The organism is Coprococcus sp. TF11-13 (assembly GCF_003481085.1).
In the GTDB taxonomy this organism is placed as follows: Bacteria; Bacillota; Clostridia; order Lachnospirales; family Lachnospiraceae; genus Coprococcus; species Coprococcus aceti.
The window spans coordinates 1-230686 of sequence record NZ_QUKK01000002.1; the positions used below are offsets into that span (position 1 = coordinate 1).

Genomic DNA, 230686 nt, shown 5'->3' on the forward strand with positions numbered 1-230686 from the left:
GCATCCATGTGTTCAGCCTAGTTCATAAATATGTGTCCAGGATTCTGGGTACATATCAAGTCGGTGTGGAGTTTTATTGTATATTAACTATTATTAGTTAGCCAGAGCCTGAAGTACAGCAGCCTTCATCGCATCGTCACACTGCTCATCTCCTATGTACAATGTAACTGTACTCTTTCCGCCTGCAGGAAAATCAAATACTGCCTTCAGTGTCTTGTCTATATATGTTCCATCTGAACCATACTTTGCAAGATCCATGCTGACCTTTGTTCCATAATATGTGATTCTGAATCCACCGTTTGTTGTGTCCTCATAATACCATACTGTTGTCTTGGCCTTCTTATCAAGAGCGTCTCCATATGTAACACCTGTAGGAACCTTCTTCTCTGTTCCGTTGCTCTGTACATCTGTATAGACGATCTCATTCTTCTTAAGGCTGTCTATCTTGTCCTTTGCTTCATCGTTAGTACGATACTGAATATTACCCTTTACAAATATCTGAGCTGTCTCAGGAAGAACCAGATACACACCGCCACAGATAGCTGCTACCACAATAATGGCTACAAGGATCTTAACAAATGTCTTCATAATTATCTCTCCTATCCACAATCAAATTCATCAATCGATACTAGAACAGTTCTTTCTCAAGCTGGAATATGAAATCCTCAAGGAGCTGCATGCGTTTGCTGTACTCAAGTCGTCCAGCCTCCGTCTTACATCTCTTGATCTTTGGTTTATTGATCTTATAAAAATTCTTGATTCTGTAATATGCGCGCTTATAGCTTGCCTCGTCCTCTATAGCCGTAGCCATGGAATCCCACAGAACACTGATCGCTCCCACTTCATCCAGCAGGTCTGCATCCATAACTATCCTGCACTCAAGTGACAAATCTGCATCAGTATCCTTCTCCTCATGGATCATGATTATCTCGCCTATCTTGGCTATCTTCTGTGGATCGACTCCCAGACTGTCAAGATAATTGACAGCTATCTCTGCTCCGACCTCCCCATGTGGTCTCTCGTCATCCCAGCCCACATCATGAAGAAGTGCCGCGAGAACTATTATATCCAGATCTCCACCTAACTTCGACTGAAGCTTTATCGCCCATCTATACACCCGCATAGTATGTTCAAATCTGCTCCTGAATGGATAATTAGGCGGCCTACCGTTAACGGCTGTCTGTTCCTTTACAAAATCAATTACTTCAGCGTAATTCATATCCGTTTCGCCCCTTGGAAATCACTATTCTGCAGCGCATAATAACACTGCAAAAGTATCATACTTGATGATAACATCTTTTGTGGGATTTTGCTATATTTTTTTAAATTTTTAATAAATAATGTTAAAAATAAAAAAATCCATGCGATCTTCCTTCGAAGCGTCACCATAGACGTTACCTCAGCAGTTAACTCAGCCCAGGCACCCTCACGGCACACAGGAGATTCCCCTTAGTGCTGCTTCGTCTCCGACCTGACACGGTTCGAAGATTCCTGTTGCGCGAGACCCAGACATCAACATCACTTACTGAGGGCAGCCCTACAGCGGCCACCCCTCCGGAAGACCATCACCCCTGCTATAGCGGATTGCAGGTACAGGGCGCCGCTACCTCCCCGGTTGCATGGAAACTTTAAAACATATTTAATTGGCTGTGCACAAGATGCACCGCAGGCTACATTATATCTGACATGCCGCCCGCCGTCAAGCATTCTTCGCTTTTCCCTGTCTCAGGTCGCGAAAAAAGCTCTTCATCATCTCACTGCATTCATCCTGCCGCACACCACGTATAACCTCAACCTGATGATTGAACTGTTTCATGTCCAGCAGGTTTATTATGGAGCCCGCACATCCGGCCTTGGGATTCATGCATCCTATCACCACATTTGGGATACGGGCCTGCACTATGGCCCCGGCACACATCTGGCACGGTTCAAGGGTCACATACATTGTGCACTCCTCCAGCCGCCAGTCGCCGAGCTTCTTTGACGCCTGTTCTATGGCCAGTATCTCCGCATGTGCAAGTGTGGTCTTTTTCAGATTTCTCTTGTTGAAGCCCCTTGCGATTATCCTGTCATCGTGGACTATGACACAGCCTATCGGAACATCGCCATTTGCATAAGCCCTCTTTGCCTGGGCTATGGCTTTATCCATATACTTCTCATGGATACGCCGCTCCTCCGGCGTCAGCTCATCTATATTGGTATCTTCCATTCTCTTTATCCTCTTCTTCCTATCTTATATCCACTATCCAGTAGCCGAAGCTGCCGGTCTTGATATGTGTCTCCTTCTCCGGCACGAATCTGTCAAATCCAAATATCCCGGCAAGGTATTTCTCCCTCGAGGAATACACCCCCGGAACTCCAAGTATGTAACTGACGCGGTCATCATCTGGGGAAAATATGACTTTGCCAAACATCAGGTATTTGTAGCTGTAATACCCGTGTGTCAGGAAGCTGTTCACCCCGAGCTTCCAGTTGCACATGTCCAGCAGACCTATGTCATTCGGGGATATCTTCACGCTCTCTATGACGCTGTCCAGCCCGTCATCCAGGGAGCTTCCCGGAAGAAGTGGCAGACGTTCATAGTTCTCAAACATTTTGTCTATCGCCGTTCCGGTCTCGGAGGTCTCGACCTCATCAGAACATACAGGCTCCGCCGGTGCAGCACAGCTCTCAAGCTCCAACTCTGCCGTGACCGTATCTGTTATGGAGGCCTCTCTCACCGCCTCGCTCAGTTCCTCAGCATCGCGGCCCGCACGTTTCGCATCCCACATTCTGGAATAATCTATCACACTGTCCGTCCAGGACGAACAGAATATATCGCTGTCGTAATACTCCTGCCCCATATTTCCATCCGGCTGTATACGCCTTATGACGATACCGGCAAATGCAGTCACAGGCCGTCCACTCTCCATGACATCATCCCAACAGAATGAGAAGCACTCCTCACCGTGTCCATTTCTGAGTCTCATCTTACCGACGAGCACCGGCAGAGGGATCATCACGGGTTCATTTGTCTGTTCACCGCCCACTGCGCCTTCGTCGGCCAGCGTCTCCCTGTAAATGAACACGCCATAGATTTCCTCTCTGCTGTTCATTCCGTTTCTCAGTCCAACCGTGAGTCTTCCCGTTCTCCCCACCTTTGCCACCTTGGCAAATCCTGAATTTTCACATTTGTGTCCGTCGTGATACCTGTAAATATACGATATAAATCGGTTCCAGTACACCATAGATAATCCTCCTCTCCCTTCCGGAATTCTGCGTCCTTTTCCGGGGGCTTTATCAATTATCTATGATTCTGTCTCACCACCTATGACATTATTTGTCCGTGAGAATGTCGCTCAAAGCTGCAAATTCCGCCAGACTCAAACTTTCTCCACGGATATTTGCTGATATTCCAAGGGATTCCAAAGCCTTTGCGATCTGCTCCTTGGCAAATGACAGCTCTCCGCTGTTGGCTATACCATTCTGGAGAGTCTTTCTTCTCTGGTTAAATGATGCTCTTATCAGCCTGAACATGAGCTGCTCGTCCTTCACCTTGACCGGCGGTTCCTGGTATCTGTTCAGTCTGATGACCGCTGAGCCCACACCTGGTCTCGGTATAAAGCAGTTTGGCGGAACATTTGCCACTATATACGGCTCGGCATAATACTGAACTGCCAGGGACAGTGCTCCGTAATCCTTGGTTCCCGGGCCCACCTGCATGCGGTCCGCAACCTCCTTCTGCACCATGACCGTCACCGAGAGAAGCGGCACATGCTTCTCGAAAAGTCCCATGATGATCGGTGTGGTTATATAGTATGGAAGATTCGCAACCACCTTGATAGGCCTGCCGCCATTTCTCTCCTCCACGATCTTGTTGATATCCACCTTCAGTATGTCATCGTTGATGATGGTCACATTGTCGTACTCCGCAAGGGTCTCGTCCAGAATAGGGAGAAGATTCTTGTCTATCTCCACCGCCACAACCTGTCCGGCACTCTCCGCAAGATACTGGGTCATGGTTCCTATTCCCGGGCCTATCTCCAGAACGCAGTCGTCCTTCGTGATGTCCGCCGCGCTGATTATCTTGTTTATGACATGGGCATCTATGAGGAAATTCTGACCGAACTTCTTCTGAAATGCAAATTCGTATTTCTTTATCGTCTCTATCGTGACCTGTGGATTACTTAACTTCTCCATGCTTTGTCCTTTCCATTGCCTGTAATCTACGTTTTTATTACATCTTGTACATTTTCAGGGCATTCGCGTATGTCTGGTCATACACTTTCTGAACCGGAACGCCCTTGATCTCGGTTATCTTCTCAGCTATATAAGGTATGTTGAGGGCAGAGTTCCTTGTTCCCCGGAATGGAACCGGAGCCATGTATGGGGAGTCTGTTTCGAGAACTATCTTTTCCAGAGGGATGTCCTCCACGACCTCCTGAAGCTTCCGGCTGTTCTTGAAGGTGACTACTCCGCCAACCCCTATGTTAAATCCCATCTTAATATATTCTCTTGCCTGTTCTACGCTGTATGAATAACAGTGTATCACACCGCCATTTCTGCCGCCATCCATTCTTTTCAATATCTCCATGGTGTCTGACGCGGCGTCCCTGCTGTGTATGATGATCGGCATGGCAAGCTCCTGTGCAAGCTCAAGCTGTCTGACGAACCATTTCTTCTGCACATCCCTCGGGGGATCATCATCAAAATGATAATCAAGGCCTATCTCACCTATGGCTCTCACCTTTGGATTATCCAGCACCATGCTCTTAAGCTCCTGTATATCCGTCTCCGTCAGCTCACCGACCTCACTTGGATGCACGCCAACCGCTGCATAGAAATGCGGATACTTTCCGGCAAGCTCCACCGAATTCCTCGACGACTGCATATCCGCTCCGACGTTCATGACCTTGTCTATATCCTTCTCAAGGAATTCTGCAATTAACTGTTCTCTGTCCTCATCAAACTGAGTATCGTCATAATGACCATGTGTCTCAAATATCATATCTCAAACCTCTCTTATGGTACTAATGCATTGTTTATAGTACCGCAATATCGTATCCGTCACGCTGTATTATACAGAAATACCCGCACTTTGTGAACGTTTAATTATTTGTTTATGATTAGTTATTAATCTTTATAAATAGATTAATCTTTAAACACATTTTTTTCACAAATCCTGAATATACTAACAATCGTAAAGAGTTTTTCATTTATTTGAATCCTCTCTCCCCTCATTTTTTTGCAAGAGGCAGCAGATCTTCCCCGTTCTGTTACCTCTTGTTTTTTTGTGTCCAAAACTGTATATTTATTGTGATGTATATATGTACACATAGATTACATCAACGTATAATATGTGTCCACATTACATGTGTCATATTGCATTGATTTTATATGTATATTTATCATAACATTTTACATAACAGGAGGACTTTCATGATTTCAAAGAAATATTCATCAATGTTAAACAACACTTCCATCATCAGGGAATTTGCACAGTATGCTTCAAAGCGTGCCGCTGAGATCGGTGCTGAGAATGTGTTCAACTATACTATAGGCAACCCATCTGTGCCTACCACAGACGACTTCAACAAAGGACTTATCGATCTTATCCAGAATGAGGATTCACTGGCACTTCACGGCTACAGCCCTACACTTACTATTTACTCTGTAAGAAAGGCTGTCGCAGATTCTCTGAACCGCCGTTTCGGCATGGAGTATGTTCCTGAGGACATTTTCATGACATCAGGTGCTGCCGGAGCCCTGGCCCACGCCATCAGATGTGTCACAGAGCCGGGCGACGAGGTCATCACATTTGCGCCTTACTTCCCTGAGTATGTTCCATACGTTGACGGAACCGGTGCTGTTCTCAAGGTCGTTCCCGCGGACATTACTTCATTCCAGATCAACTTTGACGCATTTCTCGAGATGATGAACCCAAATGTTCAGGCAATCCTCATCAACTCGCCAAACAACCCATCCGGAATCGTCTACTCAACAGAGACTATAACACATCTTGCCCAGATCCTCTCAGAGAAACAGGAGGAGTACGGACATGACATTTACCTTATATCAGACGAGCCTTACAGAGAGATCGTATTTGAGGGAACCGATTCGCCGTTCATCTCAAAGTTCTACGACAACACGATCTGCTGCTACTCATTCAGCAAATCTCTGTCACTTCCTGGAGAGCGTATCGGATACGTGGCTGTAAACCCTAAGTGCAAGGACGCTGAACTCATCATCAATATGTGCGGACAGGTATCACGTTTCACAGGACACAACTGTCCTTCATCTCTGATACAGCTCGGAGTTGCAAAGGTGCTCGATGAGACATCTGATCTGTCAATCTATGAGAAGAACAAGAACATCCTGTACAAGGAGCTCACCGCCATGGGATATGAGTGTGTTGAGCCGGGCGGAACCTTCTATATGTTCCCTAAGACTCCTATCGCAGATGCAAATGAGTTCTGTAACATGACTGCCCATGAGCTTGATCTGATCCTTGTTCCTGGCGACAGCTTTATGTGTCCGGGACATATGAGACTGGCTTACTGTACTACAACAGATATGGTTGAGCGCTCTCTGCCACTGTTTGAGAAGGCTATTAAGATGTGTAAATAATGATCTGTGTGTACGACAATAACAGATCTTGTTTGTACAAAATTATTTTAGGAAAGTATAGAGATATAGCATATGACTAACATAAAGATAATTCTCGCCTCGGGATCGCCTAGAAGAAAGGAACTTCTGGCCCAGGCGGGATACGACTTCGATGTGTGTCCAAGTCTTTCTGATGAAGATCTTGAACCGATGGCTCCATCTGAATATGTAATGCTTCTGGCTAAGAAGAAGGCAGATGAAGTGTGCAACAGGATCATCGCCCAGGATGTTGTAAGACGGGTTAAAAAGCTTCCTGAACGCTTCGTTGTCCTCGGCGCAGACACTGTTGTATCGCTGAACGGAAGGATTCTTGGTAAGCCTTACGACTACGACGATGCATACAACACCTTGAACAGTCTGTCCGACCAGACGCATCAGGTGTACACCGGCGTGTGTCTGATATATGTGAACGGAAGAGCCAAGTCATCCAGCTCATTCTATGAGAAGACGGATGTAACCTTCTATCCTGTATCCCACGACGAGATAATCCAGTACCTCGCCACAAATGAGCCGTTTGACAAAGCCGGAAGCTATGGAATTCAGGGCAAGGGCGGTCTGTTCGTCAAGGGAATTGAGGGCGACTACAACAATGTTGTCGGGCTGCCACTCGCAAGGGTGTATCACGAGCTTGATGATTTGATTTCTTGAATGGTTTGGAAATATTTTCTCTAAATGGCAATTATATTTATTTTACGACACTAAATTATCCCTTTTTGAGGAAAAGATCTTGAAAAAGGCACAAAATCTGAGATTTTGTATTTTTTCAACAAAATTTCCTTGAAAAGGGATAATTTTATACACATATTATTAAATTCCACGATAAACAGCACAAAGACTTTTATCCGCCATCGTGCCATAAGAAATAATTCCTACATGAATCCTTACATAAGCTCTTTCTTCACATTGAAGATAGTTCCAACGACCTTCGGGCCCGCATTTGATGCAACTGCTGCCCCGATCTGGAAGTAATCTGAAGGGCCATAGCCAACCTTCTCCGTCATACGGGCTGTCAGCTCGTCTCTTACGGTCTCATCGTTACCATATACTATCTGGTACTCTGAACCCGGATCCATCTCTTCCACTGTGACATCCACCATCTTTGCCATGAGCTTCTTCTCGCCGCGGCACTTGATAGCTGTCACGATCTCATTTGCCCAGATCTTCATGATAGGCTTCACGCCAAGTGCATCTCCAACCAGAGCCGCTGCACTAGGTATTCTTCCAGACTTTGCGGCATACTTAAGACCATATATTCCGAAGTATATCCTTCTCTTTGGAAGCTCTTCCTTCAGATACCACACGATATCCTTGGCATCCTTGCCTTCCTTCGCCATCCGCGCTGCCACAATAACAGGATATCCATACTGTCCGCTGTAGCCTATTCCGTCAAATACATATATATTGCACTTTCCGGCGCACTCAGGATATTCCTCCTCGAACTGATCTGCGGCCATCTGCGCATTTGCATATGAGGCAGAACCATCCTTGTTGATGCTTACATATATAATATCCGTGTAACCCTGCTCCACCAGCTCCTTATACACCTCGCCGAACTGGTACGCTGTGATCTGTGATGTCTTTGGAAGATCATCATTCTCTGCCATGAGCTTGTAGAAGCCCTCATTGTCAAAATCGACTCTGCTCAGATAAGACTTGCCACCTATCACGACCGGGAAAGGAAGGATCTTGATGCCGAGCTCCTTCTCCTCATTCTCTGAAATGTCACTGGCAGAATCTGTCATTATAATAATTTTTCCCATAATTCACAAAACTCCATTTTTTGCTAATGAGCAGACGCATGAAATGCGCTGCGCGCGGCGTCTGCGTGCTTCATAAGGAATCCTCCCACTTACGTGGGTCCCTCCTTATGAAAATTTACTTATCATTCTCCATACGCCACTTGATACATCTGTTGAGATAATGAACATAATCAGGGTTCTTGCACATACCCTTGCCCTTATCATCAGATATCTTGGCAACATCCATGCCGTTACATGCTGTAGTCTTCATAACTATGTTGAGCGGTTCATCGCACGTATCGTTGGATATATATGTTCCTATTCCAAATGCAACCTTGATCTTGTCCTTGAAATAGCTGTTGAGTTTGTCCGCTTTCTCGAAATCAAGGCTGTCGCTGAACAGAAGTGTCTTGGTCTTTGGATCAAGTCCAAGCTTCTCATAATGATGAACCATCTTGTCGCCCCACTCATAAGGATCGCCACTGTCGTGTCTCACCCCACTGAAAAGTGTCGCATATGTGAGCTGGAAATCCTTCAGGAAGCAATCTGTTGTGATGGCATCAGTGAGAGCTGTTCCGTTCAGCACTCCATACTCCTTAACCCATGCATCCAATGCATACCAGTTGGAATATGCAGGATTGTGCTTATGATTACCCTGTCCAACACACATGATCCACTCATGCGCCATAGTTCCAACCGGAACCAGATTATACTTCCTTGCCAGATATACATTACTTGTTCCGACAAATGTTGAACCCGGATACTTGCGCTTGCTGAGTTCCTTGACTGCAAGCTCCTGAGCTTCAGCCGAAAGTCTTCTTCTGAGTCCAAACTCACTGAAAGCTCCAAGGTTATACTCTCCGGTCTCGACTTTTCGGACCTTCTCATCAAGCTTCTCCATGAATGATGCAAGCAGCTTATCATAGTCATCGTTCATTCTGAAGTAGACCTCATTCACTATAGCCAGAGTAGGTATCTCATACATGGAAGTATTGAGCCAAGTACCTCTCGCCTCTATCTTCAGTCCACATTCAGCGTCATCTGATATCTCAAAGTCCTCATATCTTGCCTTCCAGAGTCTCAGAAAATCAACATAAGAACCCTTTATCCACTTGATATTGTGCAGATACTCAAGCTCCTCCTCTGTAAATCTCAGATCACAGTAGAGCTGTATCTGTCTTTTGATTTCATCAACCATCTCCTTTGTGAAGAACACGTCAGTATTCCTGCACTTGAATGACCATGTTGTCTTATAGTCACTGAACTGATGGTAAATCGCCTGTCCCATACTAAACTTGTACATATCCGTTTCAAGCAGGCTTGTGATTATTCTTTCCATTTTTATACTCTTCTTTCTCTTTTTATCCGCTCCACACATACGGCTTAACCGCCATATATCACGGAAATACGGAAGTATACGCAAGTTAAAATACTTCCACTTATAATAAGTTAGCACACAGCCCGCTGTCAAGCACTATTACCTTGCAACTATCACACATAGTATTGTATAATGTTACCGTTCAGAGCCATGCAGCACAATATAAGAAGTGGCTTGTCATGCTTGCATGAACAAGGCATTTCTTATATTGTGCTATACGGCGGATACGCCGCACCGAACAGGCTCGTAAGAGACTGTGAGGTGGCATGGCTCTGAATGCCGCAGGGCACACCAGCCGAACAGGCTCGTAAGAGACTGTGAGGTGGCATGGCTCTGAACACAGCAGGGCACACCAGCCGAACAGGCTCGTAAGAGACTGTGAGGTGGCATGGCTCTGAATGCCGCAGGGCACACCAGCCGAACAGGCTCGTAAGAGACTGTGAGGTGGCATGGCTCTGTGGTTTTACATATTATGAAAAGAGGATAGATTATGTTAGAGCAGAACAACGGAAAAAAGCCTAAGAAGTACGCTGGTATTCTGGCTCACCCGACATCATTCCCAAGTCCTTATGGAATCGGAGATCTGGGTCCGGGCGCTTATCAGTTTATCGACTTTCTTGCAGCTTCAGGATTAAATCTGTGGCAGGTGCTTCCACTCGGTCACACAGGCTTTGGTGATTCACCTTATCAGCCATTTTCAGCATTTGCAGGGCAACCACTTATCATCGATATCGACTACCTCAGAAAGAAGAAGTTACTTCTGGACGAGGACTTCTCAGCTATGCCTGACTGGGATCCTGAGAAGATCGACTATGGAACACTTATAGAATTCAAGACTGGCCTTCTGAAGAAAGCGTACGAGAGATTTATCGACGCTGACTATGCAGATGATATGTCAGGAGACGAGGATCTCATGGCAAAGTTCGATGCATTTGTCAAGAATACATCATGGCTTGCTGACTACTCTCTGTTCATGGCAGGCAAGGATGCGCACGAGGGAATGCCTTGGTACATGTGGGAGGATTCACTGAAGAAGCCTACCGCAAGGCAGAAGACCGCATGGAAGAAGAAGCTTGCAGACGGCATCGGCTACTACAACTTCCTCCAGTTCCTTTTTACAGAGCAGTGGCAGGCCCTCAAGACATATGCAAATGATCTCGGAATCAGTATAGTAGGTGACACACCTATATTCCTCGCATGGGACAGCGCAGACGTATGGTCCAATCAGGAACTGTTCCTGCTGGATTCAAAAGGATACCCTATCGAGGTTGCAGGTGTTCCACCAGATTATTTCTCAGCTACCGGTCAGCTCTGGGGCAACCCTCTGTACAACTGGAAAAAGCATACCGAGACAGGCTATGCATGGTGGATAAAGAGAATCAAGTATCAGCTCACAGTAACAGATTTCCTCAGGATAGATCACTTCAGAGGATTTGACCGTTACTGGGCAGTGCCTTACGGTGAGGAGACCGCCATCAACGGCGAGTGGAAGCCAGCTCCAGGGCTGAACTTCTTCACACAGCTCGAAGCTAATCTCGGCTACCATCTTCCTATCATCGCCGAGGATCTCGGCGAGATAGATGATTCAGTCATAGAACTCAGAGACAAATTCGGACTTCCTGGAATGAAGATCCTTCAGTTTGCATTTGAAAATCCAAACGAGAACGACTTCCTTCCACATAACTATACACCTAATTGTGTATGCTATACAGGAACACACGACAACGACACCACCCTTGGATGGTATACGCAGGCTTATGAGGCTTCAAAGGATAAGCTCAGAAGATACTACAGCACTGATGCAAGTGATATCTGCTGGGTTATGATAAGAGCATGCTTCTCTTCTGTTGCCAACATGGCCATCGTTCCTATGCAGGACGTGCTAAAGCTCGACTCATGGGCACGTATGAACACGCCAGGCGTTGGAGAGGGCAACTGGGCATGGAGATTCAAAGCCTCAGACCTGAGCAAGCAGTTGTCAGACAGGCTTCTTGAGACATCAAAGCTCTATGGAAGATATACTCCAATACCGGAGAAGAAGGATTCTGAGGAGAAGTAATCATACGACGAGTCAAATCAATGCTGGAACATTTAAAATAGCATAAGGAGAATTATAATATTGAGAACAATATTTGCATATTTATTTGCCTTTCTGGGCATCATCCTGTGTACTCCGTATCACCTATATCTGTACCTTCTGGCTAAGAAGGATCAGGAAAAGGCGTACCGCCATGCCCAGAAGCTGGTCAAAGGCTTCTTTGGAATAGTCATGTTCATATGCGGTGCCAGGTGCACTGTCATAGGTCTGGAACGGGTACCGAAGGATCAGCCTATTCTGTTTGTCGGCAACCACAGAAGCTTCTTTGATATACTGTGCTGTCACAACGCACTGGACAGGCCTCTGGGATTTATGTCCAAGGACGGAATCCTGAAGGTTCCTATCCTTCCATGGTATATGAAGGACATAGGATGTACATTCCTTGACAGGTCCGACCTGAAGAAGGGACTGGAGACTATCATGCAGTCGGCTGATATCGTAAAATCCGGACATTCCATGATGGTATTTCCTGAAGGACACAGAAATGACGGCGAAGAACTTCTTCCTTTCAAGGACGGAGCATACAAGATCGCACAGAAGGCCGGATGTCCTATCGTACCTGTATCCATATGCGGAACAGACAATATCATGGAGGCCAACAAGCACAACTTTATCAGAAGTCACAAGGTGGTCATCGAATTTCTTGACCCTATCGACATAAATGGCTTGAAGCCAAAGGAGCGCAAGGAGGTTCTTGAAACCATTCCGGCACTCATTCAGAAAGCAAGGGTTAAGAATCTTCCCCTTGCAACAAAAAAGTGATCAGACTATAATAATCTGATCACGGCAAGACAAAACACCAATAACTAAATATAATCAGGAGGAACTAAACATGGCATGGTGGGTATGGTTGATAATAGTTGCAGTTATACTTATCGGAGGTCTTATTGCATTATACATAGTGGGCAATAAGCTTCAGAAAAAGCAGTCTGCACAGAAGGAAATGATGAAGGAACAGGCACAGCCTGTGACGATGCTTGTCATCGACAAGAAGATGCTCCCTATGAAGGATGCCGGATTGCCTAAGATGGTAATGGAACAGACACCAAAGCGTTACCAGAAGGCCAAGATGCCTATAGTAAAGGCCAAGATCGGACCTCAGATCATGAATCTTATCTGTGATGACGGTATATATGATCAGATGCCTGTCCGCGGAGAGGTAAAGGCTATGGTCAGCGGTATCTATATCATGAGCGTCAAGAATGTTCGTGGTAAGATCGAGGAGAAGAAGGGCAAGAAGACCTTTGGTGAGAAGCTTCGTGCAAAGCAGAGAAAGTATCAGGATATGTACGATAAGGATGTAGCCGAGTCAAAGCTCAGCAAGGAGCAGAAGGCCGCAGCCAAGGCTAAGGCCAAGGAAGAAAAAGAGAGAGCTAAAAAGATCCTGAAGATGTAACAGCTTGAAAGGAGATTCCCAATATGAAGAAATGTCATATTAACCTCCGCGAACTTGGAATAGCTTTACTCGCACCGATATGCATAACTTTTGTCCATGGGCTTATTCCATCATCTCTGGTATCATGTGTTATAATAATTATTCTCTGCGGATGTATACACCATATATATCCTTGGATATTCACCACAGGAGATAACCGTAACAATAAAAACAGAACAGGAACGAGATCACTCTCATTCCTGTTCTGTTTTTGTATTTTTATACTTATTGTCATAACAGGCCTCAGTCTGCAGTTCTTTTCGACCGGAATACTGAACGCCATTGAGCTCCATCGTCCAGAGCTTCTCGGCAGTTACAGAGACATGGTTCGTTCATCATTCTCTCTAAACAACGGTATCTTCAGAGTTACAACAGTCATGCTGCTTGCACCGGTCTGTGAGGAGCTTGTGTTCAGAGGGATCTCTCTGAGTTCTTCCAGACGTGCATTTACATGCAGACATTCAGATGCCATCGCCATCCTACTGTCAGCGCTGCTGTTCGCCCTTTATCACGGCAATTTAGTCCAGTTCTGCTACGCCCTTCCCATGGGAATCCTTCTCGCGCTGCTCGCCACATGGACGTCTTCCCTGCTGCCATCGATCCTTCTTCACATAACGATCAACGTATCTTCTTATTTCACCGGGATGCTGCCATTTGCACTGCCACATACAGGCTGTATACTTGCAACTGGTATCACGTCAGCCGCAGGCTTCATCGCCCTATATCTGCTGTTGCGCCGAAGTGGCAAATCACACAAAGTATCTTGACATGTGATACACATACACTTTTTCATCGGGATCCTCTTCGTATCCTGACAACTTGATGATATTCTTCAACACAAAATACCTGCTGTCCCTCATGACTCTCTGATATTCAAATGTCGGGTAGTACAGCATTAGATATATATTTCTCGGTGCCCTGCGCACGGAATCTATTATATTGTCTATGACCTTCTTGAACACCTCCGGGGAAAATGGATTGAAGAAATAGAAATAATTATCTTCATCTGCAACCTCATACTCTTGCGCCGGAATGTTATAGAAGTTCATCCTGTCTTCCTGATCATAAAATCTGCTCTGATAACCCGCGGCATTTTCCAGAAGCTTCTCGTATATGTCAGCATCTGCCTCTATACCCGTGGCGCGGCAGTAATGCCTTGAGTTGCCATAGAACAACACACGCCCCAGTCCGCAGCCAAAATCAACAAGTGTATCCTCCGGCTCCATGGACACGGCATTGAACAGGGTCACAAGATCCCTGTAGTAAGTCGCCTGATATATATTATTCTCCTCGGTGGGCTGCTCCGCACCTATACACAGCGTCGTATCTATAGACAAAAAATCATCAAACGCCTTCTCGTCATCCATATAGCTATCCTCACTCCACGGTTATCCTGAGTACGTTAAACGATACACATTCATTGCCATAATCCATCACATACACCACGACCAGACCAAGCCCCTTTTCCGTCTCCACGAGCTGATAGCCTTCAGTGAGTATGCTTATATTCATCATACCAACCGGAGTAGAATAAAATGCCTCTCTGGTCTCTCCCGGTCTGAACGACATGGCAGCACTGACTTCGCCCTTCTTTGTCAGGTCAAGTCCTAATTTGTCAAACTTCAGCAGATTTCTCGCCGGTTTCTCAAGATCCTCATAATACTCATCGTATTTCAGGTAAAATACCCCGTCCTTCTCATGAAGGCTTCCCCTGGTAACAAGCTCTATGGGTTCAACGTTGTTCTCTTCCCTGCTCGTCCTCTGCTCTCCAACTACTGTCACAGTAACATTCTTTACCATATAAACTTCCAATCTATGTAATTTTATAAATTTATCTCTCTTTTGCCATCTCAATAAGCGTTGTGACGAGAGTCTTTATATCGTATCCCTGAGCATTCCACAGCATTGGATACATGCTTATTCCTGTAAATCCAGGAAGTGTGTTGATCTCATTGAATACAACTCTGTTTGTTCCATTCTCAAGGAAGAAATCCACTCTGGAGAGTCCGAAGCCGTCAAGTGCTTTGAATATCTTCACAGCGTCTTCCCTTATCTCGTTCTCTGCTTCCTTAGGGATGTCGGCGCCGATAACCGTTCTCGACTCAGCATTGTTGTACTTTGCATCGAAATCGTAGAACTCAGCAGCGGCAAGTATCTCGCCAACTCCCGAAGCCTTGGTATTGTCCTTGTAACCGAGGACTCCGCACTCAAGCTCACGTCCAACTATCGTCTCCTCAACGAGGATCTTGTTGTCGTGCTTTACGGCCTCATTCAGCGCATACAGAAGGCTTGCTCTGTCAGTCGCCTTATTTACACCCTTTGATGATCCGGCCTTTGAAGGCTTTACAAATACAGGGTAATCAAGCTCAGCCTCAACTCTGTCCATAGCACTGTCTATGTCGCTGAAATCCTCTGCAAGCACAGGTACAAATCTCGCCTGTGAAACACCGATGTGATCAACGATTATCTTCGTATAGAATTTATCCATGGATGCTGCCGATGCCAGAACGCCACATCCAACATATGGAATATCTGCCATCTCGAACAATCCCTGTATAGTTCCATCCTCGCCATACATACCGTGAAGTACAGGGAATATGACGTCCACCTTCTGGCGCTCCACACCTGCATCGGAGAAAACTATAAGCTCTCTTCTGGTGTCCGGTGAGATCACTGCTGTGACCTTGCTGTCATACCAGCTTCCATCCGCTATACTCTCTATATTATCTGCCTTTAACCATCTTCCATCCTTGGTAATGCCAACCAATGTCATATTATACTTTTCAAGATCAACCCCCTTGGCAACTGTCTGTACCGATATACATGAAACCTCATGCTCTGATGATCTTCCTCCAAATATTACAACCAAATTTTCCTTAGCCATGACATGTGCTCCTTATACTTTAATCCGCGGTGCACCCGGGGCACACCACAGGTCAAAGTATAACACCTGGGAATCAACTTTTCAACGTCACTTATCCCCCAGATCTATACATAATGTCTCATACATTCCGGGCGGACAGTCCTCCCCGGAATCGCCAAAATACTCATAAGAAAATCCGGAGTTTGCATCGGCATCCACGCCCCACGCATTTGCCGCGCTCTGGGCAATGTCATTTATATCCTCCATCGCCATGACAAGATTGTGGCGCATCTGTATATAACTCAGATTCTCATTGTAGTCGTCCCCAAGCCACATGCCGATCTGCTTCATGACTGTGTTGCCCACATAGCTCTCAAGCTCATCTCTCTCATCCTCAGACTTCATATCGCCATCATAATCGACCTTAAGCCTTATGACCCTTCCACTGTCATCCAGTGAATTGTTGTACATGACCGCATCCGCCATTATCTCCCTCGACACCTTATCCTTATATTTCTTCACATAAGAAACCTGTCCAAATATCACACCGCCGACAATTCCTATGAGGACACCCAGTATGGCCGCCCTGAACATTCTCCACATAAACAATACCTCCTGATCATCTAAGTCTCTATTCACATATCCCATCTCTCGCGTATGTCGCCAGACACTGGCCTTCATAGTGTGTCTTAAGATATTCATTTGTATTGTTATCCCCGATTTTCTCCAGTATATTCTGTTCTATCACCACAGTCACATAGCTTGTAGCAAATTCCTTCTCAAGTTCGGCTGCAGCCTCGTTCATTACCTGGGTATCCTCCGCTACTATATACTCCACATGACTCGTATCGAGGGACTTCGCATGACTCTCATTATAACTTCTGCAAGCATCGGCAAATGAACCGGCGTCCACCTGGTACACCCCCTCCTCGGTCAGGGAATCCTCATCGTCGTCCAGTCCTGTTATGACCAGACTGTATCTCAGCCCGCCGCCGGCAGGCTCCTCCGTGCTGCGCTCTATGATGACCGCATTCACATAGTCCACATCCTCCACCGGCTTGTATTCACACCCACTCAATATACACGCCGTCAATAACACCGCCGCCAGTCCGGCAGATTTTTTTACAGGCCATTTCCCGGCAAGTGATGCCGCCGGCAATATTATCGATAGGGGTACATCCACCAGAATAAGATATCCGGAGATGATCTTTATACGGTCCTGCTGTCCGGGCAGCATCCCGGCCCACAGGCATACGGCAAATGCAAGGACTGCCCACAATGTCTTCCACAGCCATCTGTGCCGAACACCCAGTCTGTCCACAGCGCCCCATCCACCTATGACATTTGGAACCAGTGCCATCACACCGAACACGATGACAAGGTAACACACCAGCATGAGCGGCCTGAGCTTCACTCCGCCAGGCAGTTCCATGGCTCCCACTATATATAGTATATTTTTCTCCTTAGCCATGAGCGCACCCGTGCCCAGTGTACATATCACAATTATCGAACACATAATGCCTATTATGGTACTTGTGCCTACGGCTGCACACAACATTCCTCTTCGCCTCCGAATGACGTGTATATACACCAGCACCACCGTCTCCATAGCCGAGAATCCAAGAAAAAGCAGTCCTCCCCTAGCCATGACACGGCTTATGGTGAGATTCGCCCCGCCCTCGTCTCCTATCTCAGTCACAGTCTTAAGCACTGACAGATCAAGGTTACTCACAGAAGACAGAATGACCACAGCCCCCGCCGCGACAGCGAACCAGAACACGGACTCCGCAAACCTGACCATCCCCCTTGTGCCACGGCTACCCATATACAAACATGCAAGCAGCAAGGGGATTGAGATAGCAATTACCGTGTATCTTTTCAACATTAACTGCCTGGAACATTCGGCAAGGACAAACAGCAGCAAGCCCATCCTAACGGCAGTTCTCGCCCCATAAATCAATGCAATAGTCCTATTTTTGACTTTACCGCTTTCGCTGTTCCCTCTCTCATCAATCTTCATGTATACAATATATAGTGCTATCACGTAAGCAAAAGCCATGCATAGCGTCAAAAAAAGTGACAAAATCAGGCAATTTCTTCCAAAATATGAGGGTATTAATGTAGCTACAAAAGTTATCATCCCTGGCAAAACAAGCAAAGCCATCTTAAAAAAGGCAGAAAACGTCACATTATATTTATCATTCATATCTATTTTCTCTTTCTGACCAACCTGCACCGCTCGTCAGGATTGCTCCATTTAGGTCTGTTGATCATTTTCTTTATAGGCACGCGGACAACAAAGTCCTTATATCCCTCGCCAGTGTATCCACAGGTCACGACAGGGGACATATACGGCACGCCAAAGCTGTCCAGGGATGCAAGATGAAACACGAGAACCAGCATCGCAAGGATAAATCCAAGTATTCCATAAAGTGCGCTGGTGATTATAATTACAAACTTAAGCAATCTGAAAACAGACGCAAACGCCTCATTCGGAATAGCAAATGAAGCTATAGCCGTGAGTGCCACAACTATCACAACCATGGTGCTGACTATCCCCGCCTCCACGGCTGACTGACCAACTATCAGACCGCCAACCACTCCTATCGTATTTCCAAGCTGGCTCGGCAGTCGTATCCCGGCCTCCCGGAGCAATTCAAACAAAAGCTCCATTATCAGCACTTCAACTACAACGGGGAACGATAGCTGGCTTCTCGCATCGGCTATCGCATACAGAAGCTTGTCGGGTATCAGCTCCCTGTGATAACAGGTGATCGCAATATAAAGTCCCGGTAGTCCCACCGCAATGAACGCTGCCACATACCTTATCATTCTGGCAAATGTCGCCACCGGCCATCTGTTATAATAATCGTCCGCCGTCTGAAACAGAGTGTTGATGGTGGCTGGAGCAATTATGACCTCAGGGGAATTGTCAAACACAACGACAACCCTGCCCTCCACCAGAGCCGCGGCCGCCTTGTCAGGTCTTGTGGTCGCCTGGTATATCGGAAATATCTCCTGCCATTTCTTCTCCATCAGATGTTCAGCCATACCGCTGTCAAACACCGCATCTATCTCATACTTATCGATGGTGTCCCTTATCTGCTGTACCAGCTCAGGCTCCGCTATATCTTCCATATAGAATATCCCGTACTCTGTTCTGGATCTGACGCCCATTGTCCCCTGTTCCAGCTTCAGATGTACGTCCTTGATCCTTCTCCTTATCAGAGCTGTGGATGTCCTAAAGTTCTCATTGAAGCTGTCCCTCGGCCCTCTCATTCCTCCCTCGGTGGAGCTTTCCTCTATACCTCTCACAGGGAAATGTTTCGATGACACTACTATTGCCTGATCGCTCCCGGATACAAATATAGCCGTATCCCCCCTGAGAACCGCCCTGACAACGTTGTCCATGTCACTTTCCTGGGTATAATCCGCCGTCTGACCCTCGCAGGAGATTATATGCTCCCACAGATCTGCCGTATCTTTATTCCGCCATTCCCAGGTTATTGGTTTTATTAATGTGTTCTCAATCAACTCATGATCGCACAGTCCATCTATATACACCACGTATATTGCCGGATCATCTCCCCAGGCACAGCGGTCCAGATCAAACCTTCGCTCCACGATATCGCTCCAGTTACCGAACATTGTCTCAATTTGTGTGATGTTTTCGTCTATTTTTTTACTGATTGAAGCCATCGTCCGCCGTAAACACCTCCAACATACCGTTTATCTTCTGTAATCTATCTTGTCCAACGGATGAGTTTTTATTCAGACATACACGTAAAAAGGCGGAACACGTTTTCACGCATTCCGCCTCTTATACAGGTATTTATTATTATGCATATTGTTATTTCTGTGCTATGACAACATTTGCGATCACAATCTGTTCCTGATCGTATATATGTATACGGGTTATCTCCTTGGCTTTCTCTTCATCCCTGGCTATTATCGCATTCATGAGAGCCTCATGCTCCGCTATAAGCTTGTCGTGATAGCTGAAATCCTTTACATACTCCACGCGGTATCTGTACACCTGCTCACGAAGACTCTGGGACATGCTGATCAGTCTCGGATTGTTCGTCATGTCCATTATAGTATTGTGAAATGCAACATCCGCATCTACTATCTCCGGGATTATCTTGGAGCTTACCGCTTTCTTAAAGTCGGCATAGGACTGCTTCAACCGCTCTTTTCCCTCGTCGTCTATCCTTTTGCAGGCAAGCCCTGCCGCAAGATCCTCAAGCGCCATCCTGATCTCAAGCGCATCGCTCAGATCCTTTGCCGTTATCCTGGCAACCTCTGCTCCCCTTCTCGGGATCATGACCACAAGCCCTTCAAGCTCAAGCATTCTCATGGCCTCCCTGACAGGGGTACGGCTTACGCCAAGCCTCTTCGCAAGAGTGACCTCCATAAGTCTCTCCCCCGGCTCAAACTCACCGTGAACTATAGCATTTCTCAAAGTCTTAAACACTACCTCTCGAAGGGGCAGGTACTCATCCATATTCAATCTAAGATCCATCACATACCTCTTCTTATGTTATACGGGCTGACGGCATACGCAGCCTGTATCTCGTCCTTTTCACGCAGCATATCTACTACCCTTTGTGCCAGTTCTTTATCCCTGTTGTCATATATTCCGAACACTGTCGGCCCACTGCCACTCATGAGCACTCCCATGGAGTCGTTCTCCGCTATGAGCTTCTTGACTGAATCTATCACAGGATTTGCAGGTATCGTAACCGTCTCGAGCACATTTGCCATTCTGTCTGTTATTCCCTTCAGATCTCCGGTCTTGAGTGCATCCGCCATGCCATCGATATCTGGATGCTCCTCCAGCAGATCCACCTTCAGGTTCTGGTATACCCATTTTGTGGACACTCCGATCGCCGGCTTCGCTATGACGATCAGGCAGTCCGGCATAGGTGGAAGTGGTGTAAGGATCTCTCCTATTCCCTCCGAGAGTGCCGTACCCTGCATGATACAGTAAGGCACATCTGCGCCGAGCTTCACTCCATGTTCCATGAGCTGTTCATCGGAAAGGTTCAGTCCAAACAGCATATTCATCGCCTTGAGGGCTGCCGCTGCATCAGCGCTTCCCCCTGCCATTCCGGCTGCAACCGGTATGTGTTTATCCACGGTTACATGAACACCCTTGTCTATTCCATATATATCCTTCATCATCCGGCACGCCTTGTATATGATGTTATCCTTCACATCCGGCAGCTCCGACGAATCCGATGTTATAACGATCTCGTCTGTGGTGACATCGCAAAATGTCAGTTCATCCCACAGATCGACCGTCTGCATGATCATTTTCACCTCATGATATCCATCCTCACGTCTCCTGACCACGTCGAGACCGAGGTTTATCTTTCCATATGCCTTTAATGATATTTCCATTTTCTCTCCTGTCCGTGACATTTCCCCTGCAGCTTTTCAGCCTGCGATCACTTTTTTCTAACAGAATATCCAAATTTGCCGAGTTTGTCGCCAAGTGCAAAATACTCTCCATGTGAATATGCGACAAGTCCCGTGCTGTTGAGGTTGAATTTGCCGGTCTTATCCATGTATTCATCACTTATCTGGACTCCGACCACCTCAGCGATAAACATGTGGTGGGATCCAAGCTCAACTACCTGCTTTACCTTGCACTCTACGTTCACCGGACTCTCCTCTATAGCCGGGCATGACACATTCACGCCGTCACATGCATGGAGGTTCATCTCCTTGAATTTATCCACGTCTCTTCCTGACTTCACACCACAATAATCAGTTGCAAATGCCAGTTTCTCGGTGACGAGATTTATGGTAAATTCTCCTGTCTCCTTGATTATGTCGTAGGAATATCTCTCCGGACGCACCGATATGGACACCATTGCAGGATCGCTGCATATGGTACCGGCCCACGCTATCGTCACTATGTTTGGCTTCTCTCCCGGTCTCTGGCAGCTCACCATAACTGCCGGAACCGGATACAACATATTTCCTGGTTTCCAATTCTGTTTTGCCATGTCTATACCTCTTTCTCTATTGACCTTCAACTCATTTTCAGCCACTTTCAGTCACTGTGGCGCAACGCACCACAGTGCTGATATCTCAAGCTGTCAATTGTTCGTATTTTGTATATTGTATACATTATACATAATAATACATGCCAGTGCATAAAATTACAACCGCATACAGCGCTCTTTATTTATCTTATTTTATTGACAGCGGATTTATTACTATAATATGAATGATCTGTCCCGGTGTTACACAAGGAAATGCAGACAAAAAAAATGATCACCCGGAAGATCATTCCAGATAATCACTTATTATTCCCTGTGCCGTTTCGCTGTCATCGGACACCATGTATACCACAAATGTATCATGCACATACAGAACCGCATCATCAAGTCTGGCGGCCTCCGACGATTTGTAATCAAGGTACATCTGCAACTGTGAGTCGCGTCTTTTCTTCATGTCCGCCAGTATGCCCTGGGCATCGACCGTTGACGACGCCTGAAATACTGCGAGCTCCTCGGCGGTGGCTCCCGTTGACATGTACACTGCACTGTCCTGCACCTGAGCGCTGTCTATACCATAATATCTGAGCGCCGTCTCAGAGGAGACCTCCTCCACGGAATCCTCAAACTTCACGTTCTGCATGAGCATATCAGCCAGAGAGTGCACATCCGGCGTATCTGCCTCGTCGTCTCCATTTCCTGCGCATCCCGCAAGCGAACAGATCACCAGACAGCATGCAAGCAAATATATTATTCTTTTTATCATATGCCTCCGTCTCCACTATCTTCTGACATACACGTTCTTTCTGATGTAGTCCATCATCTTGAGACAATATTTCTTATTACAATGTTTTCCATCTATTCCCGCATCCTCCGGCAGAACACCATCCACAGACACGCTGTGAGCCACATCGAGATAGATCACCTGGTCGTAGCTGCCACACATCTCCTGCATGAGAGAATTGAGCTTGTCCACACCCGGGTTGTTATACACCTGGTCTTTTGATGAAAGCTCCGCCGATACAGGAATTACTGACATCACATATACATTTGCCGCAGGCTGTAACTGGGAGATCTGATCCAGTAAAGTCTTGTAGGCCAACATGTACCGCTCGTTATACCACGAAAGCTCCTCAAGCCCAAATGAAATGTATATATTCTCATAGCTCTTCATGCCAAGCATCTCGACAACCGTACACTGTTCTCCTGAATCGCAAGTGAACATCTTGGTATTAGCGACCTTCTCTATGTCCAGATTCTTCGCCACACACATATCCCAGTTGTCTACACCGCTGTACAGTCCCAGCGCCTCGGCTCTGGAATCACCTATGAGCAGAGATGTCGAGAAATACTGGTCATCCGTGGCATTCGCCGGCATGTATATATTGCTGTCATATTTGTCCGCTCCCTTGCCGCTCACATCAGGGTTGGTGTAATTGACAAATTGTACATACTGACCATTTCGCTGATCCGGAATGGCCGCATCCTCCGCAGTTGCCAGATACTGCTGTGCAGCCCCCTCCGTGTCACTGTATGACATATCCTGAGTGCTGCTCTCACTTATATCTGCCGATGTTCCGCTCTCAGGCTGGAACTCCTCCTGGCCGTTCACATTCTTTTTCAGGTTGCCCTGTCCAAGCGCAAATATCATTATAACTGCGACGACCACTCCTATTCCGCTCTCGACGAGTTTCATTCTGCGGTGATGCCGCTGTCTGTATATCTTTTTTCTATAATCAGTGTTATTATTCTTAGTCACTTTCGACCTCCGAATTAACTAACTTTCATGTCTTTCGCAAAATATCCTATGATAGTATAGCAATTAATGATAAAATAATCAAGAACGCCGCGTTTTGTGAACCTCATTGTTGCCATACAATTTTTTCCGTGTTACTATTTCACATAGGAAAGTTCAATGTTTTTGCGGATTTCAGCATACAACTCAAACACAACATATTTATAGAAGAGGAGAACACGATGAACACTACAGCACGTACAATAGACTACAAGGGCGAGACTTGTATTGAACTTATATCAGGCGATTACCGTGCACTGATCGCACCATTTAACGGGAGCAACATTATGAAGATGGAGAACACAGCTCTGGATATTGATATATTCAGGAACGATCCTTCCCTGACTCCTGCACAGCTCAAAGCAGCAGCAGAGATCTACGGAATGCCTACCCTGTATCTCCCTAACAGACTGTCACACGGCAACTTAAGAACCTCCGATGCCATGTATCATTTCCCATGCAATGATCCTCTCGGCAACCATCTCCACGGTTTCCTTCATCTCAGAAACCACAGCATAGAGAGCGTGTCAGTGGATGGAGACAAGGCCATCGGCAAGACTTCATATGTATATGATGAGAAGGATGAGTTTTTCGCTACATACCCTGTGAGCTTCAGAGCAGACTTCACATTCACTCTTGCTCCGGACGGTATGCACTACGAGTTCACACTCACCAACCTCTCCGACAAGCAGATGCCATACGGCGTATGTAACCACGTTGCATTCAAGGGGCCTTTCACAAGCACAGGAAAGGGCGAGGATGTACGTCTCTGTGTACCTGTTGGAGACAAATGGGAGCTTGATGAGCACGCTATCCCTACAGAGAAGAACCTTCCTATAACAGATTACGATCTCCAGTACAAGAACGGAACCATGGTACCTGTTCTGAAGGACATCGACAACGATCTCTACACAGCGGAGATGAACGAGCTGGACGGCAAGCCTTTCTACGGAGTATACGCAACTGATGTTGCCACAGGCAAGAAGGTCTGCTATGAGGTTGACGACACAATGAAATTCTGGATCATGTGGAACGATCACGGCGACAAGGGTTACTTCTGTCCTGAGCCAATGAGCTGGAATATTGACGCTCCAAATCTCTCAGGAGCACCGGAGATCACAGGCTACACAGAGCTTGCTCCAGGCGAGTCCAAGACAGTAAAAGAAAGAATATTCACAATGGCATAAAACATGACATTTTCTATGGAACGGTCTCCCGTCGGAGGCCGTTCTTTCATATTATTAATTTTTCCCCTGTCTCGTTGTTTTTCTCCCCCCGGTATAATAAAATTATTATAATACCATATGCAAGGAGGGATTCTATGAAAAAGATACTTAGATTTTTACTGGTTTTCGCGGCAATGTTCTGTATGACATGCTTCACAGCATTTGCAGAAGATACCGACGATCCAGACACATACTATCTGGAGTTTGATGCAGCAGGAGGACAGTTATCAGGGGAGACTTCCACTGTGATAAGCAGCCCATCAGCAGAATTTACGACTGTTGACCTGTCAAAGTACAAGCCGGAGAAAGACGGCTTTACATTCACCGGATGGTACAACGACAAGACAAAGGTCACCAGCATTGACACATCATACTTCCAGTCTACAAACCGTATAAAGCTGACAGCGATGTACACCAAGGACAGCTTCTCCGGTTCAGGACTCACCTTCACACTGAATGCAAATGGAGGCAAGCTCGGAGATGCGGACAGCGGAACATATGACTTTGATGTAGCAGGATCAGGATATGGCGTGGCACTGAACGACTACGCACCGACCCGTGAGGGCTATGAGTTCAAGGGCTGGAACACGAAGTCCGACGGATCAGGCAAGACCGTGAACATCATATACACCTCTTCCTTTGAGAAGGCGGCAGATAACGGATATGAGTATTCCGATACTGATGACTCATCGGCTAAAAGAAACCTGGTATTTTATGCGATGTGGAAATCAGGCTCTGCTCCTACAGGCACCATCAGCATGGGCGATAAGAGCTGGAACGGTCTCCAGGATGTATCATCATTTGAGCAGTATTACAACAAGGCCCAGAAGGTTACCATCACCTGTGACAACAACTCCGACCCTTCCATCACAGTCGGCTACCTGATAAGCGACTCAGCTCTGTCATCGGACGATCTGGGTGCAGCAACATTTACCGAGTATAAGAAAGCATTTTCCATAAAGGACGAGGGCAAATATGTTGTATACGCAAAGCTTTCATCAGAGGACGGCAAAACAACATACTTATCCACAGATGGTTTCATCATCGACACACACGCGCCAAAGGTCACAGGAATCGCCGACGGAGAGACTTACTGCCTGTCAGCCGTGATGACCGTGAAGGAATCCCATCTGGCAAAGGTCACAGTGAACGGCGAGGAGAAACCCCTTGACGACGATCACTCACTTGCTCTGGAAGCCACAGATGGTGAGCAGACCATCATCGTATCCGACAAGGCGGGAAATGAAGCCAAATTGACTGTAACAATAAACAAGAAACACACCGCAGAAACCGACGACGGTGACTGCACGACACCTCAGAAATGCCGCTACTGCGGTGAGATCGTCGTGGAGGGCAAGAGCAGCCACGACCTCGGCAACTGGACAAGTGATGGCAACGGCAAAACCCACTCCCGCAAATGCAAGAACAAGGGCTGTGGATATAAGGTCATCCAGGACTGCTCCGGCGGAACCGCAACCTGCCAGAAGAAGGCAGTGTGCTCTGTGTGCGGCAATAGCTACGGCAAACTCAGCACAACGAACCACACAGACCTTAAGAAAACTGATTATGTAGCAGCAACCACCTCCAGCAAGGGCAATATAGAATACTGGTATTGCTCAGCCTGCAAGAAATATTTCAGCAACAAGGGCTGTACAAAGGAGATAAGCAAGGCTGACACAGTCATCGACAAGGCAGCACCCGAGATCATCGGCGGCAAGGGAAGCAAATGGAGCAAGACCAGCAAGAACACTATCAAGTTCAGATCGAACGCTGAGTACGCTGACTTTGTCTGTGTCCTCATAGATGACAAGGAACTTGACCCTTCATATTACAACAAGAAAGAGGGAAGCATCATAATCGAGCTCAAGACGAGCTATCTTGAATCCCTCTCGGTCGGAAGCCACACCATAACCATCAGATCCAAGACCGGAGATGCTGTGACAACATTTACAGTGTCCAAGAAGGAGACTTCCACAACCACACAGACAACTACCAGAGCCACAACCGAGGCGACAACGGCAAGTACGACCGAGGTCACCACAGAGTATAGAAATACATTTACCCCTGTGACGACCGAGGCGACCACAACTGAGATATCCACGATAGAGCGTACCACAACCGAGACGACCACTGAGGTCACAACAGAAAAGAGCACACTCACCGTGGGCAGCTACTCTTCCACTGATAAGAGTAAAAGCAAGGTACATAACCTGCAGCTCATAATCCTTATAACAGTGCTTGCGACCATTCTCATCTCGTTTGTGATAATCATAATTTCAGGTATGAAGAAGAAATAATACCGAAAAGTCCAATAAGGCAGCACGTCAGAATAGTCAGCGGCATAGACTGAAGGTAGGTAACAGCATGAACATAAGAAACGACCGTGGCATCCATAAAAGACATCGCCCAGAGCGTCGGACCCATTCTTTACAGAACTGCTGCATGTCATAGAGAGTGAGATCCACAAGAACGGATGCATCCTGTCCAAGGTATGGTATCGGTCCATCTTCTCCAACGACAGGAGATGCAGGTATGAGAACGTGGATTCTGTAATCCGCAGGATGTGCGAGGAAGCCCAGTACACAACTCCGATGCTGACCACCGTGGAGATATCCAAGACGGACATGGGGCACTTCGCCCTGCAGCTTCTAATGGACAGACTCAAGGGCGGTCACAAGGGAGTCACAAGAATTGAGCTCCAGTGCAAGCTCATCAAGAGAGATAGCTGCACACTGGCAGAAGACAGCAAATGGTGCGAATATTACATTTAATATCCGCACCATTTGTCGTCTGTTCATGTATCCATGTCCATATATTCAGTTTCTGTATTCAATATCTGTATCCAGCAATTATCCTTCTCGTGACTACTCTGTCGTATCATCTGTAGTCGTATCTCCCGTAGTCATAACTGTTCCGCCGAGATACCACTCTCCATCCTTCTCATAACAAATGATATCCATGTCCAGATCATACGGTGAAGTCTGACCCTGGAATGTCATCATTATCTTTCCGGTAACTGGAATGACATAACCCTTTGATATACCTGCTTCCTTCTGGGTCTTTCCATATACAGTGCTGCTGACTGCCGCCAGATCGCTGGACTCTGCCACATGCCCATCACCCATGGTATAGCTGACTGTATATTCTATATTATTTTCCTTATAAGTCTGGAACACAGTGACCAGATTCTTTGACGAATCGCTGTCTATGGTATCAGGATCCATAACACTCTCCACCTTGTCAAGATCCGCTTCCTCAAGGCCCTCCATGTAGGTCTTTATCAAATCCTCGCTCTCTGATTTTCCGGTCATATTTTTTCTGGCGACTATGTATATCACCACTACTATCACTGCTAACACGATCGCACCAAGTGCTATAAACAGCTTCTTTTTACCTTCTTTTCTGCTCTCCTCCATAAGCTGTATATCACGATCGTCCAGCTCCATATCATCCATTCCGCTTCCGCCTACATAATTCTTAGTTTCATTTTTTCCCATAGTAAATAACTCCTATACTGTTTTGATATTACACAGTATAACACAGCATAAGCATCAATTAATTACTCAAATACATGAATTAATACATTTAGTAATTGTGCAATTTTCACTATAACTTTGTTGTGTTTTAAAGTCTTTTATTATATAATCAGAGTGTATGGCTGACTTTAAGGGAGAATTTAGCACAAGTCGATACAAAAGCGGCTTCAGGGGGGCTGGCATAGCCATCTGGAAGCCTTCACAAAACATTGGAAGGAAGGTATATGCTACATGAAATTTGGTTATTTTGATGATGCCAACAAGGAGTATGTCATCACATCTCCTAGAACTCCTTATCCTTGGATCAACTACCTTGGAACACAGGATTTCTTTTCACTGATCTCCAACACTGCAGGAGGTTACAGCTTCTACAAGGACGCTCGTCTTCGTAGAATCACAAGATATCGTTATAACAACGTGCCTATAGATATGGGCGGACGTTATTTCTATATCAACGACAATGGTACAATATGGAATCCGGGATGGTCACCGGTAAAGACAGAGCTTGACGAGTATCAGTGTCGTCATGGTATGGGATATACAATCATCACAGGTAAGAAGAATGACCTTAAGGCTGAGGTTACTTTCTTTGTTCCTCAGAACTACGCTGGAGAGGTTCAGCAGGTCGTTCTTACAAATGAAGGCTCAGAGGAGAAGACATTCTCATTCTTCTCATTTGAGGAGTGGTGTCTCTGGGATGCACAGGATGACTGCACCAACTTCCAGAGAAACTTCAGTACAGGTCGTGTAGAGGTTGTCGGATCAACTATCTACCACAAGACAGAGTACAGAGACAGACGTGACCACTTCGCATTCTACACAGTGAATGACGAGATCGATGGTTACGATACAGACAGAGATTCATTCATCGGACTTTACAACGGCTTCCACAACCCACAGGCTGTTGAGGCTGGCAAGTCAAATGATTCATTTGCTGATGGATGGTCGCCTATCGCTTCACACTACAAGAAGATCACTCTTGCTCCAGGCGAGACAAAGACTCTTGTATTTATACTTGGATATGTTGAGATGCCTGTTGACCAGAAGTTCGAGGCAGACGGCAAGACTATCAATAAGGTAAAGGCTCTCGAGATGATCGAGAAGTACAACACTCCTGAGAAGGTTGCTGCAGGTCTTGAGGAGCTCAAGGAGCACTGGAACAGACTGTTGAGCATTCTCAACGTCAACACACCTGATGACAAGGTTAACCGTATGGTCAACATCTGGAATCAGTATCAGTGTATGGTTACATTCAACCTTTCACGTTCAGCTTCATACTTCGAGTCAGGTATCGGCCGTGGTATGGGATTCCGTGATTCCAACCAGGATGTGCTTGGATTTGTTCATCAGATCCCTGATCGTGCAAGAGAGAGAATCATCGATATAGCTTCAACACAGTTCCCAGACGGTGGATGCTACCATCAGTACCAGCCACTTACCAAGAAGGGTAACGCAGATATCGGTGGAGACTTCTCAGATGATCCATTATGGCTGATCCTTTCAGTTTCAGCTTATATCAAGGAGACTGGCGACTGGGGCATCCTTGACGAGATGGTTCCATATGACAACGATATGTCAATTGCAAAGCCTATGCTTGACCACCTCAAGGTTTCATTCTACAAGATCGTGAACAACCTTGGACCACACGGACTTCCACTTGCAATGAGAGCTGACTGGAACGATTGTATCAACCTTTCATGCTTCTCAGATACACCAGGTGAGAGCTTCCAGACATACACCAACCCTAAGTTCGCTGCTGAGGGTGGATACTCAAAGGTTGCTGAGTCAGTTATGGTTGCTACACTCTTCACATATGCAGGTCCTAACTACGTTGCTATCCTTAAGCACCTTGGAATGGACGCTGAGGCTGATGCTGCTCAGGCTGAGATCGACAAGATGAAGGCCAACATCATGGAGTCAGCATGGGACGGCGACTGGTTCCTCAGAGCTTACGATGCAAACGGTGAGAAGATGGGATCCAAGGAGTGCGAGGAAGGTCAGATCTTCATCGAGCCACAGGGATTCGCTATCATGTCAGACATCGGTAAGGATCAGGGCTGCGACAAGAAGACTCTTGCTGCAATCGATGAGAGACTTAATACACAGCACGGACTTGTACTCAACAACCCAGCATTTACAAAGTATTACATCCAGTATGGTGAGATTTCTACATACCCAGGTGGATACAAGGAGAATGCCGGAATCTTCACACATAACAATGCATGGATCATCTGTGCTGCTGCTTACGCAGGTGCCGGTGATCAGGCATTTAAGTACTACTCAGAGATAGCTCCAGCTTTCACTGAGGAGACATCAGATATACACAAGACTGAGCCATATGTATACGGCCAGATGATCGGTGGTAAGGATGCCGGATCTGATATCGGCAAGCCGGGCAACCACTTCGGTCAGGGTAAGAACTCATGGCTGACTGGTACTGCTGCTTGGAACATGGTAGCTATATCACAGTACATCCTTGGTATCTCAGCAGACTTCGATGGTCTGAAGATCGATCCATCAATTCCTGCTGCATGGGATGGAATGACAGCTACACGTCAGTTCCGTGGTGCTACATACGACATCAAGGTTTCTAACCCAGCTCACATCAACAAGGGCGTTAAGAGCGTACTCGTTGATGGCAACGCTATCGAGGGCAACGTTATCCCAGCATTTGGCGATGGCAAGACTCACTCAGTAGAGGTTGTAATGGGCTAATATAGACCGTGGATTATAAAGCACATTTAAGAAAATATACGTAAGTATATAGTGCAAAAGCCCCACAATATCTATTTTAGATATTGTGGGGCTCTTTTGTTTATATGGCCTATCTTCTTCATCCCGCCACGGGATTGTCGCCAAACGCTGTGTTGTCCTCGTAAAAGATACAAATTAGCAACCTGTCCAACCCTACCTCTACTGTATAAGCAGCATCGGATCCACAGGATTGCCGTCCTTCTCGACTGCAAAATAGAGATTGCTTCCTTCCTCGCTGTAGAATCTGCTTGGCTCGCCAACGGTTCCCACTACCTGGCCGGCATCCAGATGCTCGCCAAGTGCAACCTTCACATCCTGAAGCTGTCCAAGTGTCACGGTGTAGCCGTCTCCAAGCTCAAGCTTGACGTAATTGCCCAGCTCTGGGTTGCTTGAGACCTCCGCTACCTTACTCTCATATACAGCCTTGACCTCATCGCCCGTCTGCGCCTCAATTACCATTGCAGGGCTGCACTTGTATTCCTTGAGTGTCTCAAAATACACTGTCGTATCCATGCTGTAAGGAATTATCACATTGCCATTTATAGGCCATGATATGCTATCCTTTGGATCGTAATGCAGGCTGTCATTTGAAACTCCTGAAGCTCCAGTCTCAGCACTCTCACTCTCCACTGTGGATGCAGTGGAATCCTCTATGGTATTATCCGTCTCAATATCTTTCTGCTCTGATGTACCTTCATCCGACACTCCGCTGTTCTTATCATTTTTCTTATCGTTCAAAGCTTCCTTCGCATCGGCTTCTGTCGTACTGTCATTCGGCATATTCTGTCCTATTGTTATGGTCTTCTCCTTTGAATTGGTCTGTGCGTTATAAAGTCCGAGCACTGTCACAAGCACTGCCATGCCTGTGATGAGCGAGATATAAAATATATTCTTCTTTATGCCGCCCAAAAATTTCTTCATATTCATCACCTCATCTGTATCATGTCCACTTATTGGCACTTATATACAGATGATTTGAATGTGTAAATATTTTTTATCAACCTTTATTTCGCAATCTCTATTCCAGTATAATAATACCTGAGGATCTGATCATACTTCTCTCCATTTTCCGCCAATACAGACGCCCCATACAGTGACATTCCCAGAGAATCTCCAACGCCCACCGTTATAATCCTGTATCCATCCTTAACCTTATCTATGTGTATATTCGTCGAGGCAAGTCCCAGTTGTTCTTTGAAAACATCAGCCTCCAGCTCGCTCCCAAATACATTTATGGTCTGTGCAAATCCAGATTCTGTGGCTGTCATAACCTTGACCTCATCCGTCATATTGTCAGCGTCTATCCATTTTCTGAATATCTTCTGAAGCCTGTCCCCGCTGTATATCTCAGTGGTCGAAAAGTCCTCCGCCATCTGATCCACATCACTTGCCACCTGCCTGAGATACGGTATGTCATGCCCATATATTTCCTGTGCACTCACAGTATGCCCTGTACTTATCATATGATACGCCGGAAGTATTATCTCTCCACCGTATTTCATAACCTGTCCACCGGTCGCATACACCGCCTTCTCCGCCCTTCTCATTATCCCGGAGCACTCGCCTCCCCATTTCTTCTTGAGCTGTGATTCCGTATATCTTATCTCCCGGAGCTGGGATTCATTTATAAGATTCTTTGTCTGCCCCTGTGTGGCGGAATTTCTGTCATTTTCATCCATCTGGTAATAGATTCCGGTCCTAACCACAACTGCGACCGCCTTGAGCATTTCATCGCTCCATTTGTCACTCATCATTCCCGCCAGCGTCGATGCTGTATACTCTTCCACATCCACGAGGGAATACTCCCCATTATCATAAATACACACATTGCGTCCGCTTTTTGCCGATCCGTCAGTGTCATCTCCCCCAACCGCCTTGTCGTATATTCCTGATATTATGTAAGCAAGTGCCATAGCACACGCAATCCCTATAATGATCGTCTTTGCATTCCTCATTTCACCCTCCCGCATTTTTATACCTCTTATATATATATCGTTTTTACACTGCTCATATACCCTTTTTACTGAGAAATCTTAACGCAAATTTTAGTCGTATCGTTTATTGACAAATGCAACATGACATAATATGATAATAGCGTATTCAAGATTAACGGTTCGATTGCTATATAAGGTAAGCTTTTCTTTGGAGTATTCTCTATAAGGTATATTGTAGTGTTTTCATTGAGTACAAATTTTCATTTTTAGGAGGTACTCGTGATGAAGAACGGTACAGTTAAGTGGTTCAACGGAGAAAAGGGTTATGGATTCATCTCAGATGATGAGACAGGAAAGGACGTATTTGTTCATTTTTCAGCAATCAACTCTGATGGATATAAGACTCTTAACGAGGGACAGAAGGTTACATTTGATGTAGAGGCTGATCCTAAGGACGCTTCTAAGGAGAGAGCAACTAACGTAACAGTTGTAGCTTAATTCACATATAACCATTAACACAAGAACAGGCGCTATACAGATCTTTGATCTATATAGCGCCTGTTTTTTATTGCTTGTTAATATCACGGTTTCCTCACGGCTTCCCGTTACGCCCTGCTTCCGAGAGCCTTCTTGCGGGCTCTGTATTTCGCTCTGATATAACGGCCTGCCTCAGACAGTTCACTCGTCTTCCACCGGCTCGTCTTGCTCGTCCACGACGCCAGGAGGGATGCCGATTCATTCTTGTTGCTGAGACTCCAGCAGAAATAGCTGACATTCGCCTTGTTGAGTCTGGTCAGCCATTTGCCGGTGTAGGTTTTGCTTATGCCTCCATCGCCGCTTGCCGCGGACATTCCGAACTCTGTGACTATGACCGCTATCCCCTTCTTCCTTGCGTATGCAAGCTTCGCAGGAAGATACCGGTTGTGGCTCCACTCATTAGCATAGAAATGGAGTGAGTACATTATATTCTTGTAGCCCTTGATAGGGTTATCCGCAACCTCATTGTGTGTGCCATCCGAACCGAGCTGGGACCATGTCGGCGTTCCCACTACGATGATCGCCTTCTTGTCATACTTTCTTATGACCTTTATGACCTGGGACGCATATCGCTTGACAGTCTTCCAGTCGCAGCCATTTGGCTCATTGCATATCTCATAAATGATATTTTTCTGTTTCTTATACTTCTTCGCCATAGTTGCAAAGAATCTTCTTGCCTCTGCAACCTGTGTCATAGGATTCCCGTCGTTGAGTATGTGCCAGTCGATGATCACATACATGCCGAGGTCGGTCGCATATTTCACGCCCTTGTATATCTGATTTCGAAGTGCCGCTTTGCTGCCGCCCGCGCAATAGCCGTTGTATTCAGATGTATACATGGCAAGTCTTACCGCATTAACTCCCCAGTCGTCTCTCAGAGTCTTGAACGCCGCCTTGTTCACATAAGGATATCCCACATCCCAGTTGATACCGTGTGTGCTGATTCCCCTGAGCTGGAATTTCTTGCCTTTGGCATCCACCAGATCTGCCCCCTTCACAGATAGTCTTCCATGTGTCGCCACCGGCGTCTTTACCTTCGTAGCTGCAAATGCATCACAGTTCGGCTGTACTGCAACCGCTGTAAATATCATTGCAAATGCGAGCAGCAGAGCCGTGAGTCTGTGTCTCAATTTTCTACCTTTCATATGTTTATAACCCCCTTTTCATCACAACGTAACATATATATCTATCATAACATAGGCGCGGATGTATTAACAGATGCAAAATAAAAACGGACACCATACGATCCTTACCATATGATGTCCGTCCTTTATTTTGTTATTTCATTCTATCTGATAATTACTTATCAAGGGAAACCTTAACCTTCTTAAGCTTCCAGATCTCCTTTGCATACTCCTCGATAGTTCTGTCTGATGAGAACTTTCCAGCACATGCTGTGTTGAGCATAGCCATCTTTGCCCAGCCCTTCTCATCCTGGTATGCCTTATCAACCTTCTGCTGAGCCTCTGCATATGAATCGAAGTCCTTGAGGATGAAGTATACATCTTCCTTTGTGAGAGAATCATAGAGATCTCTGAATCTGTCCGGATCATCCGATGCATAAGTACCATCGATAAGCTGTGTGAGAACTCTTCTTACAGCCTGGTTGTTATTGTAGATATCCATTGGGTTGTAGCCGCCCTCGCGCTCATACTTCATAACCTCTTCTGCTGAAAGTCCGAAGATAAATGCGTTCTCGATGCCAACTTCCTCAACGATCTCTACATTTGCTCCATCCATGGTTCCAAGTGTAGGTGCACCGTTCAGCATGAACTTCATGTTACCTGTACCTGAAGCCTCTCTTGAAGCTGTTGAGATCTGCTCTGATACATCTGCTGCTGCAAAGATAATCTCGGCATTGGATACTCTGTAGTTCTCTATAAATACAACCTTTATCTTGCCTTCGATTGAAGCATCGTTGTTGACAACATCTGCAACTGAGTTGATGAGCTTGATGATAAGCTTAGCTCTCTTATATCCTGCTGATGCCTTTGCTCCAAAGATGAATGTTCTTGGGTACATATCGAATTCTGGCTCTGTCTTCAGTCTGTTATACAGATGCATAACATGAAGGATGTTCAGAAGCTGTCTCTTGTACTCATGAAGTCTCTTAACCTGTACATCGAAGATTGAACGAGGATCTACATCCACATTGTTGTGCTCCTTGATGTACTTTGCAAGACGGATCTTGTTCTGGTACTTGATGTTCATAAACTCATGCTGGCACTTCTCATCGTTCACATATACCTTAAGCTTCTTAAGGTGTGAAAGATTGGTTATCCACTCGTCACCGATCTTGTCTGTGATCCAGTTTGCAAGAAGTGGGTTAGCATGAAGCAGGAAACGTCTCTGAGTGATACCATTTGTCTTGTTGTTGAACTGCTCTGGTCTCATCTCATAGAAGTCCTTAAGCTCTCTCTCCTCAAGGATCTTGGTATGAAGAGCTGCAACACCGTTTACTGAGTAAGAACCTGCAATTGCAAGATGAGCCATCTTAACCTGGCCATCGTACAGAACTGCCATATTCTTAACCTTATCCTGGTTGCCTGGATACATCTCCTGGATCTTGAGAACGAATCTTCTGTTGATCTCCTCAACGATCTGGTAGATACGTGGAAGCAGTCTTGAGAACAGCTCGATAGGCCACTTCTCAAGTGCCTCTGCCATGATCGTATGGTTGGTGTATGCACATGTTCTTGTTGTGATATCCCATGCGTCATCCCACTCAAGGCCTTCCTCATCCATGAGGATTCTCATGAGCTCGGCAACTGCTACTGTTGGATGTGTATCATTCATCTGGAATGTTACCTTCTCTGGCAGCTTGTGGATGTCCTTGTTGAGCTCCTTGAACTTGAGGATTGCTCTCTGAACTGAAGCTGAGATGAAGAAATACTGCTGTCTCAGTCTGAGCTCCTTACCTGCGTAGTGATTGTCATTTGGATAGAGAACCTCAACGATAGTCTTTGCAAGGTTCTGCTGCTCTACTGCCTTCTCATACTCACCCTTGTCAAATGAGTCAAGGCAGAACTCCTGGATTGCCTCAGCATCCCAGATTCTAAGTGTATTTACAACGTTGTTGCCATAACCGATGACTGGAAGGTCATAAGGTACGGCACGAACTGACTGATATCCATCCTGTATAAAGTAGTTTCTGCCATTCTTGTTCTCAACTCTGACATATCCACCGAACTTAACTTCAACAGCGTACTCTGAACGCTTAACCTCGAATGGGTTGCCATCCTTGAGCCAGTCATCCGGCATCTCAACCTGATATCCATCCTTGATACCCTGCTTGAACATACCATACTTGTATCTGATACCACAACCGTATGCAGGATAACCAAGTGTTGCCAATGAATCAAGGAAACAAGCTGCAAGACGTCCGAGACCGCCATTACCCAGAGCGGCATCAGGCTCCTGATCCTCTATAAAGTTCAGGTCAAATCCTAACTCGTCAAGTGCTTCCTTAACTGCATCGTAGTAAGTCAAGTTGATAAGATTGTTACCGAGTGCTCTACCCATAAGGAACTCCATAGACAGATAATAAACTGTCTTGACGTTCTTCTTCTCATACTCCTTGTGTGTAGCAATCCATCTGTCAATGATGTCGTCCTTTACTGCGTAGCTGACTGCCTGGAATACCTGCTGTGGAGTAGCCTCCTCGATAGGCTTGCGGAAAAGGGTCTTTACGTTAGTAATGACTTCCTTCTTGAAGCCTTCCTTATCGAAATCTGCTAACATCTTCATCTGATTCATTCCCTCCTTGGATAAATAGATATAATTTTTTCCATTTTCACTGTTTCATTCTATCATCAACCTTTTTTTTTAACAATACATGAGAAAAAATTTGTTAAATAACACTATAAAATTAGACTATAGTCAAATAGAATTTGCAGTTTTTTTTACATAAAAGGCGATAAATGTCTGATAATATCTAGATTAATTGGGGGTTCTTGCGTTTTCAATGATTACCAGAATATTGTAAATGCACCACGTATACGATATAAAACCCCTGGGAGAGGCAACTCCCAGGGGGATCGTTATCTAACTTCGTCCGTATCCACTCGGCATGCAGCACACGCAAGGCATACCGCCCATGCAGCACGACATGAGAGCACATATGGTACAAAGGTTGTTGCAAAACTTTCCGCCGGTCGGCATATCCATTCCATACCCGGCACCTCTGTCCATGTACCACTGACGGCCGCTCTTGATGGACTCATATGCCTGACGGTATTCCTGATTGCCCGGCTCAAGCTCCATTGCACGCTTCAGCATCTCCATGGCTCTTATCTGATTGCCAAGTCCGGCGTTGCACACGCCACTGTAATAGTGCCACTTGGCATCGTGATTCTCTATCTGATTGAGGACGTTCTTCGCCTCCTCATAGCTTCCGCTGTTCATATAGTTCTTCGCGGCCTGAAAATATCTGGAATCTTTATCATTCGGATCGTAGTCATTCTGTCTCTGATAGCCACCGAAACCAAATGGGCCAAATCCTCCGAAACCGCCAAATGGATCATCATACTGTCCGTAGCCTCCTGACGAACCGCCGTAAGAACTTCCACCATACGGACCATATGAACCGCCAGATCCATAACCGCCGCCGTAGCCCTGCGAGCTTCCAGTTCCATACCCACCAGCACCACCGTAACTTGCACGGTCAGCCTCGCCGCTCACTATGGACTTGTAAGCCTGCTGTATCTCCTTGAACTTTTCCTCAGCCTCATCCTTGTGAGGATTGTTGATATTCGCATCCGGATGATACTTCCGGCTCAGCCTTCTATATGCTTTTTTTACTTCTTCTTCGCTGGCACCTCTTTTGAGTCCCAGCACCTCGTAAGGATCTTTCATAATTTATTCCTCATCGCCGCATCTTCTATTTGTAGTCGAATAATATGCTTCCCATATTCCTGAGTATATTATGTTCCTGAGTATACCTACATTTTCAATAATAGGAAGCATCTCATACTCTTTTGCAAGTGGTGCCACCATCATCATCAGAACATCCTTCGTCCACTCTGCAAGCTCCTGCCATTTGTCCTGTTCTATGGTTTTATCCACACCCACTGATTGTACCTCAACACCCAGCTCATGCGCAAGCCTGCACACGAATGGATTGTAATTTCCGGCACCTATATCCTTCTCTATATCGTCATACGCGTCCATTATGTAGACAAATTTGCCCAGATAATAGCCTATGGTGCGGAGATATGATTCCCACTCATCATGTTTCGGGGCACATATCTCTGCCATTATATTGCCGAAATGCCCTGACAATGCATCCATGTCATCGGATCCCACCTCCTCAAGCTCACTTATCGCCTTGAGGTTCTCCGCAATAACCTGGATCTTCTGTTGATAATCTTCCTTGAGCCTCCTGCCATTTTGTCCTGCGAGCAGTACATCCGCATACAGCTTTCGGGTAAGCATATGCTCATCATCCCAGTCATCTATACATTTATAATAGGTAAGGATCACGTTCATATCAGCAACATAATCTGTGTACTCGTTCTGTACATAAGTATGCTTCGATGTCGGGTGTGCGATACATCTTCTGCTGCCCGAGTGCTTCTCCGGTTCGTACAGTCCCGTCAGAAGAAGGACCAGAAATGTCATATCATAGCTGAGACTTATCTGTCCTCTGGCACCATATCTGTCCTTCAGCGATTTGCACAGGCCGCAATAATACTTACGGTATTCATCATATTCTTTCATCTTAAGCTCAGGCTGGTTCACCACTATATATCCAAACATCTCTCAATCTCCACACTATATTCCAACATAAGACTTTATCCGTCTGCGCTGTTACTAAGACTTCTTCACAAATCTGTTGCCGCACTTAGGGCATCTGATCTCTATCTTGCCCTTTCCCCTTGGAACTCTGATCATCTGCTGGCATTTGCTGCAGACAAATATCTTGTATTCCTTGCCGGCTTCCTTCTGTTTCTTCGCACGCTTGAATATATTTCTCACGCCTGCGGTGTGCTCCATAAACCATCTGTTCTGAGCCGCGCACTTGTCATAGTTCTTGGACATGATCCTGACATATCCATATATGAACATGAGAAGTCCAAGGAAATAAAATATCCCTGTCTTGATAAATGCATCCAGCACCATAAATATCAATCCGCCCCAGGTAAGGAATGATGACAACTGATCGTTGCCGTACCTGGATCTCATAAATCTTATAAATTTGTCTTTCATAATTCACCATTCTCCTCGCAAATTCTTACATTGTCTCCAGTTTCTCTGCGGATTCCTGGAGCTGTCTGTAGGCTTCCTTCATCCTGCCCATCTCCACGTCATCTACATGATTCATGTCTGTTCGTGTCACAAGCTTCCTCAGATACTCGCAGTCGCTCTTGATCCGTTTCATCTCCTTCTTGTCGAGCTGTGCGCCCTTGGTCTCAAGAAGATTCTCTACCTTATATACATACGCCTCGGCCTCGTTCATAATGTCTTTGAACTCTCTGGCTCCAGCCACATCATCCTCGTACTTCTTCGCATCCTCCCTGGCTCTGCGGATCTCCTCCTCCGAAAGGTTGGTGCTGGATGTGATCACTATCTGCTGTTCCACACCCCTGCCCAGATCCTTAGCTGAGACCTTGAGGATACCATTTGCATCCATGTCAAATGTGACCTCGATCTGAGGAACGCCCGCCATGGCTCTCTTGATACCACTGAGTCTGAAGTTGCCTAGCAGCTTGTTGTCCCTTGTGAAATGCCGCTCGCCCTGGTATACCTTGATCTCGACATCCCTCTGGAAATTGCCCGCCGTGGTAAATATCTTTGATGCCCTGGTCGGAATGGCAGAATTTCTCGGAATGATGACATTTGCCACGCCTCCAAGGGTCTCAATGGACAGCGAAAGAGGTGTCACATCCATGAGGAGAATGTCATTCACCTTGTTCGACACGGTGAGCTCGCCGCTGAGCTTGCTTCCCTGGACCGCCGCACCCATGGCAACGCACTCGTCCGGGTTCATATTCTTGGATGGCTCCCTGCCGGTTATGGCACGAACCTTATCCACAACCGCCGGTATACGGGTGGAGCCACCCACCAGCAGCACTTTGTCTATCTGATTTCTCGTTATGCCCGCATCGGATAATGCCTGGTTTACAGGTCCCGCCGTTCTCTCCACCAGGTCATAGGTGAGCTCGTTGAACTGCTCCCTGGTTATCGTCATGTCTAGATGCACCGGCTGATTCTTCACTGTCGATATAAATGGCAGATTGATGTGTGCAGTCTGCGCAAATGAGAGCTCCTTCTTGGCATTCTCACAGGCTTCCCTCACTCTCTGGGATGCCGTGATATCCTTCGCCAGATTGACCTTTGTCTCCTTTTTAAAGGTCTTGATGACGTAGTCCAGCAGCCTCTCATCAAAATCATCTCCGCCTAGATGATTGTCTCCCGCGGTGGCAAGAACCTCTATGACGCTGTCCCCTATCTCTATAACAGACACGTCAAATGTTCCTCCGCCCAGATCGTATACAAGTATCTTCTGCGCCTGTCCATTGTCAAGACCATAGGCGAGAGCCGCCGATGTAGGCTCATTTATGATTCGAAGCACATTCAGTCCCGCTATTCTTCCGGCGTCCTTTGTGGCCTGTCTCTGGCTGTCGTCAAAGTAAGCCGGAACTGTTATGACTGCATCAGATACCGGTCCGCCCAGATAACTCTCAGCATCGCTCTTCAGCTTTGCAAGTATGATGGCGGATATCTCCTGCGGCGAATAGTCCTTGCCGTCTATCCTCTTTCTGTATGTTGTTCCCATCGCTCTCTTGATGGATGTGATAGTTCTGTCCACATTCACAGTCATCTGTCTCCTGGCAGACTCACCCACCAGTCTCTCTCCATTCTTTGTGATGGCTACTATGGAAGGTGTGGTCCTGCCGCCCTCCGAATTCGGTATGACAGTTGGCTGATCGCCCTCAAGCACTGCCACACAGCTGTTTGTTGTTCCCAGGTCTATTCCTACTACTCTGCTCATATATGTCAACCTCTCTGTAATGGTATTCTAATCTACTCATGGGTACGGAGGGGTCAGGTACCTCCGTCCCTATATATTGTATATAATAACCATCACTTATGAACATAATTTGGACAAAAAATAAAGTAAGTATAAAGTTAGGTTAAGAGAGTATAAAAAAAGGGACGGAGGTACCTGACCCCTCTGTCCCCGGATTTAATATTCTACTTTGATACTTTCTCTGCCTTGATAACCGCCTGGAATTCCTTTATATCCTTTGCGATCTCTCCGCTTAATGCCAGCAGACAGATAAGGTTCGGAATCGCCATGAGCGCATTCGCTATATCTGAGAAGTTCCATACAAGATCCAGTGATATCGTCGCGCCTACGTATACAACGAGCGAGAACACTATCCTGTATATCATATTGTACTTGTGTGACTTGAACAGATACTCAAATGCCTTCTCTCCGTGATACTCCCATCCAAGGATCGTGGAGAATGCGAAGAGCACAATTCCTATAGTTACGAGCCAGCCTCCCACCTTGCCAAGTGCAGAGCCAAATGACAGTATCGTGAGAGCTGCACCTTTTATAACAGTTGAGCAGGCAAATGTTCCATCCTCAGCAAATGTATAATGGTTTCCGGCTGCATCAGTCCATGTACCGGTAAGACTTCCTATGGCTGCCTGACTCTCCTCCACCGCAAGCTCACTTGCAAGCTTTGTATTCTCATCCTTGTTGAGTTCGTCGGATGGAAGAACAGAAAGAGTCAGTGTATTTGACGAATTGGATGTATCTGTCAGAATGAGCTGGTCATCTGTGAATTCATATGTATAATCCGTCGTGGTAATCTTGTTGTCAGAATCAACAGCCTCCACAGTAACCGCCGTTCCGCTCACCTGATAGCTGCCCTTTGTACTGTTCTCAGTAATACCAAGCACACCCGATGATGCAATACAGAGACCTGTGATGGTGCAGACTACTATAGTATCCCAGAATGTACCTGTCATATTGATGTAACCCTGACGGACAGGATTGTCTGTTGTGGCAGCTGCCGCTGTGATGGCCGCCGAGCCCATTCCGGCTTCATTTGAGAATACTCCTCTGGCAACACCGAATCTCATGGCGTTCATCATAGCTGCTGTGATCGTACCACACAAACCGCCACCGACTGCCTTGACTGAGAATGCCATCTTGAATATCATGACAACTCCTGCCGGAAGATTCTGGATATTGACGATTATTACAATAAGTCCGGCTACAACATAGAATATCGCCATCAAAGGAACAACAACTGATGACACCTTAGATATAGTCTTGATTCCTCCAACTATTATAAGAAGGGCAAAAACCGTAAGTATGATTCCTGTCACATATGTAGGCACGCTGAATGTGCTGCTAAGAGATTCAGATATGGAATTGGCCTGTGTCATATTTCCTATTCCAAATGAGGCGATGACTGCAAAGAGTGCAAACAGCCAGCCCAGCACTGCGCCGAACTTCTTATGCTTGAATGCTTTCTTCATAGTGTACATAGGACCGCCGCTCATCTCGCCCTTGGCATTCACCTCACGGTACTTGATAGCAAGCATACACTCTGAGAACTTGGATGTCATTCCAAATGCTGCGGATATCCACATCCACACCAGTGCTCCTGGACCTCCCGATACCATGGCCGTTGCAACACCAACGATATTTCCCGTTCCTATGGTTGCAGCAAGCGCGGTGGTCAGTGCCGAAAATGGTGACACGTCTCCGGTTCCCCTGCTCTTTGTCCTTGCCTCCTTGCTAAGTGTACTCTTCAGCGCATAGCCGAGGTTCCTCCAGGGAAGAAATCCTGTTCTGATCGTCAAAAATATTCCCGTTCCAACCAGAAGCACCAGCATGACCGGTCCCCAGACAAATCCATCCACCGCCGACACGATCTCATTTAACTTTTCCATACAACCGCCTCCTCTTTCCAGGTTATCCATATCATCCGACCCGGCACTCCCCTCATTTTTTGTCCCGAATCAGTTTATATACCCGTAAATTTACTGTAATTTTGCCACAAAGTCCAGAGTATTGTGGTGTTATGGTTATTTTCCTTTATTAATTAAGTTATGTGGGCGGTTGGCAAAATATTATGTGGTGTGGTGGTCATTTAAAATTCACCGTTATCGGACATATCTCCGCCTTGGTTCCAACCCGCATATCTGGGCCAAACACGCCGACTCCTGATGTCACTATGTTGTGCATGCCGTCAACATTCAGGTAACCGCAGGAATTTTCCCACATCATCGCCACAAGGATGTTGCCTGGGAACATTTGTCCGTCATGGGTGTGTCCACACAGGTCCATATCCACACCTGCCGACGACAGCTCCTCCAGCTCCTTTGGCTCATGATCAAGGATTATGATAGGTTTTGATTTGTCCATATTTTTCGTGATCTCGTCTGCGGATACTCTGTCTGTGACTCCATTTCCCGGTCTGTGGGCATCGCGGCGGCCATAGATGTATATGGAATCGTTTATCAGCACTCCCTCGTCGCGAAGAAGAGTGATTCCCGCTTTCTCCATAAACTCGTCCATCTCCGGACTGCTGGTCTTCTCCTTCTGTCCGCCAAATGTAAATCCGGCAAGCACCTGCTCCTGTATGTCGTGGTTACCATAGCATGCATACACTCCATACTTTGATTTGATCCCCCGGAGTATTTTCTCAAGCTCCTCCGGCTGGTCAACGGCTTCCCATTCGTTGTCAAATATATCACCCGCTATCAGCACCAGATCTGCGTCCTGCTTATTTATGGAATTCACTATTCTTTGAACCTGCCTGACGCCTATGTTGTATCCAAGATGAAGATCTGCAACCAGCACTATCTTCATGGAATCCATCTTCTGACCATTCTCATCCCGTGCTTCCTTATTGATGGTCACATCATAAGGCGTCACCCGCACAAGTCTCGCATTTACCACTCCCCAGAATGATATACACATGATGAGTGTTGCGCACACACAGCCTACTATCCTGCGAATCCGCGGCACACATATCTTATCTTTGCTCACTCTGAATACATGAAGCAGTAGGAATCTTCCAAGCTCGGCTATCACTATGAAGAATATCATATAAAGCAGAACACCCAGCCAGTAATTTCCCACCAGCTTCATGCCACGTTTGAACCTTCCCTGTGGCAGGAAGAATGCGATCACCAGCGCCGACGCCAGAAATGCATATAGCACTATCGGGACTATCCAGCCCTTCTTGCCTTTGAGTTTCGGGAAATATGCCTGTACCCAACCCTTTATTCTCCAGAACAAATATATATTTAACGCTATGTAAAAAGGCGCAATAAAAATTGCTATCATCTTTTTTCTCCTTTGTTTTTCTGACTGGCCAATATACATATTGACGGCAGTCCTTTGTACGATTTATTCATACAATAATATACTCCCAACACCACACATACACAAACTTAATAAATCGTAATTCCACCGTCATCCCCTAATATCCAAATATATTTAAAAAAAGTACAAAATTATCCTAAATCACATAAAAATAGCCCGAAAGATACAAAATCTTTAAGATTTGTACCTTTCGGGCCGTATTCTCTTGATCAGGGATAATTTTTTCCAAAATGCCTGTTTTAAGCCCTAATATTATATCCCTTAGTCGTTCTTCTTCACTCCGAGAGTTACCTTCTCGCCGTTGATGTTCCACTCCTTAGAGTAACCATCAACTGAACCGGTAATGATCTCTGTTGCCATAACGTCGCCGATGATGGCATCCGCATTTGCTGCGATGATGTCATTTGCCTTCTGGCTTCCGTCTGCGTATACAGTGATCTTGTCCATAACCTCGAATCCAGCCTCTTTTCTCATAGTCTGAACCTTGGATACTATCTCACGGACAAATCCTTCCTCAAGAAGCTCCTCTGACAGATTTGTGTCGATAACTACTGTCACACCGCCGTCTGCCTCAGATACGAAACCGTCCATCTGAGCCATGTCGATCAGAAGATCAGCCTCAGTGAGTACGATTTCCTCTCCGTCTGCCTCAAACTTCAGAGCGCCCTCTGCCTTGAGCTCTGCCATGGCTGCGTTGCCATCCAGTGCTGACAGATGCTCCTTGATCTTGCCAAGGTGCTTGCCGTACTTAGGTCCGACTGTACGAAGCTGTGGCTTGAAGCTGTATGTTGTGTAAGCGCTTACATCATCATCGAACTCAACATTCTTCACGTTCAGCTCATCCTCGATGATTGCCTTCTCCTCACCGAAAAGCTTCTTGTCAGCCTTGACATACATCTTGCCGATCGGCTGTCTGTTCTTGATATTTGCTGTATTTCTTGCTGCACGTCCCAGAACTACGATCTTCAGGATCTCGTCCATAGCTACCTCGAGCTCTGGATCGATCATCTTCTCATCCACCTCAGGGAATGAGCACAGATGAACTGAGAGAGGTGCATCCTTGTCTATATTTCTAACCAGATTCTGGTAAATATCCTCTGCCATGAATGGGAGCATAGGAGCTACTGTCTGTGCGATCGTAACGAGCGCTGTGTAAAGTGTCATGTAAGCATTTACCTTGTCCTGCTCCATGCCCTTTGCCCAGTATCTCTCACGTCCACGACGGACATACCAGTTACTCATGTCATCCACGAACTCCTCGAGAACTCTTGTTGTCTCAGGGATCTTGTATGCGCCAAGGTTTGCGTCAACCGCCTTGACTGTTGAGTTCAGCTTGGACAGGAGCCACTTGTCCATAAGTGACAGCTTGTCGTACTCTAGCTCATGCTCAAGTGGATTGAAGTTGTCTATATTTGCATAGAGTACATAGAACGCATATGTGTTCCACAGTGTACCCATGAACTTTCTCTGACACTCAACAACCGCATCCTCATGGAATCTGTTAGGAAGCCATGGTGCTGAATTGCTGTAGAAGTACCATCTGATGGCATCTGCACCGTACTTGTTCAGAGCATCCATAGGATCTACCGCATTTCCCTTGGACTTACTCATCTTCTGTCCGTCCTTATCCTGGACATGTCCGAGAACGATTACGTTCTTAAACGGAGCCTTGTCGAACAGCAGCGTTGAGATCGCCATAAGTGAGTAGAACCATCCTCTTGTCTGGTCAACAGCCTCACTGATGAAATCAGCAGGGAAGTGCTTCTCAAATATATCCTGATTCTCAAACGGATAGTGCCACTGTGCAAATGGCATTGATCCTGAATCGAACCAGCAGTCGATAACCTCTGTGACTCTGTGCATCTGCTTGCCACACTCAGGACACTTGATAGTTACAGCGTCGATGAACGGACGGTGAAGCTCGATGTCCTCAGGGCAGTTGTCGCTCATCGAACGGAGCTCTTCCTTTGATCCGATTGCATGTCTGCAACCGCACTCACACTCCCAGATGTTCAGCGGAGTACCCCAGTAACGGTTTCTTGAAAGTCCCCAGTCCTGAACATTCTTCAGCCAGTCGCCGAAACGACCCTTACCGATGCTCTCCGGGATCCAGTTTACAGTGTCATTATTCTTAACCAGCTTGTCTCTGACTGCTGTCATCTTGATGAACCATGTATCTCTTGCGTAATAGATAAGTGGTGTGTCACATCTCCAGCAGTGTGGATACTCATGCTCGAACTTAGGCGCATCGAAGAGAAGTCCTCTTGCGTCCAGATCCTTGAGTACCTCAGGGTCTGCATCCTTTACGAACATTCCGGCAAATGGAGTCTCCTCAGTGAGGTCACCCTTGCCATCTACAAACTGTACAAATGGAAGATCGTAGTTTCTTCCGACATTTGCATCGTCCTCACCAAATGCAGGTGCGATATGAACGATACCGGTACCATCTGTCATAGTTACATAAGTGTCACATGTGATGAAGTGGCCCTTCTTGTGCTGCTTCTCACATACAGGCTTTACGCACTCATAGAGTGGCTCATACTCCTTGTACTCAAGATCCTTACCGACATATGTCTCAAGAACCTCGTATGCAGGAACTGCTGCCTGATCGTCTGCTGCTTCCTTTGCAAGACCGCCGAGAACCTTGTCTGCAAGCGCCTGTGCAAGATAATATGTGTAGCCGTCTGCTGCCTTAACCTTCACGTATGTCTCATCTGGATTTACACAGAGTGCTACGTTTGAAGGAAGTGTCCAAGGTGTTGTTGTCCATGCGAGGAAATATGCGTCCTCTCCGATAACCTTGAATCTTACTACTGCTGAACGCTCCTTGACTGTCTTGTATCCCTGTGCAACCTCATGGCTTGAAAGAGGTGTACCACATCTTGGGCAGTAAGGCACGATCTTGAAGCCCTTGTACAGAAGTCCCTGATCCCAGATCTTCTTCAGCGCCCACCACTCTGACTCGATGAAGTCATCATGGTATGTTACATATGGGTTGTCCATATCAGCCCAGAAACCTACCTTGCCTGAGAACTCTTCCCACATGCCTTTATATTTCCATACGGACTCCTTACATTTCTGGATAAATGGCTCCAGTCCGTACTCCTCTATCTGCTCCTTGCCGTCGATTCCCAAGAGCTTCTCAACCTCGAGCTCAACAGGCAGACCGTGTGTATCCCATCCGGCCTTTCTGACTACGTTATGTCCCTTCATTGTCTGATATCTAGGGATCATATCCTTGATTACACGTGTGAGAACGTGTCCGATATGTGGCTTACCATTTGCTGTTGGAGGGCCATCATAGAATGTGTATGTTGGCAGATCCTTTGTCTCTTCAACACTCTTCTCAAATACCTGATTTTCTTTCCAGAAGTCCAATACCTTCTGCTCTCTGTTCACGAATTCCAGTTTAGTCGAAACCTTGTCGTACATGTCGTCTTTCCTTTCTGTGATAAATATAAAAAAGCCCTTCGTCGTAATCAGGACGAAGGGCTTTGAGTTCGTTATACCACCTATTACTTACATACTAACATATGCGCTCCCATTAACGCAGGAAATACGTCAGAGCCTACTTGAGCAAATCTCTTTTGGTCTGCAACTCCAGAGTGATATTCCGAAAGTCTCTACTGTCACCGGGCTCGCACCACCCCCGGCTCGCTGCTGATCTCGCAGACTCCGTACTGTCTCTGTCATCGTTTTTAACTTATATGATCCAGAAAACCGCCTGTATAAGCCATTTCTGAACCTATCCATTCATTAGTATAGCAAGTATTTGTGGTTTGTCAATCGCAATATGCGCAAATAATTTACTATTCTACTTCTTTATAACCACATTCTTTGTTGTGCTCCATGCAGAATAGTAAGTTGTTTTTCCTACCTTCTTGAAGCTTCTGACTCTCACATAATATTTCTTCTTAGCCAATTTTGCTATTGTGACATTTGACTTTTTAGCTCCGGTCACTTTTACAGTCTTTGCCTTGGCAAAATTGCTCTTTACAGAATACTGTATCTGATATCCTCCTACCTTGGAATTTACCGACCACTTAACAGTCATCTTCTTTCCTGCCTTGTTCGTGGTCTTGGTAACCTTTGACGAAGTGATTCTCATAATGGTTTTCTGATTGCTGTCAGCCGCATTGTAACTTGTCTTGCCTGCCGTCTTGCACGCAACAATCTTATATGTGTATACCGTTCCATTTTTAGCTGACTTATCTGTATAGCTCAGTATTGTGTTTTTGTTTATATTGGCCAGCTTGCTGTACTTTCCCTTTCCAGCCTTTCTGTATACGATATATCCACCAGCTCCATTATTAAGATACATATAACAATTTCTTACATTTTTTATATTATCACCATGCTTTTACAATTACAATTCGTTTTTTATACACATTTGCTATAAAACATATTCGTATGTATCTAATATAAACAAAAAATCTCATGGACTGAGAAATCTATCCTCAATCCATGAGATTTATTTTCTAATATACGTAGAGATCATAGTCTACAAGATACCACTTACCGCCAGTCTTTATAACTGTGTATATGATCTCGCCATCTGATTCGTCAGTAGATCCTTTTATCTTGACATCAAGGTCCACCTCGTAGCACTTGTCAACCGTCATGTCGACATCCAGCATGTCAAATGTATCATTTACATCCTTAAGCTTATCCTCGTCATATTCCTTCTCTGATCTGTCCTCGACCTTGATGCTCTTGACCTTGCCTACCTCATCTACCATGTCGCTGACCTGCTCGTTGAATGTATCCTTGACATAGTCATCACTGCCTGTATAGCTTCTTATCCTGTTATACAGCTTGTAATATTCCTTGTCCATCAGATCAACCATGGCATCGGCATCGCCTTTTTCATAGGCTGTCACCAGCTTGTCTCCGACCTTCTTGGCACTTCTCTCACCGGGACCACCCGCCAGGATCAGAACAACGACTATTATCGCGATCAGGACTGCCGCTGCGATTCCGCCTATTATTGCTATAAGCTTCTTGTTCACCTTTTTACCCGGCTCCATAACACCCGGAGTCATGCCCGGCTGCTGGCTGTACTGTGGCTGTCCATACTGTGGCTGTCCATACTGTGGCTGCCCAAATCCTCCATACTGTCCACCTGTCGACTGGACATTTCCACCAAACTGCTGACCCTGACCGTACTGCGGCTGACCATACTGTGGCTGTCCAAATCCTCCATACTGTCCACCTGTCGACTGGACATTTCCACTAAACTGCTGACCCTGACCGTACTGCGGCTGACCATACTGTGGCTGCCCAAATCCTCCATACTGTCCGCCCATCGGCTGTCCAAATCCACCCGGCTGCTGATTCTGCTGTGGCTGACCCGGGTTCGGCTGCCCTTGTGCACTGTTCTGCACCGGAGAAAATGCGCTCACTCCCGGAGTCGTGAGGACAGTAGTTCCCTCGTCCTCATCGTCGTCCATATCATTAAATCCATTTACGTTATTCTCGTCCATCTTTCTCTCCTTATTCTGCTCATCCCTTTTGCTGCTCTGGAACAATAATGTTCCCATAGAATCATGGTAGCATTTTATATCTGCTATGTCCAACCAAAAACATCACATTACCTCAAATTTTACACTTTATTACCTGTTTTCTTTCGCTATTATGTAATAAAAGGCGTTATGATGATGAACACACAGAATAAAAAAACAATCCGCCACGGATACAAATTGTATCCATGGCGGATTCTTCTATTTCTTTTGATATTATCTCTTCTTTATTACAACCGATTTCTTTCCACTCCATGCGGAATAGTAAACCTTACCATCAATCTTCTTAAAGCTTCGTACTCTGACATAATATCTCTTGCCCTTAGTAAGTCGTTTGATGGTCTTACTTGTAACTGAACCTCCGTTTACATTGGCCGTCTTTGCAGATTTAAACGATGCATTGTCTGCATACTGTATCTGATATCCGGTGGCCTTGGCTGCCTTATTATATGTAACCTTGGCTGTTCCGGCCGATGCACTTGTGAATTTCTTCAGCTTCACGGCAGGTACATAACTTCCTGTCTTCTCGCCGCCAAATGCCGAATTGTATGTCACATCGCCAAATGTCTTATAAGTTCTTATCTTATATGTATACTTTACACCCACATTTTTAGCTGTGACGTCCACGAACGATGTTGTATCCGGATTCTGAACAACACCTGCTATCGTATATGCTTTTCCATTTACTCCTCTGTAAACAACATATCCCGATGCCGCTTTATACTTCTTCCAGCTCAACTTTATTCCATTTGCTGTGTTGTCAATGGACTCAACTTTTCTCACACCCATCTTGATGTCAAATGTGAGTGTCTTCTCCCCTTCATAGTCACCCTTGAATTTGATGACAACTTTGGCCTTGCCGATATTCTTGTTATTTGAATATGAAACGCTGTAATTTCCTGCGGCAACCTTTCTGCCCTTTGAGTCTTTGACCTCTACAGCAGGCTTCTTAGCTGTACCATCATACTCAACAGCGCTGTATGCAAGCCTGATACTCTTTATCCTGTATATACTCTGAGTTTCCTTGCTGGCTGACTTGCAGTTTTTGCACACATGCGCCTTATATCCGTCACTGGTCTGTGATGCCTTTTTCTTAACCGTCCACACCGTCTGATAATCGTGAGGAACTGTGGTCTCATCGTCTATGATAGTATCCTTTTCTCCGCAGTTATTGTCACATTTTGCCGTCTTGGTTCCCTTCTGCGAACATGTGGCATTTCCATCTGACTCATACTTTGTGAAGCTGTGTCCTGTAGCAGGGATCACCTCGGTCTCATATATATCCTCATCCTCAATATACCTTGTCTTCTCTCCGTTCTCAGTACATGTCGGAATCTTGGTTATGATCCATCCCTCGTCATCTCCATCCCCAAACTTCTGGGTCTTTGACTCGGCATACACCCATTCTGATGAACCCGTATTCTTATATCTGAGATCCAGAGTCACATCTGTGTATGTGTCATTTTCCACAACAGACATGATTCCCTGAATGATATTTCCATATGCATCAGTCCATCTTCCGCTGACAAATGGTGTCTTCTGGCTCTCATTATTTGCATATGTTATCTCTATATCTCCGGTTACACTGTATCCGTCCTCTGTCTTCTTCACCTTGCATCCTGATATGCTCACAGCGGAGATATCGTACTCGTTCTCTACCTCTGCCTTCACCTTCTCAGGAGTGATCGTCACGCTTCCTGTCTGCTGCGACGCAAGGCTGATCCTGAATGTATAACTGCGGTTCGCCTCAAATGTCCTGTCTATAATGAGTTGTCCGCCGTTCCGTGAGTATGTCTTTTCCAGAACCCCATCAGCATAGATTCTGGTGTATACTGTATTATCTCCGCAGTCCACCGTAAATCTGTACTCTCCGGTCTCCGTTGGGATAAATTCATACTCGATGCCCTCTCCGTCATAGCTTATATCCGCTGTTGTCTTCTGACCCGGTGTTATTTTTCCATTACCTGTCACATACGAATCGTGATATGTAAATGTTATCTGATCATCTTTCTCTCTCGCATAGAGTGCTATAATATAGCTTCCCTTTTTCAGAGAGAAAGCATCTCCACTGCTATATGTATCTGAAAAGCTGCCATCATCCTCAATGGTATATATACCCTTAAGCTCAAAGCCCTGTCTCTGAAGGGATACCACTCCATCTGACGCAATATCAAATCTGTACAGCTTTACATCCCCAGTGTTCTCAACACCTGAAAGCACCGCAGGCTCACCTGATATCAGGTACTCCAGCTCATCCACATTCAGATCTACGACGTCAAATGATGCTCCCTGAACTTCACAATCGTCAGCCATTCCCCATATGGAAGGTATTATCTCATATAATCCGGTCTGTTCTGTTATCGTGTCGATGCTTAAATAGCTGCTCACCCTGCCGTTTTTCTTGATCGTAAAGCTTATATCATCGTCATCCGCGTCAAATGTTCTGGTGCTTCCATCAGAATATGTGACAACGGTTTTTATGCTACCCTTAAGCTCATCAAATTCCCTCAGATATTCAGTCTTAGAAACGGTTGTGCTTACGCTTACAGCCTTGACGATCTCCTTCATTGTCACGCCACATTTATTTACATTTTTTCCCGGATACACACATACATACAGATCCCCGCCTGCTGTGTCAAATCCCGCACTGCCAAATCCATCAGATGAATAAGCCACGTTGTTAGTCGTTATCTCTGTTCCATTTGCATCTAAAATCCTGATGCCATCGATCTTCTCATCAGCGGATACCACATACGAACCCGCCTGGGCACTTACCTTATATACATACACATATCTGTCGCCTGAAATATCAAGCGTCTTTGAGCTGTTCCATGTTCCAAGGCTCATGCTCTGTGCAGTCTTCACTGCAAATGGTATCTCAACCGTATCCATGCCATCCGCACCAGCGATTGCAAGTTCAACCATGTATCTGCCAGTATCAACCCTGCTGCCAAAGCCTGCGATCTCGACATACTTTCCAGTTTTCTCGTTATATCTGTACCATGTACTCGTGATCAGCTCATTATCCTCGCTGTCACCGACACTGGCCTCTTTTACACTGCCATCATCATATACAAACTGTAGAGTCTCTCTATCCAGAAGGTTTTTGATACCTGATAATTTCATATCTGGAAGGAATTCATAGGTTCTGTTATCTCTCAGCTTCCATGAACTGATCTTTGAATTTGACAAAATTTCTCCCCTTGTCACATTCATGCTCCAACTGGTCTGCGTATCTCCCCACTTGTCCTCTACTCCGCCATCGAGACAGATATAGTATGTATTGCCGCTCTCAAGTGCAGCCTCGCCATCCGATACACTAAGTTTCTTCAGATCATACATTGTCTCATCGTCAGCGTCGATCTTGCTGTAGATCTCCATGCCACCCACTGGGGCAAATGTATACCTAGCGGATGTCGAAGGCTTAAACGTATAATATACACTGCCATTCTCCGACAGACTTACCTGATTAGATCCCTCCGCAAGACTTCCGGCAGCAACATCCTCTATATCCTTTATCTCTATGTCATATGCATAAGAGTCCTCACTATACAGTGTGTATATCCTAATCTGTGCCGCTCCGACAGGGCACTCATTTTCCATATCTGTAACTATCTCAGCACGTACCTCGTCTCCTCTGGAGGTTTCCACACTGTCCGAATCGTCAAACACCAGCTCCTCTGTTTTTCCGTCAGCATACGAGATCTTTACTCTGGTTCCATCTACATAACTGCTGATATCCTTATCATAGCTGCCCATTCTGATAAAATCTGTGTTCTCGGGAACAGCAATCATATCTGTTACTTTCGGAATAAAGCTCAGTCTCACATTTGTCTTGGAAGTAGATAACTCATTATACAAGCCTACGTAATAAGTGCTGCCTCCAGTAAGTTTTCCTGTAACCTCTACCGGGCCCTCATCACCGGACTCATATACACAATAAGGACTGTCGCTTTCTATTACCACACTTCCGTCAAATGGCATGACAAAACTGTAATAGGCCTTGTCATACTCATCTGTTCCGACACTCACATTGTTGTCACCTTCGGAGAGCTGTCCTGCGCTCAGCTTGTCTATGGACACTACCTTAAGCACTGCCGTGCCGAGCAGCTCCTGATCTTCCTCAGCCGCATCATATCCCACAGCTACTTTGTACTCGCCCTCTGAAAGAGTTACACCTTTTTCATATTCGTACTCTTTCCAGTTATCATCAGATGACGAATAATATACTGTATATCTGTTTCCATTACTGTATCCACTTCCACCGGTCAGATCTATGCTTTCCGTGGACTTATCATTATACTTTATTGTACTGCTCGCACCATTCATGAAGCTTATCGGCGTTCCGGCTGCCCATTCGCTCTTTGCCAGCTTCAATGTCACCCCTGAAGGTGCCGCATACTTCTTCGCCTTGAGCCTGACCTCATTCAATGTTTCATTGTCATCATCCGTTGTTCCTGAAAGTCTGACATAATAGATCTTTCCCTTGACAAATGAATACCTGTCATTATCGGTCTCAACCACCGCCATGTCCGAATCATATACATCTATAAATGCAGTTGATGATTTATCTACTTCAAACACAAAGTCAGCAGTTGCAGATGGTATAAATCTGTAATACTCGTAACCGTCCACCCTGGTATCATATGCGTAGGTATCCGTCTCACTGATATTCCTTTTTCCTACAAAATATTCAGCAGGAGTCTGCACCTTTGCAGTGTACGAATCGTATATCTTGGTCGACTGGTTCGGCTCACTATCCATTTTATCTGTAAGCTGAACAGTATACGTACCGGCCGGAAGTTTTTCCGCATCCGCATACGATACCATATCCCCTTCATCGCCCTCATAATAATAACTTCCCTTGGAATCCTTCACCCACAGACTGTATGTAACTCCATCTATCTTACAGTCTGAGCCGCTGATACCTGAACTGCGCACCTTTCCACCGGAATAGGTTACCGTTGCGTACGCCGATGTTATGGAGTCTGGTGTTCCCTCCAGTATCGTTGTATTATCCGGCACCATTTTTATTGCCGCCACATCCGGAAGCTTTCTCACGCTTATATTTGCACTTTCGGAAACTGTATAAGAACGGGCATACTTAGACCCAAGAATGTATTTCTCCCCCGCAGTGCACTTGTATACCAGCCTGCAGCATCCACTGCCATCCTTTTTACCTGTAGCAAGGCGCTTACTCTTACTGTTATACAAGGTCTCCTGAAGCATCAGCCGTGACTGGCTTCCCTGCAATATTATCTCATAATATCCTGTCTCATCCGTGACAAATGATATTTTACTCTCCTTGCCATTAACTATGTTCACAACCCCATAGTCACCCTCAAGCTCTGAAATATCCTCTGTAGCTGCTGATATCTCAGCTTCATTCATCTGTACGGCATACGCTGTCATATTTGACAGTAAAGTCTGTGCCTGTGCAGTCGTCATCGGTATATGAATGCACGACGACACCATGGCTACAGTTACAGCCGCAGCCATTATCCCCTTCAATTTCATATGTAACCTCCCTTTTTCTCCCATACATATTCAGCACATTTATGCCGAATATATAAGCACAAAAAATTACAGCCTCATATTATCATGAAGCTGTAATTTAATACAATATAATTAATATTTATGTATAAATAACACAATATCACTTATGCAATTTTACTTTCTAACCAGGTGGATCTGGTAAGCATTGTACTCGCCGAACTTGAGTGGTACAGGAAGTCCTATCTGTTCAAGTCCCTGTCCGCTGTACTCTGCGCCGGTCTCCTCGTCAACATATGTGGCATCCACATCAAGTCCCTTTACTCTGACAAAAGGTACAGGGGCATTGCAGAAGCTCTCCACCGTCACGATATTGACAAGGGTCTCTGACTTGTCCCTTGCGACAAATGACCATGCAGCTACACCTTTGCTCTTATCCGCATCCGTCAGTCTGTAGTAAAGTCCATTATGAAGAAGATCCCAGTACTTCTTGTAGTTTTCTACCTGAACCTTTACCTCTTCCTTCTCCTCATCGCTGACCTTGTTCAGATCAAGCTCGTAGCCAAAGCTTCCTGCCATGGCAACAACGGCTCTTGTATTGAATGGAGTTGTCCTGCCTGTCTGATGATTTGGAACCGCTGATACGTGTGAACCAACCACCGATATAGGATAGCCAAATGAAGTTCCATACTGTATGTCAAGTCTGCAGATGGCATCTGTATCATCACTGCACCAGATCTGTGGTGTGTAATACATCATTCCGGCATCAAATCTTCCGCCGCCGCCGCTGCAGCCCTCGATGAACATCTTTGGATATCTCGCCTGAAGCCTCTCCATAAAGTCATATACACCGAGTACATACTTGTAGAGGATAGTTCCATTGTTCTGGATTCCCTCAGTCATGGAGTATACATTTAAGATGCTTCTGTTCATATCCATCTTTATATAATCAACATCTATCTTGTCAAGCACCGCTGTCAGCTGATTAAATATGCAGTTTACGACCTCTTTTCTTGAGAAGTCCAGATTGAGCTGGCTTCTTCCCATGACAGGCTTTCTTCCAGGGATCACAAATGCATAATCCGGATGCTCCTTGAAAAGCTCGCTCTTCTCGGATACCATCTCAGGCTCGATCCAGATACCGAACTTCATGCCGAGATCCTTAACCCTCTTGACAACATCAGCCATAGGGCCGCCCATCTTATCCTCATTTACAAACCAGTCGCCGAGACCTGACTTGTCATCATTTCTCACACCGAACCAGCCGTCATCCAGAACCAGCATCTCAACGCCGAGCTCTGAAGCCTGCTTTGCTATGTTTACAATATCATCGCCATTGAAATCAAAGTATACTGCCTCCCAACTGTTGATGAGAATAGGTCTCCTCTTTGTCTTGTACTCGCCGCGGCAGATATTGTATCTCACAACGTCATGCATCTTATGTGACATGTCAGCAAATCCATCAGGTGAATAAACCATAACTACCTCAGGTGCCACAAACTCGCTCTCAGGATAGATCACATACTCAAACATCTCATCCTGAACACCCATATTGAGTCTCACCTGATCTGTCTGATCCTTCTCAACCTCACAGTTGAAGCTTCCGCTGTAGAGAAGTGAGATTCCATAGCAGTCACCTGCATCCTCATTCGCATCCTTGCCTGCTATAACCACAAATGGGCTGTGCTGATGGCTTGATGTACCCCTTGTGCTTCCGATCTTCTTCACACCATGATTTATAGCTTCTCTCTCATACATGCGCTCCATAGCATGTCTTCCGTGGAAGTGGATGAGATCATAATCACCTGTCACAAAATCCAGGCTCACACTTGATGCCTTTGCCACAAATATATCCGCATCGCTTATATTTCTGACTATAGCTGATCTTGTGATCAGATCCTTATCCTCTATAATTCCATACAGAAGATCAACCTCCACTCCCACCTGAGGATCCTGAAGAACGATCTTAAGGGTCTCACCCTTCTCGCCGTCATTTGTGTAAGCAGCAGGAAGTCCCTTGAGACTATACTTACTGTCCATCACCTCATATGAAACATATCTGAGATCACATCCATGTATTCCCTCTATGTCCTTTATGTTGAATGCCGGAGTCCTGAAATCTCCGTTGCCGTAGCAGCTATATTCCAATGGAATGTTGTCCAGAGAGAATTCTCTGTGCTCCTGTGCTTCATAAGGATTGCCTGAGAATCCTCTATCGTAATGAGTTATGACATATGACATATCCCCGTCCATTTTCTTGCCATAATACAGATGAGCCAGATACCCATAGTCGATCACCTTCATCTGATATGTAGTATTTTTGGTGTTCAATGTGAAAAGCTTTTTCTCTTCATTTATCAATATTGCCATGCCCAAGTCCTCCTTTTCGTGATCTCCAGTTTCTCTACAGCCAAATTTCATTTGACTGATCTTTCCTCATAATTTATCTACAACCGGCTCCGCCGGATTGTATTCCAAGTTCCACCATGTAGTCCACAAATTTCTCCACATATCCATAATCCGCCGCATATGCTGACAATCCAATATATGCCTTGCCATCTGTGTACTCAGTAAGTCCTGCCGCCTTGTATCCTTCAGATACATCTATTCCGACAGGTATCTTCTTCCCCTCTTCATCCTCGTAATAAATTATCCTATCCTTATACTTATCATATATATCGCCGACCTTCTCATCCGACAGGTCTGCAAGTCTGCCGCTCTTCGCCAGACCTATGAGATTGTCATACTGGCACAAGACTGCCTGAGCAGTGTCCGCCTCAAGGTATGCCAGCACCTTCATATAGTAACTGTTCTTATAATCTGAGTTATTTGCCAGATTAAAAAATGCATTGTTGTCAAATGTAACCCTTCCCGGGAGATTTTCTTCCCCTACATACGACACAAATCCCTGTGTCAGCCTGCAGTCCTCTGAAACATCATCGTAGTTGTTCACAAGGACGACATCCAGTATCGGCTTGTCCTCCCTCGTTGCAAACACAACAGTAAAATACACTACAAGTCCCACGAGAACGACCGCACCGATTATCCAAAGCTTGTAATAATCCCAGATATATCCTATTTTTTTGCGTATGGAGTCCATCTCTTTTATCTTCTGTTTTTCTTCTTCCGTGATTATCGGCTTTTTCATAGACGTCCTCCTTTTGTTTCTGTGTTGAGTGGACGCGTGAGAGGCGCTTCGCGCGGCGTCTGCAGCATCGTAAATACTTCGTATTTACGATATATTTCACAAGGGTGGCGTCAGTAACTGACGTCACCCTGTGGTCATATATAATATCTTCTTTAACTTTCTTTAGAGCTTTCCACCTGATGTTGCAATACCTTCTACGAACTGCTTCTGGAATATCAGGTATATAACGATCATTGGTATACATGATATAAGAGATGCAGCCATCAGCTGTGGATAATTGGACTGATACTGTCCCTGCATTGTTGCAAGAGCTGCTGAGAGCGGCATCTTGTTTGCACTGCTGTTTACAACCAGTGGCCACATCAGATCCTTGAATGCGAACACTGCTGTGAATATACCGAGAGCAACCATCGATGATCTTGCAAGCGGAGCCATAACAAACACGAATGTCTTTGGAATGTTACATCCGTCAAGTCTCGCTGCCTCCTCGAGATCTCCAGGAAGTCCCATGTAAGCCTGCTTGAGCAGGAAAGTACCGAACGCTGTTACAATTCCCGGGAATACCAGAGCAAACATTGTATTTGTCATGCCCATCTTACTGATCATCAGGAACTGTGGGATGATGAATATCTGTGAAGGAATCATCATCTGGAAAAGTATCAGGGAGAACATAAAGTCTCTGCCCTTGAACTTAAGTCTTGCAAATGCATATCCTGCGAGTGTTGCTGTGAGACATGCACACACAACTCTGAAGAATATGAGCAATAATGTGTTCTTGTAGAGAACAAGGAAGTTCATATTATTCCAAACAGTAGTGAACGCGTCTGTACGCCACTGTGATGGGAATATTACGAATGGACTTACCGAAGTTGCCTCTGTTACTGTCTTAAATGCTGTGAGTGTCATCCATACAAATGGCACTATCATAATGATTGAGAATATGATCAGAATGAGGTGAATCAATAATCTCTGCATTCTTCTCTTAAACTGTACGCCTCTTGTCATATCGATTCCCCCTTCCTAGTTATAATGAACCCACTTCTTCTGACCGATCATCTGGAATACTGTAAGTACCATGATGACTGCGAGAAGAAGAACTACTATTGCTGATCCATAACCCTTGTTACCATTCTGGAATGAGTACTGGTAGAACAGATATACGATGGATTCTGTCTTCTTGAGGGCCGGATTGGAAATATCCATTACCATGTATACAAGGTCGAATACCTGAAGTGCTCCGATTACTCTTGTTACGAGTACGAAGAATACTGTAGGGGAGAGAAGTGGAAGAGTGATCTTGAAGAATGATCTTACTCCTGATGCTCCGTCAATATCTGCTGCCTCGTAGTAATCCTTAGGTATCTCCTGAAGTCCTGCAAGGAACAGAACCATGTTGTAACCAATGATCGACCATACACCGATGATTGCAACTGAAATCCATGCGATCTTTGGATTGGATATCCACTCGATCTTTGCACCAAGGATGTGGTTTAACAGACCGAACTGTGAATTGTATAACCATCTCCATACCATGGCTACGGCTGCTGGTGCAACTACCATTGGCAGGAAAAATATTGCTCTGTATATTGTTCTTCCATGCATCTTACGATTCAGGAATACTGCAAGTATAAGTGCAATTGCAATTGAGAATGGAACCTCGATGATCGCATACTTGAATGTATTGAGAAGTGACTGCCATACCTCAGGGTCAGCAAACATCTTCTTGTAATTTGCAAATCCTGCAAATGATGAATCTCCGAATGATCCAACCTTACAGAATGACTGATATATTGTCTGTACTATAGGCCATAAGTTAAGTACGATGATTCCTATCATTGTTGGGAGGATGAATGCCCAGCCCCATTTGCGCTGGTTTCTTTCCCATGTTGTTGACTTCTTTTTCTTGAACTCTTTATTTTCTGCTGCTGCCGGCTTAACTGTCTGTGTCTCTGTAGCCTGAATTATCTCAGCCGCTTTTTCTTCAACTTTCTTGTTGTTATCTGACATAAAATCCCTCCTCTTATCATTTATACTGTAATTAACACCCCATTGTTTCTGGTAAGCAATGGGCAGGACCTTCATCCTACCCACTGTTATGTTATCTTATAAATGCTCTGTAGGATTACTTGTCTTCCTCATCGATGTACTGGTTCATCTGAACTGCGAAGTCCTTACATGACTGCTCCATCTTTGATGGATCTGCCCATGCATCTGCGAAGAATGTCTGTGCAGCCTGTGACCATACTGTTGAATTGTATGTGTAAGGTCTGAGCACGAGCTCATTTGTAACACCTGAAACTGTTGAATCCTTTGTGATATCAAGGTAAGCGTTGAGGTTGAACTTGTCTGTGCAGTTAACCCACTTGTCTGATGTGCCTTCGTAAGCTGACATTGTTACACCGAGCTCAGCCTGCTTCTCCTGCATTTCCTTTGAACCTAACCACTCGATAAGCTTCCAACAGTCATCTGGTCTCTTTGTGTCTGCTGATGCAGCCCATCCAAGTCCGTTACAGATAGAAGTTCTCATACCTGTTGCCTTGTCGTATGGAAGAATTGCTACGTCACAGTTCTCAACGAGATACTCGTTGTCAAGGAATCCTGCTGTCATCCATGAACCCTGTGTGATCATTGCTACTGTACCTGACTGGAACATAACGTCTGTACCTGTCTCTGACATTGTTGTTGCCGGTGGGCAGCAATCCTTGAGGAGCTTTCCTACATAATCCATAGCCTTGATAGTGTTGGCATCGTCATATCCTGACTTTGTGTGATCGTCATTTACGATGTAACCGCCCATTGAGTAAACCATGTTGTAGTATGTGTCCTGATCGTTTGATGTGTTCATACAGAAACCGTACTGATCGCCATTAGTAAGCTTCTTAGCTGCATCATAGAGGTCATCCCATGTCCATGTCTCATCTGGATAAGAAAGTCCTGCATCATCAAACATCTTCTTGTTGTACCAGAGAGCGATTGTATCGTAATCCTTTGGTACTGCGTAATATGAGCCATCATATGTGTAGAGCTCTGTGATCTCTGACATGTAGTTGCTCATATCAACCTTATCGCTCTTCTCAATGTAGTCATCGAGCTTTAAGAGCTTGTTGTTCTTCATGTACATCTGTGAGTTGTTGGAGTGCATCCAGAATACATCCGGCATATCTCCACCTGATGCTCCAGCCTCAAGAAGTGTCCAGTATGAATCCCACTCCTTAACCTGTACATCAACCTTGATTCCTGTCTCTTCTGTGAAGAGATCACATATCTGCTGCAGACCCTTCTGCTGATTGTTATCCCAGATAACCACCTCAAGTGCATCCTTACTGCTACCCTTGCTTCCATCACCGCCGCCACATGCGCACAGTGAAAATGCTGTTGCTGCTGCAAGCCCTACTGCTACAGCTTTCTTCATTGTTCTTCTCATAAAACCTTCCTCCTTTTTACATCACCGGCAGGATTTACGACACCCACATTCTCTTTCATACCCTGAATTCTGCGTCCTGTTCTGCCGGTTCGCCTTACGGCGTTCTGTGTGCTTTCTATGATTGAATTATAAAATTTTGGTGAAGATTTTTACATGGAAAAATGTCAAAATATCATGGGGTTTTGTCACAAATGTATATTTTTAAGTAGTTAAGTTCGCTGTTTTTGTGCTATTTTATGGTATAATGTAGAATACATATGGTAAATTGTAAAATTCGCTATATATTGGCATACCTTTTTGTGCTATAGTTAAACAAACGATATTATCACTTTTTACATCAGGAGGAATTTTATGAACATTTTCAGCAGTGACGGCTGGTTTTCCAGATTTTTTGGAACGCTCGGCGATATTATAATAGTGAACATTCTATTTATATTGTGTAGTATTCCCATAGTCACCATGGGAGCTTCCATGAGCGCAATGTATTTCACTCTGTTAAAGAAGCAGAGGACAGGCGAAAATGGAGGTGTAGTGAAATTATTCTTCAAAGGCTTCAAGGATAATTTCAAACAGTCAACGATTTCATGGCTGCTATTCCTTCTTATATCATTTATATTCACTCTGGATTTCAACCTTTTTGGCAAGGGTGGTCCACAGGAGAACAAGCTCATGTACTACACCAGTGTCGTGCTTATGATATTGACATGCTTCATCGCAATTTACCTGTTCCCTGTCATAAGTGCCTTTAAGAACACATTGAAGAACCTTCTCTTGCAGTCCATTTACCTGGCAGCCAAGAACTTCATATTTACAATAGTGATCATGGTTCTCTACACTCTGCCTGCATATGTTCTGCTATCCAGCACTCAGGTATTCATGGTAGGTATATTCGTGTTCATAGTATGTGGCTTTGGCCTTATAGCATATGTATCATCATTCATGTTTTTGAAGGCATTCACCCCATATCTGGATGAGGTCACAAAGAAGTACACGGACGACGATCCTGCTTCATGGATGCACAGCGATGACCAGACATCTGAATCAGATGAGGATAATCCTGAATCCACAAAGGTGACCAAGAAGCTTATCGTTGACAATTCATATCATGGCAGACAGTAGTTTTTACCGTATATCGTAAATACAGCAAAGGCGGATGTGCGACAAATCGCACACCCGCCTTTTGCTTAATTCAAATTTTTTGATTCAATTATATCTTACAGCTTCGAAGCCTCATGTCCAAACTTGGCATCATTCGTCTCAAGCTCAACCTCAAGATTCCTGAATGACTTAGGACTCATTCCAAACTTCTGCTTGAATGCTTTGGAGAAAGAAAGAGAATCCTCATAACCACACTGATATGCGATTATATTGATCTGTTCCTTTGATGACCGGAGAAGACTTGCAGCTTTCTCCAATCTGAAGTTGATAAGATACTCCTGAGGAGATACACCCATCTCCTTCTTGAAGCTTCCTGTCAGATGACTTCTGCTGATTCCTATGAAATCCGCAATGTCATCGATCTTGATCTTGTTCATGTACTTCTCTGTTATGAAGTCGACAGCAGCCTTTACATATATCTTACTTGGATACTCAATGTTATCAGATTCCTGCGCATCGGAGGCATTATCCTCCATAATGGTTGCGAAGAGAAGCATCAGTGCACTCATTCTCTTCACCTCGTTTATACGTGTGATCTGGTAATATTCGAGCATCTTGTTGATACATTCTGCACACGTATCCATCTGCTCTATCTTGATGATAGGTGAGCCCTTTACATACCCCATCGCCTCAATAAAATCTTCAGCTCTGTAGCCATGAAATCCAACCCACATGTAGCTCCATGGATCATCATCGTCAGCCCTGTAAGTAGTCTCCTCACCAGGTCTGATGATAAACGCCTGTCCAGGTCCCAGTTCATAAGTCTTCCCCGCAATTGTAAATGTACCCTTGCCCTTCTTTACCATATGGATAACATATGATTCTCTGACGTATGGACCAAACTTCCAGCCTTTTATACAATCCTCTCTGCCACAATAGTCCAGACTGATTGCGGTACCCCACATATAGGAGTTCGACAACTGTAGATCTTCCAGACAAGCAAAACCAACACTGTCAGTTAAACCAACCTTTCTTACCATAACCCGTCCTTTCCTTTACCATATCTTTGCCACCCTTTTATATAAGTTAACACCAAAAACACCTTTATATTTTAACAAAAGCAGACAAACCTGTCAATTTTCAGATCTGTCTGCTTCCCGTAAAATATTTATAAATTATGTCTTACCAGTGACGGTAACCAAATACTGTTGCAGCGTTCTTGAAGTAGCTGAGTACCTGCTCTGCACATGTTGCGCTGTCACTGAATATCTTTTCTGCGATGTTATCTATAACAGTGATGAGGAATACTGAGATAACTATAGCAGCGATAACTGCAAATATCTTTGAGTTGTCATTTGTCTCAAGGTTATCGAATAACGCATGAGCTGCGATCACGATTCCGCAAAGGCTTATTCCGAGGAAGAGTATGTATCCAAAGCCTCCGATGATTCCGCTGAGGAAATCAACCTTGTGGAAGAGTGCTGAGATGATCTCAAATATGATTCCTGCAACCATTGCTATTGCCTCATAAAGTGCAAATACACCAACGGCGTTAAGTGCTTTTCCAAATGTGATTCCACCCTTGAATATAATTCCTCCGGCGATAAATACCGCTGCTGTCATGATGACTGCTGCGATTATAGTGAAGAAGAACATGTAGAATCCCTTTGCTATTGAATCGCCAAAGTCAAATCCCATTATGAGGAATCCGACAGTTACAAATATAAGTGAGAGGATGGCATTTACTCCTGCAAGTATTCCGCCAGGAACCATGTTGTCACTCTGAACCATCTCACCCGCTGTATCTGCAGGGCTCTTGAAAAGACCTATCACATTCTTGAGAAGATCATTTATCATATTGCCCACTGCTGATGGCTTCTTCGGCTGTGGCTGTGCATAGCCCTGCTGGCCGTACATCTGCTGGTTCATCTGTGGCTGGCCGTAGCCCTGCTGACCATACATCTGCTGGTTCATCTGCTGACCGTAGCCCTGCTGATTGTATGCTCCCTGGTTCATCTGCTGGCCATAACCCTGCTGATTATACATCTGCTGGTTCATCTGCTGACCGTAGCCCTGCTGGTTGTATGCACCCTGCTGGTTCATCTGCTGGCCGTAACCCTGCTGATTGTATGCACCCTGCTGGTTCATCTGCTGGCCATAGCCTTGCTGATTGTACACTCCCTGCTGACTCATCTGCGGCTGGCTGTAAGCCGCTGCCTGCTGATCTGCCTGTGGCTGGCTGTTCTCCGCCGCCTGCTGATTTGTCTGTGCCTGATCTGCCACCTGCTGTTTTCCCTGTGGCTGACCAAACTGCTGATCCTGATTCTCGTTCATTCCTGTTACCTCCAATTCCTTTCCCTGTGTGAAAATATATCAAAAATATGATACCAAATCCCCCTGGTTTTGTCATCATATCATTGCTCTATAAACTTCTGTGCAATATTGAAGGATCTGACTCAATCCTTATAATAGCCATCGAAATAGTTAATCGGGCTGTGACTGTCATACTTTGCATGATACACAAATGTGGCATAATCAACATATTCCGCTTTTTTCTCCTCATTCTGTCCAATATTGTTGGATCTTACAAGAGCAGAAATCACTATGGATACCGTTAAGCATATCCCGCACACGATACCTATTGCAACATACAAAAATACTATCGAACCCATGTCTTATCCTGCCTTTCCTTAACGTATTCTATAGTGCCATAGCTTCTGAATCTGTGAATATCTATCCTTGATCTGTGAAGCTTGTTGATCGCACGCCAGAAGCTCACCAAACTATATATAACTCCAGCCACATACGCGGAAAATACCATAAAAGCTCCACTTGAATCACCCACATCTGCACTTATCCTATACAGATCCGTCATAAGTCCCCCAACAAATACAGATACATATGTACACAGCACAACCATCACTGTCATAAGTATTGCTATGGATGCCCCAACCTTAAATCTGTTGGATGGGACATTTCCCACGACCTTGCCGGTCTGCCCATTCACCGCCACGGTATAGAGTATTCCCTGATAACGAAAAGTCATGAACCACGCTGGCAGCAATGCATACTCAATATCCGTCATCTTTATATCCGTTTTTTCCTCAGTAACCCGTGCGTTTTTCGGAACATCACTCATCATCTCTTCCTTCACCGCATCATTGCTCTTTCTCTTTGCAACGGCTGCGATCTCGGCAGCTGGTACATCGTACCTGTCCGTGTAAAATCCGGACAGATATTCTGGAGAAAACGTCAAAGCCTTGTCGAAATCATAAGGTTCCAGCCTTCCCGAAATGTGATCATTCAATCTTCTTGTTGCATCCCCAGGTACCCTTGGAACTGTACACTCACAATCTCTCATACAATTGTGTGTGATAGTTCTGTCTGCAGCTTTCTGTGCAACTACTGCTATAGAACCAAAGCATTTTTCATAATTACTAACGCGCTCGCCTTTTTCATTCTCCTGAAATACATACTTGAGCTTTTTTCTAACATGATAAGACGCCAGCCAATATGGTATATATATTCCTCGTATCTTATCAATCTCAAATTTCTTTATCTCATCCGGAACAAACCACCCCTTACAGAACCTGTCACGTATAAGCTGTTCTGCTCTCTTCTGAGAAATTCCAAATGGAATAATAAGATCCGGCTCCAGTTCATCCTTAACTCTGTCAACCAATATCATCGGCTGCCCACAATACGCACAGAAACTGGAAGTTTCCGTGGATTTCACCATAAGTCTTGCACCACAGGATGTACATTCATATAGATTCATATCCATATACCTTGGTGATTCATCATCCTTTCCAATATTGATCTCATCCAATGTGTATATCGTATCCGTGGCATCAGTTATGTATCTTTTTATTCTGGCAATCTTCTGAATTGCCTTATAGCTTCTCTTATCTACAAGCTCTCCATCCTCATTCCTGGTCATGGCAGAGTTTTCTTCTCCTATGCCTCTGCTGATCACCGAATCACACTGCGTACACTGCAGCTGCCTCGTCTTAGGATTCAGTACCACAACACCGCCGCAGGATGGACATTTTACTGTAAGATTCATTGCATGTTACCCCCATGTCTACCAAACATAAGCCCCATTTGACTAAAACAGTATCATCTAAATTATAAGCTATCAAGTAGTCAAATTACAACTATATGTACCTGTAACGGATGTAAATATTACATAAAACGTCTTATCATCCAAATAAAGCTGTATCATAACCATTCCATCACAATACAGCTTCATAATGTTATCAATTTATCTTATTCACGTCGTCTTTATTGGTGTCGGAAATTATATAATGTGGTCTTCCCTTGGTCTCCATATATGTCTTGGCGATATATTTACCCATTATTCCTATGCACAGGAACTGGAGTCCTGATACAAACAGTATGATGCACACAAGTGACGGCCATCCCGCAACAGGGTCTCCCCACACCAGCTTTCTTATGAAGAAGAAAAGCATCATGACAAATGCGACAAATGTACAAAATATTCCAAATCCTGAAGCTATACTCATCGGCGCCTCGGAGAAGTTGATTATTCCGTCCAGTGCGTATTTGAAAAGCTTCCAGAAGTTCCACTTCGTCTCGCCCGCAACTCTCTCCACATTCTCGTATTCCAGCCATTTTGTCCTGAACCCGATCCAGCCAAATATTCCCTTGGAGAATCTGTTGTACTCGCACATCGACACGATGGCATCCTTCATCTCTGCCTTCATAAGCCTGAAATCCCTGGCGCCATCCACGACATCGGCGTCGGATATCTTGTTGATGATCTTGTAGAACATCCGCGCAAACCAAGATCTTATCGGCGGCTCGCCCTTTCTGGTGACTCTTCTGGTCGCCACACTGTCATATTCTCCCTGCTCAAGTATACCGAGCATCTCCGGGAGCAGACTCGGCGGATCCTGCATGTCGGCATCCATCACCGCCACGTAATCCCCATCTGCATTGCAGAAGCCCGCATACATTGCAGCCTCCTTACCAAAGTTTCTGGAAAATGACAAATACTTGAAATAATCGTATTCCTCTGAGATCTTTTTCATGGTCTCAAGAGTCTTATCCGACGAACCATCATTAACCATAAGAACCTCAAAATCATACTGCCTGAGTTCCTGTCTCACCTTGTCCAGCTCCCCTGCAAATATCGGAAGAGCCTGCTCTTCGTTATAGCATGGAATTATCAAGCTAACTTTTTTCATTTTGTTTCACCTGCTTTAAATTTATAAATTCGTATTCCTGAAAATCTGTATTCTATAGATTTCTTTGTATACTTTGTTATCTCTGCTATTTTCTCAGTCATCTTGTGTATCTTTTTCTTTTCAAATTTTGGATCATTGATGACCGCCACATATATCTCATCGCCACAGTCCTCCACCAGGTCTGCGATGCTGTCTATATCATCCTCATACACATACCTGCATCTTCCCATCTGGGAAAATACGTTCATTCCCGCGTACACGTTGTTCCATTTGCCATCTCCGTGACACAGTATGATACAGTCCTGTCCCTTCATCTCCTCCAAGGCTGTGCTCCAGTCGCTGTAGCCCCTGTACTGCCAGTCTACACCCTTTACAGCTATACTGCCTGCACATAATGCAAGGCATATGACAGCGGTTACAACTGCACATCTCTTCCTGGTTATTACTGGAACCAGCTTCATCATACACCATATCATAAACACAGCCACTATAGGAAGTGCCGAGTAGATATATCTTGCATTTACAAGCTCGGACCCCTGTATTCCCACAAATGCAAGAACGGCGTCGGCCACGATAACCCCCGCCAATAACAGTGAGCGTGACTCTATACTTCCTGCTCTGTCCGCATCTATATCTCTCCTGTGTGTACATACTCTGTAGGATAATCCATCATTTTTCCTGACCAAGGATATCCTTATATCCACAAATGAAAGCACTATCCTTGCCACGATGAGCACCAGTGCCACAAGCACGATCAGCGGAAGCAGTCCTGCAAAATACGACCTGTTTATATAACTGATATAATATAAGAATTTGTGACCGGAAAGTCCTATCAGATTATCGGTAGCATAGCTTCCCCTGTAACCAAATATGTGCTTTATCGTTGCGGGAAATACCGCTATTGCCGCACCAAGTCCAGCAACAAGACTAAAGCCATACGCAAACATCTGCTTTACCTTTCGCATATACAGCAGGTATATACATACACACAATCCAAGTCCGGCAACATAGAAGTAGAAATAATAGTGTGTGAGTCCGCCGAACATGACCGCCAGTGCCAGCAATATAAAATACGGCACGGTCATCTTCTTTTTATGTCTCAGTATATATACATGAACCGCCGTCAGCAGCAATACATTCAAGGTCTGAAGAAGATACATCCGTATGAGCATACAGTTGCTTATGCCCACCGATGATACGCCCCACAGAGCTGCCGCCATCAGTCCATACCATCTGTTTCCAAGCAGATATGCCGCCACATACAACAGAAGAATATCCACAAATATCAGGAGTATGAGGTTGAGCACTATTCCCGGAACTGCACTGTATCCCGCTCCTTTGAAAAAGTAGCACACCGTATGCAGCAGCATATAATATACCGGCGGGTGGACATCATTTTCCTGATTTCTGTATGCCGCACTGTAGTTGAATGAATCATCGTTATAATTCATATAGTTCTCAAAATATGACCCCGTCACCCACTCATCGAGTGGCGTGTTGTCCTCTCCCGGATGGAGGAAAGTCTTGTCCGTGGAGTTTGCAAGGCCATAGCTGTACACCTCATCACAAAACAGATACTGTCTCTTAAGCCCGTAGTGGATGCACAGTCCATACTGCAATAACACCAGCACTATGCATGCGATCCAGAAATACCGATTTGTCCTGATTTCTTTATTTTTCTTTACACTCTCTGTCATAATCTATTCTCCCACTGTCTTTGCCCATATAATAAGAGCAGTTTACCTCCTTTGTATACTTAATTTATTTTAAAATAAAAAACGGACTGCTACATTGTGACCGTATATTATACGTCACTGTAACAATCCGTTTGTTTATGATTATTTTTCTTTATTACTTTTCAAGTATATCGTAGATAAGATCCATGACCTTGTCACCAAATGCTGCTGACTCCTTCTGTGCCTCATCGTATGATGAACCCTTGATTCCGTAGTAGAACTTGATCTTTGGCTCAGTTCCTGAAGGTCTTACTGCAAGCCATGCATCGTTCTCAAGCTCATAGTAGAGTACATTTGCATTAGGGAAACCGGTAGGCTTAACCTCGCCTGTCTCGATGTTTCTTATATACTCAAGACGGTAGTCACGAACTACCTTTGTCTTGTAGCCTGCAACATCCTCAGGTACATTTGCACGGAGGATATTCATGATGTGTCCGATCTTCTTTGATCCCTCAACACCCTTGAGTGTTACGGTCTTGATATCATCTACATAATATCCGTACTTCTCGTACATATCCATCATCGCATCCCAGAGAGTCTTACCCTGACCTCTGTAGTAAGCTGCTGCCTCACAGAGAGCCATAGTTGCAACAACCGCATCCTTGTCTCTTGCATGTGTTCCGATCAGGCATCCGTAGCTCTCCTCAAATCCGAAGAGGTATGTTCCCTTGCCTGTCTGCTCAAATCTGAGGATCTCGCGTCCGATGTTCTTGAAACCTGTGAAACACTCGATGAGATCTGTTCCATAATACTTTGCTATAGCATCTACCATGTTGGTAGTAACGATAGTCTTGATGATTGCTCCGTCTGCTGGAAGGCTGCCATTCTTCTCCTTCATCTGGCTTACCTCATACTCGCAGAGTAAGCTTCCTGACATGTTACCTGTGAATACCTTGTACTCACCTGTCTTGGAATCCTTGGCGTAGCATCCGAGTCTGTCGGCATCAGGGTCTGTTGCCAGAACGAGATCTGCATCGACCTCCTTTGCCAGCTTGAGTGCCAGTGCAAATGCTTCCTTTGCCTCTGGGTTTGGATACTCAACAGTTGGGAACTCTCCATCCGGAAGCTCCTGCTCTGGTACCACATATACATTCTCGAAACCGATCTCCTTAAGAATCCTTCTTACAGGGATGTTGCCTGTTCCGTGAAGTGGTGTGTACACTATCTTGAGATCCTTGCCATACTTGTCAATTGCATCCTGATTGAGGATGAGCTTCTTGAGCTCGCCCATGTATGCGTCATCAACCTCTGAACCTATAGTTACAAGAAGCCCCTTCTTCTTTGCCTCTACCATGTCCATGGTCTTTGTATCTGCGAAATCTGTGATGGCCTTTACCTCGGCCATGATTCCCTGGTCATGAGGTGGTGTGATCTGTGCGCCATCCTCCCAGTATACCTTATATCCATTGTACTCTGGTGGGTTGTGTGATGCTGTTACATTGATACCAGCTACACAGTCCAGATATCTCACTGCAAATGAAAGCTCAGGTGTCGGTCTAAGTGACTCGAATCTGTAAGCCTTTATGCCATTTGCTGCCAGGCAGAGAGCTGCCTCCATAGAGAACTCAGGTGACATTCTTCTTGAATCATAAGCTATTGCCACACCTTTGTCCTGCTTGCCCGCCTTGATGATGTAGTTTGCAAGTCCCTGTGTAGCCTTGCGCACTACATATATGTTCATTCTGTTAGTACCAGCTCCGATGATGCCTCGAAGTCCGGCTGTTCCAAATACAAGATCACAATAGAATCTTTCTTCTATCTCTTTCTCGTCGTCCTTGATCGCTAAGAGCTCATCCTTGGTTTCCTGACCAAACAAAGGATTGTTCACCCACTGCTCATACACGTCCTTGTAATTATAATCGCTCATCATTTTGCCTCCTGTGAAATCTATTGCTTTATGTTACCCATAGAGCATCCTACAAATGGAAAACACACACACGAAAAAACCATCTGTAAAATACATCACAATTCAGTATCACGTGTCTAACTCAATTATTATCCACGCCCCAACATTATACTCTTAATTTGTCAGCTTGTGAAGTCCATAGGTATCGTTAATTTCACTCAAAATTTTGAGCTTTTCTTGGTCATCTTCGATAACTTTTTGGAGTTTTTCCATCAAAACCGGGGATATGTAGCTCTTTCTGGTGTTCATATACCGGTTACTTATCTTCCAGAACTTCTCCGGGAAACTGTACATAAGATATATGAATTCATAATCCTCATGTTCAAGATAATTGATCTGACTGTACGCACTCAGAATGTCCTTCGCCATGGTGATATCATACCTGTTCTTCTCCATGGCTTTGCGGAGAAACTGGTACAGATCCATGAGCTGGTATCCCACATGGAACCGGTCAAAATTTATGGTTGCTATGTATCCATCACAGAACATCACGCTGTGATAATTATACGAGCCGTGACAATAGCCAAGCCATTTGTCGTTGTATGTGAAATTATCCTGAAACAGCGACAGACACTTCTCTGCCTGGCTGTAAAAATAATCAAATGTCTTTATGTACAGCATCTCAAAGTCATTCTTCAGGGTTCTCCTGCTGACAAAATTTCTTATCCTGCGAAGCTCATTTACCTTTCTGTCCAGATTTCCCGGAGTTTTTTTTGTGTATGACGTATTCTCCTCCATGTACAGTTCCCTTCCGGCTCTGTGAAACCACGCCAGATTTATAACTGCTTTCTCAAGATCCCTTATGCTTGATGCATTACACTCCCGCCCTTGGAAATATTCCCTGCACACAAATGGATTTCCATACCTGTCGCAGGTCACCAGCTCGTCTTCTCTGTTGGCCACGACCCGGTCTATATTACAGAAGCCCTTTTCATATATCTTATCCTTGAATTCCTTCTCCTGCTGAAGCCTCTCGTCAGTTCCATTCAGGGATGACACCTGTCTGACCCCCTTGTCCGTCATCAGGATCACAGCACCTCTGCCTCTGCCCGTTCCCTGTACTTCCATATCGTATGCTTCATACACTTCACCCATTTTTTCAGCCAAATAAAAACCCCCTCCTACAACTGTCGCTCGGGGGTATCTGTGAAGTGTGTATCTATCTGGCTTACCTAATCATGAGCGCTCTCGCTCGATGAATCCTGCAACGGCACTAGCACTCGCTCCGCATCGCTGAGTGCCGGCGGATTCATATGTCATGATTATGGTAATGTCAGATAAGATACACACATCCACTTCACAGATAAACCCTCGCTCACTTTATAGCAATAATAACCTGCTAAATTATTGTATGAGGGGCTGTTAAGTTTCATTCTTAAGTTGTAACTTTTTATTTGTCTGTTTTACGACGGGTATCGCTGATGCCTACATCTGCTTTACCTGATCCAGCAGATATTCCCTGTCGTTCTTCTCCGGGTCTTCTATAACCATATCCAGCAGTTTCTGAAGTATCTCGCCCATCTGAGGTCCCGGCTTTATTCCCAGCTTTATGAGGTCTCCGCCATTTACCTTGAGGTCCTTGATCCTGACGCAGTCAGCATCTGCCACGATCTCTTCATATTTCTTCTCAAGCTCCGCAAGCTGGCTCTGTCTCTCCTCCAGCTTGTAATCACTCTGGGCAGCCATATCGGCTTTCTTGATCTCGATTATATATGGGAAGAAATCCTTTCCAACCTCTCCGAGAAGCTTCCTGATGATATTCTTCTTCGGAACGCAGCCCATGCCAAAGTCATGCCATCTCACCAGCTTGCACACGTCCTTGATGGTATTGTTGTCAAACTTCAGTCTTCTGAGAACCGCCTCCGCCAGTGGAACTCCTGCGATCTGGTGGTCGTAAAAGTGATCTGTTCCATTCTCGTCCACAGTGTGTGTGGATGGCTTGCCTATATCGTGGAGAAGTGCCGCCCATCTCATGGTTACATCAGCTCTTATATTCTTAACCGCCTCAATGGAGTGTACACCCACATTGTATCTGTGATACTGGTTGTTCTGTGGCTGCTCCATCATCTTGTCAAATTCAGGAAGGATATATGCAGTGATCCCTGTAACATAGGCCTCGAGCAGCTTGTCCGGATGATCTGATACAAGGAGCTTTGTGAGCTCCACCCTGATCCTCTCCGCACTTATATCCTTGAGGTACTGTGCCTGGATGATCATGGCCTTTCGGGTATCCCTCTCTATGTCAAATCCAAGCTGTCCCGCAAATCTTATGGCTCTGAGTATCCTAAGTGCATCCTCATCGAATCTGTCCCTTGCCACACCGACAGCTCTTATAACCTTGTCATTCAGATCCTGCACACCGCCAAACATATCTATTATGCCCTTGCTGTGGCTGTACGCCATGGCATTTATGGTGAAGTCTCTTCTCTTCAGATCCTCCTCAAGGCTGGCTGTGAACTCCACCTGATCCGGTCTCCTGTGATCACTGTACTCTCCATCTATCCTATACGTCGTGACCTCATAGCCTTCCTTGCCCATCATGACTGTTACGGTTCCATGCTCTATTCCTGTATCTACGGTTCGCCTGAATATCTCCTTGACCTGCTCAGGTCTGGCAGATGTGGTGATATCCCAGTCCCCCGGCTCTCTTCCGAGTATGCTGTCTCTCACGCAGCCGCCGACTATATAGGCCTCATAGCCTGCTGCCTCAAGACCCTCTATAACTTTATTTGCTCCCTCTGGAATGTCTATTCTCATATATCTTCTCTCCGCATCTTTATATCTGTAAAATAATAACTTCTCCAGCAAAATGCTGAAGAAGTTATTATACATGATTATTATCTATATTTTAGTATGCTCTTCCGAAGTATACCATCTTCTTGGCCGGCTTGCCGCAGTGTACACATACATCTGAAAGATGCTCCTGTGCAAATGGCATACATCTTGTGGATGCTCCTGTCTCATCCTTGATAGCCTCCTCACAAGCTGTCTCGCCGCACCACATAGCCTTTACAAAGCCCTGCTCGTTGTCGATGATATTCTTGAACTCATCCCAGTTAAGCGCTGCATGTGTATGTGAATCTCTGTGAGCCTTTGCTCTCTCGAACATATCCTTCTGGATAGTCTCAAGAAGCTCTCCAACCTTTGTATCTATCTCATCAAGTGATACTGTGATCTTCTCTCTTGTGTCACGGCGTACCAGAACTGCCTGATTGGCCTCGATATCCTTTGGTCCGATCTCAACTCTGATAGGAATACCTCTCATCTCCTGCTCTGAGAACTTCCAGCCTGGGCTCTTGTCGCTGTCATCGACCTTTACTCTGAATGCTCCAAGCTTCTCACGGAGCTCTGCTGCCTTCTCAAGCACTCCTGCTTTCTTCTGCATGATAGGAATGATCATGACCTGAGTTGGAGCAACCTTTGGAGGAAGTACAAGACCTGAATTGTCTCCGTGAACCATGATGATGGCTCCGATAAGTCTTGTTGTCATACCCCATGACGTCTGATGAACATACTTGAGCTTGTTGTCCTTGTCTGTAAACTGTATTCCAAATGCCTTGGCAAATCCGTCTCCGAAGTTATGGCTTGTTCCTGACTGGAGCGCCTTGCCATCGTGCATAAGTGCCTCTATTGTGTATGTTGCCTCTGCTCCTGCGAACTTCTCCTTCTCTGTCTTCTGTCCACGGATAACAGGCATAGCCAGTACATCCTCACAGAAGTCTGCATACAGATTCAGCATCTGTATTGTTCTTGCCTCAGCCTCCTCGGCTGTTGCATGTGCAGTGTGTCCCTCCTGCCACAGGAACTCTCTTGAACGAAGGAATGGTCTTGTCTCCTTCTCCCAACGCATAACTGAACACCACTGATTATATACCCTTGGCAGATCACGATATGACTGGATATCATTCTTGTAGAAATCACAGAACAGAGTCTCTGATGTAGGTCTTACACACATACGCTCTGTGAGTGGATTGAGTCCGCCATAAGTAACCCATGCTACCTCAGGTGCAAATCCCTCAACGTGATCCTTCTCCTTCTCAAGAAGGCTCTCTGGAATAAGCATAGGCATGTACACATTCTCCACGCCTGTTGCCTTGAATCTCTCATCAAGCTGCTTCTGTATAAGTTCCCAGATTGCATATCCTGCGGGCTTGATAGCCATACATCCCTTCACGTTGGTATATGCGATAAGTCCTGCCTTGAGGACAACGTCTGTATACCACTGTGCAAAATCTTCATCCATGGAAGTGATAGCTTCAACCATCTTCTTATCGTTTGCCATCTTATTTATCTCCTTAATTCTAAAACATTCTATATCTGCTGCATAGCTGAACTACCTAATGCATACACTCTTTAATCTACAAAATTTCAGGACGTATGTCAACACGAAACATGCCAACATCCGCCCTGTAAATACCATTTTAACTAAAACTCATCCAGATCCAGAATGGCAAATGCTCCGCCCTCTGGCTCATGCTTGAACACCATGTGTTCCCCTGTTGTCGGATGGTCAAATTCCAATCTGGACGCGTGAAGTCCTATCTCTTTATATTTCTTCTTCGTCTTCTGGAACTTAGGGTTGTACTTCGTGTCACCCCATATTCCGCACTTTCTCTTCGCAAACTGAGCCCTGATCTGATGATGTCTTCCAGTTATGAGTTCAACAAGTATATATGACAGAACCCCCTCGTCCGTATCCATGACATCCAGCACCTCATATTCCAGCTCGGAATACTTTGCTCCAGGTGTGTCCTTGTCCACGACCTTTGTCACATTGTCCTTAGTATCGTGAAGAAGATAATCCTTCAAAACTCCCTGGTCATTTGGAAGCTCACCAGTGAGGATCGCCTGATAATACTTCATCATAGAACCATCCTCGCTCTGCTTTGAGAGATTTGCAGCCGCCTCAGGAGTCTTGGCAAATACCATAACTCCGCCTACAGGCCTGTCCAGTCTGTGTATAGGCACAAGATATGGCTCCTCTTTTCTGTTCTCCTTCTCGTATATCCTGAGCTTGAGCATACTCACCATGCTCTCTGAATTGGTCTTGTCTGGCTGAGTTGGCACACCACATGGCTTTACAGCCACGATTATATCATTATCCTCATGTAAAATGTTTAATTTCATTTGTTTTCTCCTCATTCGCCGTCTGGGGCTTATTATGAAAGCCTTACGATTACTTCGCCACTTCGTGGCTCTCGTAATCGCACATTCATTCGCATTCCTGCCTATCGGCATACATGCTCATGAATATCTGCCCATCCGATGAACATGCAGCGTTTCATGCAAGCATGAACGCTGCATGTTCGCCGTCTGGGGCTTTCTTATCACATCCTAAACCTATAGCCCACGCCCCACACAGTCTCTATGTACTGTGGATTCGATGTGTCAAATTCAATCTTCTCTCTGATCTTCTTGATATGAACAGTAACCGTGGCTATATCTCCTATGCTGTCCATATTCCATATCTTGCTGAACAGCTCATCCTTGGAAAATACCTTGTTTGGGTTGCTGGCAAGGAAGCACAGTATATCGAACTCCTTATTCGTAAATACCTTCTCCTCGTTATCAACATACACTCTTCTGTCCGTCTTGTCTATCTTAAGACCTCTGATCTCGATGACGTCATTCTTGAGTGCCGTTGAACCAACAAGTCTCTCGTATCTGGATATGTGCGCCTTGACTCTTGCCACCAGCTCACTTGGACTGAATGGCTTTGTGACATAGTCGTCAACTCCCAGACCAAGACCTCTGATCTTGTCTATATCATTCTTCTTGGCTGTTACCATGATGATCGGAATATCCTTCTTCTCCCTTATCTGTCGGCATATCTCAAATCCATCCACCTCAGGGAGCATGAGATCCAGAAGGATAAGACTGTATTCCTCATCCAATGCCTTCTCAAGACCCTTAAGTCCATTTGTCTCTATCTCTACCTCGAAATCATTGAGCTCCAGATAATCTCTCTCAAGCTCTGCAATACTAAGCTCATCTTCTATGATCAATATCTTACTCATCTGTATCTCTCCTTTTCTTTAGTGAATTTATGATCTGCAATGATCCTTTTCTCTGACCATCCTTTTTCTGATTGTCTTTTCTCTGATCATCTTTTTTCTGTGTATCCTTTTTTACATTTGCCTGCTGTTCACCGCTGGCGTCAGAAGTATCACCCTCGATCTCCTCAACCTTTGGAATATACTTCTTCAGGGTAAATACTATCGTTGTTCCGACACCAAGCTGGCTTGTGGCATATATGTTGCCGCCATGCTCCTCAACGATCTTCTTGCATATAGCAAGTCCAAGACCACTTCCGCCTCTTGACTGTCTTGCGCTGTCAGCTCTGTACATTCTGTCAAATATATGAGGCAGGCTTTCTGAATCTATTCCACGGCCATTGTCGCTTATGGATACCTTAACCTCCGCGTCATTGTCATATATGTTGATATCTATCTGTCCATATTCCTTATCGGTATACTTGATAGCATTTGTAATTATGTTGTTGATGACCCTCTTGAGCTGGTCAGGATCAACTATGACCTTCACATCGTCATCACAATAGTTCTTGTATGTTAGCGTCATGTTCTTGGAAAGGAGCGTCGTATATACCTCCTCCATACAGTCATCAAAATAATCCTTCACCGATACCCTGTGGAACTCATATGGTATGGCGTTGTTGTTGATATTCGTATACAGTGAAAGCTCATTGATGAGGCTGTCCATCTCATTTGCCTTGCTGTATATCATCTTCAGATATCTCTCCTGCTTCTCAGGGGTATCTGCAACTCCATCCATGATTCCCTCCACATAACCCTTGATGGTCGTGATAGGAGTACGGAGATCGTGTGATATATTGCTTATGAGCTGCCTGTTCTCTTCCTCATATCTCATCTTCGCCTTGGTAAAGTCTGACAGTTTCTGTCTCATATCCTCAAATGACTCACAGAGCTCACCAACCTCATCGACTCTGTTATCGCCAAAGTCTATCTTCTCGTCAAGGTTGCCTGAGCCCATACGCTCTGCTGCCTCCTTGAGCTTGACAAGAGGATTCACAAACTGCTGGTATACAAGGAATGCCACGACACCGCTCAGGAGCATCATCATTAGAACCATCAGTATGGAATAACCCATGATGGTTCCCCTGAACTTCGCCATATAATTACCATAGTATGTGAGCATGTAAATATCTACCTGACTTCCATCCAGCACATATGATACCTGGTTGCACAGATAGAATGACGGCTGGGTTATGAGATATTCCTGAACCTTTATATCACTGTTATTTCCGGTATCAATCGAATCACCATCTATCGCATTGATATTCGAACTGTTATCATTTCTCTTTAACTGCTCCTTCAGGCTCTCAGAAAAAGGATCAACGGAACTATATATGTACTCTCCATCCTTCTTCACTGCTATATGAGTATTTAATACCGAGCTCTTTTCATCCAGTGCATCTGCATTATCCTGGGTTGTATAGTATGAAGGATTCTTCTTCACCTTGCTTATAACTTCCTCACGCAATGTGGACAGAGATTTGTACACATCATTGACCGGATCGTCCTCCGAATATAAAAGCTGCAGTGAGTGATTTCGGCCATAAGTTCCAGTGATAAAATATCGCCCTATGATAGCCGTACCTATAACCATGGACAATATCGCTGCTATCCATATAAAAATTATCGCTATCTTAACTTTCTTAGTAATCTTCATTAGTGTTAACTCCCATCTTACTAGCGCTAATTATAGCATTAATCCCTATTGTTAGTGTGTGAAGTTTTTATAAACTCTCTCCCTGTTTTCTTCTGAAAATGCCCTTTTTCTTCCTCTTTATCTCCGTTGCCGCAACCTCCTGTCTGGTCTGCTGAAGTTCTCTTATGGTGGCGTCAAGCTTTCTGTATCTCGCTTCCTCCTGATCCTCCTTCTCCTTCATCAGCACATCCATCTGTTTTACCACGTCATCGGACACCGCAGCGGACACTGACTGTGTTATCACCTTAAGGTTGTCCTTTATGGAGTTGCTGATTATCTTGTCCATGATATTCTGGAATTGTGCCATCTTGAAATCAACTATTCTTGAATCATCCCCCACATCGCTGCTCACCCTTATGGTTTCTATGGTCTTCTTCTCTGTATTTTCACTCTCTGCGATAAGCTCCGTCACCGCATCATCCGCATTTTTTTCCTCTGTGCTCTCTCCCTCGTCAAGAAGTTCATACATTCTGTGAACCATATCCTTTATCGCCTTGAGCTGTATCCCCTTATCCTTCAAAGTCTTAACCCTCTGAAGTATCTTTACATCCTTCTCACTGTAGCACCTGTGACCCATGTCATTTCTCTTGATATCGATCTCAAGCTCTTCCTCCCAATACCTAAGCACATGTGACTCAACCTCAACCTTGGCTGCTGCCTCACTTATACTGTAAACTCTCTCTGTCATCGTGTATATCTCCTCCTTGTCTCAGATCAGGTCCTGTCTTAAGTTATTTCCTGTCCTGATACAATTCTAAGGACTTTAATACACAGTCTCAACGCGAATCGTCCTCTAAATTTTCCCACTATACTCCCATACTTATCACATTCTGAACTTATTCGTGGCAAATAGAACTTTTTCAGTATTTTAAACAGAAAAATCCCCTGCACATATCAGTTTGCCCTTATGTGCAGGGGATAAATATCAGTTATTTATTTTTGTGATGACAAACTGTCCATCGTCGTTCAATATAAAATGTACATTTTTATAATTTGTTCCGATTACATATTCGGAACCGTCGTTGGTTTTTCTCAGATTATCCAGCGCATTCTCATCGTTCAGAGCCTTCATGAGTATATCTGTGAACAAGTCTTTTTTGCTTATATTCAACAGCTCATTTTCATTTGCTATGGACTGTCCACCACTTGTCTCCTGAGGATATAAAACCATATCCTTCATGGTCTCAAGATCTTCATCATTGAACACCTTCACGATCTTCTCAGCAAATGCTCTGCTGTCCGTCTCTATCTGCTGCTGGACATCGGCCCTGTCCGTATATCTGTTCTCAAATACTATATGTGACAGCACTTCATTGAGTACCTCATCACTGGCTGTGACGTATATATATAGCGAATAGTTAATTGTTCCATCGCTCCAGAAAGCTATACGTCCGGGAGTCAAAGTGTAATAAGTAGCACTGTATCCCTGGATGTTGCCGGTTATCATGTCACCATTGCTGGTGTTCTCAACGCCCGCCAGATCGTACATCTCGTATTTGCAGGAGCCTCTGAGTTCAACCTTCACTCCGCTGTACCTGAAACTCAAGATACCTATGTCACCGGATATCTTGTACTTCACATCCGTTATCTCGGAACTGTTCTTATCCACATCGAGATACACTCCTATCTGAGTCATATCCTCCGCGGATTCAACATCACCGCTCTTTATCTGGATACCGGTACTCTCCTCCTGACCGTCATCCACCTTCCCGCATCCCATGCAGATACCTGCAAAACAGATGACCGCAATCATAAATAATATATATTTTCTGCCCATGTCCATCCACGACGCTTTTTTCATATATCTATTCTCTCCACATTGAACACGATATTACCACGCTATTCCCTTATGACATCCGTTCTCTCTACACTTGTATGCCATGGTTGGATCTGTAGGATCCCATGTATGGCTGTAATCAAGCTGAACTGATGTAGGCTTAGGGAACGGGCCGCTCTTATTGCTCTCGAATATAGTTACCTTTGTTCCAAGATCGCAGTTGTCATATATCCACTTTGCATCTCCTGCCTTAAGTCTTATACATCCGTGTGAGCATGTCATTCCGAGCATGTTATAAGCGCTGACTGATAATGTGGTAGGATCCTCCTCTCCGTAATACACAGAGTGGAACAGTATATCACCTGTTATAAGTGTATCCCACTGTCCATAACATGGTCCCATCAGTGTCCACCATCTTCCCTTTGCAGGGGTATAGAATGTTCCAAGAGGTGTTGTGTCACCGCCTGAACATACAAATGCCTTTACCGGAATGATATATCCCTTGTTGCCATCTTTTGCATATACAGTCACAACATTTGTGGTCTTGTTGACCTTTATCTCATAGGAATACTGTTTTCCGAGGATCTTATCAACATCTGTGAGTCTCTTGCCACCTCTGTTGAAATAGAACTTATATCCATTCGCATATGCCCACTTGCTTCTGTACATGGCACCGCTCTTACTGAAGTAATAGTATGCTCCATCCACATATCTGTATCCGGTGAGTAATGTTCCCTTGACGCTTACGAAGTAACGCTTGCCGTTGTAATATTTCCAGCCTCTGCCCTTCACCAGTGCACCATTCTTGTCGAACAGATACAGCTTGCCATTTACCTTCTTAGGTCCTTTGTATGCAACACCTGAAGCGCTGTAATACTGTCTGTTTCCAAGCTTTGTAGTATACCATCCTGTATATGGCTTTCCATTGGAACCAAATCTGTATGTCACGCCATTTATCTTTCTGACACCCTCCGCAAGATAACCATTACTTGAGAAATTATAGTAATACTTGCTATTCTTTACCTTATGTGCACCCTTATAGGCTTTTCCATCAGAACCAAAGTAATACTTCTTACCCTTTATTTTCTTCCAGGTATTCACCAGTGCCTTGCCATTTGTTCTGAAGTAATAGTAATTATTCTGGATCTTGTTAAGACCTCTCACCATGCGGCCATATCTGTTAAAATAATATTTGTCGCCCTTGTATGTAAGGAACTTGCTCTTTAACGCCTTGCCGTTCTCATCGTAATAATATGTCTTACCGTTCTTGGTATACCAGCCCTTCTTATTCTTCACAGTGGCAGTTGCATCCGTCAATGTCGCAACACTCTCTCCGGCATCAGCCTGAGTCTCCGCAGCGTACACCGTGTACTGTCCGCCGACCCTGCTTTCTGACAGATTTGAGATTCCTGTCGCACAAGTTGACAACAATACTGCTGCCATTGTCAAAAACGCAATTTTTCTAAACTTTACCATATACTACCTCTCTTATTCCTCACATGGATTTTATTCATTCAAATGCTTCTGATACACTCTTCTCGTCTGCTGCCTTCTGATTCCTATACACATACCACACTCGACCATGGTCATGAGAAGTGCGGAACCTCCCGAGCTTATGAAAGGAAGAGTAACACCTGTATTCGGAATTACATTTGTCGCAACGCTTACGTTGATCACTATCTGGCATACAAGGTGTACCATCACACCTATGACCATCATGCTTCCAAATACGTTCGATGACTCTTTAACTATAACATACATCTGGTATAACAGATAGCCATACAGAAGAAATAACATGATTGCTCCTGCCACACCAAGTTCCTCGCAGATTATCGCGAAGATCATATCATTCTGGGCCTCCGGTATAGCCGAAAGCTTCTGTGTTCCATTTCCAAGTCCCTTGCCGAAGAAAGATCCGCTTCCTATGGCATACAGCGACTGTATGACCTGATATCCTGCACTCTTCTCATATTTTTCTGTGTACAGCCATCCCAGGATTCGCTTTGCACGGAAGTTGTCATTTGACAGAAGTTCTTCCTCCGTAGGCAGGTAGCTCGTGGCTACCTTCACATAGACCACCGCCACCACCACAGCTATCAGCAATATTCCCAAATGCAGTTTCCAGTTCTTGCTGGCTATAAATGTTGAACAGTAACATATTCCAAGAACGACCAGACACGAACTCAGGTTTGTGGATATGACGAGCAGAAGTCCCGCCTGGAGTCCCACAAGCACCCACAGTATTATGACAGTCTGCCACTTATGCATCTCTCTCCATTTGCTGCTTATAAATGAAGCTATGAATATGATCATGAGAGTCTTCACTATATCAGCGATCTGGATTCTGAATGGTATGTGAGGGATCTGGATCCATCTCGTCGCACCATTTACATTTACTCCCAATGGCGTGAGAAGCAAAAATGTCAGTATCAATGACAGAAAATATGCAGGCCATGTAAGCTTCTTATACAGACCGTATGGGAAAAACGCCAATCCCCATATTGCCAATGCTCCGAAAACGATAAACACCAACTGGCTTCTGAAATTGCTGGCAGCCGTACCGTAACTGGATGCGCTGAATATCATTATCAGTCCAAATGCCAGAAGGAACGTTATAGCAATTATCATCTTATATATGGTTCCCGATGTATATCTGCTTTTTTCTTTGCCCGTGGAGTTATCCACAACTGATGTATCACTCATATACAAATCTCCATCTATCTGTTCATTATCTCTTTTATAAATTTATACGCACTTATCACATCTGTGTCAAATATATCCAGGCTGTCCCTGTATTCCGGTTTCTCTATCGCTCCTGAATCACAGCCGATATGCATGCTTCCATCACTGTCCCCGCTCCACGCAAGATCAATGCTGTTACCCTTATCATATCCTGTGATCTCCGCATTTTTTCTGAACACGGCATCTCCAACCTGTATACCAAGAATTGCATCACTTCCAGACAATCTAAGCTCCAGCGATGCACTTATACTGACAGGCTTCACGGAATCCATGAGATCGGCTGCCGATATATCCACATCAAACACCACTCCTGTCTCTCCGTCACTGCTCACATCCCTCTTTTTTATCACAAGATGGTTGTCAGAATTGTCAGTAACAGTGAACTCATACGACTGTGCTGTATATTTGTCTCCGGAAAATGTCAGCGACATGCTCATATCCCTGTCGGACACATGATCCGCATACAGCTTGACCAGCTCATCATTACTGTTCACAGCAAAATAGAGCGTGATATCCCTGCCGTCTAACATTTCATCCACAAATTGCTTTATATCATGTACCAATTCTGCCGTATTGTCAATGGTATCTATCTCCGGTATGTATTTGCCAAGCATGTCATACACTTCCTGAAGATTTATATCATGCGTGCCAAAGCAGTCGTCCAGATAACTGTAGAAATCATCCACATTGAAGATGACAGAATAAACCTTGCAGTCCTGGGTTCTGTCTCCCGTGACCACAGTCTGTTTTCCCTCACTCGTACCCTCCATATTGAAGAAATACTTAAGTGTCTTCTGGATAATATCTGTCTGGATATCGTCACCGTTGATGTCCGCATAATTATTTGCAGCCATCCTCATACAATTCTCATAAGCAGTGCCAAATGAGTACACTGTGTCGCTGTCTATCCCGAGCAGTGATACCACCTGAGAATTGCTCATGTTCGTGATGAGATTGTCAGCGTACTGTATTCTGATTGCCATATCATCTATATATATGAGAGAAGTCCTCTTATTTGCATAGAGCTTGAATGTCTTGTCATCAACTCCTGCCTCCGCAAGAAAATTGTGATTCGAAGCACTTCTCTTCAGCGATATGTCAACGCTGTGATCAGAATTATCCTCAAATGAAAAGCTCTGACTGCCATTTATCATGTTCATACCCATGTCAAATGTGCCATACTGCTGATTCATCTCCGACTCTCTGGAAGAATTGATGGTATTTACCATGGCCTCCACAAGCTTTATCTGAGGTTTTCTCATAAGATGAAAAAAAATAATTGCAACAACTGCTGCCATCAGAATGATGACAGTCGCTGTTATTCCAATTATTCTTTTAAGTAGTTTATTATTGTTTTTTTTGTGCATATGTATCATGATTTTCATTCAACCAGGCTATGGCCTCACACAATCCTTCCTCGGAAAAATCAAACTGCTTCGATCCTTTCTGTTCATCCGGTGTGACCTCAAAACAGAATGGCTCCGGCCATATAAATGCCGTGAGTACAGTCTTTGTCTCCTTCGGTGCATCTTCCTCTGTCTGATTTTTTTCACCCTCCGGCTCAATCTCCACAACATCCTTCTGTATCATGTAACGGATACCCTTGTCACTGCCCTTAAAAGGCCGCGACTTGTAGAATTCCAGAGCCAGCAATTCAGGTCTGTTTATCACATATATCACCCTGTCTCTTTACTTTATTGTGAACGGATATACCTCTATGATCTTCTTGGTCGTCTCGTTCTGAAGATACAGATATGTTACACCCTTAGGTGCGCTGTCACCTGATATCTTGACCCATGTTGACCAGCCATCAACCACAGGATCTGAGAATGTTATGACGTCAGACTTGTTTCCATCCGCATACACAACGTATCCCGATATCTTCATAGAGTCATCACCGTCAAATCCAAATGACGTATGAATATATATATCTGATCCATCCTTTGTCTTGATGCTGTTAGATCCCTTATCAAGATCTTTTTCACTGCTGTTTACAAATGATTCTATATTCCACTTCACAAGCTCTGAATACAGCTTCTGAGCCTTCTCGTTGCCGTCGTATCTGAGTTCTCCGAGATATGTCATTGTAGTCTCATTGGCTGCGTTCTTATTTGCATTTGCAAATGCAAGCTTTCCATTTGCTATCTTCTTGGACACATCAGTCTTGACTACCTTCTCATAGTAATCAACTGACTTCTTGTATTCCTTGTCCTTGTATGCCTGGGCTCCAAGTGCCTGATAACACTTGTCCTTCTCAGCTACACAGTCCTTGTAATCCTTGTCCACCTTATCATAGCTCTTGATGGCATTCTCGTAATCCTTGTTCTTGTAATACTGCTCTGCCTTCTTGTATGTACACTCACTGGCCTTGTTCTTGTAGTCATCAAATTCTGACTTCATGTACATATCATACGCATCGTCATATTTGCCGCTGTCGAGCAGCTCTGATGCCTTGTTGTAATAGCACTTTGCAAGAAGAGTCTGGGAATCGCTGTACTCCTCTATGGTTGACAGAATACTGATGGCGTCATCGTACTTCTTGGCTGTTATAAGTGCCTCTGCTTTCTTATATGTACACTCGATAACCTTGTCCGATGCATCCTTGTATGAGCCTGCATTGTTGAATGCATCTATGGCTGCATCGTAGGATGCCGCATTCATCTGATCCATTCCCGCATTGTAATAACACTGATAAGCCTTATCAAATGCGTCATCGCTGCTGAAACTCTCCTCGTCACCGTCAGATGACTTGCTGTAGTTCTCTGCAGCCTTTCTGCTGTTGCCTGACTTCTTATAATATTCAGCCGCCTCAAGGTTCTTGCCTTCTTTTTCAAGACCCTCGGCATACTCATAATAAGCGTCTCCGTTTGCCTTTGTATAGGAATCCTTGAATTTTCCAAGATCCTTATACAGTGTCACGGCCTCTTCAACCTTTCCCTGGTCCATGAGGTCGTTGGCCTCGTTATACTTTCTAAACTTTGGAACAAATATAAATGCAAAGACGCCTATAGCGATGACGATAACCACTGGTATAGCTATGAGTGCGGCCTTTGCACCCTTGCTCATACCCTTCTTCTCGCCCTTTTTCTTTATCATTATATCGGCGCCTTCCTGTGGCATTATCTGAGGTTGTGGCATTCCCATCTGAGGCTGCTGCGGTGGCACAGGATTACCCTGTGGCTGCTGCATCATCTGAGGCATGCCCTGTGTTCCGCCTGTCAGGACAGTTGTGCTGTCATCGTCCTCATCGACGTCCGGCTCACTTGTAAGCACAGTTGTGCTGTCGTCAACTTCCGGCTCTATCAAAGGAAATTCTTTTCCACAGACAGGACACTTTCTTACGTTCTCCCCCAATTCACAACCACAATTATCACAATACATATCTCTTCCTCCATCTTGAACTCCAGCCATGCAAAATTTGCCTTCGGCAAATGGCTGGAGCTACATGTCAAGTTTTCATAGAAAACTTGACACATCCCTTACGGATCAACCTGATTTATTACATTTATCGAACTTCATATTTAAGAATTTATCCTGAATATGAACTCCTCATTTGAAAGCCTTATCACACTGTTATCAGGGATAGCCACATCAACATTGCTGTACACCTGAGTTCCGTTCAGGAATGTATGGTTTGTTGAGTTGTTATCTCTCAGATAATGTGTTCCATTGATACTGGTGATATAGGCATGTCTTCTACTTATAGACTTGTTTCCTGTTACCTTATAGTCAACACCCTGATCAGCCTTACCAATACAGAATACCTGTTTATTAATCTGAACGCTCTCACCCGTAGTCTTTCTGGTGAGGGTCGGCTTGCTGCCTGTGACAAGTGTTCTGTTGCTGAACAGTGTTGTAGGTGGCTCCTCATCCGGCTGCTCACTGAGTCTCTTGGCTTCCTCCGCCTTGATCTTTGCAAGGTCTGCCTGTCTCTTAGCCTCCTCAGCATTCTTGCGGGCTGCAAATTCTGCCTGCATTCTAGCCTCCTCAGCATGCATCTCCTGCTCTCTGGCACGTCTTATCTCATCTGCATACTGCGATGAAACCTTCTCTGCCCTGATTCGCTCCTCCTCGGCATTCCTGAACATTTCTTCAGCCTTAAGCCTCTCACTGTCATCGGAATTGCCCTGATATGAGTACATATCCTGAGCTGTGAGTACCGCTGTCTGCTCATAATCCTTTGCCTCAGCAGTGACCTTCTGTCTCCATATCTCGGCTTCGACCCTTGCCGCCTCGGCCTTCATACGGGTCTCCTCTGCCTGTCTGGCAACTTCCGCCTGATACTTTGCTTCCTCTATCTGTCTCTTTACCTCATTCTCGGCCTGCATTCTTGCCTCTTCAGCCTTTCTGGCTGCCTCCTCGGCTTTGTGGATTGCAAGCTCTTTATTATTCTCATTTGAAGTGAGTACCTTACTCTTGCCCTTTTCACCCTGTATTATAAGGAGCTGACTTGATGCTCTGAGATCTGACACAAATTCATTGAAATGAAATGCATCAAACTCCCTGTGATCGTTGAAATAATCAACTATCTGGTTAGCACATTCTATGGCTGGTGTGTGTGCATAGACAAATCCTGACAAGATGCTCTTCACGAACTCCCCAATGTCCTTCTTGTCAAATTTGCTTTCAAGTGGAAGATACAGAAGCTGTATGGAGAAGTCACTAAATCTCACATACATATAATTCGTATCCCACACTACCTTCTCGAGTGCTAGTCCATTCTGTATGACTGACACAAGCTGCTTGCTTATGCTGAATATGTATTCCACCAGTTCATCCCTGAAAACCGGTTTCTGCATTATCTGACTAAGACTCATATCCCCATCTATTGAGAATTCGAGTTTTCTTTCCCCCTTAACAAACACTTCCCTGCACATGCTTGTGTTGCCTGCAAAAGGCACATTATAGGCATTCATTTCATATTTGCTAATAGGAGTAACCTGATCAAGTTTGTATTCAATTTTTATTGAATCTTTTAAAATTTGAGTCATACCCCACCTCCTACTATTTCAATAGCCAATATACCTCTACAGTATAACAGACAAAAAAAGCATATTCAAGGTTACAAAAAAAGGAAGATATATATTACATATATCTTCCGCTTGAGAGGTGCGAGCCGGATTTGAACCGGCGATGACGGTGTTGCAGACCGGGGCCTTACCACTTGGCTATCGCACCATATTATTTAATTAAAGCTCCCCGAGTAGGGCTCGAACCTACAACCCCTCGGTTAACAGCCGAGTGCTCTACCATTGAGCTATCGAGGAATAACGTCATAAGCATCTCCCAAAAAGGAAACGCAGAAGGAGGGATTTGAACCCTCGCGCCGCGCAAACGGCCTACACCCTTAGCAGGGGCGCCTCTTCAGCCACTTGAGTACTTCTGCAAAATGCCTAAATAAAAATCTCCTACCAAAGAGTATTTAATTTTTGACGCTTGTTTATAATACCAAACCTGGCAGTGAATGTCAAGGAGTTTTTACAAGAAAATAATCAGCCAAAAAACGACAAAAAGGCGGATACTTTTTTGTATCCGCCCTCTTATCGTTTTGTAGATGTTTCTTACTATCTTATCTATAGTAGTAACTGCATCTTATATACTCACAAGCCTGTCCTCTGTAGGTCTTTCCTCCTACCTTGACAACAGGGATAACATATACTCCAAATGTAGAATATGCCTTAAGACCTCTTATTGTATAAGAGCTGCTCTTAGCACTTACCTTTTTCTTTATCCATTTTGCATTTGAAGCGTATGGATTCTTTGTATAGTATACAAGATAATACTTTGTATTTGCTACTTTCTTCCATTTAACCTTTGCAGCAGTGCTGCTTACAGAAGTTACATTACTCTTCTTTACACATGCCTGAGGTATGATTGTCTTGAATGCTGACCAATCGCTCCAGCACTTAGCACCACCATTTGCCTCTTTGTATGCACGGATTCTTACCTTGAATCCCTTGTTGTTGATTGCCTTACGAACCTTTGCGTTGTTGATCTTAACTCTGGTCTTTGTTGTAGCCTTTGTTGTGTATAATCTGGTCTTTCCGTTGAGAGAGTAGATCTGAACCTGATATCCTGTAGGATAGTCATAGTTTGGATTTGCCTTCCATCCGATTGTTATTACATTTCCACTCTTAGCTGGACTCCATATAAGAGTTCCTGCCTTTGCATCGGCAACATACTGTGGGTTAACAGGTGCTGAGTAGAGTGTACCTGTTGACTGTCCATAACCAAGTGCTATGTAGTTTGACTCTGATCTCTTATATGAATATACATAATATCCACTATAATGTGTTCCGGCCTTTGCAGGTACAGTTGCCTTGTTTGTAGTAACATTATACTGAGCCTCAACCTTTGAACCGCTGATCTTGGCAACTACATATCCTGTTACACCTGAAACTCTGTTCCACTGTAAACCGATCTTATTCTTTGTGCCTGAAGTCTGCTTTATTGACTTGTAATCTACGCTCTCAGGAGTTGTTATGACCTGAAGAGGATCTGACTGTCCAACAAGCTGCTTGTTGACATATGTCTGAACTATTACATAGTATGCTCTGCCGGCCTGAAGATTGTAAATATACTTCTTATTTGATGTTGAAGTATAAGAACTTAATGCCTGATATCCTGAAGATCTATCCTGGGATAAATACACTAAGTATTCCTCTCCATAATTACCGCTCCACTGAACTGTGACACTTGTCTTGGTATCATCTGTCTGCTGAAGATTTGTTACTGCTCTTCCTGATGCTGCCGATGCTGTTATTGTCATTGCAAAGAGCATGATTGACATGATTGCAAGGATCAATAACGATCTGTTGAAAACTTTTTCTCTTCTCATTAAATCTCTCCTTTTTCTTCTTTCCCTTGTTAATACAACAATTAATTTAATATGAGACTAACTCATATTAAAATTTTACAAGTTTAATATATTTTAGTCAACATTATTGTGACTGTAATATTCAACAATTATTTTGTGCATTTTTGCTAATTCATTGTTGAGATTCTGTATACTTTTTATTTTATTCCTGTATTATTTATTCTGCTCAAGATAATCCTTTACCGCTGTTTCATACAGGTTGTGTCCCTCTGAATCTATAACCACAATAGCTGGGAAATTCTCCACTGTCATCTTCCTTATAGCCTCTGTTCCGAGATCATCGTACGCGATCACCTCGGATTTCTTGATACATTTGGAGAGAAGCGCTCCTGCACCGCCAACGGCTGCCAGATACACAGCCTTGTTGTCTATTATTGCCTGTATAACCTCCTGGCTTCTCTTTCCCTTTCCTATCATTCCACACAGACCCTTGCTGAGAATGAGTGGAGTGTATTTGTCCATTCTGCTGCTGGTTGTCGGTCCCGCCGAGCCTATGACCTGTCCAGGTTTTGCCGGTGTCGGTCCGAGATAATATATCACATTGCCGTTAAGGTCTATAGGAACTATGCCCTTCTCGTATAACTCAGTTCCACTGGCGTCCACGCATCCTGATTCCATGATGGCATCATACATTCTCTTGTGTGCGGCATCCCTGGCACTGTACACTATTCCATCTATATATACATAATCCCCTGCCTTGAGGGTCTTTACCTCTTCTCTGTCAAATGGTGCCTTTATATGTCTATCCATGATGAACCTAACCTCCTCCTATAATACTCTCGTAACGTGTCTGTTCACATGACAGCACATATTAACTGCCAATGGCATTCCGGCTATGTGAGTGGCATATGTCTCTATGTTCACAGCCAGTGCCGTGGTCTTTCCTCCAAGACCGCCAGGTCCTATTCCAGTGTTGTTGATCATCTCCAGAAGCTCACTCTCTATCCTTGCTATATGCTCTCTGTCTGAGTGAACTCCTACCTTTCTTGTAAGAGCCCTCTTTGCAAGCTTCGCAGCAAGCTCAAAGTCTCCTCCAAGACCCACACCTACGAATACGGGAGGACATGCATTTGGTCCGGCATCCTTTACAGCCTGAAGAACAGCAGCCTTCACGCCCTCTTCTCCATCTGCCGGCTTGAGCATGTACACCTTGCTCATATTCTCGCTTCCAAATCCCTTTGGAGCTATAGTTATCTCTATTTTATCTCCCGGAACTATATCATAATGTATAATCGCCGGGGTATTATCCTTTGTATTTTCTCTGATAAGAGGATCCTTTACCACTGATTTTCTCAGGTATCCGTCAGTGTATCCCTGTCTCACACCTTCGTTTATGGCATCAGTTATGTTCATTCCTTCTATATGTACATCCTGTCCAACATTCACAAAGAAAACAGCCATTCCCGTATCCTGACAGATAGGAATATCATTCTCCTTTGCTATATCCAGATTCTCACACAACTGTCCAAGTATCTGCTTTCCGAGTGGACTGTCCTCAGATTCTACTGAATCCCTGACCGCCTTCTCCATATCCTCAGACAGATTTACATTTGCTTCGATGCACATCTCCCTTACATTTCTGGTAATCTCTTCTGCTGCAATAACTCTCATCTCTTCACCGCCATTTTATAAATTTGTTTTAATCATCCAGGAACGTATCATCGTTCTTTTTGTAGTTTGGATCTCTCCTGTTCATGATGAATTTGTATATGTATAACACCACTGTAAATATCGCAACAACTATGATCATCGCCGCCAATATATATATGATGTTCATTATACTGTAAGAAAGTTCAGACGCCTTCTCGGAACTCTGGAATATCTTGTCCAGTTTTCCTTCCGTTGTTGCCTCTGTAACTGTAGATGCAGCCGTTGTAGCTGCCGATGCCACCACCTGTATCACATTCGCCGTCATGCCTTTTACCCCCAATAATTTTGTTGTATTTTCCCATAATTCCAATCTCTTTATAATAACCTTCAAAATCCTGCGTTCAGGATTATTTTCTCCCAATGTGTAATCCAAGATAAGTATATCATAACGGCTATTTGCACACAATCTGTAAACATCCATGGACATAAAAAAAGATGTACTGTCTTGCATATTACAACACAGTACATCTATCTTTATTTGTAATTATAATTACTCCTCTGAATTACTCTCGGCATCATTCTCCGTATCGTTCTCTACATTCTCTGATACTTCATTTTCTGCTGATTCTGGATTCTCTGAGTCCTCTGCCTCTTCATCTTCATCACTTCTTGCAAGCTTTGCAACAGATGCCACAAATGTGTTGCCATCCTTGCCGATATTCATAAGCTTGACACCTGAGGTTATTCTTCCTATTACAGTTATATCTGAACAATGCATTCTGATCATGATTCCCTCATTGGTCATCATCATAATGTCATGGTCATTTGTCACGGCCTTTGCGCTGACGATGTCACCGGTCTTCTCGGTTATCCTGTAACATTTGACACCCTTACCGCCTCTCATCTGAGGGACAAATTCTGACAGTTCAGTTCTCTTACCCATACCCTTTGTGGTTACGAAGAGCATCTCGTCGCCCTGAACATCAAGCTGCATTGCTATAACTTCATCGCCCTTGTCGCATCTTATTCCACGTACACCCATGGATGTACGTCCTGTATCACGGACACATTCCTCATTGAATCTGATACACATACCCTTGGCAGTTACAAGAAATACATCATTCTCACCGCTCGTTGCCTTAACCTCTATGAGTTCATCTCCCTCATTCAGTGTTATGGCTGCCAGACCGGTCTTTCTTATATTCTCAAATGCCTCTATCTTGGTCTTCTTTACAATACCATTCTTTGTAGCCATCATAAGATACTTCTTGTCAAATCCGGCTATAGGAATTATGGCTGTTACCTTCTCACCAGGAAGAAGCTGAAGAAGGTTGACTATCGCAACACCCCTTGCATTACGTCCCGACTCAGGTATCTCGTATCCCTTCATTCTGTATACTCTTCCCATATTGGTGAAGAACATTATGAAGTTGTGGGTATTAGTAAGGAATATCTCATCGATTATATCGTTGTCGATGGTGTTCATTCCCTTGATACCCTTGCCGCCTCTGTTCTGTACCTTGAAGGTATCCTTTGGCATTCTCTTGATATATCCGAGCTTTGTCATGGAGATAACTATCTCTTCTCTCTTGATAAGCTCCTCATCTGTTATATCATCTGAATATGCAGTTATGGATGTTCTTCTCTCATCACCGTACTTGTCAGCTATCGCTGCAAGCTCAGTCTTGATAACTCCGAGAAGCTTATTCTCATCTGCAAGTATCTCCTTGTACTCAGCTATCTTCGCAATAAGCTCATTGTACTCGTTCTCGATCTTCTCTCTTTCCAGACCTGTCAGAGCACGGAGTCTCATATCAACGATTGCTCCGGCCTGTGCCTCGGAAAGTCCAAATCTTTCGATCAGCTTTGCCTTAGCCTCTCCAACATTCTTTGAATTTCTGATGATCGTGATGACCTCATCTATGTTGTCCAGTGCTATGAGATAACCCTGTAATATGTGGGCTCTCTCCTCAGCCTTGTTCAGATCATACTTTGTTCTTCTTGTGACAACATCCTCCTGATGCTTCAGGTAGTATGTGAGCATGTCCTTGATGTTGAGTATCTTAGGTACTCCATCCACCAGAGCCAGCATGATACATCCAAATGTATCCTGGAGCTGTGTGTGCTTGAAGAGCTGGTTGAGTATTACGTTGGCATTGACATCCTTTCTAAGCTCAATGACAACTCTCATTCCCTCTCTTGAAGACTCATCTCTTATATCTGTGATTCCATCGATTCTCTTGTTCTTGACAAGATCGACCATATTCTTTATAAGAAGTGATTTATTTACCATATATGGTAGTTCGGTTACAACAATGCGGTGCTTTCCGTTGTTCATTGTTTCGATTTCTGTGATTGCACGTACTTTTATCTTGCCTCGACCTGTTCTATATGCATCGTTTATTCCCTGTCTGCCCAGTATCTGTGCGCCTGTAGGGAAATCCGGACCCTTTACTATGTCCATGATCTCATCTATCTCTGTCTCACGTCCTTCTTCCACTCTGTTATCGATGATCTTTATGGCTGCATTGATAGTTTCCTTTAAATTATGTGGTGGAATATTGGTAGCCATACCTACTGCGATACCTGATGTACCATTCACCAATAGGTTAGGATAACGTGATGGTAGTACCACAGGTTCTTTCTCTGTACCATCAAAGTTAGGTGTGAAATCAACTGTATCCTTATTGATATCTGCCATCATCTCCATGGATATCTTGGAAAGTCTTGCCTCTGTATATCGCATGGCAGCGGCATGATCACCGTCGACTGATCCAAAGTTCCCATGTCCATCCACAAGAGGATATCTGGTATTCCACTCCTGAGCCAGCTTTACAAGTGCCTCGTATATTGAACTGTCTCCATGTGGATGATATTTACCCATTGTATCACCGACGATACGCGCACATTTACGATGTGGCTTGTCCGGTCCATTGTTAAGTTCTATCATAGAGTGAAGTATTCTTCTCTGAACAGGTTTAAGACCATCTCTTACATCAGGAAGAGCTCTGGCAGCAATAACGCTCATGGCATAATCTATATATGAACGTTCCATTGTCTTTTTCAGACCAACTTCATCTATTTTATCAAAAATCTTATCGTCATCCATTTTTTGATTTCCTTTCTCTCGATATTCGTTGTATTTATCACTTTTATTTAATCAATATACTATATATCGAGATTCTTTACATACTTGGCATTTGTCTCTATAAACTCACGACGTGGCTCAACCTTATCTCCCATGAGAACGTTGAATGTCATATCGATCTCTGACTCATCATCGTCATCGATTGCCACTCTGAGAAGTATTCTTCTCTCAGGGTCCATGGTTGTCTCCCAGAGCTGCTCTGCATCCATCTCTCCAAGTCCCTTGTATCGCTGTATCTTGTTGTTCTGATCTCTTCCGACTTCATCAAGTATACTGTTCAGCTCATCATCACTGTACGCATACCATACCTTCTTGTTCTTCTCCAGCTTGTAAAGTGGTGGCTGTGCCAGATATACATGTCCCTTCCTGATAAGATCAGGCATGAATCTGTAGAAGAATGTGAGGAGAAGAGTTGCTATATGAGCTCCATCCACATCGGCATCGGTCATGATGATGATCTTGTTATATCTGAGCTTCTCTATATTGAAGTTCTCATGGATACCTGTTCCAAATGCGGTGATCATGGCTTTGATCTCTTCATTTCCAAGGATTCTGTCTATTCTTGCCTTCTCAACATTAAGGATCTTACCTCTGAGTGGAAGTATGGCCTGTGTTGCTCTTGATCTCGCTGTCTTAGCTGAACCACCGGCGGAATCTCCCTCGACTATGTATATCTCACAGTTCTTTGGATCCTTGTCTGAACAATCCGCAAGCTTTCCAGGAAGTGCCATGTTGTCTGAAAGATTTGCCTTTCTTGCAACATCCCTTGCCTTTCTTGCAGCTATTCTGGCTCTCTGTGCAACAGCCGCTTTATTCACAATTATCTTAGCAATCTGCGGATTCTGCTCAAGATAATATGTAAGCTGCTCAGTTACAACACTCTCAACTGCAGGTCTTGCCTCTGAATTACCAAGCTTCTGCTTTGTCTGACCCTCGAACTGAGGATCACTTATCTTGATAGATACGATGGCTGCAAGTCCCTCTCTCAGATCATCACCCGAGAGATTGTCATCCTTATCCTTGATAATATTATTCTTTCTTGCATAATCATTGAACACCTTTGTTATGGCTGACTTAAATCCTGTCAGATGTGTTCCACCCTCAGGTGTGTTGATGTTATTTACAAAGCTGTATGTGGATTCATTGTATGAATCATTGTGCTGAAGTGCCACCTCAACACTTATTCCATCTCTGACTCCCTCACAGTAGATTACCTCATTGTACAGAGGATCTCTGTGTCTGTTCAGATATGTTACAAACTCCTTTATACCACCCTCATAGTGGAATGATCTTACCTTCTCAGGAATAAGTCTCTTGTCTGTAAGACTTATCTTCAGGCCCTTTGTAAGGAATGCCATCTCACGAAGTCTGTTTCTCAGTATATCGTAATCGTATATGTTATCTTCAAATATTGTATGATCCGGCAGGAATGTAACCTTTGTTCCTGATACTCCCTCAGGTGCTTCACCTATAACCTGAAGCTTGTACATAACCTTGCCCTTCTCATATCTCTGCTTGTACACCTTGCCATCTCTGGTAATCTCGACTTCAAGCCATGTTGAAAGTGCATTTACAACTGATGCACCAACACCGTGAAGTCCTCCGGATACCTTATATCCTCCACCGCCGAACTTTCCGCCGGCATGAAGTATGGTAAATACCACCTCAACAGCAGGTATTCCCTGCTTTTTATGTATTCCAACAGGAATTCCTCGTCCATCATCCACTACGGTGATGGAGTTATCCTCATTTATATACACCTGAATGTGGGTACAATATCCTGCCAGAGCCTCATCTACAGAATTATCAACTATCTCGTATACAAGATGGTGAAGTCCAGTGGAGGATGTACTTCCTATGTACATACCAGGTCTCTTTCTGACTGCTTCCAGTCCCTCCAGAACCTGTATCTGTTCAGCTCCATAATTATCATTTTCCATTGTCATGCTTCCTCCGTTCTTACTCTGGTGGCCGTTCCCTCTACCACGCTATAAACATTGTTGATTATTACCTGCTCTTTAACAAAATCATCATATCCCGTACAGGTTATGATAGTCTGTATATCTTTTATCTCTTCTATCAATGCATCACGTCTGCTGGTGTCCAGCTCGCTCATGACATCGTCCAGAAGCAATATCGGATTATCATTGATTATCCTTTTTACAAGTTTTATCTCCGCCATCTTGAGTGACAGGGCAACTGTTCTCTGCTGTCCCTGTGAACCATATTTTCTGGCGTCTATTCCATTTATGAGAAAACTTATATCATCTCTGTGTGGACCAGACTGTGTACTTGAATATCTGACATCCATCTCAGTCTTTTCCTGAAGTGTCTCATCGAATTTATCTTCATCGACATTGCACTCATACACTATCTCCAGCTTTTCCTTGCCCGATGTGAGATGACTGTGGATCTCCCCAATTATCTCATTCATCATGTCGATAAAATTTCTTCTCTCTTTTATTATCCTCGACCCATAGTCCACAAGCTGCATATTCCACACATCCAGTGTATCCATGAGACTTCTGTTATGATAAATCTGCTTTAACAGATTATTTCGCTGATTGAGTATCCTGTTATATGATGCCAGATTCTGATAATACAATCTGCTTATCTGACACAATTCAAGATCCATGAACCTTCTCCTCTCGGCTGGTCCATTTTTAATGATAGTCAGATCTTCAGGTGAAAAGAATATGACATTGAGAAGACCATATAATTCCGTGGCCCTCCTTATGGGTATGCCATCGATCGCCACTCCCTTATTTTTGCTCTTTCGAAGATGCATATCTATCTTGTGCGATATGTCTTTCTTGTTGACAAATAATCTTATATGGCTCTCATCTTCACCTATCTTTATGATATCTTTATCCTGCGTATTTTTTCTGTGTGACTTCGTAGTCGCTGCCATGTATATGGATTCAAGTATATTTGTCTTGCCCTGGGCGTTATCGCCGTACAGGATATTCGTATTTTTTCCAAATTCTACTTTCACATTACTGTAATTTCTGTAATTACTCAGCTCTATCGACTCTATATACATAACCTTCACCATCTGCAAGATGGCGACCACAATTATTTCTGAATACTTATCTTATCACCATCAAATTCTACTTCATCACCATCATAAAGCTTTCTTCCACGTCTGGTCTCTATCTCACCGTTAACCACAACCAGTCCCTGAACTATGACCTCCTTTGCGTCAACTCCTGACTCCACCAGACCGGCAGCCTTAAGCGCCTGTCCAAGCTTTATGAACTCATCTCTTAACTTGATTATCTCCATATTCTCACCCCTTCTTACTCTTCGTTGATTCCCATAGGAAGGATAAGGTAGATATATGTCTCTGCATCATCCTTGATAACACATGGAGATTTTGTATTGTTGAAATAAATAGTTACATTCTCATCGTCAATTACTCTGAGTGCATCTATTATAAGCTTTGGATTAAATCCAATGACAAGATTGTTACCTTCCTTCTCGATATCTATCTCCTCATTCAGAGAACCGATGAGAGAACTGATCTTGAGACCGAGAGTTCTGTCATCAATGCTGAGTCTGATAGGCTTCTTGTCTGAATCCTTTATAAGAAGAGTTGCTCTGTCCAAACTGTCAAGGAACTCTCTCTTGTTTATCTTCATCTTGATCTGATAATCAACTGAGAGCATATGGCTTATTCTGAAATACTCGCCCTCTATCAGTCTTGAAACAACCTTTGTATTATCAAACTCAAATAATATATTGTTGTCAGTGAAATAAATATTTACAGGATCATCAACTCCACCGTTCATGATCTTGCTTATGTCGCTGAGGGATTTTCCTGGAACTACAACCTTAATGTCTGAATTATCTCCCTTGAGCTCTATATATCTGATGGATATTCTGTGTCCATCCAGAGAAACCACGCTGAGCTTATTGTTTGATACCTCAAATAACTCACCGGTCATAAGCTTATTGTTCTCATTATCTGATATAGAGAATATTGTCTGATTGATAACCTCTCTCAGCGCAAACTGGGATATGGTTATGAACTTATCCTTTGATACAACAGGAAGATTGGAGAAATCCTCTCCTGACTTTCCAGGTATGTTGAACTCAAGTCTCTCACACTTGATAAGTGTCTTGCTGTCCTTATCACTCTCTATAGTTATGTCGCTGTCAGGAAGCTTTCTTATGAAATCTGAGAAAAGCTTTGCCTCGAGTGCAACCTTTCCATCCTCTATAACAGTACCGTCAACATAACTTTCTATTCCTATCTCCATGTCATTAGCTGTGAGCTTGATAACACCGCCTGCAGCTTCAACCAGGATACAAGACAGTATCGGATGGGTCGTCTTGTTTGAGACAGCCTTTGATACGATATTTATACCCTGAAGTAAGTTAGATTTTCTTATGGAAATTTTCATTTTAAGTGTGATCTCCTTTCATGTCCAAATATAATGATCATCAAAATATGATATGTGTGTATAACTTCAAATAACAACAAACAGCGCGAGCGCTTAACTATAAATATATTAAGATAATTAGTAGTATCAGTAGTAGTGATTTTGATAATGTTGAAAGTGTATCAAGCCCTTACAAATCAAGGCTTTGAGAATTATGTGTCCATGTTACTAATCAATTTTAACCTGTTCATAAACTGACCATTTACCAACATGTCAAAATCAGGTTCATTTGACGTAAGAACAATTCTCAAACACATAACAACATGTAACAAACATCAAATAACAATATACAATCACGTTATGTTTGTAAGGTTATAAACAAATTAGTGAGTTTATAAGATAAAAATGTGGATAACTTGCTATTTTTGTGGATTAAGCTTCTTTATTATGACGTCAACCATCTCGGCAAATTCAGGATCCTTCTCAATCTTATCTTCAACCTTCTGTATATTGCTGTGCACGGTGGAGTGATCCTTTCCTCCAAATGCATCTCCTATACTCTTCAGACCCTTGTCCGTGTACTTTCTGCACAGGTACATGGATATCTGACGGGCAGTGGCTATATCCTGGCTTCTCTTCGTGGATACGATGTCACTGACTGATATATTCGTATGCTCTGAAACCGTGTTGATAATGAGCTCAGGTGTTATGGTCACCTTGGAATCCTTGGATATGAAATCCTTGAGGACGTTCTTGGCAAGTTCCTCAGTGATCTTGATATCTCCGAGCTCTGAATATACGCTGAGCTTGTTGAGCGCACCCTCAAGCTCACGTACGTTGTAGGTTATATTGTTGGCGATATACTCAAATATCTCCTCGCTGATGATATCGGTAAGTCCCTTTATCTCAGCCTTGTTCTTGAGGATAGCCATACGTGTCTCGTAATCAGGAGCGTGGATGTCGATAGGAACACCCCACTCAAATCTTGATCTGAATCTCTCATCCAGAGTCTTGATCTCCTTTGGTGGCTTATCCGACGACAGGATTATCTGCTTACCTTCGTCATGAAGAGCGTTGAAGGTGTCAAAGAATTCCTGCTGCGTACTTGCCTTACCAATCAGGTACTGGATATCATCGATCAGAAGAACATCCACTGTTCTGTATTTGTTCCTGAATTCTTCAGTTTTATTCTTGGAGATTGCTTCTATGATCTCATTTGTGAATTTGTTCGATGGCACATAGAGAACCTTCATATTACTATTGTGCTGGAGTATATAGTGGGCTATGGACTGCATAAGATGAGTCTTGCCCAGTCCTGATCCTCCATACAGGAAAAGTGGATTGAACTTGTCCTGTCCAGGTGAATCGGCAACTGCCAGACATGTTGCGTGAGCGTGCTTGTTACTCTCACCAACAATAAAGTTCTCAAATGTGTAGTCAGGTCTGAGATTGCTCTTGGCAATGGCATCGTTGTAGTCCTCTGAATATGTAGGGGACTTTTCATCCTTTCTCATCTGACTCTCGAGTGTGAATATAACCTGAATTGAATCGTCCTGAAAGAGCTCTCTGAGAACTGTTTCAAGATATATATCAAATAATTTTCTCTTGAGAAATTCTACGCCTCTCTGTCCGTAATCCTCGTCCAGAGTGAAATAGACCTTGTTATCCTCAACTGAATATATCTTGAGAGGTTCGATCCATGTATGGATCATGATATGGGAAATTCCATGTTCATTTTCAAGTATATTCAAAATGTCATTCCACTTGGCTAATATTAAGTCCTTCATCGTAAAAAACCTTCCTCAAAAAAATAATTCTTCCTATTATTAATAACACTATTACATTTTATAATAAATGCACCCCTATTTCAAGCATATTAAGGTTAAAAACAAGATAAATTGCCTTTATTTTGATTTTACATGCTTATACGGTTAGGTACACGTATTTGGGGGTAAAATCAAAATAAACGAGAATAAGGGGCAAAAAAATAAAAAAGTTAATAAAAAATCTTATTTGTGTATAATCCACATGGAATGTTGATAACTTTGTTACATAAGTTTCATAATAATTATTATTTTCAAACTTATGTAAATATAAAAAAATGACTGTTTTATATTTGTGAACATCACAAACAGCGATAAATACTGGGTTTTTTAGAATTAAACCCACAAAAGTAAAAAGTTATCAACAAGTTACCAACAAATTGTGGATAACATTATGTAAAGCGACTGGTAACAAAAATTAAATGCTTACAAAAATGTGATTAATCTATGAAACCACAACATTTTGTGATTAATATTAATGTATCCACCTAATTAATCCAGAACGATTCGTCACCTTTATCAAATAGTGGCTGAAATCCTTATAAAATATAGGAAAAACGGCAAAAAAGGCTTGACTCACATTACCTATTTATTTATAATAGGCAAGTAAATTTGTAAAGAAGGAGGTGTTTTGTAATGAAGATGACATTCCAGCCTAAGAAGAGACAGAGATCTAAGGTTCATGGCTTTAGAAAGAGAATGAGTACTGCTAATGGCAGAAAGGTACTGGCCGCTAGAAGAGCTAAGGGAAGAAAGAAATTATCAGCGTAAGGTCACATGGTTGTGACCTTTTTTTATAGGGTCACAGCAACAGTTTTTCTAATAATCAAAGTTTCGGTGGTTACACAATGAGTAAGATGATTACATTAAAAAACAGCAGAGAGTTTGGCAGTGTGTACAGCACAAAGAATTCGGTAGCCAATAAATATTTAGTTATGTATCTGAGAAGCAACGGCTTGGATTACAACAGACTCGGAATCTCTGTTAGTAAGAAAGTTGGTAACAGTGTGGTAAGACACAGGGTAACCAGATTGATTAGAGAAGCTTACCGATTAAACAGAGCAAATATTGATGTTGGCTATGACATAGTGATAGTAGCCAGACCGTCATCAAAGGACAAGAAATGTCAGGACATTGAGAGTGCTTTGATGCATTTGTGTGGGTTAAAGAAGATAAGCCACATAGGGTAAAGAAATGAAAAAAATATTTATTGGTTTAATCAAATTTTATAGGAAGTATTTGTCACCGCTTAAGGGACATGCTACCTGCAAGTATTTTCCTACTTGTTCGCAGTATGCAATTGAGGCTATCGAAAAGTATGGAGTTTTAAAAGGTGGTCTCCTTGCAGTATGGAGGATACTTAGATGCAATCCTTTTTCAAAAGGAGGATATGATCCAGTTCCATAAAGGAGAAAATTATGTTTCTAACAAGAGAAGATGGTATGATACTCGGACCAGTTTGTTGGCTGCTCGGTAAGATATTCAATTGGATTTACATGTTCGTTGGATTTATTGGAAGCCATATGGGATTCACATACGTCAATCTCAGTGTGTGCGTTATTTTGTTCACATTTGTACTGAGAGGAGCGCTGTTCCCATTATATTTCAAGCAGCAGAGATCAAGTAAGATCATGAGTTTCATCCAGCCTGAGATTGCCAAGGCAACAAAGAAATATAAAGGCAAGACTGATCAGGAATCAATGATGAAGCAGCAGCAGGAAACTCAGAAGATCCAGAAGAAATATGGTGTCAGCATGGCATCAGGATGTCTGACTTCACTTATACAGTTACCTATATTTTACGGTCTGTACAGAGTTATCCAGAATATACCTGCGTATGTTCCATCAATGACAAAGACCTACGGAAAGATTGTAGAGATACTGAGTACCAAGACAGATTATGTCAAGGCTATAAGTGATGTAGCAGGTGAATCGAAGGTAAGCACAGTTACAATGGCATTGAAACAGATGGGTGATGACCCTACAAAGAATCAGATCATTGATGTGCTTGATAAGTTTTCTAAGAGTGATTGGGATAAGCTGATAGCTAATCTTGATCTTACAGGTAATGCTACTCTCACAAGCTATGTTGATCAGTTCCACAATATGAACCAGTTCCTGTTTGGACTGAATATTGCAGATGCACCGGGATGGAAGCTTTCAATAGCTTTGGTGGTTCCTATCGTTTCTGCTCTCATGCAGTTCTTACAGACAAAGATATCCATGAAGTCATCACAGAATAGCAACATGGATAGCAATCAGCAGACAGCCAACAACATGATGAAGGGTATGATGTACTACATGCCTATCATGTCACTTATATTCTGTATAACTCTTCCTATAGCTATCGGTCTTTACTGGATAGTTGGTTCTGTTATTATGATAATATCTCAGCTTATAGTTGATGCTTATTATAATCATCAGGACAAGGATGAGCTGCTTGCAAAGTGTGCCGAGAAGGCTGCCAAGAAGCAGGCAAAGAAGAAGAACCCTGATAAGAAATCTTTCTATGAGAGAATGATGGATGCTCAGAATGGTAACGTTCCAACAGAGAACAGTCAGTCAGAGAATATAAATAAGATGGCTTCTTCAAGACTTAAGAGTTATGTTAATCCTGCACATTCAGTGAATGTTGACAGTGATGATGTAACCCGCAGAGAAAATGTAAACTATAAACCAGGCAGTATAGGAGCTAAGGCGAATATAATGCTTAAGTACCAGAACAATAGCAACGATAAGGGAGGAAATAAATAATGGAATTCTTAGAATTCAAAGGTAAGACCAAAGATGAAGCCCTTATGCAGGCCAGTGTTGAACTTGGAGTCCCTAGTACAGATCTTGAGTATGAAGTTATCAGCGAAGAGACAAAGGGATTTCTTGGTATAGGTTCAAAGCCTTGTATCATAAAGGCAAGAAAAAAGAAGACATTCCTGGACGATGTTAAGGAGTACCTTGACAGCCTGTTCAAGGCTATGGATATCCAGACAGAGATCCAGATGGATTTTGATGAGGAAGAGAATGTTCTGTCTATCAATCTTGAGGGACCAGAGATGGGAATTTTGATTGGAAAGCGTGGACAGACTCTAGATGCTCTTCAGTATATTATAACACTTGCTATCAATAAGAAGAGCGAGTCACGTATCAGAGTTAAGCTCGATACAGAGAACTACAGAGCAAGAAGAAAAGAGACACTTGAGAATCTTGCCAAGAATATAGCATTCAAGGTTAAGAGATCAAAGAGATCATTTGCTCTTGAGCCAATGAATCCTTATGAGAGAAGAATAATCCATGCTACTCTTCAGAACGACAAGTATGTAGCAACCAGAAGCGAGGGCGAGGAGCCATATCGTAAGGTTATTGTATATCTCAAGAAGAAATAATAGTCACGCTGATGCGTGTAAAGATCATCGCAATATTTTATGGTGACAGGAAAGAGATCATTTGAGAAAATGGTCTCTTTTTTGTTGCAGTTTAGTCTTTTTATGTGGAAAATGAATTGGTAATGTTGTACACTACATAGATAGGTTGTTTAATCACGGTGAAAGGAAAAGTGTAAGACAGATATGTTCAAGGAAGATACCATTGCAGCTATAACCACCGGTATGAGTAATGCCGGAGTTGGAATAATAAGGATCAGCGGAGACAGGGCATGTGAGATAACAGACATGTTGTTCCGCGCTGCAAATAAAAACAAAAAAGCGGTAAATATGAAATCTTACACTGCTGCATTTGGTGGTGTGTATGAGGATGACAGAATGATAGATGAGGCTATACTTCTGGTCATGAAGGCTCCCCATACGTACACATGTGAGGATGTGTGTGAACTTCAGTGTCACGGAGGTACAGTAGTTCTCCGAAAGATACTTGATCTGGTAATAAAATGTGGTGCAAGGGCAGCCGAACCTGGAGAATTTACAAAGAGAGCATTCCTCGGTGGAAGGATAGATCTGTCACAGGCAGAATCCGTTATGGATATAATAAATGCAAAGAATGACTTTGCAGCCAGAACGTCTGTGGAGCAGCTTCAGGGAAGACTTAGGGATAAGATCATTGATATGAGAGAACAGATTCTGTACAATGTGGCGTTTATTGAATCTGCTTTGGATGATCCTGAACACTACAGTCTGGATGGTTTTCCACAAAAGTTAGAAATAATTGTGGATAACCTTGTAGATAGTGTGGATAACCTTTTGACAACATTTGACAATGGAAAAGTGTTGTCTGAAGGAATAAATACGGTTATTGTTGGTAAACCGAATGCGGGTAAGTCTTCGCTGATGAATATGTTTGTGGGCGAAGAAAGGGCGATTGTAACAGATATGGCCGGCACAACCAGGGATACGCTCAGTGAAGTGATAAATGTAAGAGGTATAACTCTGAACATAGTTGACACTGCGGGAATAAGAGATACAGATGATGTAGTTGAGAAGATAGGTGTGGATAAGGCATTAGAGTCTGTGGATAAAGCTGATCTTGTGCTCTATGTGGTAGACAGTTCAATTGACCTGGATGAGAACGATCACAGGATCATGTCCAGAATACAGGATAAGAATGTTGTTGTGATACTCAACAAATCTGATCTGGAAAAGAAGATAGACGAATCGGATATTAAGAAATATATAGATGCAGATATAATTCAGTTGTCAGCACTGACCGGTGATGGCAGTGAAGAATTGTATGAGCTTCTGAACAGGATGTTTTTTGAGGGTACACTGACATATAATGATCAGCTTTATATCACTAATACCCGACACAAAAATGAATTTGTGTGCACCAAAAATGCACTGTTAAAGGTTAAAGAAAGCATAGATATGGGAATGGAGGAAGACTTTTTCTCCATTGATCTCATGGATGCGTATGAACATCTCGGTTTGATAATAGGTGAAACTGCCAGAGATGATCTGGCTGATAAGATATTTAAGGAATTCTGTATGGGAAAATAGATTGCAGGATATAAGGTACTGGAAGGAGGACATTTGTATGCCTGTTTTGAATGAAGAATATGATGTGGTAGTTGTGGGGGCAGGACATGCAGGATGTGAGGCAGCTCTTGCAAGTGCAAGACTTGGTCTGAATACTATTATTTTTACGGTGAGTATGGACAGTGTGGCCATGATGCCATGTAATCCGAATGTAGGAGGAAGCTCTAAGGGACATCTGGTAAGGGAAATAGATGCACTTGGCGGAGAGATGGGCAAGAATATAGACAAGACGTATATTCAGTCAAAGATGCTTAATGCGTCTAAGGGTCCGGCGGTTCACTCTCTTCGTGCCCAGGCAGACAAGGCAAATTATTCCAGAACCATGAAGCACACCCTTGAGAATACAGATAATCTCACATTGAGACAGGCAGAGGTGTCGGAAATTATCATCGAGGATAATGTGGTTAAGGGTGTAAAGACATATTCAGGAGCAACTTATTTTGCAAAGGCTGTGGTTTTGTGTACAGGAACATACCTCAAGGCTAGATGTATATACGGAGATGTCGTATATCACACCGGACCTAATGGACTTATGGCAGCTAATTATTTGTCAGATTCCATGAAGAATGCAGGGATAGAGATAAGAAGATTCAAGACGGGAACCCCTGCCAGACTGGATAAAAGAACGATAGATTTTTCTCAGATGGAGGAACAGAAGGGCGATGAGAAGATAGTTCCATTCTCATTTACAAATACTGAGGCGGATATAAGACGTGATCAAATATCATGCTGGCTCTGTTACACAAATGAGAAGACACATGAGATAATCAGAGATAATATAGACAGATCACCTCTGTTTTCAGGCGTGATCGAGGGTACAGGACCAAGATACTGCCCTTCTATTGAGGATAAGGTTACGAAATTCCCTGATAAGACCAGACATCAGATATTTATTGAGCCTGAGGGTGAATATACGAATGAGATGTATATGGGTGGAATGAGCAGCTCTCTTCCTGAGGATGTTCAGTATGAGATGATACACAGCATGAAGGGACTGGAGAATGCAAAGATAATAAGGAATGCTTATGCCATCGAGTATGATTGTATAAATGCCATTAACTTAAAACCTTCTCTGGAGTTTAAGAGTGTATCAGGACTTTTTGGTGCCGGCCAGATAAATGGAAGTTCAGGATATGAGGAGGCTGCAGCCCAGGGTATAATGGCAGGAATCAATGCTGCCAGAAAAGTACAGGGCAAGGAAGCGGTGGTTCTTGACAGATCACAGGCATATATAGGAGTTCTTATAGATGATCTTGTCACAAAAGAGACATCGGAGCCATACAGAATGATGACATCCAGAGCTGAGTACAGACTTCTTCTCAGACAGGATAACGCTGATCTGAGACTCACGGAGATCGGACATGAGATCGGTCTTATAGATGACAAGAGATATGCTGCATTTACAAAGAAGAGACAACAGATAATGGATGAGATACAGAGACTTGAGAGCACCATGGTTGGAGCAAATTCAACCATACAGAAGTTCCTTGATGATCTTGGAAGTACAGGACTTAAGACTGCTGCATCTCTTGCAGAACTTATAAGAAGACCGGAACTGTCATATGAGGCGATTGATCCAATAGATGAGGGAAGAACCAAACTTCCGGATGATGTTATAGAACAGATAAATATAACCATAAAATATCAGGGATATATAGACAGACAGAATCAGCAGGTAAATCAGTTTAAGAAGCTGGAGAAGAAAAAGCTGCCGGCAGATATTGACTATAATGATATATCAAATCTCAGAATCGAGGCCAGACAGAAGCTGTCTCTCATCAGACCTGAAAATATTGGACAGGCGTCAAGAATATCAGGAGTTTCTCCGGCTGATATATCAGTATTGCTGGTGTATCTCAAGATGAAGGGTAGAGACTAAACTGGTATAGAAGTTATTCAGAATAATTTGTTGAAGGAGAACAATATGGACAGATTAAATTCCATAACAAAACAGTTTGGTCTGGAATTGAGTGATAAGCAGATAGAACAATTTTCAAAATATTATGATATTCTGGTTGAGTGGAATAAGGTAATGAATCTTACAGCCATAACTGAAAAGGAAGATGTAATAATAAAGCATTTTGCTGACAGTCTGCTTCTTTCAAAGTATAAAGATCTTCATGAGAATATTGACGTTATAGATGTTGGTACAGGTGCAGGATTTCCGGGAATTCCTCTGAAGATTGCTTTTCCAGAGCTGAATATAACACTTATGGATTCGTTGAATAAGAGATTAAAGTTCCTCGATGAAGTTATAGATGAACTTGGACTGCAGGATATCCACACTGTTCATTCAAGAGCAGAGGATGGAGGCAGAGATGAGATGCATAGAGAAAAATATGATCTGGCTGTATCCAGGGCAGTTGCCAATCTTGCAACTCTGTCGGAATGGTGTATTCCATTTGTCAAGCCGGGTGGATATTTTGTATCTTATAAGTCAAATGCTTTGCCGGAAGAGATGCGGGATGGAAAGAAAGCAATCAGGATTCTTGGGGGACAGGTCGAGAACATATTTAATACGAATATACCGGAGACCAATAACCAGAGAAGCTTTGTGTTTGTAAAGAAGATTGCAAATACAGACAACAAGTACCCGAGAAAAGCGGGAGCTGCTAAAAAGCCAATAGCATAAAAAAATAAAACAGCCTCAAATGGCTGTTTTATTTTTTAGTTTGAAGATTTCATATGTCTTTTTTCTTTTCTTTTTTCACGAATATCTTCCTGTTTTTGTTTAATTGCCTCTATACCCTGTTTGTCGATAGGTTTTATTGTCTTGTGAACATAATAGTTATTGTTTACAGATTTGAATTTTATCTTGCCACAAAAATAACCATGCATCCAGCATTTTCCAACACACATGTACGATGATGGACTATTTGCAAACCAGTCAATATGTGTCTTGACCTTCTTGCTGCATTTGTAACAACGAATCTGAGTTACTTTTTCATCGTCCAGTGCTGCATGTTTATTTCTGAAACCCCTTGAGATATATTCGTACTGGTTATTATGAGATACTTCAATCTCTTCTTCTTTATTCTTAGGTGTTATATAGAGATCAAAGCTGTAAAGCTGATTTATATTCTTGGCTTTCATCTCTTTCATAACAAGTGCGGTGTATCTTGCATCGTTGAGAGCTGTGTGAAATGGTTCATTTTCCGGAATATTCATCTCACTGACCGCTTTTTCAAGTTTACTCATACTCTGAGGTATTCCTGAGGTATTCGTAACGCTTGCATATATACTTTGGAGATTCAGAAACTTAAGTGGCCTAGGAAGCTTGTCCATATAATAAAAGTCCATATTAGTCTGAAGCTCTGTGAGGTCCATAGGTCCCCATGTGCAGAATATGTAATCTTTTCCACACCAGTCAAGAAATTCTGAACAGACTTCCTTGAATCCTCTTCCGAGACTCAGGTCATCCTCATCATAGTTCAGAATTGTTCTGATCTTTGAATGTAATTTCTTATAAATTTTTGGTTTGATAAGACTTGAGTATTCGTCAATGATGTTGAGATTCTTATCTACCTTAACGGCACCAATCTCTATAATTTCAAAAGGCATACGTGGATGTTCACCCATATGCCCATTGTAGCTTTGATTCCATTCAAGATCCATAACAATATAATTCATAGTCATGTCCCTTTAGAAAATTTATTAGTGAAAAATAGTGCACCTGACGGGATTCGAACCCACGACCTTCCGCTTAGGAGGCGGACGCTCTATCCTGCTGAGCTACAGATGCACATCAATTATAAGTGTAACATTTATAGAGTTTATAGTCAAGGATTAACTATATGCCCCTGAAGCCACACATCACCCTTGAATCTTCTTCCCGGAGCAGGTTCACCCAGAAGATGGTTTTTGTTGATCGCTACGGTAAATGTCAGATCATTGCTTTCTACATCAATCAGATATATCGATTCATTTGTATAGCTGTTGGTTGTCTCGATATATGATGTGATAGTTCCTATAACTGCGTAGTGATCAGTCTCAATACCGACAGGCATGAAGCTTGATTTCACTATGGACAGAACATCCTCTTTGTGAGTCCTTCTTCCAATGGTGTTATAGGTGTCCATATCTTCAAGAGTAAGACTTTCTATTGCGTCCGGATCACCCTTCTTTGCAGCCTCGATGAGTTTACTTCTCTTTGCATTGCCGTAGGATGTATTTTTATCACTGTGATCATCCACATCAAGAATAATCATACCATTTACTGACAGACCGGAAAAATACGCCTTTGAAAAGTACTTGTTTGATCTGTTCATCCACAATGATTTTTCATAGTCTGCTATGTTGGTTATGAAGAAAATAAGAGTCATTCCAAGACTGAAATCACTGCTAACACCGGCATATGCTCTCTTGTCAGAATATTTCTCAACGTATATATTTTCGTCATCGGTCAAAAGCTTTGATGTGACGTAAGGAAAATAATACTCAATGGATATTGAGCCATCCTTTGACATTTCACCTACAAGCGATATTCCAAATCTCTCCCCAAAGTCTTTGCTGAATTGTACAAGACAGGTGTCAGCACTTATAGTTGATATAAATTTCCTGTCAGGCGATTCAAGGATCTGCCTGTATATAGGTTCAAGCTGCTGTCTGTTTTTTATGTTAGTAAAGCCTATAGATGGAAGAAAACTATGCATTCCGACACCTCCCTTGTTGTATGTTTTTATTTATATTATTACTTTCCTGTCTTCTCAAGATACTCTTTTCCACCCATGTATGGACGAAGCTTCTCTGGAATTCTGACTCTTCCGTCAGCCTGGAGATTGTTCTCAAGGAAAGCGATAAGCATTCTTGGTGGAGCAACAACTGTATTGTTGAGTGTATGAGCGAGATACTTCTTGCCATCCTCGCCCTTTACTCTGATCTGAAGTCTTCTTGCCTGTGCATCGCCAAGGTTTGAACAGCTTCCAACCTCGAAGTATTTCTTCTGACGAGGTGACCATGCCTCAACATCTACAGACTTAACCTTGAGATCTGCAAGATCTCCAGAACAACACTCAAGTGTTCTTACAGGGATATCCATTGATCTGAAGAGATCAACTGTGTTCTGCCACAGCTTGTCAAACCACATCTTGCTGTCCTCAGGCTTACATACAACGATCATTTCCTGCTTCTCAAACTGATGGATTCTGTATACACCTCTCTCCTCAATTCCGTGAGCACCCTTCTCTTTTCTGAAGCAAGGTGAGTAGCTTGTAAGAGTCTTTGGAAGCTCATCCTCAGGAATGATAGTGTCGATGAACTTACCGATCATTGAGTGCTCTGAAGTTCCGATGAGATACAGATCCTCACCCTCAATCTTATACATCATGGCATCCATCTCAGCAAAGCTCATAACACCTGTGACAACGTTGCTTCTGATCATGAAAGGTGGAATACAATATGTGAATCCTCTGTCTATCATAAAATCTCTTGCGTATGAGATAATAGCAGAGTGAAGTCTTGCTATGTCGCCCATGAGATAGTAGAAGCCGTTTCCTGCAACTTTTCTTGCTGAATCGAGGTCAATTCCTCCAAGTGCCTCCATGATATCTGCATGATAAGGAATCTCAAAGTCAGGAACAACAGGCTCACCATACTTCTGAACCTCTACATTCTCTGAGTCATCCTTTCCTATAGGAACTGATGGATCAATGATGTTAGGAATTATCATCATGATCTTCTTAACCTTCTCCTTGAGCTCAGGCTCTAAAGCTTCAAGCTCCTTGAGTCTTGCTGATGTCTCAGCAACCTGCTTCTTAACTTCCTCAGCCTCTTCCTTCTTTCCCTGAGCCATAAGAGCACCGATCTGCTTTGCTATTGCATTCTTGTTTGCTCTGAGTGTATCAGCTTCCTGCTGAGCAGCACGAGCCTGTTTGTCAAGCTCTATTACTTCATCGACAAGTGGAAGTTTGTCATTCTGGAATTTATTCTTTATATTCTGTTTTACTACGTCTGGGTTTTCTCTTAAGAATTTAATATCAATCATGATATCCTCCTATTAAATATATAAATTTATTTGAAAATATATTATAATAATGTAGCTACATAATATATTTCCATGTTTTTGTTTCTTTTTTTCCTTGTTTATTTTATAAATCTTGTTCTTATCGTTTTAGCGATTTTACGTTTTATACGCTTTTTTGTTTTATACGCTTTTTTGTTTTATACGCTTTTTTGTTTTATACGCTTTTTTGTTTTATACGCTTTTGTATTTTATATACTTTTGTGCTTTATACGCTTTTCTATTTTATGCGTTTCATACACATTTGTACGTTGCATGTTTTGTATAATATTTTTTTGAAATATGGTTATTTTAGTTTGTTTTCAGCTATTTCATCCTCGAGGGTTTTAGCTCGTTCAATAGCCTCTTTTTCCTCTTCTGACAGTGCAACATATGCTTCACCACCTATGATCTCTTTTGCATAGTTAAAACAGCCTTCTCTGGTATGCATACAGTTGAGTACGACACCATTGTTCTCTGTATCCAGAAGAGCAAGTGCAAAACTTAGATTACCACCCATTCCTTCAAATGCATTATACTTTACAAGACCAATTTTACTGACACATGCTGAAAGATGACTCTGTATTTCCTTATGTTCCTTTGTGAGTCGCTTGGAATTGTTTTTTACAGCATCCATCTCAGCGAATCTTTTCATGATAATATCTTCAAGATCACCTGCCTGAGTTCCGCTCAACAGCCTTTTTATCTGTTTGTTTCTATTTTTAATATTGCCCATCAATATGAATAATAGTACAAACAAGGCTATTATGAGAACCAGCATACCAATTAGTATGTAGGCAGGATCAATACCTATTTTTTGTAATATGGAACTTTCCATTATAATATTGTCCTTCCTTGATTGTGCATATGTATGATGCAGATGGTTACTACATCATTTCTTTATTGATTGAGTAAAGCATCTCTGTTATTCGGTCAAGCTCGTCCTGAGAATAGTAGTTTATCTCAATTTTGCCTTTGTCGTTATTAGATGCCTTGATAGCTATCTTTGCACCTAAAATTGACTTTAATTTGTTCTCTATATCAGAATAGAAGACGGATAAATCCTTTTGAGGCTTCTGTTTTTCCTCTTTTTCCGGCTTTTTCTCCAGAATTGCCTTTACATATGCCTCTGTTTCTCTAACACTGAGCTTCTGATCGTATACAATTGCAGCCGTTTCGTACTGTAATTTAGGATCTTCTATAGGAATAAGTGCTCTGGCATGTCCTGTTGATATCATATTATACATGACCATCTGTCTTACATCCTCGCAAAGCTTCAGAAGTCGGAGAGAATTGGTTATGGTTGATCTGCTTTTTGATACTCTCTCTGCAACTTCTTCCTGCTTGAGATTATATTCCGATATAAGAGATTCGTAAGCCTCAGCTTCTTCAATTGGATTCAGATCTTCTCTCTGAATATTCTCTATAAGAGAAATCTCCATTATTTCTTTGTCAGTATAATCACGTATAACTACAGGAACTTCCTTTATTCCTGCCATTCTGGCAGCTCTCCAACGTCTTTCACCTGCAATTATCTCATAATAATCGCCTTTTTTAGTGACAATCAGAGGCTCAAGAACACCATATTTCTTAATGGAATCAGATAATTCCTGTAATGCTTCTTCATCAAACTGCTTTCTTGGCTGTGACTTATTTGGCTCAATGAGATTGATCTTAATCTTCTGTTCAACCTCTTTTACAACTTCCTTCACAACCTCTTTGGTTACTGTTTTTACCTCTTTACTTGTGTTTTCAGAGGAGTTTTGCTGATTATTTCTACTTCGGGACGGCTTTGAAGCCTCTGAAGTGCCTAAAAGGTCGTTCAAACCTCTTCCTAAACCTTTTTTCTGTGCCATATTAGCCCTCCATTATCTATAGTAGTCATTTTCTATAACTTCATCTGCCAACATCATATAATGCTCAGCTCCGGCTGATCTTGGATCATACTCAATTATTGGCATTCCGTAACTTGGCGCTTCAGCAAGTCTGACATTTCTTGGTATAACTGTGTTGTATATGTGTTGTTTGAGGTTTTCTTTTACATTTTCAACAACCTGAACTGATAAATTGGTTCTTGAGTCAAACATTGTAAATACAACACCTTCTATAGTAAGAAGTCTGTTCAGATTTTTTCTTATCAGTTCAATAGTGTATACCAACTGTGAGAGACCATCCAGTGCGAAAAATTCACATTGAATAGGTACAAGTACCGTATTTGCTGCTGTAAGAGCATTTACAGTAAGCATTCCAAGTGCAGGAGGACAATCAATGATAACGTAATCAAATTTGTTCTTTACCTTCTTGATATGTGTCTTAAGAATGTGCTGCATATCCTCCATTCCGACAAATTCAACCTCAGCACCTGCCAGTTCTCTGTTGGCAGGAATGAGATTAAGACCAGGATATACGTTTATGAGCATACATTCTCCTATGTTGCACTCATTTCTCAACATATCATAGACTGTGTATTCAAGAGAATCCCTGTCTACACCTAATCCACTTGTCATATTGCCCTGTGGATCCATATCAACGGCCAGAACCTTTTTACCCTTTGCTGCCAGACATGCGGCAAGGTTTATGGCTGTTGTTGTCTTGCCAACGCCACCTTTCTGGTTAGCAATCGCTATAATTCTGCCCATTTTGTCTCCTTTTCATTCAAAAAAAGAATGTTTCACGTGAAACATTGTTGTTTGCTTATTTAATATAGATAAAATATGATGATATTTTATGTTATAAATAGTGCTTGTCTATTATAGCACTTATAAAGTGCTAATTCTACAAAATACAGAAAAAATATGATGTTTAATAAAATGTTTCACGTGAAACATTCTATTATCTAATGAATGGATAATATCGTATACAAAGTGGCAATTAAACTGTGTAAAATCTGATAAATAGTGGGTGCATGTTTTGGATTCGTTATATGGGTAAAGTTTCACGTGAAACATTTTATAATTGAATTAATGGTTAAAAAGGTAAGTAAAGTATTGACTATGCTTGAAAGTTCTGGAAATTCTTTGAAAAAATTAGAATAATAGACAAGAAAGTACAATTATTATATGTGGATTACTTAGACATATAAATATTATATGTAATGATGAAAATGTTTTACGTGAAACATGAATATTATCAAATAAATCAGAAAAGTAGTTCATGGAGTGATAATTGAGTTGTAAAATACTTTGTTATAATGTAAATGAATAATAAGGTAGCAGAAACGACAAACAAGATGTAAAAGATTTATAAGTGTAGAAAACAAATGTATGCGATATCTGAAGTTTGGGTTGAAATACGTTTATCATAAAGTTTCACGTGAAACATTCAAATATATATAATATTAAAGCAAAATTAAATATACAAATGATCTATTTATTGAAATTATTGAAATCGCCATATAATTTATTATTTAACAGCTTTAAAGATTCTGTATTCATAAAAACGCAATGTAGAATATAGAAGTATATAAAGGAATAGAATAGAAGAGATTATATAATACGTAATATGGTTAGAAATATGATTTTGTTATTGCAATAAACAATATCTTCACAAAGAAAACTGTAAAACTTAGAAAAACAAGAGAAGAATACATAAAAATATTCAGATATAAGAAAAAATACCTGAAGTAAAGATATTCAGAACAAAATTATCTAGGATAATAATTTCGAAACAATGATGTCTGGAAGATAGTGTTTAGAAGACAATATTCAGAACAGAAATATCATGAGTAATATTATTTAGAGAAAAGTATCAAAAACAATAATATTTATGACAATATAATTTAAAATGGTTCCTGGAGATATATGAGAAAAAGAGAATGTTTCACGTGAAACATTCTCTTTTTCTTTAACCAGGTTATATGGTCATATATTAATATAGAAGAAACACTGATTACATTGCCTCTGGAGCTTCGATTCCAAGGAGGTTAAGTGCCTCAGATATTGTATTCTTAGTGAGATATGTGAGCATAACTCTTGCATTCTTAAGCTCAACATCATCTACATTGATTCTTGTTGAGTTATAGAACTTGTTAAATGCCTGAGCAACATCAACTGCATATCTTGCTACAACAGATGGCTCATACTTATCAGCAGCATCCTTGATCACAGATGGGAATCTGTTGATCTCTTTTAATAACTCTATGGCATCCTGCTCTGTAATGAGACTGTAGTTAACCGGTTTTGATGGATCGAATGACTCAGCAAGTCTTACAACGCTGCAGCATCTTGCATGTGTATACTGAACATAAGGACCTGTCTCACCATCAAAGTTGAGAACCTTATCCCAGCTAAATGATACATCCTTGATTCTCTGGTTATATAAGTCATTGAAAAGAACAGCACCAACACCAACTTTCTTGGCTACATCCTCCTTGTTTGGAAGATTTGGGCTCTTTTCGGTGATTATCTCAAGACTCTTTGCAATGGCATCCTTCAGAATATCCTCTGCGTATATGATATTACCGCTTCTGGTAGAAAGCTTTGCTCCCTCAAGACTTACAAGACCATAAGGAATATGAACAAGCTGATCCTTTGCCCATTCGTTTCCAAGAAGCTCAACTACCTTGAATACCTGTGCAAAATGAAGTTTCTGCTCCTGACCGGTTACATATAAGCACTTTGAGAAATGATATGTGTCTTTTCTATAGAATATAGCAGCAAGATCTCTTGTTGCGTATATTGAGCTTCCGTCTTTCTTGGTTATGATACATGGAGCCATATCGTAATCTGAGAGATCAACGATCATAGCACCTTCGCTCTCCTTCAGAAGACCGGCAGCCTTAACCTTGTCCACAACAGCCTGGCACTTGTCTCTATAGAAACTCTCTCCAAGATAGTAGTCGAAATCCATTCCGAGGAGGTTGTATGTTCTCTTGTATTCAACAAGACTTATATCCTTGAACCACTGCCATATGCTGAGTGCTTCCTCGTCTCCATTTTCCATCTTGTTGAACCATGCTCTTGCCTCGTCAACAAGTTCTGGATTCTTGTCAGCCTCTTCATGGAACTTCACATACAGCTTCATGAGCTCTGAGATTCCATCCTTCTCAACAGCTTCCTTTGAACCCCATGCCTTGTAAGCTACGATAAGCTTACCAAACTGTGTGCCCCAATCGCCAAGGTGATTTATTCTTACAACATTGTATCCAAGCTTGGAATGAATCTTGTAAAGAGAGTTACCGATTATTGTAGTTCTGAGATGGCCAACGTGGAAATTCTTTGCAACGTTAGGAGATGAGTAGTCAATACATATGGTCTGTCCCTCGCCTATATCGGATTTGCCGAAGTCATCTGTGTTGGCTGCCTCTATCATTGTCTTTACAAATACATCTTTCTTGATATAGAAGTTCAGGTATGCACCTGCTACATCGATCTTCTCGATGAAATCTACATCTCCTATGGCTTCCTTTATATCGGCTGCAATCATATTTGGGGCTTTTCTGAGCACCTTTGCCAGTCTGAAGCAAGGAAATGCAAAATCACCCATATCAGGGCGTGGTGGGATCTCGATTGAAGCCATGATATCTGACATTTCGATTCCTTCTACGTTATTTGAGATAAGCTGTGCAATTTTTTCTTTCATGATAATGTTCCTTTTATGTTTATTTTATTCGAAATATATATGTGTTGATAAAACAACATATACACAATATAGCACTTTGTTACTTTAAGATATCCAACCTGTAAACTAAGTAATATATGTCTTTCAACAGATACGTTATTATTCAAGTGGAATAGTAAATCTTACATTTGTTCCGGTTTTTGAATCTCCATCGATCTTCAGAGTTCCATTTAACAGATATATGATCTCCTTGATTCTGTGGAGACTGCTGTACCATGGACTGTTGGTATCATAATTGTTGTCTATACCCACGCCATTGTCGTTGATATATACATCTATGAGCTTACTGCTCAGATATATCTTGATTGAAACCTTGTTGGCATTTGAATGAACAAATATGTTGTCCATAATATCTTTAGTTATTGACAAAAGATATGTGGCTACAATACCTGGAATATTCATGGCATAATCAGCACAGTTGATGTCGTATGATATGCCACATTCAGGATGTTCATCCTTGTAACCCTGGAAAAGTTTCTCAAGATGATTCCATACAGGCTCTTCGCTGTCTGATTCTCCAGAGAGAGAATTGGCAAGTTCATCTACATGGTCGGCAAGTTTTGCCGTTGATGAGGTGAGCTCTTCGAGTGTGACCTTAGCTCTATTGATATCTGATCTTATAAGCCAGGACAGTACATCCAGCTTGTGTGAATTGGAGTCAAGAACATCTGTGATGTCGGATTGAATCCTGTCCGCAAGCTGTTTTTTCTCATATTGGTACAATCTGAGGATATTTTTTCCGTGATCCGCTGCTGTCAGGGAATCAGTATCTGGTCCGCCTGTTTCTGTTGTATCTTCATTATTAATAGTAGATACTTCCTCAGTCACCTCCGTCAGAAGATCATCTATATGTCTGTTGGAGGTGGATAAATCAGTTATACGCTTCTTAAGCAATGCGGTTTCTTCTTCGTCCTCTTTGATCTGAAGATGAAGAGTCTGCTGCATATCCTGAAGCTCTTTTAACTGAAGCTCTATCTGAGTAGCCTTTTCCTGCTGTGAGGTGGTGTCTACTGAGAATGGTGAAAATACATTGTGACCAGTGCTTGTCTTGAAGGAGTATACATCTAATGTCTTTATAAGCTGGTCTATCTTTGCCTTGAGTTCAAAATCTTCAGTTTTGAGTGACTGAACCTGCTCAAGCTTGCTGATATATGAATCATTGAAGAAATTCAACAGATCCTGATTGGTCTTGCGCACCAATTTGAGACTTTCTATAGAAGATGTATCCATGATGAAACTCCTTTCAATAAATTTGCTGTAATCTTCATTGTAGTATACCAAAAACTGTGTGTCAACAAATGCAAAATCAACGTTTATTTCTTTTCTCTGTATGCGACGAGTCTGTTGATAGGTGTTCCCATTGCTGAGAATTTGGTCTCATACTCGGTCATGATGTTGCCTTCGTTGTATTCTGAATTGTGAAGGTCATATGTGTAGTTCTCAAGGATCCATCCTGCCTCGGGAACCTGTTCCAGAGAGAAATCAAAGAGTCCTCTGTTATCAGTCTTAAATATAACTCTTCCCTCAGGGGCGAGGAGCTGATCATACAGACCAAGAAAATGTGTAGATGTGAGACGTCTCTTGGCATGCCTGTCCTTTGGCCATGGGTCCGAGAAATTGAGATATATTCTATCTACTTCATTTGTATCGAATACGTCAGTTATATATTCGGCATCCATTCTTATAAAGTAGAGATTCGTCATCTCAGGTTCAAGCTCTCTTTTCTCAAGGGCACGCACCAGGACACTTGAATACTTCTCTATGCCTATGTAATTGATATCAGGATTGCGTCTTGCAAGCTCCATGATAAACTGTCCCTTGCCCATGCCTATCTCAATATGTATAGGGTTATCGTTGTCAAATAACTCATGCCAATGCCCCTTCATGCCTGTTTCATTGTGCACTACATAGTCATTTGCTGCGATAGTCTCTCTTGATCCTTTTACATTTCTCAGTCTCATAGTAATCTCCATCTATTTATTGTAAAAATCTTCTTTTTATTGAAAAAGTCATACCTTATAATAATAACATAGGCGAAAATGATATTCAAACAATATATATAACTGGTAATTTTGGTATGGGATAGGAGCAGAGTAATACCGAACAAATAAAAATGAAAAAAGTTGAAAAAAACACTTGCATTATAAAAAGAACTAATGTATACTCTAATCTGTTGTGACGAACACAACATGATAAATACGGGCCGCTAGCTCATTTGGTAGAGCACCTGACTCTTAATCAGGGTGTGCGGGGTTCGAGCCCCCGGCGGCCCACTACAAGGTGGATTGACTGCAATATAATTGTGGCTGGTCCATTTTTTTGTCACTCAGTTTGAAATCATTTGCTGGATGTCAGAAAAGTTGAAAAAAATGAGAAAAACACTTGCATTATTCTCAGAACTGATATATAATCTATTCTGTTGTGACGAACATAACAAATAAATACGGGCCGCTAGCTCATTTGGTAGAGCACCTGACTCTTAATCAGGGTGTGCGGGGTTCGAGCCCCCGGCGGCCCACTACAAGATGGATTGACTGCAATATGTTGTGGCTGGTCCATTTTTTTGTGCAAAAATCCATGGTCTTTTATTTATTTCCTTATTTGAAGATGTGTAGGTTACACGCCTTCGTTATCGAATGCTGGAATGAAGCTCTCTTTTGCTGTCTCACCCTCCTGTATAAATCCATTTTCAACGCCGATATCAATGGCATAATCCACAAGCTCATCGTATTCAGAAGAAGTTATAGTTCTGCCAAGCTCTGGAAATCTATTCTCAATTCCCGGCATAGGGGTGTACTGGTTCATGATGCTTATATATATTGAATCTTTGTATGTGTTATATAGATATGTGATTATTGACTTGGAATCATCCAGATGATCAGGAAGCTGCAGATGACGGACGATAACACCTCTCTGCATAATTCCGTCGTCATCAAAGCGGGTCTGGTCTCCTCCGCATTGTCTGACCATCTCAGATATGGAGGCTTTGGCATGTTCAGGATAGTCTGGAGCATTACTGTATTTTGCGGACAGATCCGGTGACATGAATTTGAAATCAGGAAGATACACGTCTATATAGCCATCAAGTAGCTGTATCATCTCGGCCGTTTCATAACCACTGCAGTTATATACAAATGGAAGCTTGAAGTTCCGTGATCTCGCCATGTCTATAGCTGATATGATCTGTGGTATATAGTGATCCGGTGTGACAAGATTGATGTTGTTGGCACCCTTATCCTGAAGCTCAAAGAAAATGTTGCACAGCCTTGATATGGATATATCCTTGCCAGCCTTGCCTCCGGATATGGCTTTATTCTGGCAGAAGCAGCATCCAAGTGCACATCCGGAGAAGAATACGGCACCTGAACCGTTCTCTCCGGATATACATGGCTCTTCCCACGTGTGTAGCGCTGCACGGCTCACCCTGACTGTGTCTGTCATATGGCAGGCACCTGTGTGACCGGATGTACGGTCTACACCGCATTTTCTTGGACACAATATGCAGTTGTTCAGGATGTGCCGGATATCCATATTATTTACCTCCAAAATAGATGATAATTGTTATTAACTGATAGGTGAATTAGTATTTGTCAGGGTCAAATGTGCTTATGAGATCAGCAAATTCCTGAAGATCAGCATTTGCTTCCATGTGCTCTATCTCACCCCTATCCATAAGCCCCGCAAGGGAAGGATTGATAGGCAGACGGATCGCGTGGCCTATATACAGGTCTCTTATGACCTGCTCAAGCTGGCTCTTGCCAAATATATAGTGCTTGTTATTGCAGTCAGGACAAATGAAATATGACATATTCTCTATCATACCAATGACAGGGATATTCATGCTGTCTGCCATGTGAACAGCCTTTCCAACGATGACAGATACGAGATCCTGAGGGGTGGTAACTACCACAACTCCATCTATAGGGATGGACTGGAATATGGTAAGTGGCACGTCACCGGTTCCAGGAGGACAGTCGATGAACATATAGTCTATGTCTCCCCAGATGATGTCTGAGTAGAACTGCTTGACTGTTCCCGCTATGATAGGTCCTCTCCAGAGGACAGGTGTTGTCTCGTCGTCCAGAAGAAGATTCACAGACATGATCTTGATTCCTGTTTCCGTCTCATCGGGATACAGGAAATCTCCTTCTGCCTCTGGTGTCTTATGTACGCCAAATGCCTTTGGAATAGAAGGTCCTGTGATATCTGCGTCAAGTATGGCTGTCTTGTAACCCATGCGCTGCATGAGAACGGCGAGCTGACAGGTTACTGAGGATTTGCCGACTCCTCCTTTGCCGCTGACCACGGCAATAATATGTTTTATATGTGAACCTGGATGTGGCTCTATGATAAGACTCTGTGGTTCTGTTCTGCTGGAACAGCTCTGACCACAGGTACTGCAGTTGTGTGTACAATTCTCTGACATGATACTCTCCAATCTACTGCACATGGATGTCTGTGCAATCTGTGTTGTATGCTAAGTTACGCATTTGATTAATATATATCATTAAGAGGTTACAAAGTCAACGAATGCAGGTACTATGAAATTTGAGAGGTGAGTTGAAATTGACGGGTGTCAAATATATAATCAGAGACATGATAGTATACGGATTGTAGAGTTGAAATGAAATACCTGATAGAAAGTATTCTAATAAAGTAATTGGGCATGAAAAATACTATAAAAAGGAGAATATAGCATGGGAGTTTTATCAAATATCGAGCCATATGGAGTTTTTCATTTCTTTGAGGAGATATGCGGGATTCCACACGGATCGTCGGATACAAAGAAGATAAGTGATTATCTGGTGAAGTTTGCCATAGACAAAAATCTGAGATATATACAGGATGAGAGCAACAATGTGATCATATTCAAGGACGGAACTGCCGGGTATGAGGACAGTGCCCCTGTCATGCTACAGGGACATATGGATATGGTCTGTGAGAAAGATGTTGACTGTGATATTGATTTTGAGCGGGACGGACTGAGACTAGTGCTTGAGGACGGAGTGATATCCGCTGATGGAACCACCCTTGGCGGAGATGACGGGATAGCTGTGGCATTTGCACTGGCTATACTGGATGCCGATGATATACCACATCCACCGATTGAGTGTGTATTTACGGTTGATGAGGAGATAGGAATGCTGGGAGCTGCGGCGATTGACTGTAGTCCACTTAAGTCACGGATCATGCTCAATCTGGATTCTGAGGATGAGGGGTATCTGCTGGTGTCATGTGCCGGAGGTGCGTGTGCTACGTGCCATATTCCGGTTGAATATGAGAATGCAGAAGATGATCATTCAGTTGTGAAAATTATTGTAGAGGGTCTTACCGGTGGACATTCCGGCGTGGAGATCATAAAACAGAGGGCAAATGCCGACAAGCAGCTTGCAAGACTTCTATATAATATAGGAAGGGATGTTCCATACAGACTGATATCTATACAGGGCGGTCTTAAGGACAATGCAATACCTAACAAGGCGAAGGCATATGTGGGTATTGATCCGGAGGATGTGGATAACTTTGTAAAATCTGCGGAAAAGAATGAGAATATTCTGAGGCATGAATTTGGAAATACTGATCCAGAGCTTATAGTGAAAGTAGAAACGGATCTGTCAGATGATCTGGGTTCATATAATAACGCGGATGATGTGCAGAACGATATGTATGGTAGAACCATGATCAACAGAGTTATGACAGAAAAGTCATCGGATATAGTTATCAGGAGTCTTATGATGATGCCAAATGGAATTCAGAAGATGAGCAATGATATAGAAGGGCTTGTGCAGACATCGCTGAATCTTGGAATATTGAATACAACTGAGGATGAGGTCACAACAAGCTTTTCAGTAAGAAGCAGTGTACAGTCTGAAAAGGAAAATCTGATAGATCAGCTCCGATGTGTATCTGTCTCGGCTAGTGGAAGTCTGGAAGTGCAGGGGGATTATCCTGCATGGGAGTACAGACATGATTCTCCTCTCAGAGATATTATGGTGGATGTGTTTGAAGAGCAGTATGGAAGAAAGCCTGTTATACAGGCGATTCACGCCGGAGTGGAGTGTGGACTTTTCGCTGGCAAGATGCCGGGTCTGGACTGTGTATCATTTGGCCCGGATATGAAGAATATCCATACAAGCAGAGAGTCTATGGATGTTGCCAGTGTACAGAGAACATGGAGGTATACACTGGGTATACTTGAGAAATTGAAGTAATTGACAGCAATATAATTTCAATAAGGAGAAGAATGATGGAAAAGGTAAAAGGATTCTTGAAGAAGAAAGACATCGTGTTCAGTGTCAAGAGATACGGAATAGATGCTCTCGGTGCCATGGCACAGGGATTGTTCTGTACTCTGCTTATCGGAACTATCCTGAACACACTTGGCAATCAGTTTGGTGTGCCATTTCTTAAAGCGGTTGTTGCGACCGTGAATGGAACAGATTATACAGTTGGAGGTCTCGCATCTGCTATGGCAGGACCTGCGATGGCGGTGGCTATAGGATATGCTCTTAAGGCACCACAGCTCGTATTGTTCTCACTGATAACAGTTGGATTTGCGGCAAATGCCTTGGGCGGCGCAGGAGGCCCGCTGGCAGTTTATTTTATTGCAGTTATTGCAACTGAACTTGGAAAGGTTGTCTCAAAGGAGACAAAGATTGACATACTGGTGACACCTCTGGTTACCATCGGAAGTGGTGTGGCTGTGTCTGCACTTCTTGCACCTACACTCGGTGCCATAGCCATGAAGGTCGGAGATCTCATCATGCTGGCTACAAACCTTCAGCCGTTCTGGATGGGTATTGCGGTATCAGTTCTCGTCGGTGTGGCACTTACACTTCCGATATCATCCGCTGCGATATGTGCGGCATTCGGACTTACAGGTCTGGCCGGCGGTGCTGCTGTGGCGGGATGTTGTGCGCAGATGGTTGGATTTGCAGTTATGTCATTCAGAGAGAATAAATGGGGTGGCCTTGTTTCACAGGGAATCGGAACATCAATGCTCCAGATGGGTAACATCATCAAGAATCCGAGAATCTGGATCGCACCTATAGTTACCTCTGCGATCACAGGTCCTCTTGCAACATGTCTGTTCAAGCTTCAGATGAATGGAACTCCTGTATCATCAGGTATGGGTACATGTGGTCTGGTTGGACAGATCGGAGTATACACAGGCTGGATGAATGATATCGAGGCGGGAAGCAAGACAGCGGTCACAGCTATGGACTGGGTTGGTCTGATCCTCATCTCATTTGTACTTCCTGCAGTTCTCTGCCCGCTCATCAACATGGTGGTGAGAAAACTCGGCTGGGTTAAGGATGGAGATATGACTTTATCATAAAGATTGGCTGAAATCCGGTGGAAGAAAATTATCTCAAAATTGTTTCCATCAGGCAGATTACAACAGAAAAGATACAATATTTTCGCAAATAAGATTGAAATTGGCTCGAAAGATACAAATTTACAGATTTTGTGTCTTTCGGGCCTTTTTATATGGAAAAGGAGATAATATTTTCCTAAAATGGGTGATTCAGAAGGAAAAAGATACAAAATATATGGTGCTTGATTTGTGGAGTGAAAATACAGCAAAAATGAGCAGACGATAGAAAAATCAAGAATACAAAAAAAGTCCTTGCCTTGAAGTGAACTCCAAAGAGTATTATTAGATATGTCAGAGAAACAGTTCCTGACGTTTTTCGAAAATATGGTAGTTAAAACAGACAGGAGGACGCTTTAATGAAGAAATTAGGAGCATTTTTAGTGTGTGCTGTTATGGCTTTTGGACTTGTTGGATGCGGAAGTGGTGACAGCACAGAAAGTAAAAGTACCACACAGGCAGAAACCCAGACAGAGGTTGTTACGGATGCGGTCAATGAGGCCGATACAAGCAACGACAACGCTGACTCTACGGTATCAGAGGAACAGACCAGCGAGGAAAGCAGCGCTGATGAGACAGACAATGTTGACACAGAGACAGGTAAGACTCTGGTGATCTATTTTTCAGCAACTGGAAATACAAAAGATGCTGCAGAATATATAGCGGCAGAGACAGGAGCAGATATATTTGAGATCACCCCGGCCCAGGAGTATACATCGGATGATCTGAACTACAATGATGACAGCAGCAGGGTATCAAAGGAACACAATGACGAAAGCCTCAGGGATGTGGAGCTTACCACCACTGAAGTTCCTGGCTGGGAATCGTATGATACGGTATTTGTAGGTTATCCTATATGGTGGGGAACGTCTGCATGGCCGGTAGATTCATTTGTCAAGGCAAATGACTTCACTGGCAAGACTGTATATCCGTTCTGCACATCGGCGAGCTCAGGACTGGGAAGCAGTGCAGATGATCTGGCTTCTGAGGCAGGAAGCGGAGACTGGAAGGATGGTCAGAGATTCTCGTCGGGTGTGACACAGCAGGATGTGGCCGACTGGATAAGCGGGCTCGGCCTTGGACAGTAATGTGTCAGATAAGTAACTGAACAGATGTAATAAACATAGCTGGAAATAATTTGAAATTGAAATAAAAAGAAACAGGAGGATATAAAAATGTTAAAAGAAACTTACACACTTAACAATGGAGTAGCAATTCCAAAGCTTGGACTTGGAACATGGTTCATCGACGATGACAAGGTAGCAGATGCCGTGAGGGAGGCCGTAAAGATAGGTTACAGACATATTGACACTGCACAGGCATACGGCAATGAGCGCGGAGTAGGCGAAGGAGTTAGAACCTGTGGTATTCCAAGAGAAGAACTGTTCGTAGTCTCAAAGGTTGCGGCTGAGCACAAGACATATGAGGAGGCCAAGGCGGGAATCGATGGAACGCTTGAGAAGATGGGACTTGACTATCTCGATATGATGATCATTCACAGCCCACAGCCTTGGGTAAAGGTAAATCAGAGCGATGACAGATACGTGGAGGGCAACAGAGCAGCATGGAGAGCACTTGAGGAGGCATACAAGGAAGGCAAGCTCAAGGCTATTGGTATATCCAATTTCCAGATCGGTGATATCGAGAGCCTTATGGAGACTGCTGAGATCAAGCCTATGGTCAACCAGATACTTCTTCACATCAGCAATACTCCGATAGAACTGGTGGATTACTGTCAGAAGAACGATATACTTGTTGAGGCTTATTCACCTATCGCACATGGTGAGATACTCAATCAGCCTGAGATCAAGGCTATGGCGGACAAGTATGGTGTGACTGTTCCACAGCTCTGCATCAGATATACTATCCAGCTCGGAACAATTTCACTGCCAAAGACGGCCAATCCAGAGCACATGAAGAGCAATACAGAGGTCGATTTCGAGATAAGTGCAGAGGATATGGAGGCTCTTAAGAATTTCAAGAAGATCGAGAGCTATGGAGCGAGCAGTGGTTTTCCTGTATATGGTGGACGTATATAATAAAGAAAAGTTCATAGCTATAGTGGACAGCCGTCAGGTTTGTATAGTTTGCAATCATAAATATCTTGCATAATATAATAGTTACCTTATAATAGAGATGTTGCTAATTTTATACATTTAGGAGGAAATGAACAATATGAAAAAGGGAACAAGTTATATTGTAGTGGCTGCAATGATGATGGGATTGATGCTGACAGGCTGTGGGGGCAATGACAATTCTGTAACTAAGGCTACAACTGAAGCTGAGACAGAAGCAGCAACAGAGGAGCAGGATACTGAAACACAGGACACTGCAGATGATACTGAGGACAGTTCGGTCGCCATTGATGAGGAGGACACAGAGGAAGATACAGAGGACAGTGAAGAGGCAGAAGCTGATCCTTCAATAGTAGGTGTATACACCAAGAATGGTTATGAGAATTCGTATTTTGGATTTAAGATCAACCTTGAAGGAAGCTATGGAATTCAGACAAGAGGTTCATTACTGACTGCCACCGATATCTCTGAGGTTGTGGAGGATTCCAATAGCGATGAGACTGTACAGAGGGCATTGGATAATCTGGACAATAGCTTTACGGTAGGAAACGATTATGCATTCTGTGCAAATGATGGTACACACTATATTCTGCTCAAAATAAAGTCCCCTAAGGGTGGTGGAAATTACGGTTATGATGTGTGGGCTGATGAGAATACAGTAGCAAAGGCAACTGTTGCTCAGATGGATACTGTTATTACATCTACAGCAAGTAGAATTGGCGCTGAAGCAAGCAATATTGAGACTGATTATTCCAAGTGTACAGTATTTGGCGAAGAGCACTACATATGTACAGCAACGGCTGATATGTCTGGAACTGAGTACTCTCTGACAAATGTAATAGTAAGATCAGATGACGGAAAGTATACGATGATAATAGCTATAGAGACACTTGGTGACAGAAATTATCAGGATATTCTGGATAACATGTTCAGTCCATTATAAATTTTACAACTTTACTTTTTCAAAAACAAAAAGTATAATACACATCGAAAGCGAGTGGCAAAGATTGCGTAAATCCAGTTTTGTCACTCGCTTTTTATGTGTATATATAATAATTTTCTAGTGTGTAGCTATTCAGCGTAAGTCCAACTAACTTAGGCGATAGCTGCTTTTTTTGTTCAGGGAAAGGAGTTTGAAGAGTGGAAGAAATGGATAAGAACAAAGAGGAAAACAGAGAGAGAAATAAGATGAAAGATATGCCAGTTGGAAAGCTGATGATCCAGATGGGTATTCCTATGATTCTTTCCATGGCGCTTCAGGCGGTGTACAACATCGTAGACAGCGCATTTGTGGGAAATATGAAGGTGGGAAGTGAGGCTGCGTTAAATGCCCTCACGCTGGTATTTCCGGTGCAGATGCTCATGGTTGCTCTGGGCATAGGCACGGGAGTCGGCACAAATGCGTTTATTGCCAGAACCCTTGGTCAGGGTGATAAGGAAAGAGCTGCCAAGGTGGCTGGCAACAGTCTGTTTCTCGGTGCTGTAATATATGTGGTGTGTTTGTTATTTGGAATATTGGGAGTGAGGACTTATATAGTCTCACAGACTATGGACACGCAGGTCACAGAGATGGCTGTGGATTATCTAAGAATATGCTGTGTGTATTCATTTGGAATAATATTCTTCTCGTTGTTTGAGAAGCTGCTTCAGGCAACTGGCAGATCCATGTATTCAACGATAGGTCAGGTGATGGGAGCTGTCATAAACATCATACTTGATCCGCTTCTCATATACGGAGTGGGACCATTTCCTGAGATGGGTGTCAGAGGAGCCGCCTATGCGACTATTATAGGTCAGATAGCGTCTGCGGTTCTGCTGTGCGTGTTCCATCTGAGACTTAATAAGGAATTTGAACATGGATGTGCATACATGAAGCCTGACTGGAGAATCATCCGGGGAATATATGCCATAGGACTCCCGGCCATCATAGCCCAGGCACTTATGTCCATCATGGTATACGCGCTGAATCTCATTCTCAAGTTTAACCAGTCGGCGCAGACTGCATATGGTCTGTTCTACAAGGTTCAGCAGTTTGTGCTGTTTCTCGCATTTGGACTCAGGGATGCGATCACCCCGATCACGGCATACAGCTATGGAATGGGTGACAGAAAGAGGATAAATGATGCGATTAAGTATGGAATAATCTACACAATAGTGCTGATGGTGTTTGGAATGGCTGTGACAGAGCTGTTTCCAGCTGCATTTGCCGGACTTTTTAATGCGGGACAGTCCAGAGTGTATTTTATAGACGCCATGAGGATAATCTCCCTAAGTTTCGTATTTGCCGGGGTAAATGTTGCATTTCAGGGAATATATCAGGCCCTTGAAGGCGGTGTGGAATCGCTTGTGATATCGCTGCTCAGACAGTTGATAATCATCCTGCCGCTTGCCGGAGCATTTGCGGCTCTGGTCAGAGGCGGTCAGGCGGATGTATCACTGATATGGTGGGCATTCCCGATCACGGAGATCGTGTCGTGCGTGGTGGGCATGGTGTTGCTGAGAAGGAAAATGAGGAGGGTTACTTCTTCCCTGCACCTTTCATCATTGACTTAAATGTCAGCATGAATGTTGCGCCGCATGAGAATGCGGACACTATGTCGCTGATAGGCTCGGCGTAGTAAATACTCATGACTGAGTGCGTGCAGTATGGCAGGATGATCGCGAGTGGGATTATCAGTATGACCTTTCTCAGCAGTGCAAATATAAGGGATTTGCCTGCTTGTCCCATGGATATGAAGGACTGCTGACATCCGTTCTGTATGCCAAAGAACATCATTCCGAATATGTATATCGGAAGAACTTTTGCACAGAGTGCCTTGAGTGCTTCATCTGATGTAAATATTCCGGCAGCCACGGACGGAAACAGGAATGCGGCCCCAGCCAGGACAAATGACACTATGATGGACATGGTTATCAGTATGGTACATGTCTTCTTCACTCTGTCCACGTTGCCCTTGCCGTAGTTGTAGCCGATGATGGGCTGGACTCCCTGGGAGAAACCGCTCATCGGGATAAATATAATCTGCATGATACTTTGGAGTATGGTGAATGATCCCACGTACAGGTCATCGCCGTACTTCTGGAGCCCGTGAGTGAACACGATGGTTATAAGGCTCTCCGTGACCTGCATGATAAATGGTGACACACCGAGAGCTGCAATTGACAGGATCAGCTTGCCTTGTGGACGCATCATCTGCGCTGATATGCGAAGACTAGCCTTGTCGGATGTCAGAAATCTGATAACCCATGCCGCACTTATCGCCTGGGATATGACGGTCGCTATGGCCGCACCCTTGATTCCGAGGTTCAGTGCAAATATGAATATCGGATCGAGGATGATGTTGAATATGGCTCCTATGAGCACAGAAAACATGGCGGTCTTTGACTGTCCCTGGGCTGTGATAAATGTGTTCAGTCCGGTGGTGATCATGACAAATATAGTGCCTATAAGGTAAATGCTCAGATAGTCATCGGCATGTGGATAGGTGGCATCGCTGGCACCGAAGAAATACAGAAGCGGTTTCTTCAATGTGTAGATGACAGCCATAACAATAACTGTAAATATGATGAGCAGGGTTACGCCATTTGACAGGATGCGCTGTGCCTTGTCCCTGTCGCCTTTGCCGAGAGCGATGGATGCCAGAGGTGAGCCGCCAGCACCCACAAACACGCTGAATGCACTTACAAGGGTGATGATCGGGAGACACAGTCCGATCCCGGTGAGGGATGCTGCGCCTACCTCCGGGATATGTCCTATGTATATTCTGTCCACTATGTTGTATAAGAGATTGATGAGCTGCGCCACAAATGTTGGAATGCCCATGGAGAGCATAAGTTTAAATATCGGCGCCGTGCCCATCCTCTCTTCAGAATTTGAAGAAATTGTACTTGTGTTCATAACTGCTCCTTAATGTTGATAACTTTTCGAATTTTTCGGAAAAGATTATATTTTGAATAGATGTGTTCTCTATTATAATGCCTAATGTATAGAATATTTCAGTTAGATGGGGTAGTCAATCAACAAATAATAAAGAAAGTATAAAATAAATGATAAGTGGAAAAAGTCCAGCAAATATGCGGGAAACAGTAAAAAACGAGTGAAAATATAGCAAAAACTTGAAAAATTATTCTTGACAAATTTACTAGGAAAGCGCATTATGGTTACAGATATAAGATAAACCGTTGATCAAGAGGAGTAGCGGCATATAACATGTTCAGAGAGTTGCAGGTGGTGTGATTGCAGCGATGGGAGTGCAGGTGAATGGACTTGTGAGGGCAAACCGAAAGATTTGAGATTCAAGTAGGGGAGACGGAGACCTACCGTTATAGAAGGTACATATATGATTGTATATGGTCGAGGGCATCGATATATATAAATATATATAAATTATTTATATATATTTTTTTTTATTTATTGATGAAATTAGGTGGCACCGCAGGAGATTAGATTTCTTGTCCTAATGTTTGTAGGATAAGGAATTTTTTTTATGTCCTGTGGTTTTTTTATATTAATTGGCAAGGAGGATGAGACATGATAAGACCAGAACTTAGCGAGGCAAAGAAATATGCGGCAGACGGATATAGGATGGTTCCGGTGTGCTGCGAGATGTTATCGGATGTGATCACACCTATCAACTTACTCAGAAAGCTGAAAGCGGCGAATGAGCACTGTTACATACTTGAGAGCGTGGAGAATCAGGAGGTGTGGGGACGCTACACATTTCTTGGTTACAATCCAAAGCTTGATGTCACATGCATGAATGGGCACATACAGCTCAAGGATATAGATGGAAATGTGATAAAGAAAGCGGATGACATTCATCCTGAGGGATTCATAAGAGAGATACTTAAGGATTACAGGAGTCCGAAGATAGAAGGACTTCCAACATTTACAGGCGGGTTTGTCGGTTACTTCTCATATGATTATATAAAGTACAGTGAGAAGAAGCTTGTGATCGATGCCGATGACGATGAGGAATTTCAGGATCTGGATCTCATGCTCTTTGACAAGGTCATAGCATTTGACAATTTCAAGTCAAAGCTGATCCTCATTGCAAATGCTGACACGTCCGATATAGAAGCCGGATATGCAAAGGCACTTGCTGACATAGAAGATATGAAGAAGCTAATCCTCGATGGAGAGATGGCTGAGATAGAGCCGGTTAAGATGAAGAGTGATTTCAAGCCTCTGTTCAATAAAGAAAAATATTGCAGCATGGTCGAGAGGGCAAAGAAGTACATATTCGAGGGAGATATCTTCCAGGTGGTTCTGTCCAACAGACTTGAGGCTGAGATGGAGGGTTCACTGTTCAATACATACAGGGTTCTCAGAAGCACAAATCCTTCTCCATATATGTTCTACTTCAGCGGCGACCAGATAGAGGTTGCGGGCGCATCACCTGAGACACTGGTAAAGCTTGAGAATGGCGTGCTCCACACATTTCCTCTTGCTGGAACGAGACCGAGGGGAAAGACAAAGGAAGAGGATATGAGACTTGAGGCCGGACTTATGGCGGATGAGAAGGAGCTGGCGGAGCACAACATGCTGGTGGATCTCGGAAGAAATGATCTTGGTAAGATAAGCAAGTTCGGAACTGTTGAGGTTGAGCAGTACATGAAGGTTCAGAGGTACTCACATGTAATGCATATCGGGTCAACGGTCAAAGGAGAGATCGATGACAGCAGGTATGATGAGCTGTCAGCCGTGGATGCGGTACTTCCAGCAGGAACCCTCTCAGGAGCACCGAAGATCAGAGCGTGTCAGATCATCAATGAGCTGGAGGACAACAAGAGAGGAATATATGGCGGTGCCATAGGATACATAGATTTCACAGGGAATCTTGATACATGTATAGCCATAAGGATCGCATACAAAAAGGGTGACAAGGTATTTGTCAGATCCGGAGCAGGAATCGTGGCGGACAGTGTTCCGGAAAATGAGTTCCAGGAATGTATCAACAAGGCAAAGGCAGTTACAACAGCACTCACAATGAGCGCTTTTCATGCGCATGCACAATACATATAAGGAGGACAAAATAAATGACAATACTTATAGACAATTACGACAGCTTCTCCTACAACCTGTATCAGCTTGTGGGGGCAATAAATCCGGATATAAAGGTCATAAGAAATGATGAGTTCACCTGTGAGGAGATTGAAGCGATGAATCCGGATCACATAATCATCTCACCGGGACCCGGAAGACCTTCGGATGCGGGAATGTGTGAGGAAGCGGTGAGATATTTTGCAGGAAAAGTACCAATCCTCGGCGTGTGTCTCGGACATCAGGCGATTTGTGAGACATATGGTGCGACAGTCACATATGCAAAGAAACTTATGCATGGAAAGATGTCGCTGGTTGATGTGGATCTGAACTGCAGATTGTTCAGAGGACTTCAGAGCAAGATACAGGTTGCCAGATATCATTCACTGGCAGCAGCCGATGAGAATTTCCCGGAATGCCTGGAGGTCACAGCCAGGACGGAGGATGGAGAGATCATGGCAGTAAAACACAGGAATTATGAGGTATATGGAGTTCAGTTCCATCCCGAGTCGATACTGACACCGAAGGGCAAGATAATGCTCAGAAATTTTTTAGAGATATAAATTGATATAAAATAAGGAGGATATGGCGATGATACAGGAAACTCTTAAGAAGGTAGCAGCAGGACAGGATCTTACATACGATGAGGCATATGCCAGCATGGATGAGATATTCAGTGGCCAGGTGCCGGGAGAGACAACGGCGGGATATCTCACAGCGCTTCACATGAAGGGCGAGACGCTTGACGAGATAACAGCCAGTGCAAATGGAATGAGAGACCATGCGGAGTCTCTTCCACATGACGGAATAGATGTTCTTGAGATCGTGGGAACAGGCGGAGATTGTGCGAATTCATTTAACATATCGACAACGAGTGGTATAGTTGCAGCAGCGGCCGGAGTACCGATCGCAAAGCACGGTAACAGAAGCGTATCAAGCAAGAGTGGCGCAGCGGATGTCCTTGAGGCCCTTGGTGTAAATATCTCCATATCACCTGAAAAGATGGGCAAGGTTCTTGCTGAGTGCAACATGAGCTTTATGTTTGCCCAGGTTTATCACAAGGCGATGAAATATGCAGGTCCGGTCAGAAAGGCACTTGGAATACCGACAGTATTCAATATCCTTGGTCCTCTCACCAACCCGGCAAAGGCTCAGATGCAGATCATGGGAGTATACAAGGAGGAGCTTGTTGATCAGATGGCTCCTGTACTTGTTGGTCTTGGCGTAAAACGGGGACTTGTCGTATATGGACAGGATTGTCTGGATGAGATATCCATGAGCGCACCTACAACAGTTGCAGAGATCAAAGATGGCGTGATCACAAAGTACGAGATCAAGCCAGAGAATTTCGGATTTGAGAGATGTAGCAAGGAGGATCTGATGGGCGGCGGTCCTGAGGAAAACGCGCAGATTACCCGCGATATCCTGTCAGGCAAGATCAAAGGAGCCAAGAGAAATGCAGTTGTATTGAACGCAGCAGCTTGTATCTACATCGCAGGCAAGGCAGACTCCATAGCGGATGGAATCAAGGTGGCAGAGGACGTGATCGACAGTGGCAAGGCTGCTGAGACACTTGATTCATTTGTAAGACTGACAAATGAGTAGATAAGTTTCATCACAGACTATGATAGAAAGTTGTATAGAGAGGTAAGAGATGATATTAGATGAGATAGCTGCAAAGACAAAGGAACGTGTGGCGGAGCAGAAGAAAAAAGATCCTCTTGAGGAGATGAAGAGACAGGCACTTGATATAGTTGCCAGAGAGACGGATAACGGCAGCAGCCCATATAGTAAGTTCCCATTTAGGGATAATCTGGCAGCGGATGGAATATCGTTTATTTGTGAGGTCAAGAAGGCATCGCCTTCCAAGGGGCTTATCGCACCGGACTTTCCCTATGTTGAGATCGCAAAGGAATATGAGGCGGCTGGTGCTTCAGCCATATCGGTGCTCACTGAGCCGTTTTATTTCCAGGGAAGCAATCAGTTCCTGATGGATATAAAGAAGGAGGTAAATATACCGCTGCTGAGGAAGGATTTTACAGTTGACGAGTATATGATATATGAGGCAAAGGTCATAGGAGCCTCGGCGGTGCTTTTGATTTGCGCAATACTGGATGACGAGCAGCTTGGATTATACCTGCAGCTTGCGCATGAACTTGGGATGTCGGCTCTGGTTGAGGCTCACGATGAGGATGAGGTCAGACGGGCGATAGCCTGCGGAGCCGGCATCATCGGGGTGAACAACAGAGACCTCAGAACATTTACGGTGGATATCATGAACAGCGTTCGTCTTAGAAAGCTGATACCGGATACGGTGCCAGCCACCCATATGGGGACGGAGGTACCTGTCACTGGTACAGGAGCTGCGGCTGACACTTTAGCACCCCAGAAGATGGTGTATGTGTCTGAGAGTGGAATCAAGGCAAAAGAGGACATAGACAGGCTCAAGGCAAATGGAACTGATGCGGTGCTCATAGGTGAGACATTTATGAGAAGTCCCGACAAGAAGAAGTTGTTTGCGGAACTTAGAGGCGAGTAACATATTATATAGAAGAAACACAATACAAAAGTGTAGAAATTACATTTGAAAATATATCTGAGAAGACAAAAACAGGAGGAAGAACATATGTCAAAAGGCAGATTTGGCGTTCACGGCGGCCAGTACATTCCAGAGACTCTGATGAATGCGATGCTGGAGCTGGAGGAGGCTTACAAGAAATATAAAGATGATCCGGAGTTCAACAGAGAACTCACAGAGATGCTCAACGAGTATGCGGGAAGACCTAGCAGACTTTACTATGCGGAGAGAATGACAAAGGATCTGGGCGGAGCGAAGATATACCTCAAGAGAGAGGATCTGAACCACACAGGAGCGCACAAGATCAACAACGTAATTGGACAGATGCTTCTTGCCAAGAGAATGGGTAAGACAAGAGTTATCGCGGAGACCGGTGCCGGACAGCATGGAGTTGCAACAGCTACAGTTGCAGCCATGATGGGCATGGAGTGCGAGATATACATGGGTGAGGAGGACACGATCAGACAGGCTCTCAACGTGTACAGAATGAGACTCTTAGGAGCAAAGGTTCATCCGGTAAAGACTGGAACAGCCACACTGAAGGATGCTGTATCTGAGGCATTCCGTGAGTGGACAAGCAGGATTGATGACACACACTATGTACTCGGCTCAGTCATGGGACCATATCCTTTCCCTGAGATCGTCCGTGATTTCCAGGCTGTGATCAGTAAAGAGATCAAGGCACAGCTCATGGAGAAGGAGGGAAGACTTCCTGATGTCGTCATGGCATGTGTGGGCGGCGGTTCAAATGCCATCGGAGCTTTCTACGATTTCATACCTGACGAGAGCGTCAGGCTGATCGGCTGTGAGGCAGCGGGCAGAGGTGTTGATACATTTGAGACAGCGGCAACTATCGCAACTGGAAAGCTTGGTATATTCCATGGCATGAAGTCATACTTCTGTCAGGATGAATATGGCCAGATCGCACCTGTATATTCTATCTCAGCGGGACTTGATTATCCGGGAATCGGACCTGAGCACGCGTACCTTCACGACATAGGACGTGCAGAGTATGTGGCGATCACAGATGACGAGGCTGTGGATGCATTTGAGTATCTGTCAAGGATCGAGGGAATCATCCCTGCAATAGAGAGCGCACACGCTGTGGCTTACGCCATGAAGCTGGCACCTACAATGGACAAGGATAAAATAATAGTGATCAATGTATCAGGACGTGGAGACAAGGACGTTGCAGCCATCGCAAGATACAGAGGGGAGGATCTTCATGAGTAATATAGCAAAAGCATTTGAACATGGAAAAGCATTTATACCATTTGTGACATGTGGCGATCCGTCGCTGGATGTGACAGAGGAGGTAGTATACGCAATGGTTGAGGCCGGTGCAGACCTTATAGAGCTGGGAATCCCATTCTCAGACCCGACAGCCGAGGGTCCGGTCATTCAGGGCGCAAATATAAGAGCGCTTGCAGGCGGCGTGACGACAGACAAGGTATTTGACCTTGTGAGAAAGCTCCGCAAGAAAGTGACAATACCTATGGTGTTCATGACATATGCAAATGTCGTGTTCTCGTACGGTTCGGAGAGATTCATCAGCACATGCAGGGAGATTGGCATAGACGGTCTGATCCTTCCTGACATTCCTTACGAGGAGAAGGACGAGTTTGATGGAATCTGCAAGCAGTATGATGTGGATCTCATTTCACTCATCGCACCTACATCCCATGAGAGAATATCCATGATCGCAAATGATGCGAGTGGATTTGTATACTGCGTGTCATCACTCGGTGTAACAGGAACCAGAACCAAGATCACCACAGACATAGGAGCAATGGTCGATCTGGTGAAGAAGACGAAGGACATCCCTTGCGCTGTAGGCTTCGGAATATCCACACCTGAGCAGGCAAAGCAGATGGCGGAAAAGTCAGATGGTGTCATCGTCGGTTCAGCCATCGTCAAGCTGTGCGCCCAGTACGGCAAGGACTGTGTGCCTTATGTGAGAGATTATGTGAAGAGCATGAAGGATGCGATAAGGTAGGAAATTATAGATACTAATTGGGGTATGCATTTGTGGATGCATATTTAAGAGAGTCGGAGAAATCTGGCTCTCTTGTGTTTTATAGATATATTTATAAATATGTTGACACCACAATTAGTTTTTGATATAACATATACATCAGCGATTGCTGATATCCATAATGAAAATTGAATAAATCATATTTTAAGTAGAAGAGTTTGAAAACATGATGAGTAGCAAGTGCTACAAGTCTGCGATCATGACTCTTTTTTTGTTGCCTTTTGGGCATGGGGCAGATTTCAAATGAAAACTGAATATGCATCTGCCCGGTATCCGGGGCAGCAAAGAATACGGACACAGCGACTGTCGTCGGCTGAAAAATGACAGACCGGGGAGCGGGCACTGATAAGGTGTGAGCTGGTAAAGCTTCAGATAACACATTGACAACATTTTGTAGATTTATTTTAGTTTTATTTTTTCATTATGGAGGTAACGATTATGAGATATTCATTTACAGAAAAGACATCACATAGACAGCAGGAGACAGCATACATGCTTTATATGATCATCGGCAGCTATTTTCACAGATGCAGCTGCAGATCAAAGACGTTGGAGGAGAATCTCTTCCTTTATTATAAGGAGCTTCAGGAGAAGAGACAGGTGGAGAAGGAGAGACAGATCATCAGAGTCAGCGAGGGTGTGCTGAAAGACAATATGACAGATCTTGCGGAGATGAATGCTGAGGTGGTTATCTCAAGGGCAGATGATCTGTATATATTAAGATTTTACACAGGATTTGAGAGGGTCGTGGTGACTGTCGATGAGAAAGGCTGCTATGAGATAAGCCTGGGTAGGGATGAACTAGCGGTATAGAAGGTGTTGTGAGCAAACAGTTGAAGTATAGTGGCAGTTGTTCAGGGGATAAATAAACTTGAGCAACTGCCGTGTTTTCACTTGATATGGGAACTAATGTTCGATATAATAGATGCAGGCTTTAGCATAGAGTAGGAGACTTTTATGGATCATTTTGAATTGGTATCGGAATACAAGCCCACCGGAGATCAGCCGGAGGCAATAGAAAAATTGGTAAAGGGTTTTCAGGAAGGTAATCAGTTTGAGACGCTGCTGGGTGTAACCGGATCTGGTAAGACTTTTACCATGGCGAATGTCATACAGCAGCTTAATAAGCCAACACTGATACTTGCACATAACAAGACTCTGGCGGCGCAGCTTTATGGGGAGATGAAAGAATTTTTCCCGAACAATGCGGTGGAGTATTTTGTATCATACTACGATTATTATCAGCCGGAAGCATATGTGGCGTCTACGGATACTTATATTGCAAAGGATTCGTCTATTAATGACGATATTGACCGGATGAGACATAGCGCCACAGCAGCACTCATAGACAGAAAAGATGTCATAGTGGTTGCATCTGTATCGTGTATATATGGCATCGGTGATCCGGACGAGTACAGGAATCAGATGTTGTCGTTCAGAGTTGGCATGATAAAGGACAGAGATCAGGTCATCGATGAACTGACAGATATACAGTATGACAGGAATGACATGGATCTGCAGAGAGGCACATTCAGAGTGCGTGGGGATGTACTTGAGATAATTCCTGTGTCAACATTTGACGATGGAATAAGGATAGAATTCTTCGGGGATGAGATAGACAGGATCACAGAGTTTGATCCGCTCACCGGAGAGGGAAAGAGAGATCTGACATATACATGCCTGTTTCCGGCATCTCACTATGTGGTTGGACAGGAGAAGATGGAGAAGGCTCTGAAGAGGATAGAGGCGGAGCTCAAGGACAGAGTTGCTTACTTCAAGTCAAAGGATAAACTCATCGAGGCACAGCGTATCGAGGAGAGAACTAACTTTGATATGGAGATGATGAGAGAGACTGGATTTTGCTCTGGTATAGAGAACTATTCCGGTCCGCTGGCTGGAAGATCAGCCGGAGAGACGCCGAGCACACTGCTGGATTTCTTTGATGATGACTTTCTTCTTATTATAGATGAGTCACATATGACGGTGCCTCAGGTCGGTGCGATGTATTCTGGAGACCGTTCCCGTAAAATGAATCTGGTGGACTATGGATTCAGATTGCCATCGGCACTTGACAACAGACCACTCAACTTCTCGGAATTTGAGCAGAAGATTGATCAGGTCATGTTCGTATCTGCCACACCGGGCAAATACGAGGAGGAGCACCAGATGCTTATGGCTGAACAAATCATCAGACCTACAGGACTTCTTGATCCGCCGGTTGAGGTCAGACCGGTTGAGGGACAGATAGATGATCTGCTGAAAGAGGTCCGCAAGGAGACTGAGCAGGGACACAAGGTACTTGTGACAACACTTACCAAGCGTATGGCTGAAGATCTCACCAGCTATATGAGGGATAATGATATAAAGGTAAAATATCTGCACTCGGATATAGACACTATGGAGAGGGTTGAGATAGTGAGAGATCTCCGTCTTGGCGTATTTGATGTGCTTGTTGGAATCAACCTTCTGAGAGAGGGACTTGACATACCGGAGATCACTCTGGTGGCAATACTGGATGCTGATAAGGAAGGTTTCCTGAGATCGGAGACATCACTCATCCAGACCATAGGAAGAGCAGCCCGAAATGTGGATGGACATGTCATCATGTATGCGGATACTATCACGGGTTCTATGAAGTATGCCCTCGATGAGACGAGCAGACGTCGTGAGATACAGCAGAAGTATAATGAGGAACATGGAATAACCCCTAAGACTATAGAGAAGAGCATAAGGGATCTCATAACCATAGAGGTGAAGAAGGAGGAACTTCCAGATGAGGATAAGGACGCTGAGTCCATGACGAAGAAGGAGCTTCAGAAGGTTATCGCCAAGCTGACCAAGAAGATGAATATGGCGGCAGCAGACCTCAACTTTGAGGTGGCGGCGGAGATCAGAGATCAGCTCAAGGTGTACAAGGCGGCACTGAGAGATTATGATAAGGACTGAAATATAAATAATAAAGAGAAAAGGTTAGATCAAGATGGAAGACAATAAGAATTATGAACGTGGTGAGCATCTGGAGAATATAACGGATGCGAGCATGAAAGATGATGATTATTTCAACGCCAGCAGGAATATTGACAGGAAGTATATTACTATTGAGGGCGCACGTGAAAATAATCTGAAAAATATCAATGTCAAGATTCCAAGGGACAAATTTGTTGTCGTGACAGGACTTTCGGGATCAGGTAAGTCTTCACTGGCATTTGACACGATATATGCGGAGGGACAGAGACGATACATGGAGTCGCTGTCCTCCTATGCGAGACAGTTCCTTGGACAGGCTGAGAAGCCGGACGTGGATAAGATAGAGGGACTTTCCCCTGCAATCTCCATAGATCAGAAGTCAACAAACAGAAATCCCCGATCCACAGTTGGCACTGTCACTGAGATATACGACTATTTCAGACTTCTCTATGCCAGAGTGGGAATACCACACTGCCCGAACTGTGGTAAGGTCATAAGCAGACAGACGGTTGACCAGATGGTGGATGAGATCATGAAGCTACCTGAGAGGACAAAGTTCATGGTGCTTGCGCCTGTGGTCAGAGGCCGAAAGGGAGAGCATGTAAAGCTGCTGGAGAAGGCAAAGAAGAGCGGATTTGTCAGAGTGGTAGTCGATGGCAGCATGTATGAGCTGTCGGAGGAGATAAAGCTCGATAAGAACAAGAAGCACAGTATAGATATAGTTGTCGATCGTCTGGTTGTAAGACAGGATGTGGAGAGGCGACTCACAGATTCCATAGAGACCGCACTTCAGCTTGCAGAGGGGCTTATGAAGATTGAGGTGATCGGGGAGAGGGATGAGAATGGTGTTCAGAAGGAGAATACCATTATCAATTTCTCAGACAGTTTTTCATGCCCGGATTGCGGAATCAGCATAGATGAGATAGAGCCGAGAAGCTTTTCGTTCAACAATCCATTTGGCGCATGCCCGACATGTGCAGGGCTTGGGTTCAAGATGGAATTTGATCCGGATCTTATGATACCCGATCAGAGTTTGTCGATAAATGATGGAGCCATAGTGGTTCTGGGATGGCAGTCGTGCAATGATGGCAAAAGCTATTCAAATGCAATACTCAGGGCACTCAGTGCGGAGTATGGATTCTCTCTTGATACGCCATTTCAGGATTATCCACAGGATATCAAGGATCTCTTATTATATGGAAAGAACTCTCGCCCGGTTAAGGTGTACTATAAAGGACAGCGCGGGGAGGGAGTGTATGATATAACATTTGAGGGACTCATAAAGAGTGTTGCCAGAAGATACAGGGAGACATCTGCGGAGTCCACAAAGGCCGAGTATGAGACATTCATGACTGTAACTCCGTGTGAGGTCTGTGGTGGTAAGAGACTTAAGCCGACAGCCCTTGCTGTTACAGTTGGAGATAAGAATATTGCCGAACTTACAGAACTACCTATCACAGAACTTGCAAAGTTCATGAAGGATCTGGAACTCACTGACAGACAGAAGATGATAGGTGCGGCCATACTCAAGGAGATCAGGTCGAGACTGCATTTCCTTATAGATGTGGGACTTGACTATCTGTGCCTGAGCAGAGGTACAAGTACGCTCTCAGGTGGAGAGGCACAGAGAATAAGACTTGCCACGCAGATAGGTTCAGGTCTGGTCGGAGTTGCATATATTCTGGATGAGCCAAGTATCGGACTTCACCAGAGGGACAATGACAAGCTGATAGCAGCGCTCAAGAATCTGAGAGACCTTGGAAATACGCTTATCGTTGTAGAGCACGACGAGGATACCATGAGGGCGGCGGATCACATTATAGATATAGGACCGGGAGCCGGTGCAAATGGTGGATATGTGGTAGCTGAGGGTACGGCTGAAGACATTATGAAATGTGAGAATTCTATCACCGGTGACTACTTAAGCGGCAGGAAGAAGATAGAGGTTCCGGATGTGAGGAGAAAGCCAACCGGATGGCTCACTGTCAAGAATGCTTATGAGAACAATCTCAAGCATATAGATGTGGACATACCACTTGGAATCATGACATGTGTGACGGGTGTGTCTGGTTCAGGAAAGAGTTCTCTGGTAAATGAGATCCTGTACAAGAAACTTGCGAGAAGACTCAATAAAAGCAGGGTTAAGGCAGGAAAGCATGACCATATCATCGGTTATGATGCTTTGGACAAGATCATAAATATAGACCAGTCACCTATAGGAAGAACTCCGAGATCCAATCCGGCTACCTACACAGGTACGTTTGACCTGATAAGAGACCTGTTTGCCGGTACAAAGGATGCCAAGGCAAGAGGTTACGGCAAGGGAAGATTCAGCTTCAATGTATCTGGTGGACGATGTGAGGCGTGTCGTGGAGATGGAATAATCAAGATAGAGATGCACTTCCTGCCAGATATATATGTGCCATGTGAGGTGTGCGGAGGAAAGAGATACAACAGGGAGACCCTGGAGGTCAAATACAAGGGTAAGAGTATCAATGAAGTTCTCGATATGACTGTTGATGAGGCATGTGAGTTCTTTGCAAATGTTCCGAGAATACTCAGGAAGATAGAAACGTTGCGAGATGTGGGACTAGGATATATCAGGCTTGGACAGCCATCCACCACTCTGTCAGGCGGAGAGGCACAGAGAATCAAGCTTGCAACAGAGCTTTCGAGACGAGGAACAGGAAAGACAATATATGTGCTTGATGAGCCTACCACGGGACTTCATTTTGCTGATGTGCACAGACTTGTGGATATACTCAGAAGGCTCAGCGAGGGCGGCAACACAGTTGTGGTTATCGAACATAATCTTGACGTTATCAAGACCGCAGATTATATTATTGACATGGGACCTGAAGGAGGTGCTGGCGGTGGAACGGTTATTGCCAGAGGAACTCCAGAGGAAGTTGCGAAGATACCTCAGTCCTATACAGGACAGTATCTGAAGAGGTATCTCGATATGTAAGGGATGTGTCGAATAATTACATCGGAGGTAGATGACGAACATGGATGAACAGAATAGAGTAGAAGATATTGACAGAGTTGATGGCGGGTCGACTTCTGAGCAGAATCTGGAGCAGGAAAAGGCTATGATGGCTGAGAATAGTCAGGCACAGAATTGTCAGGGTGTGCAGTCAGTTCAAGCACCATATAGTCAGGTAGCACAGCCAGCTCAGTCACTGTATCAGCATATGCCACAGTATGGCCAGCCGGTGCAGCATCCATACCAGCCACAGTCGCAGTACGGTCAGCCAGCCCAGCAGCCATATCAGCCACAGTCACAGTATATCCAGGGAGCACAGCCAATGCAGACACCATACCAGCATATGCCACAGTATGGTCAGCCAACCCAGCAGCCATACCAGCCACAGTCGCAGTACGGCCATCCGGTACAGCCAACGCCATACAACAACCCTATGGGTTATATGGGATATGAGAACAGGCATAACATACCTGGTGATGTGAAGAAGGGCTCTACACATGTACCTAATGTGTTAAACCTGATCGGTATTATCATGGCTGTTGTATCAGTATTTATTCCTTATGCATATATGGGTACAGATGCCAGAAGCATAGCTGGAGTGTTTGGGATAAATGTATTATCCATGCTTATTGTGGCTGTAGTTCTCATAGCAGACGTGATATGTGCATTTATCAACAAAGCGGGCTGTTATATAGCAGATCTTGTAATATCTATAGTTGTTGGCGGAATATTGATATTTGAATTTGTTCTGTCATTGATAGATCTTGGCAAGCTTGACGCAGCGGCAAATGCAAGACTCGGAGTCGGCGCATGGATCAGCGTGGCAGCGGCACTTTTCATGCTAATATCAGTTCCTATATGGTGGACAATCAGCAGGAAGAAGGATAAGGCAGAGAAGCAAGATTAGAATTTAGAAATTTATATTAGTGAAGATAAAAAATAATATAAAAGAAAAATAAGTAAGAATAAGAACCCCATCATGGCTTGTACAAGCTGTGATGGGGTTCCTTTAAGTTTACGCGAGCGATACTTGTCCGAAAGTTGTCGAACAGTTTATCGTTACATTTGTTAATTGTTCTGTTAAAGAATTAGTCGTTAGCCTTACCAACTGATCCGAAGAGTTCCATCTTCTCCTTAACAGTAGCCTTGATAGCCTCGAAACCAGGAGCGAGAAGCTTTCTAGGATCAAATCCCTTGCCCTCAAGATCCTTACCAGCCTCGATGTACTTTCTTGTAGCATCTGCGAATGATAACTGGCACTCTGTGTTAACGTTGATCTTTGAAACGCCAAGTGAAATAGCCTTCTTGATCATGTCAGCTGGGATACCTGTACCACCGTGAAGAACTAATGGCATAACGCCTGTCTTCTGCTGGATAGCATCAAGTGTCTCAAAGCTAAGTCCCTTCCAGTTAGCTGGGTACTTACCATGGATGTTACCGATACCAGCAGCAAGCATATCAACGCCGAGATCAGCGATAGTCTTGCACTCCGCTGGATCAGCGCACTCGCCCATACCAATAACTCCGTCTTCCTCACCACCGATAGAACCAACCTCACACTCGATTGAGAGGCCAAGCTGATGAGCTACGTTAACGAGCTCTGTTGACTTAGCAAGGTTCTCCTCGAATGGATAGTGTGAACCATCGAACATGATTGAAGTAAATCCAGCCTTAACACACTTGTAGCATCCTTCGTATGTTCCGTGATCAAGGTGAAGAGCTACAGGAACTGTGATTCCAAGTGACTCATCCATAGCCTTAACCATTGCTGCAACTGTCTCAAATCCTGTCATATACTTTCCAGCGCCCTCTGAAACACCAAGGATAACAGGTGACTGAAGCTCCTGAGCTGTGAGGAGAACAGCCTTTGTCCACTCAAGGTTGTTGATGTTGAACTGACCTACTGCGTAGTGACCAGCCTTAGCTTTCTTTAACATTTCTGTTGCTGAAACTAACATTTGTAAAATCCTCCGTAAAATTATATTTGGATACAATGTACCCACTTACGCTGATTATACCCCATATAATAAGAAAATAAAAGAATTTTTAGCCAAAAGTTCAACATATAGTTAGTTTGAACTTATCGATAGAAATGAAAAAAATAAAACATTTATAAAGAATAGTCCGCCTTAATTGCATTGAAAAAAATTAAATGCTATGATTTGCCAGTAATACTGACAAATATATAAAAGAGTAATGCATATAGAACATAATACGTTATGTGTATGCACACAGACGTGGCGCAAAGCACCTTACTATGCTTTTGCACAATATAATCTTAAAAAGGGAGGACAGAATGCTTCAGCTTAAGAATATCGTGAAGGATTATCACACTGGTGATGAAGTTGTTCAGGCACTTAAGGGTGTATCTGTGAACTTTAGGAGAAATGAGTTTGTGTCCATACTTGGTCAGTCGGGTTGTGGAAAGACAACGCTTCTGAACATAGTGGGCGGACTGGATCAGTACACCAGTGGAGATCTGGTTATCAATGGCAAGTCGACAAAGGATTTCAAGTCAAGAGACTGGGATTCATATAGAAACAATTCAGTCGGATTTGTATTCCAGAGCTACAATCTGATACCGCATCAGTCGGTACTGTCAAATGTAGAGCTTGCGCTTACTTTGTCTGGAGTATCAAAGGCAGAGAGAAGAAAGAGAGCGAAGGAGGTTTTGGAGAGGGTTGGTCTGGGAAATCAGATTCACAAGAAACCAAACCAGATGTCCGGTGGACAGATGCAGAGAGTTGCCATCGCCAGAGCACTCATAAACGATCCGGATATTCTGTTGGCGGATGAGCCAACGGGTGCACTTGACACAGAGACAAGTGTTCAGATCATGGAACTGCTCAAGGAGATAGCCAAGGACAAGCTGGTTATTATGGTCACGCACAACCCGGAGTTGGCACAGCAGTATTCAACAAGAATCGTAAAGCTCCTCGATGGAAATATAATAGATGACTCCAATCCATTCTCAGATGAGGATGAAGCAAAGGAGGATGACGGAAGTTATGAACCTAGAAAGACATCCATGAGTATGTTCACAGCGTTCTCGCTGAGTCTGAACAACCTCATGACAAAGAAGGGACGAACGTTCTTAACAGCATTTGCCGGAAGTATAGGAATCATAGGAATAGCGCTTATATTGTCGCTATCGTCTGGATTCCAGAAGTACATAAACGATGTACAGGAGGAGACACTTGCCACATATCCAGTGCAGATAACGAAGAAAGCGATGGATTACAATGAGCTGCTCTCAAAGATGGTAGGTAACAACGAGGAGAATTCAGATCACAATCACGCTGGCGAGGACAAGATATATTCGGGAGATATCATGGGAGACATGCTCGTGTCCATGGTGTCAGATGTGAAGGAGAACGACCTTGAGTCATTTAAGAATTATATAGAAGACGATGCAAACGGCTTCACCAAGTATACAAGTGATATAACATACACATATGATACACCATTATATGTGTTTAACGAGAACAGTGCAAATGGCGGTGTTGCCCAGGTAAATCCAAGCACCACAATGGCAGATATGGGATTTGGAGGTATGGCGGAGGCACAGGAGTCAACGGCAGATTTCATGTCGGCGTTTAGTTACGGCTCATCATCAATGGACATGTGGACACAGATGCTTGACAATGACACTCTGCTCAAGCAGCAGTACGATGTACTGGCAGGACACTGGCCTGAGAACAAGAACGAGGTTGTACTTGTCGTCGACAAGAACAATGAGATAAGTGATTTTACACTGTATACTCTTGGACTTAGGGATTCAAAGGAACTGAGCGATATGGTTTCAACCATACTTGCTGGCGGAGAGGCACCGGAGCTTGAGCAGATGGTGTTTACATACGATGACCTTCTTAATCTCAAGTTTAAGGTTGTGCTTCCGGGCGATCTGTACAAGAAGAATGATGATGGAACATACACAGATATGAGTTCTGATGCTGATTTTCTGAAGTCTGCAGTGGCCGGGGGCCTTGAAGTAAAGGTGTCGGCAGTAATCAGGGCTTCGGATAAAGCGTATGCAACTACCATGCAGCCGGGATATATAGGTTACACATCGGAGCTTGCCAATTACATAGTTTCAGAGAACGAGAAGACAGATGTACTCAAGGCTCAGATGGATAATCCTGATACTGACATATTTACAGGAATGCCATTTTCAGATGGCAAGGAACTGACAGCGGATGATGTGGATATGGATTCTGTTATGCAGCAGCTTATGGCTTCAGGTCAGGTTACTGAGGACATGCAGGCACAGATGGCGTCCATGACCAAGGATCAGCTCTTCGATATGCTCAAGGGTTACGGTTTCTTCCAGGAGTCAACATCTACTTATGAGGATAACATGTCAAAGCTTGGATATGCAGAGCTTGCAAAGCCGGCTTCCATCAACCTCTACTGTGCAGAATTTGCGGATAAGGACGAGATAACAAAGCTTATAGACAAGTACAACGAGGATTATCCTGACAAGGAGATCACATACACTGATTACATCGGAATCATGCTGTCATCGGTGACCAAGATCATCAACGCGATAACCTATGTACTCATTGCATTTGTGGCAATTTCATTGATAGTTTCATCCATCATGATCGGAATAATCACATATATCTCAGTTCTTGAGAGAACAAAGGAGATTGGTATTCTGCGAAGCATAGGAGCTTCAAAGAAGGATATCTCAAGAGTGTTCAATGCGGAGACATTTATAATAGGTCTCTTCTCAGGACTCATAGGAATCGGCGTGACGGTGCTGATCAATATACCGATCAGTAAGGTGATAGAGAGTTATATCAACGTTGCCGGTGTATCGGCGCTTCCTTGGAAGGGTGGAGTGATGCTGGTAATCATCAGCGTTATACTGACATTGATCGGAGGACTTATCCCATCGAGACTTGCTGCCAAGAAGGATCCTGTTATAGCGCTCAGAAGTGAGTAATTATAAATTATCTGAATACAAAAAGAAAAGGCTGCCATCTCTGGCAGCCTCTTCTTTTTGTATTAAAAGGGAGTGACTGCAACTACATTATGTGAGGGGAGGGTGTTGCAGTCGTTTATGAAAAAGGGGATGTAAACAACTCGCTTACGCTCTCGCTGTTTACAGTTAATAATATACCGAGAAAATGTGTTCTAATTTTGGAGAAGTTGTGTAGAAAATGTGTTTTTCGGGTAAAAATATGAAGATGCTGTAAGAAATTTAAAGGATATGAAAACAGCATAAGGCAGACATGGTTAGAAATTAGAAAGGTAAGTAAAGGTATGAGACAAAATGTGTATTGTCTTGTTTATTTTTGCTGATCATATAATGTATAATGGTAGAAATGTATTTAGGAGGATAAACAGATGGCAGGAAGTCATATAGCAATACCAACCATTCTTAAGATCGGAAAGGGAACCCTGAATGATCTGGGCAAATATATAAGTGCTTCCGGGATGAAGAATGCTGTTATTTATTTTGGAAATGGACTCATAGACATGTTTGGACAGCAGGTCATGGATTCTCTGAAGAAGGAAAATGTGACAGTTGTGGAGTACAGAGAGCTGGATTCCACCAATATAGAGGATATAATCAAGCTGGCATTTGATATAGATGCGAAGGCCCAGGTGATCGTGGGTATCGGCGGAGGAAAGGTTATTGATGTGGCAAAGTATGTGGCATATCTCAGAAAGCTTCCTTTTATAAGTATTCCGACATCGGCATCATCGGATGGTTTCTCAAGCGCCAGCGCATCACTTATGGTAAATGGACGGCGTACATCGGTGCCGGCAAGAATGGCATATGGAATCATAGCTGACACGGAGATCATCAAGTCTGCTCCAGAGAGATTCCTTTACTCGGGAATCGGAGATATGGTATCCAAGATTACATCCCTCTATGACTGGCTCTTCGAGTCTGAACTGGGATACTCTGAGATGAACGATTTTGCAGTTATGATAGCGAAGAAGGCAGTGAACAGCTTCGTCAGAACACCATTTGAAACGATCAAGGATGACCTCTTCCTGAAGGAGCTTCTCGATTCCCTTGCCATGAGCGGTGTTGCTAATGAGATTGCAGGCGGAAGCACACCGACATCCGGAAGCGAACACCTGATCTCACATGCACTTGACAAGATGCTTGAACAGCCACAGCTTCATGGAATCCAGGTGGGAATTGCCACATATATCATGGCGGTTGTCCAGGATCACAGATATGTCAGGGTAAATGCAATATTTGAAAAGACTGGTTTCTGGGATTATGTAGCCACACTTGACCTCAAGAGAGAGGATTTTGCAAAGGCGATAGACATGGCTCCTCAGATCAAGCCTCACAGACACACATACCTTCACGAGGAGAACTACAGAGAACTTGCCAAGAAGGTTCTGTATGAGGACGAGGTACTTAAGAGAGTATTCGACTAAGAAAAAAGGTGTGAAGAATGGTACTGCAAGGTGGAAAAACAGTGTATCGTGTAAAACAATGAACAGTATGTGGATGTCAGCCATGGAGGGCATTATCAGGAGAGTATTATATGGAAGAAAACAATTTCGGCTATGGCTTTGAACATGATGACTATGGGAGATTTGAGCAGGATATTGACCAGGACACAGCATATGTGATCAGACCTGAGCAGATGGGCGGTGGAGCTTCCCCACAGCCACAGATAAAGAGGACGATCCCTATAGTTACGATTGCATTGATAGTGGCAAATGTCATAGCTGGCATCATGTGCATCGGTGTGGACAATTACTCCAGAACCGGTGGACTCAACTATCAGTACGTGAAGCTGAATGGCGAGTATGGACGACTTATATCGGCGATGTTCCTGCATTCTGGCTTTGATCATCTCTTTGGCAATATGTTTGCACTATATATGTTTGGCTCCACGGTGGAGAGAAAACTTGGCTCCCTGAGGACGACTATCATATACTTTGTATCAGGAATTGTTGCCGGGATCATATCCATGAATGTGTATCATATGACTGATCCTGACAGAATGCATTTCTCTATAGGAGCATCAGGGGCGGTGTTCGGAATCATATGTGCTGCTGTGTTCCTGACATTCATGGGCAACAGGAAAGCAAGCAGAAAAGATATGATGATATCCATAGTTGTTGTGGTCATATATGCTCTGTATACAAATGAGAAGAATATAGATATCTATGCGCATGTGGGTGGTGCGATCGTGGGAGGAATCCTTGCATTTGCACTGAATATCAAGCGGTGGGAGAAGTTTAGGGAGAACAAATTCTGCAAGCTTTTGGCAGTCATACTCACATTGTCCATGTGCGTGACAGGTATCGGTGAGGCGGGGATCGGCAAAGATGCAGCCGATATTCCGGATAAGAGGATAGATTATATAAAGGAACAGAAGATATTCCCGGATGGAGACACAACCTATGGGGATGGTCTGGATGCCTATTGCAGCGATGAACACTGGCAGGCATTTGTCGCGACGGACGGAAGTCAGATAGTGCAGTTTGAAGGGAATGCCACATATAAGGGGCAGCAGGTGACGGTCACAGTCCAGTTTCAGATAGAGGGTGACTGCGAGGGCTATCAGCCGGGATATGTCGGGCTGAATGATGTGGGACAGAACAGTGAGAGTGCCACGGAATTCATGTTGACAGTGTGTGGAAGATCGATAAATGAGCTGAAGTACGGAAGATAAATATCGTTGTGTGAACAAAAGTGTCATGGTATACTAAATCTGTGTGTCCATATGCGGATAGAGAAGATATGTGTCTCAGAATATGGGCAGATATATCAGGAAAAGTATATGGTATAAGATCTATTATAATCAGGAAAGTACAGAGATAGAGAAAACATGGCACTCAAATACGTGATGATAAATGACATAATTGAAGAACATAATGCAAGAATGCAGAATCTGAGGAAATATTACCCGTTTTTTGTTCTGGCTGAGACCACATTTGCGCAGTATAGGGAAGGTCGTTATGCACAGCTGGACATGGGTTATATAACCATGGCGATTCTGCGTTTTTTTATTCAGGAGAACAGCTTCAATGAGCGTGAAGTGTCATACGATGAATATGAGGAATTCATGGGGCAGCTCCTTGACCGTGATTTCGATGTGGAGATTGCGGGAGATGACAGGGCTGACCTGATAATGTATATATTTGACAAGATCAAGAACGACGGAAGAGCATTTGAATTCACGTTCTATGATCCGGGAAAGAAGCAGCGCAAGACGGGACGAGTGAAGCTGATAGACAGCCATATAGTGGATGGCAAGGTCCTGTATTTCATCACTGCGGATGGAATCGAATTCTATCTGGACACCAAGGAGATCAAGGACGAGAGCAAGATCAACGTGCAGCAGCTTCTTCTGGAAAAGATGATCGTTGGAGAGAACTTCCGTGGCGGTATCGAGGTCGTGCGCAGGATCAATAGCGAGGTGAACAGGCTGATCCGCGAGAAGGATGAGATAGTAAATCTTCTGTCCATCGACGTGTTCAAGGGCGCGGAGGAGTACGAGAATTATATGAAGACCGTCGGCAAATGGTTCGCTGACGAGCAGAAGCTCTTTTCCAAGAACAAAGCTCTGGTGGACAAAGCGATCACTAAGGCGAGCTATGATAATATGGGCAAGGGCAACCTGAAAGCGATGGAGGAGATAAGCCAGCTTGAGCTTGAACTCAAGAGGACCATCATCAAGCACGGAAGTCTGATAAGCAGCACCATGGAGCTGCAGAACATATCGGACAATATCATACACAAGGCAAAGTTGCAGAAGCTTAGACCTGCATTTGACTTTGCAGGACAGCTTCAGAGTATCATAAAAGAGGACAGACCGGATAAGATACTCACCATACTTGCGCCTCTCTTCGCTCCGAGGATCGTGAAAACGTTCAGCATGACATCCATAGATCACATGCTCACGCTGAAGTCCGAGGACAATGCGAAGACCACAAAGGTGAAGAAGGAGCAGCTTGATCCGAACTTCCGTTACGAAGATGAACTTCTCGATGAACAGATAAGTGCCAACTTCACAAAGCTGTTCCACGAACTCCTTGACCAGCTGAACAAATGGGGACATCTGAGTCTCAAGGAATTCAATGGAATACTTGAAGTTAAGTTTGGAAAAGAAATCTACGACAACAAAGATTACTATTCCTTCCTCACACACCTGGCTCAGAAGGACAGATACAGCGTGGATGAGATACTGGCAAAGCCGGACACTATGCTGGAGGGAATGCTGGTAGATCACATAGAGAGAATAAAAACTGGCAAAGGTATTGCTATTTTGCAGAATCAGACCGATGGTGATATGGGGCATGGCGGTTCTGGTCTCTCCCGTGAGATGTATGCACCGGAACTCACACTGGATGCGTTCAGAGGCATGACATTTACACTGGAATTCCATCCAGACGAAGAGATACAGATTGGCGAGGACATGTACGTTACGGGAATTCAGTTTAACAAAACCAGCTGAGAGTGATTGTACGGAGAATAGGAGAAAAAGATGGAAAGTAAGAATCTGGACAAGGCGATAGAGATATATTCCAAGTTAATATCAGGTGAGGAGATCTGCAAGAAGCATCCCGACAACGGCCCGCTGTACGATGAATTCTACGGCAATGCCGAGGTGTACGACATCGTCATGAATATGATGAAGAAGATGAACCTGTCACTGTACGAGTACAATGACAGCTTGTATATAACAGCCGGAGAGGGCAACAGGGTATTTGGCTATACGAATGACGACATGAAGAAGCTTCTGGGACTTCGTCTGAACAAGGAGCTCTATCTGTGTTACTTCATTATGTATATGACACTTCTCTATTTTTACAAGGATTCCTCCAGCTATCAGTTCAGGGAGTATGTGAAGTCAGAGAACATTATAGATGAGACAAGCAAATATCTTGCGGACATAACGAAGAAGCTTGATGTTCTGTCAACTGATGAGGTGGAGCAGGACAGCTTCAAGGCGATAGCGCTCCTGTGGGATGAGCTCCCGGCGGTGACGGGCAATCAGGAGGGCGACAGCGCCAGGGCGTCCAAGGCATCCCGGGCGGGTTATGTGAAGCTGGTGTTCAACTTCATGTCGGCCCAGCGGTTATTTGTGGAGAATGCGGACAGGTACTATCCGACAGACAGGATGAAAGCTTTGTCGGAGAACTATTTTGAGGAATACAGAGGACGGTTGTATCAGCTGCTTGGAGGTGAAGAAGAGGATGCCTAGTATCAACAGGATAAGGGTCAACAATGTAAAATATAACTTTGGTACACAGCAGTACGATGACTTCACCATGAGAATGTATGGCAAGAACACGCTGTATGATCTGGCAAATGGAGGAGGAAAGAGTATTCTCATGCTTCTGCTCCTTCAGAACCTGATACCGAACTGTACTCTGGATGAGAAGCAGCCTGTGGAGAAGCTTTTCCGTGCGGGCGGCGGCAACACAGTCATCCATTCGCTGATCGAGTGGAAGCTTGACGAGGCGGATATAAAGGATGGCTACAGATACATGACCACCGGATTCTGTGCCAGAAAGGCGAAGGATGCTGCGGATGCCGGGGAGGTACAGAAGGACACTGCATCCATAGAGTATTTTAATTACTGCATTTTCTACAGGGAATATAACAAGAATGACATAGTGAACCTTCCTTTGTCGGAGGGTAATGAGAGGATCACATTCAACGGTTTAAAGACATATCTCAAGGATCTCGGACACAGGGATATGAGTCTGGAGGTCAGGGTATTTGACAAGAAGGGCGAGTACCAGAGATTTATAAGCGGCTATGGTCTCCACGAGAGCCACTGGGAAATCATACGTGGAATCAACAAGACAGAGGGGCACGTAAGAACGTATTTTGAGACAAATTACAGGACCACAAGGAAGGTAGTGGAGGATCTGCTTATAGAGGAGATCATAGAGAAGGCATTTGCCATAAAGACAGGACGAAACGGTGAGGAAGACACCATGGCAGAGACTCTTCTCGACATCAAGGACAAGCTGAACGTTCTGGCACAGAGAAAGCGTGACATAGCCAACTATGACCACCAGATAGAATTGATAAATGTGCTCGAGGGCAAGGTGAACTCATGCATAGGTCTCTACGAGGACAACGACAGGATATGTAAGGGCCTGGCCGATGTGTATGCCACAGGAAGGGCGTGTACACAGGAGGGCGACACCCATATGGAGGAGCTGGCGAAGGCAAAGGCTGACGCCGGGGAGCAGATGGAACAGCAGAACAAGCGTCTGGCAAATCTCAGGGTCACCAGGGATTATCTGCGCCTTGAGGACATGAACCGCAAGATGAATGACACTGTCACGCAGATAGAGGACAATGAGAAGAAGCTTGCGGAGCTGAAAAACCAGATCGGCTACAAGGAGAGTGTAAATGACTACCTTGTATACAGGGAGAACAAGCGACAGTACGAAGAGAGCAGACTGATAGTCGACAATATAAGAAACAACATCGGATCATCCAGTGAGAAGATGGCGGTGTATGCGTACAACAGACGCATCCGTGATGAGAAGAAGCTTGCAGAGCTCATGGCGGCAAGGGAAGAGGCCCAGACCAGCTATGATCACGCACTTGAGGAGGCGGAGTACTGCAGAAAGGTCATGAGGGAGGGCGAGATCGCCCAGGCGGTGGCGGAGAATAATATCGCTGATGCCACAGCCAAGATTGATGAGATAAGTGCCCGCATAAGTGAGCTGGCTGCATCGGTCAACCTGCTCGTAGTGGGTGATGTGAAGGATATGATGAACAAGGCTCAGGAGGAGTCTGACAGGATACTTGCTGAGATGACAGAGTTGGAGATAGCCATAGCAGATGGCAGGACAAAGCTGTACGATGACAGATACAGACTGACGACTGTGCAGGCTGAGTATGATGCGCTGGAGAGAAGCTGCGAGGATGCAAGGCTTGACGCCGAGGCGTACAGGCAGTCGGGAAGCCAGCTCGACAGCATCATGGCAGTATACTCTGTGGAGAATCCACAGGATATAACAGGTGTTATAAATGACAGGATTAGGGGCACCATAACAGAGACGATCAAGCGCCAGCAGGAGATCGACAGACTGACAAAGCTTGCGAAATGCTATGAGGATGGCAGACCATTTCCGCCGTCGGAGGGTGCTGAGACTGTGATAAACTACATCTCCACCAGACATGGGCTCATGGCCATGCATGGTGCGGATTATCTGTCGGCACTCCCGGGTGATACAAAGGAGGAGCTGCTTCAGGCAAATCCATACCTGCCGTACAGTGTTGTGACAAAGGGATTTGATAGTCTGGAGGACGATATAAATCTCGGTTCGATAGACACCGGCAGCGAATGTGTAATGGTGTACGATATGGATAAGCTTTCAGACTCAGCGATAGTTCCCGCCGAGAACATGCTTATCATAGGAAGAGACAGGAAATATTTCATGTCTAAGGACTCCATAGAGGACGCCAGAAAGGCAAATGCTGATAAGATAGCAGGTCTCACGGAGGAGATCAGTCTGATAAATGAGAAGCTTGCGACTTATCAGGAGGATCTTGCATTTGTCACAAGGCTTGTGGATGCGAGATATACAGGTGCCGAGGACAGGGAGAGAGAGCTGAACCAGGCACTGCTCGATAAGAAGGATGAGCTTGAGGAGCTTAAGACATCGATCAAGGTTACAGAGACGGAGCTTAAGAATAACACCGAGAGATATGGAGACCTGCAGCAGAGTCAGCAGAAGGAATCTGACAGAAGACAGACATTTGTCATGATAGAGCAGCTGTCGGATCTTGCAAGACCGGAGGAGCAGAGACTTGCCGAGTATAAGCAGAGGAAGTCTGACCTTGTGGCAAAGCTGTCAGGACTTCAGAGCGATGTGCTGAAGTGGTCGACGACGGTTGGAGAGACTGAGGCAAAGCTTGCGGGGCTTACAAGGAATATAGAGGATATCCAGTACAAGTGGACGGAGTATTTCGAACCGTATCTGCCGAAGTCTGAGAATGCGGGAGTTGCTGAAAATACAGATGGTGCAGGCGTGGCTGCTGCGGCATGGCAGGACGGAATACCGGAGGAATACAAGGAGACTTTGGACATTTCAGATGAACGGCTTGAACAGGAATTTATGGCTATGCTGGCGGTTTCAAAGGAGCATGCGCCGGATCTTGAGGACAAGAAGAAGCTCATGGATGCGCTGAAGAAGTCAATGGACAGAATACAGAAGACCATAGAGAAGAGAGGCTTTGACATGGCGGTATTTGCCGGGGCAGGAGAGCTCTATCCGACGTCAGAGGACCATCTCAGGGAGATGGACGATGAGCTGGCAAGGCTCACGCTGATAGAGGCGTCGCTGATGCAGCAGCAGAAGGCTGACCAGAAGGCGTATAGCAAGCTTGAGGGAAGCATAGAGTATGCGATAGAGAACATCAATAGAACATACGGTGATGGCAGCTATGTGCGTGAGGAGATATCTGCAGCCGATGCAGATACAGCCATAGCCAATGGAGACGCGGTGCTTGCGGATATGAACCGCATATTCAAAGAAGCTGAGAAGGCGTACAGCGATTACTATAAGCAGTATGGTTTCATGGTGGATCTGTACAAGGACGTAAAGAGGATCATCGATACCAACGATATAGATGTCTCAGGTGGAAATGTGCTTGATGAGGACATGGATACCCTCAGACAGTTATTTGAGACAAGTCTCATGAAGTACGACAGGAGCATGAAAGCCCTTGACCGCGCAAAGAATGAGATCATGAGATTCAAGGGACAGACGGCGGATACACTAGTGGAGATGGGAGTATTCGAGATGGCCAATACGATCAGGCAGGATGTGCAGGTTCCGGATACCTACAGTCAGGCAAAGGAGCTTCTGGCAAATCTTCTTCAGATCATTGAGGTCATCAAGCTGGAGAAGGAGCGTGTTGAGAAGGGCATCGAGGATATGGTTGCCATTAAGGAGAACTTCGAGAACCAGTGTGTACAGAGATGTATGGATGTGAAGACTGAGCTTGAGAAGCTTCCAAAGCTGTCACGTATCACGGTGGGCGATGATGTGATCAAGATGGTCGATCTAACTATACCTTATGTGAAGGATGAATTTGTGAAGCAAAGGATGTCTGACTATATAGATGACATAGTGAAGGGTGCGGATGCCTACGAGGATGAACGAAAGAGGATCAAGTACATCCGTGACTGTCTGGGACTCAAGAAGCTGTTCGGTGTCATGGTCACAGATATGAATGCGATCAGACTTAACCTCTACAAGAGAGAGAGGATAAAGGAACAGAGCCGTTACCTCAGATATGAGGAGGCTGTTGGAAGTACAGGACAGTCGCAGGGTATCTACATCCAGTTCCTGGTTGCTGTCATCAACTACATTGCAGGAATGTACAGCCTGGCACCGGAGGAGTCGGTACAGTCTAAAACAATATTTATTGACAACCCGTTTGGTGCGGCGAAGGATATATACATATGGGAGCCTATATTTGCCATGCTGGCAGCCAACAATGTGCAGCTCATCGTACCTGCCCGTGGCGCGACACCGGCCATCACAGGACGCTTTGACGTGAACTATATCCTGGGACAGCAGATGGTGGGCGGAAAGCAGCAAACGGTAGTGGTGGACTACACCAGCAAGACGGATCAGGAGGAGCTGGAATATCAGGAACTTTCCTATGAACAGGCGACCTTCGACTTCATCTAGGGGGGCTGTGGAATGGCTTGACCGGTTTCATATTCCCCTGATAGGCAATATGAAACCATCAAGCCATAATTCAGGTTACGGGTTTTGCAGATATATGTTGTTGAATTACTTTAAATATTAGCTTGGGAGGAACTATAGATGGATTGGAACAGGAAACAGCTTAGAAAGGGAGCGTGGAACACGGTATTTAAGCGGGGACTTTTGGCCTGGATGGCCATGGTCGCTGTGTGTTTTGTATTCTCTTATCTTGGGGTAGATGATTCTTCACAGACAAAGTTCGTGAAGGGTATAGATCAGGTGCTCGGGCAGGAGACAGAGCATGAGGCGGACAATGTGACCATACTCAAGGAATATGTGAAGAATATGCCGATGGTTGAGCATATGTCGGAGGAAAAAGCAGAGACAGTTGCCCGGATGATAGATTCGGTGACGGTGAAGCAGACCTGGATCATCAAGCTTTTAGGCGCCAATACGGCATACGTGAAGAGAAATCCCGGTGAGGTCATAGTGATGCTTCTCATATCCGCACTTATCATGGCGGTACTGCATTTCTTCATACAGAGTGCAGCAATAGTCGGCAAATGCCGTTATGCCATGGAGTGCAGATACAGTGACAAGGTGTCCATCAACCGAATGTTTGCACCTTTCCACAGACATTATTTACTCAGACTTATGTGGGTCATGTTCTGTTACAATGTTGTTATGACACTCTGGTGGCTCACGATAATCGGTGGTGTGTACAAGTATTATCAGTATAGGATGGTTCCATATCTCCTGGCGGAGAATCCAAGACTCAAGTGGAGAGATGCGAAGAACATGTCAAGGGAGATGACGAGAGGCTATAAGTGGAAAATGTTCCTGACGGATCTGTCATGCATCCACGTGTGGATGATCAAGGCTATACCGGTTGCAGGACTTCTGGTAGCATTACCGTTCCAGATGGAGCTTGATGTGGAGATGTACTTCTGGTTCAGACAGAATATAGGTGTGGAAAATTTTGTTGAGGAAGCATTCAATGCTGCACCATATAACAAAAAGGTTATCGAGGCTGCTTATCAGTCGGCAGGAGACGCGGGAGTTGCTGAGGTATGGACCAAGCCGGTCTATATTCTCCAGGATGTCGCGGTTGAGGTTCCTGAGGGAATGAAGGTGAAGAGTGAATACGGTCTTAGGGATTTCATTTTCTTCTTCTTTGTGTTCTGTTTTATAGGATGGCTGTGGGAGGTCTTGCTCTATATAGTTATGGATCATGTTCTTGTAAACCGCGGAACCATGTATGGACCATGGCTGCCCGTGTACGGAGTCGGTGGCGTTGCTATCATATTCCTGCTTGACCGCTTCAAGGCAGATAAGGTGAAGCTGTTCGCCATGGCGATGGTGGTATGTGGAATCATAGAATTCATAGCGAGCTGGGCACTGGATTTCTTCTTTAACTCACAGTATTGGGACTACAAGAACGAGTTCCTTAATGTAAATGGAAGAATATGTCTGGTAGGGCTTCTTGCGTTTGGCATGGGAAGTCTGTTTGGAGTGTATATAGCGGCACCGAAGCTCAGTGAATTTCTGAATTCCAAGAGCAAAAAAGTGCAGAACATCATATGTATCACATTGTCGGCATTGTTTATCATAGATCTGATATGCTGCGCCATATTCGGATTTAACAAGGGCGAAGGAGTTGGCGGCACATTATAAAGAGAAGGAACCAATATGACGAAGTCATATAAAAAGGAGGAACCAATATGACGGATATACAGAATGGTAAAATGATTGATCCGGGGAAACAGTCCTGGAATATAAAGGCAGGAGTATTCAGCTCCTGTATGCTGCATATCATTGCGATGGCATGCATGCTCAGTGATCACATGTGGGCAACGTTGTTTCCGTATGTGGATATACTTACGTGCATAGGAAGAATAGCATTTCCGATATTTGCGTTCATGATAGTTGAGGGATTTTACCATACCAGTAATTTCCGCAGATATCTGTGCAGAATGCTGATATTTGCGGTGATATCTGAAATTCCATTTGATCTTGTGTCCGGAGACAGTGTCCTGTATCTGTTTCATCAGAATGTACTTTGGACATTTCTCATAGGATTACTGCTGATAGCATTGATAGACAAGGTAAGGAAAACGGGCAAGGTATGGCTGTGGATCCCGGTTGCGGTTGTTGTGACACTTGTGGGATATGTGATAGGAACGATCACCATGGTTGATTTCTATGGAGCGGGAGTTGTCATGGTTATAATGTTCTATCTGTTCCGGGGCAAGGAACCATGGAAATTGATAGCACAGCTCGTGTGTATGTATTATATCAATGCACAGCTGCTTAGTGGATATTGTTATACGTTTAGTATAGCGGGACATAGCTTTGAATTCCCGCAGCAGGCGTTTGCGCTAATCGCATTGCCGGTGATATGGCTATACAATGGAAAATTGGGATACCATAAGAAGTGGTTTAAATACTTCTGTTATGCATTTTATCCGGGACACTTGCTTGTATTGTACATAATCTGGCAGATGGTGATGTAGACATTGTATGAGCAGAGAATCGGTGGTTTTTGCAGATATTGGGGAAAAGGAGAAATAAGATGAATGCAGCTCATAAGATAGTGGTTTTGGTTGGCAGTATATTCCTTGCTGTCGGTGTTTTCGTGGGAATTATATTTGCAATTGTGGCGGAGCCTGGCAAATTCCCCCTGGCTATGCTGAGCCTTCCGGGAAGTTTCTTACTGATCGGTGGGGGAATGGACATAGTGGTGGCGATATTGGTTCACAACAAGAAGATGATAGTGAAAAAGGGCGTGAGGTATCCTGCAAAGATATATGGATACACGGAGAATACTTCTGTCAGGGTGAACAATACATATATGATGGACACAATCGTGCATTATTTTGACAGCTACCATGTTGAGCGGGAGGCTATAATACCAACGGGATTCACAAGGGGTGCCGGCATGTACCCGATAGGTCTGACGATAGATATATTTGAGTATAACGGCAAATACGGCTATGATCCGGATTCAGTAAGGGATGAGAGGCTTCCTGGTGAGGAAGAGCTCATGGACGACAAGCCGGTGGCACCGGATAAGCTGAGACTTGTGGCGGTCAGATGCCCGAATTGTGGTTCGAGTTTCCGTGCAGCGACTGGATATTCCAGCAAATGTCCTTATTGTGGAAATTACTTGAATGTGAATATGTAAGCCTGAAAAAGAGCGTGGGTGAGTCGAACCCACGCTCTTTTTTGTTTGCGTGGATTACTGTACATGACCATGTTTTAGCATGAATTGCTCATCGCCATAAATGTGCAGTGATGCGAGAGGCATGTGCTATGTGAGGAAGGCAGCTTGCTTTTATGACTATGCGCAAAACAGATGGAAAACAACCAAAAGATAAAAACAAGCTGTTATAGGAAGTGCCACTAAAACGCCGCTAAGCCACCGTATAGAATATGTCATCACAGACCATCCCGCCCTCCAAACTTGCCGGTGACAGGTGAAAATTGCCCAGTAAAGCAAGCTAAACCATCACTATTAAGTCAAAAATATTCTAATATATAACTATTAAACAACCGCTATTGTTAAAAATATCTATAAAAATTTCAATAAATCGCAAAATTTTGCTAATTAATCCAAAAATATTCTATTCTTTCAAAACCCCTGTCAAATTATAATGAATACAGTCAATGAGGCAAGACGAAAAAATAAAACACACAAAGCCAAAGGATGTGTTAAGTTTCAGAAAACTTAACATGCAGCATCAGCCCTTGCCGAAGGCAATTACAAATGGGCTGATGTTCAAAGAACAGGAGGGAACGTAATATGAGAAAAAGAAGAATTTTAGCTGTAGCAGCAGCTGCAACACTTGCATTATCAATGGTAGGATGTGGATCAGGCGGAAGCTCAAGTGGCGGAAGTTCAAGCAGCGGAGTAGCAAACAAGGACAAGCCACTTTGCTGGTTCAACCGTCAGCCATCCAACAGCTCAACAGGAGAACTTGACAAGGATGCCCTTAGCTACAACAAGGACACATATTATGTAGGATTTGATGCTAATCAGGGTGCTGAGCTTCAGGGACAGATGGTTCTTGATTACATCAAGGCAAACGCAGCAACGATCGATCGTAACGGTGATGGAGTCATCGGATATGTACTTGCAATCGGTGATATCGGACACAATGATTCAATCGCGCGTACAAGAGGTGTTCGTTCAGCACTTGGCACAGGAGTTGATGCAAGCGGAGCAGTTGATTCAACACCAGCCGGAACAAACGTAGATGGTAAGGCAACAGTAGTACAGGATGCTAAGCTTGATGTAGATGGCAAGACATATACGATCAGAGAGCTTGCATCACAGGAGATGAAGAACTCAGCAGGAGCTACATGGGATGCAGCTACAGCTGGTAATGCAATAGGAACATGGACAGCTTCATTTGGTGATCAGATCGATGTAGTTGTTTCAAATAACGATGGTATGGGAATGTCAATGTTCAATGCCTGGGCAAAGGACGCAAAGGTTCCTACATTTGGATACGATGCTAACAGCGATGCAGTTGCAGCAATTGCAGAGGGCTACGGCGGAACAATTTCACAGCATGCAGATGTTCAGGCTTACCTGACACTGAGAGTTCTCCGTAACGCACTTGATGGTGTAGATGTTGATACTGGTATCGGTACAGCAGACGAGGCTGGAAACCAGCTTGAGGAAGGTGTTGACTACAGATACAGCGCAGACGAGAGATCATACTACGCACTGAATGTGGCAGTAACAGCAGACAACTATCAGGATTTCACAGATTCAACAAAGGTTTATGACAAGGTTTCAAAGCAGCTTGACTCAAGCAAGAGCCCAAGCAAGAAGGTATGGCTTGATATCTACAACGCTTCAGATAACTTCCTGAGCTCAACATACCAGCCACTTCTTCAGAACTACGATGACCTTCTTAACCTGAATGTAGATTACATCGGTGGTGATGGACAGACAGAGTCTAACATCACAAACCGTCTTGGTAACCCAGGCGAGTATGATGCATTTGCAATCAACATGGTTAAGACAGACAATGCAGCATCATACACATCAATTCTCTCTAAGTAATATAAGTTACCTGGATGATTGATCAATAGGAAATGATTTAACTCAGAGGGGTGTCAGACTAAACATTTGATACCCTTCTTTTACTAAGAGCATGTATCAAGTTTTCTATGAAAACTTGATATGTAGCATCAGTCCTCGCCGAAGGCGACTATTAATGGGCTGATGTTCAATGAAAGGAAGTAGAGATATGGCAGAAGATAAGAATAAATACATCTTATCGATTCAAGGCATGAGCAAATCATTCGGCAGAAACAAGGTCCTTAACCATATTAATTTGAATGTTAAACCTGGTTCGATCATGGGACTTATGGGTGAGAATGGTGCCGGTAAATCGACAATGATGAAGTGTCTCTTCGGAACCTATCAGAAGGACGAAGGCACAATAATATTAGATGGAAAAGAAGTAAATTTTTCTGGCCCTAAGGATGCACTCGAGAATGGAGTTGCGATGGTTCATCAGGAATTAAATCAATGTCTTGAGAGAAGCGTTGTTGACAACCTGTTCCTTGGACGTTATCCAAAGAACTCTCTTGGAGTCATCGATGAGGGCCGTATGAAGAAGGAAGCTTCAGACTTGTTTAGAAAGCTGGGTATAACGGTCAATCTTACACAGCCGATGAAGAGAATGTCAGTTTCCCAGAGACAGATGTGTGAGATCGCAAAGGCTATCTCGTACAATTCCAAGGTAATCGTACTTGATGAGCCTACATCATCGCTGACAGCACCTGAGGTTGCAAAGCTTTTCAAGATGATGAGACAGCTCAAGGAGCAGGGAATTTCCCTGATCTACATCTCACATAAGATGGATGAGATATTCGAGATCTGTGATCAGATATCAGTTCTCCGAGACGGTAGTCTGGTCATGACAAAGGACAGCAAGGACACCAACATGAACGAGCTTATATCAGCCATGGTTGGCCGTTCACTTGATAACAGATTCCCACCGGTCGACAATACGCCGGGTGAGACGATCCTCTCAGTGCAGGGACTCTCCACAAAGTATGCACCGAAGCTCCAGAACATCACATTTGATGTGAAGAAGGGTGAGATATTCGGTCTATATGGTCTGGTTGGTGCAGGCCGTACAGAGCTCCTGGAAACAATTTTTGGTATTCGTACAAGAGCAGCAGGAAATGTAATGTATGGTGGCAAGATCATGAACTTCACCGGTCCAAAGGATGCTATGGATCACGGATTTGCCCTTATCACTGAGGAGAGAAAGGCAAATGGCCTTTTCCTCAAGGCAGATATCACCTTCAATACCACCATTGCAAATATGAACCACTACAAGAGCGGCGTGGCACTGTCACATGACAGCATGGTTCGTGCCACAGCTGAGGAGATCAAGGTCATGCACACCAAGTGTATGGGACCTGACGATATGATCGCCAACCTGTCCGGTGGTAATCAGCAGAAGGTTATCTTCGGAAAATGGCTTGAGCGTTCACCAAATGTATTCATGATGGATGATCCTACAAGAGGTATTGACGTAGGAGCCAAGTATGAAATATATGAACTTATAATCAACATGGCAAAGCAGGGCAAGACTATCATAGTTGTCTCCTCTGAGATGCCGGAGATCCTGGGTATCACAAACCGTATAGGTGTTATGTCAAATGGACACCTTGCCGGAATTGTAAATACCAAGGAGACTAATCAGGAAGAATTGTTAAGACTTAGTGCTAAATATTTGTAATAGAGAGGAGCATGGATATGGCAGATAAAAATATGATCCTTTCGGCTGATGCAGAGGAAAAACTCCTTAAGCCGATTGATGAATATGTTGGAAAGATACAGGCTCAGATCGATGAACTTCGAGTTGATGGATCTGACAAGGTTCGTAGTTTGAAGAACCATATAGCTATCGCAAAGGAAGATAAGAATTTATCAAAGGATGAAAAGGATAGCATAATCGCAAAGGATAAGGCAGCCCTGGAGAAGGCAAAGGCAGTTGAGGCAGCCAACAAAGATAAGGTTGCAAAGCTCATCGCCGATGCAGAGGGATACCTTAAGGAGCACTATGACAGCGAGTACTACAGCAAGGTAGTGGCAAGCTGCGAGGCTGAGAAGGCAGCAGAAAATGAGTCCTATGAGAGAGTAAAGGCAACACTCAAGACAGAGCATGAGCAGACACTTGCAAAGCTCTCTGATTCGGAAGAGATCAAGGACGAGAAATATGTATACAAGAACAAGCTCTTTGATGCACAGATGACACATGAGTCAAGACTTCAGGAGATCAAGGACAGAAAGCATGATGCATTTTCACACAAGTATCATCTGATAGATCTTCTTAGAATGTCCAAGTACACATTCATGCAGAGCAGAGCACAGAAATTTGAGAATTACAAGTACACATTCAATACAACACAGTTCCTTTACAAGAATGGTCTGTATATAGTAATCGTGTTGATATTCATTGCACTTTGTATCATCACTCCGATTGTGAAGAACACACAGCTCCTCACAGTTACCAATATACTGAATATACTTCAGCAGGCATCACCTAGAATGTTCCTGGCACTCGGTGTTGCGGGACTTATCCTCCTGACTGGTACCGATCTTTCGATTGGACGTATGGTTGGTATGGGTATGGTTACAGCTACCATTATCATGCACAACGGTGCAAATACAGGTGGTGTGTTCGGACACATATTTGATTTCTCAAGTATGCCAGTTGTAGGAAAAGCATTATTTGCACTTGTTGCATGTATTATCCTCACAACAGTATTCTCAAGTATTGCAGGTTTCTTCATGGCGAAGTACAAGATGCATCCGTTCATCTCAACAATGGCGAACATGCTGATAATCTTCGGACTTGTAACATATGCGACAAAGGGTGTTTCATTTGGTGCTATTGATTCAGCAATACCAAATATGTTCATCCCAACAATAGGAAACTTCCCAACTATTATCATTTGGGCAATAGTTGCTGTAGTTGTAGTATGGTTCATCTGGAACAAGACTACATTTGGTAAGAATCTGTACGCTGTAGGTGGAAACCCAGAGGCAGCAGCAGTTTCAGGTATATCAGTTTTCAAGGTAACACTTGGCGCATTCATCCTTGCCGGTATCCTTTACGGATTCGGATCATGGCTTGAGTGTAACAGAATGGTTGGTTCAGGTAGTGCAGCTTATGGACAGGGCTGGGATATGGACGCCATAGCAGCCTGCGTTGTTGGTGGTGTTTCATTCACAGGTGGTATCGGTAAGATCTCCGGTGTTGTAACTGGTGTTCTTATCTTCACATCACTTACCTACTCACTTACTATTCTTGGTATTGATACAAACCTTCAGTTCATATTCGAAGGTATCATCATCCTTGCCGCTGTAACTCTTGACTGTCTCAAGTATGTACAGAAGAAGTAAGGAACAACAAATTTAACTCTCACAAAACCTTTATATAAAAAGCCGCTCGGATCGTCTACAGGATGGATTGAGCGGCTTTTTTCATAAGGAGGGGCCCGCATAAGCGGGAGGATTCCTTGTGAAGTGCACGAAGTGCACGCATGACGCAAGGCATGTGGATTGGCGGACGCCTTCTGTGCATCTATGCCACTTTTTTATGCATGCCACCTAATCACGCAGCCGCTTCCTTCGCTCCAATGATTTTATCTGCATGCGGCGCCGCGCGCGATAAGGGCGTTTGCGCGCTCTGCCTTAGCAAAAATCATTGAAGCTCAGTCACGTCTAGCTATCGATTAGGTGGTATGCATAAAAGTGGCAGGCGCATGCAAGGAAGGCTGGCCTGTGGAGATATTTATATATTGTGAATTTCTGGACGAGTGTTCCCCTTCCCTCACTTCAGCTTGCTTTTATCTGCACACTGCTTTGACCGCGATAAGGGCAATGCGGTCTCCGCAGTGGCAAAGAGCGCTGAAGCTCAGTCGTGTTCACTATCGATGTCGCAGTATATAAATGCAGCCATGCATGCAGCCGGAAACAAGCTGGATCCTCAGCTGGAAACAGGCAAGGCTTCGAGTCACGGACAGGTGAGGAAAATTCCTTGACGGTATAGATGAAGAAATAATGAAATAATAATAAAAGTACAGATATTCTCTGCGGTATTTGATATAATTACATTGCTGGAAAAGACCGGTGAACCGGGTGGCATTTGATATATAGAAAGGATTTCTGTTAGATGGATAAATACAAGGTTATCCTTGTCGATGACGAGGAAGAGGTTATAGATGTTATAGAGAGAAAGATCCACTGGGATATGCTCGGATTTGATGTTGTGGGAAGCGCTAACAACGGTGTTAAGGCTCTTGAACTGGTGGAGAAGCTGCAGCCGGATGTGGTCATAACGGACATCAAGATGCCATATATGGACGGTCTTGAACTGTCCAGACGCCTCAACAATGATTATCAGAATATACACATCATCATATTCACAGGGTTTGATGAGTTTGAGTATGCCAAGGAGGCGGTGCACCTTGAGATAGAGGAGTACATGCTCAAGCCTATAAATGCCTTAGAACTCTCGGATTGTCTGAAGAGGGTCAAGAACTCTCTGGACAAGGAGAGGGAGGAAAAGCTGAATGTAGAGAAGCTTGCAAATTATTTCAATGCATCTCTGCCTGTTCTTCAGACAAATCTGTTTGTATCACTGATAGAGGGCAGAGTGAGCGAGTCGGATTATGAGAAATTCCTTGCAGCATACCAGATCGATATGAAGGGACCGCTTTATTGCTGCGCGGTTTTTCATACATCGGAGCATCACGTTCCAGATGGAATGAACCCGCTTCTGTTGTCAATGTCGGTGGAACAGCAGATCAAGGACAGAATTGCTGATACATGGAAATGCAAGGTATTTACATACTTGGGCAACACAGTGCTCATCATCGAGATAGCCTCAGAGGATGCCATGGCAGAGCTGACGGATGCCTGCGACAGATTCTGCAGATGGGCTTACCGAGTCATGGGGGCAGTGGTGACTGCCGGTATTGGCAGAGTGTGCGACAGTCTTCTGAATATCAACAATTCATATGAGGGTGCCAGGGAAGCTGTATCATATAGGGTTTTATACGGAACCCAGAGGGCTATAAACATTGCTGAGATCGCACCGAAGGAGCAGAAGGCAGCAGTACAGTATGAAGATGCAAATATGCATGAGCTTATCAAGTCAATATATCTTGGCAAAAGAGATGCCATTGAGGGCGCAGTACATGATGAGATAGAGAAGCTGCACAGATCTGCACAGACCATGAACAGGTATAAGCTGACGCTCATGGAGATGGTAGGAACATTCTACAGATTCTGTGCAAATAATTTTATAGATTTTGATAATTTTTCAGGTGGGATCAGCAACCCATACGAGAAGGTTCCTGAGATGGATGAAGTTACCCTCACAGCATGGCTCATAGACACATCGATGGCGATCGGCGAGGAATTGAAAAATGCCAGAAATAACACGTCCAGAAGAATGGTAACGGATGCCCAGAATATGGTAGTTGACAGGTATATGGAGCCCGATCTGTCGCTGGATACGGTGTGCTCAGAGCTTGGTGTGTCCAATTCGTATTTTTCATCGGTGTTCAAGAAGGAGACGGGCAAGGCATTTATCTCGTATCTGACGGATTACAGGATGGATCACGCAGCCAATCTCATACTTGAGACAAATGAGAAGAGCTATAAGATAGCAGAGCAGGTGGGATATCAGGATGCAAATTATTTCAGCTATGTGTTCAAGAAGAGATTTGGAATGTCGCCATCAAAGTACAGAACTGAACATGCGGGGAATAAGTAGAGCAGAGAAAGTATAAGGGGAGTAGAATTGTTTTGAAGATTAGAGAGAAAAAGGATGCTCAGGGCAAAAAGCAGAAAAATAAATATTCTCTGCGCGCGAGGCTGCGAGGCTGGTTTCATCATGGCAGATTTATAGGATTTGACATACAGTCAATAATCATGGCGGTGCTCACAGGACTGACGATAACCACAACTGTGGTTATGGGGTTTCTTATTTACAATAGATTCAAGCTTGCGATAAAGCAGACTGCAGTGTCAAATGCAGAAAGCATGATAGAGAGTACTGTGGATAAAGTGGATACAGACCTGGCAGGCATCAGACAGATATCTAATGGAGTGAATTATAATATCATCCAGGAATATGACATCTCCAGTCAGGAGTTCAGCAGACAGTTCAGTCTTTTATATGAGGTGAATGCTGACAAAGTGCAGAGTATGGCGTTGTACGACAATTCCGGGAAGCTTGTTGCTGCGGAGCCGGTTGCAGTGCAGAAGGATAAGGTTAATGTGGAGGAACAGGAATGGTACAAGAATGCATCTGAAGATATAGAGAATATGCACTTCTCTACACCTCATATACAAGATCTGTTTCAAGATGGCGCCAACAGGTATTATTGGGTCATATCCCTCAGCCGTTCTGTTGATATCAATGATGGAGATAAGCCGGTAAACGGCGTGCTTCTGATAGATATGAAGTATTCCGTGATCGAGGAGGCTCTTTCAAGGATCAATGATTCTTCAAGTGAGACTTATTATTATCTGTGCAATCGTGACGGAGATATCATATACCATCCGCGAAGAGCAGAGATAGACAGAGGCTTTTTCACAGAGGAAAGTACAGAGGCAGCGGTATATGACGACGGTACATATGAGATCAAGATGACGGGTGGCACAGAAAATGTTGTTGTCAGCAGCATAGCCTACACTGGATGGAAGATCATAGGAGTTGTCCCGGAAAGTGTTCAGACTGCCAGTATCAATCAGTACAGATATTACATCATAACTACGGTTGTGATATTGCTTATGATGCTCTTGTGGGTGAACAGGATCATAACAAAGAAAATCTCAAAGCCTATACTTAAGCTGAATGAATCAGTAAAGTCATATGAGACAGGTGGAACCACGGATATATATATTGGAGGATCTTCCGAGATAAGACATCTGGGATATTCGGTCAAGAAATCCTATGAGCAGATAGAGATTCTGATGCAGGAGATAATCAGACAGCAGAATGAGCGGAGAAAGAGTGAGATGGATGCGCTCCAGAGTCAGATCAATCCGCATTTCCTGTATAATACACTGGAGTCCATAACATGGATGGTGGAGGCGAACAGAAATACAGATGCAGTATTTATGATATCTGAGCTTGCAAAGCTGCTGAGGATAAGTCTGTCAAAGGGCAGAACTGTCATAAGGATAGCGGACGAGATCCAGCACAGCACGAGTTACATGAACATACAGAAGGTAAGATATAAAGAAAGATTTGCTACAGAATTTATCATAGACGAAGAGATAAATGACTATTGTACAGTTAAACTTATCGTGCAGCCAATCCTGGAAAATGCAATATACTACGGTGTGGGCAACATGGATGAGGACGATGGTGGCAAGATAACTGTCCGTGGCGAGAAGAAGGGCGATGACATCTACATTTCAGTTGAGGATAATGGCATGGGTATGTCGGAGGATGTTGCCCGGAACATCCTTGTGGACAACAATAAGGTGCCAAAGCATGGCTCCGGAGTGGGTGTTATCAATGTTCACTCCAGGATAAAGCTGATGTTTGGCAGCGAATATGGATTAAAGGTGTACAGTGAGCCGGACGAGGGAACAAAGGTTGTCATTCACATTCCAGCCATTCCTTACACGGAGGAGAACAGAGAGAGACTTGAGAGGCAGGATTTTGGAAGGGGGATGGTGACAGATGAAGAAGAGTAAGATAACCTTTTTGATCGCGGAGCTGTTTCTGGTGGTTATAGCCGGATTCTTTATACATCAGATATTCCGGGAAAATATACCTCAGAAAAGAGTAGCGGTCATACTTTCAAATTCCGGTGATAAGAGGTGGGATGGACTTATAAATGGACTTAAACAATCAGCAAATGTCAATGATATCCATCTTATCATATGCAACACTGATGATATCGAGTCAGCCCAGGATGAGAAGGAGCTCATAGATGAACAGCTTGAAAATGATGTAGATGCATTCATAATTTGTCCGGCACCGGGCGAGGATACATCGGATATGCTGAGGCAGCTTGGCGATGTACCATTTGTACTTATAACCCAGGATGCATACAGTGAAGATGGCGCCTCGGGATTTGTCACGATAAAACCTGATAACTACAAGATAGGATATACCCTTGGAGAACAGATCAGGGCAAATGATGCGGACGGACTCCGTGGCAAAAGCATAGGCATTATAACCGGATATTCCCAGACAGAGGGAAGTGTGAGCGGAAAAGCAGGACTTATGGATGCGATAGAAGGAACCGGATGCGAGGTGAGCTGGGTGTACAGCCGATGTGGCAATCAGAACATATGTGACATTGTGGATATTCTGGGAAAGGTGGACTACATGGTTGTGATGGACACATATGCGATCGATGAGATAGGAGAGAATGCGGATAACGGTATGTACAATGGCGCCCAGATATATGGAATGGGGACCAGCGTAAAATCTGTGGCGCTGCTTGATGCGGGCAAGATAAAGTGCCTTGTTATTCCGGATGGATACGGTGTTGGCTATGCCAGTGTGACAGAGGTAGTAAAGGGTCTGAACAGCAGATTGTATACGATGAAGAGTCGGGAGGAGGGCATAAAGATAATATACAGTGACGATTTGTTCTCCGATGATGTAGAGAGGTTTTTATATTCATATGAGTAGACAGAAACGAAGAAAAATATATGTGCTTTTGCTGGCAGCTGCGATGATAGTCTCGCTTATGGGCTGCGGCAGCAGCAATAAAAAATCAAACAAAACCATGAGAGTCGGGGTGGTCACTTATACAGCAGATGATCCATTCATAAATGCCATGATTGAAAAGGTGAAATCTCAGCTTAAGACTATGGAGACCACAAACATGAATGTGATAGTATCGGTGAGAAGTGGTGATAATGATCAGCGTGAGCAGGATGAGATAGTTGATGAGATGATAGATGCAGGCTGCGATGTGCTGTGTGTAAATCTTGTAGACAGAACCGCACCGGCAAATATTATCAAGTCAGCAAGGCAGAGTGATATACCAGTGATCTTTTTCAACAGAGAGCCGGTGCGTGATGACCTGATGCAGTGGGAAAAGCTCTACTATGTTGGCTGTGACGCAAAAGAATCCGGTGATATGCAGGGTGAGATTGCGGCAAATTATATAAAGAAGCACAGCGAAGTGGATCGCAACGGTGATGGTAAGATACAGTATGTTCTTCTGGAGGGGGAGGCCGGACATCAGGATGCCATAAGCAGAACCGACTGTTCGGTGAAGACCATCATGGATAAGGGAGTGGATCTTGAGAAGCTCAGTTATCAGTTTGCAGACTGGAACAGAGGTCAGGCGGAGAACAGAATGACTCAGCTTATAAGTCAGTATGGCAGTCAGATAGAGCTTGTCATATCCAACAATGATGAGATGGCACTGGGCGCAGTTGAGGCGTACGATAACTCAAGTATAAGCCGGGACAAATGGCCTGTGATCTTTGGAATAGACGGACTTGATGATGCTCTCCAGGCGATAAAGCAGGGAAACATGCAGGGAACAGTTTATAATGACAAGGAGGCCCAGGCGGGAGAGATAGCGCGGTTGGCAGTTGATCTCTTCAAGGGAAACAGCATTGATGGTCATAATCTTGAAGAGGGCAAATATTACGTGTCGCCTTACTGGAAGGTCGATGTTGACAGCGTGGATGATTTCCTGCACAGATAAGGGTAGCCGACAGATAAGTGAATAAAAAATCGTGAATTAAAAGCATATATAATTGGAGAAGATCTGTCTGGAAAAATTATAGAGAACTAATGTAGAGATACAGATCTAATTATATATTCGGGAAGGATGCATATGGAAAATAGCTGGATAGAAGAATTTTACAAAGAGACGGATGCAGATAAGAGACTTGAACTGCTGGAAAATAACAGCACGGATATGGATGGTGACAGCGCCGGTTCGTCTACTGCCTTCCGTCAGAGATTGTGGACAGCGAGATATGGCAAGAGAAAGCCGAAGAATGATGCATTTGTGGGCTGCCTTATGGAGCTCAAATACATATCGGAGGGCGGTTCTGTTGACATCGGAGGTCAGAAAAAGAAACAGGCTGTGGAGATCATAAGCAAGCTCTGCCTGTTCGACGCAGACAGGAGAAGTGCCGAGGAACAGGAGATACTGCTTTATGAGCTCAAGAATGCGTTTCTCAAGTTCATCGAGGTGAGCAGAGGCGGCAGAGGTTTCACATCCATAGCATTTGGCATGGGGCAGCTCTCGGATGAGGGCGTGGCGAAGAAGATCGCAGATCAGATAAGCTCCATCGCATTTGACGCGCCGCATATGCTGCACATGGACAAGGAATTTGCCATACTTCAGAGCGCAGCACTGGCGGCATTCAGGCAGGAGTATCCGAACAGGGAGCATTTTTTAAGGAAATGATAGTATAGACGGAATGACTATGTGTGAACAGATCAAAAGACCATCATGTATTTAGTGTTAAAATGCATGATGGTCTTATCTATTGTACCTGTTTTGGCGTTATCTCATGAATGTATGGATTCGAAGATAGAATAAGTATCATCAGAATCCTTGTTGTTCATAAATATCACTTCATCCCTTGTCTTTATCATGATGATGGGATAACTGTCTGCGTATACATACAGCTCACATTTGCCGTAGGTGCTGCTCTTGAAATGGCCGATCAGGTATTCATCGGTGGCACCTCCGTTTGTGCGAACAAAATCATCGTCTGGCAGTTCATCCAGAAGCTGAACCTCCTCGATGTCATCAAAATATATCTCCGATGAGTATATGGCAGCAGACACTGTGAGTTTGTTGGAGTCAAGATGAGTGTCAATATGCACGTTTATGAATGGCACAAGCACGCCTATCGTCCAGACAATGCAGGCGGTGATAAGGATATATGTAAGTCCTGTAAAAATCTTTGCGCTCCTGGTGGCATAGTTAAATGTATAATTTCCACTTTGCAATCTGTTCTGAACCAGCACATGCGGGTCGGAAGGATTGTAGTAATATCCGGTTTTCCAGTATTCGTCGTCATCCACGTAGAGAGGCTGGGTGTCGGCGGCCAAGAGTTCACGTTTTCTGCTTTGTGCCATGAGGAGAGGTGCAAACAATCCGATGGCAGCAAGAGTCTGGACAAATATATAGACATAGAGTGCGGAGCTGCACAGCGAGACATCTACAAGCGCACCCTTGAAATTTAGGATATCAGAAAGCGAAATTTGCCGGGACTTACTGGCTGATGATATGCAATGAATCAGGGTGTCAATAGTGATATATACCCATGCGACAGCATTTGTTGCCGAAAGAATCAGCATTGCTAGTCCCTTGTATATCTTCATGGTTCTGTTGACGGTCTGGTTGAGCTGGGTATCCGAGCTGTACACAGTTCGCTCGTGCCGGTTTACATATATGTGGAATATCATGGATGTAAGTGACATCAGGACGGAGCAGAGTCCCATTATTATCATTGTGGTTGATATGACCGCACTTTTCCCTATCACAAATGGCACTAGGCAAATGAGCTCTACAAGGATTATTATTCCATGATAATTGAAACTGATCTCACTTTTGCCGATCTGGGTTGACACATTTGTATCAATGTAACGTTTTCTTCTTTGATCAGGGACCACCCAATCATTTTTCATCTTTAGGGCATACATTTTCCTGTGCGCGGAGTTGTTTGCATATGTTATAAGGAAACAGAATGCGATCATCCAGACAGTGTATGCCAGAATGAATATAATGATCTCCCAGAATACGACAAAGCACAGGGCTGTTCCAAGGATGAGATTTATCCAGATAATCCGGTTCATCTTACGTCTGGCAGCAGCAACAATATTCAGGACGGTTTCGTCTTCAATGTGTTCCTTTGGAATGTGGACACCCAGGAGCATTCCTTCGGTATACGAATAATTACTTGTATATACGAACTTCATTATGAGCAGTATGAAGAAGTTCATAAACAGGAATATGATAAATAATGCTATGCTCATATGTTGCTCCTTTCTGTTATTTTAGTGGATATTTGGATTGGAGAAGACTTCATTTTGGAATATACTTCATCGCATAACTTGAGAAAATCTTCCCGGTTCATCCCGGTTATGCTTGCCTCGGCAGACAGAAGTTCCAACTCTGACTCCAGCTTGTCACGGAACTCGGCGTCCATATTGATATTTTCTGATACAAATGCTCCAAGCCTTCTGTCAGTTCTGATATATCCCTCGTTTTTGAGTATCTGGTATGTCTTATTCACAGTCATTGTGTTCACGCCGGCATCCGCCGCAAGCTGTCTTACAGTGGGAAGCTTTTCACCTGACTGTATCTCGCCTTTGCCGATTCCCTTTACTATCTGATTGCGCAGCTGTACGTATATGGGTGTGTCACTGCTCATGTCAAGCTCTATGATCATGTGGTGTCCCTCCTTTTTGTATTATCTGTATTATAATATATAATACAGATTCCGCGATAAGTCAACTATGAGAAATCGCCGTATAAATAAAAATCATCCGTGAGTAAGTTGATTACCCACAGATGATCATTATATAATTCATTATATCCAAAAGTTCTTCCGGTGACAATTCATTTGAGTGTATTGACGCAGGACGAAAGATTTGAACAGGCGCAGGCTAACGGAAATAAAGGAGGTTTAAAAAATATGTGTGAAGTACTTGATAGGGCGGAAGCCAGAGGAGAAGAAAGAGGAATATCTATAGGCGAGGCGCGAGGAGAATTAAAGGGTGCAGTGAGGGCATATTTGGATGTGAAGGTTCCTATAGAAGAGATAGCGAAGAAACTGAACATATCAGTGGAGGAAGTCCAGAAGATAGCCGACACATTATAGGAGATGAACATATATGCAGTTACACACACTTATATCTTCGGAAAATGGTCCGATCATCCTCTGGGTCATGTACCCACACAGGGGAGATGAACTGGAGCACACAGCGGATTCTATCAGAGAACTGGTGGGAGAAGAACATTTTACACTTGTTGCGATACAGATAGATGACTGGAACAGGGATCTCTCACCGTGGAGATCGGATGAGGTCGATGGATCATTTGCCGGAGAGGCGGGACGGACACTGGATTATATAGAACAGCAGGTCGTACCGCAGTTGGATATTCAAAGCCAGGCGAACAGACCTCTTTATATCATGGGATATTCGCTTGCTGGGCTTTTTGCACTTTGGGCAATGTATCAGACGGATATATTTGCCGGGTGTGCCACATGTTCAGGTTCAATGTGGTATCCGGGATTCACTGAATATGTAAACAGCCAGCCAACACTTGCGAATAAACGTATATACATCAGTCTCGGCGGCAAGGAATCGCGGACATCCGACAGGCTGATGTCAACTGTTGCGGATCGGACAAAGGAGATTTGCGACCTGCTGAAGAAGGACAACGATGTGATATATGAGATAAATCCAGGTGGGCATTTTGCCGATTCCGGGAAGAGGCTGGCGAAGGCTGTGAAGTGGATAGGGAAAGCAAGAGAATAACCAAAAGCACAGGAGAGCACATATATACAATCGTTCACTGGCAGAACGATACGAGGCATAACATATACCGGATAGATATATATTTTTATCGGAATAGATGATAATATATGGGGCAGACATATGGAGTAGATAGATTAATGGCAGACACGATCCGGTAAGTATATGCAGCGAAAAATCAGATCGTGGTAAGCCGGAAAGAAGGGCAACATGGGTAAACAGACAAAGAAAAAGAAAAGCACAGGAGCGGCAAAGGAGATATTTGCAAAGCCCCCAGGAAGGCTCGGCAAATGGAATGTGATAGCATTTGTCGTGCTGGTCATAGGAGAGCTTATATACTATTATGCGGCAACACCGGCGATCAACATACAGAGTACAAGTTTCTGGGTGTGGATGGTCATTTCAGTTGCGCTTGTTGGCTTTTGTACGCTTGATTTCACGGTGGAGAGTAATGATACCAGAAGTGTCGCAACGAAAGCAACGAAACCGGCAGCATGGATAGTAGTAATAATGATAGCGGTCGGACTCATTATGGTGGCGGCGTCATCCAAGCTGTTTTGTGCATCAAAGTATGCAAGTCTCATCAATATAGAGGATGGGGACTTCCAGACGGATATCCCGGAGAGCAGGCAGATAAATGACATTGCACTGATGGATACAAGCACAGCGAGGATCATAGGTGAGAGAGCCGTCGGTTCACTCTCGGATGTGGTCAGCCAGTATGAGGTCAGCGGCAATTACAGCACTATAGATTACAATGGCGCGCCGATGAAGGTTGCAGCACTCAACTATGCGGGATTCATCAAATATATGAACAACAGGAAGAACGGAATCCCGGGTTATGTTCTTGTGGATCCTGTAAAGAATGAGGCACACTATATACAGACTGAAAAGCCTATAGTGTATTCACCTTCAGCGTATTTCAACAAGAACCTGTACAGACATGTCCAGATGGCTTATCCGACATATATATTTGAAGGTTTCTATCTGGAGCTCAATGACGATGGCAATCCGTATTACATCTGTCCGGTTCTTGAGTCGCATGCAGGACTCTTCGGTGCAAAGGATGTAAAGGGTGTGGTTATATGTGATCCGTGCACGGGCGATACAGAGTATCATGAAGTCAGTGATGTTCCACACTGGGTGGACCGTGTATATGATGGCGACCTGGTGTGCCAGAAATACGACTGGTACGGCGAACTCTCAGGCGGCTACTGGAACAGCGTATTTGGCAATAAGGGTTGCAAGAGGACTACGGATGATTATGGTTACAAGGTTATGGACGGCGATGTGTGGGTATATACAGGTGTCACATCGGTAAATGGTGACGAGTCCAACATAGGATTTGCCCTGATGAATCTCCGGACAGGAGAGAGCAAATATTACAAAGTAGCAGGTGCAGAGGAATACTCAGCCATGTCATCGGCAGAGGGACAGGTACAGCATCTTGGTTATAAGGCATCCTTCCCATCACTCATCAATATCAGCGGAATACCAACCTACATCATGGTCTTAAAGGACAACGGTGGCCTGGTAAAGATGTATGCGCTTGTCGATGTGGAGAAGTACAATATTGTAGCTACAGGCACTACCCAGAAGGACGCACTTGCGGCATACAACAAGCTGCTGGCAGAGAACGGACTTAAGAGCACGCAGAGCATGACGGACGATATACCAAACAGACAGATCACGGTAGCTGATATCAAATATATCAACATGGATGAGACGACATATGTGTATATCACGGATGAAAATGGCAATGTATACAAGCAGGATTTCTCAGAGAACGAGGAACTGATATTTATACAGAGCGGGGATAAAATAAAAGTATTTTATCAGGAATCAGCCAACGGAATAAATGACATAATATCTGTTGAGAGATAGATTTATTCACTAAATAAAGGCTCTCCCTGTGATAAACAGGGGGAGCTTTTTGCATGATAATGTGGTATTATAGAAATATCTTATTGAGAATAAATCTATATAACTGATTAATTATGATTGACAAGGAGGTTATTATCATGGATAAAAAGGCGATCTACAGTTTATCATACGGGATTTTCATGTTGTCCACAAAGCTGGGCGACAAGGCAAATGGCTGCATCATCAACACCTGTATACAGGTGGCGAACAATCCAACGCGGGTTGCGATATCGGTTCTCAACACGAATTACACATGTGATCTGCTCAAGGAGAGTGGTGTGTTTGCCCTCAGTGTACTTGACGAGCAGTGTACATTTGACTCGATAAAGCACTTCGGTTTCCAGTCGGGAAGAGACGTGGACAAAACCTCCGGAATAAAGATGCCGGAGGATGTCAACGGAATCCCTTACATGGGCTGGTATGCCTGCGCGGTTATCAGTGGCAAGGTAGTTGAGAGCCATGATCTCGGAACGCACACGTTGTTCATCGCGGAGGTGGTTGATGCAAAGATGCTGTCAGACAAGGCTCCTCTCACATATGCTGATTATCAGGCACATGTAAAGCCAAAGGCAGACAAGCCTCCTAAGACAGATAAGAAGATAGTGGGATGGCGCTGCAAGATATGTAACTATGTATATGAAGGAAGTGAGCTCCCGGCAGATTATGTATGTCCTCTGTGTGGACACGGAGCAGACGACTTTGAACCTATATATGAGTAATGTAAGATATGCCGTTATCGGCAAGAAATGAACGGTTTCAAATCTTGAAAAAGTTGATTTCTTGCCGGTAACGGCATATACTATCTATATACAAAACACTGTGCAGATGATAAAAGCCCATTGCGTAAAAGGAGGGATTTTCATGGGTTATATTTCAGTTGCAGCGACTGCAAAAAAATGGAATGTGTCAGAACGAACCGTTAGAAATTACTGCGCTCATGATAAGATTCCTGGGGCTTTTCTGACGGGAAAGACGTGGAATATACCGGATTCTGCGCAGAAACCAATGCGTCAATCTGCGGGAGAAGAGAACCGGGATCTGCTGACTGTGCTGAGAGAAGAGAAAAAAAATGGAATTAAAGGTGGCATTTATCATAAGATACAGGTGGATCTCACTTACAATTCCAATCATATAGAGGGCAGCAGGCTCAGTCATGATCAGACACGGTATATATATGAGACAAATACTATAGGCGTGAGTGATCAGACGATAAATGTTGACGATATAGTCGAGACGACCAATCATTTCAGGTGTATAGATCTGGTGATCGATGATGCAAAGAACTTATTAAGTGAGAAAATGATAAAGGAGCTGCATTTGATTCTCAAGAATGGAACTCAGGACTCACGAAAAGAATGGTTTGCGGTGGGAGATTACAAGAAAGTTCCGAATGAGGTGGGCGGTCATGATACGGCTTTGCCGGAAGAAGTTCCAGAGAAAATGAAAAATCTCCTTGCAAGATACCGCAAGCTCAATGAAAAGACACTAGATGATATTCTGGATTTTCACCATGAATTTGAAAGTATTCATCCGTTTCAAGATGGCAATGGCAGGGTTGGCAGGCTGATATTGTTCAAGGAGTGCCTGAAATATGATATAGTTCCATTTATCATAGATGAAGATCTCAAATGGTATTACTATAGAGGACTTTCAGAATGGAATAGAGAAAGAGGATATCTGCGGGATACCTGCCTTACTGCGCAGGATAAGTTTAAAAAGTACCTGGACTATTTCAGGATACAGCACAGAGATTAAAATAATGGAGGAAATTATGGACAGAGAAAGAATGATGAAGAACGTAGCAGAGATATTCAGCCGCGGTGCGGTGGAGAAGAATCTTCCGGCATGGGTAAATATGCGCCACGCCTGGAAAGCAAGTGATGCGGCGAGAGACAGAGGGCTTGAATATCCGGCAAATGTTGTACAGATAAAGAATCTGGATTACAAAAAGGAGCTTGATGAGGTCCGTTTCAATGATCTGATTGAAATATGGAACAAAGGTGTAGAGAGGAACATTATATTCTTTGCCGATTCCGGGGATGCCGCAGACGTGGATTCTGCAAGCTATACATCTAACAGCTACATGGATCTCTGCGTTCCAATATCGTATATGACAGATGAAAACAGAAAATATCCGGTGATAGTGAGCGTGCATGGCGGAGGTTGGTTCTATGGTGACAAGGAACTGTACAGCCACTATTGCTGCCTTCTTGCGGAGCACGGGTACGTGGTGGTGAACTTTAACTATAGATTGTCACCGCAGAACAAATATCCTGCGGCCATAGAGGATGTGGCGTATCTCATTCGGTATATCCATGAGAATGCGCAGACACTTGGAATAGACATTGATAATTTCTATATGGTCGGTGATTCGGCGGGGGCACAGCTCACGGCAAATTATTGCATCATAGCATCAAACAGCGATTACAGGGCAAAGCTTGATTTCTTCACATATGATCTACTGCCTAAGAAGGTATGCCTTAACTGTGGTGCATACAAGATGGCAGAAAGAAATGACAATATATCCGCATGGTATCTGAGAAATGATGTGGATGATGACCAGAATAGTGACGGAAAAACAAGTTCACACGACAAAGCTGAAAAATGTGAAAGTAAGAAAATAAGCCAGGCATATGCTGTGGCTGAGGAACAATACAAGCTGTTTATGGATCAGCTTGATTATGTAAATGCTGAGTTTCCGGAGGCGTATCTCATGTACAGTGTAAATGATGATCTGGCATCACATACAAAAGCGTTGGATGAGGTGCTGAACAAAGTTGGAGTTGCACATATCACAAAAGCGTATGGACAGAACAATCCTGATAGCGGCCATGTATTCCATATGAATATGTACAATCCAGAGGGAATACTCTGTAACGAGGATGAGTGTGCATTTATGAAATAAAAAAACTGTTTGACAACACGACATCAGAATGCTATCCTAAAAATCAGATAAAGGCAAAGACAGGAAGGAGTACTTAAGTCACTGTCACTTCAGAGAGTAGGCGTTTGGTGCGAGCCTATAGGACACCTTAAGGAAGCAGTCCCCGAGCTGTGACCGCGAAAGTTTTCCGGGTAGTGGTCAACGGAAGGTTCCACGTTATAGGAACAACGATAGTGATGGCTGTCGGCTGAGAGCAGGAATAAGTTCCTGAATTTAGGTGGTAACACGGACAAGAAAGTTCGCCCTAAGCATATTATAAGTATGCTTAGGGCTTTTATTTTGCGTTTTCAGGGTGACAAGCGGCTGCGATGCGCGAGCTTGCTCGCGGGCATCGGCAGACAATTGTCACCCGCGCGCGACATGAAACACGAGGCCCGGTAGGGCGGAGTGTGAATGTCGTGCAGAGATTACGGGAGCATCGAAGATGCGGAGTAATCTCGAAGAAAACGCAAAGGAAAGCCGGAAAGCAAGCGGCTGCGATGCGCGAGCTTGCTCGCGGGCATCGGCAGATGCGGAGTAATCTCGAAGAAAACGCAAGTTAAAACCAACAATCAGCAAACACAGACAACAAGGGATCAAGAGATATAAAGGAGTGTGTATCATGAGAAAATTCGAAAAATCATCAAAGCTTGACAATGTGTGTTACGACATAAGAGGTCCTGTTATGGACGAGGCAAACAGAATGGTGGCTGAAGGGGTAAATGTCCTTAAACTGAACATAGGAAATCCTGCACCGCACGGACTTATGGCACCTGATGAAGTTGTAAGGGATATGGCATATAACCTCAGAGATACCGAGGGATATTCGGATTCAAAGGGACTTTTCTCTGCAAGAAAGGCGATCATGCAGTATTGCCAGCTGAAGAATATTCCAAATGTGGGAATCGATGACATATATACAGGAAATGGAGTCAGCGAACTTATCACCATGTCCATGCAGGGACTGCTTGATTCGGGAGATGAGATACTTGTCCCGATGCCTGACTATCCGTTGTGGACGGCTTCTGTTAACCTGGCAGGAGGAACAGCGGTTCATTATCTTTGTGATGAGCAGTCCAACTGGTATCCGGATATAGAAGATATCAAGAAAAAGATAACATCAAGAACAAAAGGAATCGTAGTCATCAACCCTAACAACCCTACAGGAGCTCTCTATCCAAAGGAGGTTCTTGAGCAGATAGTTCAGGTTGCAAGGGAGAATGAGCTTATCCTTTTTGCTGATGAGATATATGACAGACTTGTCATGGATGATAAAGAGCATGTGGCTCTGGCTTCACTGGCACCTGACCTTTTCACCATAAGCTTTAACGGACTGAGCAAGTCTCACCGAGTTGCAGGTTACAGAGTTGGCTGGATGTGTCTGTGTGGAAACAAGAGCAATGTGAAGGGATACATAGAGGGACTTAACCTCCTGTCATCCATGAGACTTTGCTCGAATGTTCCTGCTCAGAGTATAGTTCAGACCTGTCTTGGAGGCTACCAGAGTGCAGATGAGCTGCTTCTGCCTGGAGGAAGGATCTATGATCAGAGAGAGTATATTTATAAAGCACTCTGTGATATACCGGGAATAAGTGTGGTTAAGCCGGAGGCAGCGTTCTACATATTCCCGAAACTTGACAAGGAGAAGTTCAACATCACAAATGATGAACAGTTCGCTCTTGATCTTTTGAGGGATAAGCACATCCTCGTCACATGTGGAACGGGATTTAACTGGAAGGATCCGGATCACTTCAGAATAGTATATCTTCCGAATATGGAGATACTCAAGGCAGCAACAGCAAAGCTGGCTGATTTCCTGAGCTATTACCACCAGTAAAAGAAATTATATAACAAGGCTGTATCTGAGAAGCTGCCAGTGGCATGTATTTTAGAAATATGAATACATATGTGCTATTGCAATACAGATACAGTCTTGTTTTTATATTATTTGGTTGAGTGGAATGATGCAAGTTACAGCATATAAGCAGTTTTGCGGGTCTATTATGCAGAAACCATTATATTTTTCTACAGAATTTTTTACATTTTTCAGACCATATCCATGGATAAAGTCAAAATCATTGTCTGAAGAATGTTTTTTCGAAGCATTATAAGAATTTTCAACATAAATGGTGAATGTATTTCTTATAGTTTGTAGCTTGACTGTAATTACCGCATTTTCAACATCATTACATGCGGTTATGGCATTGTCGAAAAGATTACCTAAAACTATAGTCAGGTCATAATCTGTAAGAGGTATCTGAGTAGTACTCAGTTTTATACTTGTATCAAGAGTTATATGGTATTTGTCAGCCACTTCTTTCAGGTTACTCACAAATGAATCTATTACCAGGTTGCCTGTGTTTATAGAACAGTATCTGGATTTGAGATCGTTTAAAGTATCATTAGTATAAGGAATGACTGCGTCATAATTTTTATTTTTTATACAATTTTGTATATATATAAAGTGTTTATTTGTATCATGCATAAAACTGCGGAGACTTTTATAAGCCTCTCCAAGTTGAACGTATTTGTTTTGTTGGAATTCAATCTGTCTTGATAATTGTTCTGTTTGCGCTTGTAATTCTTCCTTTTTAGATATTTCATTGATCAGGAAGAAATTAACAATATTTATAGTAAGCAGTAAATTTATAAGATTGCTATAAGCTCGAGGATTTGTCTTGTTAAAGGCAAATATATCAGGGGTTATTAAAATTATGAGAGATATGACAGGAATTACCACAATAGCTGAAATATCAATAATTGACAGTGATATATGAATCTTTCTAAATATAATTGTAACAAGCAGAACAAATATGAGACAATAAAAATCAGAAAGAGAAAAAACAGAATTGAAAACGGCAACAGGGATTGTGTCGTTTTCAATATTTGTTGCAAGAAAGCGATTTATAGTTGAATATGACATATTTTCGCATAGCATAGTAATTGTCACAAAGGAAATAGATGTAAATAATCTTGATGTGATTGTGGCAGTAAATAAAAGTGAAAGAATGGTAGTTAATAAAAAGGAAAGAGAAACTCTCATAACAGTTGCTTTCATGGATACATCTCCGGAAAGTGGGAGAACAATAATATTTTGTAGCATTTCAACTCCCCAGATTATAAAAATACCAAAAATAAAGTTATAATTAAATCGTCTTTTGTCGTTGAATATAACATAAAAAAATATATACATATCTGCACTGTATAAAAGCGTTGGCATAATATCAAAAATAATGTCCATTGTATTTACCCTTTCATATCTGAGATGATTTGCTTTGCAAAAAAAGTTCTGAATTTTTTTAGGTTTCTTCTAGAAATATTGATTACGTCTCCATTATCAAGACCTAACAACTTATCGTTAAAGTGGGTTATATGCTTTGTATTTACCAGAGTGCTTTGATTGGTTAAAATAAATCCATGTTCAGCAAGAGAGGTTGCCAATGATGATAACGCTCCACGACCAATTATTTGAGAATCGCGTAGTGTATAAATAAGATGGAGTTTTTGGCTCTTGCTTGTACGAATGTAGATTACATCATTCACATTTACAAGAAGTTTTTCATTATATGTATCTACTACTATGCGTATATTGTTCTTGCTTTGCATATATGTTAAAAGGTCAGACATAATATTTTGAAAAATATTGTAGGAAACAGGTTTTATAAGATATTGAAAAGGATGAACCTGAAAGCTATCATGCATATAGCTTGGATATGAAGTCACAAATACAATGTATACATCATCTGAATATTTTTTCCTTATATGTTTGGAAATCTCTAAACCATCCATATTTGGCATATCAATGTCAAGAAATACAATGTTGTATTTGTTTGTTTCAAATGAAGACAAAAATTTAGAACTGTCTGTAAAAGTGTGAATTTCACAGTCGATATCAAATTGTATTTGATATGAAATCAAGTATTTTTTTATTGAATAAATTGATGATACTTCATCGTCACAAATTGCTATATTAATATTTTTAAGAGACATTTTTTATATTCCTTATATATCCTGCAAGTAAACTTAATGTACATATTAACACACACAATGTAATAGTTTGTGTATGCTGATTGGATTTATTGTACCATAATATAAGTTGGATTCCACATATTAATATTACGGTAATCCTGGCTTTCTTTTGTAGACTGATTTTGTCTGAGATGTTAAATCTTTTATTTTCTGTATCAACAGGTGAAACTATCATAATTATGGCAATGCAGACAAAAAATATGATTGCTTGAATAGTTTCTGAATGTTCAAATGATAATTGTGGAAATAATACCACAATTATCATGATTCCATATGACAAGATGGTGCATCGCAAAGGTGTTGATGCGTGATAGCCACCTGCAAAATAGCGCAATGGCATAGTTATTATTATGAATAGAACAGATGTAATTAATCTATGAAAAATAATCCCTGTGGCAAGTGTTATAAGGTCAAAAATAATTTCTTCAAATACACATGAGAAAAGGTAGGAATATATATTTCTTTCTTTATCTGTAATTATTTTTTCTTTGATAAGGTAATTAGAAATCTTCAAACATATATAATTAATCATAAAATACTCTCCCTAATATTGATATCAAATGAGTAAAGTTAATGATAGCACGAGTGATGTATGTAGCAATAGGAATGGAGTAAACGGTCAAAATTAAGGAGTATGTGGTAATAAATTACCGTTCACTCCTTAATTTTGACCAATTAGTCCATTTTGAAAAAATAGTCGAAAAATGCATTTATAATAACCTTATAAACATAGTTGTCGATTGTATAGCAGTAGAAAGGAGGATATGCTTATGAGGAAGTTTAAGAGAATGATTGTATGCGTGATGACAGCGGTAATGACGATATCATGTATGCCTGGGGTGAGTGCACTTGCGGGGGAGAGCGAGACCACAATGGCAGAAGAGCTAGCTGTAGAAAATAATAGTGTTGCAAGAGCGGTTGCATCATATTATTATGACTATGATTGCACTAGTTATACTAAAGTAGGACATGTAACAACGGCAGGTACAACTATGACACTGATATATAATGCTTCAACGAAAGGAAAAGTGAAAATAACAGTAAAGGATTCCAGTGGAAATATTAAAAAGAATGTACTAAAAATATAGCTCCGTCATAATTTGACGGGGCTAATTGTGTATAGCGGGGGGGACATATGAAAACAAACTTATTTCTGATAACAAAATACTGGAGATATCATAAAAAGCAGTTTGCGAGCATGCTTACCTCGATAGTGATATTAACGGCTTTCCTGTTGATTGCACTTTTGATGGAGAGAACAGAATGTAGACGGCAGTATGATGACAAGCTGCGGGGAAGTAGTAAGACATTTTACCTGTATAGCAATCTTGGCAGTGATGCATATGAGGAGATGTCACAAGACAAAAGGGTCAGCATGATCGGGCGTACGGCTATATGTGGAAAGCTGGGAAATGACAAAACACAGTATACATATGGTACATATATTGACGATACGGCAGAGGAGCTTGAGTATGTAAAGCTTTCGTCGGGAAGATTCCCTGAAAAAACCGGGGAGGCAGCAGTGTACGATTATGTGTTGGAGGATATGTTTTTTACTGTTGATCCTGACTCGTATGTTGGAAAGGAAGTAACATTTGACAGTTACGATTTGGATGATACATATCTGTTGAGAACAGGTAGACATGTGGGACAGATTACGTTTACTATCACAGGTGTATTGTGTACAGACAGCAGAAGAGATCTTAAGGAGAACAGAGTAGACTGGGGATCTGACCTTTCGGAAGTACAGATGCCAACTATATATCTGTGGCGGGATGACTGTGATTTGGATGAGAATACATTCGTATATACCGCTGTCTCACTGTATGGTGATGACGAGATAACAGAGCAGTCGGAGAGCGCTATGGAAGAGTTTGCGCAGGATTATTATGACAAAACTGGAATATGGCCAAGATCCGGCCGCAGCAGATCGGCTGCAGAAGATATCTGCAACATTACCCTTGGAAACGAGAAGCTTAACAGCGAAAGTTATCTGTCGGACTCTGTCCAGGGAATACTATATTTCAGTGTTATTGCTGTGATCTTGTCGGCTATATCCCTGTTTGGCGTGATGATAACTGTTATGAGCGAGAGGCAGAAATCCCTGGATATCGTGAGAGATATAGGAGCCAGCCGGATGAAAGTGGCTTGGATACATATATTGGAATGGGGAATCCTGCTGGTTTCAGGAGTGATATGCGGTGGAGTCGTTGGAATCACTGTATATGAGGTCATACTCGAGATTCAAAGTCGTTTTCTGAGGCTGCCTAAATTGCGCGGTTATACAGTGGAGTGGTGTGTACAGCAGATTACAGAAAATCCATTTGTAATCTCTGTTGTGTGTGCAACAGGTACATTTACTCTTGGATATTTACTTTTTTATATATACCTTCATATAAAATCAAGAAGACTTATAAGAAGAGATCGTGTGAGATCATTCGGGAGAATCAAATCGGTGGTTTCCGGTATTCCATTTGCAAATATAATGCAGATGTTGTCTGTTGCCCTGATCCTGTTTGCGGCGGTGATGTGCTACGCATTCTGCTCTATGGACGGCAAGGGAAAAGGATATTTTCACAATGATGATCTGGACAGAGACACATATTATACATATGGACAATTGGATATGGAAACCAGTGATGTAGATATATGCCTTTATGATCAGGGGTCGGGGATTACTGGTGGAGTATTGCTTACAGATACAGGACTTACTGAGGATGGGCGCAAGAGCATTGCGGATATGAACGAAGTAAAGTCAATAGAGAGTTTCTCCACAAACGATGGCTTTGATATATTTTATGATAGAAATGACGAGGATATTCCGGATGGATTGTGGCAGGCGGAGGTCCAGTTTCCGGAAGATACAGAAGAATTCTATCATGCAGACGATAGATTTTATTTCAACGTTCCAGCGATATGGCTGGATGATAACGGAATGAGAAAGCTGGATAAATATGTAAAAGAGGGGTCAATAGGTACCCATGAAAATGGTGTGGCGTGTGTTGAATATGAATATGACGGAATGACCGCGGAGTCGCCATATAAGATAGGCGATGTAATGCATACAATGACAGTGAACGGAAAAGGCGAATACAAGGAGACTGTTGAAATCGTGGATGCGATAATCGTGATCCCAGAGACCACAAAGGAGAGCGATCCGATATTGTACGCAGGTCTTGACAGAGCTTCACAGTATGGATATGCAATAGTAGCTTCACAGGACACAGCAGTCAGTATTGGGATGTTTAAGACATGTTATGACGTTACATATATATCTCTAAGCAACAGGGGAGATATTGATAGAGTTGTATCCAGGTTTGCTGACATATTGGACTCTTCAATGGAACTCAGGATACGAACGATAGATGAGTGTGATAAGGAGTATCGTGAGGCATATATATCACAGTATGCGAGCACAATATGTCTGTTCTTTATTCTTCTTATCATGGCGGCATGGGGATATTGGGAACTTGTCACCATGCGTTACCAGAATGGCAGGCGGAACGTGGCGATCATGCGGGCTCTTGGAATGGAGAAGCACTCATGGAACATGACGTTTATATGGTATAACATAAGAAATGCCCTGGTATCATGTGCTGTCGGAGCCGGTATGGTGTATGGCATGAGATGGCTTTTGCGCTACAAGTACGAACAGGCGCTAAACATGTTCAACTGGCCGGAGACAGATTTATGGAACGTCGATGCAGATGTTATAAAAGAGGTAACGAGACTCCAGCATGTATTTCTATTCGACAGCGAGATATTTGTTGTCCCTGTGGGAAGAGCGTTGGTACTGATAGGAACATTCCTTGTTGTGATTTCGACGATTATTACGGTGCTGGTCATTCATAAGAAGAAATCGGAAGAGATAATTGATGATCTGGCTGAAAAAGAGTAAGGGGGACGATGCATATGATTCAGATAAAGGATTTAAATAAGACGTATGGTGAAGGAACAAATGCTGTTCATGCACTTCGCAACTGTAACGTGGAATTTGAGTATGGAAAATTTACGGCGATTATAGGAACATCAGGCAGTGGAAAGTCAACATTGCTGCATCTGATGGGCGGACTGGATACAAAGGCAGAAGGAGAGATATTCTATGATGATGAAGATATACTCAGATATTCAGATGCACAGCTTGCAAAATTCCGCAGAAAAAATATAGGTTTCGTATTCCAGTTCTTCAATCTGGTGCCAGAGCTGACAGCAAAGGAAAATATATTCCTGCCAATGATGATAGATAAGGTTAAGGTAGATGAGGAGTACTTTGATAAGCTTACTGAAAAACTTGGAATTTCAGAGAGACTGACACATTATCCGTCACAGTTGTCCGGTGGACAGCAGCAGAGGGTTGCGATAGCCAGAGCGCTCATACACAAACCAAAAGTGTTGCTCTGCGATGAACCTACCGGAAATCTGGACTCTCAATCAGGAAAAGAAGTCCTGAGACTGCTTAGAGAACTGCAGAGTGAAGATAGACAGACTATAATTATGGTTACTCACGATGGAAATATAGCAGATCAGGCCGATCGTATCGTAAGGATAGAAGATGGACAGATAAAATGTGTATAATATTCACACAATTATATACATAAAAGACAAATTGATGGTAAAACGCAACAACAATGACAATAAAATTAATAAATTGTCAAAAAATATGTTGACGATTTGCCTTGCATCATGTATAATAAAGGTACATTAAAGAACGGCCATTTGAAAAAGATACAGATGGCACACCATAGATTGTCACCCGTGACACGTAACATGTACGAAGTTATCTCAGAGATTTATAGAATCGTGAAAAAGACTTTACACATGGTGCGCAGGAAACAGAGATCCGTGGTACAAGTTCACGAAAGGAGGAGGTTCCGTTGGAGACAATTGAAGAACATTTTTATCATGATGGTAACTCAGAACTGGGAAGTTGTTTCCACACGAGATGCCTTTAAGATAAATCTTGAATCAGTCCACATGTAGATGCTGTATATAGCATGATTGAAGTGCCAGGACGCAGGTATTTGATACCAGATTTGATCCATCGTGATTGTTCAAAACACAAGATATGAGTGGTGTTTCAAGGGCATCAGGTCATATCACATACCGCAAGACCAGTGCTTATAAGAGGTTGGTACATATACAAGTTCATGCAGTGCATGTTATGAGTAGATGCAATTCGTACCCTGATAGTTTATATTCCGGTAAGTTTAATCTCTAGGCACAACGAATTTTTTCATAGATATTTATAATATAGTGGAAGAATCAATGGCATGTGTGGAAACATTCAGATATTTTGATTAGATACTTCAATATTTAAAAAATGAATAAACTAATATAAAGCCAGTTGGTATTATGCCAGCTGGCTTTTTTATGTATTAATTACAACGTGTGTTAAACCACTGATTACCCGCTCTGCGAGCAGTAACAATCCGTGCGGCAACAAGAAACTAATATTAATTGCAAATAACTTAAATTATTGACTAATATGACGTGCAAAAGCAATAAAAAACAACTTAAATATTCGGTAATTAATGACATGTTCAACAATTAAAAAATGAGTTAATATAAGTATATGTATAAATATTAATCACGAATTAGGCTGTTCGTGGTGAGTAAAGTGGAGGAATATCACAAAAAAGAAAGGGTAAGGAATATGGTGAGATTTAGAACAAGACTTGTTGCTGTGACATGTGCAGTTGCAATGGTTGGCTCATTCTGGGGAAGTGCAGGGGCAATAGTCTCAGCTGATGCATCAGAGCCGTCTGCGGAAATGGCGTGGAGCATCACTACAGACAAACTGGTATTTGACACTGGCGCAGATGCCAAGTGGACAGATAAAATTTATGCCAGCAATGATGAAGGTACATACCCAGAGTTAGGCAGGATCGATGATGTGTCTGTGGGTAAAAAGGCTGTGCTCACGGCAAATGTAACACTTAATGGAGATTTTTCAGGATTGGATGGTGCGGAGGCTGCTGACGGAACGTATAATGTGATCCAGCTTTCCTGTGCGATCAAGACTGGCGATGGATGGACATACACCAAGTCTGATGATTATCCATTCCTTAAAGCGGAAAATTTTACAGATGGCAAGACACAGGTATCATTTGCATTTGATGTGGAGGATACAGGAGCTGTGAACGAGATAATATTCCAGTACAATTCAAACTCTGCATATACTGGAACAATATCAATATCTGATGTAGAGATTCAGAGTGATGATTCAGGAGAGGAGCCTGATGGTGGAGAAGAGCCAGGTGGCGGATCATCAGCAACAGGAAATGTGACAGGTGTGGCAGCACCTTCGATCACAGACAATACAGTATGGAGCAGTTCAGATGCGGTTCTCACATTTGACGCTGCTTCAGATACGACATGGAAGGATAAGGCGTACGCCAGCAATGACAGCGCTACATATGCCGACATGGCGAGAATAGAGGGTGCAACTGTAGGTGAAAAGGCGAAACTCACAGCTACGGTTTCACTTGATGGCGATATATCAGGCCTTGACGGTGCTGAGGCGTCAGACGGATCATATAATGCGATCCAGCTTGCTTGCGCTATCAAGGCAGGCGACAGCTGGACATATGTCAAGTCAGATGACTACCCATTCTTAAAGAGTGAGAACTTTACAGATGGCAAGTGTAGCGTAGAGTTCAACTTTAACGGAGTGGATGCAGGCGATGTTCAGGAGATCGTATTCCAGTACAATGCAAACTCAGCATTTACAGGAAAGGTTCTCATTGGCGGTGTTGCAGTTGACAAGGTAGAGAGTGGCAAGAAGCCGACAACATCAGAGACTGAGGCTGGAAATTTTGCAGATGCAAGCCTTGTGTTTGACACAGCGAGCGATGCAAAGTGGACAGACAAGGCATTTGCCAGCAATGATACAGGAAGCTATACAGATATTCCTACAGTAGACAATGTCAAAGTTGGAGCAAAGGCAAAGCTCACAGCTACAGTTACACTTGATGCAGATGCAACGGGACTTGATGGTGCCGAGGCGTCGGACGGGTCATATAACGCGATACAGCTTGCATGTGCCATGAAGACTGGAGACAGCTGGGATTACGTCAAGTCAGGCGACTATCCGTTTATCAAGGCTGAAAACTTTGTCGATGGCAAGTGCGATATATCATTTGCATTTGATGTATCAGAGGTGGGAAATGTACAGGAGATCGTATTCCAGTACAATTCCAACTCAGCATATGCCGGCAAGATCACAATAAGCAACGTTAAGGTACTTGATGTTAAGGAGAGCAGCGGCGGACTTGAGCAGAGAGACCCTGCAGTCATCTCAGATCTCTCATCAGTTGATGATTATGGCAAGTGGAGCACGGAGGCCGGATATGCATACAAGCACGGCGATGCAGCCAACAAGGCAGGTACTGCCAAACCTGACATATCATATGACAGTGCAAATGAGAGACTTAAGGTTTCTGTTGACTACTCAGCAGATTCAACTTCCTCATGGAGTGAGGCAAAGGTTAAGTGTGTTCCTACAGAGGCTATGGATGTGAGCCAGTACAATCAGCTCAGTGTGGATATCATCTACCCGGCAAAGCTCAAGGGAAGCAAGATCAAGTTTTTTGCAGATGGAATAATAAATAAAGATACAACCATTGACGATGATGCAGAGGATATCGGCGATGGATTAAAGAAGGCTACAGTTACTATGGGATTTACTCCGACAGATAAACCACTCACAGATGTGACAATAGGAATCATAGGAAGCAGCACAAGCTTCAAGGGCAATGTATATCTTGATAATCTTGTTCTGTCACAGGCAGATACAACAAAGAATTTTGTTGAGATAACAGAGACTCCTGGTGCTGGTTCACCAGCGGATCTTTCACAGATGCCATCATCAGTTAGAGTGAGTGATGCGAATGCTGCAGACAGTGCAAAGGCACTTGCGGCATACCTGAATACGCTCATGAACAGCGATCAGGTTCTGTTCGGACATCAGAATGATGTGAGCAGAAGCGTAAATCCACAGGCGTCACTCGGTGATGTATATGATGTGACTGGACAGGTCAGCGGTGTGTTCGGAATCGACTCACTGGCAGTTACAGGCTCGGAGGCAGGCGGTTCAGACGTGGCTTCGGCACTGGCAAACTCAGTGGCATACAGCAAGACTGCAGCGGCAAATGGTGCGATCGTGTCATTGTCAATGCATATGCCAAACTTCTCCAGCTCCAAGATAGTGAAGAACTCGGATGGAACATACAGTTTCTACGGATGTGATTTCTCAGAGTCCAAGGATCTGTCAAATGACATAGTAAAGCAGATTCTCCCAGGTGGAGAGTACAATGAGGTATTTACAGCTTACCTCGATGTGATCGCAGACTACGCATCACAGCTTCAGGCTGCAGGAATACCTATCATGATCAGACCATTCCACGAGAATACAGGAAGCTGGTTCTGGTGGGGATCAATGAACACAGCTGAGACATACAAGTCTCTCTACAGATATACCAAGGATTACATGGAGCAGAGCGGTGTACACAACCTTCTCTGGGTATACTCGCCAAACGGACCTATCACATCAGAGGCAGCTTACATGTCATACTATCCAGGCGATGAGTATGTAGATATCCTTGCATTTGACTACTACAACGATTACAATTCGTACCCTGCAGCTGCAGACAATTCTTTCTTTGACAGTCTTGATACAACATGTAATATCGTGTCATCAATAGCTGCAAAGAGGGGCAAGATACCAGCCATCGCTGAGTGCGGTGTCAGAGTCATGAAGAAGGATGGTTCAGACAACGAGGGACTTCTCGTAAAGGGTAATCCGGTTGGAACAGAGGCTTCAGGAAAGAACTGGTATCAGGAAGTCAACGACATTGCGAAGAAGAACAACATGCCATACTACCTCGTATGGGCAAACTTCGGAGATACCAACTTCTACGTTCCATATAAGTATGACGACACACATGGACAGGAGCTTATAAATGACTTCATAAAGTACTACAACGACGACTCATCAATATTTGGTGGCGATACAGGATTCTACAGTAACATGGGAACCCTTGCAGGAGTATCTGCAAATACATACACGGGCCAGATGGGTTACATGGTATATCCATTTGACAGAGATACCATCCTCAAGGCGACAACACTCAAGGCTGGTGTTAAGAATGCATCAAAGGTTCAGTTCATTATCAACAATCCTGATACAGGTGTTAAGCTTACACTCAACGCTGAGGCTGGAGCCGAGATTGCCGCTGCAGGATCAGAGCCAACACTTTACACGGCTGATCTTACAGAGAAGAATCTCAGCAAGCTTGGAAAGACAGATACAGCAACCATCACACTCCTGGCAGATGGCGAGCAGCTCGCACAGCTGTCACACATAAGCCTTGGAAAGGCCAAGGATAAGGCTCCTGCAAATGTCATCGAGGACTTCGAGTACTATTCAGGAAGCGACGGACTTCTGGATTCCACATACACATCTAACTCAGCCGCAGGATGCAGCTCAAGCTTTGTTCTTGACAAGACTCATAAGAACGGTGGCACATACGGCGGTGCGTTCAAGTATAAGCTTGAGACAAATGGATCAGAGGTGTGGACAGGAAGGATTAAGTCAGAGCTTACAAACAATGATTTCTCAAAGTATAATGCGCTTGAGATGTGGGCACAGCCGGACGGTATGGGACAGAAACTTGTGATCCAGATCACAGATGGAAGCGGCGAGGAATTTGAGGTATACCTCACAGATTTCGTAAAGGGAACAAAGGCACAGTATGTTACTATTCCATTCAGCTCATTCAAGGGTAAGAAGGGTGGTACACTCGATGCATCGGATATAGTCAAATTTGCTGTATGGTGCAACTCGATCGTGCCGGAGGATCACACTGGCAAGTGGACAGTTGACTCAACTATCTACTTTGATGGAATCCAGGCAGTGAAGCTCACAGATGATATGCTCAAGAAGAATCCAGTGGACAAGAATGGACTTATCATAACAGATAAGTCACTGGTTAAGAAGGATGAGGCAGATCCGGGTAAGGCCAATCCAACAACAGAGGCTCCAACCACAGAGAATCCAACCACAGAGGATCAGACTACCGAGGCTCCAACAACTGAGAAGCCTGGCAATGACGACAAGACAACTGAGGCTACCACAGCAGCAACAACGGATGGAAGCACAGGTGGAAATGGACAGAACGTGGTAAATACAGGAGATAAGTCACCTGTAGACGTAATGTTTGCGATAATGATAGCATCACTTATCATGGCTGGTGCAGGCTATATCGTTATCAAAAAGGATAAGAAGTAATACTCATTTTAGCCATACAAAGAGCCCCGCTGTCGGCGTTGATGAAGACCACCGGCAGTGGGGCTTTATTTGTTGGTTTATATTTGTATGCAATATCAGTTTGCAGCACGTCTCTTCTCAACAAGCTTCTCCACAGGGGTTGTGAGATACATTATGGAGAGCATCAGTGTACAGCAGAACCAGATGATAGGCTCTGTGATGGTAACTCCGAGATATCCAAGTCTTGGAGTGAGGATCATAACCGCAAGTACCTTGCCGATCAGCTCTATAGTGGATGACATGACCGGAACGATCTTCCTGCCCATTCCCTGCATTGCACATCTCAGGACGAACAGAGGACCAAGTACATAGAAGCACGTCACGCCGATCCTTACATATCTCACGGCCGGATCTATGATGGCACTGGCAGATGTACCTGCAACCAGCTTTATAAGTGCCGGGCTGAGCAGCCAGCCGAATATTATCATGACAGTGGTTATGATCGTGTTTATGATGATCGCAGCCCTCACACCCTGATGTACCCGGTCGTATCTGCCTGCGCCCATATTCTGGCTTACATATGTCGTCACGGCATTTCCTACTATATATAACATGAACATGAGGATATCAAATATCTTTCTTGCCGCTGTGTGGGCGGTTACTATATCAGTTCCGAGTCCATTGATGGCTCTCTGGAGTATGACCGTTCCGATGTTCACTATACAGCTCATAAATCCCATGGCAAGTGCGGACTGTATGAGGTCTGCCCGATCACTCTTCTCTACGGAGTATTCATCCTTCTCCGGAATCAGATACTTTGCCTTCACAAGTATATAGATCAGGGCAAGTATGCCCGCCAGCGCCTGTGATATATCGGTGGCGATGGCTGCACCCCGTACTCCCATGTCAAATGCTCTTATGAAAAGAAGATCCAGAACGATATTGAGTACAACTGATATACCGAGGAATATAAGAGGCGTCTTGCTGTCTCCGACTGCACGCAGTATGTTGGCGCACAGATTATATAATGAACAGAATATAATTCCAACGATTATGATTATAACGTAGCTTGCTGCCATATCCAGTATGTCGTCTGGTGTTTTGAGAAGTACCAGGATAGGCCTTATAAATATGAGACTCAGAACGGTCAGGACAATGGATGCCAGCAGTGTCATGATGGCCGATGCACCGATACATCTTCTCATATTGTGATAGTCCTTTGCACCGTAGTATTTGGCTATAGGGATGGCAAGCCCCATGGTTCCGCTGTTGAGGAAGCCTATTATCATATTCGAAATGACTGAGGTTGCGCCAACCGCGGCGAGTGCCTGTGAGCTTACGTAGTTGCCCACGATGGCTGAGTCTGTAAAACTGTATAACTGCTGTGCGATCTGTCCCAGTATCATAGGAACAGCAAATAACCATATGACTTTCATTGGTTTTCCGACTGTCAGATCTTTCATATATAATAACCCTCCTTATTTTTTTGCGCCTGATATTCGATTGTACAACAGTTCGCGATAAAGTCAATGTGGTTTTTGCTTAATTTTAAAGAAAAATGTTTTATTTTGTTATATAAAATGTTATGTTAAAGTGTAACGATTAAAAATTGCTTGATTGTGCATACTAACATTTGACATATATTATAGAAAGAAATGGAAAATATGGAAAAGAATAACATACAAAAAAATAAGCGTAACAGGAAGAGACATGCGGAGCTCGAGAGAATGGCGTTATACGCAGTGGGCGTCATTCTGCTGGGACTGGTCATAGGCCTTGCTGTGAAAAACTACAGACTTAAGAGTAAACTGGATAATCGTAATGAAAAGGACTCGGTTGTCACAGGAACATCGACGGACAGTGATAATACGAATGGCGATGCCTCAGTAGCAACAACAGAAAAGGCTGCGGAACTCAAGGTTCAGGGAACTGTGGAATGTACAGACATAGCGGTTCCGGAGACGGAGCAGGAAGAGAATTATAATGGTGAGGATCTGGCGGACAATGGCTGTCCGTATGCCATCAAGATAAACAGACAGGAAAATATAGTTACTATATATAAGCTGGATGCCACAGGTTATTACACCGTTCCGGTTAAAGCCATGCGCTGTTCGGTATCACCGGTGGGAGAAACTCCAGTCGGACTGTTCAACATACAGCTAAAGTGGGACTGGCTTGCACTGTTTGACAACTGTTATGGCCAGTATGTGTCACAGATAGACGGTGACACTCTGTTCCATTCCGTACCATATCTTGACACCACAAAGGATTCTCTTGAGACATGGGAATTCAACAAGCTTGGAACAGGGGCATCACTGGGATGCGTCAGACTGTGTGTTGCAGATACCAAATGGATATACGAGAACTGTGAGGCCGGAACATATGTGGATATATTTGACAGTAATTACTATGGACCACTTGGAAGACCTGTGCCGGTGACCAGACTGGATAACACTGATGAGACCGGATGGGACCCGACAGACATGGTTGAGGAGAATCCGACCGCAGGAACAGCCGTGATATACGGTGCGGAGAGCCACAGCATAAACCAGGGCGAGAACTATGACACAATGGCGGGAATATGGGCCTTCAATTCACAGCGTGAGGATGTAACGGACCAGTTGAAGGTTGAGGGAACCGTGGACAATATGAAGCTGGGGAAATATACAGTAAAGTACAGCTTTACAGATCAGGGCAAGGAGATATGGAAGAGTATCGAGATAACAGTGGAGGATGATGAAGCCCCTGTTATAACAAGGGTTCCTGTGGAGATAAAGCTGGAGAGTTACAATGGACAGGCTGATGAGCTTGCAGAGCTTGTTGCATCTTATGTGAACGCACAGGATGGTGATACACTGATAAGGACAGGAGTGGCCACAGATGGCAATGGCAAGACTCTGGATGGACAGGCACTCACAAGTCTTGGACAGGACGTTATATGCGTGGCTGTTAACAAGATGGAGTCTAAGGCGGGCAGCTATACAGTTGTGTGCTGTGCGCAGGACAGCAGCGGTAACAGATCATCCTATCACACAGTCACAGTCACCGTTGAAAAGTAGAGGTGGATCATGGCAGACAGGAAAAGTACGATTTATGATCTCGAAGCAGAGAAGATAAAGGAAAAGATAATCATATTTGCCGCCGATACAGGTGGATATACACAGAAAGAGGTCTCACTGGAGATACAGGCATCCCTGGACGAGCTCACGGAGCTCATAGACACAGCCGGAGCCGAGGTCGTGGGACGACTGGTGCAGAACAGGGACCGCATTGCAAATGACCTGTATCTGGGAAGAGGAAAGGTTGAGGAGCTCAGGGAGATGATATATGAGCTGGGCGCCACAGGAGTGTGCTGTGATGACGAGCTGTCACCGGCACAGTTGATGAACCTTCAGGACGCACTGGACATAAAGGTTATGGACAGGACAATGGTCATTCTCGATATATTTGCAGCACATGCTGGAAGCTACGAGGGCAAGCTGCAGGTGGAACTTGCACAGCTCAAGTTCAGGGCAACCAGACTTGTTGGAATGAGAGATTCGCTGTCGAGACTTGGCGGTGGAATCGGAACGAGAGGACCCGGAGAGAAGAAGCTGGAGATAGACAGACGAGTCATAAGGGACAGGATTTCCAGACTGAAGGCGGAGCTCAGGAACGTTGAATCCCAGAGAAGCCAGCAGAGAAAGCAGAGACAGAGGAGCGCTGTGCCGGTTGTGGGCATAGTCGGATACACAAATGCGGGCAAGTCGACCCTGCTGAATGCACTCACGGGGGCAGGAGTATTACAGGAAGACAAATTATTTGCGACCCTTGATCCTACGACAAGAGGATACAAGCTGCCGGGCGGACAGAATATACTGCTCACCGATACGGTCGGTTTTATAAGGAAGCTGCCGCATCATCTGGTCGAGGCTTTTGGCTCCACTCTGGAGGAGGCAAAATACTGTGATGTCATCCTTCATGTTGTGGACGCATCGGATGAAAACTGGGATAAGAACATAGAGACGGTGTACAGCACATTAAAGCAGCTCAAGATAGAAGAGAACTCGGGAAAACCTGTGATAACTGTATTCAACAAGATAGACAGAATATCAAAGGATGATCTGGTGGGTGTGCGCGATCTGAGAGCGGACAAGACTCTGTATATCTCGGCTGCCACGGGACAGGGACTCCCGGAGCTTGCCAGTGCGATAGAGGAAATACTCAGAAATCAGAAGTCATATATAAGGCATACATTTGCATATTCTGAAGCAGGACTCACAGGACTTATCCACAAATATGGTGAGATCCAGACAGAGGAATATCTGGACGATGGCATATTTATAGAGGCTTATGTTCCAAAGTCCATACTTGGAAAACTTGGCCTCAGTTTCGATGGTGAAGCTGATTTTTAGTGCCGGCAATGTGGCGTATCAGGCGTTAACGTGCCATTTCACATTGCTTACATAATATAAAGAGATAATAAAAAATGTTTACATTTTATAAGTATTTGTGTAAATTTACAGAGGAAGGATAATGGTTATTCACACAGAAAGGGAGATATTATGAGTGATAATAACATGAATCAGATGCCGGACGGAATGAATCCTAACGGCGCCGATGGTCCACAGCCATCACAGAACCAGCAGGGTGATGCGGGTCAGCAGTATAGCGCAGACCAGCAGTATGCAGGACAGTACGGTCAGCAGCAGTACGATGCAAACCAGCAGTACGCAGCAGATCAGCAGTACGCAGGACAGTACGGCCAGCAGCAGTATGGAGCGAACCAGCAGTACGCAGGACAGTACGGTCAGCAGCAGTATGGAGCGAACCAGCAGTACGCAGGACAGTACGGCCAGCAGCAGTATGGAGCAAACCAGCAGTACGCAGGACAGTACGGCCAGCAGCAGTATGGAGCGAACCAGCAGTACGCAGGACAGTATGGCCAGCAGCAGTACGATGCAAATCAGCAGTTTGCGGGTCAGCAGTTTGCAGATCAGTACGGTCAGCAGATGAATGCACAGCAGAGTGTATATGATCAGACCGTGAACATGTATGGTGATCAGGCGCACAAGCCTGAGTCTCCAAAGAAGAGAAAGGGTATCAAGATAGCCATAATAGCAGTTGTGGCAGCGCTTGTTATCATAGCAGCACTTGTTGTTGTATTCTTCGTGTTCATCAAGAAGAGCCCTAAGGATGCGGTCAAGGATGCGATGGAGAACACAGCAAAGGAACTTGAGAACAATAATATTGCAGGTATCGTCGGAGCAGATGACATAGATGTCGACAAGCTGGACGTTCAGTCAGATTTTACCATCGACAAGGTTGCCGGAGATGGTCAGCTCGACGGTTCAACATTTACATTTGACGCAAGCACAGCCAAGAGCGACGGACAGAACAGCTTCAAGCTTGGTTCTTCCATGACACTGGCAGGCGAGACAGTCAGTGCGGATGTTGTAATGATCGGTCAGACGCTCTATATGTCATGTCCTGATCTCTTTACCAAGACATTTTCATTTGACATGAACAGTGTTATGGCAGAGCTCGACAGCAAGGATGCGGGAGCCGGCGGTTCAGTTGACAGCGAGGCTCTTCAGAAGATCATAGATGAGGATCTCAAGCCGGCTGCAGATAAGCTTGCAGAGTCCATAACATATGAGAAGGTCGGCAAGGATGAGTTTACAAATGCAAATGGCAAGACTATCAAGGCAGACCACTACACAGTGACAATCACAACAGACGCTATAGATGAGTTCTCACAGGCACTGGTTGACTGTCTGAACAAGTACATGGACAGTAATCTGTCAGATGATATGATGGATCAGATGGGTGTTACAAAGGATCAGCTCAAGCAGTCCATCGGCACTATTCCATCTCTGGTCAGCGCAGTAATGACAAAGGATGCCGTTGCAAATGTATACGTAGAAAACGACAAGGTGATCCGTGTTGACTGGGATTATGATCTTGCAGCAGCAGGCGTTAAGATTTCATTCACAGCAGATTACATGGGTGACGGAAATGTCACATCAGATGCTGTAACAAAGATAGCACTTACATACGGTTCAGATGTAAATATAGAGCTCAAGAGTGAGTCAAAGACTGACACATCAGGAGATAAGATATCAACTGACAAGAAGTACACATTATCAGCAATGAGCGGCGGAGAGAGCCAGGAGTTCACAGGAAATGTGACATCAGACTATGACAAGAACAGCGGTAAGATGAGTGGAAGCATATCTGTTGATGTACAGGGGGAGACTGCTCAGGCTGTATTTGAGGGTGTCCTTGCAGATGTCAAGAAGGGCGAGTCATTCAGCATAAATGATGCAAAGCTCACAGTTACAGTATCAGGCGAGGATGTTCTTCAGTGCTCAGGAAATCTCAAGGTAGCAGAGAAGGACAACAAGATAGAGGCTCCTGCAGCAGGAGATGTGGTTGATTACTCAGTTCTCAACAGTGATGATGTAGATCAGTACATCAACATGGATAAGATGGAAAAGATTGTATCAGCATGGAGCGAGATATTTGACTCAGTAAGTGTTGACGGCAGACTTGACGGAAAGTTCGGCACCGACTCAAAGGATACTGGGGAGGAAGAGCCTGAGACAACAGAGGCAGCTACAACAGAGGAAGCAACCACAGAGAAGTCAAATGACAGCACAGAGGAGGAAGACCTTTCAAAGGTTACATTAAGCCTTGGCGATAAGTCAGTAAAGATCAATGATCCAAAGGGATACGAGAGAAGCTATGCTTCAGAGTATACCATATCTTATAATGATGAGAAGGGCGATGTATATGCAAGCTATTCTACATATACACACTATTCAGCAAGTGATCTTGTGAAGAACATGAAGGATACTTACACAGAGTATTACAACGATGAGAACTCCAAGGTCAACGAGATGACAGATGGCACAGTGAAGGCAAAGGATGGCACAGAGGTAACATATCTTGTGATACAGCTCACATCATATGATATGGACAGAACAGAGGTGCTGTTGGTATATCCTACAGGCGAGGATGTAGTCACATGTTCTATCAGCTACTGGGATAAGGTCGACAAGGTTGACGCGCAGAAGCTGTGTGAGACATTCATGGATGCAATTGAGATAAAGTAATAGCTGTACAACGTGCAGGGAAAATGTGAAAAAGGCAGGAGGCAGTGATGAAGGTCGTTAATGTGAAGAATGTGGCGATAGGAGAGGGAATGACTAAGATCTGTGTACCTCTGGTAGCTCCGACGGATTATGATGTGGACTATCAGTTGAGGATCATAGCGAAGTCGGAACCAGACATGGTGGAATTCAGAGCGGATATGTACGAGAAGTGCTTTGACAGAGAGGCACTTATGAAGACTCTGGCGAAGATCCATGATAAGCTGGGGCAGTTCCCTATTATATTTACATTCCGAACAAAGGGCGAGGGTGGCTGCATGGAGGCAACACTCAGCCAGTATCACGACCTTCTTATTGACGCTATAGACAGTGGATATATAGACATCGTGGATATAGAATATTTCTCCGACATGGAGATTGTGGATGAAGTCATAGCGGAGGCTCATTCCAAGGGCGTGTATGTCATAGTGTCTAATCATGATTTCAAGACTACTATACCTATGGAACAGATAGTTGACAGATTTAAGTCCATCATATTCACAGGTGCAGATATAGCCAAGATAGCCATGATGCCTGAGGAGGGATCGCAGGTCGTAGATATGATGCAGGCTGCAAAGGAACTGCAGGATAGAGGAAATCAGACGCCTCTCATAGTTATATCCATGGGCGAGCTCGGCGTGGAGACGAGAACCACAGGCGAGATGTATGGCAATACAGTATCATTTGCCACGGCGGGAATACCTTCCGCTCCGGGACAGATATCTGTGGATGCACTGAGAAGCCAGCTCACTATGATACATCACATCATAGCTGGCAAATAATATTAAATATATGATCTTATTATTCTGGAAGTCACGGATGAATGCCGTGGCTTCCATTTTTTTAGTGTTGTGTGGCTTGTTTCGAAGATATATGGTATTATGACATAAATGTTCCGGGGCCTTGTATGGCAGACGGCGGCTAAGGAGATAAGAATATATGGAAGAAAAGATACACAAGAGGAGAGTTCGCTACAGTGGAACTCATCCGAAGAGGTTTGAGGAGAAATATAAGGAGCATGATCCTGAGAAATATGCCGATACGATAGAGAAGGTTATAAGCAAGGGCAGTACTCCGGCGGGAATGCACATATCAATATGTGTAAATGAGATACTGGATTTTCTTCAGATACAGCCGGGACAGCAGGGGCTTGATGCGACACTGGGCTATGGTGGTCACACAAGGCGTATGCTGGAGAAGCTTCAGGGAAAAGGTCATATGTATGCACTGGATGTTGATCCTATAGAGATAGTGAAGACGAAGAAGAGGCTGGAGGATGCCGGCTACGGGGAGGATATACTCACGATAAAGCAGACAAATTTCAGGAATATCGACCAGGTGGCAGAGGAGGCCGGGGGATTTGATTTTATCCTTGCGGATCTCGGAGTGTCTTCCATGCAGATAGACAATCCAGACAGGGGATTCACATACAAGTTTGATGGACCACTTGATCTGAGGCTTGATCCGGAGAAGGGTGAGTCGGCGGCGGAGCGTCTACGAGAGGTTTCGTATGAGGAACTCGTTGGGATGTTCCAGGAGAACTCGGACGAGCCTTATGCGGAGGAGATCGCCACGGTCATCATGAAGAGAAACCGAACTAAGAATTATGTGGAGACCACCACGCAGATGAAGGATGCAATCGAGGAGGCATTGGCATTTGTGCCGGAGAAGGACAGAAAAGAGGCTGTAAAGAAATCCTGTCAGAGGTGTTTTCAGGCTCTGCGAATAGATGTGAACAGTGAGTTTGAGGTTTTGTATGATTTCCTTGACAAGCTGCCGGATGCGCTCAGACCTGGTGGAAAAGTGGCGATACTGACATTCCATTCAGGTGAGGACAGACTGGTAAAGAGAGCGTTCAAGGCGGGAGCGAAGGCTGGTGTTTACAGCGAAGTCAGCAAGGATGTCATCAGACCGTCAGCGGAGGAGTGCGCCCGCAATCCGAGAGCAAGATCGACGAAGATGAGATGGGCTGTAAAAGCAGAATAAAGGACACAGAAAGGCGACATCGTCTGTATATCATGTTAATATGATGACAGGGGATGTCGCCTTTTGGACATATTTTTCAGATGTATTGTGGCTGACTATTTCACAGGAGTTGAGACAAGTGAGATGAATGTGAGCTGCGCCTGTGATGGCATACAGGCAGAGGAAATGCTCTATGAGGATCAGTATGATCTTTTTTCGGTGGAGATAAGCCCCCGGTAAATGCGTAACAGGCATACGGAGGATAGTAAAAATGTCCGTGATAATTTAGACAGAGCATTTATAAAAATTATAATAAAAATTTCATATATAATAAAAAATATTCATATTTTTTTGATGTAATAGGTATGATATACTTCAAAATGTAGTGATAACTTGCATATATAAAAAGAAACCATCGTAAGGATAATTTTAAGAGAGGTATCAATATGGGAGATTATAAGGCAGCAGAGAATAGATATAAGAATGTTGAAGGTACAGGATTTTACAGACATTGCGGAAAGAGCGGTCTCATGATGCCGCCTCTGGCACTTGGTCTCTGGCACAACTTTGGAACAAATGACGATTATGAGAATATGAAGAAGATGTGCTTTACCGCATTTGACAACGGAATAACACATTTTGATATAGCAAACAACTATGGCCCGGTGTACGGAAGTGCGGAGGAAAACTTTGGAAAGATACTCAGAGAGGAACTGGGTGCGTACAGGGATGAGCTGATAATCAGCACGAAGGCCGGATTCGATATGTGGGAAGGCCCTTACGGCAACTGGGGCAGCAGAAAATATCTAATAGCAAGTCTTGACCAGAGCCTTAAAAGACTTGGCATCCCATATGTGGATATATTCTATCATCACAGAATGGATCCGAACACTCCACTCGAGGAGACCATGGGAGCATTGGCGCAGATAGTGAAGAGTGGAAAGGCACTTTATGTCGGACTCTCCAACTATGACGGACCTACCATGGCAAAGGCGGAGCGCATACTTGATGAGCTTCATGTGCCATTTGTGATAAATCAGAACAGATACAGCATACTGGACAGATCTGTCGAGAACAATGGGCTTTTGAAGCAGACATACGCATCAGGCAAGGGACTCATATGCTTCTCGCCTCTGGCACAGGGAATGCTGACAGACAGATATCTGAAGGACATGCCGGCGGACAGCAGGGCTGTGAAGGACGGAAGATTCCTTCATGAGGATCAGGTGCTTGAAACTAGACCTCTCCTCAACCAGTTAAATGAGATCGCAGCCGGATATGATATGAAGCTCTCAGAGCTGGCAATAGCATGGCTGCTGAACAAGCCGGAGGTCACAACAGTGCTTATCGGTGCTTCAAAGCCTGAGCAGATCATCAGCAATCTCAAGGCTGCTGAAAAGCAGGCACATACAGTCATGACCGATGACGAATTACAGAAGATCGAGGATGCCGTTGCAGCATTTGGAAGATCATAAAATAGGCAAAACTTTCTTTTCATACATCCTCGCAGGAGAAGCCGGATAGAGCTTCTCCTGTTTTTTATATCTGTGCAGACGCTGGGAGAAGTCTGTGCTGTTACAAATACATAAAAGTATGGTATTATATCACACAGAATCTATGTTACGGAGAAAACTGGTGAAGGAATATATAAATGAAGCACTTGAAAAATATATAGAGAAGGGTACATACCCGTGGCACATGCCTGGGCACAAGAGACAGCCGATAGAAGCCGTCCAAAATGTTGATAACATTTCAAAATCCCGGGAAAACTTCTGGAACGGGGTGTATGCACATGATTTCACTGAGGCTAAAGATCTTGACGACATGCATGAGCCGGAGATGTTCATAGCGGACAGTATTGCCGAGATGAAGAAGGTGTATGGAACATTTGCAACATATATGCTGGTGAACGGTTCCACATCCGGACTTATGACAGCTATACACGCCACCTGTTACAGGGGAGACGTGATACTTGCGGCAAGGAACTGCCACAAGGCGGTGTACAACGCCATCTGCATGCTTGAGCTTGAGCCTGAATACATAGTGCCGGATTATGTTGATATGAGATGGCGCTGTGGCGTGAATCAGAATGGAGAACAGACGATAACAGATGGGATGACGGATGCCAGCGGCGAAAGCAATCGCGGGACTCGGGAAAAGATGGCTGCCAGCAGCGAAGTCAATCATGAAACAGAGGAAAAGGCGGCTGTCAATGGTGAAGATGATCGTGAAGTGTCAGAGAGGACGGACATATTGGGTGATATATCTCCGGATAAGGTAGAGCGTGCGATCAACATGTTGATAACGGATGGCAGAAAGCCAAGAGCGGTGATCATCACATCGCCGACATATGAGGGTGTCATATCTGATATAAGGACCATAGCCGGGATAGTACACAGGTATGGAATATATCTCATTGTGGACGAGGCACAGGGAGCACATCTGAACTTCATGGAAGGACATGAGACCGCCATGCAGCAGGGCGCGGATATTGTCATCGAGAGCCTGCACAAGACCATGCCTGCACTTACCCAGACATCGCTCCTTCATGTGATGAATCCGAAACTTGATGAGAGAGTCAGGAGATATCTGCAGATATTCCAGACATCATCACCTTCGTATATATTTATGCAGAGCATGGAGAAGGCAGTTGCATTTGGCGCAAATAACAGAGATGAATTTGCCAGGTATGGGCGGAGGCTTGAGGCATTTGCCGGGAAATGTGATGGGCTCAGAAATATACGGCTGTTCAGACCTGATGCTTCCTCAGTGAAAAATGATGAGATCTGTAATGCATGTAAAGTGTTCGACCATGATGAGGGCAGGCTGGTATTTGTCGTGAGACCGGGAACTGTAGACGAGTCGGGACAGAAATTTACAGGGGTTATGCTTGCTGAAATTCTGGCGGACAGGTATGGGTTGATTGTTGAGATGGCATCGGTGAGTTATGTCATTTGTATATCATCTGTTGTGGACAGTGCAGACAGTTATGATATACTATTTAATGCGGTGGCTGAGATAGACGGGAACCTTGGCTATGAGCCGGATAAAACAGACCGGCAGGAGCTGGATATCATATCCGGCAGAAGGTCAGCTATGCCGCCGGGAACCGCGTGGGACAGACTTGCGGAGAACGTGCCGATTGAGGGTGCGGCTGGAAAGGTGTCGGGGGCATTTGTATATGCATATCCACCGGGAATACCGGTGCTGGCGCCGGGAGAGGTTGTTGACCGGCAGGCAGTGAACGGAATAAAGTCCATGATAGACAGCGGACTTAATGTGGCAGGAGTCAATGACGGTTATATCAAAGTGCTGTGCGGAGAATGATATGTAGCATTATGATCCGGAAGTTTTGAGAATGATCACAATATAAATATGAAAGGTGTACATGTGCAGGGACTGCATATGGCAGGGTTAGGATATGCGAGGAATATTTATAACAATAGAAGGACCGGATGGAGCCGGCAAGACAACACAGAGAGAACTTCTCAAAGAGTATCTTGAGAAAAAAGGTTACGATGTGCTGATAACGAGAGATCCGGGCGGAAATCCCATAAGTGAGGCGATCCGTGAGGTTATATTGAACAAGGATTTTACAGAGATGGGATATATGACTGAGCTGCTTCTGTATGCTTCGGCGAGAGCCCAGCTTGTGAAAGAGAATATTAAGCCTGCACTGGATGCCGGACAGGCGGTGATCGCGGACAGATTTGTGGACTCATCCGCTGTGTATCAGGGAATCGGAAGAGGACTCGGAGTTGACACGGTGTATAAGGTAAATGAATTTGCACTTCAGGGAATCATGCCGGATATGACATTCCTCATGGATCTTGACGCCCAGGAGGGAATATCCAGAAAGAAGAACCAGGCTGAACTTGACAGAATGGAGAATGAAAAAATGGAGTTCCATCAGAAGGTCGTGGATGGATACCGCATGCTTGCGGATATGCACACTGAGAGAATAGTGAAGATAGACGCTACTTTACCTATTGATGAGATTCATGGTATAATAGTAGGGTATGTAGAGAAGAAACTTAATCTTTAATATATTTTGATTTTGGAGAAGGTCAGAATAGACATACAGAAACAATTAATTGTAAGGGGGTTGGTATATATGATAGATTTCACAGACATAATCGGACATGAGGACATAATACGCCACTTCAAGAGCAGCATTGAGCTGGGTAAGATATCCCAGGGCTACATCATCAATGGCGAGACAGGAAGTGGAAAAAAGACCCTTACCAGGGCGTTGGTCAAGACTCTCCAGTGTGAGGAGGGCGGTACAGAGCCATGTAATCATTGTAAGTCATGTCTTCAGTGTGAGACGGGAAATCAGCCTGATATCGTGTGGGTGACCCACGACAAGCCAAATGTGATCTCGGTTGAAGAGATACGTGATCAGGTGAATTCTGATATTGATATCAAGCCTTATAGCAGCAGATATAAGATATATGTTATAGAGGATGCACAGCTTCTGAATGTGAATGCACAGAACGCTTTGTTAAAGACGATCGAGGAAGCTCCGTCCTATGCAATAATCATACTGCTCACCAACAATCTTGATAAGATGCTTCAGACTATACAGTCCAGATGTATAGTGCTGAATGTGAAGCCTGTCAGAGAACATGATATACTTGATTATCTCATGAACGAGCTCAAGCTGGACAAGCAGAAGGCTGACTTCTGTATGGATTTTGCCCAGGGCAATCTGGGAAAGGCCATCAGGCTTGCAACTAGTGATGAGTACAAGGAGATCAAGGAAAATGTGGTGAGGTTCATGAGACATATAAGTGATATGTCGGTTGATGACATGATATTTGCCATTAAGAATATGGAGCTGTACAAGCTCAAGGTAAGTGACTACATCGATCTGATGATGATGTGGTACAGGGACATTCTTATGCTCAAGGTGTCCAATAACCCGGGCCGGTTGATGTTCAAGGAGTATTATTCTGATATAAGAAAGCAGTCCTCACACATCAGCTATGAGGGTATAGAAAAGGTACTCAAGTCTATGGACAAGGCCAAGGTCAGACTTGAGGCGAATGTCAGCTTTGACATTGTCATGGAGCTTATGCTCCTAACCATGAAGGAGAATTGTTAATGAAAGAGATTATAGGAGTTCGTTTCAGACCAAACGGTAAGATATATTATTTTGATCCACAGAACTTTGAGGTCGAGGCCGGCAGTTTTGTCATTGTCGAGACCGCAAGGGGTGTGGAGTACGGCAAAGTGGTTCTGGGAAGACGAGAGGTAGAAGAGGGCAAGATAACGGCGTCACTCAAGCCGATCATAAGAATTGCCACAGAGGATGACACCAGAAGATACGAGGATAACAAGAAGAAGAGCAAGAGAGCATTTGGCATATGTCTTGAGAAGATCGCAAAGCATAAGCTGGACATGAAGCTCATCGAGGCTGAGTATACATTTGACAACAATAAGGTGCTGTTCTACTTTACAGCAGACAGGAGAATCGATTTCCGAGAGCTGGTAAAGGATCTGGCATCTGTGTTCAAGACAAGAATAGAGCTCAGACAGATCGGTGTCCGCGATGAGACCAAGATGGTTGGCGGAATCGGCATATGTGGAAGGGAGCTCTGCTGTAACAAGCATTTGTCGGAGTTCGTTCCAGTATCAATCAAGATGGCAAAGGAGCAGAACCTGTCACTGAATCCTACTAAGATATCCGGTGTGTGCGGAAGACTTATGTGCTGTCTGAAGCATGAGCAGGACACTTACGAGTATCTGAATGAGAAGCTTCCGAATGTAGGAGATTTCGTCAGGACCATAGATGGCAACAAGGGCGAGGTCATGTCAGTGAACGTTCTCCGGCAGAAGGTTAAGATCGTGGTGACAGACAAGGATGACAACAAGGAAGTTATGGAGTATCCTGTGGCTGAACTCAAGTTCAAGCCTAAGAGAAGAAAGAATTCAGAGAGACTCAGCGCTGAGGAGTACAAGGCACTTGAGGCATTGGAGGACAAGGGTGGAAAGTCCAAATTTGACGACTAGACCGGAAGTGGTTATAAAATCCTGTGAGAGGATAGATGACCTGCAGTGCAAGGGTTATCAGATCATACAGAACAGCGGAATGTTCTGCTTTGGGATGGATGCTGTGCTGCTGGCAAACTATGTGAGATTTAAGCGCGGTGGCAGATATCTGGATCTCGGAACGGGAACAGGTATCATACCTATACTTCTTGCTGCAAAGGAGTATGGGGATGAAGCTCTTACCAGAGATGAGAGACTTGCTGGTTTGAATGCCGATGATTATAGATCCTCACATGATTGTATTGCCGTAGATGGAGTTACTAATTCGGATGCAGGGGTGAATCAGCAGCCTGGCGGTAAAATGGCAGATGGAGCACGGTTTATAGGCATAGAGCTTCAGCCTGCATGTGCGGACATGGCGGCAAGGAGCGTGAGCCTCAATGGGCTTGACGGTTTAGTGCGAATAGATAACGGAGATATAAAGGAGGTCTCTTGTAACTACAAGAAGGCCTCCTTTGACATAGTGACCTCAAATCCGCCATACATAAAGGGCAGTCACGGTCTGGAGAATCCGGATGCTCCGAAGAACATAGCGAGACATGAGGTGCATGTGACGTTGGATCAGGTGGTGGCAGCGGCAGAGCATGCCCTTAAACCCGGCGGAAGTTTTTATATGATACATAAGCCGTTCAGGCTGGCTGAGATATTTGAATGCCTGCATGAGCACAGGCTTGAGCCAAAGAGGATGCAGCTTGTACATCCATACATAGATAAGGAGCCGAACATGGTCTTAGTGGAGGCCGTTAAGGGTGGCAACTCCATGATCAAGATTGATCCGCCTATGATAGTCTACAAAGCTCCGGGAGTGTACACGGAGCAGCTGCTTGCGACGTATGAAGGCACGGCAAAGCGGTAACAGGCAACGGCTGCAGCATGAAAGTGAAAAATGTTGTAAACACCCTAATGTACATATTACAGATAGTGAGGTTTATATATGGCAGGCAAATTATATCTGGTGGCGACACCCATAGGAAATCTTGAGGATATGACATATAGAGCCGTCAGGGTTCTTTCCGAGGTGGATGTGATAGCGGCGGAGGATACGAGGAACAGTATCAAGCTGCTCAATCATTTCGAGATCAAGACTCCCATGACGAGTTATCATGAATACAATAAATACGACAAGGCGAAGGTTCTCGTTGAGAAGATGCAGCAGGGACAAAGCGTTGCAGTTATCACTGATGCCGGAACTCCGGGTATATCTGATCCCGGGGAGGAGCTTGTGAGACAGGCTCTTGCCGCAGGGCTTGAGGTTACACCGGTGCCGGGGGCGTGTGCATGTATATCGGCGCTCATCAGCTCAGGACTTTCGACCAGAAGATTTGCATTTGAGGCGTTTCTGCCGTATGACAAGAAGGATAGAACAAGAGTGCTTGAGGAGATGAAGCGAGAGACGAGGACTATGGTGATGTATGAGGCTCCACACAAGCTGAAGAAGACTTTGGCGGAACTCATGGAGGCTCTCGGTGACAGGCATATAACACTTGCCAGAGAGATCACCAAGAAACATGAAACCATAGAGCCTATGATGCTCTCTCAGGCGATAGCTCGTTACGAGGGGGAAGATCCGAGAGGAGAATTCGTCATAGTGATAGAAGGGCTTGATGTGAAGAAGCTTGAGGAAGAGAAGAAGAGCTCGTTCGAGGCTATGTCCGTGGAGAAACATGTCCAGACGTACGTTGATCAGGGTATGTCCAAGAAGGATGCGATCAAGCAGGCAGCTGTAGACCGCGGAGTCCCTAAGAGGGATGTGTATAATGCGGTGATGAAATAGAAAACGGAGGTAGATTGGTGTCAGGTGCGGATAAACAAAAGTTTATCTGTACCTGACACTTAAGAGAATGGATAAAGGATCGACATCCAGCTCGAAGGAAGAGTAGGTTGAACAGAAAAGATGGGGGCTTTTTTGCTTTTTAAAAGTCCCCTTTATTTCAGATTTATCCCCACCTTTAAAACCCAAGGTGTGCAATAAATGTTCCAATAGCATAACCTGTGCCATATATCATAAGTGCGATCAGGCCTATAATCATTATCCTTCTTACCAATATCTGGATTTGGGTTCCGTGATTCATCCAATTCTTGAAATCATTTCCGTTCGTTTTCATAAGCAGCCTCCTAATAAATTTTGTAATTAAAAGGTAGCATTTATGGCACAAACAGACCATAAATATATGGTTGCACTTGTGTAAACTTGTGGTTGCAGCACGCTATTTCAGGTCATTTTGTCAGATATCCGATGAATTTTCCTAATTCGTAGCCACCGAGATATATTACACTTACAATGAGTGCGACTAATGAGCAGATAATCAAGATATACAGCAACATAAATAATGTCTTTTGATTTGGGGATAAATTGGACAGAAAATTATTCCATACTAGCAGGATGTTTTTTGTTTTGTATTTATCATTTGAATTTTTGTCCGCATCGTCTGCAGTTACTTTTTCTTCATTATTTTCTTTTTTAATTCCTCTCATCAGATAATCTAATGAGACATCAAAATAATCACTCATAAACAGCAGCCTTGTCATCTCAGGATATGCCTTATCATTTTCCCATTTGGAAATCGATTGCCGGGACACATCTAAAACCTCCGCAAGCTCTTCCTGGGATAGATTATTTTTATTTCGCAATTCATACAATCGTTCTCCAAAAGTCATACATTCTCCTCCGTGGCGATGCCAATCAGATATCCACATTTATATACACCCTCGGAACCCTCACCGATATGTTGCACACGATCACATCCACATTCGTATCAAGCATATTTGCCATGTCCTCGATGGACATGCCCTCACCGAGAAGGGTTACAGTGTCGCCGCGCTGTACATCCGGGATGTCTGTGACGTCCGCCATGCACTGATCCATACATACGCGTCCGATGATCGGTGCCTCATGACCATTTATGATGACCTTACCCTTGTTGGACAGGTAACGGCTGTATCCGTCTGCAAATCCTACCGGAAGTGTGGCGATCTTTGTAGGTCTTTCAGTGACAAAAGTTCCGCCGTATCCAATCTCAGATCCGGCAGGAACCTCCTTCACCATGGCAACGTATGTGTACCAGCTGAGGATCTCCTGAAGACCTGAATTCTTCCAGTCAAAATCATCAGAAGGAGTGAGACCATAGAGGATATCACCGCATCTGACTGCGTCGAGCTGTGCCTCAGGCAGCATCAGTATGGCAGGGCTGTTGGCTACGTGGTGTTTTGGTATGACAACCCCCATCTTCTCAAGTTCATTTACGGCGTGGAGATATAGGTCAAGCTGCTTTCTTGCACTTGTGTGATCCCCCTCATCTGCCCTTGCAAAATGTGTAAATATACCTGTTACGTTCAGGTCGTCCATCTCGCAGATCTTCTTTATAGTGTCAAATGATTCCTGACATACCGGGAATCCTATTCGGTTCATACCGGTGTTCAGCTTTATCTGGACATTCTGTTTCTTGCCGGCTCTTCTTGCAGCGGCAGCCATGTTCTCAGCACCCTCCATTGAAAAGACAGTGAGATCAAGGTCGTACTTTGCGGCCTCATCCAGCATGTCATCTGCTGTATCGCCAAGGATAAGGATAGACTCTGTTGCCCCCGCGTCCCTGAGCATCTTTCCCTCTTCCCAGATGGCAACGGCGTAGCTGTCTATGCCACATTCCTTGAGTGTCGGGTAAAGTCCTGCAATGCCGTGGCGGTATCCATCGCCCTTCATGACTGCGATAAATTCAACACCCGGTTTCAGTCTTGATTTTATGTTGGCAATATTGCTCCTGAGCTTTGCCAGATCTATAACGGCAGCAGTTCTGCCGGCAAATGGTCGGTTGTTCATGGTTATTCTCCTTCTATAAAAATTCAAGAAACATTGTATCACATATGCATGTTAAAAAGAAGAGCATGAATTTGAAGGGGCAGCACCACTTTATAACAGTAAAGTGGTGCTGCCCCGAATATTTGTTGTCATTGAAAGCCGTGGAGGTTATAATATCGAAATATAAGAGAATTTATAAATGACTTGGAAGGTAGTATTGTTATGAGAAAAGAATATGTTATGGGTAACGGGGCCATAGCCCTCGGTGCACTTGCGGCGGGTCTGAACCTTGTTGCCGGATACCCGGGCACTCCATCCTCAGAGATACTTGAGACAGTAGCAAAATACCCGCACGACGGAGTCCATGTGGAGTGGTCGGTAAATGAGAAAGCGGCTATGGAGGTTGCCGCCAGTGCATCATACAGTGGAGCGAGAACGCTTGTGACCATGAAACAGGTGGGTCTAAACGTGGCATCGGATCCGCTTATGTCACTGGCATATGTTGGAATAAAAGGCGGAATGGTCATCGTGTCAGCGGACGATCCGGGCCCTATATCATCACAGACAGAGCAGGATACGAGGATGTTTGCAGACTTCTGCAGGATCCCGGTATTTGACCCGTCGACTCCTGAGGAGGCATATCAGATGATACAGGATGCATTTGACTACTCGGAGAAATACAAGACACCGGTTCTGTTCAGACCGACAACAAGAGTGTGTCATGCATACGCATCCATAGAGGTAAAAGACGAGTGGAAGGCAAAGGAATATGAGGGATTTGTAAAGGATTCAAAGAAATGGGTCATCTTCCCGAGATTGTCATTTGCCAACCATGCCATGATAGAGAAGAGAAATGTAGAGATCGGGGATGACTTTGGCGACTACTCCATGAACACGGTGGAGGGAAGCGGCAGCAAGGCGGTATTCGCATCGGGAATCAGCTACTGCTATGCAAAAGAGACACTTAAGAATGTGCCTGATGTGAAGCTGATCCGTATAGCGACCCCACATCCTTTCCCGGAGCAGTTTGTGAAGAATGCGCTGGACGGAGTGACGGAGGTCATGTGTCTTGAGGAGCTCAGCCCATACATAGAGAATCAGATATTACGCCTTGCGGGCAAATATCATATGGATATAAATGTCAGAGGAAAGCAGACCGGTGATGTGCCGACAAGCGGAGAGCTCAGCACAAACAAGGCTGCAGACATCCTGTGCGATTTTCTGGGACTTGAGAAGACTTCCCAGGTGGATGTGTCAGATGCACCGGCACTTCCTGTAAGGCCGCCTGTGCTGTGTGCGGGATGCCCTCACAGAGCGTCATTCTATGCGGTAAAGAAGGCGATGGCCGGCAGAAAGAGTTATTTCTGCGGAGATATCGGATGCTATACACTTGGAAATGCCATGCCGCTTGACATGGTGGATACCTGTCTGTGCATGGGAGCCGGAATCACTATGGCGCAGGGCTTCCACTGGGTGGATGAAGATGGCGTGTGCTTTGCATTTGTGGGAGATTCCACATTCTTCGCGTCTGGTATGACCGGCGTGGTAAATGCAGTGTACAATGATGCAAATATGATCCTGTGTGTGCTGGACAATTCGACCACAGCCATGACGGGACACCAGCCACATCCGGGAACAGGACGCAACATGATGGGTCAGTTCGTGGACAAGGTGAGTATACAGAAGGTTCTTGAAGGAATCGGAGTGAAGAAGATAGTCACTGTTGATCCGCTTGATCTTGAGGCGAGCGTGGCAGCAGTCAAGGAGTGCGCGGATATCAGAGGTGTCAAAGCGATCATTTTCAAGTCGCCATGTATAGCCATCACCAAGCCGTCTGGCAAGATGGAGATATCCGAAAAGTGTATACAGTGTAAGAAATGTATCAGAGAGATAGGCTGCCCTGCGATAATCCTGAAGGATGGTAAGGTGGCGATAGATGAAAGCCTGTGTACGGGATGCGGTCTTTGTTCACAGATCTGTCCGGTGGGGGCGATAGGAGGTGCTTGCAATGAATAAAGATATTCTGGTCTGCGGAGTAGGCGGACAGGGAACGGTTCTTGCGTCCAAGCTCATCGCATCGGCTTATATGGCAAAGGGCGAGACGGTACATTCGGCGGAGACCATAGGAATGGCGCAGAGAGGCGGAAGTGTCACGAGCCATGTGAGGATCGGTGAGGCGTATTCGCCACTCATAGCCCAGGGCGGTGCTGACATTATACTTGCGTTTGAGCCTGCAGAGGCGGTGCGCAATCTGGCTTATCTGAAAAAGGGAGGAATCGTCATCACCAACAACGTCCCGGTGAAACCGGCGACTGACTCGCTCATGAATTCAGGCTACGAGGCACAGCCGATGCTTGACTACCTGAAGGACAAATGCGATTGCATAGTCATGGATGGCGCGGCGATAAGCCGTGAATTTGGTTCGGCAAAGTTCTACAACATAGCACTCCTCGGGGTTGCAGCAGCCAGCGGCAGACTGGGACTTGACGAGGCGGATATCATATCAGCCATTGAGAATGGAGTGAATCCGAAGTTTGTAGAGGTGAACAAGAAAGTATTTGAATATGCGATGAAGATGTAGTTGGCGATGGGCTGACAAAAGGGAAAAGGAGAGTAAAAATTATGAAGTTAAATGACACACAGCTCAGTCAGGTGGACGCTCAGATAAAAAGACTTGTAAAGACTGACAGCTATTATGGTAAGAAGTACAGAGAGCTTGGTATAACAGATGTGACAAGTCAGGAGGCATTTGAGGAGCTTCCGTTTTCAAGCAAGGATGACCTGAGAAATGCTTACCCGCTGGGAATACAGGCTGTTCCGGATGAGGAAGTGGTACGTATCCATTCATCTTCAGGAACAACAGGAAAGCCGGTCATCATACCTTACACAGCAAAGGATGTCGATGATTGGGCAATCATGTTCGCAAGATGCTACGAGACAGCCGGAGTGACAAAGAAAGACCGAGTACATATCACACCGGGATATGGTCTGTGGACAGCCGGAATAGGATTTCAGGCAGGCGCGGAGAAGCTTGGTGCCATGGTAATTCCTATGGGCCCTGGAAATACTGACAAACAGTTACAGATGATGATCGATCTTGAAAGTACAGTTCTCACAGCAACATCATCATACGCACTTCTTCTTGCCGAAGAGATAGATAAGAGAGGGCTTAAGGATAAGATACATTTGAAGAAGGGCGTATTTGGCTCAGAACGCTGGAGTGAGAAGAAGAGAGAGTATATAAAAGAGAAGCTTGGAATAGAGCTGTATGATATATATGGACTTACAGAGATCTATGGACCTGGTATCGGAATAAGCTGCGATGCCCAGAATGGAATGCACTATTGGGATGATTATGTTTATATAGAGATAATAGATCCGAAGACCGGAAAGACTCTCCCTGACGGAGAGGAGGGAGAGATAGTTATCACTACTCTGGTTAAGGAGGGTGCTCCGCTCATCCGTTTCAGGACACACGATATATCAAGGATCATTCCGGGTGAGTGTCCATGCGGAAGAAAGCATCCTAGACTGGATATCATCAAGGGCAGAAGTGATGATATGTTCAAGGTACACGGCGTAAATATGTTCCCAAGTCAGGTTGAGGAGCTGCTTGCACTTGTGGATGGAGTCCCAAGTGAGTACACCATAAATATAGCCCATGACGAGCCTGCCAATAAGGATATCATGCTGGTTACAGTTGAGGCCGAGGGACGTGTAGATTTTGAGCAGACAGGACGTCAGATCAGAGATCTGTTCAAGTCAAGGATCGGAGTTACACCGAAGATTACTGTTGTCCCTGTTGGAACGCTGCCTAGAAGTGAGAAGAAGACACAGCGTGTCATCGACCATCGTGAGCAGTAGGTGACGGACGGTGAGCATTTGATGACGGACGCAGCAGTGTTATCATATATCAAATCAGAGTCGCTTTCGCTTGACTTCGGCGCGTAGCGGCACATAAGGCTCCAAGGTCGGTCGCCAAGTGCCGACGGCCTCGTATTCTCTGATTTTGATATTATGACAACGCTTGCTGCTGAGTTCGACAACAAAATAGTGTGCTCACCTGTCTATGGAGAGGATATTTATTATATTAGATACCTGTAATGTAGTTGTATGAGACTAGAAGAATATGTATTGACATATTTATATTTTAGAAGGGGTAGGAGTAATTAATTATGAATTCAACTGATATAATTTCCTATATAGTTGCGTTTTTACTTGGGGTGGTGCTTTTCACACTGGCGAATGAGATCATACTCAAGCTGCCGAACAATGAGAATATCTTCAAGGGGAAACCGAAGAGTTTTGAGAAGTTTTCTCCGAGATGCCTGTTCATACAGATACTTGGTGGAGTGTTCGGAGTGCTGATGGTGTGGCAGTTTGATGTGAGCCTTGAGGCGGTCACGGTATTCCTGTTCTTTGCACTGCTGACTATCATCACATTCATAGACGCGGACACCATGGAGATACCATTTGTGCTGAATGTATGCATACTGGTGCTTGGAGTTATATCCATATTCACAAGAGGAGGCTTTTCTCTGACGGGTGGTGATCTCTCACTTGTGAGCAGACTCATAGGAATGATATGTGTGAGCCTTCCGCTGTTCCTGATAGTGCTGGTCATTCCGGATGGCTTTGGCGGCGGAGATATCAAGCTCATGTTTGCCGCGGGATTCTTCCTTGGATGGAAGGCTACTGTCATAGCATTCTTTATCGGACTCATCATTGGTGGATGTCAGGGTGTGGTACTTCTTGCAAGGCGTAAGAAGGGCAAGGACGATCATTTTGCATTTGGCCCGGCGCTCAGTGTGGGACTGATGATCGCCACATTTGTGGGATCTCAGGTGATGAACAGCTATATCAATATGATCAAGGCATCATTCTATGCGTAGATAATATTTGTTGACACATACAGAACGAATGTTCTGTGATTATGGCGGAGGTGTTATAATGTTTGAAAAATTGATTGATTATATATTTAGTTTGCATGGTGTTAAATTTCAAGATGCAACTCAGAAAATTTTTGAGTATGTGAATGGTATGGCGGATGATGAATTTATAGGAATAGTGAGGGAAATAGGAATCATACCTGAATGTATTGAGTACTCATCCACAGAAGAAAAACTATATTCAAAAAGTTCGGATATAGTTCTTGCTAGATGTTTTAAGATGTTAGGCCTTAATTCAAAAGCATTGGGTGAGAGAGGAAATAGTGCAGATGTATTGGCAGAAAGTATAAGCGGTTATAATTATAGCTTGGTTGCTGATGCCAAATGTTTTAGGCTAAGTAGAACTGCTAAAAATCAAAAAGATTTTAAAATTAGTAATTTGAGTGATTGGAGAGGTTCTGAAAATGAATATGCTGTATTAGTTGCCCCTTATTTTCAGTATCCTAAAAAGGAAAGTCAAATATATTCTAAAGCATTAATGGATAATGTATGTTTATTGTCATGGGAACATATTTATATTATGTTAAAATATAATGTTAAGGAAGATACTTCATTTACTTTGGAATCAATATGGGATGCTTCAAAAATGATTTATAGGAATGATAGTAAATCATTGGGTGATGCTAAAAATTCTCTTATGCCAAAGATGGATGCATATATAGCAAAAAAAATAGGGATAGATACAAATGAAATGAACATAGAAATAAATAAATGCAAGGAAGAAATACTGAAAAGAGGTAAATTAGGAACACAGTATTGGAATGATTATATAGATAAAATAAATCAATATGATAGAGAAACGGCAATAATTGAGTTAATTAAGATTGGAAAATTAAACGAAAAAAGAAATGCAATAGAAAAATATGTAAAAAGTCTTATAAAGTAGGTGTTTATATGGGAAAAATAGAGCTAGGAGATTCTACAAAGTTGATAAAGAATGTAGAGTCAGAGTCGGTTCATTTAATTTTATCAGATATACCATATGGAATAAATTTTGAAGAATGGGATGTTATTCACACAAATACTAATAGTGCTCTTTTAGGAACAAGTCCTGCGCAAGAAAAAATAGGCACAGTTTTTAAATCTAGAGGAAAGCCTTTGAATGGGTGGTCTCAGTCTGATAAAAATATTCCTAAAGAATATTATGATTGGTGTTCTAAATGGGCTTCGGATTGGTTAAGAGTGCTAAAACCGGGGGCAAGTTGCTTTATATTTGCAGGTAGGAGAATGGCTCATAGATGTATTTGTGCTATGGAAGATGCAGGATTTATATTTAAAGATATGCTTGCGTGGGAAAAGGATTCGGCTGCGTATAGAGCCCAACGTGTTGAATGTGTTTTTGAGCGTCGTGGAGATACGGAAAACCAAGATAGGTGGAAAGGATGGAAAGTTGGAAACTTGAGACCATTGTTTGAACCCATACTATGGTTTATGAAGCCTTATCCACAGGGCGGAACATTAACGGACAATATCCTTGAATATGGAGTTGGAGGCTTCAATGAAGAGAAATTAAAGGAGCTTACAGATTTGAATGAGGGGTTGGAGGTTTGTTCCAATATTATAAAAGTAAAGACCCAGAGCACAGATAGGGGTTTACATCCGACTCAAAAAGCAGTTAGGTTAATGGAGATTCTTATAGCAATGACGACATTAGAGGGACAAACAGTATTAGACCCTTTTTGTGGCTGCGGAACAACTTTGGTTGCGGCAAAAAAATTGAAGCGCAACTACATTGGGTTTGAGATAAATGAAGAATATTATAATAATATGAAAAAAAGACTATGTGAGGATGTTGATTAAAATAAGGCTTGTAATGGTTACTTTTTAAGGATATACTTACTAATTAAGCACAGTTTAGTGCGTTAAAGTATTGAAAAGAGGGAGTTATAGTTATGCCAATCACAGATTACTTAGAGAGAAATGCCAGAGAATATGGAAATGATGTCGCTCTGGTAGAGATAAATCCTGATGTGCAGGAGACGAGAAGGGTTACATGGAGAGAGTATGAACTCATAGAGTCTAATCCTACATGTCAGTACAGAAGAGAGATAACATGGAGCGTGTTCAACGAGAAGGCAAACAGATTTGCCAATCTTCTGGTGTCACGTGGAATCCAGAAGGGAGACAAGGTAGGTATCCTCATGATGAACTGCCTTGAGTGGCTTCCAATATATTTCGGAGTATTGAAGACAGGAGCCATAGTGGTTCCGTTCAACTTCAGATACGATGCGGAGGAGATCAAATACTGTGTAGAGCTTGCAGATGTTGACGTGCTTGTATTTGGCCCTGAGTTCATCGGACGTATAGAGGCTGTCGTTGACGAGATAGCTGAGAAGAGAATCCTCTTCTATGTGGGCGGCAATTGTCCTACATTTGCAGAGGACTATGACAAGCTGACATCCAACTGCTCAAGTGTATTCGAGAAGAGAGACATCAAGGACAGTGATGATGCGGCTATATATTTCTCATCCGGAACAACAGGATTCCCAAAGGCTATCCTGCACAACCATGAGAGCCTGATGCATGCGGCAAAGGTCGAGAATGTACATCATGGACAGACAAAGGATGATGTGTTCCTGTGTATTCCGCCACTGTACCACACAGGTGCCAAGATGCACTGGTTTGGAAGTCTGATAGTGGGCGGAAAGGCAGTTCTGCTCAAGGGAGTAAGCGCCAAGACTATACTTCAGACGGTAAGCGACGAGAAGTGTACTATAGTATGGCTTCTGGTGCCATGGGCTCAGGATATACTGCTTGCCATAGAGAACGGCGATGTACATCTTGAAGATTATGAGCTGTCACAGTGGAGACTGATGCACATTGGAGCACAGCCGGTACCACAGAGTCTTATAAAGAAATGGAAAGAGATATTCCCTAACCATCAGTACGACACGAACTATGGTCTTTCAGAGTCCATCGGACCGGGCGCTGTACATTTGGGAGTTGAGAACATACATAAGGTCGGAGCTATAGGCGTGCCGGGTTATGGCTGGCAGGCGAAGATCGTGAACGAGGACGGAACAGAGGTCGAGCAGGGCGCAGTCGGCGAGCTTATCCTCAAGGGACCTGGTGTCATGACCTGCTACTACAAGAATCCGAAGGCGACAGAGGAGTGCCTGAAGGACGGCTGGCTGTACACAGGAGATATGGCTATGCAGGACGAAGATGGATTTATTTATCTTGTAGATAGAAAGAAAGATGTTATAATCAGTGGTGGAGAGAATATCTACCCTGTACAGATAGAGAACTTCCTCAGCAAATACGAGAAGATCAAGGACGTTGCGGTCATTGGTATCGCAGATGCCCGTCTCGGAGAGATCACAGCGGCGATCATAGAGGTAAAGGATGGCATGACCTGCACAGAGGAAGAGATCAACGAGTTCTGTAAAGAACTTCCAAGATACAAGAGACCAAGGAAGATCATATTTGAGCACGTTCCGAGAAATGCTACAGGTAAGATAGAAAAGCCACTTCTCCGTAAGATGCACAAGAGTGAGAACCTTGTTGCAGCGGAGAACAACGCATAATATGCAGGATACTTGCCATAATACAGCACAGAAAGGACAAAAAAAGATGAAGACACCATTTATTACAAAGGCAAAGGCAGAGGAGATCATCAGGGAGATCCCTACACCGTTTCACATTTACGATGAAGAAGGAATCAGAGAGAATGCGCGAAAGCTTTATAAGGCGTTTTCATGGAATAAAGGATTCAAGGAGTATTTCGCTGTAAAGGCTACTCCAAACCCAACGATACTCAAGATCCTCAAGGAAGAGGGCTGCGGAACAGACTGTTCATCACTGACAGAGCTTATGATGTCAGATAAGATGGGATTTAAGGGCGATGAGATCATGTTCTCATCCAATGACACTCCTGCCGAAGAATTCGTGCTTGCGAAGAAGCTTAACGCAACCATCAATCTTGACGATTTCACACACATTGATTTCCTGGAGAAGTCAGCAGGAATTCCAGAGAAGATCTGCTGCAGATTCAACCCGGGCGGAAAGTTCTCCATATCAACCACCATCATGGACAACCCTGGTGATGCAAAGTATGGTATGACCAAGGATCAGATCATCGAGGCATACAAGATCCTCAAGGCAAAGGGCGTGAAGAGATTTGGAATGCATGCTTTCCTTGCCAGCAATACAGTGACAAATGAATATTATCCAACACTTGCAAAGATCCTGTTCGAGACAGCAGTTGAGATCAAGGAGAAGACAGGTGTAAAGCTTGACTTCATCAATCTTTCAGGCGGAGTAGGAATCCCATACACACCTGACAAGGAGCCAAATGACATCATGGTCATCGGCGAGGGTGTAAGAAAGGTATACGAGGAGGTTCTCGTACCTGCAGGAATGGGTGATGTTGCTATCTTCACAGAGCTTGGACGTTTCATGCTGGCACCTTATGGACACCTTGTTACAACAGCTATCCATGAGAAGCACACACACAAGGAGTACATCGGCGTAGACGCATGTGCAGTCAACCTCATGAGACCTGCCATGTACGGTGCATACCATCACATCACAGTCCTCGGCAAAGAGAATGAGCCGTGTGATCACAAGTATGATGTGACAGGTTCACTGTGTGAGAACAATGACAAGTTCGCTATAGACAGAATGCTTCCGAAAATCGACATGGGAGATATCCTTGTCATCCACGACACCGGAGCACATGGCTTTGCCATGGGCTACAACTACAACGGCAAGCTGAAGTCAGCAGAGGTTCTGCTCAGACCGGACGGCTCATTCAAACTCATCCGCCGTGCAGAGACACCTGAGGATTACTTCGCAACCATCAAGGATTTCTGGGATGTAGAGCTGTAACAGGCAGATCATAGATAAGCATAGAAAACCGGCAGTATATCAGTTGAAGCTCAACTGTATACTGCCGGTTTTCTAGGTGCATGAGCTGCGTTACACTGTCACCTCGAAGCAAATATAATTCTGTCCGGATATGGTTCGGTTATCCAGACATATCTTTCCCTCATATTCATCCACAAGTTTTTTCATGTTCGGAAGACCATATCCGTGATGCTGTTTGTCGATGGTCTTGGTTGTGTAGCCGTAGGTAAACATATTTCTTCTAAGATCAGAGCTCAACACAGGACCTTTGTTCATGGTACTTATGATGATCTGGTTCTGACTGCTGTCAAGAGACAGGGTGGCAGATCCCGGAGCATCTACAGCCTCCAGAGCATTGTCTATTAATATTCCAAGTATACGTATGATCTCATATTCGGGCATACAGCTTTTCAACGTATGCTGTCTGACTATCACATTCAGAGTCTTTCCGTTCTTTTCAGCATTGATCATCTTGCTATATATAAAACCGGCGACAACAGACAGATTGATGCGAAGCAGCTCAGACTCACGGTATTCAGATACCATATTGTCCGAATAGTTTATCAGGGCATTTTTCAGAGACTCATAATCCCTATAGGTGTATGGAAGCATTCTGACTGCCATCAGATGGTTATCAAAGTCATGCTGTTTGCTTCGCAGATCCTTTATCAGATCAGCCATCATAGGCTGATAGGTTTTAAAGCATTCCAGGTCGTGCTGCTGCTTTCCTATGGTTCGCTGCTGTCCCAGAATGATGATATCCGAGAGAATGACCACAACCGCAAAGCATGATATCACAGGTATATACACCGAGGTGTCGATGGTGCTGAATTTGTACAGCCCAGTCTCAATCATATACACAACGTACAAATGAATAGACAGGAATTTGATAATTCCACTGCCGCCCATGAAGGTTTGGAACACACGGTTCATAGGCGCATATCTGCACAGAGCCACTGAGATCAGAAATGAAAATACAGCACAGGAAATGGACAGGTATATCTCATTGTTCACACCCAGACGTGTCATACCCATGATGATAATGTCCTCAAGAAAAGCCGCATACAGATATTCAAGAATATACGCCATCAATACATAAAAATATCTGGTCTTCATAATATACAACAGCATGAGATAGGACAGCAGGCATAATGTCAGCCATCCAAATGCATTTGGGAAAATTAAGGAAACTGCATTCCCGAGTATAAGGTAAGCAGCCATTCCAATAATTGGGTGGCGCATATCCCGGAATTTTCTTCCGATGAGGGCAGATATAAAAATAACATCCTTCATTGTTTCCAATGTAAAGCATAGGAGATCAATTATAGAATTCGGCATTTCAAATACTCCTTATCATTGCTAAGCCTGTTCAACGTGTTTGTGCGCAGTTGTGGAAGCCTTAAGTCTGTGACCAAACTCTGTGGCATATTTGCGGCCAACCGGTATCCATTGATAGTCCGGTGTGTCAAGCGATACCATGGCGGTAACCTTGTCGTAGGTATCCACATGATGAAGGTTTACGATAAAGCTCTTGTGGCAGCGCGCAAAATACGATGGAAGAGAGTCCGCAAATACAGAGAGTCGTGTTCCTGTGGATATAAATAGTCCGGTGGTTGTGTGGACATGCATGTTTCGCAGCTCGGATTTAATGTATAGTATATTGTCTGGTCTGATCCTGGCAAGTACACCATCTCTGTCGGTAAGCTCTATTGGTTCCTCCCTGATCAGAGAAAGGTTCAGAAGCTTGGAGACAGATTCTATCAGATCCTGCTGTGAGTAGGGCTTGACCAGATAATCGTAGCAGTTGGTCTTGTGGATCGCTCTGGGAGCTTCGTTTACAAGAGCTGTCACGTACAAAATAGGAGTTGTCTGATAACGCGGATTCCTCCGCAATTGTTCTCCCAGCGTTATTCCGTCCTTATCCGGGTCGGCGCCAAGCTGTATATCCAGCAGAAAAAGCTGGATGCTGTGCGAATCTGCCAGAGCCAGAGCATCATCATAACAGGCGGCCTTCAGACATTCTATGTCGGGGAAGCTTTCTTCTATTATTTCTGCCAGACCATTTAATTGTGCCACATTGTCTTCAACTACCAAAGCTCTCATTATAAAAGACTCCTTCCTTCTATGTGTTGTATTTTAAACCATTACTTCAAAACGCACCAGAGTATCATCCAGAAGATAATCGTTTTCCAGATATATTTTTCCATTATATTTAAATACCAGACGCCTGAGATTGTAAAGACCAAGACCGTGCTTCTGACGATCACAGGTCTTGGTGGTATAGCCTGCCGTGAAAAGCTTTGCTCTGATCTCGGGTGTTAGCAGAGGACCTTTGTTCAGAGTGGTGATGATGATTCTGCCGTCCCGGCTATCCAGGTGCAGAGTCATACTATCGTGCTCAGATATGGCCTCCAGTGCATTGTCGATGAGTATTCCCAGAACCCTGACCAGCTCATATTCAGGCATCCGGCTCTCGAGCAGATAGCTGTGAACGACAATATTCAGCTTTTTGTGCGCCTTTTCTGCCTGCTTTTGTTTGCTGTATATAAACCCGGCGATCACGAACATGTTGATTTTTAGAAGCTCGGTGGTTCTGTATTCGGATATAACCTCATCTGAACTGCTGATAAGAGCCTCCTTTAATGAACTGTAGTCGGTGTGTGTATATGGAAGCATTCGAATACCGGTCAATATATTGTCAAAGTCATGCTGCCTTCCCGTGACGTCCTCAATCAGATCATCCATCATAGGCTGATAGACGTTGTAATTTGCCAGATCGTGCTGCTGCTTGCTGATGATCTGTTGCTGGCTGAGGATTACTATGTCGGTGATGAGGACTATCACGGTGAAAAATGAGATGAGGGGGATATATATGATTGTGTTAAATGTGCTGTATTTACGCAGTCCCAGCTCAAGCATGATTATCAGAAAAACATGTATTACAAGGTACTTGGATAAAAATCTGCCATTAATCAACTGAGAGTAGAAGCTATGGAATGGAAGTAGCCTGCATATAGCACAAGCAATAGAAAAAGTAATCAGGGAGCCTGCGATGGAGGAGGCTATCTGATTATTAAAATTCACTCTGTAAAATAACAGAATTATAGAATTTTGAATAAGAAGGATAAAAGTGTGTGATATGACGAAGGCAATTAGAGAATTAAATATAGTCGTATTTAAGATAAAAAGAGTCGTTAAATAGGCTAGTGAACATAAGATGATCCACCCAAGCGCACCTGGAAACAGGGATGAAAAAAAGGTTCCCAAACAAAAGTATAAAATTGCACTTATCACAGGATGTCGCATTTCTTTTATATGTACTCCGGCAATGGATGAGAGCATGATGAGATCATATAAAATTTCAATAATATAACAAAAAGAGTCTACGATATGATGTATCATGGCAACCTCCATAAAGATAATATAACATTATACAAAGACGATTTATACCGCGTCAATTGTCGTTTATGACATGATAGATACCGTTCATGACAAATTAAGCAAAATATATTGCAATCTAAGTAGTTGTATGATAAAAGAAAAGTGGAGGTGGTCAAATAGATAATCTAAACAATAAGCTGGGAATATTATTAACACAGATCCTGCTGGGCAGAAAATACAGAAGCGATGAGGATCGTGATGTAAAAATACAATATTCTATACTGCTTCTTATTGACAAGGTAGAGAAATATTTAATTATTTTGGGCCTCTTTTCAATATTGGGACACGTTGATATAGCAATAATAACAGGATTGACAATAGAACTTACAAGAAATTATCTTGGCGGTATACATATGAAAACATGGTATGGCTGTACAGCGGTGACTGTATTGTTTTATATCGTGGTGTTAGCATGCGGAGAAAATATTATATTGTCAAGCAAACTGCAGAATTCATTGTGGGTATCGGAGATAGTAGTTATAGCATTATTTGCGCCTATACCATCAAAACAGAGACCTAAATATAATCAACATAGAAAAAATATGATAAAGGCT

At 43.9% G+C, this 230686-nt stretch carries 181 protein-coding genes, 6 tRNA genes, 1 other RNA gene and 1 other annotated feature (1 of these 189 cut by a window edge); of the genes, 88 read left to right on the forward strand and 100 right to left on the reverse strand.

The annotated features are described in order from the left end of the window. Window positions 1-93 precede the first annotated feature (93 nt). The 7 genes from DXD11_RS04685 to DXD11_RS04715 all read right to left on the reverse strand — a co-directional run bounded on the left by DXD11_RS04685 (window position 94) and on the right by DXD11_RS04715 (window position 4987). Window positions 94-588: a hypothetical protein gene (locus DXD11_RS04685; protein WP_015534504.1), complete on the reverse strand. Its 495-nt coding sequence runs from the start codon at window positions 586-588 to the stop codon at window positions 94-96. A 40-nt stretch (window positions 589-628) separates the two neighbouring features. Then, entirely contained in the window at window positions 629-1219 is a 591-nt protein-coding gene (locus DXD11_RS04690; RefSeq protein WP_015534503.1) for an HD domain-containing protein, read from the reverse strand. A gap of 140 nt (window positions 1220-1359) precedes the next feature. After that, window positions 1360-1623: signal recognition particle sRNA large type (ffs, locus tag DXD11_RS04695), an RNA gene on the reverse strand. A gap of 76 nt (window positions 1624-1699) precedes the next feature. Then, a complete protein-coding gene (gene tadA / locus DXD11_RS04700; RefSeq protein WP_015534501.1) occupies window positions 1700-2209 on the reverse strand; it encodes a tRNA adenosine(34) deaminase TadA in 510 nt (169 codons plus the stop codon). 19 nt (window positions 2210-2228) lie between these two features. Further along, the gene (locus tag DXD11_RS04705) at window positions 2229-3227 is read right to left on the reverse strand and encodes a DUF6128 domain-containing protein (RefSeq protein WP_117550018.1); all 999 of its coding nucleotides are present in this window, start codon (window positions 3225-3227) and stop codon (window positions 2229-2231) included. Window positions 3228-3315: 88 nt separating this feature from the next. Further along, window positions 3316-4179, reverse strand: coding sequence for a 16S rRNA (adenine(1518)-N(6)/adenine(1519)-N(6))-dimethyltransferase RsmA (gene rsmA, locus DXD11_RS04710; RefSeq protein WP_055145795.1), 864 nt, complete (start codon window positions 4177-4179; stop codon window positions 3316-3318). 37 nt (window positions 4180-4216) lie between these two features. Beyond that, complete coding sequence (locus tag DXD11_RS04715; protein WP_118017006.1) at window positions 4217-4987, reverse strand: TatD family hydrolase; 771 nt, start codon at window positions 4985-4987, stop codon at window positions 4217-4219. A gap of 431 nt (window positions 4988-5418) precedes the next feature. Between DXD11_RS04715 and DXD11_RS04720 the strand changes: the two genes are divergently transcribed. Together DXD11_RS04720 and DXD11_RS04725 are read left to right on the forward strand one after the other, a co-directional pair. Further along, window positions 5419-6606, forward strand: a complete 1188-nt coding sequence (locus DXD11_RS04720; protein WP_118017007.1) for a pyridoxal phosphate-dependent aminotransferase — start codon at window positions 5419-5421, stop codon at window positions 6604-6606. Window positions 6607-6678: 72 nt separating this feature from the next. Next, window positions 6679-7293, forward strand: coding sequence for a Maf family protein (locus DXD11_RS04725; RefSeq protein WP_015534495.1), 615 nt, complete (start codon window positions 6679-6681; stop codon window positions 7291-7293). 233 nt (window positions 7294-7526) lie between these two features. Here the strand turns inward: DXD11_RS04725 and DXD11_RS04730 are convergent, their stop codons facing one another. Both DXD11_RS04730 and pncB read right to left on the reverse strand, forming a co-directional pair. Next, window positions 7527-8405: a DegV family protein gene (locus DXD11_RS04730; RefSeq protein ID WP_118757877.1), complete on the reverse strand. Its 879-nt coding sequence runs from the start codon at window positions 8403-8405 to the stop codon at window positions 7527-7529. A 115-nt stretch (window positions 8406-8520) separates the two neighbouring features. Beyond that, window positions 8521-9762, reverse strand: coding sequence for a nicotinate phosphoribosyltransferase (pncB, locus tag DXD11_RS04735; protein WP_118757878.1), 1242 nt, complete (start codon window positions 9760-9762; stop codon window positions 8521-8523). 490 nt (window positions 9763-10252) lie between these two features. On the opposite strand from pncB, the gene malQ reads away from it, so the two are divergent. The 4 genes from malQ to DXD11_RS04755 all read left to right on the forward strand — a co-directional run bounded on the left by malQ (window position 10253) and on the right by DXD11_RS04755 (window position 14062). Continuing rightward, window positions 10253-11821: a 4-alpha-glucanotransferase gene (gene malQ / locus DXD11_RS04740; protein WP_118757879.1), complete on the forward strand. Its 1569-nt coding sequence runs from the start codon at window positions 10253-10255 to the stop codon at window positions 11819-11821. 60 nt (window positions 11822-11881) lie between these two features. Then, window positions 11882-12622 carry a lysophospholipid acyltransferase family protein gene (locus tag DXD11_RS04745; protein WP_118757880.1) on the forward strand — a complete coding sequence of 247 codons (741 nt, stop codon included), beginning with the start codon at window positions 11882-11884 and terminating at the stop codon, window positions 12620-12622. A 70-nt stretch (window positions 12623-12692) separates the two neighbouring features. Then, window positions 12693-13256 (forward strand): hypothetical protein, encoded by a 564-nt coding sequence (locus DXD11_RS04750; RefSeq protein ID WP_022217333.1) that lies wholly within the window; start codon window positions 12693-12695, stop codon window positions 13254-13256. A gap of 23 nt (window positions 13257-13279) precedes the next feature. Further along, window positions 13280-14062 carry a CPBP family glutamic-type intramembrane protease gene (locus DXD11_RS04755; protein WP_022217334.1) on the forward strand — a complete coding sequence of 261 codons (783 nt, stop codon included), beginning with the start codon at window positions 13280-13282 and terminating at the stop codon, window positions 14060-14062. Here DXD11_RS04755 and DXD11_RS04760 read toward each other — a convergent pair. From DXD11_RS04760 to DXD11_RS04810, 11 genes are all read right to left on the reverse strand, one after another. After that, window positions 14045-14662 carry a histone methylation protein DOT1 gene (locus DXD11_RS04760; protein WP_015534489.1) on the reverse strand — a complete coding sequence of 206 codons (618 nt, stop codon included), beginning with the start codon at window positions 14660-14662 and terminating at the stop codon, window positions 14045-14047. The two genes, DXD11_RS04755 and DXD11_RS04760, sit on opposite strands and share 18 nt — an antisense overlap. Before the next feature lie 10 nt (window positions 14663-14672). Continuing rightward, window positions 14673-15095, reverse strand: coding sequence for a DUF1934 domain-containing protein (locus DXD11_RS04765; protein WP_055280406.1), 423 nt, complete (start codon window positions 15093-15095; stop codon window positions 14673-14675). Window positions 15096-15126: 31 nt separating this feature from the next. Further along, on the reverse strand, window positions 15127-16179 hold the full coding sequence (locus tag DXD11_RS04770; protein ID WP_022217335.1) for a D-alanine--D-alanine ligase family protein: 1053 nt from the start codon (window positions 16177-16179) through the stop codon (window positions 15127-15129). A gap of 87 nt (window positions 16180-16266) precedes the next feature. Continuing rightward, window positions 16267-16761, reverse strand: coding sequence for a hypothetical protein (locus tag DXD11_RS04775; protein WP_022217336.1), 495 nt, complete (start codon window positions 16759-16761; stop codon window positions 16267-16269). A 28-nt stretch (window positions 16762-16789) separates the two neighbouring features. Further along, complete coding sequence (locus DXD11_RS04780) at window positions 16790-17983, reverse strand: hypothetical protein (protein WP_147360972.1); 1194 nt, start codon at window positions 17981-17983, stop codon at window positions 16790-16792. 383 nt (window positions 17984-18366) lie between these two features. Next, on the reverse strand, window positions 18367-19857 hold the full coding sequence (locus tag DXD11_RS04785; protein WP_118757882.1) for a spore germination protein: 1491 nt from the start codon (window positions 19855-19857) through the stop codon (window positions 18367-18369). A gap of 151 nt (window positions 19858-20008) precedes the next feature. Then, window positions 20009-20680, reverse strand: a complete 672-nt coding sequence (locus DXD11_RS04790; protein ID WP_015534484.1) for a GntR family transcriptional regulator — start codon at window positions 20678-20680, stop codon at window positions 20009-20011. After that, a complete protein-coding gene (gene ispE, locus DXD11_RS04795; RefSeq protein ID WP_022217339.1) occupies window positions 20680-21561 on the reverse strand; it encodes a 4-(cytidine 5'-diphospho)-2-C-methyl-D-erythritol kinase in 882 nt (293 codons plus the stop codon). Before ispE ends, DXD11_RS04790 begins: the two co-directional genes overlap by 1 nt. Before the next feature lie 47 nt (window positions 21562-21608). Continuing rightward, window positions 21609-22172, reverse strand: coding sequence for a flavin reductase family protein (locus tag DXD11_RS04800; protein WP_015534482.1), 564 nt, complete (start codon window positions 22170-22172; stop codon window positions 21609-21611). A gap of 283 nt (window positions 22173-22455) precedes the next feature. Beyond that, the gene (locus DXD11_RS04805; RefSeq protein WP_118757883.1) at window positions 22456-22932 is read right to left on the reverse strand and encodes a DUF4358 domain-containing protein; all 477 of its coding nucleotides are present in this window, start codon (window positions 22930-22932) and stop codon (window positions 22456-22458) included. A 15-nt stretch (window positions 22933-22947) separates the two neighbouring features. Then, window positions 22948-23925, reverse strand: a complete 978-nt coding sequence (locus DXD11_RS04810; protein ID WP_118757884.1) for a hypothetical protein — start codon at window positions 23923-23925, stop codon at window positions 22948-22950. A gap of 218 nt (window positions 23926-24143) precedes the next feature. On the opposite strand from DXD11_RS04810, the gene DXD11_RS04815 reads away from it, so the two are divergent. The 3 genes from DXD11_RS04815 (at window position 24144) to DXD11_RS04825 (ending at window position 27958) form a co-directional block, all read left to right on the forward strand. Next, window positions 24144-25148, forward strand: coding sequence for an aldose 1-epimerase (locus DXD11_RS04815; RefSeq protein WP_015534480.1), 1005 nt, complete (start codon window positions 24144-24146; stop codon window positions 25146-25148). Window positions 25149-25282: 134 nt separating this feature from the next. Further along, window positions 25283-27484, forward strand: coding sequence for an InlB B-repeat-containing protein (locus tag DXD11_RS04820; RefSeq protein WP_118757885.1), 2202 nt, complete (start codon window positions 25283-25285; stop codon window positions 27482-27484). Window positions 27485-27727: 243 nt separating this feature from the next. Continuing rightward, entirely contained in the window at window positions 27728-27958 is a 231-nt protein-coding gene (locus DXD11_RS04825) for a substrate-binding domain-containing protein (RefSeq protein ID WP_243105809.1), read from the forward strand. Between the two features lie 93 nt (window positions 27959-28051). Here the strand turns inward: DXD11_RS04825 and DXD11_RS04830 are convergent, their stop codons facing one another. Beyond that, a complete protein-coding gene (locus tag DXD11_RS04830; RefSeq protein ID WP_118757887.1) occupies window positions 28052-28684 on the reverse strand; it encodes a hypothetical protein in 633 nt (210 codons plus the stop codon). A 270-nt stretch (window positions 28685-28954) separates the two neighbouring features. Here DXD11_RS04830 and DXD11_RS04835 point away from each other — a divergent pair, with 270 nt between their 5' ends. Next, entirely contained in the window at window positions 28955-31438 is a 2484-nt protein-coding gene (locus tag DXD11_RS04835; protein WP_015534474.1) for a GH36-type glycosyl hydrolase domain-containing protein, read from the forward strand. Window positions 31439-31636: 198 nt separating this feature from the next. Here DXD11_RS04835 and DXD11_RS04840 read toward each other — a convergent pair whose 3' ends face one another. Together DXD11_RS04840 and DXD11_RS04845 are read right to left on the reverse strand one after the other, a co-directional pair. Further along, complete coding sequence (locus DXD11_RS04840; RefSeq protein ID WP_118757888.1) at window positions 31637-32398, reverse strand: M23 family metallopeptidase; 762 nt, start codon at window positions 32396-32398, stop codon at window positions 31637-31639. An 83-nt stretch (window positions 32399-32481) separates the two neighbouring features. Beyond that, window positions 32482-33432 carry a SpoIID/LytB domain-containing protein gene (locus DXD11_RS04845; protein WP_243002908.1) on the reverse strand — a complete coding sequence of 317 codons (951 nt, stop codon included), beginning with the start codon at window positions 33430-33432 and terminating at the stop codon, window positions 32482-32484. Between the two features lie 261 nt (window positions 33433-33693). Here DXD11_RS04845 and DXD11_RS04850 point away from each other — a divergent pair, with 261 nt between their 5' ends. Further along, a complete protein-coding gene (locus tag DXD11_RS04850; protein WP_015534471.1) occupies window positions 33694-33909 on the forward strand; it encodes a cold-shock protein in 216 nt (71 codons plus the stop codon). Between the two features lie 107 nt (window positions 33910-34016). On the opposite strand, the gene DXD11_RS04855 is transcribed toward DXD11_RS04850, so the two are convergent. The 17 genes from DXD11_RS04855 to DXD11_RS04935 form a co-directional block, all read right to left on the reverse strand. Continuing rightward, a complete protein-coding gene (locus tag DXD11_RS04855; RefSeq protein WP_118757889.1) occupies window positions 34017-35093 on the reverse strand; it encodes a glycoside hydrolase family 5 protein in 1077 nt (358 codons plus the stop codon). A 154-nt stretch (window positions 35094-35247) separates the two neighbouring features. Next, on the reverse strand, window positions 35248-37689 hold the full coding sequence (locus DXD11_RS04860; RefSeq protein WP_055146369.1) for a glycogen/starch/alpha-glucan phosphorylase: 2442 nt from the start codon (window positions 37687-37689) through the stop codon (window positions 35248-35250). A gap of 303 nt (window positions 37690-37992) precedes the next feature. Continuing rightward, a complete protein-coding gene (locus DXD11_RS14685) occupies window positions 37993-38802 on the reverse strand; it encodes a J domain-containing protein (RefSeq protein ID WP_015534468.1) in 810 nt (269 codons plus the stop codon). A 3-nt stretch (window positions 38803-38805) separates the two neighbouring features. After that, complete coding sequence (locus DXD11_RS04870; RefSeq protein ID WP_015534467.1) at window positions 38806-39705, reverse strand: DUF5685 family protein; 900 nt, start codon at window positions 39703-39705, stop codon at window positions 38806-38808. A gap of 54 nt (window positions 39706-39759) precedes the next feature. Beyond that, window positions 39760-40155, reverse strand: coding sequence for a hypothetical protein (locus tag DXD11_RS04875; RefSeq protein WP_118757890.1), 396 nt, complete (start codon window positions 40153-40155; stop codon window positions 39760-39762). 25 nt (window positions 40156-40180) lie between these two features. Then, window positions 40181-41941, reverse strand: a complete 1761-nt coding sequence (gene dnaK / locus DXD11_RS04880) for a molecular chaperone DnaK (protein ID WP_015534465.1) — start codon at window positions 41939-41941, stop codon at window positions 40181-40183. Between the two features lie 203 nt (window positions 41942-42144). After that, a complete protein-coding gene (locus DXD11_RS04885) occupies window positions 42145-43863 on the reverse strand; it encodes an alanine/glycine:cation symporter family protein (protein ID WP_118757891.1) in 1719 nt (572 codons plus the stop codon). Between the two features lie 196 nt (window positions 43864-44059). After that, the gene (locus DXD11_RS04890; protein ID WP_022217355.1) at window positions 44060-45265 is read right to left on the reverse strand and encodes a metallophosphoesterase; all 1206 of its coding nucleotides are present in this window, start codon (window positions 45263-45265) and stop codon (window positions 44060-44062) included. 300 nt (window positions 45266-45565) lie between these two features. After that, window positions 45566-48736, reverse strand: coding sequence for an isoleucine--tRNA ligase (gene ileS, locus DXD11_RS04895; RefSeq protein ID WP_117874356.1), 3171 nt, complete (start codon window positions 48734-48736; stop codon window positions 45566-45568). A 382-nt stretch (window positions 48737-49118) separates the two neighbouring features. Then, a complete protein-coding gene (locus DXD11_RS04900) occupies window positions 49119-49625 on the reverse strand; it encodes a hypothetical protein (protein ID WP_055272037.1) in 507 nt (168 codons plus the stop codon). Window positions 49626-49782: 157 nt separating this feature from the next. Then, window positions 49783-50787 carry a hypothetical protein gene (locus DXD11_RS14305; RefSeq protein ID WP_199688725.1) on the reverse strand — a complete coding sequence of 335 codons (1005 nt, stop codon included), beginning with the start codon at window positions 50785-50787 and terminating at the stop codon, window positions 49783-49785. 252 nt (window positions 50788-51039) lie between these two features. Next, on the reverse strand, window positions 51040-56340 hold the full coding sequence (locus tag DXD11_RS04910; protein WP_118757892.1) for a hypothetical protein: 5301 nt from the start codon (window positions 56338-56340) through the stop codon (window positions 51040-51042). A gap of 153 nt (window positions 56341-56493) precedes the next feature. Continuing rightward, window positions 56494-58686, reverse strand: coding sequence for an alpha-galactosidase (locus DXD11_RS04915; protein ID WP_118757893.1), 2193 nt, complete (start codon window positions 58684-58686; stop codon window positions 56494-56496). Window positions 58687-58759: 73 nt separating this feature from the next. After that, a complete protein-coding gene (locus DXD11_RS04920; protein WP_015534458.1) occupies window positions 58760-59464 on the reverse strand; it encodes a hypothetical protein in 705 nt (234 codons plus the stop codon). Window positions 59465-59626: 162 nt separating this feature from the next. Beyond that, entirely contained in the window at window positions 59627-60469 is an 843-nt protein-coding gene (locus tag DXD11_RS04925; protein ID WP_004852646.1) for a carbohydrate ABC transporter permease, read from the reverse strand. A gap of 15 nt (window positions 60470-60484) precedes the next feature. After that, window positions 60485-61471 (reverse strand): carbohydrate ABC transporter permease, encoded by a 987-nt coding sequence (locus DXD11_RS04930; protein WP_201859062.1) that lies wholly within the window; start codon window positions 61469-61471, stop codon window positions 60485-60487. A 115-nt stretch (window positions 61472-61586) separates the two neighbouring features. Next, complete coding sequence (locus DXD11_RS04935; protein ID WP_243105810.1) at window positions 61587-62888, reverse strand: ABC transporter substrate-binding protein; 1302 nt, start codon at window positions 62886-62888, stop codon at window positions 61587-61589. A 351-nt stretch (window positions 62889-63239) separates the two neighbouring features. Between DXD11_RS04935 and DXD11_RS04940 the strand changes: the two genes are divergently transcribed. After that, the gene (locus tag DXD11_RS04940) at window positions 63240-64007 is read left to right on the forward strand and encodes a YesL family protein (protein WP_022217363.1); all 768 of its coding nucleotides are present in this window, start codon (window positions 63240-63242) and stop codon (window positions 64005-64007) included. Window positions 64008-64102: 95 nt separating this feature from the next. Here the strand turns inward: DXD11_RS04940 and DXD11_RS04945 are convergent, their stop codons facing one another. The 34 genes from DXD11_RS04945 to dnaA all read right to left on the reverse strand — a co-directional run bounded on the left by DXD11_RS04945 (window position 64103) and on the right by dnaA (window position 102893). Beyond that, the gene (locus DXD11_RS04945; RefSeq protein WP_118757894.1) at window positions 64103-65026 is read right to left on the reverse strand and encodes an AraC family transcriptional regulator; all 924 of its coding nucleotides are present in this window, start codon (window positions 65024-65026) and stop codon (window positions 64103-64105) included. A gap of 142 nt (window positions 65027-65168) precedes the next feature. After that, window positions 65169-66320, reverse strand: coding sequence for a YIP1 family protein (locus DXD11_RS04950; RefSeq protein WP_118757895.1), 1152 nt, complete (start codon window positions 66318-66320; stop codon window positions 65169-65171). A gap of 122 nt (window positions 66321-66442) precedes the next feature. Further along, entirely contained in the window at window positions 66443-66658 is a 216-nt protein-coding gene (locus tag DXD11_RS04955; RefSeq protein WP_055222360.1) for a hypothetical protein, read from the reverse strand. Next, entirely contained in the window at window positions 66646-68052 is a 1407-nt protein-coding gene (locus tag DXD11_RS04960) for a hypothetical protein (RefSeq protein WP_118757896.1), read from the reverse strand. The genes DXD11_RS04955 and DXD11_RS04960 overlap by 13 nt, the downstream gene beginning before the upstream one ends. 193 nt (window positions 68053-68245) lie before the next feature. Then, a complete protein-coding gene (locus DXD11_RS04965) occupies window positions 68246-69196 on the reverse strand; it encodes a glycosyltransferase family 2 protein (protein ID WP_015534450.1) in 951 nt (316 codons plus the stop codon). Beyond that, window positions 69193-70893: a hypothetical protein gene (locus DXD11_RS04970; RefSeq protein ID WP_118757897.1), complete on the reverse strand. Its 1701-nt coding sequence runs from the start codon at window positions 70891-70893 to the stop codon at window positions 69193-69195. Before DXD11_RS04970 ends, DXD11_RS04965 begins: the two co-directional genes overlap by 4 nt. A gap of 154 nt (window positions 70894-71047) precedes the next feature. Beyond that, window positions 71048-72799 (reverse strand): phospho-sugar mutase, encoded by a 1752-nt coding sequence (locus tag DXD11_RS04975; RefSeq protein WP_118757898.1) that lies wholly within the window; start codon window positions 72797-72799, stop codon window positions 71048-71050. Between the two features lie 153 nt (window positions 72800-72952). Next, entirely contained in the window at window positions 72953-73945 is a 993-nt protein-coding gene (locus DXD11_RS04980) for a hypothetical protein (protein ID WP_243105811.1), read from the reverse strand. Between the two features lie 318 nt (window positions 73946-74263). Continuing rightward, entirely contained in the window at window positions 74264-75595 is a 1332-nt protein-coding gene (locus DXD11_RS04985; protein WP_118757900.1) for a CCA tRNA nucleotidyltransferase, read from the reverse strand. Window positions 75596-75686: 91 nt separating this feature from the next. Further along, complete coding sequence (gene proS / locus DXD11_RS04990; RefSeq protein WP_022217371.1) at window positions 75687-77120, reverse strand: proline--tRNA ligase; 1434 nt, start codon at window positions 77118-77120, stop codon at window positions 75687-75689. Between the two features lie 143 nt (window positions 77121-77263). Beyond that, the gene (locus DXD11_RS04995; RefSeq protein ID WP_022217372.1) at window positions 77264-77965 is read right to left on the reverse strand and encodes an RluA family pseudouridine synthase; all 702 of its coding nucleotides are present in this window, start codon (window positions 77963-77965) and stop codon (window positions 77264-77266) included. Between the two features lie 200 nt (window positions 77966-78165). Continuing rightward, entirely contained in the window at window positions 78166-78855 is a 690-nt protein-coding gene (locus DXD11_RS05000; RefSeq protein WP_022217373.1) for a response regulator transcription factor, read from the reverse strand. After that, window positions 78848-80548, reverse strand: a complete 1701-nt coding sequence (locus DXD11_RS05005) for a sensor histidine kinase (RefSeq protein ID WP_117549946.1) — start codon at window positions 80546-80548, stop codon at window positions 78848-78850. Before DXD11_RS05005 ends, DXD11_RS05000 begins: the two co-directional genes overlap by 8 nt. Before the next feature lie 67 nt (window positions 80549-80615). After that, the gene (locus tag DXD11_RS05010) at window positions 80616-81275 is read right to left on the reverse strand and encodes a helix-turn-helix domain-containing protein (RefSeq protein ID WP_118757901.1); all 660 of its coding nucleotides are present in this window, start codon (window positions 81273-81275) and stop codon (window positions 80616-80618) included. Window positions 81276-81512: 237 nt separating this feature from the next. Continuing rightward, window positions 81513-82388, reverse strand: a complete 876-nt coding sequence (locus DXD11_RS05015) for a hypothetical protein (protein ID WP_118757902.1) — start codon at window positions 82386-82388, stop codon at window positions 81513-81515. Window positions 82389-82418: 30 nt separating this feature from the next. Next, window positions 82419-83840 (reverse strand): L,D-transpeptidase family protein, encoded by a 1422-nt coding sequence (locus DXD11_RS05020; protein ID WP_118757903.1) that lies wholly within the window; start codon window positions 83838-83840, stop codon window positions 82419-82421. 30 nt (window positions 83841-83870) lie between these two features. Continuing rightward, complete coding sequence (locus DXD11_RS05025) at window positions 83871-85067, reverse strand: FtsW/RodA/SpoVE family cell cycle protein (RefSeq protein WP_015534440.1); 1197 nt, start codon at window positions 85065-85067, stop codon at window positions 83871-83873. Between the two features lie 14 nt (window positions 85068-85081). Beyond that, window positions 85082-86473, reverse strand: coding sequence for a hypothetical protein (locus DXD11_RS05030; protein ID WP_243105812.1), 1392 nt, complete (start codon window positions 86471-86473; stop codon window positions 85082-85084). Then, window positions 86454-86777 (reverse strand): hypothetical protein, encoded by a 324-nt coding sequence (locus DXD11_RS05035; protein WP_071849497.1) that lies wholly within the window; start codon window positions 86775-86777, stop codon window positions 86454-86456. Before DXD11_RS05035 ends, DXD11_RS05030 begins: the two co-directional genes overlap by 20 nt. Window positions 86778-86795: 18 nt before the next feature. Continuing rightward, window positions 86796-88487 carry a tetratricopeptide repeat protein gene (locus tag DXD11_RS05040; RefSeq protein WP_117874344.1) on the reverse strand — a complete coding sequence of 564 codons (1692 nt, stop codon included), beginning with the start codon at window positions 88485-88487 and terminating at the stop codon, window positions 86796-86798. A 140-nt stretch (window positions 88488-88627) separates the two neighbouring features. Next, entirely contained in the window at window positions 88628-90097 is a 1470-nt protein-coding gene (locus DXD11_RS05045) for an FHA domain-containing protein (RefSeq protein ID WP_243002905.1), read from the reverse strand. A gap of 116 nt (window positions 90098-90213) precedes the next feature. After that, a tRNA-Cys gene (locus DXD11_RS05050) sits at window positions 90214-90284 on the reverse strand. A gap of 17 nt (window positions 90285-90301) precedes the next feature. Then, window positions 90302-90373 (reverse strand) — tRNA-Asn (locus DXD11_RS05055). 31 nt (window positions 90374-90404) lie between these two features. Next, window positions 90405-90492, reverse strand: a tRNA-Ser gene (locus tag DXD11_RS05060). Window positions 90493-90675: 183 nt separating this feature from the next. Further along, window positions 90676-91944: a fibronectin type III domain-containing protein gene (locus DXD11_RS05065; protein ID WP_117874343.1), complete on the reverse strand. Its 1269-nt coding sequence runs from the start codon at window positions 91942-91944 to the stop codon at window positions 90676-90678. Between the two features lie 192 nt (window positions 91945-92136). Further along, entirely contained in the window at window positions 92137-92733 is a 597-nt protein-coding gene (locus DXD11_RS05070; protein ID WP_015534435.1) for a Fe-S-containing hydro-lyase, read from the reverse strand. Between the two features lie 18 nt (window positions 92734-92751). After that, window positions 92752-93594, reverse strand: coding sequence for a fumarate hydratase (locus DXD11_RS05075; protein WP_015534434.1), 843 nt, complete (start codon window positions 93592-93594; stop codon window positions 92752-92754). A gap of 28 nt (window positions 93595-93622) precedes the next feature. Beyond that, complete coding sequence (locus DXD11_RS05080; protein WP_015534433.1) at window positions 93623-93898, reverse strand: hypothetical protein; 276 nt, start codon at window positions 93896-93898, stop codon at window positions 93623-93625. Between the two features lie 225 nt (window positions 93899-94123). Further along, window positions 94124-96682, reverse strand: a complete 2559-nt coding sequence (gene gyrA, locus DXD11_RS05085) for a DNA gyrase subunit A (protein WP_118757904.1) — start codon at window positions 96680-96682, stop codon at window positions 94124-94126. Window positions 96683-96741: 59 nt separating this feature from the next. After that, on the reverse strand, window positions 96742-98661 hold the full coding sequence (gene gyrB / locus DXD11_RS05090) for a DNA topoisomerase (ATP-hydrolyzing) subunit B (protein WP_117874341.1): 1920 nt from the start codon (window positions 98659-98661) through the stop codon (window positions 96742-96744). 2 nt (window positions 98662-98663) lie between these two features. Beyond that, window positions 98664-99764, reverse strand: a complete 1101-nt coding sequence (gene recF / locus DXD11_RS05095) for a DNA replication/repair protein RecF (protein WP_117874340.1) — start codon at window positions 99762-99764, stop codon at window positions 98664-98666. Between the two features lie 32 nt (window positions 99765-99796). Then, window positions 99797-100006 (reverse strand): RNA-binding S4 domain-containing protein, encoded by a 210-nt coding sequence (locus DXD11_RS05100; protein ID WP_015534430.1) that lies wholly within the window; start codon window positions 100004-100006, stop codon window positions 99797-99799. Between the two features lie 14 nt (window positions 100007-100020). Continuing rightward, a complete protein-coding gene (dnaN, locus tag DXD11_RS05105) occupies window positions 100021-101127 on the reverse strand; it encodes a DNA polymerase III subunit beta (RefSeq protein WP_022217382.1) in 1107 nt (368 codons plus the stop codon). A 398-nt stretch (window positions 101128-101525) separates the two neighbouring features. Then, window positions 101526-102893, reverse strand: a complete 1368-nt coding sequence (gene dnaA / locus DXD11_RS05110; RefSeq protein WP_022217383.1) for a chromosomal replication initiator protein DnaA — start codon at window positions 102891-102893, stop codon at window positions 101526-101528. A gap of 672 nt (window positions 102894-103565) precedes the next feature. Between dnaA and rpmH the strand changes: the two genes are divergently transcribed. From rpmH to rsmG, 8 genes are all read left to right on the forward strand, one after another. Beyond that, the gene (gene rpmH, locus DXD11_RS05115; protein WP_004852723.1) at window positions 103566-103700 is read left to right on the forward strand and encodes a 50S ribosomal protein L34; all 135 of its coding nucleotides are present in this window, start codon (window positions 103566-103568) and stop codon (window positions 103698-103700) included. Window positions 103701-103777: 77 nt separating this feature from the next. Then, window positions 103778-104119 carry a ribonuclease P protein component gene (gene rnpA / locus DXD11_RS05120; protein ID WP_022217384.1) on the forward strand — a complete coding sequence of 114 codons (342 nt, stop codon included), beginning with the start codon at window positions 103778-103780 and terminating at the stop codon, window positions 104117-104119. Window positions 104120-104123: 4 nt separating this feature from the next. Then, window positions 104124-104336 carry a membrane protein insertion efficiency factor YidD gene (gene yidD / locus DXD11_RS05125; RefSeq protein WP_022217385.1) on the forward strand — a complete coding sequence of 71 codons (213 nt, stop codon included), beginning with the start codon at window positions 104124-104126 and terminating at the stop codon, window positions 104334-104336. Between the two features lie 11 nt (window positions 104337-104347). Further along, window positions 104348-105682 carry a YidC/Oxa1 family membrane protein insertase gene (locus DXD11_RS05130; protein ID WP_117874339.1) on the forward strand — a complete coding sequence of 445 codons (1335 nt, stop codon included), beginning with the start codon at window positions 104348-104350 and terminating at the stop codon, window positions 105680-105682. Next, window positions 105682-106308, forward strand: a complete 627-nt coding sequence (gene jag, locus DXD11_RS05135; protein WP_022217387.1) for an RNA-binding cell elongation regulator Jag/EloR — start codon at window positions 105682-105684, stop codon at window positions 106306-106308. Before DXD11_RS05130 ends, jag begins: the two co-directional genes overlap by 1 nt. A gap of 183 nt (window positions 106309-106491) precedes the next feature. Next, the gene (gene mnmE / locus DXD11_RS05140; RefSeq protein WP_117874338.1) at window positions 106492-107871 is read left to right on the forward strand and encodes a tRNA uridine-5-carboxymethylaminomethyl(34) synthesis GTPase MnmE; all 1380 of its coding nucleotides are present in this window, start codon (window positions 106492-106494) and stop codon (window positions 107869-107871) included. Between the two features lie 37 nt (window positions 107872-107908). Beyond that, window positions 107909-109789: a tRNA uridine-5-carboxymethylaminomethyl(34) synthesis enzyme MnmG gene (mnmG, locus tag DXD11_RS05145; RefSeq protein WP_117874337.1), complete on the forward strand. Its 1881-nt coding sequence runs from the start codon at window positions 107909-107911 to the stop codon at window positions 109787-109789. A 45-nt stretch (window positions 109790-109834) separates the two neighbouring features. Further along, window positions 109835-110542, forward strand: coding sequence for a 16S rRNA (guanine(527)-N(7))-methyltransferase RsmG (rsmG, locus tag DXD11_RS05150; RefSeq protein WP_015534426.1), 708 nt, complete (start codon window positions 109835-109837; stop codon window positions 110540-110542). Window positions 110543-110577: 35 nt separating this feature from the next. On the opposite strand, the gene DXD11_RS05155 is transcribed toward rsmG, so the two are convergent. The 10 genes from DXD11_RS05155 to trmB all read right to left on the reverse strand — a co-directional run bounded on the left by DXD11_RS05155 (window position 110578) and on the right by trmB (window position 121488). Beyond that, complete coding sequence (locus tag DXD11_RS05155) at window positions 110578-111540, reverse strand: 3'-5' exonuclease (RefSeq protein WP_022217390.1); 963 nt, start codon at window positions 111538-111540, stop codon at window positions 110578-110580. A 38-nt stretch (window positions 111541-111578) separates the two neighbouring features. Next, a tRNA-Arg gene (locus tag DXD11_RS05160) sits at window positions 111579-111652 on the reverse strand. A gap of 37 nt (window positions 111653-111689) precedes the next feature. Continuing rightward, entirely contained in the window at window positions 111690-112562 is an 873-nt protein-coding gene (locus DXD11_RS05165) for a DUF3881 family protein (protein WP_015534425.1), read from the reverse strand. A 38-nt stretch (window positions 112563-112600) separates the two neighbouring features. Further along, window positions 112601-113893, reverse strand: a complete 1293-nt coding sequence (serS, locus tag DXD11_RS05170) for a serine--tRNA ligase (RefSeq protein ID WP_055145972.1) — start codon at window positions 113891-113893, stop codon at window positions 112601-112603. A 322-nt stretch (window positions 113894-114215) separates the two neighbouring features. After that, window positions 114216-114746, reverse strand: coding sequence for a DUF4446 family protein (locus DXD11_RS05175; RefSeq protein ID WP_022217392.1), 531 nt, complete (start codon window positions 114744-114746; stop codon window positions 114216-114218). 49 nt (window positions 114747-114795) lie between these two features. Beyond that, entirely contained in the window at window positions 114796-115764 is a 969-nt protein-coding gene (locus DXD11_RS05180; RefSeq protein ID WP_055272019.1) for a ParB/RepB/Spo0J family partition protein, read from the reverse strand. Between the two features lie 12 nt (window positions 115765-115776). Continuing rightward, window positions 115777-116547, reverse strand: a complete 771-nt coding sequence (locus DXD11_RS05185; RefSeq protein WP_022217394.1) for a ParA family protein — start codon at window positions 116545-116547, stop codon at window positions 115777-115779. 1249 nt (window positions 116548-117796) lie between these two features. After that, window positions 117797-119488, reverse strand: coding sequence for an arginine--tRNA ligase (gene argS / locus DXD11_RS05190; RefSeq protein WP_118757905.1), 1692 nt, complete (start codon window positions 119486-119488; stop codon window positions 117797-117799). Window positions 119489-119626: 138 nt separating this feature from the next. Further along, complete coding sequence (locus DXD11_RS05195; protein WP_015534423.1) at window positions 119627-120757, reverse strand: ATP-binding protein; 1131 nt, start codon at window positions 120755-120757, stop codon at window positions 119627-119629. Window positions 120758-120840: 83 nt separating this feature from the next. Then, the gene (gene trmB / locus DXD11_RS05200) at window positions 120841-121488 is read right to left on the reverse strand and encodes a tRNA (guanosine(46)-N7)-methyltransferase TrmB (protein WP_015534422.1); all 648 of its coding nucleotides are present in this window, start codon (window positions 121486-121488) and stop codon (window positions 120841-120843) included. A gap of 239 nt (window positions 121489-121727) precedes the next feature. Here trmB and DXD11_RS05205 point away from each other — a divergent pair. Together DXD11_RS05205 and DXD11_RS05210 are read left to right on the forward strand one after the other, a co-directional pair. After that, window positions 121728-121800 (forward strand) — tRNA-Lys (locus DXD11_RS05205). Window positions 121801-121972: 172 nt separating this feature from the next. Next, a tRNA-Lys gene (locus DXD11_RS05210) sits at window positions 121973-122045 on the forward strand. A gap of 98 nt (window positions 122046-122143) precedes the next feature. Here the strand turns inward: DXD11_RS05210 and DXD11_RS05215 are convergent. Together DXD11_RS05215 and DXD11_RS05220 are read right to left on the reverse strand one after the other, a co-directional pair. Then, the gene (locus DXD11_RS05215) at window positions 122144-123058 is read right to left on the reverse strand and encodes a radical SAM protein (RefSeq protein WP_118757906.1); all 915 of its coding nucleotides are present in this window, start codon (window positions 123056-123058) and stop codon (window positions 122144-122146) included. A gap of 49 nt (window positions 123059-123107) precedes the next feature. Next, window positions 123108-123953 carry an Mrp/NBP35 family ATP-binding protein gene (locus DXD11_RS05220; RefSeq protein ID WP_022217397.1) on the reverse strand — a complete coding sequence of 282 codons (846 nt, stop codon included), beginning with the start codon at window positions 123951-123953 and terminating at the stop codon, window positions 123108-123110. Window positions 123954-124224: 271 nt separating this feature from the next. Between DXD11_RS05220 and DXD11_RS05225 the strand changes: the two genes are divergently transcribed. The 6 genes from DXD11_RS05225 to DXD11_RS05250 all read left to right on the forward strand — a co-directional run bounded on the left by DXD11_RS05225 (window position 124225) and on the right by DXD11_RS05250 (window position 131530). Beyond that, the gene (locus DXD11_RS05225) at window positions 124225-125739 is read left to right on the forward strand and encodes an aminoacyl-histidine dipeptidase (protein ID WP_118757907.1); all 1515 of its coding nucleotides are present in this window, start codon (window positions 124225-124227) and stop codon (window positions 125737-125739) included. A 35-nt stretch (window positions 125740-125774) separates the two neighbouring features. Continuing rightward, window positions 125775-126866 carry a PTS transporter subunit IIC gene (locus DXD11_RS05230; RefSeq protein ID WP_015534420.1) on the forward strand — a complete coding sequence of 364 codons (1092 nt, stop codon included), beginning with the start codon at window positions 125775-125777 and terminating at the stop codon, window positions 126864-126866. A 395-nt stretch (window positions 126867-127261) separates the two neighbouring features. Further along, complete coding sequence (locus DXD11_RS05235) at window positions 127262-127990, forward strand: flavodoxin (protein ID WP_015534419.1); 729 nt, start codon at window positions 127262-127264, stop codon at window positions 127988-127990. Window positions 127991-128077: 87 nt separating this feature from the next. Then, complete coding sequence (locus DXD11_RS05240) at window positions 128078-128941, forward strand: aldo/keto reductase (RefSeq protein WP_015534418.1); 864 nt, start codon at window positions 128078-128080, stop codon at window positions 128939-128941. Window positions 128942-129077: 136 nt separating this feature from the next. Continuing rightward, a complete protein-coding gene (locus DXD11_RS05245) occupies window positions 129078-129920 on the forward strand; it encodes a hypothetical protein (RefSeq protein WP_022217400.1) in 843 nt (280 codons plus the stop codon). 206 nt (window positions 129921-130126) lie between these two features. After that, complete coding sequence (locus tag DXD11_RS05250; RefSeq protein WP_055272510.1) at window positions 130127-131530, forward strand: MATE family efflux transporter; 1404 nt, start codon at window positions 130127-130129, stop codon at window positions 131528-131530. On the opposite strand, the gene DXD11_RS05255 is transcribed toward DXD11_RS05250, so the two are convergent. Then, entirely contained in the window at window positions 131496-132875 is a 1380-nt protein-coding gene (locus tag DXD11_RS05255; protein WP_118757908.1) for an MATE family efflux transporter, read from the reverse strand. The genes DXD11_RS05250 and DXD11_RS05255 overlap by 35 nt on opposite strands. A gap of 633 nt (window positions 132876-133508) precedes the next feature. On the opposite strand from DXD11_RS05255, the gene DXD11_RS05260 reads away from it, so the two are divergent. The 10 genes from DXD11_RS05260 to DXD11_RS05305 all read left to right on the forward strand — a co-directional run bounded on the left by DXD11_RS05260 (window position 133509) and on the right by DXD11_RS05305 (window position 146493). Continuing rightward, window positions 133509-135002 (forward strand): anthranilate synthase component I family protein, encoded by a 1494-nt coding sequence (locus DXD11_RS05260; protein ID WP_118757909.1) that lies wholly within the window; start codon window positions 133509-133511, stop codon window positions 135000-135002. A gap of 14 nt (window positions 135003-135016) precedes the next feature. After that, window positions 135017-135583, forward strand: coding sequence for an anthranilate synthase component II (locus tag DXD11_RS05265; protein WP_055145999.1), 567 nt, complete (start codon window positions 135017-135019; stop codon window positions 135581-135583). A 28-nt stretch (window positions 135584-135611) separates the two neighbouring features. Beyond that, window positions 135612-136625, forward strand: coding sequence for an anthranilate phosphoribosyltransferase (trpD, locus tag DXD11_RS05270; RefSeq protein WP_118757910.1), 1014 nt, complete (start codon window positions 135612-135614; stop codon window positions 136623-136625). A 49-nt stretch (window positions 136626-136674) separates the two neighbouring features. Beyond that, window positions 136675-137559, forward strand: coding sequence for an indole-3-glycerol phosphate synthase TrpC (trpC, locus tag DXD11_RS05275; RefSeq protein WP_118757911.1), 885 nt, complete (start codon window positions 136675-136677; stop codon window positions 137557-137559). Between the two features lie 87 nt (window positions 137560-137646). Beyond that, window positions 137647-138831, forward strand: coding sequence for a tryptophan synthase subunit beta (gene trpB / locus DXD11_RS05280; RefSeq protein WP_015534411.1), 1185 nt, complete (start codon window positions 137647-137649; stop codon window positions 138829-138831). Next, window positions 138824-139594 carry a tryptophan synthase subunit alpha gene (gene trpA / locus DXD11_RS05285; RefSeq protein WP_199688727.1) on the forward strand — a complete coding sequence of 257 codons (771 nt, stop codon included), beginning with the start codon at window positions 138824-138826 and terminating at the stop codon, window positions 139592-139594. The genes trpB and trpA overlap by 8 nt, the downstream gene beginning before the upstream one ends. Before the next feature lie 477 nt (window positions 139595-140071). Beyond that, entirely contained in the window at window positions 140072-140446 is a 375-nt protein-coding gene (locus DXD11_RS05290) for a hypothetical protein (RefSeq protein ID WP_118757912.1), read from the forward strand. Window positions 140447-140590: 144 nt separating this feature from the next. Continuing rightward, complete coding sequence (gene uvrB, locus DXD11_RS05295; RefSeq protein ID WP_118757913.1) at window positions 140591-142579, forward strand: excinuclease ABC subunit UvrB; 1989 nt, start codon at window positions 140591-140593, stop codon at window positions 142577-142579. Between the two features lie 94 nt (window positions 142580-142673). Then, window positions 142674-145568 (forward strand): excinuclease ABC subunit UvrA, encoded by a 2895-nt coding sequence (gene uvrA, locus DXD11_RS05300; protein ID WP_118758020.1) that lies wholly within the window; start codon window positions 142674-142676, stop codon window positions 145566-145568. A 40-nt stretch (window positions 145569-145608) separates the two neighbouring features. Next, window positions 145609-146493: a hypothetical protein gene (locus tag DXD11_RS05305; protein WP_118757914.1), complete on the forward strand. Its 885-nt coding sequence runs from the start codon at window positions 145609-145611 to the stop codon at window positions 146491-146493. A gap of 181 nt (window positions 146494-146674) precedes the next feature. Here DXD11_RS05305 and fba read toward each other — a convergent pair whose 3' ends face one another. Next, a complete protein-coding gene (gene fba, locus DXD11_RS05310) occupies window positions 146675-147544 on the reverse strand; it encodes a class II fructose-1,6-bisphosphate aldolase (protein ID WP_022058049.1) in 870 nt (289 codons plus the stop codon). Window positions 147545-147882: 338 nt separating this feature from the next. On the opposite strand from fba, the gene DXD11_RS05315 reads away from it, so the two are divergent. From DXD11_RS05315 to DXD11_RS05395, 17 genes are all read left to right on the forward strand, one after another. Then, the gene (locus tag DXD11_RS05315) at window positions 147883-150534 is read left to right on the forward strand and encodes an ABC transporter ATP-binding protein/permease (protein WP_118757915.1); all 2652 of its coding nucleotides are present in this window, start codon (window positions 147883-147885) and stop codon (window positions 150532-150534) included. Window positions 150535-150938: 404 nt separating this feature from the next. Then, window positions 150939-151994 (forward strand): iron-containing alcohol dehydrogenase family protein, encoded by a 1056-nt coding sequence (locus DXD11_RS05320; RefSeq protein ID WP_118757916.1) that lies wholly within the window; start codon window positions 150939-150941, stop codon window positions 151992-151994. A 110-nt stretch (window positions 151995-152104) separates the two neighbouring features. Then, window positions 152105-153244, forward strand: a complete 1140-nt coding sequence (locus DXD11_RS05325) for a rhomboid family intramembrane serine protease (protein ID WP_118649509.1) — start codon at window positions 152105-152107, stop codon at window positions 153242-153244. A 156-nt stretch (window positions 153245-153400) separates the two neighbouring features. Next, on the forward strand, window positions 153401-155029 hold the full coding sequence (locus tag DXD11_RS05330) for a hypothetical protein (RefSeq protein ID WP_118757917.1): 1629 nt from the start codon (window positions 153401-153403) through the stop codon (window positions 155027-155029). 30 nt (window positions 155030-155059) lie between these two features. Next, window positions 155060-155779, forward strand: a complete 720-nt coding sequence (locus tag DXD11_RS05335; RefSeq protein WP_004852816.1) for a DUF6063 family protein — start codon at window positions 155060-155062, stop codon at window positions 155777-155779. Further along, complete coding sequence (locus DXD11_RS05340) at window positions 155721-160247, forward strand: hypothetical protein (protein WP_243105813.1); 4527 nt, start codon at window positions 155721-155723, stop codon at window positions 160245-160247. The genes DXD11_RS05335 and DXD11_RS05340 overlap by 59 nt, the downstream gene beginning before the upstream one ends. 138 nt (window positions 160248-160385) lie before the next feature. Next, a complete protein-coding gene (locus DXD11_RS05345) occupies window positions 160386-161939 on the forward strand; it encodes a DUF975 family protein (RefSeq protein WP_118757919.1) in 1554 nt (517 codons plus the stop codon). Window positions 161940-161986: 47 nt separating this feature from the next. Then, window positions 161987-162778, forward strand: a complete 792-nt coding sequence (locus DXD11_RS05350; RefSeq protein ID WP_118757920.1) for a TraX family protein — start codon at window positions 161987-161989, stop codon at window positions 162776-162778. Between the two features lie 59 nt (window positions 162779-162837). Then, a complete protein-coding gene (locus tag DXD11_RS05355; protein ID WP_015534396.1) occupies window positions 162838-163449 on the forward strand; it encodes a zinc-ribbon domain-containing protein in 612 nt (203 codons plus the stop codon). A 618-nt stretch (window positions 163450-164067) separates the two neighbouring features. Further along, entirely contained in the window at window positions 164068-165339 is a 1272-nt protein-coding gene (locus DXD11_RS05360; protein WP_117549883.1) for a substrate-binding domain-containing protein, read from the forward strand. A 187-nt stretch (window positions 165340-165526) separates the two neighbouring features. After that, a complete protein-coding gene (locus DXD11_RS05365) occupies window positions 165527-167035 on the forward strand; it encodes a sugar ABC transporter ATP-binding protein (protein ID WP_015534393.1) in 1509 nt (502 codons plus the stop codon). Between the two features lie 17 nt (window positions 167036-167052). After that, window positions 167053-168705 carry an ABC transporter permease subunit gene (locus tag DXD11_RS05370; RefSeq protein ID WP_117549881.1) on the forward strand — a complete coding sequence of 551 codons (1653 nt, stop codon included), beginning with the start codon at window positions 167053-167055 and terminating at the stop codon, window positions 168703-168705. Between the two features lie 772 nt (window positions 168706-169477). Continuing rightward, on the forward strand, window positions 169478-171085 hold the full coding sequence (locus DXD11_RS05375; protein WP_118757921.1) for a response regulator: 1608 nt from the start codon (window positions 169478-169480) through the stop codon (window positions 171083-171085). Between the two features lie 32 nt (window positions 171086-171117). After that, the gene (locus tag DXD11_RS05380; RefSeq protein WP_118757922.1) at window positions 171118-173022 is read left to right on the forward strand and encodes a cache domain-containing sensor histidine kinase; all 1905 of its coding nucleotides are present in this window, start codon (window positions 171118-171120) and stop codon (window positions 173020-173022) included. Then, complete coding sequence (locus tag DXD11_RS05385) at window positions 173009-173971, forward strand: substrate-binding domain-containing protein (protein WP_118757923.1); 963 nt, start codon at window positions 173009-173011, stop codon at window positions 173969-173971. Before DXD11_RS05380 ends, DXD11_RS05385 begins: the two co-directional genes overlap by 14 nt. Further along, on the forward strand, window positions 173964-175004 hold the full coding sequence (locus tag DXD11_RS05390) for a galactose ABC transporter substrate-binding protein (protein ID WP_118017065.1): 1041 nt from the start codon (window positions 173964-173966) through the stop codon (window positions 175002-175004). The genes DXD11_RS05385 and DXD11_RS05390 overlap by 8 nt, the downstream gene beginning before the upstream one ends. Window positions 175005-175136: 132 nt before the next feature. Beyond that, window positions 175137-175718, forward strand: coding sequence for a DUF6553 family protein (locus DXD11_RS05395; protein ID WP_118757924.1), 582 nt, complete (start codon window positions 175137-175139; stop codon window positions 175716-175718). A gap of 104 nt (window positions 175719-175822) precedes the next feature. Here the strand turns inward: DXD11_RS05395 and DXD11_RS05400 are convergent, their stop codons facing one another. Next, entirely contained in the window at window positions 175823-177298 is a 1476-nt protein-coding gene (locus DXD11_RS05400; protein ID WP_118757925.1) for a PH domain-containing protein, read from the reverse strand. Further along, window positions 177295-177714: a GntR family transcriptional regulator gene (locus DXD11_RS05405; protein ID WP_118757926.1), complete on the reverse strand. Its 420-nt coding sequence runs from the start codon at window positions 177712-177714 to the stop codon at window positions 177295-177297. The genes DXD11_RS05400 and DXD11_RS05405 overlap by 4 nt, the downstream gene beginning before the upstream one ends. Window positions 177715-177960: 246 nt before the next feature. Here DXD11_RS05405 and DXD11_RS05410 point away from each other — a divergent pair, with 246 nt between their 5' ends. From DXD11_RS05410 to DXD11_RS05440, 7 genes are all read left to right on the forward strand, one after another. Then, window positions 177961-178146, forward strand: a complete 186-nt coding sequence (locus DXD11_RS05410) for a hypothetical protein (protein WP_055146045.1) — start codon at window positions 177961-177963, stop codon at window positions 178144-178146. Window positions 178147-178159: 13 nt separating this feature from the next. Beyond that, window positions 178160-178807 carry an alpha/beta hydrolase-fold protein gene (locus DXD11_RS05415; RefSeq protein WP_118757927.1) on the forward strand — a complete coding sequence of 216 codons (648 nt, stop codon included), beginning with the start codon at window positions 178160-178162 and terminating at the stop codon, window positions 178805-178807. A gap of 207 nt (window positions 178808-179014) precedes the next feature. Further along, the gene (locus DXD11_RS05420) at window positions 179015-180688 is read left to right on the forward strand and encodes a hypothetical protein (protein ID WP_118757928.1); all 1674 of its coding nucleotides are present in this window, start codon (window positions 179015-179017) and stop codon (window positions 180686-180688) included. 137 nt (window positions 180689-180825) lie between these two features. Then, window positions 180826-181446 (forward strand): flavin reductase, encoded by a 621-nt coding sequence (locus tag DXD11_RS05425; RefSeq protein ID WP_117875314.1) that lies wholly within the window; start codon window positions 180826-180828, stop codon window positions 181444-181446. A gap of 142 nt (window positions 181447-181588) precedes the next feature. Then, on the forward strand, window positions 181589-182482 hold the full coding sequence (locus DXD11_RS05430; RefSeq protein ID WP_118757929.1) for a Fic family protein: 894 nt from the start codon (window positions 181589-181591) through the stop codon (window positions 182480-182482). Window positions 182483-182498: 16 nt separating this feature from the next. After that, the gene (locus DXD11_RS05435) at window positions 182499-183632 is read left to right on the forward strand and encodes an alpha/beta hydrolase (RefSeq protein WP_118757930.1); all 1134 of its coding nucleotides are present in this window, start codon (window positions 182499-182501) and stop codon (window positions 183630-183632) included. A gap of 47 nt (window positions 183633-183679) precedes the next feature. Further along, window positions 183680-183921 (forward strand) — a binding site (T-box leader). Between the two features lie 351 nt (window positions 183922-184272). Next, window positions 184273-185487: an aminotransferase class I/II-fold pyridoxal phosphate-dependent enzyme gene (locus DXD11_RS05440; RefSeq protein WP_055146066.1), complete on the forward strand. Its 1215-nt coding sequence runs from the start codon at window positions 184273-184275 to the stop codon at window positions 185485-185487. Between the two features lie 102 nt (window positions 185488-185589). On the opposite strand, the gene DXD11_RS05445 is transcribed toward DXD11_RS05440, so the two are convergent. From DXD11_RS05445 to DXD11_RS05455, 3 genes are read right to left on the reverse strand one after another with little or no spacing between them, the layout of a single operon-like run. Then, window positions 185590-186891 carry a sensor histidine kinase gene (locus DXD11_RS05445; RefSeq protein ID WP_117549854.1) on the reverse strand — a complete coding sequence of 434 codons (1302 nt, stop codon included), beginning with the start codon at window positions 186889-186891 and terminating at the stop codon, window positions 185590-185592. A 5-nt stretch (window positions 186892-186896) separates the two neighbouring features. Further along, complete coding sequence (locus tag DXD11_RS05450) at window positions 186897-187640, reverse strand: LytR/AlgR family response regulator transcription factor (RefSeq protein ID WP_118757931.1); 744 nt, start codon at window positions 187638-187640, stop codon at window positions 186897-186899. Then, complete coding sequence (locus DXD11_RS05455) at window positions 187630-188211, reverse strand: accessory gene regulator ArgB-like protein (RefSeq protein WP_117549850.1); 582 nt, start codon at window positions 188209-188211, stop codon at window positions 187630-187632. The genes DXD11_RS05450 and DXD11_RS05455 overlap by 11 nt, the downstream gene beginning before the upstream one ends. Before the next feature lie 238 nt (window positions 188212-188449). Here DXD11_RS05455 and DXD11_RS05460 point away from each other — a divergent pair, with 238 nt between their 5' ends. From DXD11_RS05460 to DXD11_RS05475, 4 genes are all read left to right on the forward strand, one after another. Beyond that, entirely contained in the window at window positions 188450-188767 is a 318-nt protein-coding gene (locus DXD11_RS05460; protein ID WP_118757932.1) for a hypothetical protein, read from the forward strand. Between the two features lie 47 nt (window positions 188768-188814). Next, on the forward strand, window positions 188815-191577 hold the full coding sequence (locus tag DXD11_RS05465; protein ID WP_118757933.1) for an FtsX-like permease family protein: 2763 nt from the start codon (window positions 188815-188817) through the stop codon (window positions 191575-191577). 8 nt (window positions 191578-191585) lie between these two features. Further along, a complete protein-coding gene (locus tag DXD11_RS05470; protein WP_119999387.1) occupies window positions 191586-192254 on the forward strand; it encodes an ABC transporter ATP-binding protein in 669 nt (222 codons plus the stop codon). Window positions 192255-193332: 1078 nt separating this feature from the next. Continuing rightward, window positions 193333-197967, forward strand: a complete 4635-nt coding sequence (locus tag DXD11_RS05475) for a glycosyl hydrolase (protein ID WP_118757935.1) — start codon at window positions 193333-193335, stop codon at window positions 197965-197967. 95 nt (window positions 197968-198062) lie between these two features. Here DXD11_RS05475 and DXD11_RS05480 read toward each other — a convergent pair whose 3' ends face one another. Further along, entirely contained in the window at window positions 198063-199409 is a 1347-nt protein-coding gene (locus tag DXD11_RS05480) for an MATE family efflux transporter (RefSeq protein WP_118757936.1), read from the reverse strand. A 201-nt stretch (window positions 199410-199610) separates the two neighbouring features. Here DXD11_RS05480 and DXD11_RS05485 point away from each other — a divergent pair, with 201 nt between their 5' ends. From DXD11_RS05485 to rsmI, 13 genes are all read left to right on the forward strand, one after another. Then, window positions 199611-201005 carry a L,D-transpeptidase family protein gene (locus DXD11_RS05485; RefSeq protein WP_118757937.1) on the forward strand — a complete coding sequence of 465 codons (1395 nt, stop codon included), beginning with the start codon at window positions 199611-199613 and terminating at the stop codon, window positions 201003-201005. 9 nt (window positions 201006-201014) lie between these two features. After that, entirely contained in the window at window positions 201015-202340 is a 1326-nt protein-coding gene (hflX, locus tag DXD11_RS05490) for a GTPase HflX (protein ID WP_117875320.1), read from the forward strand. A gap of 150 nt (window positions 202341-202490) precedes the next feature. Then, the gene (locus DXD11_RS05495; protein WP_118757938.1) at window positions 202491-205043 is read left to right on the forward strand and encodes a hypothetical protein; all 2553 of its coding nucleotides are present in this window, start codon (window positions 202491-202493) and stop codon (window positions 205041-205043) included. A 47-nt stretch (window positions 205044-205090) separates the two neighbouring features. Continuing rightward, entirely contained in the window at window positions 205091-205861 is a 771-nt protein-coding gene (gene aroD, locus DXD11_RS05500; RefSeq protein ID WP_117549836.1) for a type I 3-dehydroquinate dehydratase, read from the forward strand. 157 nt (window positions 205862-206018) lie between these two features. Further along, window positions 206019-207065 carry a 16S rRNA (cytosine(1402)-N(4))-methyltransferase RsmH gene (gene rsmH / locus DXD11_RS05505; protein ID WP_118757939.1) on the forward strand — a complete coding sequence of 349 codons (1047 nt, stop codon included), beginning with the start codon at window positions 206019-206021 and terminating at the stop codon, window positions 207063-207065. A gap of 63 nt (window positions 207066-207128) precedes the next feature. Further along, window positions 207129-207284 carry a hypothetical protein gene (locus DXD11_RS14185; protein WP_158579421.1) on the forward strand — a complete coding sequence of 52 codons (156 nt, stop codon included), beginning with the start codon at window positions 207129-207131 and terminating at the stop codon, window positions 207282-207284. Window positions 207285-207490: 206 nt separating this feature from the next. Next, window positions 207491-208519 (forward strand): aldo/keto reductase, encoded by a 1029-nt coding sequence (locus DXD11_RS05510; RefSeq protein WP_118649488.1) that lies wholly within the window; start codon window positions 207491-207493, stop codon window positions 208517-208519. A gap of 160 nt (window positions 208520-208679) precedes the next feature. Beyond that, window positions 208680-210371, forward strand: a complete 1692-nt coding sequence (locus tag DXD11_RS05515) for an aminotransferase class I/II-fold pyridoxal phosphate-dependent enzyme (protein ID WP_158579422.1) — start codon at window positions 208680-208682, stop codon at window positions 210369-210371. A 94-nt stretch (window positions 210372-210465) separates the two neighbouring features. Further along, the gene (tmk, locus tag DXD11_RS05520; protein ID WP_015534370.1) at window positions 210466-211089 is read left to right on the forward strand and encodes a dTMP kinase; all 624 of its coding nucleotides are present in this window, start codon (window positions 210466-210468) and stop codon (window positions 211087-211089) included. Window positions 211090-211158: 69 nt separating this feature from the next. After that, window positions 211159-212151: a DNA polymerase III subunit gene (locus DXD11_RS05525; RefSeq protein WP_118757941.1), complete on the forward strand. Its 993-nt coding sequence runs from the start codon at window positions 211159-211161 to the stop codon at window positions 212149-212151. Further along, on the forward strand, window positions 212151-213059 hold the full coding sequence (locus tag DXD11_RS05530) for a PSP1 domain-containing protein (RefSeq protein WP_015534368.1): 909 nt from the start codon (window positions 212151-212153) through the stop codon (window positions 213057-213059). The genes DXD11_RS05525 and DXD11_RS05530 overlap by 1 nt, the downstream gene beginning before the upstream one ends. Then, complete coding sequence (locus DXD11_RS05535; RefSeq protein WP_118757942.1) at window positions 213034-213954, forward strand: tRNA1(Val) (adenine(37)-N6)-methyltransferase; 921 nt, start codon at window positions 213034-213036, stop codon at window positions 213952-213954. The genes DXD11_RS05530 and DXD11_RS05535 overlap by 26 nt, the downstream gene beginning before the upstream one ends. A 78-nt stretch (window positions 213955-214032) precedes the next feature. After that, window positions 214033-214872: a 16S rRNA (cytidine(1402)-2'-O)-methyltransferase gene (rsmI, locus tag DXD11_RS05540; RefSeq protein ID WP_118757943.1), complete on the forward strand. Its 840-nt coding sequence runs from the start codon at window positions 214033-214035 to the stop codon at window positions 214870-214872. 175 nt (window positions 214873-215047) lie between these two features. Here rsmI and DXD11_RS14190 read toward each other — a convergent pair whose 3' ends face one another. The 3 genes from DXD11_RS14190 to alr all read right to left on the reverse strand — a co-directional run bounded on the left by DXD11_RS14190 (window position 215048) and on the right by alr (window position 216915). After that, window positions 215048-215203 carry a hypothetical protein gene (locus DXD11_RS14190; RefSeq protein WP_158576528.1) on the reverse strand — a complete coding sequence of 52 codons (156 nt, stop codon included), beginning with the start codon at window positions 215201-215203 and terminating at the stop codon, window positions 215048-215050. Window positions 215204-215315: 112 nt separating this feature from the next. Beyond that, window positions 215316-215756, reverse strand: coding sequence for a helix-turn-helix domain-containing protein (locus DXD11_RS05545; protein WP_158579423.1), 441 nt, complete (start codon window positions 215754-215756; stop codon window positions 215316-215318). A 25-nt stretch (window positions 215757-215781) separates the two neighbouring features. Beyond that, window positions 215782-216915: an alanine racemase gene (gene alr, locus DXD11_RS05550; protein WP_118757945.1), complete on the reverse strand. Its 1134-nt coding sequence runs from the start codon at window positions 216913-216915 to the stop codon at window positions 215782-215784. A 201-nt stretch (window positions 216916-217116) separates the two neighbouring features. Between alr and iorA the strand changes: the two genes are divergently transcribed. From iorA to DXD11_RS05590, 8 genes are all read left to right on the forward strand, one after another. Next, on the forward strand, window positions 217117-218910 hold the full coding sequence (gene iorA / locus DXD11_RS05555; RefSeq protein WP_199688728.1) for an indolepyruvate ferredoxin oxidoreductase subunit alpha: 1794 nt from the start codon (window positions 217117-217119) through the stop codon (window positions 218908-218910). Continuing rightward, the gene (locus DXD11_RS05560; protein WP_055222410.1) at window positions 218903-219475 is read left to right on the forward strand and encodes an indolepyruvate oxidoreductase subunit beta; all 573 of its coding nucleotides are present in this window, start codon (window positions 218903-218905) and stop codon (window positions 219473-219475) included. Before iorA ends, DXD11_RS05560 begins: the two co-directional genes overlap by 8 nt. Window positions 219476-219516: 41 nt before the next feature. Further along, window positions 219517-220758, forward strand: coding sequence for a phenylacetate--CoA ligase family protein (locus tag DXD11_RS05565; protein WP_118757946.1), 1242 nt, complete (start codon window positions 219517-219519; stop codon window positions 220756-220758). Between the two features lie 311 nt (window positions 220759-221069). Then, a complete protein-coding gene (locus DXD11_RS05570; protein ID WP_118649480.1) occupies window positions 221070-221786 on the forward strand; it encodes a prepilin peptidase in 717 nt (238 codons plus the stop codon). Window positions 221787-221844: 58 nt separating this feature from the next. Then, on the forward strand, window positions 221845-222729 hold the full coding sequence (locus DXD11_RS05575) for a HindIII family type II restriction endonuclease (RefSeq protein WP_158576524.1): 885 nt from the start codon (window positions 221845-221847) through the stop codon (window positions 222727-222729). Window positions 222730-222737: 8 nt separating this feature from the next. After that, window positions 222738-223643, forward strand: a complete 906-nt coding sequence (locus DXD11_RS05580; RefSeq protein WP_118649478.1) for a DNA-methyltransferase — start codon at window positions 222738-222740, stop codon at window positions 223641-223643. A 92-nt stretch (window positions 223644-223735) separates the two neighbouring features. Next, complete coding sequence (locus DXD11_RS05585) at window positions 223736-225370, forward strand: class I adenylate-forming enzyme family protein (protein WP_015534358.1); 1635 nt, start codon at window positions 223736-223738, stop codon at window positions 225368-225370. Between the two features lie 46 nt (window positions 225371-225416). Next, window positions 225417-226673 (forward strand): diaminopimelate decarboxylase, encoded by a 1257-nt coding sequence (locus DXD11_RS05590; RefSeq protein ID WP_117549817.1) that lies wholly within the window; start codon window positions 225417-225419, stop codon window positions 226671-226673. Window positions 226674-226763: 90 nt separating this feature from the next. On the opposite strand, the gene DXD11_RS05595 is transcribed toward DXD11_RS05590, so the two are convergent. Genes DXD11_RS05595 through DXD11_RS14195 form a run of 3 tightly spaced genes read right to left on the reverse strand, consistent with a single transcriptional unit; the run spans window position 226764 to window position 229610 of the window. Further along, a complete protein-coding gene (locus tag DXD11_RS05595) occupies window positions 226764-228029 on the reverse strand; it encodes a sensor histidine kinase (protein WP_118757947.1) in 1266 nt (421 codons plus the stop codon). 21 nt (window positions 228030-228050) lie between these two features. After that, entirely contained in the window at window positions 228051-228794 is a 744-nt protein-coding gene (locus tag DXD11_RS05600; protein ID WP_022217447.1) for a LytR/AlgR family response regulator transcription factor, read from the reverse strand. Window positions 228795-228827: 33 nt separating this feature from the next. After that, window positions 228828-229610, reverse strand: coding sequence for a sensor histidine kinase (locus tag DXD11_RS14195; protein WP_015534354.1), 783 nt, complete (start codon window positions 229608-229610; stop codon window positions 228828-228830). 686 nt (window positions 229611-230296) lie between these two features. On the opposite strand from DXD11_RS14195, the gene DXD11_RS05610 reads away from it, so the two are divergent. Further along, a protein-coding gene (locus DXD11_RS05610) for an accessory gene regulator B family protein (protein WP_243147829.1) crosses the window boundary here: on the forward strand, window positions 230297-230686 show its 5' portion. 177 nt of this gene lie beyond the right edge of the window; 390 of the gene's 567 nt are visible here — the first part of the coding sequence; it begins with the start codon at window positions 230297-230299; its stop codon lies off the right edge, out of view.

What these genes read in the sequence shown, in the direction of transcription:
- DXD11_RS05080 (WP_015534433.1), bottom strand. Translation starts at nt 93,898, where the DNA reads ATGACGGCGAATGTGATACAGGTGGTGGCATCGGCAGCTACAACGGCT.
- rsmG (WP_015534426.1), top strand. Translation starts at nt 109,835, where the DNA reads ATGGACAGATTAAATTCCATAACAAAACAGTTTGGTCTGGAATTGAGT.
- DXD11_RS04820 (WP_118757885.1), top strand. Translation starts at nt 25,283, where the DNA reads ATGAAAAAGATACTTAGATTTTTACTGGTTTTCGCGGCAATGTTCTGT.
- DXD11_RS04955 (WP_055222360.1), bottom strand. Translation starts at nt 66,658, where the DNA reads ATGGGTTCGATAGTATTTTTGTATGTTGCAATAGGTATCGTGTGCGGG.
- DXD11_RS04835 (WP_015534474.1), top strand. Translation starts at nt 28,955, where the DNA reads ATGAAATTTGGTTATTTTGATGATGCCAACAAGGAGTATGTCATCACA.
- DXD11_RS05320 (WP_118757916.1), top strand. Translation starts at nt 150,939, where the DNA reads ATGGCAGGAAGTCATATAGCAATACCAACCATTCTTAAGATCGGAAAG.
- pncB (WP_118757878.1), bottom strand. Translation starts at nt 9,762, where the DNA reads ATGTGTGGAGCGGATAAAAAGAGAAAGAAGAGTATAAAAATGGAAAGA.
- DXD11_RS04970 (WP_118757897.1), bottom strand. Translation starts at nt 70,893, where the DNA reads ATGACAGAGAGTGTAAAGAAAAATAAAGAAATCAGGACAAATCGGTAT.
- DXD11_RS04750 (WP_022217333.1), top strand. Translation starts at nt 12,693, where the DNA reads ATGGCATGGTGGGTATGGTTGATAATAGTTGCAGTTATACTTATCGGA.
- DXD11_RS05255 (WP_118757908.1), bottom strand. Translation starts at nt 132,875, where the DNA reads ATGAACACAAGTACAATTTCTTCAAATTCTGAAGAGAGGATGGGCACG.
- DXD11_RS04850 (WP_015534471.1), top strand. Translation starts at nt 33,694, where the DNA reads ATGAAGAACGGTACAGTTAAGTGGTTCAACGGAGAAAAGGGTTATGGA.
- DXD11_RS05455 (WP_117549850.1), bottom strand. Translation starts at nt 188,211, where the DNA reads ATGATTAATTATATATGTTTGAAGATTTCTAATTACCTTATCAAAGAA.
- DXD11_RS04945 (WP_118757894.1), bottom strand. Translation starts at nt 65,026, where the DNA reads ATGGTAAGAAAGGTTGGTTTAACTGACAGTGTTGGTTTTGCTTGTCTG.
- tadA (WP_015534501.1), bottom strand. Translation starts at nt 2,209, where the DNA reads ATGGAAGATACCAATATAGATGAGCTGACGCCGGAGGAGCGGCGTATC.
- DXD11_RS04705 (WP_117550018.1), bottom strand. Translation starts at nt 3,227, where the DNA reads ATGGTGTACTGGAACCGATTTATATCGTATATTTACAGGTATCACGAC.
- DXD11_RS14195 (WP_015534354.1), bottom strand. Translation starts at nt 229,610, where the DNA reads ATGCTTGAGCTGGGACTGCGTAAATACAGCACATTTAACACAATCATA.
- DXD11_RS14685 (WP_015534468.1), bottom strand. Translation starts at nt 38,802, where the DNA reads ATGAAAGATCCTTACGAGGTGCTGGGACTCAAAAGAGGTGCCAGCGAA.
- DXD11_RS04765 (WP_055280406.1), bottom strand. Translation starts at nt 15,095, where the DNA reads ATGGTAAAGAATGTTACTGTGACAGTAGTTGGAGAGCAGAGGACGAGC.
- DXD11_RS04730 (WP_118757877.1), bottom strand. Translation starts at nt 8,405, where the DNA reads ATGGGAAAAATTATTATAATGACAGATTCTGCCAGTGACATTTCAGAG.
- DXD11_RS05595 (WP_118757947.1), bottom strand. Translation starts at nt 228,029, where the DNA reads ATGCCGAATTCTATAATTGATCTCCTATGCTTTACATTGGAAACAATG.
- DXD11_RS05290 (WP_118757912.1), top strand. Translation starts at nt 140,072, where the DNA reads ATGAGATATTCATTTACAGAAAAGACATCACATAGACAGCAGGAGACA.
- uvrA (WP_118758020.1), top strand. Translation starts at nt 142,674, where the DNA reads ATGAAAGATGATGATTATTTCAACGCCAGCAGGAATATTGACAGGAAG.
- DXD11_RS04715 (WP_118017006.1), bottom strand. Translation starts at nt 4,987, where the DNA reads ATGATATTTGAGACACATGGTCATTATGACGATACTCAGTTTGATGAG.
- DXD11_RS04840 (WP_118757888.1), bottom strand. Translation starts at nt 32,398, where the DNA reads ATGAAGAAATTTTTGGGCGGCATAAAGAAGAATATATTTTATATCTCG.
- DXD11_RS05020 (WP_118757903.1), bottom strand. Translation starts at nt 83,840, where the DNA reads ATGGTAAAGTTTAGAAAAATTGCGTTTTTGACAATGGCAGCAGTATTG.
- DXD11_RS04900 (WP_055272037.1), bottom strand. Translation starts at nt 49,625, where the DNA reads ATGTATCTTAATAATGGAGCTGGTGGATATATCGTATACAGAAAGGCT.
- DXD11_RS04910 (WP_118757892.1), bottom strand. Translation starts at nt 56,340, where the DNA reads ATGAAATTGAAGGGGATAATGGCTGCGGCTGTAACTGTAGCCATGGTG.
- dnaA (WP_022217383.1), bottom strand. Translation starts at nt 102,893, where the DNA reads ATGAAGGACTTAATATTAGCCAAGTGGAATGACATTTTGAATATACTT.
- DXD11_RS05015 (WP_118757902.1), bottom strand. Translation starts at nt 82,388, where the DNA reads ATGAAAAAAGCGTCGTGGATGGACATGGGCAGAAAATATATATTATTT.
- DXD11_RS14305 (WP_199688725.1), bottom strand. Translation starts at nt 50,787, where the DNA reads ATGGACGAGAATAACGTAAATGGATTTAATGATATGGACGACGATGAG.
- DXD11_RS04800 (WP_015534482.1), bottom strand. Translation starts at nt 22,172, where the DNA reads ATGGCAAAACAGAATTGGAAACCAGGAAATATGTTGTATCCGGTTCCG.
- DXD11_RS05450 (WP_118757931.1), bottom strand. Translation starts at nt 187,640, where the DNA reads ATGTCTCTTAAAAATATTAATATAGCAATTTGTGACGATGAAGTATCA.
- DXD11_RS05465 (WP_118757933.1), top strand. Translation starts at nt 188,815, where the DNA reads ATGAAAACAAACTTATTTCTGATAACAAAATACTGGAGATATCATAAA.
- DXD11_RS05345 (WP_118757919.1), top strand. Translation starts at nt 160,386, where the DNA reads ATGGATTGGAACAGGAAACAGCTTAGAAAGGGAGCGTGGAACACGGTA.
- DXD11_RS05385 (WP_118757923.1), top strand. Translation starts at nt 173,009, where the DNA reads ATGAAGAAGAGTAAGATAACCTTTTTGATCGCGGAGCTGTTTCTGGTG.
- ispE (WP_022217339.1), bottom strand. Translation starts at nt 21,561, where the DNA reads ATGGAAATATCATTAAAGGCATATGGAAAGATAAACCTCGGTCTCGAC.
- gyrB (WP_117874341.1), bottom strand. Translation starts at nt 98,661, where the DNA reads ATGGAAAATGATAATTATGGAGCTGAACAGATACAGGTTCTGGAGGGA.
- DXD11_RS04855 (WP_118757889.1), bottom strand. Translation starts at nt 35,093, where the DNA reads ATGAAAGGTAGAAAATTGAGACACAGACTCACGGCTCTGCTGCTCGCA.
- trmB (WP_015534422.1), bottom strand. Translation starts at nt 121,488, where the DNA reads ATGAGACTGAGAAATGTAAAAGGATCAAGAGAGACTATCGCAGCAAAT.
- yidD (WP_022217385.1), top strand. Translation starts at nt 104,124, where the DNA reads ATGAAAAAAATATTTATTGGTTTAATCAAATTTTATAGGAAGTATTTG.
- DXD11_RS05400 (WP_118757925.1), bottom strand. Translation starts at nt 177,298, where the DNA reads ATGAGCATAGCATTATTTATCATATTCCTGTTTATGAACTTCTTCATA.
- DXD11_RS05000 (WP_022217373.1), bottom strand. Translation starts at nt 78,855, where the DNA reads ATGAGTAAGATATTGATCATAGAAGATGAGCTTAGTATTGCAGAGCTT.
- trpC (WP_118757911.1), top strand. Translation starts at nt 136,675, where the DNA reads ATGATATTAGATGAGATAGCTGCAAAGACAAAGGAACGTGTGGCGGAG.
- DXD11_RS05390 (WP_118017065.1), top strand. Translation starts at nt 173,964, where the DNA reads ATGAGTAGACAGAAACGAAGAAAAATATATGTGCTTTTGCTGGCAGCT.
- jag (WP_022217387.1), top strand. Translation starts at nt 105,682, where the DNA reads ATGGAATTCTTAGAATTCAAAGGTAAGACCAAAGATGAAGCCCTTATG.
- DXD11_RS04790 (WP_015534484.1), bottom strand. Translation starts at nt 20,680, where the DNA reads ATGGATCTTAGATTGAATATGGATGAGTACCTGCCCCTTCGAGAGGTA.
- dnaN (WP_022217382.1), bottom strand. Translation starts at nt 101,127, where the DNA reads ATGAAAATTTCCATAAGAAAATCTAACTTACTTCAGGGTATAAATATC.
- dnaK (WP_015534465.1), bottom strand. Translation starts at nt 41,941, where the DNA reads ATGAGCAGAGTAGTAGGAATAGACCTGGGAACAACAAACAGCTGTGTG.
- DXD11_RS04815 (WP_015534480.1), top strand. Translation starts at nt 24,144, where the DNA reads ATGAACACTACAGCACGTACAATAGACTACAAGGGCGAGACTTGTATT.
- DXD11_RS05175 (WP_022217392.1), bottom strand. Translation starts at nt 114,746, where the DNA reads ATGGAAAGTTCCATATTACAAAAAATAGGTATTGATCCTGCCTACATA.
- DXD11_RS04885 (WP_118757891.1), bottom strand. Translation starts at nt 43,863, where the DNA reads ATGGAAAAGTTAAATGAGATCGTGTCGGCGGTGGATGGATTTGTCTGG.
- DXD11_RS05575 (WP_158576524.1), top strand. Translation starts at nt 221,845, where the DNA reads ATGTTTGAAAAATTGATTGATTATATATTTAGTTTGCATGGTGTTAAA.
- DXD11_RS05315 (WP_118757915.1), top strand. Translation starts at nt 147,883, where the DNA reads ATGCTTCAGCTTAAGAATATCGTGAAGGATTATCACACTGGTGATGAA.
- DXD11_RS05045 (WP_243002905.1), bottom strand. Translation starts at nt 90,097, where the DNA reads ATGACTCAAATTTTAAAAGATTCAATAAAAATTGAATACAAACTTGAT.
- DXD11_RS05585 (WP_015534358.1), top strand. Translation starts at nt 223,736, where the DNA reads ATGCCAATCACAGATTACTTAGAGAGAAATGCCAGAGAATATGGAAAT.
- DXD11_RS05510 (WP_118649488.1), top strand. Translation starts at nt 207,491, where the DNA reads ATGGGAGATTATAAGGCAGCAGAGAATAGATATAAGAATGTTGAAGGT.
- DXD11_RS05325 (WP_118649509.1), top strand. Translation starts at nt 152,105, where the DNA reads ATGGAAGAAAACAATTTCGGCTATGGCTTTGAACATGATGACTATGGG.
- DXD11_RS04975 (WP_118757898.1), bottom strand. Translation starts at nt 72,799, where the DNA reads ATGAGCGATTATAATTACAAGGACGTGTATGAGCAGTGGGTGAACAAT.
- aroD (WP_117549836.1), top strand. Translation starts at nt 205,091, where the DNA reads ATGAAGGTCGTTAATGTGAAGAATGTGGCGATAGGAGAGGGAATGACT.
- DXD11_RS04780 (WP_147360972.1), bottom strand. Translation starts at nt 17,983, where the DNA reads ATGGGTAGCCGTGGCACAAGGGGGATGGTCAGGTTTGCGGAGTCCGTG.
- DXD11_RS05155 (WP_022217390.1), bottom strand. Translation starts at nt 111,540, where the DNA reads ATGAATTATATTGTTATGGATCTTGAATGGAATCAAAGCTACAATGGG.
- DXD11_RS04920 (WP_015534458.1), bottom strand. Translation starts at nt 59,464, where the DNA reads ATGAAAAAGCCGATAATCACGGAAGAAGAAAAACAGAAGATAAAAGAG.
- DXD11_RS05335 (WP_004852816.1), top strand. Translation starts at nt 155,060, where the DNA reads ATGGAAAGTAAGAATCTGGACAAGGCGATAGAGATATATTCCAAGTTA.
- rsmH (WP_118757939.1), top strand. Translation starts at nt 206,019, where the DNA reads ATGGAAGAAAAGATACACAAGAGGAGAGTTCGCTACAGTGGAACTCAT.
- DXD11_RS05245 (WP_022217400.1), top strand. Translation starts at nt 129,078, where the DNA reads ATGAAAAAGGGAACAAGTTATATTGTAGTGGCTGCAATGATGATGGGA.
- DXD11_RS04830 (WP_118757887.1), bottom strand. Translation starts at nt 28,684, where the DNA reads ATGGGAAAAAATGAAACTAAGAATTATGTAGGCGGAAGCGGAATGGAT.
- DXD11_RS05560 (WP_055222410.1), top strand. Translation starts at nt 218,903, where the DNA reads ATGAATAAAGATATTCTGGTCTGCGGAGTAGGCGGACAGGGAACGGTT.
- DXD11_RS05495 (WP_118757938.1), top strand. Translation starts at nt 202,491, where the DNA reads ATGAGTGATAATAACATGAATCAGATGCCGGACGGAATGAATCCTAAC.
- DXD11_RS05370 (WP_117549881.1), top strand. Translation starts at nt 167,053, where the DNA reads ATGGCAGATAAAAATATGATCCTTTCGGCTGATGCAGAGGAAAAACTC.
- DXD11_RS05240 (WP_015534418.1), top strand. Translation starts at nt 128,078, where the DNA reads ATGTTAAAAGAAACTTACACACTTAACAATGGAGTAGCAATTCCAAAG.
- DXD11_RS05070 (WP_015534435.1), bottom strand. Translation starts at nt 92,733, where the DNA reads ATGGATAGACATATAAAGGCACCATTTGACAGAGAAGAGGTAAAGACC.
- DXD11_RS05590 (WP_117549817.1), top strand. Translation starts at nt 225,417, where the DNA reads ATGAAGACACCATTTATTACAAAGGCAAAGGCAGAGGAGATCATCAGG.
- DXD11_RS05180 (WP_055272019.1), bottom strand. Translation starts at nt 115,764, where the DNA reads ATGGCACAGAAAAAAGGTTTAGGAAGAGGTTTGAACGACCTTTTAGGC.
- DXD11_RS04775 (WP_022217336.1), bottom strand. Translation starts at nt 16,761, where the DNA reads ATGTGGAGAATGTTCAGGGCGGCCATACTGGGTGTCCTCATAGGAATT.
- DXD11_RS05230 (WP_015534420.1), top strand. Translation starts at nt 125,775, where the DNA reads ATGGAAAAGGTAAAAGGATTCTTGAAGAAGAAAGACATCGTGTTCAGT.
- DXD11_RS05260 (WP_118757909.1), top strand. Translation starts at nt 133,509, where the DNA reads ATGATAAGACCAGAACTTAGCGAGGCAAAGAAATATGCGGCAGACGGA.
- DXD11_RS04785 (WP_118757882.1), bottom strand. Translation starts at nt 19,857, where the DNA reads ATGGCTTCAATCAGTAAAAAAATAGACGAAAACATCACACAAATTGAG.
- DXD11_RS04915 (WP_118757893.1), bottom strand. Translation starts at nt 58,686, where the DNA reads ATGGCAATATTGATAAATGAAGAGAAAAAGCTTTTCACATTGAACACC.
- DXD11_RS04860 (WP_055146369.1), bottom strand. Translation starts at nt 37,689, where the DNA reads ATGTTAGCAGATTTCGATAAGGAAGGCTTCAAGAAGGAAGTCATTACT.
- DXD11_RS04870 (WP_015534467.1), bottom strand. Translation starts at nt 39,705, where the DNA reads ATGTTTGGATATATAGTGGTGAACCAGCCTGAGCTTAAGATGAAAGAA.
- DXD11_RS05130 (WP_117874339.1), top strand. Translation starts at nt 104,348, where the DNA reads ATGTTTCTAACAAGAGAAGATGGTATGATACTCGGACCAGTTTGTTGG.
- ileS (WP_117874356.1), bottom strand. Translation starts at nt 48,736, where the DNA reads ATGTACGACAAGGTTTCGACTAAACTGGAATTCGTGAACAGAGAGCAG.
- DXD11_RS05235 (WP_015534419.1), top strand. Translation starts at nt 127,262, where the DNA reads ATGAAGAAATTAGGAGCATTTTTAGTGTGTGCTGTTATGGCTTTTGGA.
- DXD11_RS05305 (WP_118757914.1), top strand. Translation starts at nt 145,609, where the DNA reads ATGGATGAACAGAATAGAGTAGAAGATATTGACAGAGTTGATGGCGGG.
- DXD11_RS04960 (WP_118757896.1), bottom strand. Translation starts at nt 68,052, where the DNA reads ATGAATCTTACAGTAAAATGTCCATCCTGCGGCGGTGTTGTGGTACTG.
- DXD11_RS05330 (WP_118757917.1), top strand. Translation starts at nt 153,401, where the DNA reads ATGGCACTCAAATACGTGATGATAAATGACATAATTGAAGAACATAAT.
- DXD11_RS05395 (WP_118757924.1), top strand. Translation starts at nt 175,137, where the DNA reads ATGGAAAATAGCTGGATAGAAGAATTTTACAAAGAGACGGATGCAGAT.
- DXD11_RS04935 (WP_243105810.1), bottom strand. Translation starts at nt 62,888, where the DNA reads ATGAGAAGAACAATGAAGAAAGCTGTAGCAGTAGGGCTTGCAGCAGCA.
- gyrA (WP_118757904.1), bottom strand. Translation starts at nt 96,682, where the DNA reads ATGGATGACGATAAGATTTTTGATAAAATAGATGAAGTTGGTCTGAAA.
- DXD11_RS04845 (WP_243002908.1), bottom strand. Translation starts at nt 33,432, where the DNA reads ATGAGGAATGCAAAGACGATCATTATAGGGATTGCGTGTGCTATGGCA.
- DXD11_RS05225 (WP_118757907.1), top strand. Translation starts at nt 124,225, where the DNA reads ATGGGAGTTTTATCAAATATCGAGCCATATGGAGTTTTTCATTTCTTT.
- DXD11_RS05100 (WP_015534430.1), bottom strand. Translation starts at nt 100,006, where the DNA reads ATGGAGATAATCAAGTTAAGAGATGAGTTCATAAAGCTTGGACAGGCG.
- DXD11_RS05220 (WP_022217397.1), bottom strand. Translation starts at nt 123,953, where the DNA reads ATGTCAGAGAATTGTACACACAACTGCAGTACCTGTGGTCAGAGCTGT.
- DXD11_RS04770 (WP_022217335.1), bottom strand. Translation starts at nt 16,179, where the DNA reads ATGGCTAAGGAAAATTTGGTTGTAATATTTGGAGGAAGATCATCAGAG.
- DXD11_RS05410 (WP_055146045.1), top strand. Translation starts at nt 177,961, where the DNA reads ATGTGTGAAGTACTTGATAGGGCGGAAGCCAGAGGAGAAGAAAGAGGA.
- DXD11_RS05600 (WP_022217447.1), bottom strand. Translation starts at nt 228,794, where the DNA reads ATGAGAGCTTTGGTAGTTGAAGACAATGTGGCACAATTAAATGGTCTG.
- DXD11_RS05570 (WP_118649480.1), top strand. Translation starts at nt 221,070, where the DNA reads ATGAATTCAACTGATATAATTTCCTATATAGTTGCGTTTTTACTTGGG.
- hflX (WP_117875320.1), top strand. Translation starts at nt 201,015, where the DNA reads ATGGCAGACAGGAAAAGTACGATTTATGATCTCGAAGCAGAGAAGATA.
- DXD11_RS05415 (WP_118757927.1), top strand. Translation starts at nt 178,160, where the DNA reads ATGCAGTTACACACACTTATATCTTCGGAAAATGGTCCGATCATCCTC.
- DXD11_RS04940 (WP_022217363.1), top strand. Translation starts at nt 63,240, where the DNA reads ATGAACATTTTCAGCAGTGACGGCTGGTTTTCCAGATTTTTTGGAACG.
- DXD11_RS05250 (WP_055272510.1), top strand. Translation starts at nt 130,127, where the DNA reads ATGGATAAGAACAAAGAGGAAAACAGAGAGAGAAATAAGATGAAAGAT.
- mnmE (WP_117874338.1), top strand. Translation starts at nt 106,492, where the DNA reads ATGTTCAAGGAAGATACCATTGCAGCTATAACCACCGGTATGAGTAAT.
- proS (WP_022217371.1), bottom strand. Translation starts at nt 77,120, where the DNA reads ATGGCAAACGATAAGAAGATGGTTGAAGCTATCACTTCCATGGATGAA.
- DXD11_RS05195 (WP_015534423.1), bottom strand. Translation starts at nt 120,757, where the DNA reads ATGGATACATCTTCTATAGAAAGTCTCAAATTGGTGCGCAAGACCAAT.
- DXD11_RS05420 (WP_118757928.1), top strand. Translation starts at nt 179,015, where the DNA reads ATGGGTAAACAGACAAAGAAAAAGAAAAGCACAGGAGCGGCAAAGGAG.
- DXD11_RS04950 (WP_118757895.1), bottom strand. Translation starts at nt 66,320, where the DNA reads ATGAACGAGAATCAGGATCAGCAGTTTGGTCAGCCACAGGGAAAACAG.
- DXD11_RS05445 (WP_117549854.1), bottom strand. Translation starts at nt 186,891, where the DNA reads ATGGACATTATTTTTGATATTATGCCAACGCTTTTATACAGTGCAGAT.
- DXD11_RS05580 (WP_118649478.1), top strand. Translation starts at nt 222,738, where the DNA reads ATGGGAAAAATAGAGCTAGGAGATTCTACAAAGTTGATAAAGAATGTA.
- DXD11_RS04985 (WP_118757900.1), bottom strand. Translation starts at nt 75,595, where the DNA reads ATGAGAATAGACATTCCAGAGGGAGCAAATAAAGTTATAGAGGGTCTT.
- mnmG (WP_117874337.1), top strand. Translation starts at nt 107,909, where the DNA reads ATGCCTGTTTTGAATGAAGAATATGATGTGGTAGTTGTGGGGGCAGGA.
- DXD11_RS05005 (WP_117549946.1), bottom strand. Translation starts at nt 80,548, where the DNA reads ATGAAGATTACTAAGAAAGTTAAGATAGCGATAATTTTTATATGGATA.
- DXD11_RS04965 (WP_015534450.1), bottom strand. Translation starts at nt 69,196, where the DNA reads ATGAAAAAAGTTAGCTTGATAATTCCATGCTATAACGAAGAGCAGGCT.
- DXD11_RS05565 (WP_118757946.1), top strand. Translation starts at nt 219,517, where the DNA reads ATGAAGTTAAATGACACACAGCTCAGTCAGGTGGACGCTCAGATAAAA.
- DXD11_RS04925 (WP_004852646.1), bottom strand. Translation starts at nt 60,469, where the DNA reads ATGACAAGAGGCGTACAGTTTAAGAGAAGAATGCAGAGATTATTGATT.
- DXD11_RS05525 (WP_118757941.1), top strand. Translation starts at nt 211,159, where the DNA reads ATGATAGATTTCACAGACATAATCGGACATGAGGACATAATACGCCAC.
- DXD11_RS05165 (WP_015534425.1), bottom strand. Translation starts at nt 112,562, where the DNA reads ATGCATAGTTTTCTTCCATCTATAGGCTTTACTAACATAAAAAACAGA.
- DXD11_RS04995 (WP_022217372.1), bottom strand. Translation starts at nt 77,965, where the DNA reads ATGAAATTAAACATTTTACATGAGGATAATGATATAATCGTGGCTGTA.
- trpB (WP_015534411.1), top strand. Translation starts at nt 137,647, where the DNA reads ATGTCAAAAGGCAGATTTGGCGTTCACGGCGGCCAGTACATTCCAGAG.
- uvrB (WP_118757913.1), top strand. Translation starts at nt 140,591, where the DNA reads ATGGATCATTTTGAATTGGTATCGGAATACAAGCCCACCGGAGATCAG.
- DXD11_RS05375 (WP_118757921.1), top strand. Translation starts at nt 169,478, where the DNA reads ATGGATAAATACAAGGTTATCCTTGTCGATGACGAGGAAGAGGTTATA.
- DXD11_RS05435 (WP_118757930.1), top strand. Translation starts at nt 182,499, where the DNA reads ATGGACAGAGAAAGAATGATGAAGAACGTAGCAGAGATATTCAGCCGC.
- DXD11_RS05485 (WP_118757937.1), top strand. Translation starts at nt 199,611, where the DNA reads ATGGAAAAGAATAACATACAAAAAAATAAGCGTAACAGGAAGAGACAT.
- DXD11_RS05010 (WP_118757901.1), bottom strand. Translation starts at nt 81,275, where the DNA reads ATGACAGAGAGAGTTTACAGTATAAGTGAGGCAGCAGCCAAGGTTGAG.
- DXD11_RS04890 (WP_022217355.1), bottom strand. Translation starts at nt 45,265, where the DNA reads ATGATAGCAATTTTTATTGCGCCTTTTTACATAGCGTTAAATATATAT.
- DXD11_RS05430 (WP_118757929.1), top strand. Translation starts at nt 181,589, where the DNA reads ATGGGTTATATTTCAGTTGCAGCGACTGCAAAAAAATGGAATGTGTCA.
- DXD11_RS05475 (WP_118757935.1), top strand. Translation starts at nt 193,333, where the DNA reads ATGGTGAGATTTAGAACAAGACTTGTTGCTGTGACATGTGCAGTTGCA.
- DXD11_RS05075 (WP_015534434.1), bottom strand. Translation starts at nt 93,594, where the DNA reads ATGAGAGTTATTGCAGCAGAAGAGATTACCAGAAATGTAAGGGAGATG.
- DXD11_RS05065 (WP_117874343.1), bottom strand. Translation starts at nt 91,944, where the DNA reads ATGAGAAGAGAAAAAGTTTTCAACAGATCGTTATTGATCCTTGCAATC.
- DXD11_RS05425 (WP_117875314.1), top strand. Translation starts at nt 180,826, where the DNA reads ATGGATAAAAAGGCGATCTACAGTTTATCATACGGGATTTTCATGTTG.
- DXD11_RS05480 (WP_118757936.1), bottom strand. Translation starts at nt 199,409, where the DNA reads ATGAAAGATCTGACAGTCGGAAAACCAATGAAAGTCATATGGTTATTT.
- DXD11_RS05460 (WP_118757932.1), top strand. Translation starts at nt 188,450, where the DNA reads ATGAGGAAGTTTAAGAGAATGATTGTATGCGTGATGACAGCGGTAATG.
- DXD11_RS04690 (WP_015534503.1), bottom strand. Translation starts at nt 1,219, where the DNA reads ATGAATTACGCTGAAGTAATTGATTTTGTAAAGGAACAGACAGCCGTT.
- DXD11_RS05545 (WP_158579423.1), bottom strand. Translation starts at nt 215,756, where the DNA reads ATGACTTTTGGAGAACGATTGTATGAATTGCGAAATAAAAATAATCTA.
- DXD11_RS05530 (WP_015534368.1), top strand. Translation starts at nt 212,151, where the DNA reads ATGAAAGAGATTATAGGAGTTCGTTTCAGACCAAACGGTAAGATATAT.
- DXD11_RS05265 (WP_055145999.1), top strand. Translation starts at nt 135,017, where the DNA reads ATGACAATACTTATAGACAATTACGACAGCTTCTCCTACAACCTGTAT.
- DXD11_RS05405 (WP_118757926.1), bottom strand. Translation starts at nt 177,714, where the DNA reads ATGATCATAGAGCTTGACATGAGCAGTGACACACCCATATACGTACAG.
- DXD11_RS04685 (WP_015534504.1), bottom strand. Translation starts at nt 588, where the DNA reads ATGAAGACATTTGTTAAGATCCTTGTAGCCATTATTGTGGTAGCAGCT.
- DXD11_RS05440 (WP_055146066.1), top strand. Translation starts at nt 184,273, where the DNA reads ATGAGAAAATTCGAAAAATCATCAAAGCTTGACAATGTGTGTTACGAC.
- DXD11_RS05365 (WP_015534393.1), top strand. Translation starts at nt 165,527, where the DNA reads ATGGCAGAAGATAAGAATAAATACATCTTATCGATTCAAGGCATGAGC.
- DXD11_RS05350 (WP_118757920.1), top strand. Translation starts at nt 161,987, where the DNA reads ATGACGGATATACAGAATGGTAAAATGATTGATCCGGGGAAACAGTCC.
- DXD11_RS05360 (WP_117549883.1), top strand. Translation starts at nt 164,068, where the DNA reads ATGAGAAAAAGAAGAATTTTAGCTGTAGCAGCAGCTGCAACACTTGCA.
- DXD11_RS05470 (WP_119999387.1), top strand. Translation starts at nt 191,586, where the DNA reads ATGCATATGATTCAGATAAAGGATTTAAATAAGACGTATGGTGAAGGA.
- iorA (WP_199688728.1), top strand. Translation starts at nt 217,117, where the DNA reads ATGAGAAAAGAATATGTTATGGGTAACGGGGCCATAGCCCTCGGTGCA.
- DXD11_RS05025 (WP_015534440.1), bottom strand. Translation starts at nt 85,067, where the DNA reads ATGAGTGATACATCAGTTGTGGATAACTCCACGGGCAAAGAAAAAAGC.
- fba (WP_022058049.1), bottom strand. Translation starts at nt 147,544, where the DNA reads ATGTTAGTTTCAGCAACAGAAATGTTAAAGAAAGCTAAGGCTGGTCAC.
- rsmI (WP_118757943.1), top strand. Translation starts at nt 214,033, where the DNA reads ATGGCAGGCAAATTATATCTGGTGGCGACACCCATAGGAAATCTTGAG.
- trpA (WP_199688727.1), top strand. Translation starts at nt 138,824, where the DNA reads ATGAGTAATATAGCAAAAGCATTTGAACATGGAAAAGCATTTATACCA.
- argS (WP_118757905.1), bottom strand. Translation starts at nt 119,488, where the DNA reads ATGAAAGAAAAAATTGCACAGCTTATCTCAAATAACGTAGAAGGAATC.
- trpD (WP_118757910.1), top strand. Translation starts at nt 135,612, where the DNA reads ATGATACAGGAAACTCTTAAGAAGGTAGCAGCAGGACAGGATCTTACA.
- DXD11_RS05215 (WP_118757906.1), bottom strand. Translation starts at nt 123,058, where the DNA reads ATGGATATCCGGCACATCCTGAACAACTGCATATTGTGTCCAAGAAAA.
- recF (WP_117874340.1), bottom strand. Translation starts at nt 99,764, where the DNA reads ATGTATATAGAGTCGATAGAGCTGAGTAATTACAGAAATTACAGTAAT.
- DXD11_RS05355 (WP_015534396.1), top strand. Translation starts at nt 162,838, where the DNA reads ATGAATGCAGCTCATAAGATAGTGGTTTTGGTTGGCAGTATATTCCTT.
- DXD11_RS05040 (WP_117874344.1), bottom strand. Translation starts at nt 88,487, where the DNA reads ATGTATTGTGATAATTGTGGTTGTGAATTGGGGGAGAACGTAAGAAAG.
- malQ (WP_118757879.1), top strand. Translation starts at nt 10,253, where the DNA reads ATGTTAGAGCAGAACAACGGAAAAAAGCCTAAGAAGTACGCTGGTATT.
- DXD11_RS04760 (WP_015534489.1), bottom strand. Translation starts at nt 14,662, where the DNA reads ATGGATGACGAGAAGGCGTTTGATGATTTTTTGTCTATAGATACGACG.
- tmk (WP_015534370.1), top strand. Translation starts at nt 210,466, where the DNA reads ATGCGAGGAATATTTATAACAATAGAAGGACCGGATGGAGCCGGCAAG.
- DXD11_RS04805 (WP_118757883.1), bottom strand. Translation starts at nt 22,932, where the DNA reads ATGATAAAAAGAATAATATATTTGCTTGCATGCTGTCTGGTGATCTGT.
- DXD11_RS04930 (WP_201859062.1), bottom strand. Translation starts at nt 61,471, where the DNA reads ATGTCAGATAACAACAAGAAAGTTGAAGAAAAAGCGGCTGAGATAATT.
- rpmH (WP_004852723.1), top strand. Translation starts at nt 103,566, where the DNA reads ATGAAGATGACATTCCAGCCTAAGAAGAGACAGAGATCTAAGGTTCAT.
- DXD11_RS05185 (WP_022217394.1), bottom strand. Translation starts at nt 116,547, where the DNA reads ATGGGCAGAATTATAGCGATTGCTAACCAGAAAGGTGGCGTTGGCAAG.
- DXD11_RS04720 (WP_118017007.1), top strand. Translation starts at nt 5,419, where the DNA reads ATGATTTCAAAGAAATATTCATCAATGTTAAACAACACTTCCATCATC.
- rnpA (WP_022217384.1), top strand. Translation starts at nt 103,778, where the DNA reads ATGAGTAAGATGATTACATTAAAAAACAGCAGAGAGTTTGGCAGTGTG.
- rsmA (WP_055145795.1), bottom strand. Translation starts at nt 4,179, where the DNA reads ATGGAGAAGTTAAGTAATCCACAGGTCACGATAGAGACGATAAAGAAA.
- DXD11_RS04875 (WP_118757890.1), bottom strand. Translation starts at nt 40,155, where the DNA reads ATGAAAGACAAATTTATAAGATTTATGAGATCCAGGTACGGCAACGAT.
- DXD11_RS04755 (WP_022217334.1), top strand. Translation starts at nt 13,280, where the DNA reads ATGAAGAAATGTCATATTAACCTCCGCGAACTTGGAATAGCTTTACTC.
- DXD11_RS04725 (WP_015534495.1), top strand. Translation starts at nt 6,679, where the DNA reads ATGACTAACATAAAGATAATTCTCGCCTCGGGATCGCCTAGAAGAAAG.
- serS (WP_055145972.1), bottom strand. Translation starts at nt 113,893, where the DNA reads ATGATTGATATTAAATTCTTAAGAGAAAACCCAGACGTAGTAAAACAG.
- alr (WP_118757945.1), bottom strand. Translation starts at nt 216,915, where the DNA reads ATGAACAACCGACCATTTGCCGGCAGAACTGCTGCCGTTATAGATCTG.
- DXD11_RS14190 (WP_158576528.1), bottom strand. Translation starts at nt 215,203, where the DNA reads ATGAAAACGAACGGAAATGATTTCAAGAATTGGATGAATCACGGAACC.
- DXD11_RS05030 (WP_243105812.1), bottom strand. Translation starts at nt 86,473, where the DNA reads ATGCACAAAAAAAACAATAATAAACTACTTAAAAGAATAATTGGAATA.